This window comes from Cutibacterium modestum, from assembly GCF_008326345.1.
Taxonomy (GTDB): Bacteria; Actinomycetota; Actinomycetes; order Propionibacteriales; family Propionibacteriaceae; genus Cutibacterium; species Cutibacterium modestum.
On the sequence record NZ_BJEN01000001.1, the window covers coordinates 287,531 to 518,216 of the forward strand.

A 230,686-nucleotide genomic window follows, 5' to 3' on the forward strand; every position below is an offset into this window, starting at 1 on the left:
GTCAGTTCCCATCGCACCAGTGGCCTCGGCCCCCTGGTTCGCCATGGGGGCGACAAGCACCTTAAGTTCCTCGGAGGTATACCCGAAAAGTTGCTGACGCCGGGTCACCGATGCGTGAGAGTGAACGATGTGAGTCCGCTCTGGCAGGTCGTCAAGGTCGATGCGTCCCTGGTCGAGCCACTCCCCATAAGGCTTGACAGAAGCCAGACCAGTCTTAATCTCAGAGTCATCAACAACGCGGTGCTCTGTCAGGTCAACCAGGAACATTCGGCCAGGCTTGAGGCGTCCCTTCTCGACAACGTGGGCGTCCGGCAAGTCGAGCACTCCCGATTCTGAAGCAAAGATGACAAGACCGTCGTCGGTCAACCAGTAACGCGCCGGACGCAAACCGTTACGGTCCAGCACCGCACCAATCTGGTTACCGTCAGTGAAGGTGACACAAGCCGGACCATCCCATGGCTCCATAAGGAAAGAGTGGAACTCGTAAAAGTCGCGCAGCTCTTGGGACATCTCGGTGTTCTTCTGCCACGCCTCCGGGATCATCATGAGGACGGCATGGGGTAGGGAGCGTCCACCTAGGTGGAGCAGCTCCAGAACCTCATCGAAGGACGCGGAGTCCGAGCCAGACGGGGTACAGATCGGGTAGAGCCGGGTCAGATCGCCGGGAATGAGGTCGGAATGGAGAAGCGCTTCGCGCGCTTGCATCCAGTTGCGGTTTCCGCGCACCGTGTTGATCTCGCCATTATGGGCGATAAGGCGGTAAGGATGGGCCAGTTCCCACGCAGGAAAGGTATTCGTCGAGAACCGCGAGTGGACTAGTGCTAAGGCGCTAGACAAATCCGTGTCATGAAGTTCCGGGAAGACCTCCTCAAGCTGATTAGTTGTCAGCATACCCTTGTAAACGAGAGTGCGCGAGGACAGCGAGGCAAAGTACACCCCGGCCTCATGCTGGGCACGCCGCCGCAATACGAACGCCAAACGTTCCAGGTCCATGCCTACACGACCATCGCGAGCGCGGATCAGGAGGTGCTCAAAATGGGGCATAGTGCCCAGAGAAACCTTGGAAAGGGTATGGGTATGTATAGGAACTTCACGCCAACCCAACGCCTCGATGCCCTCATCAGCGGCGATGAGTTCAATGGCGGCCCGGGCGCGAGCACGCTTAGCTTCGTCGACTGGCATGAAAGCTAAACCAACGGCATACGCACCGGGCTCTGGCAGCCGGATTCCGGTAGTCCTCCGCAAGAAAGCATCAGGGACCTGAATGAGGATGCCGGCACCATCTCCCGCGGCCGGATCAGCGCCGGTGGCACCACGGTGATCTAGGTTACGCAGCGCTTCGAGTCCCTGCTCAATGATCTTATGGCTAGCCACACCCGTCATGGTGGCCACGAAGGCCACTCCACAAGCATCGTGCTCGAATTGGGGGTCGTAGAGCCCCTGTCGGGGGTGATGGCCGAAGATCATTGGTACTCCTTTCGACGGAGGCAGGTGCGTCGCGATACCCAGACGCGCCGGGAAAATATTGTCACACAGTGATCACGCCTTGACACATATGTCCGAGTTGTGGACTCATCGCGATAAGATCACTCAGCGTTATGAGCTGTCATGCTGTGCTCATTGTCCTTGCCGTGGCGGCCTTGCAGGACGATCAGTATGACGACCGCACCAGTAAAGACAACCAGAGCAGTAATGTCATTGAGCCGCCATTGTCCCACGTGATGAGCCGGATCGATGCGTAGCCGCTCAATCCAAAAACGCCCAAAGGTGTAGATCGCCACGTACAATGTGAACAGACGACCGTGGTCGAGCGTCCAACGTCGATCGGCCCACACCAGGAACGCGGCACCAGCCAAGTTCCACAACAGTTCATAGAGGAAAGTGGGGTGGAAGGTCGCGTACTGCAGATATCCCGCAGGGCGATGGGCTAGGTCGATCTCGAGACCCCATGGGAGGCTCGTTGGGCGGCCAAAAAGCTCCTGGTTAAACCAGTTCCCTAACCGTCCGATCGCCTGGGCAGCCAGAATTCCAGGGGCGAGAGAGTCCGCCACAGGGGCGAAGCGAATGTCCTTGTGCCGGCAATAAAGCAAGATTGCCAGACCGCCCAGCGTAATGGCTCCCCAGATGCCTAGACCGCCCTGCCAGATAAACAATGAGTGATACCACGTCCGACCTGGGCCGAAGTACAGCTGATGATCGGTGATGACGTGGTAGAGCCGTCCACCAATAATTCCGGCAATGACGCCGAGGGTACACAATTCCTCAAAATGTTCCTGCTTACCGTCACAAGCCTGATAGCGACGCTCACCACCGATGTAGGCAATGACGATGCCTGCGAGGATACACAGGGCGTAGATGTGGATAGTCAGCGGTCCAAGATGAAAAGCCCCGACTGATGGGCTGGGGATCGATAACTGGCTCACCGGCGTTCTGCCCGTCGCGCTCCGGCCACCAGGTCATCGACGATGATACGCATCCGGTCAATTCCTGTCGCCACCAGGTCCCCCTGCTCTTCAGCTTCGACGAGAGCATGTACCAGGGCCGACCCGACGATGACGCCATCGGCAAAGGAACCAACCTCGGCGGCCTGGTCGCCTGTGGACACTCCCAATCCGACGCCTACGGGGATATCGGGGTTAACGTCCCTCACTCTGGCCACCAACTCGGGTGCTGCCGACGATATCTGGGGTCGAGTTCCCGTCACTCCCATCACTGAAGTGGCGTAAACCCAGCCGCGGCACGCCATGATCGTTGACGTTAGTCTTTCACCGGTGGACGAAGGCGCGACCAGGAAGACACGGTCTAGGCCGTGCGCATCGGAAGCTGCTATCCACTCCTCAGCCTCATCGGGGGTGAGGTCCGGGGTGATGAGTCCTGAGCCACCCGCGGATGCCAGATCGCGAGCGTAAGCGTCGACACCGTAGTGCTCGACAAGATTCCAATAGGTCATGACGACGCATGGAGTTCCGGTTTCAGCCACGGCTTCGGCGGTCAATAGGGTGTCGCGGGTGTGTACCCCGCGCTCCAAAGCTCGGGTGGTGGCGTGCTGAATGACGGTGCCGTCCATCATTGGGTCGGAATAGGGCATTCCGATCTCGACGAGGTCGACGCCGATCCCGGTAGTCCCGGTCGTCAGGGCCTTCATGGCATCGATGGAGTCAGGAACCGACGGGTATCCTACCGGAAGGTAACCCACGAGGGCCGGACGGTTCTCCTGGCGGGCTTTCAGGTAGGCGTCGGCACTGCTGGTCATTCCATACCTCCTGTCGTAGCGTCAACGTTGCCGTCAATGTCGAACCACTTCAGGGCGGTGTCGACGTCCTTGTCCCCGCGACCCGATACCGTGATGATGATCACTGGTGGCTCGCCGTCGTGATCCGGTAGATCCTTCGCAATCTGTAGAACGCCAGCGACAGCATGCGCCGACTCAATAGCCGGCAGGATACCCTCGGTGCGGGTGAGAGTTCGCAGAGCCTCCATGGCCTCACGGTCGTTTACCGGCAGGTATGTGGCACGCTGCTGGGCCGCTAGCCAGGAGTGTTCAGGACCGACTCCCGGGTAGTCCAAGCCAGTCGAAATGGAGTGAGATTCCATCGTCTGACCGTCTGGATCCTGCAGAATATAGGTTCGGGTACCGTGCAGCACACCGACGGAACCTCCCGTGATCGACGCTGCATGGCGTCCGGTCTCGACGCCGTCACCACCTGCTTCAAAACCGTAAAGACGAACCTCAGGGTCGTCAATGAACTCGGCGAACGATCCGATGGCGTTCGACCCGCCACCGACGCAAGCACAGACAGCGTCAGGAAGTCGTCCAACCCGATCAAGGCACTGCTGACAGGCCTCCGCAGAGATGACCCGCTGGAACTCTCGCACTATCTTGGGGAACGGGTGAGGCCCGGAAGCAGTACCGATGAGGTAGTGCGTGCCCTCAATGTGGGTCACCCAATCTCGCATGGCCTCGTTCATGGCATCCTTCAGCGTACGCGAGCCGGCTTCCACTGCAATGACCTCGGCGCCCAGCAGCTGCATGCGAGCCACATTGAGGGCCTGACGCTCGGTGTCGACCTGGCCCATATAGATCCGGCATTCCATGCCCATCATCGCAGCCACGGTCGCCGTCGCCACTCCATGCTGCCCGGCTCCCGTCTCGGCAATAAGGCGGTGTTTGCCCATTTTTCGGGCCAGCAGGGCTTGGCCCAACACATTGTTGATCTTGTGAGAGCCGGTGTGGTTGAGGTCTTCACGCTTCAGCAGGACCCGCACCGTACGGCTGGTCTGCTGGGCGACGTACTCAGAAAACCGCGGTGCCTCCGTGAGCAGGGAAGGGCGCCCGGCGTAATTCCGGCGCAGATCCTCCAGCTGAGCGATGAAGTCAGGATCGGCCATCGCGGCCTCAAAGGTCTCCGCGAGCTGGTTAAGAGCAGCCTGGAGAGCTTCTACCGCCGAAACGGTCGAAGTGGCCCTGAACGTCGGGCAGGTCTCGTGCAGACATGGTCGTCCTTTCCGTTAGATGTTAGGGTTAGACGGTGGCATGGTGGATCTTGCGCAGCACCTGTGCTGGTTCAGCATGACGGACGAGCATCTCCCCCACTAACACAGCGTCAGCACCAAGGTCATGAGCTTCGACGGCCTCGTCTACACACCGAATTCCGGACTCGGCCACCTTGACGACGCTTTCAGGCAGCTCGTCGAGGAGCTCACCGAAGATAGTCTTATCGACGTCAAGGGTCTTGAGGTTGCGCGCATTTACATCCACCACGCGGGCGTCAAGAGCTGCGGCTCGACTCGCCTCTTCAGGAGTATGAACCTCGACTAGTGGGGTCATACCCAGCTCGATCGCGAGGTCATATAGGCGCCGCAAGTCGTCGTCAGACAACGCGGCAACAATGAGGAGGATGAGGTCAGCCCCGTGTGCGCGGGCTTCGAGCACCTGATATTCCGTGACTACGAAATCCTTGCGGAGCACTGGAATCTCAACTTTTGAACGCACCGCGTCAAGGTCGGCCAGGGATCCCTGAAATCGGCGTTCCTCGGTGATAACACTGATAGCAGCGGCTCCCCCGGAACGGTACCGATCGGCCAGTACGGCGGGATCATTAATGGCAGCCAGCTGGCCTTTTGACGGGCTTGACCGCTTGACTTCTGAGATAACCGACAGGCCAGGAGCCGTTAGCCTCGGGACTGGATCGATAGCGGGGGCTACGAGCTCAATGGCCTCACGAAGATTATCCGAGGTGACCATGAGCTGACGCTCGTGAAGGTCTTCGAGAACACCGGCGATGATCTCGTCAAGGACCGTTCCGGTAACAGTGGGCACCATTCAGCTCGCCCCACCATAACCCATAGCACGCATCACCAGGGTGACAACGCCACCTAGCATGACTAAGGCTGCGCCGATGATGCAGGTGGTCCAACTCGGCCCGGCCATGGCACCAACGGTGGCTACGATGAAGCCAATGAGGGCGACGATCGAGCCTGCCCAGTTTGCGGGACTCCCGCCGTGCTGATAGTGACGAGTAGCGCGATCAGCGCTCATGGTGTTCCCTCCGGTGGTCAGGCGCGGATTGTCCACGCAGCTGGTCAAAATGCGGGCTGCACCCGCGAGTTGGTCGAGGGTAGACGTCCGCAACACGGTGAATCCAGTGCTAATGCTACCCTGGTGCGCCGTCGATACGGGTTTGCTGACCCCTGTTCAGTTACTGCTGCTGTTAAAGGCTGACTCGTCAACAGGCAATTTTGGCGATCCTGTTCGCGACACTTCACTGTGAGATGGTGAGAATCCCGACTCGGCTTTGCCGGCTGGTGCCTCCGCTGCATCACCGACCGTTGGGTCTTCTCCCCTATCCAAAGCGTCCCAGGCTAAACGCGAGTCGCCGATGAATTCGCCCTTACGTCGAGCGGACCGACGGGGCAAACGGTCTGCCAGCGCTGCCAGCCCGATACCGCTGAGGCTCGTCAACACCCCCGCTACGAGGCATACCCAAGGCCAGGCGCTGATATGTACCTGGGGAGCTCCGGCACTGGTGCCTTTAGCGGCCCACTGATGCGCAGTGGCACTGCGATGGGTCACCACGATAGTCACGATCCCTACCCCTACAAGGGCCTGCAGGATCCCGGTGACCCGACGACCAGTCGTTCTAACCACAAACAGGAAAGCCACCGTGATGACAAGCATCAAGGCAGCAGTCGTCATTAGGCCACCTGTGATCTCGGCCCCCGTCAAGCCAATGCCGGCCCGTTCCAGCCAGGTGCAACGTGAGGAAAGGCTGATAAGGGTAGCCGCCGCAATGGGGACGGCACCGAGCACGACTCGCCAGCCAGTTCGGATCGGAGATTTCACTGCTCATCCTCTCGCAGAGCCGAGAGCGATCCCGCGTCCTGAACCGCCTGGATGACCGCGGCAGCTTTGTCCTCGCATTCGGCGTTCTTGCGGGATCCGACTGATTCCAGCACGATTCCGGTACCCGCCTGAACATGGGCCTCCTTGATTCTTGAGTACCGCAGTGCGGATCGCGATAGCGCAATCGGGGTTGCCCCGCAGATCGAAATACCCGACGACTCCGCCGTAGACACCACGCCGAGTCGTCTCAAGCTCCTCAATGATCTGCATAGCAGAAATTTTCGGCGCCCCCGACAATGTGCCTGCTGGGAAACAGGACATCGTGACGTCGACGGCGTCCATTCCCTCAGCGATCTGACCGGTGACGGCAGCTTCGAGGTGCATTACGTGGGAATACCGCCCGACGTGCATGAACTCCGTGACATTGACTGTCCCGGGAACGCAGACCCGGCCCAAGTCATTGCGGCCAAGGTCGACAAGCATGGTGTGCTCGGAACGTTCCTTTGGGTCGGACAGCAACTCGTCCTCCATGGCCCGATCCTCAACTGCGGTACGACCCCGAGGGCGGGTGCCGGCGATGGGGTGGGTCGTCGCCGCACCGTCAGCTACCGTTACTAGGGCTTCTGGGGAAGAACCAATCACGTCAAAACCAGGCAACCGGAGTAGATAGAGGTACGGGCTGGGATTAGCGCGACGCAGTTGCCGGTAAATATCGAGGGCATCAGCACGGGTTTCGATGTCGAATCGCTGGCTTGGCACCACCTGAAATATGTCACCATTGCGAATCCGACCAACGGCTGTGTCAACCATCTTGTTGTATTCCTCCGGGGCTCGCTAGCGCTGCACCGGCACTGCGGGATGTTCGACAACACGGGCCGTCAAGGCCTCGCGCGACTCAGCCAGCCTCGCCACCATCGTGGCGAGAGCGGAAACCGCGGTGTCATAGGCCTGGCCGGGATCGATCCCATTGACCACCTGGTTTGAGATGAGCCACAGTTCACCACGCTGGTGATCAAGTACTGCAATTTCCCCGACTAACATGAGACATGCTGCTGGAAGACCAAGATCGTCGACGACGTCGTCACCGATGTCTTCAAGACGACGGACCGTGTCGTAACCGATATACCCCACGAATCCGCTCGTCAGAGGGGGAAGGTCAGGCTCTGCGGGGGTACTGAGGCCGGCCAGAGCCTCTTTGAGGGCACCCAAAGGATCATTGCTCACCGCCAAGCCAGCAGGCCTTTCGGCAACCCATTCCACCGAGTTTCCGTCGGTAATCAGAGCGCAGCGGGCGTTGACTCCAATGAAGGACCACCTCGACCAGACGCCAGACTCGGCTGACTCCAGCAGGAAAGTCAGTCCGCGATCACCACACAAATGCTGGTACAGGCCAACTGGGGTGTCACCATCACACACCAGTTTGGTTCGCGCCGAAACGACTGTGTGATTGACAGCAAGAGCAGCAAACTCCTCGCATGAGGGGGTGACGTCGATCATGACTCGGCTTCTTCGGCTAGCACAACATCTGCATCGAAACAGGTGTGATCGCCGGTATGGCAAGCTCCACCGATCTGGTCGACGCGTAGCAGGAGCGTATCCCCGTCGCAGTCGAGGTTCACCGAACGCACATGCTGAGTGTGACCGGAGGTTTCCCCCTTGCCCCAGTACTTCTGACGAGATCGGGACCAATACGTGGCCCGTCGAGTTGCTAAGGTGCGGGCCAAAGCAACGTCATCCATCCATGCCATCATGAGGACATCCCCGGTCGTAGCGTCTTGCACCACGGCGGCCACTAGCCCAGCGTCATTACGGCGTAATCTCGCCGCGATCGCCGGGCTAAGAGTTGGTTTTCCGGTCTGCACGCGCCTCATTGAACACCGGACGACCGACATCTTGAGACGGAACCGCGTTTCGGGCTGGTATTGGCAAGATGGACCCATAGCTTGAAGGAGGACCTGGATGTCCATTGCACGAGACGAACGAGCCGGCCTGGCCGCGGACCTATCACGACTCGGCCCCGAAGCCCCAACGTTGTGCAAGGGATGGATGGCTCGAGATCTGCTAACCCACCTCCTGCTGCGGGAGAATGACCCGCTAGCCATCCCTGGGATGGCCGTCAGCGTCTTTGACGCCGTCGCTCGGGCGCGCGCCGACAAATTAGAAGCCTCAGGATCTTTTGAGGACCTCGTGGCCCGGTTCGCCCATGGTCCAGGTCGGTTCTCGGTCTTCCGTATCCCCGGTCTCGACTCGGCTGCCAACTCCATGGAATACTTCATCCACCACGAGGATTTGCTGCGAGCCCAGCCTGACTGGCATCCGCGAGAACTCGGTCAGCGAGTCGAATTACGGTTGGCTGGCATCATTCGCAAATATGGACGGGCTCTCACCCGCCGCTCCCCCGTCGGCGTGCGTGTCGAGATGGCTGGACACACGGATCCCGTCACACTCCACCCTGGAGATCGCATCGTTACCTTGGTCGGGAAACCCTCGGAAATCATCCTGCTTCTTACCGGACGCACATCAGTGGCCCAGGTGGATGTGCTTGGCGAGTCCGCAACCATTGCGGCGTTTATGCGCTCCGACCACTCGCTGTGAAGTAGCCGGAGCACACCGCCGATTGGGTCAGGAGAGCTTTTCCAGGATGAGCTCCCTGACCCGCTTGGCATCAGCCTGACCCTTCATAGCCTTCATGACCTGACCGATGAGGGCACCAGCGGCCTGCACCTTTCCGCCGCGGATCCTCTCCGCGATTTGCGGGTTCGCGGCGATGGCATCGTCAACAGCGGAACCCAAGGCCGCGTCGTCGGAGACCACAGCCAGACCACGACCGTCGACAACTTGCTGGGGGTCCCCCTCACCAGCAATCACTCCATCAATCACCTGACGAGCGAGTTTGTCGGTCAATGTGCCGTCATCGACGAGCTTCTGCAGCTGAGCGACCTGAGAAGGCGTCATGCCGACTTCGGCCAAATCCACGCCAGCCTCATTAGCACGACGCGACAGCTCAGTCAGCCACCACTTGCGGGCCGCGGTGGGCTGGCAGCCGGCATCGACCGTCGCTTCGAGGAGGTCAAGGGCACCAGCGTTGATAACTGAAGCCATATCTACGTCGGAGAACTGCCATTGGGAGGAAAGACGGCCCTTCTTGGCTGCTGGAAGCTCCGGAAGCTCGGCACGCAACTGTTCAACCCACTCCCGCGACGGCGCAATTGGCACTAGATCGGGCTCAGGGAAATAGCGGTAATCTTCGGCGTCGGACTTGTCACGTCCAGCAATGGTGTATTCGCTGGCCTCTTGCCACATCCGGGTCTGTTGACGGACACTGTGGCCCTCGGACAGCACGAATCCCTGACGCTGGATTTCGTACCTCAGCGCTCGTTCCACAGAGCGCAACGAGTTGACATTCTTGGTCTCGGTTCGAGTGCCTAGGGTCTCGCTACCCCGCGGCATGAGGGAGACGTTGGCGTCACAACGTAGATTGCCCCGTTCCATTCTGGCCTCGGAGACCCCGAGGGCGATCATAATGTCCCGTAGCTGGGCCATATAGGCACGCGCTACCTGAGGGGCTTTGGCCCCCAGTCCACGGATCGGCTTAGTGACGATCTCGATGAGGGGAACACCGGCCCGATTGTAGTCCAGGAGGGAGTGACTGGCACCGGAAATACGTCCGTCAGAACCTCCGACGTGGAGGGATTTTCCAGCGTCTTCCTCCATGTGGGCACGCTCGATCTCGACGCGGTAGGTTTCGCCATCTACTTCGACGTCAAGCCAGCCGTCATAGCAAATCGGCTCGTCATACTGGGAGGTCTGGTAGTTCTTCGTCATGTCCGGATAGAAATAGTTCTTCCGAGCCATGCGGCACCACTCAGCGATGTGACAGTTGAGAGCCAAACCGATCCGAATAGCCGACTCGACGGCATGACCGTTGATGGCCGGCATGGATCCGGGCAGCCCCAAACAAACTGGGCAGACGTTGGTATTGGGATCCTTCTCCGTGTCAGTTGAGCATCCGCAGAACATCTTGGTCGCGGTAGACAACTCGACATGTACCTCTAGCCCAATGACCGGCTCGTATTCGGCCATGACGTCGTCATAGGGCAACAGCTCGTCGGTCATCGCTCTCCCCTCAGCTCGGGGACCTTCGCCAGCAGCGGGGCGCCCCACTTTTCATTTAGCAGTCGTTCCAAGGCTGCACCGACTCGGTAGACCCGATCGTCCGCCATGACCGGCGCCATCACCTGCATACCGACGGGCATGCCATCGGCCCCTGATAGACCGATCGGGAAGGAGCCTGCGGGTCCCCCGGCCATATTGGCTGGGATGGTGCATAGATCGGAGCGGTACATCGCCATCGGGTCAGCGGTGCGCTCACCCAACCGGAAAGCGGTCGTTGGTGTGGCTGGCGACACGAGCACATCGCAGGTCTGCCAGGCCTTCTCAAAGTCGCGTTGAATGAGGGTACGGACTTTCTGAGCCGAGCCGTAGTAGGCGTCATAGTAGCCAGCCGACAGGGCGTAGGTGCCCAACATGATGCGGCGTTTGGCCTCAGCTCCAAATCCAGCACCGCGGGTGGCGCGCATCACCTGCTCGGCAGAATGCTCACCGTCGTCATTGATGCGCAAGCCGTAACGCATGGCGTCATAACGGGCCAGGTTGCTGGACACCTCGGCGGGCTGAATAAGGTAGTAGGCCGGTAGGGCGAGGTCAAAGTTCGGGCAAGAGACCTCGACGACCTCAGCTCCCGCATCGGTCAACATCTCAACAGCCTCATGGAACCGTGCCTCAACCTGCGGGTCGTACCCGTCCCCGGCTAACTCTGTAACGACGCCAACGCGCATCCCGGTCACGTCCGCCTGCCGAGCCGCCTCGACGACCGTCGGGGTGGGCTGATCGATCGTGGTTTGGTCCATTGCGTCGTGTCCAGCAATCGCCTCGTGCAACAGGGCTGCGTCAAGGACGGTCCGAGCGCAGGGTCCAGGAGTATCCAAGGAGGAAGCCATAGCGATGACGCCGTATCGGGACGTCGAACCGTAGGTCGGTTTGATGCCGACGGTGCCGGTGACTGCTCCAGGCTGGCGGATCGAACCCCCGGTATCAGTACCCAGAGCCAACGGGGCCTGGAAGGAGGCCAAGCTAGCTGCCGAACCGCCACCGGAACCACCGGGCACCCGCTCAAGATCCCAAGGGTTATGGGTAGGACCGAAGGCCGACGTTTCCGTCGATGACCCCATGGCGAACTCGTCAAGGTTCGTCTTGCCAAGGATCACCATTCCAGCATCCTTGCAGCGGGTCACAATGGTGGAGTCGTACGGCGGGACCCACCCTTCAAGCATCCGGGAAGATGCTGTAGTAGCGAGCCCCTTGGCGCAGAAAAGATCCTTGACAGCCAATGGAACCCCGGCCAGTGGACCAAGGTACTCACCATCTGCAATGCGAGCATCAATGCGCCGAGCAGTGTCGAGAGCCCCATCGTGGTTCACGAGTAGGAAGGCACGGATGTCGCCGTCGACGTCGTCAATGCGATCCAAATGGGCCCGGGTGACCTCTTCGCTAGAGATCTGTCGCGCCGCAATCCGCTTGCCTAGCTCGGCAGCGGTCAACGTCAGAAGCTCGTTCACTGTGCCTCCTCATCCAGGATGCGGGGCACGCGGAAACGCTGGTCCTCACTGCGAGGGGCCATGGCCAGGGCGTCATCGGAGGACATTGACTCCTTAATGGCGTCCTCGCGGAAGACGTTAGACAGCGGCAGAGCGTGCGAAGTAGGTGGCACGTCGTCGGTGGCAACGGCTGACACTGCGGCCACTGCGTCGAGGATCGCGTCCAGCTGCGGAGCAAGATACGCGGTCTCGTCGTCAGTGAGATCGATGCGTGCCAGGCCGGCCAAACGGACGACGTCATCCGGCGTAAGGGCCACGATGAATCTCCTGGTTGACGGCATGGGGCGGGGATGCCCTCCATCCATCCTAGAGCCATGAGCTGACGTGACCGCGAAAACGACTCCAATGCAGACTGTGACCCACCCCTATGACCCGCCCAAGCATTGCCACGGTTTGGGATCGTCGGGCCAACCCGCAACAATAAGAGCGTGCTCATGATTCGTATTCAGTTGCCAGACGCGCCAGGCTCCCTGGGATCGGTAGCTACCGCTATGGGCACTGCCAATGCTGACATCTCCGCTATCGAAATCGTTGAAAAAGGCGCTGACTACGTCGTAGATGACTTCATCTTGACTTTGCCACCCACCACGATGCCCGACACCCTGGTGTCGGCCTGCGGCATGCTCGACGGAGTGCACGTCCTATGGCTCAGCCGGTATCCGGAGAATTGGAGCATCGAGTCCGACATTGCTACCTTGAATAGGATGTCTGAGGACCCCGAACATTCCGCTGAGATCTTGTGCGGAGCGGTTCCGGTCGTCTTCCACACCCAATGGGCGGCCCTTTTTGATGTTGACAAGCAGGTCATTATTTCGACCGCTCTCGCCCCTGAGTTCACTGCCGAGGGAATCACGCGATTGACCCCCATGGATTGCTCCCACACTGCGGAGTTGGAGGCCGGCTGGATGCCCGGGTGGGGAGATACGGTCATCGCTGTTGTTCCGCTGTCACAAGGGCGCTGCTTAGTTGCCGGCCGTCAGGGTGGGCCAGGGTTCCTCGCTTCCGAGCTCAACCGACTCCAACACATGGCCGCATTGGCCAACTGAGGACGTATGGAGGCTTATCTCACCTGGCAGTTCTGGTACCAGGTCCTCTCGGCCTTCGCCTTCGGCGTCGCGTCAAGTCTCGTTCCAGTCCTCAATTCCGAGTTGTTTATCGTCGGAGCCCTGGGATCACGATTATTAGGCCCCCTCGAGGTTGCATTAGGCCTAGCTCTTGGTCACGGGATTGGCAAGCAGGTCATGTTCGTCGGCATCCGCAAGGGGGCAAACTCAAGATGGGTCAAGCACAAAGAGCCCAAGCCGGTCCCGGAAGGATCTTGGAGATGGCGGATGCGTCGATGGAATGATAGGGCCGCACACATCGTCGAGACCCCACGATGGGGAATGCCGCTGCTGTTCTTTTCTGCTACCACCGGAATCCCTCCGGTATACCTCGTCGTTATTTACGCCGCGACAACCAAAATGAATTTTTGGAGGTTCTCTCTATGGGTAACACTCGGTTTTTTTATACGGTGTTATGTGCTAGCACTAGCCACCCAGTATGGTTTTCATCTTGTCATCTGATGATTAAAGGCTGACAGGGTAGGTCAGCCACCGACGACGAGGATTCGGAAAAAGTAATACCCCACTCCCACTAACACAGCAAGAGCAACACCAAAGGCAATAGGCGCGATAACCCGTTGAATTTTTTTGTGCTTCGTCGTAGGCACTGCCGCCGGGGCCCACTGATTATCACCGACGCGCGGCCGGGTGCGTACCGGAGTCTGGCCGTCAAGATTGAGATTGGTGAAGAAGCCCACGACCGACACCCTACCCGCTCGCCCGGTCGAGCTGTTCGTCGACGAGGTCGCCGGCACGCCTAACAGTACGGCACACATCGGCAGCGTTGTGACGCGACCACCCTGCCAGCCCGCAGGATGGGGTCAGGAAACCGGACTTCAGCAGAGCCGGGGCGATCTCAAGCCGCCGTGCCAACCACAGCACCCGGTCAATAAGGTGATCAACGGGGGGAACCTCGTCCACCTTCATGGTGTCGACAATCCCCATTCCGAGGCGTGCACCAGATTCCACCCACTCAGCAACCCGGTCCAGGTTGAGCGAGGAGGTGACCTCACACCACACCGTGGAGAATCCGGCTTTGTGGGCCAACTCCCACGGTACAGGCGTCCCGCAGCAGTGCATGCTTACCTCGGCCTCTCCGCAACCTGACACAACGGTCTGCCACAGCTCCACCGCTGTCGAACCTGCCATAGCTGGATGGCGATATAAGCCAGACTGGGTGGGGATTGCGCCGGAAAGGACTGCGGGGGCCGAAGGCTCGTCGACCTGCAGTGTCCAGGTAATTTTCGGCATCCGCCGTCGCAGTTCGGCTACGAGCTGGCTGATCCCTTCAGCCAGACTGGCAGTGACGTCGGCTAGTGCTGATGTGTCGGCCAGAACCGACTCCCCTGCTCTCAGGTGCAGGCCGGTCGCCAGGGTGAGGGGCCCAGCGAGCGAGATTTTGACACGCGCCTCTTCGTCAGCCAGAACCTCCTCGAGATCGTCGAGGTCGCTACGCAACAAGGAGCGCGCCGACCGAGCGGCATGGTCGGTAGAATCAGCCAACCGCCATCCCCCTGGCCCGTGGTCGACTGGAAGGTCCACCAGCACAGCTGTTGCCCGCCCAATAATCTGGCCACCTACCCCACGCCCAGGTAGCTCTGGCAGAGGTATGAGCTGGTCAAATGTTTCCGCCATCGCAGCCAGACTTCCGCGCATGTCAGCGCCCGGTAAGGAGCCGATTCCGGTCGCAATCATGCTGCCTGCTCCGCCGTCGTGCCGGCGCGGTCAGTACCGCAGATGGTGGCCGATCCGACGACGAGGTCACCGTCGTAGAAGACGGCTGCCTGGCCGGGGGCGACTCCACGCAAGGGATCTTCCAACTCGACGGATACCCCGCTAGGAACCGTGGAAATTGTGGCCGGTACCGGGTCTCCATGGGCTCGAACCTGGACCTGACCGTGCCAGGTGTCGGCAGGCTCACCAGAGCACCACACTGGTCGAATAGCCTCAATGTGATACACGGTCAGCCCCTCGGCGCCTCCAACGACCACGGTATTGTTGACCGGCTCAATGTCCAAGACGTAGCGTGGCTTGCCGTCGGGAGCTGGGACTCCCAATCGCAAACCACGCCGCTGGCCGATGGTGAAGCGGTGATAGCCGTTGTGGCGGCCCACGAGAGCACCGGATTCGTCGCGGATCTCACCGTCGGCCGAGCCGATTTTTTCTGACAGCCAACCGGGGGTATCCCCGTCGGGGATGAAGCAAATATCGTTGGAGTCGGGCTTATCAGCCACCGACAATCCCAGCGCCGCTGCCTCCTGACGCACATCCGTCTTGAGGGAATTCCCGAGGGGAAATAGCGAGTGAGCGAGCTGGTCTTGGTCGAGGACCGCCAGCACATAGGACTGGTCCTTACCGGGATCAACTGATCGATATAGCTTCGTTACGCCGTCAATGACCTTTGCCTGGGCATAGTGGCCAGTCGCGACAGCGTCGTATCCGAGGTCCAGTCCACGCTCAAGCAGGGCCGCGAACTTGATCCTCTCGTTGCAGCGCAGACAGGGGTTTGGAGTGCGACCAGCCTGGTATTCGGCAATAAAGGGGTCAATAACCTCCGCAGCAAAACGGTCCGAAAAATCCCATACATAAAAGGGGATTCCTAGCCGATCGGCAGCTCGCCGAGCGTCGAAGGAATCTTCCAGCGAGCAACACCCTCGCGACCCCTCTCGATGAGAGCGCGGGTTGCGTGACAAGGCCAGGTGGACCCCAGTAACGTCGTGCCCAGCCTCGACGAGGCGGGCTGCTGCGACAGCGGAGTCAATTCCTCCCGACATTGCGGCGAGAACCTTCACTGTGTTGTCCTCTCACGGTGTTGTAGCGGATTGATCTGATGCCCGGCGAGCTTCGATGATAAGGCTTGACGCCGACTCACCGAGCCCCGCTTGCCTTGAGTATTGCCGCGGGTAAGACGGCGAGCAAACGATCGATATCGGCATCGGTGGTGGTGTACCCGATCGAAATCCTCAGTCCCGAGGAGGCAGCATCTTCGTCTCTGCCCATGGCAAGCATTGTAGGGGAAGGGCGCGATACCCCGGCATGGCAGGCCGAACCGGCAGAAAGGTCAACGCCATCCCGGTCAGCAAGCATGACAACGTCAGTCCCGCGGGTTCCGGCAATACTGATATGGATGATCGATGGGCTGGTCAAGGGTGCATCGTCAATAGCTACCTCGGGCTGTTGACGACACCACGCAATAATGCGTTCCCGCCAGGATTGGTATCGGGCCGTCATGGCGTCGAATTCATCGAGACAGGCACGTAGGGCGGCGGCGAAACCGCACGCCAGCGCCACCGGCTGTGTCCCCGATCGAATGCCGTATTGCTGGCCTCCCCCTGGAGAAACCGGATGCAGTTCCACCCCCCGTCTTACCCAGAGTGCTCCAATCCCGACCGGGCCACCGATCTTGTGAGCGGAGAAAGATGCGAGATCTACCCCCCATTCGTCGAGATCGACAGGGATGTGGCCAAGGGCCTGGACGGCGTCGGTATGCATAAGAGCGCCTGTCTGGTGAGCTGCCTCAGCGACCCGCGAGATGGGCTGGCAAACTCCGGTTTCGTTGTTGACAGCCATGACGGATACGACGTCAAGATTACCGGAGTGTTCGACCAACTCGTCCGGGTCGACAAGCCCAGCGTGGTCCACCGGCAGCAACTCGCATCGCGGACCAAGAAGCCATGGGGAGGACAGCCCGCCGACGGCAGGATGCTCGACCGCAGATACCAGCGCGCGGCCGTCGCGAACAGCTCCCATCACCGCAAGCATGTCCGACTCAGTTCCTCCGCTGGTGAACACGATCTCGAGCGGACCGACCCCGAGCAAGCTGGCGATTTCCTCGCGTGCATCCTCCAGAAGTGCTCGCGCTGCGCGGCCTGAACTGTGAATGGCGCCGGGGTTACCGGACGCCGCACACGTCATTGCCTCCAGCGCCTCGCGGCGTAGTGGAGAGGTTGCTGCATGGTCGAAATAGGCACGATCGGGATGTACTGATTCGGGCTTCAGTAGCGACATACCTGTCCTTCCTGACGACTCTTCGACGCTACTGCCCGACAGCAAAGCATGGAAAGCGCGCATCATCGCCCTTGCGAACGTAACAGCCACCTCAGACTAAACTGTTTCGTCGGCCCGCTGACGTTCCGGCTAGTATCCCCGACGAAAGGCCCCTACTGTGACCGACACCAACACGGCGTCATTCGACACCAGCGCCTTGGGCTCAACCCTCGTAGACGGCGGCTGCCGCTTCAGACTGTGGGCACCTCGCGCAGAGCGTGTCGAGTTGGCACTTGTGGCAGATAACGGGTCACAGGTCAACCACGACATGACCAAGGACGAGCACAGTGTCTGGACCATCGAGGTCCCCGACGTCCAGGCCGGTCAGCGCTATGGATATCGAGTCCACGGCCCGTGGGATCCCGACTGTGGCATGAGGTTCAACCCTGCAAAACTACTGCTCGACCCTTATGCGAGGGCCATCACGGCTGGTGTCGACTACCACGGCCCGGTCATGGACCATAGTCCGGAATCCAACTACGAGCCTGACCCGACCGATGATGCGACATCGGTCCCGCTCGCCGTTGTCGTTGAGGATTCCGAGCCGCCTATGCCGATTGCGTACCGCCACGACATCAGTGAGTCGGTCATTTATGAGACCCATGTCAAGGGCTACACCCGCCTGCATCCCCTCGTTCCCGAGCATCTGCGCGGGACTTATGCCGGGCTTGCCTATCCGGCTGTGATCGAACACCTCAAGTCAATCGGGGTCACAGCCATCGAGCTACTACCCATCCAGCAGTTCGTCTCCGAGCCATTCATCGTTGGACGTGGCCTGTCCAATTACTGGGGTTACAACACCTTAGGGTTCTTTGCTCCTCATGCTGCCTACTGCTCCGTTGGCTCGATGGGGGCCCAGGTGCGCGAGTTCAAGGATATGGTCACCTCTTTCCACAAAGCCGGTATCGAGGTCTTCCTAGACGTCGTCTACAACCACACAGGTGAGGGCGGCCACGAAGGACCGACTCTGTCCTTCCGCGGCATCGATCACGAATCCTACTATCGCCTCACCAATGATCACCGCAATGATTACGATGTCACTGGCTGTGGCAATTCCGTGGACACGTCTCATCCGGAGGTCCTTGCCATGGTCCTCGACTCCTTGCGTTACTGGGTCACCGAGATGGGCGTCGACGGGTTCCGTTACGACCTTGCCACCACCCTCATCCGTGACAAGTCTCATGGGGTCGATCAGAACCACCCGTTTAAGCAGGCTTTGGTCAAAGATCCGGTTCTCAACAAGGTTAAGCACATTGCTGAGCCCTGGGACCTCGGCCCATATGGCTACCAAATGGGTGCCTGGGGCCCGAACTGGAGCGAGTGGAACGACCGTTTCCGCAACTATGTCCGCGACTTCTGGCGTGGTGCTGTCTACGGAGTTGAGGAGTTGGCAACCAGGCTTAGCGGGTCGCCGGACCTTTATGGTCAGCCGACATCCAGCGTCAACTTCATAACCGCTCACGACGGCTTCACGATGCGTGATCTGGTCACCTACGACATGAAGCACAACCAGGACAATGGTGAGGATAACCACGATGGGTCCGATGACAACCGGTCCTGGAACTGTGGTTGGGAGGGCGAAACTACCGACCAGTCCATCGTGACGTTACGGCATCGGCAGGTGCGCAACCTGGCGGCGACCTTACTACTAGCTACCGGCGTGCCGATGATCACCGCGGGTGACGAAATGGGACGTACCCAGCAGGGCAATAACAATGCCTATTGCCAGGACTCCCCCATCTCATGGATGGACTGGGACGATGCCGAAGCGTGGTCCGACGTGACTGACCTCGTCAAGACGATCACGGCGTTGCGCCGCGAGCACCCTGCTCTTCGTCCATCGATGTACCGCCATCATGATCCGATCGGTGAGGCGAGCGATTCGCGCCCGCGGCGTGCTGATCTAGCGTGGTTCTCCGGCTGTGGCGGGGAAATGGTAAACAACGACTGGCATGATGAAGGTCGCCGCACCCTCGGCATGTATACCAGTGACGACGATGAGGCCTTCCTCATCTGGTTCCATGCCGGTAATCACCCGACCGAGATCATCTTGCCGAGCGCCCCGTGGGGCGAGTCGTGGCAGGTGGTGGCTTCAACAGCCCTACCTGGGGAGATTCCCGACGAGGCGGTGCCGGCCGGGCTATCGGTCACTCTGCCGAGCAGGTGTGTCGTTGTCATGCAAACCTCCCATTCCGTCTGACCGCATCATGACGCGCCAAGCGCCCAATAGACGGGGAAACGTTCACCTGCCGATCTCGTCGTGTTGGGCCCCTCAGTTAGTGGTCAGTGAGCACTTCGCCCCCTGCAAAAAGGCGGCTCGAACCGGCACCGGCTGCTAGTCCGAATCATGACGTGTCGGAACGGGCCACGGTAGCCTGTGCCGTGTGTGGAGGATCAACAGGCAAGACCGCCGTCACGACGAGAACGGTTCCGACGACAAAGAAGTGCCGGTAACTCCCCCTGCCTTAAAACTATCTGCTGCGGAACCATCGCCTGAACCGGTGTCTCCCGCTGCCCCCGACAACTCCTCTGAGTCAGCTCCTACTCCCCAACCATCACTGTCGCCAGAACCACCGGAGTCTCAGGCGCCGCGTCACGCTGCCGGGCATGCCTCTGGCGGCGAGGGTCTCACCGAAGTTATGAGCGCTATCGATTCTCCCGGACGCCCACCACTGCGCGGATTTGGGCGCATTCCTGTCCACAACGTCCATCCTGAGGTCGAAGGTGGCCACCTGCCGATCTACTCTGTCGTCGACGAAGAGTTCGAGGTCACCGCGAATGTTTTCCGCGAAGGCCACGATGCCGTCGGAGCCAGCGTCGTCCTCACCGATCCCGAGGGCAACCGTCACGTCACTGATATGCATCAGGTCGAGCCCTGGGGATTAGATATTTGGAAGGCCCAAGTCTGCGCTGACATCGAAGGTGACTGGACCATGCACGTCGAAGGCTGGTCAGACACCTGGGGCACGTGGCATCACAATGCCGACGCCAAGCTCGCCGCTGCCATCGACGTCGAACTGGTATGTGCCGAAGGCCATGCCCTCATGAGCAAAGCGGTCAAGCACGCCGAGCAAACTGGTGACATCGACGCCCTCACGGCCCTGCGCGAGGCCGACGCCAATCTCACTCCTGACCGTGCCCCCGACTCACTGCGCCAGGTCATCAACGCCTACGCGTTCTGCGAAGCGATGCGGGCCTATGCCCCCCGGACGCTCACCTCGCCCACTGCCCCGACCCCATTGCGAGTGGAACGACGTCGGGCCCTCTACGGTTCCTGGTATGAATTCTTCCCACGCTCCCAGGGCGCTCACATAGATGCCGACGGGCGCTGGGTTTCGGGCACTTTCGACTCCTCCTGGGAGCGCCTGAACGCTGCCGCCACGATGGGATTCGACGTCGTCTATCTGCCGCCGATCCACCCTATTGGCACAGCCTTCCGCAAGGGCAAGGACAATACCCTGGCCCCCGCCTCGGACGATCCGGGATCGCCGTGGGCTATCGGTTCGCCCGATGGCGGCCATGACGCTATTCACCCTGACCTTGGCACCTTCGACGACTTTGACCGTTTCGTCGCCCACGCCCATGACCTGGGCTTGGAGGTCGCCTTAGACTTTGCCCTGCAGGCCTCCCCGGACCACCCGTGGGTGCTCCAGCACCCGGAGTGGTTCACGACTCGCGTTGACGGCACGATTGCCTATGCGGAGAATCCACCTAAGAAGTATCAGGACATTTACCCGATCAACTTCGATAACGACCCAGACGGTATCTATCAGGAATGCTTGCGGCTACTGGAATTGTGGATCTCTCACGGCGTAACGATCTTCCGGGTCGATAACCCGCATACTAAGCCCGTGAATTTCTGGGCCTGGTTAATGGAGCAGGTTCACCGTCGTCACCCCGAAGTCATCTTCCTGGCGGAGGCCTTCACCCGCCCCGAGATGATGGCTGCGCTGGCCAAGGTGGGCTTCCAGCAGGGCTACTCCTACTTCACCTGGCGCACCGCCAAGTGGGAGCTTGAGGCGTACCTCGATGAGATCTCTCACCAGACCTCGCACTTCTACCGTCCAAACTTTTTCGTCAATACCCCCGACATCAACCCGATCTATCTCAACAACGGCAACCCTGCCGGCTTCGCTATCCGAGCGATCCTGGCTGCGACGATGAGCCCGTCGTGGGGCATGTACTCCGGGTTTGAGATTTGCGAACACGAGCCGCTGCCCGGACGAGAGGAGTACGCCCACTCGGAGAAGTACGAATACCGGCCCCGCGACTACGATTCCGATCCGAACATCACGCTGCTCGTCACTCGCCTCAACGAGATCCGTCGGGCTCACCCGGCGCTGCAACAACTGCGCGACACCACCATCCATCACGCTCCACACGACGACGTCTTCGTGTTCTCCAAGAAGGCAGGAGACGACGTCGTGATCGTCGTCATCTCCCTGGATCCGGTATGGGGTGTTGAATCTCAGATCATGCTCGATATGGCTGCCCTTGGCCTCGACCATGACGACATTTTCGCCGTCCACGATGAACTCACTGGAGCCGACTTCACGTGGGGTCAGCAGGCCTTCGTCAGGCTCTACCCCGCTCAGCCCGCCCACATCCTGCACGTGCGAAAAACCACTCCATGACCCGTTCCCCCTACACTCCGGCCGAGGAGATCCCTAAGGCCCTGGCTCCCACCGGGGTTCTTGGACTGACCTCGGCCCAGTTGCAGGCCAAACTCGACGAGATCCACCCGATCGGTTCCATCGACCGCACCGAGACGGAATGGTTTCGCACCGCTGTCTTCTATGAGGTTCTGGTGCGATCTTTTAAGGACTCCAATGGTGACGGGATTGACGACTTCAAGGGGTTGACGGAAAAGCTCGACTATCTGCAGTGGCTCGGGGTGGATTGCCTGTGGTTACCACCCTTCTACGACTCTCCTCTGCATGACGGTGGTTATGACATCCGTGACTACCGCTGGATCCGTGAGGAGTTGGGCACCATTGAGGACTTTAAGGTTTTCCTCGACGCTGCCCACGACCGTGGCCTTCGCGTCATCATCGACTTCGTTATGAACCACACCTCGGGTTCCCATCCGTGGTTTCAGTCTTCACGCGCCGATCCTGACGACCCCTACAGTAACTACTACGTATGGTCGGACACTGACGATGCCTACTCTGACGCTCGTATTATCTTCTGCGATACCGAGGACTCGAACTGGTCCTGGGATTCCGAACGTAAGCAGTTTTACTGGCACCGGTTCTTTCATCACCAACCCGACCTCAACTTTGAAGAGCCTCGGGTTATGGAGGAAATGCTCGGGGCCGTCCGCTTCTGGATGAACTTAGGTATTGACGGGTTCCGGCTCGACGCTGTCCCGTACCTTATCGAAGCTGAGGGCACGAACTGCGAGAATTTGCCAAAGACCCATCAGATTCTCAAGCAGTTGCGCGCCATGGTCGACGAGGAGTATCCGGGCCGCATTCTGCTGTGTGAGGCCAATCAGTGGCCTGACGGCGTCGTCGAGTACTTTGGTGACGGCGACGAATGCCAGATGGCGTTCCATTTCCCCGTCATGCCACGCCTGTACATGGGACTGCGTCGCGGCTCACGAGAGTGCATTAGCAAGATTCTAGCCGACACCCCACAGATTCCAGAGGGATGCCAGTGGGCAACCTTCCTGCGCAACCACGACGAACTCGCCCTCGAAATGGTGTTCAAAGAGGATCGTCAGTACATGTGGGAGGGGTATGCTCCCGAACCCCGGTGGCGGTGCAACTTGGGTATTCGTCGTCGCTTAAGCCCCCTCGTCGATAACGACGACGCGAAAGCCCGGTTGCTTAACGCCATGTTGCTATCTTTACCCGGCTCTCCGGTGCTGTATTACGGCGACGAGATTGGCATGGGTGACGATCTCTGGCTGTCTGACCGTGACGGTGTGCGCACCCCAATGCAGTGGGATGATTCGGAGACGGCCGGTTTTTCCACCGCCCTTCCCGAGGACTTCCATCTACCTCTCATCCACACTTTTGGTCACGATCCCGAGCACGTCAACGTCGCCCGCCAGATGGACGATCCGTCCTCTTTACTGGTCTGGACACGTGCCATGCTCGGTATCCGTCGCCGTCACCCTGTCTTTGGGACTAGCGAGTTCATCGATCTCGACGGGGCAGACACAGCTGTGATGTCCTTCCTGCGTCACAACGAGCACGAAACGATCCTGTGCCTGGCTAATCTCTCCGATACCGAGCGGACGGTTGTCCTTCACCTTCCGCAGTTCGCGGGCGCGACGGGCTCTTCCCTCATCCATGGCCAGGACGTGCAACCGGTGGAGGCTGATGGAACGTTGATCGTGCCGTTATGGCCGTATGGCTATCGATGGCTGCAGATGTCTGTTGAGGAGAAGTCATGACCAGTTGGGACAGCTCCACCGTGAGGGAACGCATCTGGGACCATATCCGTGGCGCCCGATGGTTCTCGGGGAAGGGCCGATCGGGTGCCCTTGCCGGGCTGCTGCCGTTGGCTCCCGTCGTCAACGAGCAGGAGCTGCGGGTGCTCCCTGTCATCGCGCAGGTTAGTTATCCGCAAGCCCCCGACGAGTATTACCAGTTACTGTTAGCGCTGCGTCCGGGACGCGTTGCTGGTCTGGCCGAGGTAGTCGTCGACGGACAACCTTTTACCGCCACTGACGCCACTGAGGATCAACCAGCTCTTACCGCGTGGGCTCGCACCATCCTCGAAGGCACCCCGATCGCCACGGACGGATCCTGGCAGCTACATCGCCGTCTAACGGCCGCCAAGCCGGTGTGGTCTGCTGAGCGATTCGGGGGTGAGCAGTCGAACACCTCGATCATGGTGGGCGATACCATCATCAAAATGTTCCGTCGTCTGGAGCCCGGCGACAACCTTGACATTACTGCGCATGGTGCCCTCAACGACGCCGGGGTTTCATTGGTGGCCAAATTGTATGGCTTTATCTCCGGGAAGATCCCCGCTGAAGAAGACATTCCGACCGATCTGGCCATGATCGTCGAAAGGTTACCGCAGCCCCAAAACGGCTGGGAACTTATCACCGCTAAAGCAGCCGATCTCGTCGACGTCACCGACCTTGTTGCCGACTTGGGACGCTGTCTACGCACCATTCACGAAACGCTAGGGCAGACCTTTGGTACCGCCAACATCGACGGGGCGCGCATCGCTGACGATATGATGCGTCGCCTCGACGCTGCCGTTGCCACTGTGCCGATGCTGGCTTCCTATCAAGACACGTTAGCCTCCCGGTTCGAGAAACTGCGCGGACGCCAACTCGCTGCCCAACGAGTCCATGGAGACTTTCATCTCGGCCAAACCCTGCTGACACCCGACGGCTGGCGGATCATCGACTTCGAGGGGGAACCCCTCAAGCCTCTCGCTGAGCGACGGCTGCCGGATTCTCGCTGGCGTGATGTCGCGGGGATAACGAGGTCGTTGTCCTACGCCACCTCGGCTCATGCCAGGCCGACAGCCCCAGAGACTCTCGCTTGGACGAACCGTGCCAGCGAGGCGTTCCTGACCGGCTATGGTCGACCAAATACCACTGAACAAGACGTATTGGCCACCTATGAAGCCGACAAGGCTAGTTACGAAGCCGTTTACGAAACCCTCAACCGACCGACATGGGTAGACATTCCACTGTCGGCTATTCGGGCAATGCGGCAGGAGTAACGGTGCTCAAACCCATCCGCAGATTTCCGTCGGATCATCGAACCGACGATTACGCCCACACCAATGACACGCCAGGAGGATGCCATGGCTCACGATGAGTTTGGAGGGCTCACCGGTTGGGATCTCGAGGGGTTCCACTCTGGTGGGGACACGGAGGTGTGGAAGAGGCTTGGTTCCCACGTCGTCACTATCGACGACGATGAGCGCGGCCCTATCACCGGCACTCGCTTCGCAGTTTGGGCCCCAAATGCCCAGGCCGTTGAGGTCATCTCCGACTTTAACTGGTGGACTGGTGACCGAATGCGCCTCATCCCCGGCTCCGGGGTCTGGGGCACCTTTATCGAAGACGTCAGGGAAGGAACCCTCTATAAGTTCCGCATTCAGGACCAGTGGGGCAACTGGCACGAGAAGGTTGACCCGATGTCCCGCTATTCAGAGCAGGCTCCTCAGAATGCATCTATCGTCACTGAATCCCACTACGAATGGGATGACGACGAGTGGATTGCCTGCCGTAAGGTCTCCCGCGCTCACGCTGAACCGATGAGCATCTACGAGGTGCACCTGGGCGGGTGGCGTCACGGGTTGAGCTACCGTGAACTGGCTGACGAGCTGGTGAGCTATGTCGCTTGGCAGGGCTATACCCATGTGGAGTTCATGCCATTGGCCGAGCACCCGTTCGCTCCCTCCTGGGGATACCAAGTCACCGGGTATTTCTCTCCCACTAGCCGTTACGGATCTCCCGACGACCTGCGCTACCTTATCGACAAGCTGCACCAGGCCGGCATCGGAGTCATCATGGACTGGGTTCCCGGCCACTTCCCGAAGGACGACTGGGCCTTGGGACGCTTCGACGGCACCGCCCTCTATGAGCACGCCGATCCACGCCAAGGCGAGCACATGGACTGGGGCACCTACATCTTCAACTACGGCCGAAACGAGGTGAAATCCTTCCTTGTCTCGAACGCGCTGTACTGGGTCAGCGAATTCCACGTCGATGGTCTGCGCGTTGACGCCGTCGCTTCGATGCTTTACTTGGACTACTCCCGTGGGGAGGGACAGTGGTTGCCCAACAAGTATGGCGGCAAGGAGAACCTGGAGGCCATTGACTTCCTGCGCTACGTCAACTTTCACCTATACTCACGCCACCCTGGCATCCTCATGATTGCTGAGGAATCCACCAGTTTCCCCGGCGTCACTAAGCCCGCCAATGACGGAGGACTGGGATTCGGGTTCAAGTGGAATATGGGCTGGATGAACGACTCGCTGCGATACATGGAGCTCAACCCGTTCCATCGCCAGTACCACCATGGTGAGATGACCTTCGCGATGGTCTACCAGTATTCAGAAAACTTTATCTTGCCGATTAGCCACGACGAGGTCGTGCATGGCAAGGGATCCATAATCAACAAGATTTCTGGTGACGACTGGCAACAATTCGCGTCCCTGCGAGCCTTCTATTCTTATATGTGGTCCTTCCCCGGCAAACAGCTGGTGTTCATGGGTCAGGAATTTGGTCAGCGCCACGAGTTCAACGAGTCGATGAGCCTCGAGTGGTTCGTCGCCGACCTGTGGGGGCACGGCGGTCTCAAACGCCTCTTCCGCGACCTTAACAAGATCTACAAAGAAAACCCGGCGCTGTGGCAGCTCGACAACGATCCGCGCGGATTCGAGTGGATCAATGCCGACGATGCCGGCAATAACTTGTTTTCCTGGTTGCGCCGTTCCGATGACGGATCGACGATTGCCTGCTTCACGAATTTCTCTCCCAATCCGCAGACCGACTATCGTGTTGGTCTGCCAATGGAGGGTGTCTGGACGGAGATCCTCAACACTGATTGCCTGGAGTACGACGGTACCGGCAAGTTCGGCAATCTCGGCCAAATCGTGGCTACCCCACTGCCAGTTCCCAATCATTTCCCTGCGGTTGCCACAGTGTGCGTTCCGCCGATGGGATCGGTGTGGCTGCGTCACGATCCCTCGGCAACCGCTGCCCTGCCCGGCGATCCGGGCATGCAATGACCGTGCCATAGGAGGAATTTCGTGGTCGATGACGAGTCCGGTTTTGAGGATTTTAGGATCCAGGTGGAGGTGGTGGATGACTACGGTCGGTTACTCCTTGATGATCCGCCGTATCCGGAGGGTCTGACGCGTGCCATCTCACTGGCTTCCGACGACGCCATTATTGGCCACGACGTGCGTCGCCTCGAGGCACGGGTGGCCGTCGATGATGGTGAAGTCGTCCACGCCTTGCACCGCGCTGGGTACCGTCGCGAGGGTCGGCTGCGCCAAGTGCGCGTGCGTGGAAACGGATGGGTGGACGAGTACGTCTACTCCCGGCTGGCAACCGACGAGGTTTATACCCGTACCGGCCACACCGGAATGCTCGATTCCGTCCTACCCACCAAACGGGTGATTTCCCATGTCCTCCTCCGCGATGATGCCGGACGAGTGCTGATGTGCGAGACGACATATAAGCCGGATTGGGAACTGCCCGGGGGCGTCGTCGAACCCGGGGAATCTCCGCATGCCGGAGCGGTTCGGGAATGTCTTGAGGAATTAGAGGTCGCGCTGGACGTTCCGGGCACGCCGACTCTCATTGACTGGATGCCTCCGGTGCTGGGATGGTCCGATGCCATCGAGTTCATTTATGACGCTGGTGTGGTCGACCCAAGCCTCTCCAAGGTCATGCAGCCGGCCGATACGGAAATTGGCCGGCTGCACTGGGTCGGGCCGGAACAGCTGGCCGATCACGTCACCGCGCTGTCAGCCAGACGCATCGCGGCCATTTTGTCCGATCGCACTCCTTGGGCTACCGAGAATGGATTCCCTGTGTGAGGTCGACGTCTGGGGGTTCGGCTGTCTCGGTCCTGACTCGGATCACCGTGGCCTCTTGATTCCTCAGAGTTCCTAGACGACTCACGGCCGCCGCACAGTTGGATCGAGCAGGTGACTAACTATGATTCGCCCCGGCGTGCTAGCAGCATCCTGAGATGATTACACTTCTACTTCGCTGTCCCTGGACAGCGGTATCACAGGAGGACCACATACATGTCATCACCCGCGTCTCAGATCGTGGATGCGGTGGGCGGATCCGGCAACATCGTCAGTCTCACCCACTGCGCCACTCGTCTGAGGTTCCAACTTCGCGATTCTTCACCTATCGACAAGGCTGCGGTCGAGTCGATCCCCGGCGTCATGGGAGCCGTTCCTCAGTCGGGCAATCGTTACCAGATCGTCATCGGAGGCGCCGTCGCCGGCGTCTACAACGACATTATGGATCTGCCCGTCATGAAGGAGCTGTCGCTCGGCAGCGGCAATCAGTCCGACGCGGACGTTAAAGCCGAGCACCGCTCCAAGGGTCCCCGAGGCAAATTCTCATGGCTCGACAACCTTTTCGAGTACCTTTCAGATTCCTTCCGGCCCATCATGGGTGCCTTGCTCGGCGCGTCCCTGTTTATCACCTTCATGGCCCTCATGGGGTCCATGGGCATCATCGGTAACTGGGCCGACTCGCGCATCATCCTGCCCCCGAGCTGGCAGTTCGTGAACCTGGCCTGGCAGTGTGTCTTCTACTTCCTGCCGCTGCTGGTCGCCTACAACGCCACCAAACGTCTCAACGCTGACCCGTGGGTCGGTTTCTCCGTCATGGCTGTCGTCATGCTGCCTGCGTTCACCGAGCTCGGCAAGGCTGCCCATCCGCTGGCCCTCGGCGGATTCAAGGTCAACGTCGTCGACGTCTTCGGTCTGCCGCTGACGATATTCAACTACGGCTCTCAGGTGTTCCCGCCCCTCATCATGGCGGCCATCCTGGCCCCGCTATACAAATGGCTAAAAAAGATCATCTCCCCCAACGTTCAGATGATCTTCGTGCCCTTCCTAACGATGCTCATCATGATCCCGTTGACGGCTTTCCTGATCGGTCCCATCGGCGTCTACGCCGGTGCTGGACTAGCTAACGGCCTTAAAGCGGTCAATGACGTCAGCCCCTTCATCTTCGCGGTCCTTATCCCGCTGCTCTACCCCTTTATGGTGCCGCTGGGTCTGCATTGGCCGCTCAATGCTGTCATGCTGCTCAACATCCAGACTCTCGGTTACGACTACATCCAAGGCCCGATGGGCGCATGGAACTTCGCCTGTTTCGGCGCCACTTCCGGTGTCCTCTTTCTGTCCGTCCGCGACAAAGACGTGACAATGCGCCAAACCGCCACCGGTGCGCTAGCTGCTGGTCTGCTGGGTGGTATCTCCGAGCCCAGCCTCTACGGCATTCACTTGCGCTACAAGAAGATCTATCCCTCTATGTTGGTCGGCTGTCTCGTCGGCGGTGTCATCATCGGTGCCGGCGGGGGTCTGCATACCCCGGCCTTCATCTTCACCTCATTGCTGACGGTCCCGGCCTTCGACAAGATCGGCCTGTATGCGGTGGCCATCGCTGCCTCGTTCTTCACCGCGATGGCTCTAGTCATCGTGCGCGACTATCGTGACGACGACGAAAAGGCTGCTGCCAGGGCCCGTCGCCGTCAGGCTAGCGCTCACGCGGCAGAGTCGACCGCCGTTGCCCCAGCTGCTACCACCGAACCGACAACCGAGTCTGCCACAGTTGAAGGAGTCGAGACCCCAACCGCGGACGAGGTCGCATCCGAGGCCGTCACCATCACCTCTCCGCTCGTGGGACGTGCCGTGCCGATCTCTCAGATCCCCGATCCGGTCTTCTCCACCGGTGTCGTCGGTGACGGCATCGCCGTCGAGCCCGCCAACAACACTGTTGTCTGCCCGGCCGATGCCACCATCGTCACCGCTCCTGATTCTGGCCATGCTTTCGGGCTCAAGCTGGATTCGGGTGTCGAGCTGCTCATCCACGTCGGCATCGATACCGTCGAGCTCGGTGGCAAGGGATTTGACGTCAAGGTTAAGGCCGGCGATCACGTCAGCGCTGGTCAGCCCCTGGTTGTTTTTGACCCAACCGTCATCGATGAAGCTGGATACTCCAAGATCACCCCGGTACTAGTGACTAACGGGTTCGACTACTCCAACGTTACCGGTATTCCTGCCGACGACGTCACAACGAACACCGCCGTGATCACTGTCGTGAAGTGAGTCCGTGGTGGCCCGGGTGACCGGGCCACCCTCGCACCCCCACGACATGGCGGAGGCCGGCACCATAAGTGGTGCCGGCCTCCGCCATGGTTACCAGTCTCGCGACGTCGGGATTGGAGAAGAAACAATCGTCTCAGCAATACTGCCCGGAACCTCAGCGGTAATGAGAGAACCATCAGCCCGACGCAGGCCCGAGATCGGATGGGTAACCCGCAAGCTAGGACGCAACGGGCCCTGATCTAATAGCGGTACCCTGACCGGCTCAACCCCAATGTGGTAAAGCTCACCGCGCACTGTCACGTCGCGATCATGGCCCGAAAGTATTTGAAACGTAATGGCGTCACGTTCCAGGTATACAAGCATGTGAGAATCACCAATGAGCATGTGATGCTTGATCGACGTCCACTGGGCCGGAAGTCTCGGATCGAAACGCAGATTCTCCCGATCATTGCGCATGCCGACGAAACCGTGCACAAGACATCCCCACACTCCACCTGCCGAGGCAACGTGAACCCCGTCCGAAGCGTTGTGATGGGTATCAGCCAGGTCACAGAAAAGAGCGTCAAGGAAGTAGTCCATCGCCATCTCCTGGTGGCCGACTTCTGCCGCCATCACCGACTGGCCCACCGCCGACAGACTCGAATCGCCCGTGGTGATGGGATCGTAGTATTCAAAGTCTGCAAGCTTGACGGCCTGAGTGAATTGATCCCCCTGCAAGAACAAAGCCAGCACAACGTCTGCCTGCTTGAGCACCTGGAATCGGTAGATCACCAGCGGGTGGTAGTGCAGCAGTAGCGGCCGCTTGTTATCAGGGGTGTTCTTGAGGTCCCAGAGCTCACGTGAGAGGAATTGGTCATCCTGAGGATGGATGCCGAACGTGTCGTCGAAGGGGATCACCATCCCCGCCGCACACTCCTCCCAACCACCAACCTCATCTTCGGTGAGGTCTAGCTCTAAACACAGGTGCTCGTACCACAGCGGGTCCTCATCACGCATTCGCCTGATGACACCAGCAGCATCAATGAGGTTAGCCCTCGCCATGACATTGGTGTAAAGGTTGTTGTTAACGACAGTGGTGTACTCGTCGGGCCCGGTAACCCCGTGGATGTGGAATTCTCGACCACCGTTAATGCGCCAAAAGCCTAGATCAGCCCACATTCGGGCGGTCTCGACGAGAACTGGTGCCGCGTCCCGGAAGAGGAAGGTCTTATCCCCCGTCGCTCGGGCATGGTTCATAATCGCATGGACGATATCGGCATTGATGTGATACTGAGCCGTACCAGCCGCGTAATAAGCGGATGCCTCCTCACCGGTGATTGTTCGCCACGGGAAGAGAGCTCCCCGTTCAGACAATTCCCTAGCCCGGTGCCGGGCTTGCGGGAGGGTATTAACTCGGAACCGCAGCGCATTCTCAGCGATTCGTGGATGGGTGTAGGTCAACATTGGGATGACGTACACCTCGGTATCCCAAAAGTAGTGACCTTCATATCCTGACCCCGTCACACCCTTTGCCGGAATGCCAAGTTGGTCTGCGCGGGCCGATGCCTGAGCGATCTGGAAGAGGTTCCACCTTACAGCTTGCTGAATACCGGTTGGGGCGCCCCTAACCTCAACGTCAGCCGTCATCCAGTAATCGTCAAGCCACGCACGCTGCTCGTCGTAATAGACGTTGTGTCCCTGTTCGCGCACTCGATCCAGGCTGCGACGCACTCGGTCGAACAGTTCATGTACCGGCACACCGCGAGATGTGTGATAAGCCACGGCCTTATCGATGCGAATTGGTCGGCCTTGGGTAGCCTCAATGCGATATACCCGTTTCCCGATCCCAGGCTCAGTATCGATAAGGGACTCATACTCGTTCTCCGTGATGATCTCGTGATCGGCACCTACGGCTAGGGTCATCCCCGATCGTGCGGTGCAGAATCCCAAAATCATGCGCTTATGAGAATGCCAATCCTTTTGCGGAATCAGCACCTTGTCGGCAAATTTACGAGTTTGGCGAGGGTCGGCAGCCTTCTCAGCGTCATCAGGTCGAGCGTGGTATTCGTCCATACCGTCCTGACGATTAAGGATCTGCGAGCTAATGACGATCGGGGCGTCGCCCTCGAGCATCGTCACTTCGATACTTATCAGAGCCATATGCCGGTGAGTAAAAGAGACCATCCGCGAGGTTGCCACTCGCAGCAGCTTGCCAGCCGGGGTGCGCCATACCAGTTCACGGTGCAGGACACCCTCACGGAAGTCGATCCACCGTTTATATGACTGGATCTCGTTGACGCTGAGCAAGAGCGGCTCGTCGTCGACGTAGAGCTTCATAAGTTTGGCATCGGGGACGTTAACAATCGTCTGACCGGTACGTGCGAAGCCGTAGGCATTCTCGGCGTGATGGATGTCCCAGATTTCATGGAATCCATTAATGTAGGTGCCGTGGCTGAAAGAGTCACGGCCTTCAGATGGATTACCGCGCATACCGAGATAGCCATTACCGATCGAAAACAGCGTCTCTGTCGTACCTAGATCATCTGTACTGGGAACGGTCTCAACAATCGCCCACGGATCGTCGGGAAAGCGCCACCGATCCATCGGGTCGGTGCCCGTCCGCGTCATGCCATCTCCTCAGCCATCTCGTCCAAGTCATCCACTACTCGGTCGGCACCGGCTTCGCGCAGCCGGTCAGCGCCTATGCCACGATTAACGCCAAGCACCATTCCAAAGCCTCCAACAACTCCCGCGCGGACTCCCGACACCGCATCCTCGACGACGACGCACTGCCCAGCAGGCACGCCGAGAAGCTCTGCCCCTCTCAGGTACGTATCGGGGGCAGGCTTGCCGGGCAATCCTTCTACCTTGGAGAGATTACCGTCCACCAGCACCGTGAAATCCTCGGCCATCCCAGCAGCTTCAAGTACTGCTGCGGCATTGCGTGACGACGAGACCACCGCCATCGCGACACCATGCTTGTGAAGCATATCCACCCAACGTCGGGAACCCGGGTAGGGCTGGATACCATCGCGGACCAGCATCGTATTGAACAGGTCATTCTTACGGTTGCCTAGCCCACAGATCGTCTGGGCGCCGGGGCCGTCAGAAGGGTCACCTTCCGGAAGGGTGATGCCGCGGCTGGCAAGGAAATCGCGTACTCCGTCATATCGGGGCTTGCCATCGATGTAGGCGAAGTAGTCCTCGTCGGTGTAAGGGCTCTGACCTTGGTGTCGCGACAAGCCCTCGTTGAACATCTCCTGCCAAGCACGCATATGAATGAGCGCGGTAGGGGTCAAGACACCATCGAGGTCGAACAATACGGCATGGAACTTCTCATCGAAGGGGGTTGGGTCCATAGTCTCCATGCTATTCGTCATGTCGGGGAAGGGTCATCTCGGTTCGACGTCCAGGAAGAGTGTTTGCGCCCGTGCCTACCTCAAACGACGCGGTGCATCTGACCTCGTTGGCTGAGGCCGGTGGGCTCATGGCGGGAATCGTAATGATGCGGGATTCTGTGCCCCGAGCCCACGCGGATACTCAGCTAAACGAGCCTTAGAACAATGCGGCCGCCAACGAACGGCGAGCTGCGGCAACCTCAGGGGTGGATTGCCCGACCATCGCAAAAAGGTCAAGCAGTCGGGAACGAGCAGTCTCACGCTCCTCGTCACGGGTGGTGCGCACCACCTGGATGATCCGGTTAAAAGCATCAGTGGACCGTCCCCCCATCAACTCCACATCAGCGGCCGCCAACTGGGCGTCAACGTCATCGGGATGTTGTTGAGCGGCGGTCAACAGGGCGGCGGAGTCTTTACCATCCAACCGTCCAAGCAGTGCCGCCCCGTTCCGGCCAGCGATAAGGACGGGATCATTCGGCTCCGAAGCTAGCAATGCGTCATAAGCCGCGACAGCCTCGTCGAACTTCCCGGCCTCCATGAGCTTCTCAGCCTCAACGGTACGAGGATCCGGGCCGACCGATTCCTCGCTGCTCACCTCAACCCTCACCGGTTCTGCGCGTCCCACCATTCCTGCTGAGATCGCTGCCTGGATAACCTGCTCGGTGATCTGGCGGAACTGCTGCTCATCGATGGTGCCCTGAGCCAGCGGGGCAAGCTGACCACCAATGACGGCGACGAGCATGGGGACGGCCTGAACCTTCAAGCTCTGGGCCAGCCGGGGCTGGGCATCAATATCGACGTGCACCAAAAGCCACTTGCCAGCGGCTTCGTCAGTAACCCGGCGCAGGACCGATTCCATCTGCTCGGCACCATGGGCCTTTGGCGTTGTGAATTCCACCAACACCGGATGCTGCACCGATTTTTGGAGTAGCGAGTTGAAGTTTTCTTCGGTGCCTTCGATCACCCAGGTCCTGGCAGTTGCCGAGCCATTAGGGGTAACCGGTCCAGCAGAAGAATCGGCGGACCCGGCTGCGGCTGCCAGCGCCGACAGATCGACGGCATCGTGACGATGAATCGAGTCAGAAGACATGTCGTCCATTCAACCAGATGCATCGAACGAGCCTCGCCGGGATAGCTAACGGTCATGGCCGAAAACGACGATAAGAGGCTGTTTCCAGCAGCAGCCTGTTGTGGCACACCACTCGGTGAGAGAATGAGCTCATGGCTCATGAACGTGCTGGGAAACCTGCCCAGGAATCCGATCTCATTGACGTCGATGCCGTGCTGTCGGCCTACCACGACATCTCCCCGGACCCTTCGGACCCCGACCACATGGTCGTCTTCGGCACCTCGGGTCACCGCGGATCCTCTCTCGACGGTGCCTTCAATGACGCTCACATCGCCGCCACGACTCAGGCGATCGTGGAGTACCGCGCCTCTCAGGGGATCGACGGCCCGTTGTTCATTGGCAAGGACACCCATGCTCTATCTACGCCGGCCTGGACGACCGCTATTGAGGTGCTGTGTGCCAATGACGTCGAGGTCGTCGCCGAGCATGACGATGAGTGGACCCCGACCCCAGCGATCTCGCGAGCCATCATTGTTCACAACCGCTTGAGCGAGGGACGCCAGGCTGACGGAATCGTCGTCACCCCCTCACACAACCCGCCGCGCGACGGCGGATTCAAGTACAACCCGCCGCACGGTGGCCCGGCCGACACAGACGCCACCGGCTGGATTGCTGAACGTGCCAACGAGTTGCTCGCCGATCCGTCAAGTATACGCCGCAAGCCTTACGAACAGGTGCGCGACGAGGTCTCACGTTACGATTACCGCAGCGCATATTGCGACGATCTGCGCAACGTTATCAACCTCGACGCTATTGACAAGGCCGGCGTCCACATTGGCGCTGATCCGCTCGGCGGAGCCTCGGTTCAGTACTGGGAGTACATCGCAGACCACCTCGGTATTGATCTGACGGTCGTCAATCCCAAAGTGGATCCGACCTGGCGTTTCATGACTCTTGATTCTGACGGCAAGATCCGGATGGACTGTTCCTCCCCTTCAGCAATGGCCTCACTCATCGCGAACAAGAACGCTTACGACATCGCGACTGGCAACGACGCCGACTCTGACCGTCACGGCATCGTCACGCCAGACGCCGGTCTCATGAACCCGAACGCCTACCTGGCTGTGGCGATTGGTTACCTCTTTGCTCATCGTCCGGGGTGGGGCCCTGACGCCGGCATCGGCAAGACTCTGGTGAGCTCTTTCCTCATCGATAAGGTGGCGGCCGACCTGGGGCGTCGCCTTATCGAGGTGCCAGTGGGCTTCAAGTGGTTCGTGCCTGGCCTGATGCGCGGGGACATCGGGTTCGGTGGCGAGGAATCGGCCGGAGCATCTTTCCTCGATCTCGACGGCCAGACCTGGACCACGGACAAGGATGGCATCCTGCTCGCCCTACTTGCTAGTGAGGTCAAGGCCGTCACTGGTCGCTCCCCGTCTGAGCATTACACTGACTTGGAGAACCGTTTCGGTAAGTCCTACTACGCCCGCATTGACGCCGACGCCAAGCGCGAGCAGAAAGCCCGCCTCAAGGCCCTCTCCCCTGACGACGTCTCGGCTGACACCATCGCTGGCGAGAAGATCGAGATGATCCTCACAAAGGCCCCAGGCAATGGCGCAACGATTGGCGGTATCAAGGTCATCACTGAGAATGCCTGGTTCGCAGCCCGTCCCTCGGGCACAGAAGATAAGTACAAGATTTACGCCGAGTCCTTGCGCGACGCCGCCCACCTGGCCGCTGTGCAGGACGAGGCCCGCCACATCGTCGATCAAGCTCTCAACGACTGACGGCCTAGCACGACATCGTCTCGAGCGGTCGGGACGATGTCACATCTCATGGACATTTCTTGGGTTTGGCTAGATTGGGTCCGGTAACCGGCCATCTGAATCACTCGCTGGATCGTCAATCCGCGCTCTTCTGGGTTGTCGACATAGTCGATCTCCTGTAAGCCTTGGTCCTGCGCTGTTGGCTCAAAGACGAAGTGGCCATAGCCGAGCAGCCGCCCCGGGAAAAGCTGGTGGACAGAAACATCGAGATTGCGCGTTATGGGCATTGTCGTCAGGTGCTGATCGAAAACCCGTGCACTCGGAACACTCGCATACCGGCAACGACGAAACGGTCCATGTGATCGAGATGAAAGCAAAGCGCTCCCCACGTCGCTACGACGACTCCCATGAGGAAGACGATCTCCCACCGCCTCTGCGCGAAAATCATGGAGACGAACAGCAGCACCGCAACAGCCATAGCGAGAACCGGTAGCACACGCACGACTCCAGTGCTTGGGAACTTCGTCGATAACGTACTCCCCTTTGCTCACTCACAGGTTTGCTCACTAGCAGGAGACGGTCGACATCGAGATCAAAGAATCGGCGGATAACGTCAGGCAAGGAGAGCTACCCTCCCAACTCAAAACCCACTGAAAACCATGGGTAACCCGAACTGTGCCGTTCGGATCCGTGAGGTGTAGTACAAGCAAAACACCGCGGGAAACACGACGATAATCGTGTAAATTGTCTTCCTCACGTTCACTACGGCTCCTGGCTCGGCACGCGGTTTCAAGGATGGGCATAGGGGGCGCTTCACAGTCATTCTTGACCCAAGAACGGTTTGTTGACTACGCACAACGCTGAGGAGAACAGACGCCATTACCATGAAGCCACTTTTCCAGCTGATGAGTTGTTTGACCTCATGAGCTATTCGAGTCACCGAGCGGGCACGACGCAGCGCAACATGGGTTTCGCTACCCCGTATCGCGAGGCTCCTGGAATACCTACCCCGCCAGGCTGGTCCTTGCCGGACAGTGCAAGGATTGAACCATGGAGAACTTCAACAACGATCCCTTTGCGTGCATTGATCACGTCGGTTTCGCCGTCAAGGACATGGACGAGGCCATCAAGTACCACTGCGACGTCTTGGGCTTCCGGGTGCTCTTCCGTGAGAAGAACGAGGGGCATGGCGTCGAAGAGGCCATGCTCGGCACAGGAAAGCGCGGCGCGGAATCGACGGTCGTTCAGCTGCTCGCTCCGCTCGGCGAAGACAGCACCATTGGAAAGTACATTTCCAAGAACAAGAACATGATCCAGCAGGTGTGCTACCGCACCTACAACCTGGACAAGACGATCGCCACCCTCAAGGAGCGCGGTGCCGTCTTCACGGGCGAACCCTCCATCGGAACGGCTGGTTCTCGCGTCATCTTCCTTCATCCCAAGTACACCGGCGGTATCCTCATCGAGATCACCGAGCCCCCGGCCGGCGGCATGCCCTACAAGGACTGACACGCCACTGAGATAAGAGGCCCTAGAGACCAACGTGATTTGGTCCCTAGGGCCTGTCTCGTCTCGGTGAGTTGCATGGTTGTCATTCGGTTTCGATTGGTACCGTTGAAGTCACCTACTGAAAGGGGACCATCGGTGAGCATAAAAGACGTTTCTGACGGCCAATTCGACGAAGAGACCGGACTTAACCTCTTCGACGACACCGCCAGCGCTGCCGGTAGTTTCACCCATTCGATGTGGGGTTACGACCGCACGAGCGTCGATAACTATGTCCGGGAAATCGAGCAGCAGGTGTCGACCCTGAAACAGCTCACCCGGCACCTGCGCGGGCAGGTGTCTCAGGCCCAAGCCGAGGCGACCCAGACTGATTTCAAACGTCTGGGGGTACACGCCACTGAGATCCTCACAGCCGCTGAAGCCCAGGCTAAGGACATCGTCGCTATGGCCGGAAGCGAAGCTGAGCGCATCAAGGAGGAAGGACGACGGGTTGCTGCCGATATGCGAGCTGCAGCCCAGACCGAGTCCGACGACATTCGCGTCGCAGGGCTAGCCAATCAGCGCGAGTTGCGTGATGAGGCGGCCAAGGACTCGCGGGCCGCAATCGAGCAGGCCCGCCATCAGGCCCGCACCATCGTCGAGCAGGCTGGCACTCATGCCGAAGCAATTGTTGCCGAAGCTCGCACCAAAGCCGGCACTATCGATCAGAATGCTCGTGCCCAGGCCGCCCAGATCCTTGATAAGGCTCGTTCGGAGGCCGCAACGATCACGACCACGGCGCGGAAAGACGCCGAGAGTATTACTAACGAGGCCCGTGCGAGCCACGATAAGGCAGCAGCCGAGATTAAGCAATTGCTCGAACAGGCAAGCGCCCATCAGCAGGCTAGTAGCGACAACGTCGCCAAGCGTACCCAGGAGGCCGACGCCATTCGTCAGAGCGCTCTAAAAGAGGCTGAGATTACACGCAACCAGGCTGCCCGTGACGCTGAGAACCGCATCGCAACCGCCCACCGTCAGGCTGCCATGATGAAGGAACGCATCGAGGAACAGTACGCCTGGCGTAAAGAGCAGCTTGAACGCGAAACTGCCGCTCTGTTGCAGCGCAAGAAGGCTGTCATCGCGCAGCTCAATAATCTCAAGGCCTTGGCCGGAGAAGCCGAAAGCAATTACCCGGACGCTGATCCCTTCGCTGAACAAGTGGAAGAGGAGACTACCGAGGACACCACTATCGTCATCGATCCGAAGGCTCCTCAGGCTGGGCAGAAACCAGCCCCCAGCGGGACAGGCCAGTCAGATCAGTCGATTGCCGACGGTAAGGAGGCTGCTCCTCAAGACAATCGGGCCAACCAGCGCACCCAAGTTATTCCAGCAGTGAGGGATAACAAGTCCGCCCAACCCAGTGGTGCAACTGCTGCCGACGAGTCTGACAACGAGAAAACCCAAGTCCTCCCCCAAGGCACTGAGCCTGGGAAGTGAGCTGAGGACAAGACTGTGGGGCCCTGGCCAGGAGGACAAGGCCCCACAGTTGTGCACACGTCAAAAAAGGCGATCCTCCGGGTGGTCCATGCCACGGAGGGCGTCGTAATCGACAGTGACGCACTCAATACCACGGTCAGCGGCTAAGGTGCGTGCTTGCGGCTTGATCTTTTGGGCGGCAAAAACCCCGCGCACCCGATCACCCAACAGGTGATCTCGATTGAGCAGGTCGAGATACCGGGTGAGTTGCTCGACTCCGTCAAGCTCACCGCGCCTCTTGACTTCGACGGCGACATAAACCCCATCAGCATCGCGGCACAGCAGATCAACGGGACCGATAGGCGTCATGTACTCACGACGGACCAGCGACCAGCCATCACCGAAAGTGTCAGGATTCTCGGCCAGCAGTTCTTGGAGATGAGCCTCTACGCCGTCCTTCTGTAAGCCCGGATCAATGCCCAATTCCTCGGTAACATCGAGGGTCTTCGGGCCGACCAGGATTTGGAGATGGTCGCCGGTCGGGGCGTCAACTTCCCAAATCTCTTCAGCGTTCACAGCAGCAGCGGCCGCTGGCTCATCCGGCAGGCAGGGGCGCGTCGTCAATGTGCACGGGGAACTCATCCAGTTCAAAGGCTTATATGCCCGGTCGTCAGCGTGGACGCTTACCGAATTATCTGATTTGACGACGATAAGCCGCTTGGCCCACGGCAAATGGGCCGTGAGACGGCCGGTGTAGTCGACTTGGCACGGGGCAATGACGAGACGCACGGTGTGGAACTCTACCCGTCCTTGAACATGTTGTGACGAGGTTGCCCTTTCGGCGTTGTCGTCTCCGACACGAATTAGGGCACAATGGGACCTATGGGTCGTCATCATGGTTCACGCAAGTGGCAACGCCCGCCCCGACCCCTCAATGCGGCTAGTCACCCACACTCCGAGCATAAGAGAGATGGTCTGCACGCCGTACGCATGGTGCCTGCAGGCCGAGCGTTGAAGGCCTATACCTGTCCAGGGTGTCTGCATCCAATTCAGCCAGGAACCCCACATATCGTCGCCTGGCCGCATGAACCATTGATGTTTTCCAGGTCCCCGGTCGAGGAACGCCGTCACTGGCACACCGGGTGTTGGAGGTCGCACCCATGAATGAACTCCATCTGTCCACCTTCGGGGATGGTCGCCAGGACGTGTACTGGTGCCACGGGGTGTTTGGACAGGGAAAAAACTTCACTCGGGTGGCGAAGGACCTCCTTGCTACCGACCCTGACGCCTACCGCTGCATCCTTGTTGACTTGCCGAACCATGGTCGATCTCCCTGGACCGAGACCTTTTCGTATCGAGACATGGCCGACATCCTGGCACGGACCGTAAGAGCCACCAGTGGGAACCGTCCAACCCATCTGCTGGGCCATTCGATGGGTGGCAAGGTTGTCATGCGGACGGTCCTCGACAACCCTGACCTAGCCCGTAGTCTTACCGTCGTCGACATGGCCCCAGTGGATTCGCGCCTCATAGGACTGGCACCCCTCGTTGACGCGATGAAATCGGTGAATCTGACAGCGTTAACCACCCGTCGGCAAGCTGAGAAACAAATGTCCGACAGGGTGCCCGACCCGAACATCCGCCAGTTCCTCTTGCAAAATTTACGCCATGAAACCGGCGAGAATGAACACTGGTACTGGCAAATGAATCTCGATCTGTTGGGCAATGGGCTGTCCGATATCGGCTCCTGGCCCTCGGTCACGTCAACCTGGAATGGACCAGCGCTCTGGATCACTGCTGAACAGTCGAATTACGTCGGACCCGACCATTCCCAGGCCATGCACGAGCTCTTCCCCCAGGTACGTCGAATTCGAGTTAAGAATTCCGGCCATTGGGTGCATTCAGACCAGCCAGGAATCTTCGTGCAAGTGCTAGCAGCCTTCCTATCGCGGTGCCAGGAACCTCTAGGCCCTCGCTGAAGCTCAGCCCATCACAACCGAGCCAATCTTGGTGTCAACCTTTGGGGAAAGGCCGTCGTCCGCAATCCCCTTATGAGCGATTTCGGCGATACTCTCGACACCGTCCTTATCGATACTTCCAATAATGGGGAAGGAATCGGGTAGTTTGGAATCGCCATAAACTAGAGCAAATTGCGAACCCAATCGATGCTGAGAGTCGGCGACCAGCGCAAGAGTTCCGGAGCCAACTGATCCTCCGGTCTTGGCCCCCTTCTCAACCGGATACGAGTACCCTGAACCGCCATTCCCAGTTCCGGAAGGATCACCGCACTGGAGATACTTGGTATCTCCTGTCGTCAGTTTGTGACACGAGGTGTTATTGTAATATCCCTGCTCGGCCAACGAAATGAACGCATTCGCGGCGCAGGGGGCCGCCGCCCGATCAACAGTGAGCACCACCGGAGCGTCATTGATCGTGAGAGTCACGGTGGTGGAACCAGACTTTTCGATATTGTCAGACGGCGGCATATCAACTGGGCGAGCAGCCTTGCCTGCCACAGCGTACCCACACGGACCGCTGGCCGCTGCAGGCGCGGGAGTGACCGTCGCCGGTGCCAATCCGGCGGTCTGTGGAGCAGACTTGGAATTAGAAGACTCACTCTTCACAGACGGTGAAGCCTTCCACCAGGCATCAGGAGAGTCGCTGACCCCAGGCACTGCTCCGCTAGTTTGTGAGCACCCGGCAAGCAAGGACATCCCTGCCACGGCGACCGTAGTTGCTGCTCGGCACGTCATCCTCATGTAATCCGTCCTTCGGTCGATTAGCGACGCGGTAAGACTACCTACCAGCACAACGGAATAGAGTGAGGACTCACGGGGTTACACCAACCTGCCCCTGATGGAAAGGAGGGCGCCCATGGATCGGCAGAGCGATCGCTTCAGCTGGCATCCCGGAATTGTGGGTCCGGATCAGGAGGTGTCCACCCTCATCACTCTGGTGCAGTCTTTTAGTGACACCGGTCTGGTGCAGGCACGGGTGCGCGACGCCATCTTCTCCCAGCTTCCCCACCACGAGCTCGGAGAATTCGACATTGATCTGTTGCTGGACCATCGCGATTCCCGTCAGCCCATCATCTTCGATACCGACCACTTTGAGGGGTACGAGCGTCCCCGCCTCGTGTTGCATGAAGTCACCGATCAACTTGGCCAAGGGTTCCTCGTATTGGATGGCCCAGAACCGGCTCTCGGCTGGGAATCGTTGGTGTCGTCCCTGACCGGTCTTGTCGACTCGATGGCGATCCGATTGACCGTCATTACGGATTCGATTCCGATACTGACGCCTCACACCCGTCCCGCTATGGTTACCCGCTGGGCATCGCGACCTGAACTCATTTTGGGGTCGACGTCTCCTTTCGGCCGCCTTCAGGTACCGGCCTCTTTCCCCGTCGTACTCGGTCAGCGATTAGGGGAAACGAATCACGCTGTCATCGGACTTGCCTCCCATGTACCCCACTATTTGGCTGATCTGGATTATCCAGAATCGGCTCGTGCCCTCGTGGAGGCATTGCGAGGAGCGACCGGTCTGGCATTGCCTATCAACTCCTTGGCGGTGGCTGCCAACACAGTTCGCGCTGAGATCGACACCCAGGTCAACAATTCTGAAGAACTCAAAGCCATGCTCCATGCTCTCGAGGAGCAGTACGACTCCCGAGTTACCCAGCGCGAACTCGGCACGACGCAGGTTACCGTCCCCAACGCCGAGGACATCGGTGCTGAAGTCGAGGACTTTCTGCGCTCGATCGACGGCAACGATAGCCCAGGCAACGACGCCGATTCAGGCGGACAAGACTCGGGTCCCCGGCGCAGCAGCGATGACAATTCCGACGATGGCAAGCCGGATTATCACCCCCGCCGTGGGGGCGACACCGACGACTGATGGCGGCGTCGGTGCCCAGGCTTAAGCTGCCCACCATGGATCTGGGAATCGACGGAGGAACCACCTATACGGTGGCTGCTGTTGACGACAGAAATCACCTTCTATTGCCCTTCTTTAGCACCGAAGATGGCTCTCACGACCAGCTACCCGGCGTTCCCGCCCACGTCCGTCTCGGGCAACGTCTCGTGGCGATGGACGCAGCTCGGCAGGCCAAAATTGAGGTCCTTGGTCTTGTCAATGAACCTTCGGCCGCTGGGCTGGAGTTCGCCCTACGTCAACCCCGCAAACTCAATTCGAAGCGTACCAGGAGCAGTATTTACGGCTTCAGTGGTGACACCTTCGACACATCCCTGGTCTATATGGCTGGTCAAAGCCCGGAAGTGCTCGACTCCGTCGACCTCAATGACCTCGGTAGTAATGGCTTCGACGTGGTTCTCGCCAATCTCGCCGCTTGTTACCTAGATGAGACGTTCGCTGCTCGCGCTGACCTCATGGAAACATGCCGCCTCACTAAGGAGGCTTTGCGTCCCCAGTCCCGCAGCCTCCTCGTCGATCTGGATTCAACGACCCTGCGTATTCCGGTGGCCCAAGCGTGCCAGTCCCTCATAGACCGCACTATTGAGACGATGGAGCCACTGTCTTCCCTGCTCAACAATGCCAATTTTGACGTAGCCGGCATCCACCTTGTGGGTGGGGCAATATCGTTGTCCATTATCCCGCGTCTGCTGCGTAAGCCGTTTGGCTGTCAGGTGCACCGCTCGCCTAATCCAACGTCTGCAACCGCTATTGCTCTGGCTGTCGTCGCCGATGTCAACACCCTCGGTATTCGTTTTCGTCTGTCCCGTGGTTTCGGTCTCTTCCGTGAAACCGAGTCCGGACGAAGCATCGGCTTCGACGTTCTTACCGACCAAACCATTCGGCTATCGAGGACGACAGCCGTCACAAGGACGCACCGCTGCCGCCACAAGATCGGCGTCTTCCACTTTGTGAATTTCTCGCGCACTGACGCCAGCGGCGAGCCTGCAGGCGACTTCATCCCCTTCGCTATCATCGTCTCCCCCTTTGACGAAGTCCTGCAAAACTCCAGCACTGACCTCGATACTGACCAGGTTGAGGTGCAAGGGGTCGATAGTGGACACACGATTAAGGAGACGTACATCATTCTCGAAACTGGCATGATCACCGCAACGAGTACGGACGTTGGCACTGGCTGGTCCACCACTGCCATTGTGGGACGACTGACGACGACCACCGGTATGGGCCGCGGCGCATGAGCAAGGCCACTCAGCCGTCAAAACCTCGGCAGCTGCTGCGCAAACTCATCACGATTCGCCCCGCCCCTGGGCGCAGTCGTCAGGCGGTCATTTTCGTCATCCCAATGGCCGTGTCTCTCGTGACCATGGGTCTTATCGTCAGCCCGGCCCACGCGGCTATGGGCATGATGGGAGCAATGGGCGCCTTAGCCGGCATCAGCAACGCTCCCATGTCACGGGCCCGGATCCTTCTTGGAGTTGGGCTCGCAACGGTCTTTTCACAATGCCTGGGTCTGGTATCGGTACGTATCGAGTGGCTTCTGCCGGTTATCCTTGCTAGCTGGACTCTCATCGTCATCTGGGTTTGGCATGCCCTGCAGCTGGGTCCGCCTGGCCCACTCAATATTCTCTTCGCAGCCGCTTTCGGTGCTTATATGGCCAGTCATGGCTGGACGGTCAGCACAGTATTTATTTTCACTGTGCCGTCGTTTCTGATTGCCGCTGCCGTGTCAATGATCATCATCCTCATCTCGCCGCACCGCCCAGTCCGTGCCGCAGTTGAAAAGGCTGAAAGCGCGGTCAACGCCTATTGCGAGCCTGATGACGATGCCGACAGTCACGAAGTTGCCCGGTTACGTTCAGCTGCTCATGCGGCCATTCACCGGGCGTGGTGGACCTACAATGACGGTCACTCCTCCGGCACGGATAACCCGTCCGAGATGTCCGAACTGTCGGATTTACGGGCCCGTCTTATCACTGTCCATATGCGACTAGAGCACGAGTTGCGGCTGGAGGCCTTCCCTTCGGCCGATGTCTCTCTGCCCGACCATGTGGACTGGACTCCCCTTGGTCGTCCCAAAGCTAGCTATCTGCTGCGAACCGCGCTGGAACGAGGGGCGCGACCGACGATGGTGGCCCTGCGCGCTGCGACCGGTGTCTTCTTCGCCTCGCTACTGATGATCCTACTGCCATTCGGTCACCCATACTGGGCAGTATTGAGCGTCCTTATTATGATGCATATGGACGCGACTCGCTCAGATATGACGATCCGCGCCATCCACCGAGTGCTCGGTACCGTCGTCGGACTTGGCCTGTACTTGGCAATCGCCGCATTCGGCCCGTCAGGCTGGGTTCAGATTGGTCTCATCATCATATTCCTGTGGATCATGCAGGCCTTAGTGACGCGCAATTACGGCCTCGCCTGCATCTCCATCACCTGCTTTGCACTCTTTATGACGCCGCTAACGAGACCCGGCGAGATGTACCAGCTAGCTCAAGACCGCATCATCGAGACAATTGTAGGTTTGACGGTCGGCATCGTTACCATCCATATCGTCGGTCGACGCGCCCCGGTGCTGCTGGTACGAAGTCAATATCGCCGAACCCTCCGTTCTATGATGCCGGTGCTGAGATCCCTGTCTCAGGGACGCAACAAAACCCCACAGGCCCAGATTGAGCGCAACCAGATGGTCCACGAACTCATCCAAGGTTCGGCCCTACTGTCGGCGACCCGTCCTGATGCTCCCCAAGCTTTACAAGACTGGTCCAAGGTAGACCGCACTGTCACCGAAACCGGCTACGATCTGCTCTCAGTCTGTTGGCACACCGGTGACGAGCCAGTGCCATGGGCTCGGCGGCTGCTAGCCGATATCGCGATATTCATTACCGGTCTGCCGCCGATTTCGAGCCAGAACCTTGACGCCCACAGTGTCGCCGACGAGATGGAGAAGATCCGGATGGATATGGTGACCTCTCTTCCGGGGGTCGAGTGATCGAGTACAGCGTTTTAGCAAGCCCTGTTGTGGCTGAATTCGAGGTCAAGCGATCGGTCTTCCTCACCCGGTTGGTGCGCGTGTCCAGTGAGGACGAGGCTCGAGAGATTATCGCCAAAGCCCGGCAAGACGGCCACGATGCCCGCCACCATGTTTCCGCCTTCGTACTGGGACCGGATCGTCGGCTCCAACGGTGCAGTGACGATGGTGAGCCCGCTGGCACAGCGGGAATGCCGACCTTGACGGCCCTCATAACGGCGAACCCGACAGGAAAAGCAGATCTGTCTGACGTTGTCGCCGTCACCAGCCGGTGGTTCGGTGGCATCAAGTTGGGAACCGGAGGTCTCACCAAAGCCTATGGTAACGCCGTCGGCAACGCGCTAGCAGCAGCCATTTTTCACCGACGGGTGTTGATGGATACTTTTACGACCACCATCGGCCTATGTCGAGCCGGCCGCGAGGAAGGCATCATCCGTGCCGCCGGACACGATGTCACCAACGTGGAGTACACCGCTGAAGGGTCCGTGCTGACATTGGCATGCCGCGCCGGTGGTGGGGATCAGATGGCCATCGACCTGGCCGAGCTGCTGGGCCGCGGTGTCAGCATCACGCCGACGGGCCAGCGTTGGGTCGACATCGAAACGTAAAGACAGATACGGATGGCTGCGGCAGGATGACCTAGGCTAGCTGCGTGCAGACATCTCAGCCGCGTAAGGTGGCAGTCGTCCACAACTCCATCAAGACACAAAACAACCCCGACTGGCGCGTCCTTGTCGTAAAGAAGTGCCGCGAGCACTGCGGCGTCGCCCCTGTTTTCCTCCCCACGACAGCCGATGACCACGGCCACGGCCTGGCCCGCAAGGCTGTCGATGAGGGGGCCGACCTCGTCCTGGCTCTTGGGGGTGACGGCACCATTCGTCAGGTCAGCACAGGTCTAGCCAACACGAGGGTCCCGTTGGGGATACTTGGGATGGGTACTGGGAACCTTTTGGCCCGTAATCTCAAGTTACCGCATACTGATCTGGCCGCATCCCTTGATGCCGCGCTAACGCGCCCGGTCAGAGCCATCGATCTCGGCTATGTCCGCTTCGATGAATCCGAGGAAATCTGCTTCACCGTCATGATTGGCATGGGAATGGATGCCCAGACGATGGCCGGTACCCGGGACCACCTTAAGGACAAGATTGGTTGGCTAGCCTATATCGTCTCGGGTGCCCTGGCCCTGGTGCAGCCTGGATTCCAGGCCCGGGCGAGCGTTGACGGACGCCGCCCCGTCGCCACTCGGGCGCGAACGGTGTTGGTCTGCAATTGCTCAGTACTTCCCGGTGGCGTCGATCTCGTACCCGACGGTCGCATTGATGACGGTACTCTTGACGTCCTCACGCTGTCTCCTGACGGCATTGTCGGCTGGGTTGCCGTCATCAATCACTTTGTGACCCGGCATCGGCACGGCCACCGCCTGGTGCGCCACGCGACGTCGCGGACCGCCCTGATCACGTCTGGCTCCGGCCCGATCTTGGCGGAAGTTGATGGAGACCCCATAGGCACAGTGACGACAATGAGAACCCACGTGGCCCCAGGCGCCCTCCTCGTCAGAGCCTGACAGCGTCGGTCAAGTCCTCGGTGCTTGCTTAGCTAGAGCGTGAGCGAGGTCGCGGCCGCGATGGGCAGCATCGTTGAGGAATGCAGGGAAGTCCGCTACCGCATCGCCGTCGGCAGAGTCCGACAGAATCCGCACCACAGCGAAGGGCACACCGAGATGACTGGCCGCTTGTGCCAGAGCAGCACCTTCCATTTCAACGGCGCTAGCCCCAAATGTCGCGCGTAGCCAGGCGACTTTTTCGGCCTGAGCGATGAACTGGTCCCCACTGACGATCGGCCCCGCTACTACTTGATGGCCACGAGGCTCCTCTAATTCGCGCAACGCATCTAGCACCGCGGCGGAAAGATCAGGATTCGGTTCCCAGAATGGCGGCTCTCCCGGAATAATCCCAATAGGATTACCAAATGCAGTATCGTCGGCATCGTGTTGACTAAACTTATTGCCGACGACGACGTCGCCGATTCCTAATTCGGAAGCGACGGCACCAGCGACTCCGGTAAAGACGATACTCGTTGCGCCAGCTTGAACCATTGCCGAGGCAGCCAAGGCGGCATTCACCTTGCCGATACCGCATTTAGCCAGCACTACAGGGGTGCCTTCCAACCGTCCGCGCAGCAATTCGCACGGACCATCCAGCTCTTCGATCTCTTCAAGGTCAGCTCGGATGAGGCGCACCTCATCCTCCATCGCCCCCATTAAACCAAGCACTCTCTTACAACCCTTCTTCAGTCGGCCATGGCCATAGCGCTATGGCCTCACTCGAAAAGAGAGGAATCTCCCGCACCGCGGCGGGTGATGACCGGCTTCCCAGAGGTGAAGTCAACTACTGTGGTCGGTTCAACGCCACAGTCCCCGGAGTCGAGGACGGCATCGAGTTGGTCACCTATCTCGTCTTGCACCTGCCATCCGTCGACCATAGGTGTGTCCTGACCGGGCAGGATCAGGGTAGAGGAGACAATGGGCTCATTCAGAGCCTCAAGCAGGGCCAGGGCCGTCACATGCTCGGGGACGCGTATCCCAACGGTTTTCTTGCGCGGGTGCAGCATAACCTTCGGAACATCGCGAGTGGCCTTAAGAATGAAAGTGTATCGCCCCGGCACAGCGGCTCTGACGGCGCGAAACACCCAGTTATCCATCTGGACATACTGGCCAACCTGCGCAAACCTACTCATGACTAGTGTGAAGTGATGTTTGTCAGATAGCTGACGAAGTTTGCGAATCCGGTCCAGAGCATCCTTATTTCCAAGCCGGGCTCCGAAGGCATAACCTGTGTCCGTCGGGTAGGCGATGAGACCGCCACCGTGCAGGATGTCGACGACCTGGTTGAGGGAACGCCGCTGTGGATTCTCCGGGTGGACCGGGAAATACTTAGGCACCTTGCAATTGTATCGCTGCAACCGCGCTGCAGTAGCCTCAGCGGGCCAGCAGGGTACACATTTGGCTCGCTCGACCGTGCACTTCGGTTAGACCGATAAGGGCGAGTAGACGAGTAGGCCGGGTGACCTCGGTCGCAACGCTGACGGCGTCTCCATTGGCGGTGATGACAAGTCGGCTCAGTCTGTCTGCTTTGGCCCCTCGCGCGGACGTCTCCGCAGCCACACGAGCAGCCCCGGTCCCATCTTGGCCGACGAGCTGTGCTGCGGAGCCTTCCTCACACCCGGCTCGAGCTGCCTCGGCGGCAACGGTGTGGGCGATGCGTACTGCCCGCGCCCGCTCAGCACCATCGACCGCGATTCCCGCAGATACCAAGAGGACAGGCAGCAACATAGTGATGAGAACCGACATGCTCATGCCGCGAACGTCGCGACGTCGCGGTGGGGAGAGGGGGAAATGGCTTCGCGTGGGCGGCGGGGTCGAATGTTGATCGCACGAGGGATAAAGCGTCATGCCAGCAGACCACCACGAGAACCACTCATCCGACAAGGGTTGACTTCTACTCCTCCGGTGTGCCATTTCGGCTCGTATCATAAGCTTGCTAACGTCACCTCACACAACGAACGAAAGGTTTCCCATGGCCGTCAAAAAGGTCGCGCTCCTCACCGCGGGTGGATTTGCGCCTTGTCTGTCCACCGCGATTAGCGGATTGATCCAGCGCTACGCCGAGGTGGCACCCGAGGTCGAGATCATCGCCTACAAGCACGGCTACGAGGGCCTGCTCAAGGGAGACTTCCTCAAAGTCACCGATACTGTTCGCAAGAACGTCGGGATTCTCAAGTGCTTTGGTGGTTCTCCGATTGGCAACTCCCGCGTCAAGCTGACCAACGCCGCCGATCTCATTAAACGCGGTCTGGTCGCCGAAGGCGACGACCCACTCAAGGTTGCCGCCGATCGTCTCGTTGCCGATGGGGTTGATGTTTTGCACACCATCGGTGGCGACGACACCAATACCACCGCCGCCGATCTAGCCGCTTACCTGGCTGAGAATAATTACGGCCTCACCGTCGTTGGTCTGCCGAAGACTATTGATAACGACGTCGTGCCGATTCGTCAGTCGCTAGGTGCATGGACCGCTGCGGAGCAGGGGTCCCGCTTCGCCCAGAACATCGTTGGTGAGCACAACTCCGGATCGCGCATGCTCATCGTTCACGAGGTCATGGGCCGTAACTGTGGTTGGCTGACCGCCGCCACCGCCGCCAAGTACCGCGAATGGCTCGATACTCAACAGTGGGTACCTGAGATTGGCTTGTCCAAGAAGGCCTGGGACGTCCACGCCGTGTATGTTCCCGAGGCCCATATCGACCTCGAAGCCGAGGCTGCACGCCTTAACAAGGTCATGGACGAGGTTGGCAATGTCACCATCTTCCTGTCCGAGGGAGCCGGCCTGGACGCCATCATTGGAGAGATGGAAAAGGATGGCCAAGAGGTCCCGCGCGATCCCTTTGGCCACGTCAAGCTCGACAAGGTGAACCCAGGTGCTTGGTTCGGCAAACAGTTCGCCGAGAAGCTCGGTGCCGAAAAGGTTATGGTTCAGAAGTCCGGCTACTTCTCCCGTTCGGCCGCCTCGAATGAGGCTGACCTGGAGCTTATCGGTCGCTGCACCGACTTTGCGGTCGATTGTGCTCTGGCCGGTAAAGCTGGCGTCATTGGCCAGGATGAGGAGAACGACGACGAGTTGACCAATATCGCCTTCGATCGCATCAAGGGCGGCAAGCCCTTCGATGTCACCCAGCCGTGGTTTACTGCCATGCTCAGCGAGATTGGGCAGGCCTGACAGCCCCGGCTCACCATGGGCCCTTCCGAGTGAACTGGTCCCGTTAGATGGGCTGGCTTAAACCGGAAGGGCCATTTTGCACTCGACTCCAGGCTGCCTTCGCCGCTGGGAGCGACCAACCGCGAATACGGAAAGAAAGGTCCAGAACGGCAGCAGCGCGAGGTAGATGAACACCAGGCCATATCCCAGCCCTTGAGCGAGATAGGAGCTGCGCACCGGTCCGGCGAAGGCCAAGGATGCCCCAGGGAGCAGGGCCCAAACATACGCAATGGGTAGCACTACAGGTTAACCGACACGACTGCTAGTGACGAGCATGAGGACCGTCACCACGATATACACCCAGCGGGTACCCAAAACTGCTGACGGACGATCCCGGCGACATATGTCGGTAGCCCCGACGCTAGAACCACGCGCGCTGCACCTAGCCCAATGATGTCTCTGTGACGGTCCCCTACCATGCGGTGAACAAGGTAGGCAATGTGAACATCACGGCTCCATCGCGCAAGCAGTGGTTCATCATTCTTCGCGGCGTCGACTGAGTATCGCGCCAACCGCCATGCCCCCGATAACGCCAACAATACTCGCGCCAATGACCGGCCAACGGCGGGGCTCAGCGCGCGACGGGGGCACCGCGTCTGAAACTGCGGGTGCATCGGCGCGGGTTGCCGCGTTGTTCGTCACTTGAAGCCGCTGGGTCACGCCCCTTTCTCCCCCACCACTGTTCTCTGGGGCAACGCCCTCAACCGGGGGGCTGGCCGCCCTGCCGTCCTTGTTGTTTTTCTTTGCGTACTTACGGGCGCGGTCGGTTAAAGCTGCATCCCAGTGTCCATCAGCGGTAATGCAATTATCGCGTCCAAGTAGCGGCGCGTCGCAATCGTTCCACTCATTATCGATAGCCGGCTGGTTCGCAGTGGCAATCCACGACGCAATAAAGAGGATCAACCGAGCGACAAGATCGAAGACCAGCATGACGATGATGATCGATCCAAAAGCTTGAACGGCCTTGTTGGAGTTGAAGGCCTGCACAAGGTATCCGGCGCCCACTTGCACCAGAGCGAGGGCGAATCCGGCCACCAGGGATCCTTTGAGAATAGGACGCCAACTCGTCTTGACCCGGGGCATAACCGTGTACAAGAAGATGAAGAGGAGCCAGCCCGCAATCGTCGTCGCCAATAGCCCTGCCAGCGTTAGCAGCCAGCCGTGTCCAGGAACCGAGTCAAGGCCAGTCCGCCGGGCCAGCATGCCGGCCAGAGAGGAACCAATCTGGGAAGTGATGATCGTCAATAAGGTCACTAGTAACAAACCGAGGAATGCGAGCATGTCGGAAACTTTGGCCCGCACGAAACCACGATCGTCAGCGACCATATCAAAATCGGGGGCCCACTCCGCCTGAATGCCCTTGCGGATGTTTCCGACCCATCCGATTCCGGCCCACAACGCGGTGAGGATGGAGACTACGAACGCCCAGACCGATCCGCCAACCTTCATGGCGTTCTCGATGATGGCGCGGATCTGTTGCTTATCGCTGGGCTCGGTGGCCAGACTTACGACTGAGTCGACGACTTGGTTAAGCAAGTAGGGGCTCAAACGGCTCAAGACCAATCCCAGCAGCGCAAAGGCAAATGCAATGACTGGAATGATCGCCAGCACCGTGAAATAGGTAATGGACGCGGCGAAATGATTGCCGAGACGTCGATTAAACCGGGTGTGGGCTCGCAGCAGATGGGCAATGCCGGGCCGCTTCATGATGGCGGCAATGGTGTCCTTCACAGAGGCCTCCTCGTTGAAATCATTGCATGGAGAACGCCTATGGCGCACGCTCACCGGCTGTAAGAATCAAGGCCGAGGGGATCATTTTCCCCCTGACGCACTTCATAGTCAGGAGGCGTGCTTCGCAATTCTGCGCGCAGTGAACTCATCGAGCTCGGTGTCCGCTACCGGATTGAGATGCTCACTAGGCAGCTCAGCAAGGCTTCCCTGAACGTCGCGCCACACCCCTCCCAGTGCAATAGCGAACATCCCCTGCCCACCGCGCAGCAGATCAATGACCTCGTTGTCGTTGGTACATTCGTATACTGAAACCCCGTCGCTCATAAGGGTGACGCGGGAGAGGTCCTCAACCCCGTTGCTGCGCAGGTGTTCGATGGCCACTCGGATCTGCTGCAAGGACACCCCGGCGTCAAGGAGGCGCTTGACAACCTTGAGCATAAGGATGTCGCGGAAGGAGTACAAGCGCTGACTCCCCGAACCACGAGCTGCCCGGATCTCTGGACGAACCAGGCCAGTTCGCGCCCAATAGTCAAGCTGACGATACGTAATGCCGGCAGCACCGGATGCAACCGGGCCTCGGAATCCGATGTCCTCAGGCAGCGGGGCAAAGTCGCCTTCGAAAAGGGCGTCCTGACCGCGACGCGCGTGGCCGTCGAGAGGAGTCTCAACACTCGGCTGTTCACCGGTCGTTGCCATGTCGTCACCCTTCACCAGTTCTACTTATGGTCCCATTGACGAAGCATGGCGCCCCGCCGAACGTCCTTGACGCTACGGCGCGATCCTCCACCATCGTCGAAGCCACGCCGTCTGCTTCACATCGTCTGCGCTCTTCTACCTTGAACATGCATTTCACTAGGGGATTTACTGTGACCTCAAGGTCAACCAGAGATCGAGGGTCCAGGCCCAAAGTCATCGGGGCTGACGTTATCAAGGAAGTGCCGGAACTCTTCGACAGCATCTTCTGGGCCGGCATCTAGAAGAATACCGGCCGTGGAGATAACCTCCTCGCTGCACCAGATCGGTACTGGCAGACGGAGAGCAAGGGCAACCAAATCAGAGGGTCGAGCGTCGATACGCATATCACCTAGCACCAGTTCACCGAACCAAATGCCGTCCTCAACTTTGGTAATGACGCACTGCGGCTCTTCCTCGCACAGGACTGCGATGACACGCGCAAGCAGGTCGTGGGTGAGGGGGCGGACAGGCTCCTCTTCGTTGATGGCGTCCGTGATGGCAGTTTTTTCAGGATCTGCAATCCACAAGGCAAGATGGCGTCGGCCATCAACCTCGCGAAGCAGCAGCACTGCCGCCCCGGAAACAGGCTCGGTCCGAATCTCGGCAACCTCGAGCAAGACCATAGGATCAGCCTAGCGCGCACCCTATGTCGATCAGTTACCTGACCAATGCTCTAACATGTCGTAGACCATAGCGGTATGGGCGTGCATCATCACCTTGGTCGTCTCAGCAGCAATTTTTGAAGCCTGTTCGGGATGCCGCGCGTACGGAATGAGGGCCTGCTCTATGAGCCCAGCTTCATGCTCCGCGGCCTGCCTGATGGCACGCATGTGACGAGTATCCATGCTGTACGCTGCCAGTCGACGTGCTGCGACACAGATAACAAGGGCTTCTTGACCGAAGTACGAGGCTCCTCGTTTTGGACGCACTAGCTGGTGACGCTCAAGTTCCATGAGCATGGCCTCGGTAATGCCAGAAGCACGGATAAGTTCGCGTCGGTTCATCCTAATAGGGCCGCGGGTCCGAACAATTCCTTGACCTGTCGGCTGAGGCTGCGGATCAGGAGCACCCTCGTTTTCAGTCGGCAGGGGGGGTACCTCGGAGGCTGGAGGTTCCTCGCCCCGGTCCATCATTTCCAAGTGGTCCCTGATGACCCGCAACGGCTGAAAGTGGTCGCGCTGGCAGGTCAAGATATACCGCAATCTCTCGACGTCAGAATCGGTATACTTGCGGTATCCCGATGGTGCCCTCTCGGGGGACAGCAGGCCCTCGGACTCTAGAAATCGGATCTTGGAAATGCTCAGATCGGGAAACTCCGGTTTGAGAGTCTTCATAACCTGCCCGATAGTGCGGACAGACCTTGGCATCAGACGCGACCGGCCCCACTCGTCCCCGATGCCGTGCCACCTATGTGGTAGGTCATCCGAAACTTCCCGATCTGCACCTCGTCGCCGTCGCGCAATACCGCCGAACCGTCGACAAGAGTGCGATTGACGTACGTGCCATTGAGGCTGCCCTGGTCCTCAATGATCATTCGGCCGTCTTGACGAATGAACTTCACATGGTGGCGAGACACCGTGATGTCGTCAAGGAAGATATCGGAATGCGTAGAACGCCCGGCCGTCGTCTCGTCCTGGTCCAGCAGGAACTGGGCACCGAGATTCGGACCGCGTCGCACGATCAGCATGGCATTCTCGGCAGGAAGATCAGCGATGTCTTGCAAGACGCCGGCTGGAAGATCCACATTCGGCGAGGTCTCTTCGGACACCGTTGATTCGGTGATGGGCGGGATCACGCCAGTGTTGTCCCCCGGTGTGTCGATGGGCACCCCGAGACGGGTCCCGCATCGGGAGCAAAAGTTTGCGCCATCCTCGTTGACGTGGCCGCACACGGGGCACTTGTTCATGTTCGCGTCCTCGCTCTCGGGGGTCTCCGAAATAGTCATTTTAGGGGTACCTCCCCCACGCTCGCGAGGTATTCGTCGGGGTCGAGCAACTCGTCGAGCTCCTCGGGGCCTGACAATCTCACGTCGAAGAGCCATCCGTCGCCCCAAGGGTCCGCCTCAACCTGGTCAGCGTCGGCTGCTGGATTCACCGCAACAACCTCACCGGCTACGGGTGAAATGATCTCCCAGGTGCGCGCCGAAAACTCCACGTCTCCACAGCAATCACCGGAGACGACATCCTCACCGTCGTCAGGAAGAGACAACGATTCCACTGGCCCGAACTGGTCTAGGAGGGCCGACGTGACTCCGAGCCGCACCCGATCACCGTTGCCATGCCTAATCCATAGGTGATCCGAGGTGCACAACACATCATCGGGAATCTCGGTCATCACCACCTCCATGACACGGTCGATGTAAAAATCTTCGTACCCGCAGGGTACCGCGCCGAGCGCCTCGATGCCTGCCTCATCTCACCGGTGTGGCGTGGGTCATCGGCTGTGGATGGGCCACCGCTGTAATGGTGAGATCCTGCGAGGTCGTCACCTCGACGCTGGCACCTACTTTGTCCGATTCCATTTGAGAGACCAACCCACCACGGAATTTCGCTCCCTCCTTGAGATCGTGAGGCTCGCCAATAATCGTCAGGGTGTACGGGCGGGTGACGGTGGTACCGCTGACTTGCAGACCGTCTGGACTCGCCGCAAACCACGTGTTAGCAACGATGCGCACTTTGTTGTTGAGGACCATGGCTTCAGCCCCAGCATCACGCATTTCTTCAACGGCATCGAGCACCATGTCCGAGGTGACTTTGTCTTCGGGATCATCAATGGTGATCTTAATACCGGGTCCATGGACGGGGATCGTGCCAGCCAAGATCTTCATCTGCGTGAGCCGTTCCTCAGCTTCTCGCTGAGCCACCTTGCGCGAATCGGCACCCGACTGGAGTTCCCTCGTTGTAGCGCGTAGATCAGCGATCTGCGAATCAAGCTGGCGTGACGAGTCTGATAACGAATCCAACATCGTCACCAGGTCAGCCCGGCTCATCGTCGAGTAAGCATCCTGATCGTGTCGGGATCGCACTTGAGTGACGACCATGAATGAGCACAGGCACAAGATGATGGCGACGAGGATCTGGCCAGTAGACACCGAGGCCAGGTCCTTGCCGATCTTGCGCCAGTGATTCTCGGCCCATTCCCGTCGATCATGGTGTTCAGGCATGAAGTACCTCACGCCGGATGGCGGCAGCATTAGTAAAAATGCGGATGCCTAAGACGACGACGACAGCAGTCGACAGTTGTGACCCCACGCCAATCTGGTCTCCCACCCAGACGATGAGAGCAGCAATGGCGACATTGGACAGGAAGGAGACGACAAAGACACGGTCCGAGAAAGTATGGGCCAAATAGGCACGCACCGCACCGAAGATCGCATCTAGAGCAGCAACGATCATAATCGGCAAATACGGTTGCAAACCGGGAGGCAGAGTCGGGTTGACCACGATGCCGATAATGATCCCGACCACCAAGCCGATGAGCGCAATCATAGGTGTCCTTCCTGTGTGCCAGTGCCGTTCATCGTCTCATTGTCAACGATGAGGGCTCGCGTGACTCACCGATACCTTCGATCCCGGCACGGAGACTCGGTCCTTTGTCGCCACTTGGTATGTGATTGACGAATTGTCCCTGAGGTAGGTCATCCAGCGTCCGCCAGGTGTATCTGCTAACTCAGCCGGAAGCTTCTGCGGTGAGCCAATAGCTCCGACGATGTACGGGTGAGACAGCGACACATAGTCCACCGTGATCGCCGACCCAGCAGAGCGAATCGCAGTGCGAGGCCCAATGCGGTGTCCGTTGATGGCTACCGCTTCCGCCCCGGCCTGCCACAGCGCATTTACCAGCTTCCGTAAATCCTTATCGCCAAGTTCGTCGGCGGGAGCAGCATTCGCGTCGTCAAGAACGATGCGCACCCCTGGGCCCTCCATCGGGGTCATCGTGGAGTCTTGGCCGGCCTTATCATCGACTGAGGATCTCTCCGCGGCCTTCATGGCGCTGACAGATGCACGCAGCTTGGCTAAATCGGCGTGCTGGGCCGATTCGTGGGCCTGAGCTGATTGCACATGGGCGACAAGATTCTTACGTTCCTGCGCGTCCAACGGCGCCCGGGCAGCAGTCGACCGCCATGCAACACCGATGAGCACGCCTGTCACCAGGAGCAACACCACCGCTGACACCCCGATAGGGCGACGCGAGGGGGCGTCGGGATTACGATCGTGGCGTTCCTGGTAGCCCTGATCTATGGCTTGCCCACGGACCTCCCGCAATAAGTCCATTGACGCATCTGGACGCTGCCTCACGAATGTTCACCTCGGGAGTCGATGGGCGGCATCGTCCGGACGATGCGGATGGTTTGAACCAGGTAGAGGAAAAAGGCCCACCAGTAGAGAGCCGTCCCCCACACCGCGAAGGCCCATCCGAGCACCCGACACGTCGTCCATCCACCGGTACCGAGGTGCCCAAGTAGCACCAGCGGGAAGGAGTACAGCAGGCAGAAGGTTGCTGCTTTTCCGACGAAATGCACCGGCAGTGATGTGAATCCACGTGTACGCAGAGCCGGCACGAGACAGGCCATGCAAACATCACGGGCAATAAGAAGAACCACTAGCCACAACGGAATGACGTCGCGCAGCGTCAGGGCAATGACGGTCGTGAAAATATAGAGACGGTCGGCAACCGGATCGAGCATCTGCCCAATGCGGGACACTTGGTGCCACCGGCGAGCAACCCGGCCGTCAAGCCAATCCGTCAGACCTGCCACGGCAAGCACTGCGACTGCCCAACCGTCTGCGCGCGGCCCTAAAGCCAGCCACAGAAAGACGGGCACACCGATAAGTCGGATGACCGACAGGACATTAGGGACCGTCCAGAACCGATCGGTATCCCACGGGTTGACCTCGGGAGCGTCGTCAGGCGGCAGGGTGCGCGTCACAACATCCACCCTAGCCATCTGCATCCCTCGGCGGGGAGCCCGACCATCCTGTGACGACCCTTCTCACGACTCGCACGCCCGACGCACCGCTACCATCCGTTGGACGACGGTGACTGCTCCTGCCAGCGTCAGATAGCACAACGCAATGGGTAACGCGGCCAAGCACCAGTGTGGGAAAGCTCCTCCTCTGGCAAGCCCGGTGATCTCGATGGCCACCAGGCTCACCAGCAGACGGTCCGCACGAGTCGCGATGCCCATCTTGGCCTCCAAGCCGAGAGATTCTGCCTTGGCACGTACATAAGAGGTCGCCATACCGAAGACCAGGGCCGCGCAAGCCATTGCCGTCCAGAGCATGCTGTGACCCGGCCCTGCGAAGTACAAGGCTACTCCAACAAAGATCGCCGCGTCACCAAAGCGGTCCAATGTGGAATCCAGGAAGGATCCCCACTGAGAGTGACGACCCAGCTTGCGAGCCATGTTGCCGTCAAGTGAATCGGAGAAAATGAACAGGGTAACCAACCAAGGGCCCTGCCACAGCCAGCCCTGCGGGAAGCAGATGAGGGCCATAAGCACGGCGCCAATAGTCCCGATCCAAGTGACCACATCGGGGGTGACGTGGGCCCTCAGCAAGGCATTAGCAATGGGATTCATTACCTTGGCCCAGCCAGCCCGGAAGTGCTCAAGCATGACTCACCCACGCATCGGCCAGCATCTGTCGGCCATCACCGAGCAGCTGTGGTACAGCACGGACCCCGGCGACAATCGGCAAGAAGTTCGTGTCCCCCGTCCAACGCGGGATGACGTGTTGGTGCAGGTGCGCAGCAACCCCAGCGCCACCGGATGCACCCTGGTTAATGCCCACGTTAAACCCTTGTGGACGGGATACCTCCTGAAGCGTGCAGATGGCATCCTGGGTGAGCCGGGCCATCTCGACAACTTCCTCTTGAGTCGCGTCGACATATCCAGCGACGTGGCGGTAAGGGCACACCAGCATATGTCCAGGCCCGTACGGGTAGAGATTCATGATGACGTAGCAGTGCTCACCACGGTGGACGATGAGGGAATCCTCGTCGCTACGCTGCGGGGCTTTACAGAAGGGGCAGCCATCTTCCGGTCGATCGCCTTGAGGCTTATTCTCACCAGAAATATACGCCATCCGATACGGGGTCCAGAACCTCCTGAAGGGGTCCGGGACCCCGACCATATCCTCGGCAAACTCGAGGCGGTAATCCTCAGTCATCAATGACTCCGCGCAGCGTCTCGGCGGTTGGATCGTCGTTGCGGTGTTCATCGTTCCAGGCTGCAATGATCCGCACAGTCTCGTCCCGGGCCACGCCATTGACCTGAGAGCCGTCGCGCAGCCGGAAAGATACAGCACCAGCCTCGGCGTCTTCACCGCCTGCGATGAGGACAAAGGGCACCTTCTCCTTCGAAGCATTGCGGATCTTCTTGCCAAACCGGTCCGAGGACAGGTCCGTCTCGACCCGAATGCCGCGAGATTCCAACACCTCGGCGAACTTGGTGACGTAGTCGTTAAAGGCCTCGGCTACCGGTACCAAACGCACCTGAACCGGGGAGAGCCATACCGGGAAGGCGCCGGCATAGTGCTCTGTGAGCACACCAATGAACCTCTCAACGCTACCCAACTTGGCCGAGTGCAGCATGATCGGACGCTGATGGGTGCCGTCGGCGGCCGCGTATTCTAGGTCGAACCTCTCGGGCTGGTTAAAGTCGTATTGAATCGTCGACATCTGCCAGGTACGCCCGATGGCATCCTTGACCTGCACCGAGACCTTCGGGCCATAAAAAGCTGCGCCACCCGGATCAGAGACCAACTGCAGACCGGTGTTGCGGCACACCTGGTCGAGAGTGTCAGTAGCCGCCTGCCAGTCCTCGTCGGAACCGATGAACTTCTCCTCCTTCGCGCTACCGCCCTCACGGGTGGACAGCTCGAGGTAAAAGTCGTTCAGACCAAAATCGGCCAGGATCGACAGGAAGAACTCGATCTGCTTCTTGATCTCGCCAGGGGCCTGCTCACGGGTGCAGTAGGTGTGGGAGTCGTCCTGAGCAAAGCCCCGCATACGGGTCAGCCCATGCACGACACCCGATTTCTCATAGCGGTAGTCATGTCCCATCTCGAAGAACCGCAACGGCAACTCACGGTAGGACCGACCCCGTGACCGGAATATGAGGTTGTGCATCGGGCAGTTCATGGCCTTGAGGTAATACTCCTGACCGGTCCGGGTGACGTTACCCTGTTCATCTCGTTCCTCGTCGACAAGCATCGGAGGGAACATGGTGTCGGCGTAGTAGGGCAGGTGACCCGAGGTATGGAATAACCCTCCCTTGGTGATCTCCGGAGTGTGGACGAATACGAACCCAGCCTCCATGTGACGAGCGACGACATGCTCCTCGATGAGATGACGCAGCATCGCCCCCTTGGGATGGAAGACAACCAGGCCAGGGCCGATTTCCTCAGGGAAGGAAAACAGATCGAGCTCGGCTCCCAGCTTACGGTGATCGCGACGCTCGGCCTCCTTGATCCGCTGCTGGTATGCCACCAAGTCCTCACGGCTGGCCCACGCGGTTCCGTAGATCCGCTGCAATTGGTCGTTGGCCTGGTCGCCCTTCCAGTACGCGGCCGAGAACTTCGTTAAGGCAAAGGCATTGGCCAGGTACTTCGTCGAGGGCACATGGGGGCCACGGCAAAGATCTTTCCATGCCACCTCGCCGTTGCGATGCACGTTGTCGTAGATCGTCAGCTCTCCACCGCCGACCTCGACCGAGGCGCCCTCAGCACCCTTACCCTTGGTGCCAATGAGTTCCAACTTGTAAGGCTGGTCAGCCAACTCCTCGCGGGCGGACTCCTCAGTGGTAACCCGACGCACGAAGCGTTGGTTCTCTTTGACGATTCGCTTCATCCGCTTCTCAAGCTCAGAAAGGACTTCGGGGGTGACGGGCTCAATATTGCCGAAGTCATAATAAAAACCGTCGGTGATGAACGGACCGATACCCAAGTTCACCTCGGGGTACAACTGCTGGACAGCCTGAGCCATAACATGGGTCGCCGAATGTCGAATGATGTTGAGTCCGTCCTCGCTGGTGGCCTCAACCGGCTCCACTTCGGCGCCGTCGTGGAGTTCACGCTGGAGGTCGACGAGATTGCCATCCACCCGCATAGCGACGACGGCACGGTCGGAGCCGAAAAGATCCAGTCCGGTGGTCGTGGTGTCCACCTGCTGGGTCCTGGAGGTACCGGAACGGTGCAGGGTGATGCTGATGGACACGATTGACTTCCTCACTCGATTGCGGCCCGGCTAGTGCCGGACTCTGTCTAATCATGCCGTACCGAGTCAGGTTGATTCGACCTCCGGATCAACGAATGAGACCAATATCTCGAGCTTTGGCTACGGCTGCGCTCCGAGAGGTCACTCCAAGCTTGGTGTAAATGTGTGACAGGTGCGTTTTGACGGTAGCTTCTGACACCACCAGAGATTGCGCAATCTGTGCATTCGACAGTCCCCCAGCAGAAGCTTCCAAAACGTCGAGCTCACGGGCTGTTAGTGAGGTCTGTGGAGAGCGCATACGAGCCATGAGACGAGTGGCGACGGCTGGAGCCAAGGCTCCTTCGCCTCGCGCGGACCGGTGGATAGCCGATAGCAGTTCTTCAGCGGGGGCGTCCTTGAGGAGATACCCCGTAGCACCGGCCTCCACAGCGGCCAAAATGTCAGCATCCGTGTCGTAATTGGTGAGGATGAGAACTTCGGGCGGATTGGGCTGGGACCGAATTTTTCGCGTCACATCGACCCCAGAAGGCGCGTCGGTGTCGCTACTGAATTGCAAGTCCAGTAAGACAAGATCAAGATCAGCGGTAGCTGCCGCAGCAAGGGCTTGGGCTGGGGTGGCGGCGGTCGCGACAATCTCAATGTTGGGGTCGGTGCCTAGCAATGCTGTAACCCCGGCTCGGACCACCGGATGGTCATCTGCAATGAGGACGCGGACAGTCATGACGGCTCTCCTTGCCTGCAGTAGACAGTATGCGGTGACACTGCTGAGGAGGGCACGGGAAGACCGACATCGACGATGGTGCCCTCCCCTGGCCTGGAAGTTAAGGAAACCTCGCCAGACAGGTCCTCAACCCGCTGCCGAATAGCTTGCAACCCGAATGATCCATCACTGACGGGCGCCTCCAAAACCATACCGCCCCCATCGTCACTCACTCTTAAGAGCACACGCTCAGGGCTGGGACGCACAATTCGGATCGACGCATGGCTGGCGTCGGCGTGACGCACCACATTCGACATCGCCCCCTGGCACAGCCTCAGCAATGCCGTCTGGATCTCCATGGGTAGATCGGACGTATCGGGGCAATCGACGTCGACGTGCAACCCCCCGATTGACCAAGTAGTGGCCCCAAGCCGCTCGAGCACCGCAGGCAATCCCTGGTGGGTGATAGTGGGTGGAGCCAACTCGGCAATGAGACCTCGGGTCTCTGAAAGGGCCTCCAAGGAGGTTCGATGGGCAAGTTGAATCTGCTCGACGGCGGGGTGCTCAGGATCGGTGCGCTCCACCGCAGATAACAACAGCCCGATACTCGACAGAGATTGAGCAACAGTGTCATGGATCTCGCGGGCCAACCTGGCCCTCTCCTCCAGCACGCCAGCCTGATGTTGGGAGGCAGCCAACCTCTTCTGTACCGCCAGCAAGTCCACGTTGAGACGTTCCAACTCGGACGCCTGAGCCTGCATGGCCTTAAGAGACAGACCGACGAAAACTGCCACTGCGGCGCCCGCGACTGGGCCGACGATTCCGCCTACACTCCAGCCACTCGTCAACCCGACGCCGACCACAACGGCCACTGCTCCGACAACGACCCCAACGCATGCCTGCAATGGCACCAGATGATCCAAATACACGAAGGACAGCGGGATCGTCAGATAAGCGGCATAGGGGAAATCAATAGCCAGCAGAATCGACACAACGATCATGGCTGCCACCAAGAAGGGACGCGACTTCTCGCGGCGGGAACGATCCATCACGTGGGTCCCTATAAGGGCGGTGTACACAACGATGAGCAAGACCGCCCACACAAGGACTCGCCCCAGATGTGGCGGAGACAACACCAGGGCCATGGCGATGGTGAAGATGGCAAGGCTAGCGAAAAGCACGTGGATACCGATCTGCATCCCCATCTTAATAGCTACCGCACGTCCGCGGTGACCGGCATCTATATCGCGCCAACGGTACAATCCATCACGGGCGAATGTGGTCGTTTTCATCGGCCCCAAGTGTAGGTCGGTGTAGGTGTAACGCCGAGGCCGCTGTGACGCGAATCCGCACTCCGCATTATCCAAAAGGTTGTGATGCGCCTCTAACCAATCTCGACGCATGTGACAACTCGTTATGGTGAGTGAGCTGGACGATGCCCATCGCTCCACACGCTCGACGTCACACGCAGGCGGCAGAACTCCTTGACGCCGTCGGTTTGACTGACCATATGCACAAGCGGCCGGCACGGAGGCCCGGCGGGACAACGTCAGCGAGTCAGCATCGCCCGCGCGCTCAAGAATGACCTGATCGCGTTGATCGTGGACGAACCGATCAGTGCTCAAGAGTCCCAATCGGGCTCCCTCATCATTGATCTGGTCGTCAGGTTGGCCCGTAAGCACAGCACCACCGCCCTGCTCGTAATCCACGACGAAAACCTCATCACCCATGGGACACAGCATTTACACATGCTAGACGAGCGTCTCACTGTGGCTCGTGGCGCCAATGACGACCAAACCCGTCAGCACCAGTTCCGCACTGACTCGCGGTGGTATCGGCTTATAGCTCAGTCAGCTTGGGCTAGTTCCTCGAATGTCGCGGTGTCGATGACGAAGCGGAACCTCACATCACCTGCGACGACCCGGTCATACGCCGCGTCAACCTCGTCAACTCCGATCTTTTCCACCCAGGCACCAAGGTGATGCTCAGCACAGAAGTCGAGCATCTCCTGGGTCTGGGGGATGCCACCGATATTTGAGCCGGCAAGCACCTTGGAGCCGTTGATGAGACCACCAATCGGCAGCCCAAGTTCCTCAGGTGGCAGACCGACGCAGGCCATGACGCCACGCGGCTTGAGTAGCTTAAGGTAAGCCGGCAAGCGGATCGGAGCGCTAATGGTGTTGAGGATGAAATCGAACTCTCCGCGGTGATCACGAAAAAAGTTGTTGTCGCTGGTGGCAAGGGTCTGCGAGGCCCCTAGCTTTTCGGCGAGTTCCGCTTTCCGTAGGCTACGTGAGAGCACCGTGACGTCCGCTCCCTTAGCGGCAGCAATCTGGACGCCCATATGGCCTAGTCCGCCGAGCCCTAGCACGGCTACCTTCTGCCCAGGCCCAACGTTCCACTGAGCAATAGGCGAGTAGGTGGTAATGCCGGCGCACAGCAGCGGGGCTGCCACCACAAAGTCTAGAGAATCGGGGATGCGGCAAACGAACCTCTCGTTGACAACGATTTTCTGGGAATAGCCACCCTGAGTGATGGTTTTGTCGACATCGCGGGAGTTGTAGGTACCAACCGGGCCGTTGAGGCACGCTTGCTCCTCACCCGCCTCGCACTGCTCACAGTGCCCACACGAGTTGACCAAACATCCGACACCTACCCGGTCTCCGGGTTTGTACTTCGTGACCTCGGAACCAACGGCCTCAACGACTCCGGCAATCTCATGACCGACGGTCAGTGGGAAGTGCGCCTGGCCCCACTCGTTGCGAATGGTATGGATGTCAGAGTGGCAGATTCCGGCAGCCTTAATGTCAATGACGACGTCATCGGGACGCGGGTCTCGTCGCTCAATCTCGACGACCTTAAAGGGCTGGTCCGGTCCATCTTTTCGAAGAGCCTTGACGGTGATAGGCAAGAGTACGCCTCCTGGTTGATCCCCAGTGCCGACCCTCGGCACTGATGTGGCCACAATATTGCGAATTTCCTTGTAACGCAGGCCAGTTATGGAATCACCTTTCCGAGCCATTCTCTACAGAAGCGATTACCTAAGACACCACAATGGCTCCACGCTCTCTTGAGTAACCGAGAGTGCTGGTGGGCGATGCGGGGTTCGAACCCGCGACCCCTTCGGTGTGAACGAAGTGCGCTACCACTGCGCCAACCGCCCGTGCTGGAAGGATTATGCCAGATCTGAAACGTGGGGCCAAATGTGGGTACGCCATGTCCCATTTGGCCCCACAAGCGATACTTTGCGCGCATCGCGCATCCCGGAGTGCGCCGAAGTGCGTCGAGTCGAGAAGGATCGCCAACCAGTGAACGTTCAGGAGACGACTGGCTCATCTCGCCTACGGTCACGCAGCAGACGACACACGTCATAGCTAAACACGGGATCGCCAGCCAGATAGATCCGGCGATTAGCACCCTTCGGAAGTCTGGAATCATAGTCATGAGCGCAACCAGCAAGACCACGAAGGTGATCACTGCATAGTTAGTTACAGGGACCTGGCATTCTAAACTTAAGCAATAACACTCCGTTCAACCCAATTCGTTGTCGGAATTTGGGATTAGCTACAATAATTATTGTCCAATTAGTAACCCCGGAAACCAATGCTACCGAAATGATATAGAGAAAACACTTTTTCCGAAGTAAAATAAGTGAGCACAGCCGCTATATCAGCCACTACCAAAGACGCAAGAATACCCACCCACAGTGCCCCATACTTATTCGTCTTTAAAAATATCACAGGCGCGTTGTGATGGGGTGAAAGTCCATAGAACATGCGACCATTAGAATAAAAGCCAGAATTATAAGCAGACGTCGCAGCAGTAAGTACAACAGCATTCAGTATACTAGCCGCTCCAACAATGCCGATCTTGTCAAAATTGTCACAAATGGGCTACTTTATTTGCCAGCCCATTCGATTCGGCAGAGCCGTAAAATAAGCCAGCGCCAATCGCTCCGCCGAGTGCGATAAGTTGAATATGTCGATTTTCAGCCCCAGCTGTAAGCCTTGGCACGTCTACGTATCCAAAGATAACTCAGCGTTCGCTGCACTGGAATGGGATGATCCACCGCAGTATTTATTGGTGGAGGCGCGGGTCCCCGACCGAACGAGCATCTCATCATCCGATCGGTTCAAGGCGGCTCGTGAAGTGGCGTAGAACCGGCGGCTCCCACGTGATGCGGAATCCAGGTACCTTCTCTGGTGCGTGTGCAATATCGGCCAGAGCCTCTGCGATCAGATCCATGTGCGACTGGGTATAAACCCGCCTCGGCACCGCGAGTCTGGTGAACTCGAATGGCGCCTGCTGTTCCTCATGAGTCACCGAATCACGATCCATCAAGTAGGAACCGATGTCACAGGAACGGATCCCCGCCTCTAAGTAAAGTTGTGTGGCAAGAGCATGTCCTGGGTACTGATTCCACTTCAGGTGTGGCAACAAGCGACCAGCATCGATGAACACTGCGTGACCCCCTACCGGGTTCTGGAACGGTACCCCTGCCTGCTGAAGTTTGTCTCCCAGATATTGGATTTGCCCGACACGATACCGCTGCCAGTCAGGGTCAAGACCTTCCTCGAGGCCAACGGCTAATGCTTCCAGGTCGCGACCGGATAAGCCACCGTAGGTCAGATATCCCTCGAACGAAATTACGTTGCTCTTAACCTTCGCGATCAGCTCGCCATCATCACGAACTCCCACCATTCCGCCCATATTGACGATGCCATCCTTCTTGGCACTCATCACGAACATGTCACCGTAACTGAACATCTCGCGGGCGATGTCTCGTAACGATCGTTCCTGGCAGCCATCTTCCCTTTCATGGATAAACCAGGCATTCTCGGCATAACGTGCTGCATCCAGACAGACTGGGATTCCGTTCTCATGGGCCAACTCATAAGTCTCTCGCATATTCTTCAAGGATACTGGTTGCCCACCGACCGAATTGTTCGTCACGGTCATGAAAATCGCGGCGACGTTGTCACCATGCTTCGAAATGAGTTTTTCCAAACCCGGGATGTCCATGTTTCCCTTGAACGGAGCCGCCTTCGCTGAATCCAGCCCTTCCTGGCACACATTGTCCACCGGTCGAGCGCCCGCCAGACCAACATGGGCACGAGTCGTGTCGAAGAACGTGTTGGCTACCACGATCTGGCCACGTCGTGACACCAGCAACGGAATAAGCACTTTCTCGGCCGCGCGACCTTGATGCACCGGCTGAAGGTAGTCATACCCAATGATTTCGCCTGCAACATCCATGAGATGCACGTAGCTTCGCCCACCCGAGTAGGCCTCATCGCCTCGCATCATGGCAGCCCATTGGGCATCACTCATCGCTCCGGTGCCTGAGTCGGTGAGCAGATCGATGTAGACTGACTCGGCGGGGAGCCCGAACATGTTGTAGTGGGCCCTTGCCAAGATCTCGGCCCGTTCCTCGCGAGAGGTTACCTTGATAGGCTCGACCATTTTGATCTTGAACGGTTCCGGAATGTACTTCATCTCGTATTCCTCCCCTAGGCCGGCGATGCCGGTCGGACGACGCTGTACGACTCGATATCAAGTCACTCCCCATGCAAAATGCTTCAACATCATGTCATATGATTCCACTCCACGATAGGCATGTCAATGAATTAGAAGATTGATCAACACATAGTTAAATGCCTTGATGTGGTCCAGGAGACTTAACTAGGTGAACATGCTTGTCAACGAGTTATGGTTGCCTCGGGCGGGTCGCAAAAGGACGGCAGATGCCGGGCTCTGACGTGATTGATAACGAGACGTTCGTTCGTGCCGGTTTGCATCGTTGGACTGATCTCAATGCTCGACACTGCCCGTGTCCTGACTGCGACCGTACCAATTACCTGATCCACGATGAAACCTTCCTGCACAGCGCGGTTACCGTGACACGAATAGAGTCGACTTGAACCGTCCCGGGTTCTGTTCCGACAGCGTTTTTCAAGGCAAACGTAGATCAAGCCCCAGAAGTACAGCCCCGAGTGCCAGGCCCGTGCTGTGCTTTGGCTAGGCGGAACTCGACTGCTCTGTAACCAGATGATCCAATTCATTAACCGAGTGAAGCCCCCGGCTACACCACTCCCGCCAAGATCCACCACCGCGCAGACTGACCCACCACGCGAGGAAAACGATGCGGACATAGACCCCAGCCATGCCGGGAATTGACAGTGAGGCGCCTCGGATCAAATTCACGTTTGATGAGCAAGGGTGTTGTGCAAGACGTCGGGTAGCCTCACAACGTCACCCAAACCACGCTAGAGTTACAGTAGAGGCCATGTGATGTACAACATCAGGCACCCCTCGAGAGATGACAATCGCAGCACTCATCGGGATAGTTGATCCGCTCAAACACTCCCTCATCGGCAGAAGTGAGGTAGTACTGCATGACCTCTCCAAACTCCCCAACAGCATTGTGGCCATCGCTGGCCGTCTCACTAGTCGACAGGTCGGTGATCCTGCCACCGATGAGTTAGTCCATGCGTGGCAAACGGGTAACATGCGCACTCAGATCGGATACGAGAAGAATACCCCAGAAGGCCGGGCCCTTCGGTGCTCTACCATTCTTGTTGAAGATACAGATGGACCCCTCGCCGCATTATGTATGAACACTGATGTCTCAGTGTGGCAAGGAGTACATGACATGACCGCTGCAATTCTTCACGGCGCACCTTGGCCCGGAGAGGGTCCAGCACCTGAGATTCCACGACACGTCGAACCTGCGCCTGACATCAAGGAAGTAGCGAATTCGCTTATGCAAGATGCTGTTGATCGAGTCGGCATACCGATCGATCTCATGCGTAAAGACCATAAGCTATTGGTCGTAGAGCTGTTGCGTAGCCATGGCTTTTTTCTGCTCAAGGACAGCGTCGAGGCTACGGCGAACCTTCTCAAGGTATCCCGGTTCACCGTGTATAACTACCTCAACGAGCTTGACGATGGCTCAAGAACCGATAACCCCAGTCTTAACTACTGACGAAGCGTTCGAGAGTTCCTTGTGAATCGAATCGGGACTCTCCAAACTGGGGCTGTCCGCGAGAGCTGGGGTTAGCTGAGCTGACGGACCTTGATATCCGGGCTGATCTGGATATCGTGAATGCGGCGATTACCAGTGGCGCCGATGAACTTGGCCTGAGCGAAGAGACTTCGCGAATATGGGCGCGCTAGCACAAACATTCGGGCAACGTCACACCGGCGAAATCAGTTGAACTTTGGGGTCCTCATAATTCGTGGGCGCAGCCTACTTACACGACTGGCTTCAGATCGTTTGGTGGGCATGGAGCCTGCCCTGTCTATACACACGAATTCACTACGGCCAGTTGAGGGACGTCTCGGCCTGGTTCAGCGTCAAGACTGTTCGACCGCTCACGTCACCAAAAATAGGTATGAGCCACGCGAACACGTCGAAATGGGTTGACCCGTACCAACGCTACGGCGAGTCTAGTCTGCAAAATTGCGTTGGCTGCCCAAAACCCAAAACACTGCCTGACGCGGATTCCCGATGAGGTCGTCGCCCAGATCTAGCGGCTGCGCCGGCAGCGTATGTGGTCAGCCCGATTGATCTAGATCGAGCTGTTCGAGAAGGGACCTCTAGATGAGTCAAACAACGGTTAGGCGAGCTGGCTCAGCGAGGGCTGAATAGGTGGTAACTCGACGGCCGATTCCCTCAGAAGGCCATTACAGTTACCATCATTTGACTGTTAACGGGCTCTCCCGCCTGGTTCGCACCTAGCCCTTGCCAGACGAGAAAGCTGAGACGTTGGTGGCGTTTTAAGCTGACGGTTGAACTCATCGATCGGGAACCCCGACACGCCGGTAGGCCACACCGATGGAATCTTTCTTGACTAGGAGAAACGCTAGGTTTCACGGCGAGACGCCCGCCTCGACTTGCATTGCTTCCAGGGCATCCTCTAGAGTTCTTTCTCGTCGCCCGGCAGGAACGACAAGGCGCGAAAGCCCCTCAGAGATCCGCTGGACAGTACGCGGACGTGGCTCAGTTGGTAGAGCATCACCTTGCCAAGGTGAGGGTCGCGGGTTCGAGTCCCGTCGTCCGCTCGGAGGGGTCTTTCGGACCTATCCACGTGGTGGAGTGGCCGAGAGGCGAGGCAACGGACTGCAAATCCGTGTACACGGGTTCAAATCCCGTCTCCACCTCGGGCGGTTGGCGCAGTGGTAGCGCGCTTCCCTGACACGGAAGAGGTCGCCAGTTCAAACCTGGCATCGCCCACGGAAAGGGCCGGTCGACGAAAGTCGGTCGGCCCTTTTGGGCACCTATCCCAGTCGTGTTGCCTCGGTCAGACGTCCATCTGTCCTATGGCGTCGTGTCTGGAATGCACGCTGGTTCACAGGCACATTTTCGCCATTTCTGATGACCTACTTCGATAGGGTGAACACAACGTATAGGACTTATTGTCCTCAAAGATGGGGAAGGAAGTGGTCCCATGGCTGCGCCGGTACTCGACCTCGTCCTCCCCGCGATGTCCGAAGCTTCTGCAACTCTCATAGGTCAACGGTTACGTCAACGAATGTCTCACCTGCATCCGCACATCGAGTCGGCAGTGAGCTTCGTTCCGGAAACGGGCCGGTGCAAGGCACCTCGCATCAAGCCTTCATGGCGTGAGCTAGTGCTGGTCCCCATTAATACCACCCATCTACATTACAGCCCGTCGCAGTTGGCCCGGCACGCCAAGGACATTCACCGCAACCACCGCGATCTTGCTATCCGTATTGCACGTCCCACGGGTCCTGCGCCAGCCCTTCTCAATCTCGTCGATGCCCGTCTTCGCCTGGCAGCACACCGGGTCCATGCCCAAGAACTGGACTCCCTCGTTCTTTCAACTCCTGATAGTGGAGATCCTCGGGGAGCCGCCATGCTCTCCAAGTTGACCCGACTATGGTCTCAGCACCACCATCTTCCGGTCCATATCGCCACCAATAGTGGCGGTGCCGCTGCCGTGGAAGAGGTCGTCGCCCATTTACGTCGGGAGGGACGTCGTCATATTGCCGTGGGGAGCCTGTGGATCTGTGACGACGAGACTTTCCGCGCCCATACCCATCGCGCCCTTCACGCCGGAGCTGAGGTCGTTTCCGCGCCTCTGGGCGACGATCCCATACTCGCAGCCCTCGCCTTTGAGCGCTACTGCTCAGCAGCAATGGGGTTGGTATCGGGACCAGCTGGCGACGACGTCCTCCCAACTGAATCGCACTGATGGACAGCCAACGCCTGCTGGCGCGGTGCCACGTCGATCCGTATCACGCCTGGCTAAGGCGCTGTTTCTCCTCCTCAACGTCAAAAACAGCAGGAGGCCAGGCGAGCTTCATCGAACGCATAGTCTCGAGCAGAATACGACCGACTGCCCAGTTGCGATACCACTTGTGATCCGCCGGGATGATGTACCACGGTGCAACGTCAGGATTGCACTTGCTCAGCAGATCGTTGTAGGCGTCCATGTAATCGGACCATTTGGAGCGGGCATCAAGGTCTGATGGGTTGTGCCGGGTTATCCAGACGGGCCTCGAGCCTCTCCTTCTGGGTCTGCGGGGAAATATGCAAGAAACACTTGAGGATGTTGTAACCGCTAGCAACGAGTTCCATCTCGAACTCATTAATGAGATCGTAGCGTTCCTTCCAGACCTCCTCTTTGACGAGCTTGTCCACTCTGGCTACCAAGACATCCTCGTAATGGGACCGGTCGAAGACGCCGAGCATTCCCGGCTCAGGCAAAGCTTTGCGGATCCGCCACAGAAAATCATGGTTGAGCTCCTCATCGGTAGGAGCCTTGAAGCCGTGGTGGTGGACTCCCTGCGGATCAACCAGACCGAACACATGACGGACGACTCCACCCTTACCGGCGGTATCGAAGCCTTGAAGGACGACCAGCAGCCGACGGGCATTAGGGTTGCTGCGACCACGAGCAAAGAGCATCTCCTGTAATTCAGACAGCTCATCGGCCATCGGCTCGAACTGCTTCAAAGTCTTGCCTTTGTCTCCCGGAGCCTCCGAAGTAGCACCAGTGTCGATCTCATTAATGTCGACAGGTGCCTGCGGACAACGCAGTACATCAGACAGCCGAAGGGAATCTTTGGCCATAGATGTTCGTCCCTTCTCGTTATGCCGCCTTCATCCTGTCGCATCCGAAAGGAGTCGGCGAGGGAATGACGGCACCCATCTTATCGTTTCACTACACGTGGAGCCGGCGAAATGCGCCGGGCTGGAGGAGATTATGAACGACGAGCACACCACCTCACCAGAATTGCAACCTCGCCTTGTGCTAGCCCCTGATCAGTGGCGCAAACGCCTAAGCGACGAGGAGTACCACGTCTTGCGCGAAGCGGGAACCGAGGCTCCCTTTGTTGGCGAGTACACCAATACCACCACCAAGGGTGTGTATCGCTGCCGCGCATGCGGAGCCGAGTTGTTCCGTTCTACCCAAAAGTTCCATTCCGGCTGTGGTTGGCCGTCCTTCTTTGCGCCGCTAGCCGAAGACCGTGTGCGGTACCTCAACGATGAATCCCTTCCTAACCGCCCACGAACAGAAGTGAGGTGTGCCCGGTGTGATTCCCACCTCGGCCACGTGTTTGCAGGCGAAGGTTTCGACACCCCCACTGATCTGAGGTATTGCATTAACTCCATCTGTTTGAACCTGGAACCGGTCGACGTGAATAAGTGAGCGAGCTACGGTCAGCGCCAACCGAAACCCTCAACCACAACCGCATAGATCCGCGGTACGCGGCGCGTCGAGGGAGCGCCACAGTTGCCAGCACCCATAGCCTGAAAGGGTGATTCGGCAGATGTATCCCGTGGTTTTCGACGAGTTGCGTTCCCGGATGCTCGATTTTTCGTGGTCTGACAAACTCGAGGTCCGTGAGACCCCCGCTCCTACCCGCATTTCGCCGTTCTCAGTTGCAATTGAAGGAACGGTCGCGATCAGGGGAGACGAATTGGGTAGCGGGCGTCTCATCCTGTTACATAATCCTTCCGGCGCTGAGGCCTGGCAAGGCACTAGCCGTTTCGTCGCCATGATCCGAGCTGACGTCGATCCGTCAATGGCTTCTGACCCACTCGTGGGCCGCGTGGCGTGGTCTTGGCTCACGGATTCTTTGGAATCCCACCACGCCGTCCACCATGCCGACGCCGGCACCGTCACCTCAGTTGTGAGCAGGCCTTTCGGACAACTCGCAGTAGACCCCGAATCTAACCACATCGAGTTGCGTGCCTCGTGGACGCCGACCTTCTCAACTTCCGACGACGTCGATTCCCACTTGGAATCGTGGAGTGACCTGTGCTTGCTGTCTTGCGGTGTCTCTCCCACTCCTGACGACATTGCCGCTATCTCTCCCCGACGGGCCAAACTCGCGTGAGCGGCCTCCCTATCCTCACCGAACCTCGCGAGGGAGTGCCGCCAGTCGTCAACTCTCCCGAGGGTCTCAGCCGCACCTGCCAGGCCCTCAGTAACGGCCACGGCCCGGTCGCGATCGACACTGAACGCGCCCACGGGTTTCGCTATAGTCCCCGTGCCTGCCTTATCCAATTGCGCCGAGAAGGGTCGGGCACCCACCTCGTCGATCCCCTTGCTTTCAGCGGAAACACCGACCTCAAGCCTCTCGCCGAGGCGTTAGCTGGAACCCAGTGGATTCTCCACGCCGCCATTCAAGACATGCCCTGTCTTGCCATGAGCGATCTACGCCCTGATGACCTTTTCGATACTGAACTGGCAGGCCGTCTTCTCAACCTGCCGAGGGTCGGTCTGGGCCCGATGATCGAGCATTACTGCGGTGTGACTCTGCTGAAGGAGCACTCTGCCTCTGATTGGTCGCGTCGACCACTCCCCCAGGATTGCCTAGTATACGCCGCTCTTGACGTCGAACTCCTCACAGATCTCAGAGACAAGACCCTCAACGATCTTTGCGCAGCTAGAAAAGAACAGTGGGCTCGTCAAGAATTCGCCCATCTTGTCGAGGTAGCCGCGAACTTACCCAGCAAGGAACCAGGAGTCGATCCGAAGCGCTGGCGCAAGATTAGCCATATGGGTGATATTCGCAGCCGGGCTGGACTGCAATTAGCGCACGATCTGTGGCTGGCGCGAGAAAACCTCGCCCATGACCTCGATATTGCACCCGGGCGTCTGCTCCGTGATGAGGCCTTGGTCACTGCCGCTCGCCATTGCGACCGCACCGTCAACGTTGACGTCGAGGCAGTTCTTGCCATCAAGGGATTCCACCGAGGGCAGGCGAAAAAGTACCGCCCAATATGGGTCGAGGCCATCAACCATGCACGGGGCGTGCCACCAAAAAAGTACCCGCCATTTCGGGAGCTATTCTCAACCATCCCCAGCCCCCGGTCGTGGGAGCGCCATCATCCGGAGGAAGCTACACGGTGGGCAGCCGTAAAACCAGCCGTCAACAACGTGGCTGCCGACCGTGACGTTCCACCCGAAAACCTCTGCGCCCCAGCGTGGCTGAAGCAGTTCGCCTGGCAGCCGCCCGAGGACTACTCAGTCGAGGGGATTGACGCTTTCCTGGCTGATCTCGGCGCACGGCCATGGCAACGCGAAATTCTCGCGGGTCCGCTAAGCAAGGTTATGGCCACACTGTAAATGCCGACATCTCCTGGAGTCAGTCACTCACCGCCGAGTTGGGAAACCAGCTGGCTGACAGCATCAGCAATACCCGGAGCGTCTAGACCAAGCTCAGCCATGATCGCTGAACGCGAGTCGTGGCCGAGGTATCGCTGCGGAATACCGAGGTTACGTATCGGTCGCCACAGACCTCGTCGGGACAAGGCATCAGCCAGATGAGATCCAAGCCCAGAAACGACTAGCCCATCCTCAACGCTGACGACTGCGCGAGCCTCAGCAGCCTCCTCAATAAGCCCCCGGCATACGGGAAGGGACCACCGGGGACTGACGACGCGAACTGGGAAGTCAAGTTGATCTACCGCAGCGAGAGCCGGTGCACACAATTGGCCGTGTGCAACAAGAAGAATCCCATCCCCAGGACCATCACGCAACACGTCGAGACCGTCATGGGACGCGACGACTCGGATGTCGTCAGGCATAGGATCCTTGGAGTACCGAATGACTGTGGGACGATCGTTAATGTCAACGGCCTCATTGAGCACGGACACGAGGTGCTGACAGTCACGCGGGGCCGACAGCATAAGACCAGGAACAATGCCGCACATCGCCATGTCCCACATGCCGTTGTGAGATGCACCGTCGGTACCGGTGATACCGGCGCGATCTAGCACGATCGTGACGCCTTCATGGTGCAAACCGGCGTCCATGAGGAGCTGGTCAAAAGCGCGATTAAGGAAGGTGGAATAGAGGGCCACAACAGGGTGTAGCCCTGCGACGGCCATACCAGCAGCAGATGTGACGGCGTGCTGCTCCGCGATACCAACATCGAAGACGCGGTCCGGATGACGAGCTGCGAACGGTGCAAGGCCGACGGGGTGAAGCATGGCCGCGGTCACCCCGACAACGTCGGGACGCTTCTCCCCCAACTCAACCATGGCGCCAGCAAACGCCTGGGTCCACGAAGCACCACCGGCAGCCTTGAGAGATGCACCAGTGACTGGGTCGATCTTCCCGACCGCGTGAAAATGATCCTCCTCATTGGCCTCGGCAGCAGCAAATCCCTTGCCCTTAGTCGTCATAACGTGGACGATGACGGGATGCCCGTAGCGCTTCGCAAGTTCGAGGGCCCGTTCAACGGAGGAGATATCGTGACCGTCGACCGGTCCGAGGTACTTAATACCCAGATCAGAAAAAATCCCATTGCCGATAAGGGCGTCTTTAACACCGACCTTAGCAGCGTGCATGAGACCGAAGACCTGCTTGCCGAGCGGTTTGTCGGCGACATGGCGCTTCATGCGGTCGAGAGCTTCCTCGTAGTGAGGATCAGTGCGGATGATGGCAAGTTGGTTCGCTAGGCCGCCCACCGTCGGGGTGTAGGAACGGCCGTTGTCATTGACGACGATAACCAGACGAAGGTCCTGCTGGTCTGCGATGGAATCCAGCGCTTCCCATGCCATTCCGCCCGTCAATGCCCCGTCTCCGATAACGGCAACAACGGTGCGGTCCTCGCCCTGGGATAGAAATCCCGTGGCCATGCCCTCGGCCCACGACAACGAGGTGGAAGCGTGGGAGTTTTCCACCCAATCGTGAACAGATTCCGCGCGACTGGGATATCCGGACAACCCCCCGCGCTGGCGCAGCTTCTCAAAACCGTTTGCACGCCCGGTAAGGATCTTATGGACGTAGCTCTGGTGCCCAGTGTCAAAGATGATGGGATCGTGGGGGGAATCAAACACCCGGTGCAGGGCGATCGTCAACTCGACGATGCCGAGATTCGGCCCGAGGTGCCCACCTGTGCGCGACACCTTGTCAATAAGGAAGGTACGGATTTCCTCGGCGAGGTCCTCGGCCTGCTCAGTGGTGATTTTCCTCACATCGTCGGGACAACCGATGTCGTCGAGAAGAGCCATACAGGCCATCTTAGGGCCTACCCCCGCGACACGGTGCCTGCTTAGTGCCTCGTTTCGCCCCACGCTCACTATCTCGTCTCCTTCTCAAGAGACGGGCCCGAGCGTAACGGTACTAAAGGTAGCAGCTATACGTTCGGTGGTATAGCGAATATATGTGCGAGGAGTATGGCGAGCTGCGAAATGCAGATTCAAGGCCGTCGTGTTAGCCCCCACAGCAGCCTCAAACGCCATAGAACCAGCTCCGGTACCCGTATATAAGAGGTGCCGCCACGCTAGATAGCAAGACGATCGTTCTTAACCTACTTGACGGGTTCGACTCGACGAAGGTCTTGTTGGTCCTGGCTACGGTGCCCCTACCGAATTCGGATGGTACTCATTCACCGTCAACTATTGGGCCACGTTAGCCCGCACCGAGGCGCTGCGGAAAAAGTGACCTGAATCCCCACCTGTCCGTGAAGTAATTAATCTGCCAGGTTCGCCGCAAACCGGAAACCTTCGTCACGGAAGTGACCGTGATGCCATATCGTCATGAATCTGCCCCAAGGCCTTCGGAAGAGCTGGTGGCACGGGGCGAACGGCACAGCGTGGGCACTATCGGTGTCAGAGCTAGAGCTTCAGATGCTGCAGCGGCGACCACCGCCTGGGATAAGTCGTCCCATGGGGCGTTCCTCTCGTCATCGAGATGCGCGGTGGTGTTTGTCGCCGCTGTAGTCACCAGGGGTCGCCACTTGTGAGGCTTGCCACATATCACTTTGTTCGCTCAGGGACAGGTGAAGCTTGAATATACATACAGAGTGGGGTGGGAACCATGTGGTCCCCACCCCTGCAGCGCATATGTCAGTTACGTGCCATATTCCTCAATACATACTGCAAGATACCCCCATTGAGGTAGTACAACCGTTCCCCAGGGGTGTCGATGCGCACGATCGCGTCGAACTCGACGGCCTTACCGTTGACGGCCTTGACGTGGACCGTCTCCGGTATCATCTCGTTGATCTTATCGACACCGATAATCTCAAACGTTTCCTCGCCGGTCAGACCGAGGGAAGCAGCTGACTGGCCCACTGGGAACTGCAGCGGCAGGACGCCCATACCGATGAGGTTAGAGCGATGAATACGCTCGTAACTCTCGGCGATGACCGCCTTAACGCCGAGAAGCTGGGTGCCCTTGGCAGCCCAGTCACGCGAGGACCCAGAGCCGTACTCCTTACCGCCCAAGACGACTAGCGGGATGCCCTGCTCGCGGTAATTCACCGAGGCGTCGTAGACTGTGGTGACGGGCCCATCAGCCTTAGTGAAATCACGGGTGAAGCCACCCTCCGTGCCCGGGGCAAGTTGATTGCGCAGCCGGATGTTGGCGAAGGTGCCACGCATCATGACCTCGTGGTTACCACGGCGGGAGCCATAGGAATTGAAGTCGCGACGCTCGACACCGTTGCCAGCCAACCACTGGCCCGCCGGAGAGTCAGACTTGATGTTACCAGCCGGGGAAATGTGGTCGGTGGTGACCGAGTCGCCCAACTTGAGCAGGACGCGAGCACCGGCGATGTCACCGATCGGCTCCGGCTCAGCCGTCATACCGTCAAAGATCGGCAGCTTGCGCACGTAGGTCGAATCCGGGTGCCAAGCGAAGGTCTCGCCCTCGGGGGTATCAAGCTCTTTCCAGCGCGGACCGCCATTGAAGACGTCAGCGTAACGCTCAGAATACATCTCAGCGGAGATCGACGACCCGACGATCTCCTCAATCTCCTCGGTGGAGGGCCACAAATCAGCCAGGCGAACCTCATGGCCGTCCGGGGTGGTGGCAAGGACGTCGTTGTTAAGGTCGATGTCCATAGTGCCGGCAATCGAGTAGACGACGACCAGCGGCGGGCTGGCTAGGTAGTTCATCTTGACGTCGGGACTGATGCGACCCTCGAAATTGCGGTTTCCAGACAGTACTGTCGTGACAGCCAGGTCGTTCTCGTTGATGGCAGCTGAGACTTCAGGGATGAGCGGGCCAGTGTTGCCGATACAGGTAGTACAGCCATAACCGACGAGGTCAAATCCCATCGCAGCAAGGTGCCTGGAAAGCCCAGCGCGCTCATAGTAGTCGGTGACAACCTGGGAGCCCGGAGCCAGCGAGGTCTTGACCCACGGTTTCGGAGCCAAGCCGAGCTCGTGAGCCTTCTTAGCAACGAGACCGGCCGCGATCATGACGCTCGGGTTCGAGGTGTTGGTGCATGAGGTGATCGCGGTGACCGTCACGGCGCCATTGCGTAACTCGAAGGAACGACCGTCAGCGAGGGTAACGGGAACGGTCGCACCCGGATTGGTGGTGTAATCGCCGGCAGTCTCCTCAAAAGACTCCTTGGCCTCGGAGATGAGGATGCGGTCCTGCGGGCGCTTCGGGCCGGCAATAGAGGGACTGACCGTCGAAAGGTCGAGCTCCAAGTATTCAGAGTAGCGAGGCTCGAGCTGTGGGTCGTGCCACATGCCCTGAGCTTTGGCATAGGCCTCGACGAGCTTGACTTGGGACTCGTCGCGACCAGTAAGGCGCAGGTAGTCCAAAGTGACATCGTCGATCGGGAAGACAGCGATAGTCGAGCCGTACTCGGGGCTCATGTTGCCCAATGTGGCGCGGTTGGCTAGTGGCACGGCGGTGACGCCGGGACCGTAAAACTCGACGAATTTGCCAACGACCTTATGCTCGCGCAGCATCTGGGTAATCGTCAGGACGAGGTCGGTGGCGGTGACACCATCGGGTAGTTCACCGGAAAGCTTGAAGCCGACGACGCGCGGAACCAACATGGAAACCGGCTGACCAAGCATGGCGGCCTCTGCTTCGATGCCGCCAACGCCCCAGCCGACAACGCCCAGGCCGTTGACCATGGTGGTGTGAGAATCAGTGCCTACACAGGTATCAGGGTAGGCGATCTTAGTGCCGTCCTCGTCACGGACGAAGGTCACCCGGGCGAGGTGCTCGATGTTGACCTGGTGAACGATGCCGGTGCCCGGCGGGACGACGCGGAAATTCTCAAACGCGCTCTGACCCCAACGCAGGAATTGGTAGCGCTCACGGTTGCGCTGGTACTCGATGTCCTTATTCTGCTCGAAAGCCTCCGGGGTGCCGAAATGCTCAACGATGACGGAGTGGTCGATGACCATCTCGGCCGGGGATAGCGGGTTGACCTTACGGGGATCACCACCGAGATCGGCGACAGCCTCGCGCATAGTGGCCAAGTCAACGATACAGGGCACACCGGTGAAGTCCTGCATGATGACGCGGGCTGGAGTGAACTGGATCTCTTTGGACGGCTGAGCGTCGGCGTCCCAATGCCCCAACTCAGTGATCTGCTCGGCTGTGATGTTGGCACCGTCCTCGGTACGCAACAGGTTCTCGAGCAGAACCTTGAGGCTGTACGGAAGGTTGTCGGAACCGTCAACTTTGGTGATGTCGTAGATCTCGTAGGACTGGCTGTCGACGTCGAGGGTTCGCCTTGCGTCGAAGCTGTTGACACTCATGTGGACTCCTGACTGGTCGATGCAGTTCTCATCATCTCGCGTCGAGTCCCGCCCGCGTGGCGGAACAAGGTATCTTGACGTCAAGCTACCTTGTTGGAAAGCGGGCTTCCAACCAAGGGAAGGCTTAACTAAGGTTGTATATTCAGTCGAGCCCTTCGAGTCGGGGATCCGTACCTAATTCATCTTCATCAGGTGCATTAAGGGGACTCATCTCAGACGGGGCGCTTGCTTTTTTCTGCGCGGCTTTCTTCGACTTCGCGAGCTCATCTCGCAGGGCATCGTCACCCATGACGAGGTACACTAACCCGCAGTCTTGGGGGCCCGTCACGTACAGTTGGCACAGACTGCACGGATCCCCGGGACGTAGAGGACACTTCGGAACTGGACCTGCCATCTCAAACCTTCGGCTCCAGAATCGCCACGGCCTCGACGTGATGAGTCATCGGGAAGACGTCAAATGCGCGGATTGATCGAGGCGCGTATCCGTTGACGTCGAACAAGTGTAGGTCGCGAGCCAAGGCGGCCGGGTCGCAGGCAACATGAGCGATCGCTCGAGGCGACGTCCGCGCCACAGCCTGCACGACCGCTTTCCCAGCACCCTTGCGAGGCGGGTCCAGCACCACGATGTTGGCCTTAGCCGACATCCGGGGCAGCGCTCGCTCCACGCGTCCAGCGGTGAAATGGCCGCCAGGCACATTGCGTCGCGCCAATGCCACCGCCTGACGCGACACTTCAATACCACGGACTCGAACTCCGCGATCTGCCAAGAGCCCCGCAAAGAGTCCCACACCGCAATACAGATCGAGAGCTTCGTCACCTTGGTGGGGCTTTAAGCCACCGACAACCGCATCCGCCAGCGCCTCGGCAGCCCCCGGATGCACCTGCCAAAACCCACCGGCACCGACCTTCCACCGGCGCTGGCCAACATGAGCCGTCATTGTCTCGTCGCCAGCAACGAGCTGCCCGTCAGCAATGACACTCACCTCCGGGTCCTGCGTAAGACAACTGGTCACCATGACGATCGCGTGCTCAGCCGTCCGGCAGGCAGCGTCAGCGGCAGGGCGGCCCGCCGGGTGCGCGATCGGGCAACCACCCAAGGGAACTTGCACTAAATCATGACTGCGATGACGGCGCAGCGCTGGATGCCGATTGAGGCTGCGGTATTGCATCCGCGTACGCCAGCCCAGACCATCAGAGGAGCCGTCGACAGCCTCGACTTTTCCCGCCCACTCAATGCCTGAAAGGCGACTGAGTTGCTCAGCGACAACACGCCGCTTGAGCTCGCGCTGAAACCCGACGTCGACGTGCTGGAAGTCGCAACCACCACACTCCCCAGCCACCGGGCATGGCGGAACGACGCGATGCGAATCGGCTGAGATGACGTCGACAGTCTGTCCAAACCAGTGCGACGCCTTTGACGTGTCGGTCAATCGAACCCGGACCTTCTCCCCCGGCAACGCACCGCGGACGAAGACGACCCTGCCGTCGAGACGCGCCATGCAGTAACCGCCGTGGGCGACATTACCCATGACGAGGTCGACCTCATCAGCCTGGGACGCATCAACAGACTCCTGCATTTGCCCAAGTCTAAGACCTTTGGTGGCATCTCAGTGCCGCGCAGCAATAGTGGCACCGGGATCTCGCCAAGACCGGGGATCGTTACGCTTCCAACGCTTTTCAAGAACCGCCGAGCTACGCAACTGGTAGGGAACTGAGGAGATCAGCACACCCGGCATAAAGTGCAGCCGGGCACGCACGACAAGCGCCGTCTGGTTGTGCAGGAGGTGCTCCCACCAGTGGCCAACGACGTACTCGGGAATAAATACCTCGACCATGTCTCGCGGATTTTCGCTGCGAATACGGCGGATATGGTCGATTAACGGGTTCGTGATCTCACGATATGGGGAAGCAATGATTTTGAGGGGAATATCGATGTCCTCCTCGTCCCAGCGTTCCAGCACGCGCTCCGTAGCGTCGGGATCGACATCGACAATGACAGCCTCCAGGAAGGTTGGGACGGTGGCTTTCGCAAACTGGATAGCCCTCATCGTCGGCTTGTTGAGGTCAGCAATCATGATCACCGCATGCACGCGCGAGGGCAAGACGCGGTCAGACGGGCTGTTGAGCTCCAATTCCTGGGCCACCGAGTCGTAATGCCTCTTGATCGACGTCATGAGCACGTACACCACGGCCATCGCAATAAGCGCAAGGTAAGCGCCATGGATGAACTTCGACGCCAAGATGACAAGCAGCACGACGCCGGTACCCACCAGTCCGATGCCGTTAATGATCCTCGAGTGCTTCCAGCGGCGACGTTCCTTATCCCCGGCCGAAGCATCAGTACGCAGCAAGCGCGTCCAATGGCGCATCATTCCGGTCTGGCTCACCGTAAAGGAGATGAAGACACCAACAACGTAAAGCTGGATAAGTGCCGTCACCGAGGCATTAAAGACTAGCACCAAGATGATGGCGCCGGTGGCAAGTGTCAAGATGCCGTTTGAATAAGCCAAACGGTCACCGCGGGCATGGAGACGACGCGGCAAGAACCCATCACGGGCGAGAATCGAGCCCAACACTGGGAAACCGTTGAAGGCGGTGTTGGCGGCCAGGAACAAGATGATCATTGTGCAGACGATCGTGATGTAGAAGCCTGGCTTAAAGGAGTCATAGAAGACAGCGCGTGCCATCTGGCCCACAACCGTCACCTGGTCTTTAACGACATGTCCATGAGTATCAACGAGGTGGGACTCCCCCGTCGTATCGAACATCTTGACGCCGGTGACATTGGCCAAGACCAGAATGCCCATAAGCATTGAGACGGCTATCCCACCAAGCATCGCCAACGTCGTTGCGGCATTCCTCGACTTCGGTTGACGGAAAGACGGCACGCCATTGGAGATCGCCTCGACCCCTGTCAGTGCGGCACAGCCGGATGAGAACGTACGCGCCATTAAGACGACGCAGGCAAGGCCGACCAAACCGGTGTATTTCGGTGCCCCGACGACCGTGAAGTCTGCGGTCGGAGCGCGAAGGTTGTCACCCAAGACGAAAATCCTCGTGAGTCCCCACACCACCATGCAAATCACCGAGACCATAAAGGCATAAGTGGGGATAGCAAAGAACGTTCCGGATTCTCTCACACCTCGCAAATTCATGGCAGTGAGAATGGCGATAACGACAGCCGCTGTAATCCCTTCATGCCCAGCAAGCCCAGGGATCATCGCTTCAGCGTTTTGAACACCTGACGACACCGAAACGGCCACCGTCAGCACATAGTCAACGAGGAGCGCGCTGGCCACTACGAGCCCAAATCGTGGGCTCAGGTTCGCTGTCGCAACCTCATAATCACCACCACCGGAAGGGTACGCACGCACCGTTTGGCGGTAGCTCATGACTACGATGAGCATGACTAAGGCGACGGCAATACCAATCTTCCACGAGAACGCGAGCCCGGCGGTACCCGCCAGCGACAAGGTAATAAGGATCTCGTCAGGGGCGTATGCCACGCTCGAGAGCGCGTCGGAGGCGAACACCGGCAGCGCGATCCGCTTCGGCAGGAGGGTCTCACTTAGCGCGCTGCTCTCGAGTTTGCGCCCGACGAGCACCCTTTTGACGGCTTGGAAAACCTTCACGGCGGGCCACTCTACTTGCGCGAAGCATCATCGGCACGTTGTCAGCATCGTCCCGTCCGGTAACCTCATAACCGTCAGACTGGAAAACGCGCCTCGAATGAGACAGGCAGACCAGAACGCGGCACAATAGCACCGACAACTACGACACGGATGGGTGCCACCGCCACCCAAGGGAGGGGTCACATGCATATCGTCATTATGGGATGTGGCCGAGTTGGATCAAGCTTGGCCATACTATTGGAGAAGCGCGGGCACGACGTGTCAGTCATCGACATTGACGACAACTCGTTTCGCCGCTTGGGGCCTGACTTTAAAGGACGGACGGTCAAGGGCGTCGGATTCGATCGTTCTGTGCTCGAAAAAGCGGGTATTCGAGAAGCTGATGGATTCGCCGCTGTTTCCAGCGGCGACAATTCCAACGTCCTTTCTGCCAGGGTGGTCAGCGAAGAATTCGGCATCGACAACGTCGTCGCCCGTATTTACGACCAGGGCCGTGCTGAAGTCTATGAGCGATTAGGGATCCCAACGGTAGCTACTGTGCGGTGGGCTGCCGATCAAGTGCTGCGCAGCCTCATGCCGGAGGGATCTGAGCCGGCGTGGCGCGACCCATCCGGCCAGGTCCGTTTGATCCGCGTCAACACCCATACTGACTGGGTCGGGATGAAGATCTCCACAATTGAGGATCGCATCCACACCCCGCTGCCATTTCTACTGAGGTTCGGTCAAGGCATGGTGCCCGACAGAACCACCTTGCTGCAGGATGGCGACGTCGTCTATGCAGCGGTCGAGGTGGAGCGTATCACTGAAATCGAGAGCCTACTGGCCACGCCGCCGGTCAAGCGTTGATCGTCACGGACAACGCCGTTCACCTGAGGCAAGGAGAATCGTGAGAATCGTCATCGTTGGGGCTGGCAACGTCGGCCGATCCATTGCCCGCGAGCTCACCGCTCATGGACACCAGATCCTGCTCATCGACAAGAACCCTAGAGCCATGAAGCCGGACACCGCCCCAGAGGCTGAATGGCTGTGCGCGGATGCTTGTGAACTGGCTACTTTGGAAGAGGCCCGCCTCGACAACTGTGACATCTCCATTTCAGCCACCGGCGATGACAAGGTCAACTTAGTGCACTCCCTGCTCGCAAAGACTGAGTTTGGGGTGTCAAGGACGGTTGCCCGTGTTAATCACCCCGGTAATGAGTGGATGTTCGATCAGGTATGGGGCGTCGACGTTGCCGTCTCCACCCCACGGCTGATGGCTGCCCTGGTCGAGGAGGCCGTCACCGTCGGTGAATTAGTGCGCCTATTTACCTTCCAGAAGGGGCGCGCAAACCTCGTCGAGCTCACCTTGCCCGATAATTCACCACGGGTTGGTGATCGTATTCGAGACGTCTCGATGCCGGGCGACGCCGTTTTGGTCGCCATCATCCGTGATGGGCAGGGCCGGGCACCCGAGCGCGAAGCTGCTTTGGAAGCTGGTGACGAACTGCTCTTCATGGTCTCGCCCAATTACGAGCCCGATCTGGTCGACCTGTTAGCACCGCACTAACTGAGCGTCACACGTTTCGCACGGGGCCTTAGCGGTAGCTCGGAGATTGAACGGGCGACCTAGCGAACAAGAGGGACAGCAACAGGTGAGCGGACAGCGAAGCCTGCGAGGCTACCTCTCAGTCGAGAAGAACGGTATACCTGGGGTTGTAGATAACCCGTCGTCCTTCGGCCTCGGTAATCATCCCCTCAACTCTCAAGCGTCGACCGGCCCGCAGACCGGGAATGCGCCTGCGACCCATCCAAATGAGAGTCACCGCACCAGTGCCATCCCTGAGCTCCGCTTCCAGCCAGCGATTAGTCCCCCGCGGGTTCAGGGTCAGCACCTCGATGCGCCCTTGGAGGGACGCGCGAGTACGCAACTTAGCGTCCGCAATGGTCGAGGCTCCCGCATCAAGGCTGGAACGCTGCAAATCGTCGTCAGCTAGATCCTCGTTGGACGCCGTCACCCGGCGTAGCACCCGACGAAGAGTCGACTCGCGGTGGGCACGGGCATCGGTGCCTCGACCCATAATTCAGGACTCCTCTGGACGCAAACCCTCAGGTACTCTCAGCGAGATGACATCGCCGGGAACACGTGGGCTGTCGTCACGGTGCACCACAAGGTTGCAGAAAAACTCGAACAGCAACTGTCCGGTGGCATCGAGCTTCTCCCCCAGTGCTGACTCGCCCATGAGGACACCGCGCAGCAACCAGCGTGGCCCCTGGGCCAACCAGGTGCGGGAGACGTGGTAACCGTCCTCACCGTCAGGGCCCTTCATCGGAACGATACGACGTAGCTCGGCACCCATCGGGCCAGGCCCGACATTAGCCTCGCCACCCTGGGCTGCGGTGTCACGCATCATCTCGTCGTGGACCTCGTCGATCATGAGGGTCGAAGCAGGAGCGGCAAAGAGAGCGACCTCGATGGCGGAATTGCCTTGGACGACGAGCAGACTCTGGACGGCACCTGCGGTCTGATCCAGCTGGATCTGCATCTGCATGTTCTCGAATGGGGTGACGATGAGGGAACCGAAGTCGATGCGCTCAACGTCGTCAGCATCGAGATCAACCTCATCAATATCGAAAGGCCCATCTTCGCGGTCGAGGTTGATCCGGTAGACGGAAGTGTCCTTCTCCTCGTCGGACTCGTCCTCTTGGGGGGCCTCCTTGACGTCGAGGTCGTCAGGAGCCTCCTCAGTGGTCTCGAGCTCCTCGTCGATAACCTCGCCTGTCTCGACGTCGTCGTTGCGCTTCTTGCGACCGAACATTGCGTCCTTCCTCGACCGACACTGTGGTGTCATGCAGTCTATCCGTCAATCGGAGGCATACTAGAAACACCGGTTGAACCGTAGCCTCCTTGTCCGCGCTCTGTCTCATCGAGGTCCTTCACCGGCTCGAACACAGCCTGCACCACCGGGACGACGACAAGTTGGGCGATCCTGGAACCAGCATCGAGATGCACCGGCTCCCTCGGATCAGTATTGACGAGCAGCACAGTGATCTGCCCGCGGTACCCGGAATCGATTGTTCCGGGCGAATTAACAATCGACAGTCCATGACGTGCGGCTAACCCTGACCGCGGGTTAACGAACCCGACATAGCCGTCAGGTAGAGCGACACGCACCCCCGTTTCAACCATCGTCCGTTCCCCGGGGGCCAAATCGACATCGTGGCGGCAGGTGAGGTCGGCACCGGCATCGCCGGGCATGGCGTATCGGGGCATCGCCTCGGGGTCTGCCACAGTGGGCACAATGACATCAGCCATGATTATCCTCCAGAAAGTTCTTAGAAGAAGCCTCGGACCTGGACGGGGACCCCATGACGTACTCGGAGACGATGGCGGCGAGTTTCTTAGGGTGACGTGTACTCACGATCCACGCCTGGTGAGGATCAGCAGGGTCAGCAAGCCTCAAAACCAGCCCAGACCGAATCCACGGTCGTGTTACCAAAAACGACCCCACCTGATGGCTTGACCGCATCACCAAGTCCATCGTCTTGGGTTCCATTCCCCGCACCCGGTCGACCCAACGCCACTCGATCCAGGACCGCCCAACGCCAAATCCATCCTCAGTGACCATAATCCGCACGCTGCCAGCCTTGGTAAAAGCCGCAACGATCACCACGACGACCAAAACGGCCACGATGATCCCGGTGACCAAGCTCGTCCACGCTCCAACCGCCACGATAAGTGAGATCGCCACCGCAGCCCCTATGAGCCACCACGACAACGGCGCCCAGAGCCTCTCAGAGTAGACCATTGATCCTGAAGTGAAATTCACCATCACAGCCTAGTCGACGGGCCACCACGCCATATTATGACAGCATGATCCCAGAAAAGATCCTGTGGAAGATTTACGCCGGCGCCCTCGGCGCGGTCACTACCATCATTAGCCAGAAAGTCGTCGAAGGCGTGTGGAAGTACGTCACTGGCGACGAGGAAACCCCTCAGCCTGACGACCCAGAGGTTTCGACGACGAAGGCTCTTACGTGGGCGCTCGCTAGCGGCGTCGGCATTGCCGGATCTCAGTTACTCATGCACCGCTTTGTTAACAAACGGTGGATGAATTTCAGCGCGGTTAACCCCGCCACAGGAAAGAACCTCAATGACGAGGACGACGACTGATCTTCTTCCATGACAACAGCAACGGATCCCGCCCAGTGTGGCGGGATCCGTTGCGCAAGAGATCACACGCAGTCGACGCAGTAGAACTGGCCGTTGCGCTCCTCGGCTAGCTGGGAACGTCCCTTAACGAGGAAGCATGAGGCGCAGGTAAACTCGCCGGACTGACGAGGAAGAACGCGAACGGTCAGTTCCTCGTGAGAAAGATCAGCACCGGGCAACTCGAAAGACTCAGCGGCCTCGACCTCGTCCTCGTCAACCTTTCCAGAGTTCTTATCGTTGCGCTGGTTCTTGAGCTCCTCGATGGAGTCCTCACTGACCTCCTCATCAGTCTTACGTGGAGCGTCATAATCGGTAGCCATGGTCACCTTCCATAAGGACTCGAGATGTCGTCAACCCGCCGGCTGCGAGCTGCGACCGCACAACGTTCGCACCCTTGTGTATCACACCTGTCAAGTCGACAGACAGCGCGCAATAGCATCTGAGCGGTAGCATCACGCAGAAGGCAGTAAGTTGGTGACTCACACAGCCAAACCCCGGCCATGCAGGTCGGGAGGGAAGGTGGACGATGGACAGCGCTCTGAGCCCCCGCGAGATTCAATCGCGGATCCGTTCCGGGGCCACTGTCGAAGAAGTGGCCGCTGAGGCGGGCGTCGACGTCGATCAGGTGGAACCATTCGCGGTGCCGGTCCTTGCCGAGTTGGACCACATCATCGAGGTTGCTATGACGTGCCCGGTGCGCCGCGCGGGCGCGCCCGGATCTCACCGCACACTGGGTACCGTGATCTCCCGAGTCGCCAAAGCCAACTCGATCCCTGACGAGAACATCTCCTGGCGATCCTGGCGCCATGAAGACCGTACCTGGGCACTCGAGGCGCACTGGCCGGCTTCAGACGAAGGCACTCCCCGCTCTGCGACTTTCCGATTTGATCTCAAGGGACGCCACACCTCTCCAGAAGACGCCGGTGCACGCTGGCTCGTCAATGATCGCTCCCCGGCCCCTGCTGAGCCCTTACCTGAGGGAGCTTCAGATCCTGACCAGGAGCCAACCCTCGATCTCAACGACGAGTTGGCTATCGTGCGGGCTGTCAGCAACCGTCAGCGTCAGACTCCTGATCCGGACGTTGTCGCCGGGATGACGAAGCATGACGGGGTCTACGACTTCGACACTTCATCCCCAGCCGACATGGACATGCTCTACGAGATGCTGGCCGGGTTCCAGGAAGACTCGGTCAACATTTACGAAGGTCTCGACACCCCAGTCCTTGACACCGCATCTCATCCTGAGACGAGTCAGGATCCTGAGTCAGCCAAGACCCAGCCAGCCCAGGTGTCGCATGAGGTCAAGACGCCAGATCAGGCCGGTGAGGAGACGAAGGCCCAGCCGCCTCGAGATGACGCATCCGCACACCAGGCAACTGAATCGCGGACTCCCGCGCAGGACACCACGACATCGAAGTTACATAAGAAGGCCTCGACTTCGACCCCTCGTTCCCGAGCGTCAGCTCAAGCTGCCGATGACACTCCCCAGCAGGACGCCCTCGTCGAGGAAGGTGACCGCCCCCGTAAGAAGCGCAAGCCGCGTAAGTCGAAGCGGGCGACGATCCCTTCCTGGGATGAGATCATGTTTGGCGGCCCCACCCCACACGCCTGAAACCCTGCAAATCTCAACTCTGCAACCCCAGAGACCACACTCGTCAGGACTTTGTGCCGTCGAAGGGTAGAGTCTGCTCGGACAAGGTCGCCCTGGAAATCTCCCCAGTGATCCCTTGACGGTGATGACGTCGGCACAACACCTCGTAATGAATTTCCGATCCGCCACCGATATCTCCAACGCCGACCTGGTCGCCCTCACGCACCATCTGCCCATCCACGATGCGGGCGTTATGAGTGGCAGGACGCCCGCACCAGCACAACGGTGAGACCGGAGGTTCAACGACTCTGTCAGCTAACTCAACGAGGCGCTTCGATCCGGGAAAAAGCTCCGTCCGAAAATCGGCGAGAATCCCGAAGCAGTAGACATCGATTCCAAGGTCATCGACAACCCGTGCCAGTTGGTCGATCTGCTCGGGTCGGTAGAACTGGGCCTCGTCACAGATGAGGTAGTCAATTCGTCCTCCACGACTAAGTTGCGAGACGACATCTTGGTAGAGGTCCAGGGATCCAGCGACCTCGACTGCCTCGACGCTCAAACCAATCCGCGAGGTAATCCGAGCGCCACCAGAGCGGTCGTGTATTGCGTATCGCACCCCTTGGCGATCGTGAGCTGACTGCGCATGATCCATCTGCAATGCGAGGGTAGACTTACCAGAGTCCATCGGACCGGTATGGAAAACAAGCTCAGCCATCCTCATCCCTCACAGATTTGGGCCAGCAGCGGGACCCGCATTTCACGCGGAGTGAGCGATCCGTGCATACCCACCAGGGTGAGTTCCTTCGGGGTAGCGCGACTCATGATGGCCCAATCGCCACGAGTGATCGCTAGTACATCGCCGAACCGGGAGCGGGTGGAGGCGTCAACGGGCCCGAATAGACCAGCTGTAATAGCATCCTCACCGATGACGACCTGGGCGCGATCCCCGAGTTCCCGTCGCCATCGCCGTGCGACTTCACCGGGGCGACGGGTGTAGATGTGGCGGAACCGAGGCTCCCCAGCCAGCAGGTCGACGTCGGCGAGCAATCCTCCCTCATCCTCCACCATGATGCGGTGGTCACCGGGGACGTCAATCATGCCGTGGTCAGCTGTGACGACCAGCGCAGTTCCTGAGTCGAGCTCGTCAAGGAGGGCACCAACGAGTTCGTCAACCCACATGAGGCGTGATCTCCATGCTGACGACTGCCATCCCTCGCCATGCCCAACGTGATCAAGTGAGCGCTCGTACACATACGTCAATGAGACATCACCTGAGCGTACGGCTTCAAGGGTTTTATGAACTCGCTCATCGGCATCGTCCTCGTCGTGAATGGGAATGAATCGCGGCCCACGTAGACTCGCGCGCGTCAACCCTGATCGTTGGAAGCGTGCCGGGCCGACGCTGCTCACCGTCACCCCCGCAGCGATAAGCGACTCAAATGCTGTGGGATGAGGTTGGATAGCCTCGGGATTAACCCCATTAGCCCAGCTCAAAGCATTTATGGCCTGACCAGAGGGCGCACGGAAGGTATAGCCAGCGACGCCATGGTGTCCGGGGGCCGCACCGGTGCCGATACAGCTCAACGACGTGGCCGTCGTCGAGGGTACCTGGCAGGTCAGGTCGTGGCAGTTCTCCATGTCCGACAGAGCTGGGGTGAGATGACGAGACTGCTCGAGGTTCTCCCGGCCCATCCCATCAACCAGCAGGAGTACGTACCGCGTCGCGTAAGGCAGCCCCAGACCAGTCAGCGCTCCGCCTGTTAGCGCCTTACCCATCGCGGGCACAAGATCAGAAAGGGTCTCAGGGCCTGGCGGCATGAGGTCGGCAGCGAGAAAGGGACTCATCGGGCTGCCCCGGTGACGGCCTGCATCCGCGTCGCGAAAGCCATCAGGCGTTCAACCTGGTCGGGGCCGTCGGCCGCTGGGCTCATCCTGATGACAATGTCATCTCCGCTGAAAGTCCCGGTGTAGCCATGGTCCCCGGTGCACATGGGGTCCCTGCACGTGGCCGGCTCAAGTTCAAATCGCGAGACAGCCCCCCACGTCATTTGGAGCCAGGTTTCAACTGTAGTCGACGAAGGATCTGTGCCGAATCGGTCAGGGTGCTGCACGACCCGGGTCAGCACTACCGAGCTCACTTGAGATAGCGGGATGGACTCGCTCGAAGTGACGGCTTGCAGCTGGCCTCCCTCGGCACGCTCGTCAGTGTGGCCAATCAGCATACGAGTAGCAGTGCGCAGGACGAGGGTGAGGTGACGATGAACCTCGTCGCTGTCGAAGGTCGCTTCTAAATGCAGTAAATGATCGAGAGCTTCCTCCCCCGCCAAGGAGGTCTCAGCAGCATCAATGACCAGCTCCGGGAAGAATCCGCAGGACTGGATCTCGGCTGCTAATGCGGCAGGCAGAGGGGCTCGGGCTTGATCGACAGACTGACTCACCAGGCCATCGTCCCACGACGAAGCCTGATCCAGTAATCTCCAAGACATGTCGAACCGGCCGTTCATCGGAGCCCGAGTCGAGGATGCCGTCCATAGGCGCCTAAACGCGACACTGCGCAAACGGGGCTGGGTGCCTCGCGTCATCGGTTATCGCAGTTATGGATCGGATACCCATGTGCGTGTTCTCGGACGAGTCGTTCTGACCAGTCCGCCTGGGCGCAATCCGAAAGAGGAGCGCCAACAAGACCGGTCTCCACTAACTCGACGGAATCTGTTGTCCATCGAATTACTGTCCCAGCGCGGTTGGCGCAATTTCCTCGGCCTGCCAGCCCCGGGCACGGAGGTCGTCGTCGACGTCAACGGCGAAAAGATCACAGTGCGGGCAGACCGCGCTGGATACGTTGACGTGCGCGTCAAAAATCACGGTTTGCAACCAGGCTGGCATGAAGTTACCTTGTCAACCAGCGGAGACACCACTACGGCAAAGGTGATCGTGGTGTCACGAAATACTCGATTCGGCATTATCTCTGACATTGATGACACCGTCATCTCTACTTCACTGCCCCGGTCACTCATCGCGGCGTGGAACTCCTTCGTGCTCACCGAGCAGGCCCGTAAATCCATTCCCGGCATGGCTCGGATGTACCAGAAGCTTCTGAAACGCCACCCTGACGCTCCGGTGGTTTACGTGTCGACTGGAGCATGGAATACCTACCCATTCTTGGTACGGTTCCTCGCTCGCCACGGATATCCGCAAGGGCCTTTACTACTGACCGACTGGGGGCCGACGAACACTGGATGGTTCCGTTCTGGGGTGGACCACAAACGCACAGCCCTGCGCGAGTTGGCCCGCGACTTCCCTAACATCGAATGGGTCCTCGTCGGTGATGACGGCCAGCACGACATCCGGATTTACTCCGAATTTAACGAGCTTCAGCCAGGTCATACCCGGGCCATTGCCATCCGTGAGCTCTCGACAACTCAGCGGATGCTTGCCCACGGCACGACGACAGTACTGGAGGACCGTCATCGAGTGCAGTGGACCCCCGAATCTGCGCCACTCGTACATGCTCCCGACGGTGATCAGCTCACTCCACTCCTTGACAAGGTGCTCGACCATGAGGATCCATCCGAACCCTGATATGCAGATTTCGCGCCAATCGACCAAAATAGGTCGTTAGCGCGTGCTGCTACGGAGGTAACGATGGTTAAAAAGACGGTGGACGACGACTTCACCGAGAACATTATCGACGTCGACGTCTCCCGCGAGATGGAGAACAGCTTCCTGGAGTACGCCTATTCCGTCATCTACTCTCGCGCTCTGCCTGACGCCCGTGACGGCCTCAAGCCCGTCCAGCGCCGCATCCTGTACACCATGGGAGACATGGGTGTGCGTCCGGATCGTCCCCACGTGAAATCAGCTCGCGTTGTCGGCCAGGTCATGGGCCAGTTGCATCCTCACAGTGACGCAGCCATCTATGACGCCCTCGTCCGCACTGCCCAACCGTGGGCTATGCGTCTGCCCTTGGTCGACGGGCATGGCAATTTTGGATCCCTCGACGCCGGTCCGGCGGCTATGCGCTACACCGAGTGCCGAATGGCACCTCCGACTCTTGCCATGATCGACGGACTTGACGAAGACACTGTCGACTTCACGCCCAACTACGACGGTAAAGAGACCGAGCCCTCGGTTCTTCCCGCAGCCTTCCCGAATCTGCTCGTTAACGGGGCTTCGGGCATCGCGGTCGGCATGGCAACCAATATTCCTCCCCACAATCTCGTCGAGATCGTGGCGGCTCTGCGGCACATGTTAGACCACCCGGACGCTGTGCTCGATGAGATCATGAGGTTTGTACCTGGGCCAGATCTGCCTACGGGTGGAAGGATTATTGGCCTCGACGGCGTCGCTGACGCTTACCGAACAGGCCGCGGCTCCTTTAAGATTCGCGCTACGGCGCGTATCGAGAAGGTTTCGCCACGACGTCGCGGCATCGTCGTCACCGAGTTGCCGTATATGGTCGGCCCTGAGCGGATTATCGACCAGATCAAAACTCTCGTGCAGTCCAAGAAGATCACCGGAATTGCCGACGTCAAGGACCTCACCGACTTGGCCAACGGCACCCGGTTGGTGATCGAGGTCAAGAATGGCATCAACCCTGAGGCTCTGCTAGAGCGCCTCTACAAGCTCACCAAGCTTGAGGATTCCTTCGCTACCAATGCCGTGTGCCTGGTGGAAGGACAACCCCGCACCTTGGGTCTGATCGACATGTTGCAGGTCTATCTGGACCACCGTCTCGAGGTCACTTTGAGACGCACAAAGTTCCAGCTCAGCAAGGCTAAGGATCGATTGCACCTGGTCGAGGGACTGCTTATGGCCATCGTCGATATCGACGATGTTATCGCGATCATTCGCTCCTCTGAGGACGCTACGACCGCTCGTACGCGCGTCATGGAAGCCTTCGACCTTGACGAGGTCCAGGCTAACTACATCCTCGATATGCAGCTTCGGCGCCTGACTAAATTTTCCACCATCGAGTTGGAATCTGAGCGTGATGAACTGCGCGAACGTATCGAAGGGCTAACGCTCATCGCCAATGACAAGACTGAGTTGCGTCGAGTGGTGTCCGGGGAGTTGGCCGAGGTGTCGGCCAAATACGGCACTCCCCGTCGCACTGTGCTGCTGGGGGCGGCACCGTCGGTTGCAGCAGCGTCCGTCCCACTCGAAGTGCCTGACGACCCGTGCTGGGTCTTGCTCTCGGCGACCGGCCTACTGGCCCGTATTGATAGCGCCGACAATCTGCCTGCCACTGGAGATCGCGCCAGCCACGACGTCATCATCTCCAGCACCCGCACCACCGCCCGTGGTGATTTCGGCATCATCACTAGTGCCGGTCGCTTGGTGCGTGCCCATGTTGTCGACCTCGCTAGCCTGCCGATGACCGCGACTGCACCGTCAGTAGCCGGCGGCACCCCGCTGGCCGACCTCGTCGGTTTGGAGAAAGACGAACGAGCCCTGGCCGTAACGAGCTTGTCGGGGAAAGGCCCTTCCCTAGCCCTCGGCACCCGAAACGGCATAGTCAAAAGGGTCAACCCTGAGTTGCTCGGCAAGGATTCTTGGGAAATCATCGGCCTCAAGGATGGTGACGAGGTCGTCGGTGCCCTTGAGCTGGATGACGATGACCTCGAGTTGTGCTTCGTCACCCAAGGCGCCGCCCTGCTTCATTTCCCAGCTTCCGCCGTGCGTCCACAGGGACGTTCGGGCGGCGGTGTGGCCGGTATCAAGGCCAAGGATCCAGCAATTTTCTTTGGCGCAGCCCCCCGCCACGGATCCTCAGTGGTGACGGTGGCCGCGTCCTCTCCCGCTGTCGCTGGCAAGGAACCCGGCTCGGTCAAAGTCACTCCCTTCAACCAGTACCCGCCCAAGGGACGGGCCACCGGTGGCATGAGGTGCCAGCGGTTCCTCAAGGGAGAGACGGCCCTCGTGCTTGCCTGGGTGGGACCTGATCCAGCCGTGGCCTGTGCCGCGTCCGGGGTGCCTACCGAACTGCCAGCACCGAATATGCGACGAGACGGTTCGGGGGATCTGGGACATCAGCCAATTCTGGCTGTTGGGAGTCGTCGTCATGGATCTGACAAGGATGATTCGGTATCCGGTGAGTCGGATAATGTCGTAGATAGTGCGTTTTTTAGTGATGGGGAGATCGACGCTCAACCCGACCTGTTCAGTTGACCGACGTCGGGATCACATGTCGCCGGCGTAGATACCCTCGACACAAGGACCTGAGCGCACGGGGCGTTATGCATACCCCACGCTGTATGAGAAAGCTGCAGCCTTATTGGAATCGTTGGTACGCACGCACTGGAGGATGGGAACAAGCGACTCGCCTGGTTGGTGACGGTAGTATTCCTTGACATCAATGGATGCTGCATTGAGGCCCGGGACAACGACGCCTACGACCTGGTGATCGATGTGGCCGATGGTAGGAGAAGCCTGGGCAAGATTGTGGGATCCCTGCCCACGTGGTATTGATGGCTAAGGTCCTGCGCACTCCTTGGTGGACGTCTGACCCCCGATACTCGGATCGGGCTGATCGTCAGGGCCCACGTGCTCGTCATCGATCGGGTCGTCTTGCTAGTCCATACCAAGTGTGCGGTGACTAGCAGTGATGACATGATTCAGTGATCGAGAAAGTGCGTCACACCGATGGCACTGATCTCTCTGGCATATGAATCGGCTCGGCCCTGGTCCAGATGGCCGTATTGCGCTACGACGTCGAGAATCTGCGCACCGATCGGGTCTGCCGAGAGTTACTTCGTGTGAGCCACGCCGCGGATCTCGGAAGTGCTGATTGGAATCATGGCTGCCAAGCCCACCAAGAGCACAAGGACGATGCCTATGATTCCCCAATACTGATTGTTATCACCGCTGGTGATGCTATGGCCCGCCGTGACGAACAGACCAAATAGTGCCGGTGCCAGAAACGAGACGGCTTTACCAGTGGTCGCGTAGAGGCCGAAGACCTCTCCCTGGTATCCGGCCGGGCAGATCTGGGTAAGGAGGCTCCGTGACGCTGACTGGGCTGGCCCAACGAAGCCACACATGACGAGGCCGAGCACCCAGAACACGATGGCCGAACCATTGTGGCCGATGAAAACGCCCATACCGCACGCTGACAACACGATCAGCGAAACGATGATGAGTCGTTTCGGGCCAATGCGGTCGTCAAGGCGTCCCAGCAACATTGTAGAAATGCCAGCGACAAGGTTGGCGACAATACCGAAGACAAGCACATCTGACGCACTGAATCCAAAGGTCTGCCGAGCGAGTGGCCCACCGAATTGGAAGACGCCGTTGAGCCCGTCGCGAAAGAATGCAGAAGCGATGAGGAAAATAAAAGTGTTACGGTTGACATGCCAGATCCGCACCACACTGCGCCACAATTCGGCGTAGGCATGTCCCAATGCTCGGAACCCTCGGAACTTAGACTCTGACTGGTCGACTGGCCGTGGGTTATCGCGCAAAATGAGGAAGGTGGGCAGGGTCAACACCAGGATCCATGCCGCGCAAAATAGCATGGCCACGCGGATGTTCATGCTTTCGTGGCTTGTTGCACCAAACCATCCCGCTTGTGGTTTGATCCAGGCGATGTAGATGACGAGCAAAGCAATGATCCCGCCCAGATAGCCCATACCCCACCCGAGGCCGGAAATGCGTCCGACTCTGTCGGGCTCTGCAACATCATCAAGCATGCCGTTGTAAAGGGAGCTCCCGACGTCCGAAATGACCGTCCCGATGCCCAACAGCACTAGTCCGAGCACGAGATAGGACGGGTGAGGCTTGACGAAAAAGAGCAGTCCCGACATCACTGCCAGAACCCAGGTGAGCCATTTCAGAGCCGTTACCTTCCGTTCTCGCCGACCTGCCCACTGCCCCATGACAGGTGCCAGTAAAGCAATGGCCAGACCCGCCAAACTCATAGCCCATGACAGTGCAGTGACAGTGCGGTCCTTAGGCCCGAAGGAATCGCCGACGAGGTAGACGGCAAAGACGAAGGTGGTAATGACCGAAGCGAAGGGCTGCGTACCCGGATCCCACATGACCCAGGCGAAGACGCGTTTACGTTGATCGACTGGCACGTCGGCGTGACTCATGGCTGCTGAGTCTAGCGGCGCCTCGCGAACGCGCGATCGCGCCTCAACCTAGCACGATGGGGGCCCAGAAAGCTCCCAACAGGATCGTCACTGCAATCGAGACGGTACCGGGAAGGACGAAGGGGTGGTTGAGGACGATACGTCCAACTCGCGTTGATCCGGTATCGTCCATCTCCATCGCCGCTACCGTCGTGGGATAGTTCGGCAGCAAGTAGTAATTAGCCACAGCTGGGTAGCAGGCCAGCATCACCACTGGAGACAGGCCGATCTTGGCCACTACTGGCATGAATGCGACGGTCGTTGCAGCGTGGGAGAACATCAATGGCGCAGCCAAGTACAGGATCACGGAAAGGAACCACGGGGCCGAATGCAGGATTGAAGACCCAGCGTGGGTAAGGACGTCCATGTAGTTATTGACAAACATATTGCCAAGCCATGCCAGTCCCAGAATGCAGATCGCTGCCGACATCCCGGCCCGAAAAGTCGCCTGGGTGGTGAGCTGCTTGACGTCTTCACGTGAAATCACGCAGATGATCATCGCCGTCGTCAGCATGATGAGCATGATCGCCGCCGAGGACGTCATAGGCGGCTTGGTGAGCATACCAACCTCCTCTGATGAGACGGTGGCGTAACCGACCACCACGATAAGGGCGACAAGGAAAGCGACGAGGCTAGGGATGGCCGACTGTTTCGGTTTCCAGCCGGTATCGCCGACGGCAGCGTTGTGACTTACCAGCCCCTTAGCCTCGCGTTCTAGGTATATCGGATCATCGACGAGATCCTTACCCTGATGCGATGCCACGACGGCTCCGACAACACACCCGATGAAGGTCGTAGGGATCGTCACCGCGAGAATCTTGAGATAGCCCACTCCTAACGGTTCTAGAACTCCAACCAAAGCCAGGGTTGCCGCCGAGATCGGCGAGGATGCGACCGCGACCTGGGACGCCACAACAGCTATGGAAAGCGGTCTCGACGGTCGGATCTTATGCTCTTTGGCCACCTCCACGATGACGGGCAGCACTGAATAGGCGGTATGCCCGGTACCGCACAGCAGGGAAAGCAGGAAGGTCGCCAACGGCGCGAGGTAGTTGATTTGGCTGGGATGCTTACGCAGCATGACCTCAGTCAGATGCACCAGATAGTCCATGCCGCCCGCGAGCTGGAGAGCAGCGATGGCACAGATGACGGCCATGATGATGCCAATGACCGTCCAGGGAATATCCTCTGCCATCTTCGTGTGCAGGCCGGTGGCCGCGAGAACGATACATCCCGCCCCTCCCGCGAGTCCGACGCCGACCCCACCGAGATGCGAGCCGATGATGATGAAGATGATGGCCACGGCCAGGTGAAACCAGATCATCGCCGCATCCTCCTCACTGAGGATCCCCCGTCAACGTTGGACGTGCCGTCGCGTCTGCCACCCGATTGTCGTATTCGATCCACCATTCACCTGTTCCTATCCGCTCAGGGCCATAACATCCTTGCCGCGGCGCCTCAAAAAAAGCCCCGGGAGAATACATTGTGTCACCGAGACAGTCCACTGTAACTTCTCATACACATCTTGTGGTGGGGACGATTGTGCATATGACGAACCAGTTAAGGTCAGCACCTAGACAACTAGTGAGGTCAAAGTGCATCTCACACATCATTAGTGCTCGCATCGTACGAGTCCCCAGAATGTCAAGTCGCGAAGGAGTCCTCTCAGGCGTCGATCTGTTCGGCGTCGAGACGGTATGCCCCCTCGACAATGAACTGCTTACGCGGTGCGACCTCATTGCCCATGAGGACTTCAAAGGTGCCTTCGGCCTCCGCGGCATCGTCGACGGTTATGCGGCGTAGAGTGCGATGGCGCGGGTCCATCGTCGTCTCCTTGAGCTGGGAAGCATCCATCTCACCGAGGCCCTTGTACCGCTGCGGCTCTTTAAACCGCACCCCCTTCTTTGTTAGCTGGGCGGCAGTGCGCTGGTACTCGGCATCGGTGTAGGTGTACAGGTACTTGTCCATCCCTCGTTTGGGGTTGATAAGCTCGAATCGGTGCAACGGCGGGACGGCTGAGAACACCCGTCCAGCTTCCACCATCGGGCGCATATACCGAAAGAAAAGGGTGGCCAACAGGCATCGAATATGGGCCCCGTCGGAGTCGGCGTCGGCCATGAAGATGACTCTACCGTAACGAGCCTGGTCGAGGCCGAAGGTCTTGCCCGATCCGGCTCCCACGACCTGGATAATCGACGCACACTCAACATTTTTAAGCATGGCGCCGAGGTCGGCCTTCTGCACGTTAAGAATTTTACCGCGGATCGGAAGCAAAGCCTGGTGCTCGGAGTTACGGGCCACATTGGCCGTTCCGAGGGCGGAATCACCCTCAACGATGAACAGCTCGGTAACGTCCGGATCGGAGGATCGGCAATCCTTGAGCTTGGGCGGCAGGTGAGAGGACTCCAGTGCGTTCTTTCTACGCTGGTTTTCCTTATGTGCTCGAGCAGCCACGCGGGTCCGCGAAGCACTAACGACCTTCTCCATGAGGGTGCGTGCCACTGGCTTGTCAGCCGCCTTGGCCGAGGTGAGGAAAGCAGTCATCTTCTCTTCAACGATGCGCGCCACGAGGCGTCGAACCGGTGGGGTGCCCAATACCTCCTTGGTCTGACCCTCAAATTGGGGCTCTGCTAGGCTCACCGTCACCACAGCTGTCAGCCCTTCAAGGACGTCGTCCTTGACGATCTCCTCAGAGGACTTGAGGATGCGTGTCCCCTCCAGGCCAGCGTTGAAAGCCCGCAAGAGACCCTGCTCAAATCCTTGAACGTGGGTGCCGCCTTTGGGAGTAGCGATGATGTTGACGAAGGAGCGCACCGTCGTGTCGTAACCGCTTCCCCAGCGTAGGGCGATGTCGACCCCGAGGTCCCGGTCGACGTCGGTTGGCGTCATGCCGCCGTTCTCGTCAAGCATCGGGACAGTCTCGGTGAAAGAGGCCTCCCCCTGTAACCTCATGACGTCGTTGACAGGTTCGTCAGTGGCGAGGTACTCGGCGAACTCGGAGATACCGCCGTCGAAACGCATCGTCTCTGAGACTGTCCCCAGCACATCCCCGGTCTCAGGATCAGTCTGGATGCCCCTGTCATCAGTAATAACGATCTCCAGGCCGGGAACCAGGAAGGCAGTCTGACGGGCACGGTCGGCAAGTTTGGTCCATGACAATTTGGCGTCCGGAAGGAAGATTTGGCGATCGGGCCAGTACCGAACGCGAGTACCGGTAGCGCCGCGCTTGGCCTTGCCTACTTTGCGTACCCCCGATTCGGGAGTGAAGGGGGCATCGGGGCCCCCACCATCAAAGATCCCAGGAACGCCACGGCGAAAACTCATTCCCCACACCGTGGACTTGCGATCCACCTCAACATCCAGGCGCGCTGAAACGGCGTTGACAACCGAAGCACCGACGCCATGTAGACCACCCGAGACGTTATAAGCGCCGCCGCCAAATTTCCCGCCGGCGTGCAGTTTAGTGTACACCACCTCGACGCCGCTGAGCCCGGTGCGCGGCTCGACGTCAACGGGAATGCCACGGCCCTCGTCAGTCACGAGGATTGACCCGGCCTTCTCCAAGGTGACGGTGATGCGGCGTCCATACCCAGCGAGCGCTTCATCGACGCCATTGTCGAAGATCTCCCAGAGACAGTGCATGAGACCACGGGTATCCGTCGACCCGATGTACATGGCAGGGCGTTTGCGTACCGCCTCGAGCCCCTCCAGCACCAGCAAGTTCTTGGCGCCGTACTCCCGGCTTGTCGACGCCGTACGCACGGTAGCGCGCTCGCCACTCGGCGTTTCCGAGCTACCGGTTGATGAGGTCGAGGTGTTGTCCATGGTCACAGCGACAGCCTATCGACAACCGACGACAAGTAATCCTGGCACCGTGTTCGCCCTCCAACCATCCCTTTATCGATACTGGTGGGAACATTCCGACGATGACGTAGGTTGTCTTATACGGTGACCCGATGATTCATATGGAGGAGGTTGTCATGAACACCACGACGATTGAGCACCATGTCCTCACACCTGCGGACCGTTGTGATCGTTGTGGCGCACAGGCCTATGTGCGCATCACGCTGCGTAACGGTAGCGAGCTCCTCTTTTGTGCACATCATGCTCGGGCCCATAAGGATAAGCTCAAGCAGGTTGCCTTGCATATTCAGGATGACACCCCAAGGCTTTCACCACGCGCTTGACGACGGTCGTCGGTTGGGCCAGCGCTAGACCTCTGTGCTGGCACGCCAACGAACTACAGGGGCTACCGCATCCCTCGTCACTGCGACTCAATCGTGTCCCCGCGGATCAAGCGCTGCAGTTCCACCCCGCCGAGGGAATCGTCAATGGCACCGTCAGTGTCGTCAACGCGGAACCCGTGGCGCCGATAGAACGAGATGGCACGAGCGTTATCAGCAAAGACCCACACATAGGCTGACCGGTGCCCGATGCAAGCATCAAGGAGGTCGTCGGACGCTCCACAGTTACGCGCCTCGGGCAGCACATGGAGAGTCGCGATCTCCCATGGCGTAGGGGCATCAGGACTTGCGGAGACTCGGGCCATGCCGACCCCAACAGTCCTCATATCGAGGCGATCAACAAGAATCTTGAAGATCGCACCATCATCCATAAAGTTGTTCCACTGCTCGATAGTGGTATGGACAATACCGGGGCCAGTGACCTCAGTAAGTATGTCGTTGGGGATCACCCCCTGGCCAATCTCTCGAAAGCACACTGCCTGAACGGCCGCGGCTTCAGGCAGATCTTCGTGACGGGCATCTCTAACGACGAAACGACCGGGAGCGGTGGCCGGATCGTGCGTCGGTCTAGACGACGTGTCGACGCTGGCTGACGTATCCATGATCCGATCCTACCGGTCCGCAGTCCGTAATAGGTTCGCGTGGATCCAGTCTGACGAGGGAATTATTACCGAGTCCTTGAGGATTCGTGAGTACCGTAGGCGCGTGGCAGGCACGAAGTCTTCTCGTCATCCTTGGCTGCATACCGTTGTCGGCATCGTCGGCCTGGGGCTCGCTCTACCTGTGCTGATGTGGTCAGTCGCCGCCATTCTACCCTCGCACAACGCATTCACGTTCATTTCCTCCGTGCTTGTGGGCTTGCTCGCCGTACCGGCCCTGATCATTACCACCGTCGCCCTCATCCTTGGCCTTCTCGGTCGGGGCGCTCTCCGAATGGTAACCGTCGTCACTTCCGTGATGGCCCTCATCGTTCCGATCACTACCACTGCCACAACGACGTGGATCACTGATCGAGCCGGTGGAAGCATCAATGTGCTTTCGGCCACCGCCGTGTCATCGATGTCAGACCACCCTGACAAGACGGTCCGATACGGATCAGATGCCGACGAAACCGCGCAAATCTATCGTCCCACGAGCCGCCACGCGCGAGTTCTTGTGGACATCCACGGCGGAGGATGGAACACCGACGCCAGCATGCCGGCCACTTTGAGGTGGTTTGCCAACCGTGGCTGGTTAGTCATTCGCCCCTCGTACACCTTAACTATCCAAGGCCACCCCACCTGGAATATCGCCCCAAAACAGGTGCGCGCGCCTGGGCATGGAGCTTGTCGCACGTGAAGGAACTCGGCGGTGACCCGTCCCAGGTATCGATCATGGGAGATTCCGCCGGTGGCGGGATGGCCATCAACCTCGCCTACGGTGCCGCCAGCGGGAAGCTGACGAGTTCCTGCGGCCCAATGCGAGCCCCGAAGTCGGTTTTGGCCCTCTATCCGACGGTGGACGTCGGTGCTGTCGAGTCCGTCACCACGCTGGGCGCGGGTAATGCCGCCAAGATGTATCTCGGTGGCACACCTAAGCAATTCCCCGACCGTTATCGCACCGTCAACAGTTCCACGTGGATCACTCCTCAGGCTCCACCGACAATGGTGATTCAAGGAAAACACGACACCTTCGTCCCACCATCAAGCGTACGGCAATTCGTCGACCACGCCCGTCAGGCTGAAGTCGAGGTCGATCACGTGCAGTTACCGATGCTCAATCACGCCTTCGGCTCTCAGGCACGAAACTCACTGGGATTTCAGGTCATCACCAGCCTGGGGCAACGCTTTCTTACTGACCATTGAGCGGGAGGTAGCATCATAGTTCCACAGTCAATGCTGAGGGATCAGTAGACCCCAGCAGGATCGCGACCTTCTCCGATCCTGCCACGAAGCCAACATGACGATAGTGCGCTCTGGGGCGCTCCGACGCCTTTCTGGCCCCCTGTGACGAAAACGGCATCCTCGTGTGGCACGACTTCATGTTCGCCTGCATTGACTACCCCGGCGACGATGAAGAGCTCATGTCTGAGGTCCGTACTGAGACTGGCTAACAAACTCGCCGCCTCGCCAATCATCCCAGCCTTGCGCTGTGGGCTGGAGGCAAGGAGGTACAGGCGATGCACCAGGCGGTCTGGAATAACACCGCCACGACACGGGACGGTTCATCAGTGAATCAGCATCCAGGCCAGCACCGACCTACCCACCCTGTAGCGATAGCTAGGAAACGACCACCTCAGCCTCAACGATCCCGTTTTTATCGCCCGCAATGAGGACGCTCTGAAGACCAAGTGATCCTCATTGATTACGAGGTAGAAAAGCCGACGTTGGTTCAGCCCTGCATCACCTACAGCTAGGTGATGCAGGCGGAGGGACGAAAATTCAGTATCGAGCATTACCGGCGCTGGTGGCCCCACTGGGCTGACGCCCTGGTGTGGCAACTCAATGAACCGTGGCCTGGGATGACGTGGACCCTGCTCGACCGCGTCCCTGGAGCAAAACCCGGTTACGCGCCTTCGCCCCAGCGCTGTCTATCCTGCGTCTGACTGACGATTCGCTGGAGTTGTGGATCAGCGATGCGTGGCCCACCAACGTCACCGATACCGTGGCAGACACGGTCGAAGGATTTGACGGAAGCATCGACCAGACGCACCGATCAAAATCTCCGTGTCTGGGTCCACGTCTCACATGGTGTGGTCAGTACCGCGCGACCAGACATCTCGGCCTTCGATCTACGCCCAGGGGTGAAGGCCATCGTCACTGTGGCTGGCCCTCCCGAAGGGTTCGACCCTGCTGAGATCACGGTTCGCCATTTCCTCGATGGCGTTTGTCAGTGATATCTCCGGAATGACCTGCTGAATGTGACGAGGGGCGCCTGAGTGGGCACCCCTCGTTCGGCTGTCGGATCCTCAGTCGAGGTAATCGCGCAGTACCTGAGAGCGGCTCGGGTGACGCAACTTCGACATGGTCTTGGATTCAATCTGGCGAATGCGCTCCCGCGTGACGCCATAAACCTTACCGATCTCATCCAGGGTCTTCGGTTGTCCGTCAGTCAAGCCGAATCGCATCGATACGACACCGGCCTCACGCTCGGACAAAGTGTCGAGGACATCATGTAATTGTTCCTGCAACAGGGTGAAGTTCACGGCGTCGGCTGGCACGATAGCTTCGGAATCCTCGATAAGGTCACCGAACTCAGAGTCGCCATCCTCACCCAGCGGGGTGTGCAGGGAGATCGGCTCGCGGCCGTACTTCTGCACCTCAATGACTTTCTCGGCCGTCATGTCGAGTTCGTTGGCCAGCTCCTCCGGAGTAGGTTCGCGACCCAGATCCTGAAGCATCTGACGCTGGACGCGGGCCAGCTTGTTTATGACCTCGACCATATGCACGGGAATACGAATGGTACGGGCCTGGTCAGCCATAGCGCGGGTAATGGCCTGCTTGATCCACCACGTCGCATACGTGGAGAATTTGTAGCCCTTGGTGTAGTCGAACTTCTCGACAGCACGGATGAGGCCGAGGTTCCCCTCCTGAATGAGGTCAAGGAAGAGCATGCCGCGACCGGTGTAACGCTTAGCTAAGGAGACGACCAGACGAAGGTTGGCTTCTAGTAGGTGATTCTTCGCCACCTTGCCGTCCTCGGCGATCCACTCGTAATCCTCGCGGTCTTTCTCCGGAATCTTGGCGTCTGGGTCAGCCAGTTGCTCACCGGCGAACAGACCGGCCTCAATGCGTTTGGCGAGGTCAACCTCCTCGACGGCATTTAGCAGAGCCACTTTGCCGATCTGCTTGAGGTAATCCTTGACGGGATCGGCGGTAGCGCCGGCGACCATAACAGTCTGCTCAGGCTCGTCAGCGTCGTCGTTATCAGACAGGGAGAACGCCTCGGCCTCCTTGTTGATCTGCTGCTCATCCTTGGCGGCCTCGTCCGGGTCGTAGTCACGCTCGTCAATGTCGTCAAGGGAGCGCTTCTTGCCACCGATGGTCAACACAACGTCATCGCCGTCGCGCTCCACCGTCACATCGACCTCACCGGACGCTGCTTCGGCGATGGTCGTTTCCTTCTTCGCCTTGGTGCCCCGCTTTCTCGTCGTCGACTTTTTGGTGCCATCGGACGACGTAGTCCCGCCCGCCTTCGTACCCGAAGACTTCGCCGCTGTCTTGGTGGGCTTGGCGGCCGCCTTCGTGCCGGTGGACTTGGCCCTAGAAGACCTACCCGTGGGTGCCTTAGCCTCGCCAGCGGACTTTTTGGCCGACGATTTCGCCGTCGACTGACTCGCTTTCGTGGTGGCCCTCTTCGCGGTGGTCTTTTTGGCCCGACCGGTCGTACCGGTCTTGGCAGAGGTGGAACGTGTGCTCTTCCTTGTGGTGGCTGTCTTCGCCTCCTCGTCGGCAGCGGTGTTTGCAGTGCTGGACGTGGTGGTCGACACGGGTATCCTCTCCAAGGACTGACCAGTCCTTCAGTGCTGTCCCCTCCAAATGGGCCCGGCTGGGTAGACGAATCACCGCCCACAGAGCCCAAGGGCATACAACGCCCGGGAGGCGTCAAAACCCTTCGTATATTCTTGCACCATCCGCGTGCTAACACAAACTTGCCCGCTCCAATTCCCCTCTCCTGCCACGGAACGGCTGCGTCGAGCACGCAGGTACGACCATAGTCTGAACCTCTGATGTCACCCACGACCGCAGACACTCATCAGTCACTTAGGGATGACATTCGACCCTCCGTGACGTTGATATAGGTGTCAGCCAGTCCGACGGAGAAAGGCGAAACATATGGACACCAAGTCCCGGGTTCGTACCACCGATGGCATTGATGGAAAGGACGCAGTCGGCCTCTACCTAGACGGAATTGCCCGCACTTCCCTGCTCAATGCCGCGGAGGAGGTTGCGTTGGCCCGCCGGATCGAAGCGGGTGTGTTTGCACGCGCCGTTCTCGAGGGTCAGGCGGAGACCACATCTGATGCCACCACTGAGGAACTGCACCAGATCGCGGCCGACGGAGATGAGGCCATGGCCCACTTCGTGCGCGCCAACTTGCGTTTGGTCGTGTCGGTGGCCCGCAAGTACGGCCGTTCTCAGATGCCGCTACTCGACCTCGTACAGGAGGGCAATACCGGCCTCATCCGCGCCGTCGAGAAGTTCGACTATGCCAAGGGATTCAAGTTCTCAACCTACGCCACCTGGTGGGTCCGTCAGGCCATCAGCCGAGGCATCGCTCAGCAGGGGCGCATCGTCCGCCTCCCGGTGCACGTTGCCGAGCAGGTGAATCAGGTCTCGGCTGCTCGCCGCAACCTTGAGCGCCAATTGGGCCGCGAGCCTGAGACCTCCGAGATTGCCGACGAGTTGGAGATTACCGAGGAACGTGTCATCGAACTCATCCGCTTCGGACGTGACCACGTCTCTCTCGACGCCCCAGTTGAGGACGACGGCGACACTAGCTTGGGCGACCTCATCGCCCGCGAGACTTCTCCTGGCCCTGACGACATCGTGCTCGACGCCGAGGACCGCGGTCGACTTGAAGGACTTCTTGACAACCTCGACGAGCGCTCCGCCGACGTAGTGCGTCGCCGCTACGGACTCGTCGATGGACGCCAGGCCAAGCTTGCCGATATCGGCAAAGTGTGGGGAATCACCGCCGAGCGCGTGCGTCAAATCGAGCGTGCCGCCCTGGACAGCATGCGTCAGCGCAACCTCGCCACGATGGCGGCCTGATCCTCTCACGATGGCTCCGGATCTATCCGGGGCCATCGTTGCGTTCAGAGGGAAATCACTCGCTGCGGCCAAACGGAAACGTCACCAAAGCGTCGAGATCATTCGCGTCCATGAGCCTCATGACCCCCTCCTGGCAGCAAGACGCGATGAGCTTGCCATCTTGCATCGGTCGTCCCATGGAAAAGCCGAGCAAACCCGACGCATTCGGAGACACCTGGTCGTAGAGCATCCAGCGATCAGCCTCGGCAGTACGGTGGAACCACATGGCGTGATCTAACGATGCCGGGTTGACGACCATCCCCGGCGGCACCGATCCCAAATGGGGCATGACGGCACCGGCCATGAGACTGATATCAGAAATGTATGCGAGGATAGCGCGCTGCACGACGCGGTCGTCAGGAAGGCTCGCGGTGGTGCGTACCCACAGGCTTAGGTGGGTGACGTGGTTAGGGTCGACGAGTTGCGAACCGTCACTAGCCAACCGCACATCGAGCGCATCCCACTCCTTGACGGTGGGCATTGGTCGCCCGAACATCTGTTCGAGGGCTTGGGTTAAGGTCGGACAGTGATCCGGGCCGTCCTCGCGGTTCTTGAAGGACAGTTCTGCGGTGAAGATCATTCGGCCGTGTTGGCGAGCGTTAACACGGCGAGTGCTGAAGGTCCGACCGTCGCGAATTCGCTCAACATCGAAAATCATCGGCAGGTCGGTGCGTCCAGCATGGAGGAACAGCGCGTGCATGGAATGGGCCGTGCGCTCAGGAGTGGTGCGAACACCAGCAACTAGAGCCTGAGCCAGTACTTGGCCCCCGAAGGTCCGCTGCCACGTCGTATGCGGTTGTCGACCTCGGAACAGGTCGAGATCGAGGTCCTCAAGATCAAGCAGGTCAAGCAGCTCAGCAGTCGTCGATGGCACCTAAACCACTGTGCCAGATCAGGCGGATTCAGCACAGGGACTCGGGGGCTCACCGTCAGATCTTAATCCATGCAGACCCGCCCGGAGCGAGAGTCACTTCATCGGTCAAACCAGCGATGGTCGTCGTGACCTCACCAAAGCTGACATTGGTCGCCAGAAGCAGTCCAGCCTCGTCGTACCAAGCCGTCTCGACACGAGGATCGGCTGCAACGTACTCAGCTGCGAATTCCTTGTCGCGACCAGCCGCCCACCAGATTGCTCGGTGCAGCAGCCGAGAGTTCTCCACGGTGTATGGCAGACCAGCGAGGTAGACTGCCCTGCCCTCCCCGAGAGTGTGGACGGCCGCACGAATCGAGCCGTCCTCCAGCTCCAGCACCTCGGTGTCCTCACACACCGGGACAATTTCGGGAGCAAGTGGGCCGACATCGAGGGATAAACCCTCGGTAATGAAATGGGAGTCGACGACGTTCGGGTAACGATCTGTTGACAAGCTCCACCCGATCTCCCGGTCAACGCCGAGAACATCGGACAACCGAAAGCATGCGCCATCGCCCGGCCAGTAACTGGGCTCGCCGACACCGATGAACCCGCCACCGCGAGCCACGAACGTACGTACCGTGGCCTGCACGGCGACATCAGCCCATTCCTGGGCTCCGGAGAAGGCGGTTCCTGCCGCGCCGGTGTTGATGAGCACGCCGATGGCCTCGGGGACACCGTCACGGATGTCGTCAAAGTCGAGCCAATCGATGTCAAAGGGAAGTCCGGCCAGGGCCTCCACAACTCCCAGGCAAGGCGCGGCCTGCTTGTAGTACAGGGCGTGGGCGACCATATGGGTCATCCAGGTGCGACGGGCTCCCCAACAGTTGAGGATGCCCACTCGAAACGGCGCAGTACGCGGAGTCTTCCCACCGCTGCGTTCCCAGATGTCGCGGGACTCCTGGCAAATCTGCGCAATCCGATCCATGAAATCCGGGTTCTGGTTGGCCAGGGAAAGGTACCCACCGTAGCCAATGCGGTCCAGTGGCTTGCGAACGATGGCTCGCCGAGCCTGCACCCATGAGGTGTTAGCCTCCCCCACCGGATCCCCTTTATCGTTGAAGACGTCGGGGAAAAAGTAGGGCAGAAACCGTCCCTCGGTGTAGCGCACGCCGGGGATATCGGAGATCATCCGACATGTGGCTGCCGATCCCACTGAGCCGACCACGGCATCAATCCCAGTGGTTGCGAACAGCTCGCCATAGGGCTCGGTACCGATCCAGTTGTCACCGAGGAACATCATCGCCTCGCGGCCCTTATCATGGCAGATCTCGACGAGGCGACGCACCCGATTAGTAACGAAACGACTGACGAAATCGATCCATGCGAGGAGGAACCGAGAAGGCGGACGGAACGAGGAGTTGTGGTAACCAGCGTCGACGAAGTCCTCCGGGTCGACCCGCCAACCAGTCTCGGCCTCAAAAGCCTCCATGAGGGGCACCGAGACGCTCGCTGAGTAACCAAACCAGTCAACGAACTTCTCCTTGGCCTGCTGATTGAAATACAGAGTGAAGTGGTAGAAGAAAGTCGTGAACCGGACGACGTCGACCTCAGGATGGGCGTCAAGCCAGTCCGAAAGAGATTCCTGGACGTGGTTCCAGGTAGCGGGGTAGACGACGTCGAAGGGGTGTTCCTTGCGACGGGTGGGGTCATTCTCCCAGTGATTCGTCGTGTAGTTGTACATCTGGGTGGTGTCCCACAGCTGGGCAGCCAGGAATGTCACGGTGTAAACGTGGCCAGCCGTCGCTGGCGCCGTCACCACACAGTCGACACCTTCACCACTGACCGTCCAGCTTTCAACAACCCCACCGGTAGTGCGGTCGCGTACCTGCCACCAGCGCTTGATGTCGACGTCGGTATCCGGGCGAACCTGTTCGGCAAAGAAACCGCGCATGATGTGAATCTTCAACGGTCCGTCCTCAAAGGCCGGAACCCGGTCGGAGCACAAATAAAGGCTGACGTGCTCGTCAAGGTGGTCCAAAGCCCACACCTCGTCACCGCGGGCACAGAACCAAGTCGAATACACCTTCGTCCCCAACTCGGAGACGATCTTGGGCAGCGACGTACCGTCGCTATTGCGTACTGCATCGGCACCGAGGCACTCGATGATGGTTGTGAGTTCTTCGTCCATCCCCTCCTCGACCGGTAGGGTGACACGTCCTTGGGTCGTCATTGAAGGAGCTCCTTCGGTTCAGGTGGACTTGGTTTTCCAGTGATGGATCAGGACGCCATGGGCTCGGCGTCGGTGGATTCTCTGGAGCGGTGCAGGCGGAAAAGAACGTAACTGGAAAGGCCTTGGAGACGCCACTCTCCGCCCCATGACCAAAAGCATGGCTCGCAAGTTGACCGGAACGTTGGCCCGAGTGAACCTCATCATCCTTCTGTCCATGCGGAAACGTCACCACCATCATTTCCTCTCCCCAGAACATCGGATGCCATCCCTCGCCATGCTGCCCCACCAGCGCGCCCCAGGTATCAAGCGCAACGTCATCGAATCCCCGTACGGCCAAAATCATTAATTCCATCCCACGGCGACGTCTGACGGCGTGCACCAACCAACGTAACCCTATCCCGTCCCATGCCACGTAGGTGTTCGGCCACCGCATGATCGAGTCGGTGCCGGCGTTCCAACCAGGTGTGACTATCCACCCACCCTGAGTCGTATCCCAGGGTGGAGTCCGGATCGATGATCGAAAGTACTTGGGAGCGCCCCAGCAGAGACTCAGCAGTTCGGGCTGCGCAAGATCGACGAAGGCGTCGCGAACCAGGCGGTGACGCAAGGAGGGCCACACCACTCCATCAGGCCCAGGATAGACGATGAACGCGTCTCCGCTGATGAACCCGCCGCCCGCACTGGTGTCGGCGAAGGGATCAATTGGACAGACCGACAGTTGGCCGTAATAGAAGTTGAATCCCCAGTGCAGGAAGCCCTTAACACCAAACTTCCAGAGTTGCCAACCCAAGGCTCGGGTGCGCACCGATTCCTGGGCTATGAACCTGTTCGAGACGCCCACATCCTGGGCGACGCAGTGGTACACCCAGGCCGGTTCGATGCCATCGCGGCGAAAGTCCAGAACGGCGTCCGTAGCCACCACTGGTTCGTCCACCAGCTCGATGTACTCAGGATGAGAAAGAGCTTCCAAGGTGCGGGCGCCCTCCAATAATGGCCGAGCAATGTCACTGGCCGCCCGATAGCTCTCCAGATGATGCTCATTCGGCTCATCTGAAACGTGGAAGACGACATGGTCGAGCCCGATACGGGACTCGAACCACTGCTTGAGAAAGGGCACCAGAGACGACAAGAAATACGCATACTCCGGGTCGGTAGCAGGAGTGTCCCAACCAAACCGGTCGACCACCTCGCCGTCAACGCTCATGCGGAACCGTGGGGTGAGCCGCGCCCCCCACTGGGTAAACAGATGGGGCACCTCGACACCGGCAATGCCGACCTGCTCTAACAACCGGATCCACCTCTCGAGTCTGTCAGTCCCGAAGTGGTATACCCCATCGTCACATGAGATATCGAGCAGCTGCACCGTCGGACGGTACGAGCCCGGTGCAGTGTCCAGGGGTGGGGTCCATAACGGGGTGAGTACCATGGTGACCCCCATCTGGGCAGCGGCACGCAACTGTTCGGCCACCACCCGCCAATGGGCCTCGCTCCACGGCTCCACGCCGTAATAGGTAGCAAGGCAGTCGGCGTGGAACCACTGAGTGAACTCCACCCCGTGGTCAGGCAGCGCGGTGGGAACAACCTCCACGTCGATAGTGCGGTGGGCCACCTGCACGTCGGCCTCGAAGACTCGCACCTCGACGGGGGGCAGATCTCTTCCCGCCGACGGTAATTCGAGATCCACCCACACACCATGCCATCCCACATGAGTGAGGCGAGGCCGGCATGAGTACACGGTGGCATCGTCACCCCTCTCCTCATCGGCGCAGAGCGGTCTCAGCAGGTCAGGCATCATGCTGGGCTTACCTGTGAGATAGCCATCACAGCGGCCATCCCAGCAGGGCACTCGCACAGGCACCAGCCCAATAGCCCAGAACCGTACCCCGGCATTGGTAACAACCTCGACGCGTAACGAGCCCGAGCCATTGTCATGGGGACGACGTCGGGTGCGCCAAGCGATCTGAAAGCTGACCGTCTGACCCGCAAACCCACTAAGCCGTGGGGATTCGGCAGAGTCGGGACAACGATCGGGCAGGATCTTGGTGAGGCCGTCGACGACAGCAACCTCAATGGAGGGGGAAACCACGGTCACCCTTTCACTCCCGAAGCGGTCACACCCTGGACAAATTGACGTTGCAGGACCACATAAACCACCAGGGGGACCAGGAACGCCACGGTCGTACCAGCCATGACCATTCCGTACTGAGACGTGAACGCACCCTGCAACTGCGAGATGGCCAGGGTCACGGTGGTGCGTTCGTTGGTTTGCAGGCTGATGAGCGGCCACATGAAGTCGTTCCAGGTGGTCAAGAAGGTGAACACCGTCAACGAAACGATCACCGGACGGATGATGGGCAGGATTACCGACCAGAAGACCCGCAGGTCGCTGGCCCCGTCGATACGCGCAGCCTCGAGCAGGCTCAGCGGGATCGTCGTCATGAACTGACGGATGAGGAATACCCCGAAGGCGTTAACCACCGGCAGTGCCAATGACAGTGGACTACCCAACATATCAAGTTCCCTGAAAATCAGGAACATCGGGATCATAGTCACCTGTACCGGCACCATCATTGTCGCCAGATAGACCCAGAACAGGATCTTCGAACCGGGGAATGGTTTGAACGTGAATGCGAAGGCGGCCAGGCAACACACCACGTTATTGAGCACCACCGCGATAACCACGACGACGGTTGAAGTCAACAGGGCAGCGCCAAAGTGGTGCACGGTGAACAGTCGTACAAAATTCTCGCTAGTGAAACTGTCGGGATCGAAGTCAAAATTCAGAGTAACGGTGTTCTGGAAGGCATTGACGACCATCAAGACGAACGGCAACATCGCCATGATGAGTAGTAGGGCCACGACGATCAAGACGACGGCCTTTCCAGTGCGGGCCAACATCTCAATCCTCCCTGAAGCATGCGCGCTGGACGATGGCAACGACGAGCACGACCACCAGCAGCGCCATGGCGATCGCCGACGAGTACCCTAAATCGAAACTGCGGATGCCCTGGAAGACGCTCATCACGATGGTCGTAGTGGCACCGCCGGGCCCGCCACCGGTCATCGAGTAGACGATGTCAAACACCTGGAAGCTCCAGATCGTCGACAGGACAACCACGGGTTTAAGGCCAGGTACGGTCACATGCCAGAACCGCTTTACCCCACCGGCACCATCAACCTTGGCGGCTTCGTACTGCTCGGTCGGGATGTCCATCACCCCGGCATAAAACAGCACCAGGAAGTAGCCGATATTCTTCCACACGGTCACCAGGGAGACCGCTACCAAGGCACTGACAGGCTTTCCTAGGAAGTTCTGTGGCTCCATCCCCACCTTGGCTATCACCCAATTGAAGAATCCCCCGTCCGGGGAGAGCATGTACTGCCAGACCGTGCCGACCAGCACCATCGACGCCACCACCGGTATGAAAAGAACCGACCGGGCAATCTGGGAGAACTTGCGTCCGGTGTGGTTGGCCAAGAAGTCGGCGAGCAGCATCGGAATCATTACCTGCAGGGGCACAGCGATAACAGTGAAGATTGCGGTGTTCCGCAACGCCGACCAGAAGTTCTCGTCGCGCAGCATCACAACGTAGTTATCCAGACCGATCCATTTCGGGGAGGTAAAGACGTCGTAGCTGGTGAATGACAAATAGGCTGACATCACGATAGGTGTGAAGGCGATGAGCATCATGATCACCAGGGATGGGACTACATACAGCCATCCCGACCAGTTGCGCCGATGAAAGCCACGATGCCCATCAGCATTGGGGCGGGCAGTCTGGGCCCGCCTCAACGTCAGAGTGGCGGAACTCACTTGCCCTCTCCCAGCTGTTTGTTGCCCTCGGCAGCAGCGTCCTTCATCGCTTGTTCGGGCATCTTCTGCTCATTGAGCATCTGCTGCAGGTTCTTGTAGAGGGCGTCATAGGCCGGAGTGCTGTTACTGACCACCGGCAACGGCTTGAGGATGTCACGCTGGGTAGCGTAGATGGGCCGGAAAGCTGCAGCGTAGGTGTTCTTTTCGTCCTTGCCAATGGGCGGAAAGTTGGCCTGCTTGTGGCAGCTTAGTCATCTGCTTACCCGACTCGACGAAGGTCATCAGGTCGTAGCAGGTCTTTTGCACCTTGCACCGTTTAGTCATGACCAAGGCGTCAGCAGCGATCATGGTTCCCTGCTGCCTCTTTTTCAGCGAGGTGACGTAGCCCCACTTCACACCGGCCTTGTCGATCCTCGGAGCGTCTTGCTCGGTATCGATCATCATCGCGGCCTTGCCGTCGGTAAACTGCTTGAAGCTTTGATCCATGACCAAACCAGTGGTGTCCTTGGGCAGGATCTCCTCGTCGTGGAGTTGCTTGATGAAAGTTGCGGTCTCGATGGCCTCGGGAGTGTCGAAGGCGGTTTTGGAGCCATCCTCGGCGAACAGCGAACCCCCGGACTGGAGCAACCACGGGATGAACGAGGCGTTCATGGCACCGCGGGCAGGGTCGCCCCATGAGGCAGTGAAAGGCTGAATCCCCTTGGCCTTGAGGATCTTGGATATAGCGAGAAAGTCATCCCAAGTTTTGGGTGGCTCGACATGAGCCTTGGCGAAGAGACCCTTGTTGTAAAACAGAACGCGTGCTCCACCAACGACGAGGGGAAGACTGTACTGCTTGCCGTTGACTTTGCCTTTGTCGAGGAAGAGCAGGTTGTCCTTCTGCTCCTGGGTGACCATTCCGGAGAGGTCGACCAACTGGTTTTTGGCGATGTAATCGCCCATCATCTCACCGTACATGTAGCCCACATCGGGGCCGTCCTTGCTGGCCATGCCGGTGAGGTATTTCGATTCGTAGGTGTCCCAGCTGATGACGGTGACCTTGACGTCAACCTTGTTCTTTTTCTCGAAGGGTTTGACAATGTCGGCCCAAAGTTCAGCGTCCTTAGTGTTTGCGGCCAACGGTGGGACCCACAGGTTGATGCTGTCGATCCTGCCGGACGACGAACCGCCCGGACCCCCGCCACAGGAGGCAAGCAGGGCGGTCGCAACAGCTGCGACTGCGATCGTCTTCAAGGCTTTCACGGGTGTACTCCTTCGTCTGTGACCTTGATAGGTATGCTCTTGAATTTCCCCGGTTGCGGATTTCATCTCCGATGATGTGACCAAGAAACCCGGCGGTTGTAAAAGAGTACTTTACTACTGGTGGAGAATCAAGTAGATTAGGGAAATCGGTCGACAAGACGTAGCCGACGGTTGACGCAAGGAGGTTGGGCGGTGTTCGATGGCAGTGGTTCTGAGGGCGTAGTGAGTGGCCGCAACCTCGCCGACTTGCGCGAGCACAACCGCCAAACCGTGCTGCGATGCCTCATCGAGTCCACAGCCCCACTTACCATCAGGGAGCTCGCGCGCCTAACCGGTATCACCCGACCCACTGTGGCTTCAGCACTATCCGATCTAGTTGAGACTGGTGACGCTCTGGAGGGGCAGGCCGATCACGCTTCGGGACGTGGGGGACGTCGACCTCACGTCTTCACCCTCAACGCCACCAAGCGGATGCAGGCCGGGGTGGCGGTCCGGCTGCAGGGGGTTGAGTTAGCCATCGCGGACTGGCAGGGGACCATCCTGGCCAGTGATTCCAGACCCCTGAGGGGACGCCCCCCAGCCGAGATCCTCGACAACCTCCTCGACGATCTATTGGTCGCCACAGGCATCACATCGGTTGACACCATGGTCATCGGGGCCATTGGCAGTGTTGGGCGCGACGGCGTGCTGCGACGCAACGAGACTTTGCCCGATATCTCCGCCCCTGGCTACTTCGAACGCCTGCACGACGCACGAGTCGGGCGAATCGTCATCGAGAACGACGCCGTGCTGGCGGCCGTTGCCGAGCAGCGAGTCCGGAACCTGCCCACAGACCGGTCCATGGTCTGTCTGCTCATCGATGCCTCCGTCGGAGTTGGGATCGTCCTCGACGGGCACCCGGTTCGAGGCGCAGCCGGATACGCCGGGGAGATGAGCTACCTGCCCGGTTCGGGATGGAACGATGCCCACGTAGCCCTCATGGAACAGGCCCAGGCTCACGGTTGCACGGCGCAACGACTGTTTAAACTCGCCGGGGAATCCGACCCTCCCGCTTGGAGCCGGCTGGTGCTACGCAACTTCATTGACGACGTCACCTTCGGTCTGACAGCCCTGATGGCCGCTCTGAACCCCGACCTGTTGGTCATCGGAGGTTACGCCTGCGCAGCCCATGAACCAATCCGACAACGGCTGACCGACAACTTTACCGGGGTGCTACCTCACCTTCCCGTCATTGAGCCGGCGTCGGCGGGCACCTCTGCCGTGGTGCATGGTGCCATCAGCCTGGCTCTCTCGTCATCGACGGAGCCGTCGTTGGCGACAAGCAACCACTCGGCATGAGCATTTCAGCGGGAAAATCTCAAAGATTGTGAAGGACTCTTACCGTACTTGTTACTATTTATCCGCCCATGATGTCGCCGCACCCGACACAGCACTGGCGCACATCCTGGCGAATAAGTGGAAAGACAGTGATGTCTCAACGAGGTCTAAGGGGGCTCCTTGACCCATCAGTGGGCGGACCTCGGAGAGGCCTACGGAACAATTCCAACCTCTGAACGAAGGAGTTCATCCCACATGAGGTATCAACGAACAACGGGATTCTGGCTTACCGGAGTCATCGCCGCCGTAAGCCTGGGCCTCGTCGCCCTGCCATCCCCGAACACGGCGATGGCCGATCCCAGCACCACCCAGACAACTCACGTCGATTGCTCGTCCTCCGCCTCGGGGGATGGATCAATCGACCATCCTGTCAATGGCGTTGACAAACTAGACAAGGCATTCGGCCCCGGAAAGCGAGTCCTGTTCAAACGAGGCACTACCTGCCGGGGGACGGTAGTCGTCAATGCCTCGGGCACCAACCACGCCCGTACGCTCATCGGTGCCTACGGCCAGGGGAAGGCCCCCATCCTCGACGCACAGGGATCGGCCACGAACCAGCGTTCGGTGATCGAGGTCGACGATCGGTCGCACATCACCATCCAGGATCTCACGGTGCGCAACGGGTGGTTCAGCAATATCTCAGTCGAGGCCCATAACGGACATGTTATGGAGGGCATCACCGTCCAACGGCGTCGCGGTCGAGGAAAACGCCTGGAAGGGTGGCCCCAACAAGGTCACCGACAACTTCTGGGTCATGGGAGTCGGCGGTGTTATCGTCATGCCCTGCTCGGCCAGATCGGCCATCAAGGATGTCGTCATTGACCAGGTTGAGGCCTCGCGCCAGCACTATGCAGGCGTCCAGGTGGGGTACCATCAGCTCCACCCGTGGAGTGACTATGAAAAAGGCATCAAACGCGACGGCTACATGGTGCCAACGTGTTTTGATCAGGAGAGCAAACCCTATCCACACGTCTCTCCCGTCACCGGGATCCAGAACGCCGTGATCTCCAATTCCTCATTACACGACAACGACGCCATGGGGGCAGGAATCTTCGGGGCCACTGACGTACTGCTGCGCAACAATGATCTCTACCGCAACGGTTCGGGAATCGGAAACCCGGGAAACACCATGAACGGAACAGGCGCCTGGTGGGACACCACCAGGCACGTAACCGCTGAATGGAACAACGCCTGGGGAAACCGAGTCGGGTACAGAGGTCAGGACGGCACTGGGCTCGACGCCGACCGCAACACCAAGAACTCGATCATCCAGAACAACTATCTGCACGACAACGGCGGCTATGGCGCCTCGGTGATCGCTGCGTACGGTGACGCAAGTGCGACGATCCGGCATAACCTCATGGTCGACAATGGCACCCACGATCCAGACAGGTCCTCAGACATCATGATCTCGTCCTATTCCTCGCCTACCGAGGACGGCCGATCGGTAACCGGACAGGTCAGCGGCTTGTGGATTTACGGCAACACCATCCACCGCGACCAGGGCAAGGGCAATGCCCCCGGTATCCGGCTGCAAAGCCGATACCGTCCGAACACCGCAATCTCGATCGTCAATAACATCGTCAATCGCCCCGGTCGTGGCGGTATCTACTCCTTCCAACCTACAGATGCAGCCGAGGTCGACATGGTGCGCGGAAACCTCGTCAGTACCGACGGAACCTTTGCACGCACCCAAGACGTTGAGGGACGTCCCACCTTCCTATCCACCGCACGCGATAACATGAACTGGCCTAAGGGCGACTCGTTCCGGCTGGCTGCCACTTCGCTAGGAGCCAGGAACGCCGTCGGCTACGACAACGCGACCCTCCCGGGCAAGGCTCCGACAGCCCGGGGCGCGACAGATTTATGGGGCACGACCATTCCCGAAAAGTCCGGATTCGCCATCGGTGCCGACGTTGCGCCAGGGAAGGCCGCATCCGCAACCCCGAGATCTACACCGTTGGCACCTAGGCCAGTCTCGCCCGAACCGACGGTACAAGCTCCCCAGCTACCATGGCGGAACACCATCCCGGAGTACGAGCTCCCGTCACAATATGTGTCAACCATCATGCGGGCTCCGAAAACCGACCGGCAATACCTCGCCCATCCCGATACCATCAAGACCCGCAGCGGACGTCTCGTCACCACCTTCGCGAAGGGCCACGGCAAGGGCCCCATCATCATGATGATTTCGCAGGATCGGGGTCGGACGTGGGTCGAGAAAAAGAACACCCCGGCATCATGGGCAGGCTCGCAGGAAACCCCGACCCTATTCACCCTCGACATGCCAGATGGACGTGAACGACTGCTACTGGTCTCGGCCAATCCCGGCTGGGGAACCGATCTGGCCGGACATCGGCATGGTTTCAACACCTCGTACTCCGACGACGATGGAGACACTTGGAGCGAGTACAAGCACTTCCTGACCAAACGTGACCACGGAAACGTTGACAACGACGCCATCGTTGCGATGGCCTCACTGGTCCAGCTCCGGGACTCCCAAGGCAAGCCTCTCCCGAGATGGATGGGCATCTACCACGACCACGAATACGTCAACTACAAAACCATCCTGAGTTTCGACGGCGGCGTCGAAACGTGGTCCGATCCGGTACCCCTGCTCGCTCAGCACCGTGAGATCGAGAGGGAGTACCAGATGTGCGAGATTGGCATGTTCCGCTCCCCTGACGGCAAGCACATCGTCGGCTTAGCCCGCAGTCAGTCCCACCGGCACCGTGCCACCCTCATCCAGTCCGGTGATGAAGGCCAGACGTGGTCCAAACCGAAGGAGCTGCCGGGTTCCCTGGCAGGAGAGCGCCACAAGCCGGTCTACGACCCAATCACTGGTCGCGTCGTGGTGTCGATGCGGGAGATCCGCTACGACCTCAACGGCAACGGCACTCATGACGGCGCCAAAGACTGGCGCGCCGGAAATTGGGTCGCATGGGTGGGCAGCTACGACGAGCTAATAAACCAGAAGGAGGGTCAGTACCGCATTCTGTTGTCGCATGACTGGTCGCAAAGTATCTACGGCGGCGACACCGGCTACAGCGGGGTCGTCACCTTCCCCGACGGCACCTTCCTCATGACCTCCTACGGGCACTGGGACGAGGCCTTTTCACGGTCATGGGTCGATCCGGCCACGCACCACTACAAGGTGACGACGGACCTCTCCTACATCCGTCAGGCGAAGTTCACCCTGCGTGACTTCGAACGAGCCAACGGCATCGCGCCACAGCCCAAGCCGAGCGTCAAGCCAACGGTGGCTCCCACCGCAGCCGTAACACCAACACATCCGGTGACGGCTGCGCCCTTTGCGAACGAATCGCGCCTCGTATCCGAATCAGATGCGCCGGTCACGGGGCCCGCACCGAAGGTTGGGGTACCTCGCCCGGGGCTACCCGTTGCGGCGTATGAAGTAGTTGCCCCATGACCACACGGCTATCCGCGGTGCCTACTACGGCGACAGGACGATGGGCTACAGCCTAGGGGTCTCCGTCCGCTCAGGGTAGAGTTGAAGTAGTGGGTCTGGCCACTAACAACGAACGGATGACAACACACAAAGCACCACCACCCTCCGCAATGATGCACGGGAGAAAAGGTATGACAATGCGTTCCGATACTGCCGCACGCCACCGATGGGTGCGCGCATCATGCTCTCCCCGTTTCGCCCACGGACGGGATGGGAAAGCCGGGTACGGTGCGATAGTGGCCATCGGCATGTTGACTACCATCGCCCTGACGACCCCACCAGTCAACGCCAACCCCACCGAGGGGGAGCCCACTCCGATCCATCCGTGACGGCTGCGTCGGGATCGATCTCCTTGACCCCCCAGGTTCCCTCAGGAGTCATGACGATCATTGACGGCGCTTTGTCGGTGCGTGTGCGTCCTGACTTTTCCCAGGTGATCAACTACACATTGGGGGTAAGTCTCTTGTTGGTCAGTATGGTGGAGCCTTGACGTCCATTAACATCGATGGTAAGGATCACAGGGTCAGTGTCGGCAAACCGATCGCAGGCAAGAACAACGTGAGTTACCGGTTGGCTTTCGCTGATTTGCCAGATGTGTCCATGACCGCACAGATCAGCGGCACGCTTACTTACAAGCTCACCGACATCAAGGATCCGGACAAGCAGGTACATCGCATCCTTGTCCCCAACCTTGACCTGGTCAGCGTCACCGGCACCCACTCCCAGATGATGGCCGCCGATATCTCGGTCGATCGTGGCAAGGCTCATTGACGTGCCCAAGGCAGACCTCGGTTCCGGTACTGTTTGGATGATTACTGCCAACACGTCGACTCTGGCAGCCGGATTCGAGACGAACGCTATCGGCGACAACACCATCGACAACGGTGGCAAGGCCACGGCTCGTTTCATCCACACGACCAAGAAGATCGTCGAATTTGATGAGCCTGCAACCGGTCCGTTCGTCAAACTTGTGGAGACCTCCTCCCAGAGTGGTCAACCATTCGGCGGTGCCGGTGAGATTCGTCTCTCCGCCACCTGCTCGAGCGGATCAACGCCGGCAGTGCCCAGTGCCTCGGAAACGCCGCGCACCCCAACCGACCCCGACGGTCACGCCCAGTTTGCACCAGCCAAACAACCCGAAATCCTCGAAAACCCTGACCCACCTCGGCCAACACAGCCGCCCCACCCAGATGCCCAGCACCGGGGTCCAGGGAAACGGGAAGGTTTGGCCCTTGTCGGGGACTCGCAATACTGCGTGCCGAGTGAATGGCACACCTGCGTCGCTGGCGGTGATCCCAAGGCGCTAAGACGATCGACGGTGGGCGCGGTCATATGGTCTCGCCCACCGTTGGACCATCATGAACGGGGTACCACGTCATTACCCCCCCCTGACCCGTACTCAACCAACGCGCGCCATCACGGCGCGAATCCGCTTCGGTGACACGCTGACACGGGTACCGAGTTTCTGGGCGAAGTACTGAATGCGCAATTCCTCCAGCATGAACCCGATTTCCTCGACCTCGGCGGGTAGTTTTCCGGCCGGTTGTTTCTCGCATAAGGCGTCATAGTCGGCCAAGAGAGGCTCGAGTTCTGCCATTTGACGCGGATCGCGCGAGAGGTTGGTCATCAGGGATTCGATACGCACGCTCACCCCCTGAATCCAGCGCGGCATGTCGTCATACCAAGGGTCCGGGGTAGCCGAGATGAAATTCTCGAAAACGAGGTCGTCAATCTGGGCGGTGATGTCGTCTCGGATCGTCGGATCCGAGACGGTTGTCAGAGCCTGACGAGCCTCAACAAGACGGCTGAGGACCCTGCCAGCGGTACGCACCACTCGAGCCATCCGGTCGGCCTGGTCCTGCCGAACGGCCATGACAAGGTCATCGAAGGACTGTTTATTGCGAATCCCTGATAGATCGCCGGCTTTCTCGTGGGCTACCGAAGCGACCGCCTTGTGACGGGCATCGGCCAAGAGGGCCGAGACGCTAGGGTACGGAGAGGTTGCCACGGCTAGCTTGGTGGCGTTGTCCATGTGCGTGACGACCCACTTCGTCGGATCGGGAAGGTTGAGGACGAGCAACCTCACAACGCCAGCAGCATGGCTGGTGCGCTGAGCGCGGGGATTGTCCAGGACGGTGGTGCCAACGGAAACTCCCTCATCGACCAAACATGGGTAACCGACGGCGTCAGCGCCTTCGCGCGACAGACCGATCCGTTCCGGAATCGGATCGAAGGTCCACTCCCTCGCGCCGTGGATCTGGGATCGTCCTGCGGCCTTGGTTAATGATTGGGAGACCTTGGAAGCCAGATCGGTCTGCAGCGCCTCGAGATCCTCGGAGCGGGCAATGGGGGCGGACTGGAATCCCTTGGGCTTGTTCTTGGCATTCTTTCTGGACTTTTTACCGACGGGTTTTCCCTCGGCGTCAACAATGTCGAAACCTACCCGCAGATGGGCCGGGAGGGCCACAATGTTCCAGTCATCAGGATTGACGATGACGCCAGTGAGAACTTTGAGTGCTCGTCCGAGTTCTTCGGTGAAAGGGGCCTGACAATTAGCATCGTGGTCTTCCAACCAAGTCAGTGCCGCTCGGGCATGGTCGGGAGCGGGAACCAACTGGGTGCGAATGCGCTTAGGAAGAGTGCGAATGAGCTCCGTCGCTAACTCGGTACGCAGACCTGGAACCTGCCAGCTGAACGGCGCGGTGGGCACCTGGTTGAGCAGTGCCAATGGGATAGTGACGGTAACGCCGTCGTGCCCGGATCCCGGCTCAAAGACGTAGTGCACCGGCAGGTCAAGGTTTCCGACCTTCCAGTGGTCCGGGAAAGCATCAGCGTCCACGGAGTCGGAGTCGACGAGATCGTCGATCGACAGGTCAAGCTGGTGATGATCCTGCACCCGGCGCCACCAAGCGTCGAAGTGTGAGCCAGAGACGATCTCGTCAGGAATCCGGCGGTCGTAAAAAGTGAAGATGGCGTCGTCGTCGGCCACCAAGCCGCGCTGGCGGCTGCGCTCTTCAAGATCCGCTGCCTCGTCACGGACCCAATCGTTATGCCTGAGGAATTCGTGAGGAGATCGCCAGTCCCGCTCTACCAGGGCCGACCGGATGAAGATCTGTCGAGACCCCACCGGATCGATCTGGCCGTAGTTGACGCGACGATCAGCCCACAATGGCACCCCGAAAAGGGTGCCACGCTCGGTTGCGACTACCGATGCTGTTGAGGCTGCCCAATGCGGCGCCGTCCAGGAGCGCTTGATGAGAGGGCCCGCAATCTCCTCCACCCACTCGGGTTGGACAGCCGCGACTGTTCTGGCCCACAGCCGAGAAGTCTGCACCAACTCAACAGCTACAACGAGTTCGGGTGACTTGCGCGCCAGCAGTGATCCGGGGTTGATGGCGAACTTCGTGCCGCGCGCGCCGAGGTATTCCTGCGGCCTAGAATGCTGGCCGCGCCGCTTAGACGACTCCCGGACCTGAGCCAGACCGATGTGAGACAACAGTCCCGAGAGTAGGGCGACGAGAACCCGATCGGTCGGAGCAGGAGTGCGGTTGACCTCCAAGTGCAGTTCCTTGGCGATCTGGCGGAGTTGGCCGTGCAGGTCGTCCCACTCACGCACTCGCAAATAGTTGATGTACTCAGCCCGACACATGCGGCGAAAGGCCGAAGACCCCATCTGACGGCGCTGGTGACGCAAATAACGCCATAGCCGATGGATGGCCATGATGTCACCACCCTCGTCAATCCCAGCTGCCTGGGTACGCGGGGAGGTCTTGCCGAGACGGGAATTGGTGTGCGGGGTGTGACGTGTCAGACTTCCGGATTTAGGAGTATTGACGGTTTTCTGGCGGATATGTTGTTGACGGACTTGCGACCAGTTCCCCACCCGATTGTTATCGGTGCTGTCAGCTGCCTGGAGGGTCTGCAGCAAGCTGACCTCGGTGGCAAAACGGCGATGGAAACCGTCAGCCTCCTCACGTTTGTCTGCGGGACGCTCCCGGACGTCACGGATCGATAGGGCCGCGACGATGACGAGGACCTCAGCCAGGCTGCCTTGCTTCGCTCCTTCAAGGAGCATGCGGCCCAGCCGCGGGTCCAGGGGCACCCGGGCCAGCTGGTGGCCAATCTTTGTCAGGCGCGGAGAGTCACAGTGTCCCGGTTTGAGGGCTCCCAGCTCGTCGAGGAGTCGGATTCCGTCATTGATCTGGGAGCGATCCGGAGCCTCGACGAAGGGGAAATCGGTGATGGCGCCGAGCCTGGCCTGGGCCATCTGAAGGATGACCGCGGCCAAGTTGGTCCGCAGAATCTCTGGCTCGGTGAATTCGGGACGGGACTTAAAACTGGCCTGGGAGTACAGCCGGATGCAGATACCCGGTGCCACTCGGCCACATCGTCCGGCCCGCTGGTTGGCGCTGGCCTGGGAGACCGGCTCAATAGGCAGACGCTGGACCTTGGTGCGCACCGAGTACCGCGAGATACGGGCAGTTCCCGGATCGATGACGTAGCGGATCCCCGGCACGGTCAGGGAGGTCTCAGCGACGTTGGTGGCCAGCACGATTCGTCGTCCGGTGTGTGGGGTGAAAACCCGATGCTGCTCGGTGGCCGACAGGCGCGCGAAGAGCGGCAGGACTTCGGTATTTAACAGGTTGAGGTCGGCTAGCGACTCGGCGGTCTCACGGATCTCCTGTTCACCGGCTAGAAACACGAGGATGTCACCGCTCCCCTCGCAGCAGAGCTCCTGGACCGCCCGGCATATACCGGTGACTTGGTCGACCACCTCGTCATCCGGGCTCGTCGAAGTGGGGATCGATGGGCGATCGGGGAATTCATCCTCGTCGTCAACGCCGTCCTCGTCATCGGGACGGACCTGCTCGGAAGGATCTAGCGGGCGATAACGCACCTCAACGGGATATGTGCGCCCCGAGACCTCGATAACTGGGGCGTCGTCGAAGTGAGTGGAAAACCTGGCGGTGTCAATAGTGGCCGAAGTGATGATGACTTTAAGGTCGGGACGTCGTGGCAGCAACTGCTTGAGATAACCCAGCAGGAAGTCGATGTTGAGACTGCGCTCGTGAGCCTCGTCAATGATGATGGTGTCATAGGCGCGCAAGTCGCGATCATGAGAGATCCCAGCGAGAAGCACGCCGTCTGTCATGACGGTCAGAGCGGTGTTAGAGGTAGCGCGGCGGGTAAAGCGGACCTGATAGCCGACCTGCTCCCCCAGCTCAACCCCCATTTCCTCGGCAACTCGTTCTGCGACACTGCGCGCAGCGATCCGTCGGGGCTGGGTATGGGCAATGTGACGGCGCCCCAGAGCCAGGCAGATCTTAGGGAGCTGGGTCGTCTTTCCCGAACCGGTCTCGCCTGCCACCACCACGACCTGGTGACCCTTGACGAGGTCAGCAATTTCGTCGGCGTGTGCCGCTATCGGGAGCTCAGTGTCGAAGGTGACGGCTCCCCCACCGGGCAGTTCACCTTCCAGTCGTGAATCAGGCATGGCCGAATCAGTTTATGCGACGCCTCCAACACCCAGCGACCGAATAATGCTCACGTGTGTTGGTTTTCACAACCGACCCCACGCGACACCAATCATCGCGATGACGCCCATGGCCACTTGGCCTTCGTAACCCCGCTGCAGTACTACGATCTGTTTTCAGACAGCAGTTTAGTCAGTGGCAGATAGCCAGCGGCGATTGAGCGTGCGCCATAATGCCGCGACTCACACCACCTGCGGTCCAGCCCAAGATCGGGTGCTTCTTCATGCCAATAACAAGGAGGTCAACGTCGTCTGAGAGATCGACCAAAGCGTCGACGGGTTCTCCGGAAAGCACGCGGGTCTCGATCGCGACATTGGGATGCTCATCGGCGAGCGGCTTGACGATTTCGTTGAGTCGTTTGAGAGCCTCGTCATGAACCTTCTCGGAGTCGTCACCAGGGACCGTCACCGCGAGCAGCTTGCAGTCACGGTGATGTGCTTCGGCGAATCCGAAACCGACAGCTGCAGTTCCCTCGCTCTGGGGGCCAACTGCGACCGCGACACGCTTCTTGCCGCCGGTCGGCTCCGGGGTCGAGGCACGGGAGATGACAACGACGGGTGCTGCCGACATGCCGGCCACAGCCACTGAGGTCGACCCAACGAACATCCGCTCCAGGCCTGAGGTAGCGCGACGGCCGACGACAACGAGCTGGGCATCGACGCTGCGATCGGCCAGAATAGCCGCGGGGTTACCCAGGACGACCTCTCCAGAGATCCGATCGGGATCCATTCCCTGCTCAGTCGCAACATGGATAGCGTCGTCAACAACGACCTGGCCGGCATCCTGCAGAGCGGTCGGGTCGTAGACGACTCCCCAAGCGCCCGCAACAGCGGCGTCATCAACGGCGTGAAGGACGATGAGATCAGCGTCTCTTCTGATCGCCGATCCTGCGGCGTAGCGGGCAGCGCGTAGACCGTCCTCGGAGCCATCGACTCCGACAATGACGGTCGTGCGGCGAGCCTTCGATGAGGTTCGGTCGTCAGTCATGGTGGTCCTCCTCAATGAGACATCAAAGGCATTTGCCCTTGTCATATTGTCCCATCATTTGGATCATTTGGCTTGAAGCAAAGCATGTCAGGTCAGGAACCTTCTTCAAAAGTAGTTCTCCCCCGCAGTTTACGGGCCAATTCATTGTCCAACCCATCGGCCAATCGGGACATGATGGAGACGGCCTGGTGAAGATGTGCGGCGACAAAGGGGCGGGCCATCACCGACATCGTCACGAACACTCGATCTTGGTGAAGGGCAAAACGCCCGTAACGGGACTGAACGTTAAGGTCGTTGAGAACCTCGACGGCGCGGGAACGTCCCTCGACGTCATGGACGAGAGCAGCAAAAAGCAACAATTCGGAGGCATCAGGAGTGGTGCGCACGAAGACCATGCACGTCCCCACTCGGATAGCAAAGTCACCCTCACTATCCCGGATGGCCGGGTGGCCGAACATTTGGGACAATTCATCAGCCACGAGACGGTCGAGGTGATCTTTGTCTACCGGCATGATGGCGGGCACACTAACCGCCTCCGTGGGAGACAACGGGGGCTCAGGCTGCAAAATTTCCGCAAGCTGGTCAGGGGCCAGGAACACCGGATGCGGAACACCGAAGATGTCGCGCAGGGTCGTTACTGCCAATTCAGCGAGCTGTTCGGAATCGTCCTGACTTTGATACACCCAGTAGTTGTCAGTGCGGTGGACTTTGCAGGTTCCAGGATCCTGCCATCCTAGGGAGCTCAGGCCTTCTAGCTGGCCCGACGTAAGGTGTGCGCTCTCCGGTAAGCAGCTATTGCTGGACGCTTCTGCAAGAATCATCGCGGTTTCATCGCTACAACCAGGATCGTCTTGCACGAAGCGGATGAAAGGAGCCGTGTCGGTGCGCGCCGACAAGGTTGAGATCGTGAGCTCGCCGTCGTCATCAATGACAGAGACGACTTCCGTCAGACGCTCGGCGAACTGGTCCCACGCCTGCGCGGTGCTGCGATCCAGGTCGAACGCGAAGTCTGGTGGCTCGTCCATAACTCCAACCTAGTAGGTCGAGCCATTATCTGCAGCCGCCTCCCGCGATCCCGCTATGCAATGCATAGGCCGGAGCACAGCCAGCCTCTGAATGCCGGTGCGGGCCACACATGGAACAGACGGCGGGGGCGCAGTTTCTGCTGCGTCCCCGCTCCGGTCACAGCGTCATCAGCTGCAACCGCTGGTTGAACCGCACCCCTCGCAGACGTAGCACGATCCCGAGGGACGCATCTTCGTTCCGCAGGTCAGGCATAGCGGGGCATCAACCTCACGGCCCATCTGCTCCTCGAGGAGCTCGGCGCTGGTGTGTGCCCCACCAACCCGTTCGACCGTCTCCTGGGTTGCGAAGAGACCGGGCTGGTTAGCCCCATCCTCGTGCACTCGGACGCGGTCGGCCGGCGTGTCCTTGAGGGTCTCAGAGTCGATGAGCTCATCTTCCTCAGACAGGTACGAACCCGTCTCGACGTAGCGAGCACGCTCGGCAGCCGTGTAGATACCCAGCTCAGCGCGCTCATCAAAGTCAAGGTAGTCGAGAGCCAGACGACGGAAGACATAGTCGATGATCGACGAGGCGATCCGAATGTCAGGATCGTCGGTCATGCCGGCTGGTTCGAACTTGAGATTGGAGAACTTCTGGACGAAGGATTCCAGCGGAACGCCATACTGCAAGCCGATGGACACCGCAATAGAGAATGCGTCCATAACACCGGCAAGGGTAGATCCCTGCTTACCAAGTTTGAGAAAGATCTCGCCTAAGCGTCCGGAATCGTAAGCGCCGGTGGTGAGGTAACCACCGGCTCCCGCGACCTGGAAGCTGGTGGTACGGCCCATGCGTGACTTCGGCAGACGCTGACGACGAGGGCGGTACTCGATACGGACTTCCGGCTCAGCCTTCTCGTCCTCTTCTGTCTTCTTAACCTCGGAGAGAGGCTGACCGACCTTGCAGTTGTCGCGGTAGACGGCAAGAGCCTTGAGGCCAAGCTTCCAGCCCTCCATATAGACCCCGGCGATGTCCTCCACGGTAGAGGACTCCGGTAGGTTGACGGTCTTGGAGATGGCACCAGACAGGAAGGGCTGGACGGCAGCCATCATCCGTACGTGCCCCATCGGGGCGATGAACCGGGTGCCCATGGCGCAGTCGAAGACCTCGTAATGAGCCTCATCGAGGACAGGAGCACCAACAACCGAACCGTTGTCAGAGATGTAGGCGATGATCTTCTCGGCCTGCTCAGGAGTGTAGCCGAGATTCTTCAGAGCACGCGGCACCGTCTGGTTGACGATCTGCATTGAGCCGCCGCCGACCATCTTTTTGAATTTGACCAGAGAGAAGTCTGGTTCGATACCGGTGGTGTCGCAATCCATCATGAAACCGATGGTGCCGGTCGGGGCAAGCACAGAGGCTTGGGCATTGCGGAAACCATTGGTACGACCAAGCTTGACAACTTTATCCCACTCCGCCTTGGCAGCGGTCAAAACGGTGGTGTCGTTGTCGTGTAACGGGTGAACCTGACGGTTGGCGTCACGATGCTTAATCATAACGGCCTGGTGCGGCTCAGTGTTCTCGGCGTATCCGGCATAGGGGCCGACGATGGCAGCCAGTTCGGCGGAACGTCGGTAGGAGACGCCAGTCATGAGGGATGTGATGGCAGCTGCGAGAGCACGTCCGCCGTCGGAGTCATAACCCAGGCCTAGTGCCATGAGGAGGGCGCCCAGGTTGGCGTAGCCGATACCGAGCTGACGGAAGTTACGGGTCGTCTCGCAGATAGCCTCTGTTGGGAAGTCGGCAAAGCAGATGGAGATGTCCATCGCGGTGATAACAAGCTCAACAGCTTTAGTGAACCTCCCGACGTCAAAGTGGTCGTCCTCATCGAGGAACTTGAGCAGGTTGAGGCTAGCCAAGTTACACGAGGAGTTGTCCAGACTCATGTACTCCGAGCACGGGTTGGAGGCATTGATTCGGCCACTGTTTGGGGTGGTGTGCCAAGCGTTGATGGTGTCGTCGTACTGCAGACCCGGGTCAGCGCACTCCCAAGCAGCTTGGGCGATCTTGCCGAAAAGCTCTTTGGCATCAACGGTATCAAGCACCTTTCCAGGCTCAGTGCGGGAAGTCAGACCGAAGGGCTGGCCCTGCTCAACAGCCGTCATGAAGGCGTCGGAGACACGCACCGAATTGTTGGCGTTCTGATACTGGACACTGACGATGTCACGACCGCCCAGGTCCATGTCAAACCCGGCATCACGCAAAGCACGGATTTTGTCCTCCTCGCGCGCTTTAGTCTCGATGAACTCCTCGATATCGGGGTGGTCGATGTCGAGGACGACCATCTTGGCGGCACGACGAGTCGCACCACCTGACTTGATGGTTCCCGCCGAGGCATCAGCACCGCGCATGAAGGAAACCGGACCAGAAGCCGTGCCGCCAGAGCTCAGTAGTTCCTTCGAGGAACGGATGCGGGAAATATTAAGACCAGCACCAGAACCACCTTTAAAGATGAACCCCTCTTCCCGGTACCAGTTGAGAATCGACTCCATCGAGTCATCCACCGAAAGAATAAAGCAGGCGCTGACTTGCTGAGGGCTCGTCGTACCCACGTTGAACCACACCGGGGAATTGAAGCTGAAGAATTGGTGCACCAACAGCCAGGTCAACTCCTCACCAAAGATCTTGACGTCGTCGTCAGACGCGAAATAACCGTTTTCGCGTCCAGTGGTCACGTAGGTATTGACGACTCGATCAATGAGGGTCTTGAGACTATCTTCGCGAGCCGGCGTGCCCAGGGCACCACGGAAGTACTTATTAGTAACGATCGTCGAGGCGTTAACGCTCCAGAAGTCGGGGAACTCGACTCCGCGCTGCTCAAAGACCACATCGCCGGTACGCCAGTTCGTCTGCACGACGTCACGGCGTTCCCAGATCACCTCGTCATAAGGATGAACACCCTCAGTGCTGAAGGTGCGCTCGACGTGCAGCCCCTTAGAGCGGCTCGTCCTGCGTGGTGCGGACTTGGTCTCGGTCATGGCTCCCTCTGTATTTTCAGTGATACGGGTGGTTTGTCGGTACTCGGTGTGAGCTGTGCAACATGCTCGACGCACAGCTCGTCAGAACAGCGGCTCGTCCTGCTTTGAGGACCGTTTACGGCCCGAGGACTTCGCTTTGTCCGGGGACTCATCTCGCAGCCGATCAATCTCAGTGGCGAAGTCCTCAATGGTGTCGTAGTTCAGATAGACGCTGGCAAACCTCAGGTAAGCGATGGGATCAAGCTCACGCAGTGGTCCTAGGATCGCCAATCCGATTTCCTCGCTGGGTATCTCCGCGGCTCCTCGGGCCCGCAGACCGTCCTCGACGCGTTGTCCCAGCAAAGCCAGATCAGCGTCTGTGACCGGACGCCCCTTGCATGCGTTACGCACACCACGGATCACCTTGTCACGGGAGAAAGGTTCCTCGATGCCATTGCGCTTATGAACCGTCATCTGCATGCGTTCGATGGTCGTAAACCGCCGCTCACACATCGGGCACTGCCGCCTCCGACGGATCGCAGTACCGTCTTCGCATACCCGCGAATCCAAGACTCGTGAGTCATCATGCTGGCAGAATGGACAGCGCATCATCACCTCCTTCCCCAACCTCACTAGGCTCCGAACATGTGGTTTGCCGTTGTCCTAGAAGACTACCCCCAACCGGGAGCAAAAACACAACTTGTAGGGATTACAAAGTTAACTACCACAACATCTGGTGCCTACAGGTGGTTTTCGAGGACGGCGATGAGCCGTACGTCAAGCCGGCACGCGCGACACGCCGAAAACGAGTACCTCCTGTAACCGGCTCCGCATGCCAGGAACTGACATCGGACAGCACCGCAGGCTGTTGCCCGTTGACCTGAACAACGCCCATATGGCCCTCATGGCCACTGGATGGGATCCCCTTGCCAGACCTGGCTAAGACGTCCTAGGGCGAGAATCACCCCGACGATCATTACAGCGATGGTTGCCAGCACAGCAGCATCCCAGAACCGGTCATGACGGGACCGATGACGCGCAATCGCGCCGGGGCGTCCCGCCATCAATTCCTGTCGGTCAATAACGACCACTGATTCAGCCAACTCATCCTGCCACGGTCCGACGACCAGATCACCTCGACGACCGAGCGTCGTCTCGATATCCCACTCGTACGTCTGAGCACTCATCGGATCACCTCTCTGTTAACGAGAGCCATCCGCTCCCGTCAGCGGCCCCGGGAGATGCCCCGGGAAGGGGCCGGAGACCAGAGGTCTTCCGGTGCCATCAATGACATCCCCCTAAGCAGACAAGTTCGCCGCCATCAATGTAGAACACAAGGAGAACAGCCTAGTCAGAAGGGATTAGGTAGCGTCGCGGCGACGTCCAACTCGTGCCTCCACGCTCCCTACACGGCACCAGAACGCTGCCGATGGAGAACTGTCGTAGCCGCCCTATACCGTGACTGCCATGACCACCGATACGCCCGGAACCGACACCTCGGACCCGGCCGCCGTCTCGTCGGCTGTTCCAGTCACGAATACCCGTGAGCCCTCCGCCAAGGAACGTAAAGTCTTGGCAGCCGTCAAGGAGGGGCTGCGTCGCGACGGCAAAGCCCCAACAGTCCGCGCCCTTGCCGAAATGACGGGAGCGGCGAGCACATCGACGATCCAGCGGCGTATTTCTTCTCTTATCGATCTGGGGCTGCTACGTCGAACTAAAGGCACTCTCGAGGTAATCGAAGACACCATCGGGGCCACCGATCCACATGGCCCGCAAGCCTTCCAAGTCGAACTCCTCAATTCGAGCAACGACGTCCACGAAGAACACGACGAAACCGTCATCGCAGTGCCGTCCCAGCTTCTGCGCCACGGCGAGCACACCGTGGTCATCGCCCGCGACGACGGAATGTCCCCCGACATCCACTCCGGAGATCTCGTAGTGGTGCGGCGTATATCGGCGAGCGAACTGCCCGACGATCCATCTGAGGCATACCTCGTGGCAGCCACCGTAGGCGGGGTGACAGTCGTTCGCACCCTGTCCAAAATTTCGGGCCGGCCATGGCTGTTGGCCTCTAACCCTGCTCACTCACCGATCAATCTCGACGATGCTTCCCTGCTGGGTCAGGCTGTGTCGCTAATGAGACGACTCTGATGAGGCTCAATTGAACGCCTAGAGGCAAGACGTACACCCAACCGGCGCTACCAAAAAACACGCTACAAGCTCATACGGAACTGGCTGATCAATCCTTTTCTGGCCTCTCAAAGCTGCAGTAGTGATCGATAGTATCACCAGCATTGACGCCATACAGGAAGAGAATTGTGAAGCGGCTTGGTTTTTGTTCTGTTCGAGGTTTTCTTCCTTATTCTAGGTACGCCTTAGCCGGAACAAGCCGCGGAAAACGTATCACGCGCCGGAGCACACGTGCATTCATGAATCACAAGGCTCGACCAAACTGGCACCTGGAATCATGCGAGTACAGAACGTGGCTTGCTAGTCTGGCGAGATTTTTCGAGGTCTTCCTATGACTCCGGACGAGCAGCGTCTCGCTCATAGCGATCAGGTAACCCCGCCCGTATAGGCATCGTTGCGAGCACCTGATCGTGTCGATGTACGCGGCGTTTCTTAAAGCTGCTGGGCCATACGAGTAATCCGCATAGCGAAACGCAGCACGCTGACCGGCTCAAAAACGTCATCATTCCCCCAGCCTTCGCAACGCCCCAACGGCCATCTCTCGATCAGTCGTCGTCCAGAAAGACGGCATCGACGCCCTCAGAAATCCACCGTATCTAGCAGTCACCAGCCGCGGATCGAGGACAGCGACCACACCGCGATCGTCGGCACGCCGAATGAGACGACCAGCCCCTTGGGCCAGCAGGAGCGCGGCGTGGCCAGCCGACACCGTCATAAATCCGTTGCCGCCAGCTTCTTCAACAGCCATACTCCGGGCTGCCATGAGCGGGTCATCGGGTCTCGGAAACGGGATTCGATCAATAACAACCAGACGGCAAGTGTCCCCAGGAATGTCGACCCCCTGCCACAGCGACACGGTCCCAAAGAGACAAGTACGCGGGTCAGCCGTAAACCGTCGAGTGAGATCGGCCAGATGCCCCTCCCCTTGGCACAACACCCGAATATCAGGCATCGCGCTACGCATGTGTGCAGCGGCCGCTACAGCACTGCGTTGAGAGGAAAATAATCCCAGGGTTCTCCCACCGGCCGCCCACACAAGCTCCGCAAGATCATCGAGAGCCTCAGGTGCAATACCGTCGCGCCCCGGGCGAGGCAACGACCTACCGACGTAAAGAATCCCCTGCTTCGAGTAGTCGAAGGGCGAGCCAACATCAACTCCCCGCCACCCCATCTGGGTCTCAAGGATCTCGGGAGCATCTCCCTCAACCTGCTCGCGCGGGGATAGCCCAACGCCGCGCGCTGTCGTGAGGAAACTACCACCAATGCATAAGGTCGCCGAGGTTAATATCGTGGTGGACTGAGCAAAGACGTTCTCCCGCAACAGGCCACCAACGCTCAGCGGAGCGACGTGAATACTGCGGTATCCCTTCTCAGATTCAGAGACCCACACCACGTCGGCGGCAGCCAGCCCCACCGTGCGATCGGCGGTTTCAAAAACCTCCCGCATCGCAGCTTGAGCCTGCATCCTCTCCGCATCGACGGACTCCTTAGAGTCCTCATCGTTTCGGCCCAACTGACTGACAGCATCGCGAGCGAGATCACGCAATACTGTGCAGGCCTGGATGACCTGAGCGTCCGGCCTGGTGACCCGACCTGGAGCGGTCGCGTTCATGGCCCGGGCAAGGACGTCAGCCTGATTGAGCAGATCAGCACCAACGACGTCGTCAAGCCATGTCAAGGCACGCTTCACGGTCGTCGTCACGATAGCTGAAGAGAGATCCTTCGAAGCAGCCCTAGTAAACTGGTTTACTAGCTCATGGGCCTCGTCGATAATGACCGTGTCATGCTCCGGAAGAACGTGTCCACCATTGAGGGCATCGATCGCGAGCATCGCGTGATTGGTGACCACCAAGTCAGCATTTCGAGCCTGTTCCCGCGCAGCTTCCGATAGGCACTCACTGCCAAACGGACACCGCTGAGCCCCAAGACACTCATTGGCTGGCACACTCACCTGAGCCCATGCGAGCGGAGTGTGGGGAGGAGCATCGTCGCGATCACCCAGCCCAGATTCCTCGGCTTGCTCCTCGGCCCATTCCCGCAACATGACGACCTCAGCGCCCAGCGCAGACTCCGGGACCGCTTCCACCTCTCGCTCATGGGCGTCGGCAGCAAGATTCGCCCCCGGCACGAGGGCATCCTGTCCCTTAGCGCGGGTTGAACCACCCCGCACTTTATGCAGGCAGATGTGGTTGTTCCGTCCTTTGAGAACGGCCACCTTTGGCCTACGGGGCAAAATCTTCTCAGATGCGTCGAGAATGGCCGGAATATCCTTGTGAGCAAGCTGAGCCTGCAACGCCAACGTTGCAGTGGCGACGATGACTTGTGCCTCTTTCTCGACGCAATAGACCAGGGCCGGAGCCAAGTAGCCAAGGGATTTTCCCGTTCCCGTACCGGCCTGAACCAACAAGTGCAGCTCGTCGCGCATAGCTTGGTCGACAGCCTCAGCCATCGCGACCTGGCCAGGTCTCTCCTGGCCACCCATTTCAGAGACGGCAGTGCTGAGGAGGTTACGACACATCTGGCTGACTTCTGCTGGCTCAGTCGCCATTACAAGCCTCCCCTACCTCAGCCGCTAGAGCAGGGTGAAGGTGAGCGATGACATGGGTGCCATCAGCGGTGTGATCGATGAGTTCGATGGCTCCGTTGCGATGAATCTTGTCCACGAGGTCCCCGCGCGCATAGGGAATGACGGCGTCGACGCACTGGGAAGGTACTGGAAGATCAGCCTCGACGGCTTCGATAAGCTCATCGGTTCCTTCACCTGTGTGGGCAGAGACCAGGTACGCCTCTGGGAAGGTAGAGCGCAAGGCCACGATGGCATCATCGCTAAGACGATCAATCTTGTTAAGAACGAGGACCTCAGGAATGGCACTGGCTCCAATCCCCGACAGCACCGCGCGCACTGCGTCGACCTGGCCGACCGGATCTGGATCAGCTGCATCCACAACGTGGAGGAGCACATCGGCCATCGCTGTCTCCTCCAGAGTAGATGCAAAGGCTTCGACGAGATCGTGCGGCAAGTGCCGAACAAATCCCACCGTGTCAGTGAGGGTATAGACTCGACCGTCGGAGGTGGTAGTTCGTCGAGTCGTGGGGTCAAGGGTTGCGAAAAGAGCATTCTCGACAAGTACCCCGGCACGAGTGAGCCGGTTGAGCAAGGAGGACTTCCCGGCGTTTGTGTACCCGACGATGGCTACTGACGGCACCTTGCTTCGGACGCGATCGGCTCGTTTGGAGGCACGGGTGGATTCGATGTGCTTAAGACGCCGGCGCAACACCGCAATCCGATGGCCGATACGTCGACGGTCGGTCTCGATACGAGTTTCACCGGGGCCACGGCCGCCGATACCGGCACCTCCGGCGGCTCGCCCACCGGTCTGACGCGAAAGATTGCCACCCCAACCGCGCAGTCTCTGCTTGAGGTAGTTGAGCTGGGCCAATTCCACCTGAGTACGGCCTTCAACGCTGCGCGCGTGCTGAGCGAATATGTCGAGAATCAGGGCCGTCCGATCCACAACCTTGACCTTGACCCGGTCCTCGAGGTTGCGCAACTGAGCGGCGTCAAGCTCACCGTCGCAAATGACGGTATCAGCACCAGTCGCCCGCACAACCTCGGCGAGCTCTGCCACCTTGCCCGAACCAATGTAGGTCGCCGGATCCGGGGTAGTTCGACGCTGCATGACAGCCTCAAGTACCTGTGACCCAGCCGTCTCGGCAAGGGCCTTCAACTCCGCCATAGCGTTTTCGGCGTCCTTAGCGGTTCCGTGAGTCCACACCGAGCACAGCACGACCCGTTCCAGCCTCAATTGACGGTATTCAACCTCGGAAATATCCGACAGGTCAGTTGACATGCCCGGAACGCGAGTCAGCGAAAGACGTGCGTCCAGATCAAATTGGTCACCATCGTAGTTGTTCTGGTCACCGCTGAAATCGCCGATGCCCTCCAGCACATCCTCGCGCTCGTCGTCGATGTGTTCGGTCTCGCTCACCCGGTATCCATCCTCCCCGATGCCGTCGCGCTAAGTGTAGGAGGACGCTCTGACAGGTTCACGAACGCGTGTTCGCCCCCTCATCCATTCGGCAGATCCACCTGGCCGGCGGCCAAAATCACGGCAGGACCGGTCAGGACGGCCTGATAGCCGTCGTCGGAAGGGCTCAGCGTGACGACAACTTGCCCACCCGGAACGTAGACGGTCCATGGCCCTCGATGTCGGGTGCGGGCGGCCATGGTGGCGGCAACCGCCACCGTCCCCGTACCGCAAGACATCGTTTCGCCCGAGCCCCTCTCATGGACCCGCATCGCGACAGTGTGCTGGTCTATCTGCTCCACAAACTCGACGTTGACGCCGTCCGGGAAAGCGGATCGTGGCTGCCAAGTCGGCGAGTCATCAAGGTTAATTCCTGAGACTGTGGTGTGGTCGGTTACAACGACAGCATGCGGGTTTCCCACGTCAACCTTGCACGCTGACCACCAGGTGTCTTGGTGCTCGATGGTCACGTCGTCGGGTTCAATCCGGACCGTCCCCATGGTCACGGAAATATCCCCGTCGTCATGCAGCCTGACGTGGCGCACTCCAGCGCGTGTCGCGATATCAGCTTCGGCGGTCATCATGTGCCCGGCTTGAACGAGGTAGCGGGCGAACACCCGCAAACCGTTGCCACACATCTCAGCGATCGTGCCGTCAGCGTTGCGATAATCCATAAACCACAGGTCTGGATCGCCATTCCAGTCCTCGACGTCACGGGCCCGCAAGGCCTGTAGGGTGCCATCAGCCCCGATCCCGAATCGGCGATGGCACAGCCAACGCACCTGCTCGGGGGTGAGCGGGTCATGTCGGTCGACGATGACGAAGTCATTGCCGGTGCCGTGCCCCTTCCAGAACTTCGTCGTCATAGCATTAATCCTCCTCGTCGAGGGATAGGCTGGTCAACACTCGTGTCACAACCTGGTCATCAAGGTTCGGGGCGAGCGCATTAAACCATTCGATGCGGTCGTCACGGCGGTACCACATGAGTTGTTTGCGGGCAAAGCGACGAGTGCCAATGACGGTCCTGCGGCGCGCCTCATCCTCGTCGTAGTCACCGTCCAGATATTCCAGCACCTGGCGGTACCCCAATGCTCGGCTCGCTGTAAGCCCTTCGCGCAGCCCGACGTCAACAAGGGAACGCACCTCGTCGACAAAGCCGTCTGCCCACATCTGATCGACCCGATCAGCAATACGCCGATCTATGTCTTCGCGAGGCAACTTCAGACCAATTTGCACCGTGTGAGGCCAATGGAAGGTCCCGTCAGGAATCGTGGCAGTAAAGGACCCGGTCAGGTCGATAACCTCGAGGGCACGGACGATCCGCCTGCCATTGCCGGGCAAGATTAACTTGGCCGCCTTGGGATCACGACGGGCAAGCTCGTCATGGAGAGCCTGTGACCCTTCAGCATCTAGCCTCTCCTGCCACCGAGCCCTCACTTCCGAATCCGTCGGTGGGATGGACATTTCCTCAATGATGGCCTTGGTGTACAGCGCAGACCCTCCAACCAGGATGGGAATGGCGCCACGAGACAGGCAATCCTCAACGGCATCACGGGCCAGCGTCTGCATCAGAACTACTGAAGAGGGTTCGGTCACGTCAAGGATCGAGACCAGGTGATGCACCACCGTCCGCTGCTCGCACAGCGTAGGGGTAGCAGTGCCAATATCCATCCCGCGATACACCACCATCGAGTCGGTATTTATGATCTCGGCAGGGTGCTCGTCAGCATTCAAGCGACGGCACACCCGCACCGCCAGCCTTGACTTTCCGCTAGCAGTAGGCCCGATGAAACAGATGACCGGCAGACTCACATAGTTATCTTTGCGCACCGTCACGACATCCTCACAACAACGCGTAAAGCGAAAAAACTCACAAAAGTGAACCAGCCCCTGTGTAGCCTTTACAGAGTCATCCCCGAGAGGGGGAAACTCCCGAAAGGAGATCACATGGGACTCTTCGATAAGGCCAAGGACGCCGTCAGCGACCACCAGGACGACATCAAGAATCAGGCCAGCCAGCACAGCGATCAGGTCGAGCAGGGCATCGACAAGGTTGGCGACGCTGTCGATGACAAGACCGGCGGCAAGTTCTCCAGTCAGGTCGACAAGGGCCGAGATGCCCTCAAAGACAAGCTTGGCGACCTCTGAGTCGTCCACAACATAACGCAGTCTGTCCCCGCTGGGGACCCACTCCGGATGGGAGCGGTCGTGCTGTGAGACGAGGGGTGATGCTCCGCTGAGCACCACCCCTCGCGCGTCTCCACACTTGTAGGACTCACCGTCGCCGCACCCTAGGAAGGCCAAGCATCGTTGGGGTATTGCAGGACTCCTGACGTACCTGCCACGCATCTCCCCCGCGCGTGCGACGCAGTTTCACCAATCCGCCATCAGCTACCAAGTGATGCGGGTGGCCAGACGTAATAACAACCTCACCAATATCACCTGGTCGCGGCACGTCATCGCCAGGGTTCAGACTGACGTGAACCAAACGATTGTCGCAGGCGCGGCCTGTGACGCGGTGGGTAGCTTCGTCCTTGCGGCCCTCTCCCTCCGCAAACATGACCTCGACGGTCCGCCCAACCTGAGCCTCGTTCTCTTGCCAGGCAATATCGTCGACGAGCTCAACGAGTCGCTCGTAACGCTCCTGGACGATCGGCTTGGGAACCTGATCTGCCATGACACCAGCCGGGGTGTGAGGACGGATGGAGTATTGGAATGTGAATGCTGCAGAGAATTTCGACTCTGCAACAACTCGCATCGTCTCGGCGAAATCCTTATCGGTCTCACCAGGAAACCCGACGATAATGTCGGTGGTGATAGCAGCGTCAGGGATAGCCTCGCGCACCCGATCAAGGATGCCCAGGAACTTTGTGGACCGATACGAGCGGCGCATCCGACGCAACACCTCATCGGAACCAGACTGCAGCGGCATATGCAGGCTTGGCATGACGTTAGGAGTCTCAGCCATGGCCTCGATGACGTCGTCAGTAAAAGCCGCCGGATGCGGGGAGGTGAACCTCACCCTCTCTAGGCCATCGATGTTTCCACAGGCGCGAAGCAGCTTAGCAAAAGCGCCACGATCACCGAACTGAACCCCATAGGAGTTGACGTTTTGACCCAGCAGCGTGACTTCCTGGACTCCCTCGTCGACAAGGGCACGGATCTCGGAAAGGATCTCACCCGGGCGGCGGTCAGTTTCCCTACCACGCAGCTGCGGGACGATGCAGAAGGTACACGTATTGTTGCACCCCACCGAGATCGACACCCACGCCGAGTAGGCGGAGTCGCGTCTGGTCGGCAGATTTGACGGAAAGGTGATCAGAGACTCCTCGATCTCCACCTGGGCTGTCGCATTATGACGAGCTCTCTTAAGTAGCGCCGGCAGCGAACCGACGTTGTGGGTACCAAAAACAACGTCAACCCATGGCGCCCGCGCAACAACAGCGTCCTTGTCTTTCTGGGCCATGCAGCCGCCGACAGCAAGCTGCATCCCAGGATTGGCCGACTTCACCGAAGCCATATGGCCGAGGGTTCCGTAAAGACGGTTATCCGCATTTTCTCGCACCGCGCATGTGTTGAAGACGACGACATCCGCTGGTGCCAAAGTGTCAGTTCTTGGGTCGGGGACGTAACCGGCCTCTTCGAGAAGGCCAGCTATGCGCTCGGAGTCATGGACATTCATCTGACACCCATAGGTCACAACCCGGTAGGTCGGGGCCTCGGCGTGCTGCAAGGTGTTATTAGGCATAGCGCACACACTCTACGTCATGTACTCATTGCGACGTGACTCGATGACTGCCTATCAAACTACCGTCTGAAGCACGAGCAGAATGCCGCCATAGACGAGGACAAACACCACCAGCGGCCACACGAACTTCAACCAGTGTGAGTACTTGAGGTCCAGCATCTGCAAGGTTGCCATCACCAGGCCGGTAGGAGCCAAGAAAAGCATCGCATACTGACCCCACTGGTACGCGCACAGCACGGTAGCTCGCGATACCCCTGCGGTGTCTCCTAGCGGCGCCATAATTGGCAGCGCCAAGACCGCCAACCCTGACGATGACGGCACGATAAAGCCGAGTAAGAAGAATACGATCAGCAAGGACAGTACAAAGACCGGACCGCTGACATGGGAGACAACTTTTGCCGACTCATACAACAAGGTGTCAGAAATTAATCCTTCACTGAGAATGTGGTTAATTCCACGCGCTAAACCGATAATAAGAGAAACCGAAACAAGACTCGATGAACCTGCACTAAAGGCACCGACCAGTTCTTTCTCACTGAGCTTGTTTGGCCCTGTGGCAGCAATAAACATGATGATGACGGTAATAGCAAGGAAAGAGGAAGCCATAGCTGGGAACCACCAGCCTCGTGCCATGACTCCCCAGACCATAATCGGGAACGCTGCGACAAAGAGAAACAGGATGATCTTGCGACGCCAATCAAATCTGATCTCAGCACCGTCATTACCCAGCGACCACTGAGTTGCGAAGGCTTCTCGATCTTCCCACGCATAGGAGAATTCCGGATTAGCCTTGACCTTCTTCGAATACCACGCCAAATAGATCACCACGGCGATAGCGCCTCCAACAAGTCCGACGACGCGCCACGTCATCCCTTCAGTAAGCCGGATACCAGCGGCGTTGGCACCAATGGCTGAGGAGAATGGATTGATCGTCGAGAAGCAGGTACCAATCGATCCGGCAAGAAAAATTGAGCCCACAACAACGAGAGCGTCATATCCTATCGCTATAAATACCGGCGCTAAGATCGGATAGAACGCAACGGCCTCTTCTTCGAGTCCACAGGTCGTACCTCCTACGACCATGAATAGAGATACGAAGAAAACAAGCAAAAATTCCTTGCCCTTCGATCTCGCAGTGAGACGGCCAAGGCCAGCCTCGAATGCACCACTCGCTTTCACCACCCCGATGAGTCCGCCCAACACGAGGATGAAGACGATAATGTCAACGGCTTCAATGGTACCGGCCACCATCCCGTTAGTGATCTCTCCGATGCCCGCGGGGTGAGACGCAACCCGCTCATAGGTACCTGGCACCGACACTGATCCCGTTATTGATCCCGATGTAAATTCCGAGATCTTCATTGTCACACCGTACTTGTCGAGAGTCGCCTGGGTTGCGACATGTTTCGTCGTGGCCCCATTGGGATCCACAATGACCAACTGGTTAGATCCAGCGGCGTAACTCATCTTTGAGTAACTCCCCGCCGGAACGAACCACGTACACACGACTGCAAGCACCGTCAGCACGAAGAGGATCGTAAAAGCTGAGGGAACTCGCAGGCGATGGCGATCCTTGACAGCATTGTTACTAGACAAGGCACACCTACTTTCTCTTCGTTGCGACGAAGAAACCGACGGTGCTGTCGGGCCCCTGTGGGCACCGTTACATCATAAATTATAGCGTCACTACCGGGAATGCGTAGGTATCGAGGCTTCAAAAAACTCGCCCCACAAAAGTGCATGGCGCTAGTCTTTCGCCATGGTCAAGGACATCGCTATCCCCACCGGCACCCAGTATCAGATCTCCCATGACTCTTGGCAGGCCATCGTCACAGAGCAAGGTGCCACCCTTCGCAGCCTTCAATATGAGGGAGCAGACGTCGTCAAATCCTTCGATGCTGATCAGTTGCCGGCCTCGTCCCAAGGTCAGCAGCTTCTCCCCTGGCCCAACCGTATCCGTGATGGTCACTATACCTTCGAGGGAGACGAGCAGCAGCTTGCCGTGAGCGAGGTTGATCGCCATAACGCCATCCACGGTCTAGTGGCATGGTCTCGCTGGTCTTTGGTGGAGCACACCGACACGTCGGTAACTCAAACAATCCGAGTCATGGCTCGTCCTGGTTGGCCTGGAACCATCGACGTAGACCTCACTCACCGCCTGAGCGACACCGGCTTAACTGTCGAGGTCATTGTGCGCAATGTTGGAGCGACGGCAGTGCCTTTTGGATATGCAGCCCACCCCTACTTCTCCCTGGGGGGCACCATCGACGACTGGACAGTCGACGCCCCGTTTACCTCGTGGCTGCAAGTCGATGATCGACTGCTCCCAGTGCAGATGCGCAAGATGGACAGCGCCCACATTCTGAACGGCCTCACGGTTGGACAGCGCACCTTCGATACCGCTTACACCGTGCAAGGGGATGGAACCGTCGGATCGGCCGCATGGCGCATCAAGGTCACCAACGGTGAGACGAGCCACGAGTTGTGGGGCGATGCCGCAATGGGCTGGACACAAATTTATACCCCAGACGACCGTCGTAGTCTGGCCGTCGAGCCGATGACCTGTGGCCCGGACGCATTTAATGAGGGCCCGACCCACGGCGACGTCATTCGGCTGGGGCCTGGTGACGACGTCACACTGCGCTGGGGCATTGCCTGACTCACACTCGAACGGACGAGGACGGGAGGCTCACGCCTCCCCGACAGTCTCTACTGCCTGGAACGACCGGATCACAGTAACCCGGGTCCTTCCGGGAACAGTGACTTGCTCCCCTATAGCAAGGGCGATCTGACGGGCAAGGCGGGAGGCATGGACATCGTCGACGGCACCCGGATCGACAAGAATCTGCACCTCGCGCCCTGCTTGCAGCGCGAAGGCGCGTTCGACTCCGGGGAAGCTGGTGGCTATCCCTTCGATGGTGTCCATCCGCTGAACATGGGCTTCGAGGGAGTCACGACGAGCCCCAGGGCGCGCAGCAGAGATAGCGTCGGCAGCCCTGACGATCAGATCGGTGACACTCACCGGATCAATCTCGTCGTGGTGGGCAGCGATGGCGTGAATGACCTCCTCCGATTCGCCATAGCGACGCGCTAGCTCGGCGCCAATAGCGGCATGACTGCTTTCCTCAATACCTGGAGTGAGGGACTTGCCCAGGTCATGCAAAAACGCTGCTCGACGACACACCTCGACTTCAGCCCCAATCTCGGCAGCCAGATTGGCTGCCAGACGAGCACACTCGACGCAGTGATCTAGCACTTGTTGACCATAGGAGGTCCGGAATCTCAATGAGCCAAGGATCGGCAGCAGGCGGTCATCAATGTCATCAATTCCTGCCTTCGATAAGGCGTCAGCAGCAGCATCAAGGCACATGTCTTCGATGTGGTTGACCGCCCGTTGATAGGCCTTCTCAATACGGATGGGGTGAATTCGCCCATCCTCGACCAAATCGGTAAGAGCCTGACGAGCCACCTCTCGTCGCATCGGGTCGAAACAACTCAATAGCACGATCCCCGGGGTGTCATCAATGATAACGGTCACCCCAGTGACTTGCTCAAAGGTGCGGATATTGCGCCCCTCTCGACCAATGACTCGGCCCTTCATCTCGTCGCTGGGCAGCGGCACGACGCTGACGACCGTGTCAGCAACCATCTCAGAGGAACAACGCTGGATAACGTCTGCGACAATGTGACGAGCTTTGGTCTCCGCCGACACTGTCGCCTCAGAGACAATGGCACGAGCACTGTTTTCGGCGAAAACGCGAGCCTCCTTACCCAGATGCTCAGCGAGCTCATCGCGGGCCTCATCGAGGGACATGCCGGCGACCCGCTCCAAATCGGTAACGATCTGATCATGCCGTCGATCAAGCTCGGCATCACGCTCGTCAAGTTGTGAACTGCGTTCGGCTAGCTCCAACCGGTCCTGCTCGATTTTGTCGAGCCCCTCTTCGAGATGGCGGCGAGCTTCTCGCAGCTGGTGTTCGCGTGCAGTCAGTTCCTCGACGGACCGACGATTAATCTCTAATAGGGCCTCGGTACTACGCCGGGCCTGATCGGCATGGTCAGCGCGGCGAGCTTCATCAGAAACCCGGGCGAGGCTCGACTCAAGCTCTGCTCGAACCGTAGCGACATCCTTGCGACTATCTGCGAGATCCTGGCTCGCCTGGGACAACCGCTCTTCACTTCGGGAGAGCTCCGAGGTCTTGACATCGCGTTCTGACTCCGCTCGTTCCGCCCTCCTGCCAATGGCTCGACGGTCTACTAACCAGCCGATAATGACAACCACGGCGAGCGCCGACACTGCAACGAGCGCGATGAGCATGACCCCTGTCCCCTTCTCACGTCCTGACCTGAATCTGCATCGTCGCCCTTACCGTGTCGGGTACAAGGACCATCAAGCATGAGCTAAAAAGGAAACGGTATCACCCTAGTCGAACAGGCCAGTCGTCGGGGCTTCGGGGGGCTCCTCACCGAGCTTGTCACGTGCCGCGCGAACGGCAGTCCATGCGATCTGAGGGTCGTATCCCTTACGGGCCAATGCCCCAAGGACTCGTCGAGTCAGCCGGGCTTGGTCAACTCCGCGACCTGCACGCAGCTTGGTTATCGCCAGCTCCGTGGCGGCATCGAGTTCGTCAGCGTCGGTGATCTGAGACGTCGCATCCTCGATGAGGTGAGAGTCGACCCCCTTACGAGACAGATCGGCTGCCACAGCTTTGCGAGATAGCCCCTTCATCCCATGTCGGGATGCAGTCCAGCGCTTCGCAAAGTCGGCGTCGTCAATAAGCCCCACCTCGGTGAGGCGATCGAGGACCGCCTCACGCACGGATTCGGGCACTCCCTTAGAGTCGAGGACTTCCGCAAGTTCGCTACGGGTGTTGGCCCGCCGATCCAGTCGCTTGAGGCAGATCTCTCGAGCCTCCTCATACCATTGGTCGTCAGTCAGTTCTGGGAGTGGACCCCGACGTCGGCGACTCAGAATTCCACCTCACCAGTCTGAGGATCGACACCCTCAGGAACCTCGGCCTCCCGCAGGCCGAGATGGGTCAGGATCTTATCCTCAATCTCGTTAGCGATGTCCGGGTTGCCCTTGAGGAAGTTTCGGACGTTCTCCTTACCTTGCCCCAACTGCTCATTGTTGTAGCTGAACCACGAACCGGACTTGGTGATGAGGCCGCAGTCAACGCCCATGTCGATAAGGCTGCCCTCGCGAGAAATGCCTTGTCCGTAGAGGATGTCAAACTCTGCCTGCTTAAAGGGTGGGGCGACCTTGTTCTTGACGACCTTAACACGAGTGCGATTACCAACCATCTCGGACCCGTCCTTGAGGGTCTCGATACGACGAACATCTAGACGCACTGAAGAGTAGAACTTGAGGGCGCGCCCACCTGTCGTCGTCTCCGGGGAGCCAAACATGACGCCGATCTTCTCACGCAGCTGGTTAATAAATATGGCTGTGGTGCCGGCAGCGTTCAACGCACCGGTCATCTTGCGCAGAGCCTGGCTCATGAGGCGGGCCTGCAAACCGACATGGGAGTCACCCATTTCTCCCTCGATCTCGGCCTTCGGTGTAAGGGCTGCCACAGAGTCGACAACAATCAGTTCTAGGGCACCCGAACGAACGAGGGTGTCGGCAATCTCCAGAGCCTGTTCACCATTATCGGGCTGACTCACCAGCAGGGAATCTGTATCGACCCCTAGCTTTCGTGCGTATTCCGGGTCAAGAGCGTGCTCAGCGTCGATAAAGGCACAGATGCCGCCTTCGGCTTGAGCATTAGCGATAGCGTGCAATGCCACCGTCGTCTTACCAGAGGACTCAGGGCCATAGATCTCAACGATCCTGCCACGAGGAAGGCCTCCCACCCCCAAAGCCACATCAAGGGCTACCGAACCCGTAGGGATGGCGGCGATCTTAACGGTCTCTTGCTCTCCAAGGCGCATAATAGAGCCCTTACCATGCTGCTTCTCAATCTGCTGCAAGGCCGTAGCGAGAGCCTTCTCGCGGTCAGCGGTCACTGCCATGTCGTTCCTTCCTTGAAGGCGGTTTCCCGCCCCATTTAACACGCGGCACCACCGCGGCGTTCGTCATAAGTAGAGATGAGGGAACCGGTGCTCCCCTCTCCACTCAAACTGTAGGAGCGGAGTCGGACAATTCGTCAGGCAATTTTGTATCTGTGGATAACCTGCCAACATGCCCGTCCGCTCAGCTGTGGACAACTCTCCCAAATGCCACCGACACCTACCGAACACATCGTGTTCCGGTCTTGTTTTGCAGCTGTTCGGCTTCCCATGTCGCCATCGTTGCCCGCGTCACATCCAGATCACCGCAAGGACTCGGACAGCTCTAAAGCTTTCCAACACGCTCGCCAGATCGTCTTAGCATCGACCCTATCAGCCAACGCTTCCTGCACGGTCCGGGAGTCGAGACCTGGAACCGCCTGCTGCGCAGCCCAGACGCGGCAGTAGTCGTCGCCAAGGACCTCGGCGAGCCGCGTCCACAATTGGGTCTCTGTCATATCTCAAGCCTATGCGCTTCCACACGATCAAGCCCGCTCGGGAACCGAACAAGCCCCACGGCGAGAAAGCCAGCCAAACCAATGAGCACCGCACAACTCGCTGTGTCCATCTATAGTGCCAGCGCATGATGTCGTACCCTGGCCCCATCACTGCTAACAACACGGTAGCATCAGCACAGATACAGGGGCGTCCACGACGTCACACGAAATCCGCCAAGCGAACAGGGAGGGGACAATGCCATCGGATACCCATTCGACGTCTTCCCGCCGCAACGATCGCATGGTGGCTATTCTCGCCATGTTGCGCGACCGCGACGAGGTCCTCCTCCGCGATATGGCATCAACATTGGGGGCCAGCGCGGCCACAATCCGGCGCGATGTCACCTCTTTGGCGGAGCAGGGTTTGCTCATTCGCTCACACGGAACTGCGCGCCGCGCCGGAACTGGCGCTGAGTTACCCGTCAATCTTCGGGATGGGCGCCGTCGCCGCGCCAAGGAGGCTATCGCCCACGCCGTAGTTTCCGAGCTGCCGATCGGGCGTCACGCCATTGGTCTGACTGGCGGAACCACGACAACCGAGATCATCCGGGCCCTGCATCATCGCCACGACCTAACTCTCATTACGAACTCTGTGAGCATTGCTCTTGAGGCTGCTAGTCAGGGTCAGCAAAGGGTCCTGATTACTGGTGGGGTTCTGCGCCCATCCTCCCTCGAGCTCGTCGGTTCTTTGGCCGAATCCACCTTCAAACAGGTCAATGTCGGAACAGCCATCGTCGGCTGCGACGGTATGAGCGCCGAGGGTGGTCTAACGACCCACGATGGCATCGAGGCAGCCACTAACCACACTATGATCAAACGGGCAGCGCGAATTATTGCGACTGTTGACGGGTCGAAGATCGGTCGAGTAACCCTCGCCAAGTTGGCTGAAGCCAAGGATGTCGACCTCCTCATCACCGACGACTCTGCCGACCCCGAAGAACTAGCCCGGCTACGCACACTCGGTATCGCAATTCGAATTGTCCACGCGCCCATCGACTGACTACCTCTGGGCCATCCAGCGCGCATTAACTATGCGCCGTAAACGTCGCCGGCCTCAACGAGGCCGACAGCCTCACAAGTCCCGTATGTTCAGGCTGCAACGGTAATGCGGTGCTCAGTCGTGCCCTCGTTCTTGAACATCTTGTCGCTGACAATGCGCATAAGCTCGGACTGGGGAAGATCCAGAGCTGTGCAGATGGCTAAAATAAGCTCGCTAGAAGCCTCTTTTTGGCCCCGCTCCACCTCTGACAGGTAGCCAAGGGACACGCGTGCGGCAGAAGACACTTCACGCAGGGTACGACCCTGTCCGAACCTCTGCTCCCGCAGAGACTCGCCGAGCACTTCACGCAACAGAGCTGATTTCATGGGCGTCTCCTCCTAAGTGATTCATCCATAACAACGTACTGCCCCGATGAAACATTCCCCACACGGCGAAATTTTTCACTTCCTCTTGAGCACCGCGTTCTCAGTCTCCCGAGCCGAGAACAGCCTCACATCCCAGATCAAGGAGACGCTCCACTGTGCCGCGACGAATCTCCTCGCGCGAGCCTTCAAGTTGGAGATGTCTAACGACCGGGGCCCCGCGATAGACCACCGCGATAAACACAGTCCCAGCCTGTTCGCCGTCCTGGGGATCAGGCCCAGCAACTCCGGTACATGCCATCCCGACATCTGCGCCGCAAACCTTGCGGCATCCCAAAGTCATCTGGGCGGCTGTGATGGAGTTGATCACGCCGTCCTGTGCTATCCACCGAGCGTCAACCCCTGCCAGCGTGTTCTTGAGGTCACTGGCGTAGGTCACAAGCCCGCCTCGAAAAACCGCTGATGCCCCCGGAACGGTGGTGATCGTCGCAGCGACGAGACCGGCCGTCAGGGATTCGCAGGTAGCGGCAGTCAATCCATGCTCTGACAGCAGCGTTACAAGACGATGGGCTTTTTCATCCGCAGTCATTTCAGCGTGCGCTTCCGGAACTTGGCTGCAGTGGCCCCAGCAGTTGTTGCGCGGTTTCGAATCTGGATGGCGTCACGAATGTAGACCAAACCGGTCACCACCGTGAGGGTGAAAGCAATGATCATCACCGCCCAGGCTATGGCGACAACAAAGGTCGGAGTACGCCATAGGCCAAGGCAGAACAGCGTGATCGCTAACGACTGCGTGGCCGTCTTGAGTTTGCCACCCCTATTAGCCGCCATCACCTCATATTTGAGCATCTTCATTCGCATGACGGTGATGCCCCATTCGCGCAACAAGATGATGATCGTTATCCACCACGGAAGCTCACTAATGATCGATAAGCCGATGAAGGCCATACCGGTCAGTGCCTTGTCAGCAATCGAGTCACCGATCTTACCGAAGTCGGTGACGAGGTTGTACTTGCGCGCGATCTTGCCATCGACGAAGTCCGTAAGGATCGCCACCATGAAGACGATCGTCGTCGCCGTTCGCCAGCCGCCTTCACGGGCATGAGCTAACAACATCCATCCGAAGACGGGGACCGCAATGACTCTCAGCAGGGTCAGCGCATTGGGAACGTTGATGTTGCTGGGGCGGTCCTTCTTCGTGGCCATAGGCTCAGTATCTCGCGTAACGACTCCTCATGCGACTCACCGCTTTGAAATGGAGGTGGATTAATCATCCTGTGTCACCGCTGAGGCCAACGGTTAGTCGCGAGGCTTAGACATTCGCAGGTCGCGCGACGAGATCAACACCGTCAGATCCGACGAACTCGACGTCGACGATGTCCCCCACTCCAACCGCGGGTGCGTCAACTAGAGTGACGACGCCATCGACCTCCGGTCCTTGATGCTCGGCTCTACCGACGACACCCTCGTCGATCTCCTCGACCATCACCCGCCCCCGGGTGCCAATGCGGTCCTCAGCACGCTGGGAAACGAGTTCGTCGGTGAGATCAGCGAGGACTTCGCGGCGAGCGCCGATGAGGTCTTCATCTACGTGCCTGTCGAGTTTAGCCCCCTCCGTACCCTCCTCGTCGGAGTAGGCGAAGATGCCAGCAGCATCGAGGCGGGCTCGCTGTAAGAAATCGGTTAGAACCGCGATGTCCGCATCGGTCTCACCTGGGAAACCGATAATGAAGTTCGACCTAAACCCGGCATCCGGACAGCGAGAGCGGATGGAATCTATGATGTTGAGGAATGACTCGGCGTCACCGAATCGACGCATCCGACGCAATAACGGTCCTGATGCGTGCTGGAAGGACAGATCGAAGTAGGGCACAACCTTGTTTGTTGCCAACATCGTATCGATCAGACCGGGGCGCAGCTCGGCTGGCTGCAAATACGACACACGGATCCACTCCAGACCGTCAACTTGATCAAGGTTGACAAGCAACTTCTCCAGCAGCCTGAGATCCCCCAGATCCTTACCGTAGGAGCTGGAGTTTTCACTGACGAGGAAAACCTCCTTGACGCCATGATCAACGAGCCAGCGAGCTTCCTCGACGATCTCTGTGGTCGGGCGAGAAAGGTAGGAGCCGCGAAAACGTGGGATAGCGCAGAACGCACAACGACGGTCACAACCCGAGGCCATCTTGAGCGGTGCACTAGGCCCTGTCTCGAGACGTCGCCGGGTGGCTCGAGGACCAGCCGCCGGAGCCACGGAGGCCTGAAGGTCCGGAGCCGTGCCGTGGCCGGGAACGGAAACCCCGGCGCGTACAGTCGGTCGATCGACTGGGCTGATTGGCAACAGGGCACGTCGATCACGGGGCACGCGAGCCTCAATCGATCCACCGTCCAAGATGGTTCGCAACCGGCCTGCGATGTCGTCGTAATCGTCGAACCCCAGCACTGCATTGGCCTCAGGCAGAGACTCGGCCAGCTCGCGTCCGTAACGCTCGGCCATGCACCCGACCGCAACGACTGAGGTCGTGGTGCCATTCCCTTTGAGATCAGCGGCAGCCAGCAATGTATCGACAGAGTCCTTCTTGGCTTGCTCAATAAATCCACAGGTGTTGACGACTATGGTCTCAGCTTCGGCGGGGTCGTCGACGAGCTGAAATCCCCCTGCCTCCATTCGGGCAGCAAGTTCCTCAGAATCGACGTCGTTGCGGGCACAGCCCATCGATACCAAGTGGACTGTCATGAGGTGATCACCGATGGACACAGGGCTCCATTCTGATGGACGATGTGGATTCTCGTGAATTCTACGCGTCTAGCGTGGGACCCATGACCTTTCGCAAGACCGACCACCACAGCAACGCGATCGATTACGAGGTCGCCGGGCTAACATGGCTCAGAGCCGCCCAACCCAAGGGAGCTCAGATCGTTGAGGTCCTCGACCACGGTCAGGGATGGCTCACCGAGCCAGATCTAGCCTCGGTGAGACCGACCCCTCAGGCTGCCGAAGAATTCGGACGCCGACTAGCCCACACCCATGCCGCCGGAGCCTCGCATTTGGGAGCCGCACCTGACGGGTTTGCCCCGGACGGTGGCTATATCGGCCGCGCTCCCCTGCCGCTACCGTCAGAGCCCTCCTCGTCCTGGGGAGAATTTTACGGTCGATACCGCATTGAGCCCTACATGGACAGCCTCGACGCCAACGCCCGAGCAATCACATCAAGGCTAGTCGACCGATTGGCCAGCGGGGATCTCGACCATGACCAACCAGCCTTGGTGACCGATGCTGCGGCCAGAACCCACGGGGACATGTGGACTGGCAACCTCATGTGGACCGCCGACGGTGTCGTCCTCATCGACCCTGCCGCTCAAGGAGGCCACGCCGAAGAGGACCTCGCAGCCCTATCAGTATTCGGCGCTCCCTTTACCGAGCGGATCCGGGAAGCCTACAACGAAGAATCTCCACTGGCCGACGGCTGGCGCGACAGAATTGGGTTGCACCAGTTGCACATGCTCATGGTTCACTGCTGGCTCTTCGGCAGCGGATACGTCGATCGAACTCTCACGATCGCTCGGCGGTGGGTTTGATCCAGTACTGCCGCCACTCAGCGCTCCCCGTGGTCCCACAACGAGCGAACCGGAGCAACCACCAAGGTTCCATGTGGTCGGCACATGACCTGGTGGTCGTCACCCAGATACAGCACCACAGACGCGATTACTCGATCACCCAATTTCGCCATCAGGGAGTCAAGCGACCGCCACGCGCTGCTAGCAAGGCTCAGGGCATCCTTGACCTCAACAAGGATGACCCGACCATCGTTGAGTTCGACCACGAGGTCGACCTCCTCCTCACGCCGTCGATAATGGAACAGCCGGAAGGATGCCTGAGACCACGTCTGCTGCTTAGCCAGTTCGGCCGCTACGAAACCTCCCAAAATAGCACCGAAGAGTTCCCGCCCACCTACCTTCATTGCCTTGTCAGCATTCAAACCGGTGAAATGACACGCCAACCCAGGGTCACCCACAGCAATGGGAGGCAAGGAGCCTCAACAACTGCTCGACGTGCAGGGCGAAATCGCCACTACCACCCAACTGCCGGGCATCGTGTTGGACCAAGCTGGCGACATAACTGCGAAACCAGACGTCGGACGCCCGACGGCTCGGTCTTTTTAGAGGTTCAGGGTATCCGCCTGCGATCACAACGTCCACCGCTGAATCGGTGCTTGCGGGCTCGATTCCCCCAGCACATTCCTGCAGAATCCAGGTGACCCAATCCTCCGGGATACTTCGGCCACGGATCTCACCTTGGCTCAACGGATGGACGGTTACGATGTCCACTCGGCCAGCCAGCGAGTCCGACACCCCCGGCACCCGGAGTAGATCAGCCGAACCAGTGACCGCGAACCGTCCGGGTCTGCGATCAGCGTCAATGGCAGCCTTCAAAGCCAGAGCCAGCGCCGGGACATGCTGCACCTCATCGATTGCAAGGGTTCTGCCTGGCGCCTGCTCCAGGAATCCACGCGGATCGGACTCGGAAAACTCTCTGGCAAGAGGGTCATCGAGGGTGATAAAAGTGGTGGGCTCCCGACGCAACGCCTGTCGCAACAAGGTCGATTTCCCCACCTGCCTGGCTCCTTACAGGAGCACCATCGGGGCATACCTCAAGATGTCGCACACCAAAGCAGTTGCGTGCCGAGGTAGCTCGCCAGCGACTATCGCCATGACAACCAGCTTACGAGTTCACCACCCCTCCATGCACAGATTTACCAGACGATACGCGAGGATTTGCCGCCCGAAGACGAGATTCCGTCAGCGGGTCAAGAACGCCAGCGCGCTCATTAGTGTGCGTCCGACCAGGCCTGCGGATCCGACGACCACGTTGCCAGAGTGGCCTGCTGCTCGGGTGTGATCCGCCCGGACTCAGCTGCCACATCAATCAGGGTCGGATAGCTTGACAGGGTGTACAGGGGCAGACCGGCCTTCGCGAAGGCGCGATGTCCTTTCTCTAGTTCGTAGGAGAACAGAGCGAGAACACCGACCACCGTCGACCCCTCGCCCTCTACCGCCTCGGCAGCCTTGAGCACCGAGCCACCTGTGGAGATAAGGTCCTCAACCATGACGACCTTGGACCGAGCTGGAATCCGCCCCTCAATCTGGTTGCCTCGCCCATGATCCTTTGGAGCAGAGCGGACGTAGGCCATGGGTGCGCCAAGTCGATCGGCCGCAAGAGCAGCATGAGCAATCCCGGCAGTAGCGGTACCGGCCACGACGTTGACCTGAGCAAAGTTCGTGCGAACAAGTGAGGCCAATCCCTCCGCAATGAAATCGCGGGTCTGCGGATCCGAGAGGGTCACCCGGTTATCGCAGTAGATCGGCGAGCGCAACCCAGATGCCCAAGTGAACGGTGTATTCGGGGACAACGAGACGGCCTTGATAGCGAGCAGACGCTCAGCGAATTCGCGGGCAATTTCATTATTGGTCATGGTCACAGCAGTCGTCCTCTGAATCGTATCGTCGTCAGGCTTTGCGTCCGGCATTCCAGTCGTCGCGAACGGCGTGATATGCAGCAACTGGGTCGTCAGCCTTGGTAATGGGACGCCCCACCACGATCGCCGAGGAGCCCATCACGGCGGCGTTGCCTGGAGTGGCGACCCTGAACTGGTCTCCTCCCGCGGACCCTGCTGGGCGAATCCCCGGGGTGACGCGCAGGAAATCTGGACCGGTCACCGATGCGATATCAGCGGCCTCGTGAGCCGAACAGACGACTCCGGTCAGTCCGGCGGCCTGGGCTAGCTTGGCGTAATTGCGCACCGACTCAACAAGTGGAACCTCCACTAGCTGCTCGGTTTTCAACGTCTCTGGGGAGGTGGAGGTGAGTTGGGTGATAGCTATAACACGGGTCGTCTCAGCGGCGTCTCCCAAGCCTTCAAGCGCAGCCTCCATCATGGCCTTTCCACCGGCTGCGTGGACAGTGAGCAGATCCGCCCCCAGTTTAGACAGGCTCGAAGCTGCGCCCTTGACGGTATTGGGGATGTCGTGAAGTTTGAGGTCGCAAAAGACGTCGTGGCCGGTCTCTTTGAGGCTGGTAACAATGCTCGGCCCGGCCGCATAGAACAACTCCATGCCGACTTTGACGAAGAGACTCTCCCCGTCGAATCGACCGACGAAGTCGAGTGCTGCCTCGGCACAGGGAAGGTCGAGGGCGATAATCGGGCGAGTGGTGTCCATATAAACTCCTTAAAAAAGTGGTGGTCGGATCAGCGAGACTGCTTGACCTGGGTACGTAGGTCCTCCAGGCTGTCAATGCCTAAATCGTCCATGAGCAGCTCAAGGCCATCAATGATCTTGGGGCAGGCCAGTGGGTCAGTGAAGTTCGCGGTCCCGACGCCGACCGCCGAAGCCCCAGCCATCATGAGTTCGAGAGCGTCGGCGCTTGTCGTCACGCCTCCCATACCGATGACGGGGATGTCGACGGCTCGGGTAACGGCATCAATCATCCGCACTGCGATGGGAAGCACGGCCGGCCCAGAAAGACCACCGGTGGCGTTGGCAAGGACAGGGGCACGTCGTGCCACGTTGATCCTCATCCCGGTGAGAGTGTTGATGAGGGTGAGACCGTCGGCACCGGCATCGGTGACCGCACGCGCGATCTCAGTGATGTCGGTAACATTGGGCGACAACTTGACGTAGACGGGCACACTTGCGGCTGAGACGACAGCCTGTGTCAGATCATGGGCTACGGTCGCATTGGTGCCGAAGGTCATTCCGCCACGCTTGACATTGGGACAGGAGATGTTAATTTCCAGAGCGGCAACATTGGGAGCCGTCGAAATGACCTCGCAAACCCTGACGTAGTCCCCGGTGGTGTAGCCAGCGACGTTGGCGATAATGGGCAGGTCCGGGAAGTGCTCGGCTAACCAGGGCAGCTTCTCGGCCATAACGGCGTCGAGACCAGGATTTTGCAGGCCAATGGCGTTGAGCATGCCACCTGGGGTCTCGGCCACCCTGACAACTGGATTGCCACGGCGGGACTCGAGGGTGGTTGCCTTCACCATGATCGACCCAAGCACCGACAGGTCGTAGTACTCCGCGTACTCGGCACCGAACCCAAAACACCCGCTGGCGGGCATGATCGGGTTCTTGAGGTCCAGCCCCGGAAGAGAAACAGCCAACCTAGTCACAGGAGAACCTCCTCGGCCGCGAACACAGGACCGTCGAAGCACACCCGGAACTGGTGGTCGGGGTCCGTGGCATTACCGGCAACGCAGGCGTAGCACGCGCCGACACCGCAAGCCATTCTCTCCTCTAGCGATAGCTGGGTACGCACCGTCGGAGCCAGTGCGGACTTCACCCATCTCAGCATCGGGAGTGGCCCGCAGGCTTGCACGAGGTCGGGGACAAAGCAACGAGCCTCGTTAGTCTCGGCGATCTGAGCGACGGTCCCCCTCGTCCCGATCGAACCGTCGTCAGTGGAGATGAGAACTTCACCGAGCTGGTCGAAGCGATCAGTCCAAAAGATGTCATTTCGATCATGGAATCCCAGCCGGAACTGCACCTGGACGCCACGCTCAACGAGTCGTCGTCCCAACAAGTACAGCGGCGGGATTCCGACTCCCCCACCAATAAGCAGCGCTCGTCCACCGGGCTGCACTGCATCAAGGTCAAACCCGCGACCGAGTGGACCTAAGACGTTAATCTCGGCCCCGATCAGCTCCACTGAGAGCCTGTCGGTTCCTTTCCCTACTACCCGAAAAATGACGGTGTATCCCTCGTCATCGGCGTCGGCGACAGACAATGGTCGGCGCAGCACGTGCAAACCACCGGGCAGGAGATCAAGAAAAGTCCCTGGCACAACATCCGGCATAGGCTCATCGGGAATGAGTCGCACCGAATACACTCCGACGGCAACCTCATGACGGTCGGCAAGCCGCATCATCTGGGGGCCACGACGAAGCCCTGTTGCCTCAGCCATCAGATCGACTCTGTCGAGAAGACCCGCGACTCCATGACCCGGCAAATCGCCGCAGCAGTGTCCAAGGAGGTGAACAGCGGGATGCCACGTGCGATGGCTTCGCGGCGAATCTGTTTGCCATCAATGATGGTGTCCTGGCCATTGCCCATGACATTGATGACGGCGTCGCAACCGTTGCGGCTAATGAGGTCGAGGATAGATTCCGTCGATCCAGCTTCTCCCGACCCAATCTTCTCAGCAACATCGATACGCAACCCGCCCTCGTCAAAGAAGCGAGCGGTGCCCATAGTCCCCACGAGTTGGAACCCAATTCGATCAAAGCGACGGCCCAGTTGAAGTGCCTCCGGTTTGGCGTCGTCGGCCACCGTGATGAGGATTTTGCCGTATTCGGGAACGTGCAGGCTCGCTGCCTCGAACGCCTTGTACAGAGCTTTTTCGACGGTGTCGTCGGACCCCATGACCTCACCGGTCGACTTCATCTCCGGGCCAAGGTGGGAGTCGACGAGATCGAGCTTGGAGAAGCTGAATACCGGGGACTTGACGTGGATGCGTTTCGAGACCGACCACAGGCCAGGCTGTAATCCCAGGTCAGCGAGAGTCTCGCCGAGAATGATCTGGGTGGCCACCTCAGCCATCGACACCCCGGTCACCTTCGACAGGAAGGGCACAGTACGCGAGGCTCTCGGATTGGCTTCAATGACGTAAACCGTCTCCTCCCCGCTCGTCGGATCATTAGCGATGACGAACTGAATGTTGAGGATGCCCTTAGTGTTCAGCCCTCGGGCTAGCTTTGTCGTCACCTCAACGATTCGATCGGTAACCTGCTGGCTCATCCGCTGCGGTGGGTAGACGGCCATCGAGTCTCCGGAGTGGACACCGGCACGCTCGATGTGCTCCATGATGCCGGGGATGAGGACGTCAGTACCGTCACATATCGCGTCGACTTCGCATTCCAGGCCATTGAGGTAGCGATCCACCAGCACCGGCTTATCCGGACTGGTATGCACGGCATCACGCATATACCGCTTGAGTTCCTTGGTACTCGTAACGATGGCCATAGCGCGACCACCAATGACGTAAGAGGGGCGCACTAACACCGGGTAACCGAGTTCCTCGGCGACCGCCAGTGCTTCCTCGGAGGATCGTGCCGTACCACCTGGAGCTTGCGGAATACCCAATTCGGCCAGCAGAGACTCGAATCCTTCCCGGTCCTCGGCACGGTCAAGATCGGCCAACTGGGTTCCCAGGATCGGTACCCCGGCCGCCGAGAGCGGCCCAGCCAGGTTAATCGCTGTCTGGCCGCCGAACTGGACGATGACACCGTCGGGCTGCTCGAGGTCGATGACGTTCATGACGTCTTCAAAGGTCAACGGCTCGAAGTACAGTTTGTCAGAGATGGAGAAGTCGGTAGACACCGTCTCCGGATTCGAGTTCATGATGATGGCCTCGTATCCGGCAGCCTGAATGGCCTTGACGGAGTGGACGGTGGCGTAGTCGAACTCGATTCCCTGGCCAATGCGGATTGGTCCCGAGCCCAATACGAGAACACTGGGACGCTGCGACTTATTGGACTCGTTCTCCATCTCGTAGGTCGAGTAGAAATACGGGGTTGAGGACTCAAACTCACCGGCACAGGTGTCAACCATCTTGTACACCGGTACAATCCCGTTCTCGACGCGACGAGACCGCACCTCATCAGAGGACTTACCCCAGATCCGCGCGATAGCTGGGTCGGAGAAACCATTGCGCTTCGCGATCCATAGCGCCTCAGGGTCGTCAGGACAGGCTCGCAGCCGCTCCTCGATCTCGAGGATGTGGGCTATCTTGTCAAGGAAGAACACGTCGATACTGGTCTGTTCGTGCAGCTCGTGCACAGTGCGTCCGCGTCGGATCGCCTCAGTCAGGCAGAACAGACGGTCATCGCGAGCATGCAGTAACCGTTCCTCAAGGATGTCGTCAGGAAGATCGGCAACATCACGCAGAGCCAGGTGGTCGACGCCAATCTCTAGGGAGCGGACCGCCTTGAGCAGGGACTCCTCGATGGTGCGTCCGAGGGCCATAACCTCACCGGTCGCCTTCATCTGAGTTCCTAGGCGACGATCAGCCCGAGCGAACTTATCGAAAGGCCAGCGCGGGATCTTGGCGACAACGTAGTCGAGCATCGGCTCAAACATCGACCACGTTGTCCCGGTGACGGGGTTGCGGATCTCGTCAAGGGTTAAACCGACGGCAATCTTGGCGGCGATTTTGGCGATCGGGTAGCCAGTCGCCTTCGAGGCTAGGGCCGAGGAGCGCGAGACTCGCGGGTTGACCTCGATGACGTAGTACTGGAAGGAATTCGGGTCAAGAGCGAGCTGGACGTTGCAGCCACCCTCAATCCCGAGTGCCCGGACGATCTCAATCGACGCATCGCGCAGCATCTCGTGCTCGACGTCGGTGAGGGTCTGGGTAGGAGCAAAAACGATGGAGTCACCGGTGTGAACCCCGACCGGGTCGAAGTTCTCCATGGTGCAGACCACCATGGTGTTGTCGGCGCCGTCGCGCATCATTTCATACTCGATTTCCTTGTACCCAGCGATCGACTGTTCTACCAGGCACTCAGTGACCGGGGACAGCTCTAGTCCCTTCCCTACGATGCGTTCGAGTTCGGCCTCATCGTGGCACAGACCGCCGCCAGTGCCACCAAGGGTGTATGCAGGACGGACGATAAGCGGGTATCCGATGGTGTTCCCGACTTTGACCGCCTCGTCAATGGTGTGAACAATTTCGGAGGCCGGAACCGGCTGACCCAGCTCATCCATGAGCTGCTTGAACAGATCACGGTCTTCGGCCTTCTCGATGGCCGAAAGCTTAGTGCCGAGCAATTCGATGCCGAGTTCGTCGAGAATCCCAGATTTGGCTAGCTCAGTGGCCATATTGAGACCAGTCTGGCCGCCCAGAGTGGGAACGATGGCGTCAGGCCGCTCCCGGCGCAAAATTGAAGAGACGAACTCGAAGGTGATCGGCTCAATGTAGACCTTGTCGGCAATGTCACGGTCGGTCATGATCGTCGCTGGATTGGAGTTGACGAGGATGACCTCGTACCCCTCCTCTTTGAGTGCCAGGCAGGCCTGGGTACCGGCGTAGTCGAACTCGGCGGCCTGCCCGATGATGATTGGCCCAGATCCGATGACGAGGATGCGGTGCAGGTCGGTACGGTGGGGCATCAGTTCTGACCTCCAATATGATCGGCGTCCATGAGAGCGACGAAGTCGTCGAAGACGTGAGCGGCGTCGTGAGGTCCGGCAGCAGCATCGGGGTGGTATTGCACCGAGAAGGATCCAAGCCGAGTGTGACGCACACCCATCACGGTCTCGTCATTGATCTCAATGTGGGTGATCTCCAACTCGGTGCCAGCCACCGATTCGGGATCAACGGCGTAGCCGTGGTTCTGGCTGGTGAAATCGATCCGGCCAGTCGACAATTCGCGGACTGGGTGGTTGAAACCGCGGTGACCGAAAGGGAGCTTATAGGTGTCGGCACCGTTAGCTAGAGCGAAGATCTGGTGGCCCATACAGATACCGAAAATCGGGTACTCCTCCTGCAGCTCTCTCACCACATCCTGTACCCCCGGGATGGACTTCGGATCCCCGGGACCGTTCGAAAGCATGATGCCATCGGGCCCCAGGGCCCGCACCCGATCAGCCGAGATGTTCCACGGCACAACGGTCACGGCACAACCTCGTTTGCTCAGTTCTCGCAAGATGGAATGCTTAAGACCGAAGTCGAAGAGCACCACGCTGCGCCCGCCTAAGGGCGACGGGTAGGCGGTGCGAGTCGACACCTGGGCTATCTGGTCGGTAGGCAGCTGGGCGTCGCGCAACTTCTCCAACTCGACGTCGAGGTCAGCGTCAGGATCCAGCAGCACTCCCTTCATGACTCCCTCAGCGCGCAACCGGCGCACCAAGGCGCGAGTATCGATCCCAGCCAGACCCGGGATACCGTGAGTAATAAGAAACTCGTCAAAGCTACTCCGGTTGCGCCAGTTGCTGGCCAGTCGCGGCACCTCGCGACAGATGACTCCGGCGGTCGTCGGGAACAGCGACTCCATGTCGTCGCGGTTGATTCCGCAGTTGCCAATGAGGGGGTAGGTGAAAGTGACGATCTGTCCGTTGTAGGACTGGTCGGTCAAAGTTTCCTGGTAACCGGTCATACCAGTGGTGAAGACGACTTCGGCACTCACCTGACGGTCGGCTCCAAACGCCTCCCCCCGGTAACTCGTCCCATCGGCCAGCAACAGGGTGCGTCTGCTCATTGCGGGTCTCCCATCTCGTGGTCGTCAGTCTTACCTATCAGCTGGCCGCGCCAGTGGACCGTCCGGCCACCGACAATCGTCAGCACGCACTCACCGAGGACGGAACGACCAGCGAAGGGGGTGTTACGCCCCATCCCGGCCCCTTCTTCGGGGATAATCGTCGACTCGGTGCGCAAGTCGAAGGCGGCCAAGTCGGCCGGCCCTCCCACACGCAGTCGACCGGCCTCCGGCAACCCAAAGGTCTCGACAGGTCCGACGGTGAGCCAGTCAACAAGTTGGTCGAGTCGGAACCGCCGGTTAAGTACAAAGTTGGTATACAGCAGAGCGAAGGTGTGCTCGTTAGTGATGACCCCAAAAGCGGCATTACGGAATGAACATGCCTTTTCCTCAGCTGCATGTGGAGCGTTATCGGTGGCGATACAGGTCAACGTTCCATCACACAGGCCCTCGACCATGGCGTCGACGTCGTCGCGGGTGCGCAGCGGCGGGTTCATCTTGTAGAACCCGTCGTCATCGGGGATGTCGTCATCGGCCAACAGCAGGTGGTGCGGAGCAACCTCACCGGTGACGTTTGCACCGTCCTCACGGCCCCGGCGCAAGGTTCGGATCGACTGTCGGGTCGAGGCGTGGCACAGGTGGTAGTGGGCGCCAGTCGCCTCGGCGATCATGACGTCGCGGGCCACCTGCACAGTCTCGGCGAGACGGGTCATGGGGGGTAAGTCGAGTTCCCTAGCCCGGCGCCCGTCGTTGATAACCCCGCCCCGCACCAGCGACTCGTCCTCGGCGTGAGCAGCGATCGGACGGTCGACAACAGCAGCGGACCGCATCGCATCGTACATGACTCCGGCCGGCTGCACTCCCTTGCCGTCATTGGAGAAAGCCACAGCCCCAGCCCGCGTCAAGGCCTCAACGTCGACGAGATCGTCGCTCGTCAGCCCAACAGTGATGGGAGCAATGGGCAGCACCCGCACTAGCGCCGACTCCTCAATCCTCCTGTTGAGGTCAGCCATGAGCTCCGGAGTATGGGGGTCAGGAGCAGTATTGGGCATCGCACAAATCGTCGTCCAGCCTCCCCGGGCAGCCGCAGCAGTGCCCGATGCGATGGTCTCCTTATGCTCCTGACCCGGTTCACGCAGATGGACGTGAAGGTCCACCATCCCGGGCGTCACCAGAGCCCCGCCGAGATCGATGACCTCGGCATCGGCCCCATCGAGGGCATTGGATCGCCCTCGCGAAATAGCCTCAATCCGCTCATCGCGAATGAGGAGCTGGGAGGGAACCGGCGTGGCTCCCACCAGCATGGTCAACCCGGTGAGGAGGACCCGTCGGCTCACTTTGTCTCCCTGCCTTGCAGCACCTGTTCCAGAATGGCCATCCGTACCATGACTCCGTTCCCCATCTGCTCAAAGATACGAGATGAGGGGGCCTCTACGAGGTGACCGGATATTTCACATCCACGGTTCACTGGCGCCGGATGCATGATGATCGCCTGAGGCTTCATTCGCTCTGCACGCTCACTAGTGAGCCCAAATGCCTGCAGGTAGTCAGTTACGGAGAAGTCCGGCCCAGCATCGAATCTCTCGTGCTGAACACGCAACATCATGGCGACGTCGACATCAGCGATGACCTCGTCAAGGGTCGCCATCGAGCCGAGCCGGGTGACGTTGCGGTCCATCCACTCGCGCGGTCCGGTAAAGATGACGTTGGCCCCAAGCCGGGAAAGGATCTGAGCATCAGAACGGGCTACTCGTGAGTGCGCGATATCACCGCTGATCGCAACCGTCAGACCGTCGACATGGCCAAATTCCTCAGCAATAGTCATGAGGTCGAGCATGCACTGGCTAGGGTGTTGACCGGATCCGTCACCACCGTTGACGACTGACAAACCAAGCATTCCGGTCGACAGCAGGTAGTCGTAGTAGTGGTTGGTGGAGTGACGGATGACGGCAACCTCAGCACCAATGGCGTCGACGGTGCGCACCGAGTCGTAGAGGCTCTCCCCCTTGGTGACACTGGAGTGGCCCGGATCAAAGTCGAGGATCTTCATACCTAAGCGGTGCTCAGCCATCTGGAAGCTGGTCATCGTTCGAGTGGAGTTCTCGAAGAACATGTTGATGGCGACATGGCCTGGCTCCACACGCGGGGCGTCACCGGCCTTGAATTGCCGACCACGATCGATGATCCGCATGACGTCGTCATTGGACATGTCCTCGACCGACAGAAAGTGACGCCCGGTGTAGTCGGCGCTAGGCTCTTCGACAACTTCGGTGCTCATCGGGAAGCCACCTTTCGGATGGTGACAGCATCCTCGCCATCGACTTCGATGACGTGAACGTCCACGGCCTCGTTCAACGAGGTGGGGATGTTTTTACCGACGAAATCAGCGCGAATTGGAAGCTCTCGGTGGCCACGATCAACCATAACCGCTAGCAGGATACAGTCGGGGCGCCCAGTATCGACGACGGCATCGAGAGCCGCCCGGACGGTGCGACCAGTGAACAGCACGTCGTCAACAAGTACGACGGTTTTACCAGCCAAGTTTGTGGGAACGTTATTGTCCGAAAGCACTGGGTTTTGCGGGCGCTCCCGGTGCTCATTGGGATCGAGGTCGTCTCGATACAAGGTGATATCGAGCTCGCTGACAGGAACGTCGACGTCGCTGAGTGACGACAGCTTAGTCGCCATGCGCCGTGCAAGATATGCACCACGAGTGCGAATTCCGACGATAACCAACTGGTCGAGCCCCTCGTTACGCTCGACGATTTCGTAACAAATCCTTGTCAGTGCCCGCTCCAAAGCCTTGGAATCGAGGACGGTCACTGGACCGGATGACTGAGTAAGTTGCATAGCAGGCTCCTACCGCTAGACACCGTAGGTGCGGGGTGGAGCCCATCGGACGACGCGCATACGCGCAGTCGCCTGCTGGCACGACCTTCGCGACCTCACGGGATCGCCATTAAAGGGCGTCGCTAGAAGCGTAGCACAGCTCGGGACAGGTTAGAAGATATGGTCGGCCAGCACCGACTCGATACGCACCCTTTCGTCGTCAGTAAAGGGGGTTGCTCCAAGCGCGTCGATGTCTGAATCCAGCTGAGGTACCGAGGAGGCCCCGACGAGCACGCTGGTAATGCGGGACTCACGCAGAATCCAGGAGAGGGCCATCTGAGCCAGAGTCTGGTCGCGGTCCTTGGCAACCTCGTTGAGAGCAGCGACAGCGGCGCGGGTGGCGTCGTTGATCTGTTCGGGTCGCAACGAAACCGCCCCCATGCCAGCACGGGACTGGGCAGGGACGCCCCGCAGGTACTTATCGGTGAGAATTCCTTGAGCCAATGGGGAGAAGCAAATGATGCCCATCCCCTCTTGTTCGCAGGTGTCGATCAGACCGTCCTCAATCCATCGATCGAGCATGTTGTAACGCGGCTGGTGAATAAGTAATGGGGTGCCAAGGTCACGGGCGATGGCAGCAGCACGCTCAGTCTGCTTGAGATCATATGAGGAAATACCTGCATACAGGGCACGACCCGATCGCACGATCCGGTCAAGGGCTCCGATCGTCTCCTCGAGCGGGGTGTCCGGGTCGTACCGGTGGAAATAGAAGATGTCGACGTAGTCCAGACCCATCCGCTTGAGGGACTGGTCGCAGGAGGCGACGAGGTACTTACGGGACCCGCCCTGTCCATAGGGGCCGGGCCACATATCGTAGCCAGCCTTGGAGCTAATAATAAGTTCGTCCCGGTAGGGCTTGAAATCAGTCGCCATGATACGACCGAAATTGATCTCGGCCTGTCCATAGGGGGGACCGTAATTATTAGCGAGGTCGAAGTGGGTAATACCGCGGTCGAAAGCGCGACGCAACACGGCACGCTGCGTGGATCCAGGGTGAAGGTCTCCGAAGTTGTGCCACAATCCCAAAGAGACGGCAGGGAGCAACAAGCCACTCGTTCCGCAACGCCGATATTCCATGGTCTCGTAACGATCCTGGGCTGCCACATATGTGCTCACTGCCATGGCGTCAGCGTATCTAGAACTGAGGGCAGTGGAAGGATGTGTCCATGACTTCGTCACACCGTGCCCTTGTCGTTGTCGATGTCCAGCCGACCTTCTGTGAGGGAGATGCTTTGGCTGTCGCCGGCGGCAATGCCTGCGCCGAGCGCATCGCGAAGTACGTCCCAACTCACCGTGCTCGTTACGACATGGTGGTCACTACTCAGGATTGGCATATTGATCCAGGTGACCACCTCTCCGACAACCCGGACTTTGTGGATTCCTGGCCGCCACACGGGATTGCTGGCACCGCCGAGGCTGAGATTCATCCGGCGATCGCCAAGATTCCTGTCGACGCGCGGGTCAAGAAAGGACAATACGCTGCGGCCTACTCCGGCTTCGAGGGGACTACCGAGGAGGGGTCAACTCTCGAAACGATATTACGCGATCGCGGGATCGAGGCTGTCGACGTCGTTGGTTTGGCCCTATCCCACTGTGTCAAAGCCACGGCTCTGGACGCCCAGCGTCTCGGGTTCGCCACAACGTGCCTGACCGATCTCAGCGAGCCGGTCAGCCCAGAATTGGGCGACGCGGCCGTGGCGGCTATGAAGGATGCCGGGGTGAGGCTCACCACCGGTTCGCAGCTCTGAGCGTCACTGACGAGTCTTCGTCATCCGTCTGGTAACTAGCTGAAACATCTCTGTCGCAAATCTGTCCCAGGTCCCGACGATAATCGGTGTCGACGTTGACGAAAGAGCTAACTATGACCGCATTTCAGATCGCCGACACCATTGGTCAGCTTGCCCTTGAGGAGAAAGCGTCCCTGTGCTCAGGCAGTGACGCCTGACATCTTCAAACTATCGAACGCCTCAGTATTCCCGGGCCGATGATCACTGACGGCTCCACGGTCTGCGCAAGGTGTCTGACGGGTCGCCAGCTGGCCTCTACGATTCTGTGCCCGCCACCTGCTTCCCCGCCCGGACTGGTATCGACGCGGGACCCCGCCCTCATCAGGGAGGTTGGCGTCGCGTTGGGCCAGGAGACGCGGGCGGAGTCCGTGGCTGTGCTACTCAGCCCGGGCATCAACATGAAACGTTTCCCATTGTGCGGTCATAACTTCGAGTAGTTTTCCGAGGACCCTGTATTGATGAGTTTGCCCGTACCCTGCGCTACCAAGGAGCCGGGTCGTCGAAGGTTAATCCGACCCGCCTGGATACTGCCCAACGCACTACAGAAAGTCTGGGTCAACGTGCACTCCTCTCTCTCCCGGATTCTCCCTCGCCGATCAGCCAGCCCCAGCCCGCCGACGAGGCAGTCTCGATAGCGAAGAGACACATAGCCGTCCTGTTCTTGGGCTTACCAGACATCATTGAATCGGAAGGATACGACCGCACTTCAACTGTCTTGCCAGCGGATCAAGTTGACCTCCTGCGCCAAGTAAGGGAAGTGACCATCCACTGCTGGTTGGGTGGACAGGCAAGCGGAAACGGGGCTGTCGACGTCCTCACGGGGCAAGGTCAACCCTTCCGGACATCTCGCTGAACCATCGCCAAGAAACTGTCCGACATTCCCGCTCAACCCAATTTCCCAGGGGAACTCCAGCACATGCACTACGGAGAAGGTAGATACATCGGTTATCGGGGCCTTGACGCCACTGACCGGCCGGTTGCCTATCCCCTCGGCCACGGCCTGAGCTACACCACCTTCGTCTACTCCGACCTCGACCTAGCCATCAGCCGCATTACCGAGTTCACTGGGCCAGACGATCCAGTACTGACCGTCAGCTTCACCGTCTCCAATACCGGAGACCAGGCCGGCGCTGCTGTACCTTAGGTCTTGGAGTTCCCCGACGCCACTGTCGACCGCTGCGTGCGCGAGCTCAAAGCTTTCCGTCGTGTGGAATTAGAGCCGGACCAGAGGTAGACGGTCACCGTCACGCTAACCCATCGCAACCTGTCCTACTGGGACATCCCTCCACTCCTGGGCAGTTGAGTCGGGGACTGTACGCGTCAAGGCGAGCGCCTCCAGCCGTGATCTTCTACTCGTAGCTGACATCGCCCTCGATGCCCCGCAGGTGCGTCAGCCTCTGCGCCGCGACTCCACCGTCGCGGAGTGGATGGCGAACGACGAAATCTTCGCAGCGAAGGTCCACCACGCGACACAGAAGGTGGGCATCGACCTTGACAACGATCCGACGCTGGCGGCCTCCGTGCTCAACATGCCGGCTTACAAGATGCCATAAACAGCTCCGATTATGCCCCGGAACAATTGGACGAGATGCTCAGTAAATAACGTTAAGCCCGATGTACCGGCGGACCTAGGCGAGACCGCCGATACATCGGGTATACCGCAGACCCTACAGAACTATCCCGCAGGGGGCGAATGAAAGAAGAAGGGTCAGCGCCGCCCGCCGCGCGGACGCACAATCTTGTGGGCCTGCCAATCCTTGCTGACGTCGTAACTGGTGGTCAACACCATTCCAGCGGTGTCTGCACCGTCAGACAGGTCAGCCGGATCGATGGTGCCCGGGCGTCCCACCTTCGGGGTGACGAGAACGATAAACCCATCGTCAGACAGATCACGCATAGCGTCAACCAAACCGTCGGCTACATCGCCGTCGTCGGCGCGCAACCACAACCAGACGATGTCAACGGCGTCGATCGAATCTTCAATCATGTCGCCGTCGATGAGGTCCATAACCTCCTGGCGGAGGTCCTCGTCAACGTCATCGTCCCAACCGAGCTCCTGGACGACCTGCCCAGGCTCGAAACCGAGCTTGTCCAAATCGCTGCCGCTTCCCACGAAATCCTTCGCTTTCCCTTGCTCTGTGTGACAGGAAGTTCCCACCTTCATCAGTGTGCCAGAACATCCCGCCGACGACCACCGTGGGGCCTTTTCTGCGACGGTCACCGTCGAAGTCACTACCTTTTCTCCAAGGCCGTTGTCATGGCCTGCACAAGAGACGGGTTCGTCGACATCCGCAAGTCGTACGTCATGAAGACGCCATAACCGTCACGGATCGTCCGAGAAGCCATCGTCTGGACCATTTCAGTCGACGTATGTCCCCAGTCAACTGCTGCCGCTCCTAAACGACTTCGGGGCATACCCGGCACTGATGGTTCCTGATAGGTGCCGTACCACGGGTTCCATGCATAGTCGAGGTCATCTGATGCATTGCCCACCGCTGAAACAGTTCGATCAACCGATGGCCCAATCGAGTACAGGGTGAGAAGTTTGTGAGGCCCCAGGTGGCGTCGCAGCGCACGAACAAACCAAACGAAAGAGTCTTCATTGGGCTGACCGGTACCATTTTTACCATACTCGGAATATTCGTCATCTAGGTCGACGCCATCCAGGTGACACCTATGAACAACCCTTGCTACCTGAGCCGCAAACCGGTCAGCGTCATGCCGAATTGGAAAGTTGGCGAATCCGGCACCCTCATGGTTACCAAGGAGCGACAAGAGTACCTTCGTCCCACGACGCTGTAACGGACGAATCTGGGTTTCGGTAGCTCTCAGCGTTTCCAGGACTCGCTCGTTCAGGTGCAGGTAAGCCGTGCACCCGTCATAATTGATATTGGCCGCAAAAATCATCGCCAGATCGAAGACCGGTCGGTGAGCCCCTTCTCGGACGAAGGCCCCGACAGTCGCGAAATCCTCATGATTGACCTCGATGTAGACCGCGGTGGTCACTGCCTTAGAAGCCCCGCAAGGCCTTGCAAACGCGATATCTGCGGACGTCTGTTCCGTGATCAACGCTGTCGAGACTACCCCGACGGTGCCAGCGAGCACCTGACGACGGCTCAACCCCATGTGTCCCACTCCTTCGATCTCCACCCCTCGCAGCGCCGTTACCACGAGAACTAATTCGGTTTAGCCTAGGCGCTAAAAAGGCTAGCAGGAGAATGGTGGAGGCAACGGATTTCAACGAAAACCGGGGCAGCCCACATCATGGAATGCCCCGGCTTTTCGACGATCTATCGATCAGGCGTCACCACCAGCGTTACCGGACGCCCCCGCGTTGACGTTGAGCAGGTCGTACTTCTCGGCAGCCTTAGTAGGCCAGTCCTGCGGAACCTCTCCACGCTCGACGAGCATCTGGAGGGCACGCACGGCCATGGACGGTCCATCGATATGGAAGAACCGTCGGGCTGCGGCACGCGTATCAGAGAAGCCGAACCCGTCGGCTCCCAGGGAGGCATAATCCCCCGGTACCCACTGAGCGATCTGGTCCGAAACCTGACGCATATAGTCGGTAGCCGCAACAACCGGGCCAGAAGTTTCAGCAAGACGCTCCACGATGTATGGCGTGCGCTTGCCCTGTTCGGGGTGTAAGAAGGCCTGCTCCTCGGCCTCCATAGCGTCACGACGCAGGTTGTTCCACGACGTCACCGACCACACGTCAGCAACGACGCCAAAGTCATCTTTGAGGAGCTGCTGAGCCTCGAGGGCCCATGGCACAGCGACGCCGGAAGCCATCAGCTGAACGCAGCGAGCATCCTCACCGACTCCTTCAAAGGAGCCCTTCGACAACAGGTACATGCCCTTGACAATGCCCTCAACGTCAACGCCCTCTGGCTCGGCCGGCTGGATGATCGGCTCGTTATACACCGTCAAGTAGTACATGACGTCTTCGGCATTCTCGCCGTACATGTGCTCCAGACCCGCCTGAACGATGTGGGAGATTTCGTAAGAATAAGCCGGATCATAGGAGATGACGGCCGGGTTACTAGCAGCCAAGACCGGTGAATGTCCGTCCATATGCTGAGTGCCCTCACCGGTCAGTGTGGTGCGTCCGGCAGTGGCGCCAATAATGAATCCCCTAGTCATCTGGTCACCAGCCGCCCAAAAGGAGTCACCGGTGCGCTGGAATCCAAACATGGAGTAGAACAGATATATTGGCACCATCGGCACACCCTGAGTGGAGTATGCCGAGCCTGCGGCGATGAAGGTAGCCGCTGAGCCAGCCTCATTGATGCCGGTGTGGATGATCTGCCCGTTCTTAGCCTCGCGATAACTGAGCATGAGCTCGTGGTCGACCGGGGTGTAGTTCTGGCCGTGCGGGTTGTAGATCTTGATCGTCGGGAAGAACGAGTCCATACCGAAGGTGCGGGCCTCGTCAGGAATGATCGGGACGACGTGCGGAGCAAAATTCTTGTCGCGCATGAGGTCCTTGAGCAGACGCACGAAGGCCATCGTGGTCGCGACTTCCTGCTTACCCGAACCACGTTTAACACCATCGAAGGCCTTTTGCCCAGGAATCGGCAGCGGTGTGTACTTCGTGCGCCGCTCCGGCACAAAGCCGCCGAGTGCGTGGCGACGCTCCACGAGATACTGGACACGCTCGTCGTCAGCTCCGGGATGGAAGTACGGGGCGCGGTAAGGATCGGCCTCCAGCACTTTGTCCGAAATCGGAATTTCGAGACGATCGCGGAACTGCTTGAGGTCATCGAGGGCCAGCTTCTTCATCTGGTGGGTCGCGTTGCGGCCTGCGAAGTGAGTACCGAGATCGTAACCTTTAATAGTGCAGGCAAGCACCACGGTCGGGGCTCCCTTGAACTCCATAGCCGCTTTGTAGGCGTTGTAGATCTTGCGGTAGTCGTGGCCACCACGCCGCAGTGCCCAGATCTGCTCGTCAGTCCAGTTCTCGACCATCTTGGCCGTGCGCGGGTCGCGACCGAAGAAGTACTCGCGGACGTAGGCGCCATCGTTAGCCTTGAAGGTTTGGTAGTCACCATCACGGGTGCTGTTCATGATGTCGACGAGGGCACCGTCGCGGTCGGCCTGCAGCAGTGGGTCCCAACCGGATCCCCAAATGACCTTGATGACGTTCCAGCCGGCACCACGGAAGACAGCCTCAAGTTCTTGGACAATCTTGCCGTTGCCGCGCACCGGCCCGTCCAGACGCTGCAGGTTACAGTTGATGACGAAGGTGAGGTTATCGAGCTCCTCGTTGGCAGCGACCTGCAGGAAGCCACGCGACTCTGGCTCGTCCATCTCGCCGTCACCGAGGAAGGCCCAAACGTGCTGATCCGAGCAGTCCTTGATGCCACGGTTGGTGAGGTACTTATTCATGGACGCCTGGTAGATGGCATCCATCGGTCCCAGACCCATCGACACCGTCGGGAACTGCCAAAAGTGAGGCAGCATACGAGGGTGCGGGTAGGAGGGTAAGCCGTGCCCGGCCTTCGACTTCTCCTGACGGAACCCGTCGAGGTCGTCTTCACTAAGACGCCCCTCGAGAAAAGCTCGAGCGTACATACCGGGTGCAGCGTGCCCCTGGAAGAAGACCTGGTCACCACCGCCGGGAGCGTCCTGTCCGCGCCAGAAGTGGTTCTGACCGACTTCATAAAGGGTCACTGCAGAGGCATAAGTAGAGATATGACCACCGACGCCAATACCGGGGCGCTGTGCACGATGCACGGTGACAGCGGAGTTCCAACGCAGCAGACGACGGATGTTCCGCTCGATCTCGGCGTCACCAGGGTACTCTTCCTCATCCTCGGCCGCGATGGTGTTGATGTAGTCAGTCGAGGTGAGTGCCGATAGCCCGAGACGACCGTGGCTACGCGCCCGCTCCAACATCTTGAGCAGCACGGTTCGGACCGTCAATCTCGACCATCTTATCGAGGGACTCGATCCACTCCTGGGTCTCCTCGGGATCAACGTCAGGCAGGGTTGTCGGAAGTCCGTTGAGGACTGGTCCGCGTTCTTCGCGTGGGATCACGCCGGGTCCTTTCTCATCGACATCGACGCACAACCGGCGACATCACCGGTGACGGTTCGAGGTGGCGGCCCGAGGGCCCACCGCCCACCTATTGTGTCGTCTTATAGAAGAAAAGTCACTCGGAGATATCGTAAATCGACTCAGCGCGTAATTCCCCCGGGTCTATTCGCCGTCTGCCGTCGCTGCCCTGCCTAAGGCATCGCCCCACTAGACTGACCGAAGTCTCGCCGAGGGGGGCTTAGGTGGCCAAGAACAACATCGCGACGACGCCCACGCGCCAAACGAGTAGTGGACGGACGTCGAGCACCGGCCGCACGGTGGTGTCTTCTGACCGCGCACGCAGAGCCATCGCCAAGAGGTTGATGGCCCGTACCTCAGCTATGACGACGGCCACGCTGGAGGAAATGGGGCGTCGACATTCCTGGTTCCGTGACTTATCGGTCGAGGAGAGATCGTGGATCTCGATCGTGGCTCGCTCAGGTATTGACGGCTTCGTCCAGTGGTTTGCTGACGACGATGCCGAGCCTTATTCCCCCACTGACGTCTTCGACGTAGCTCCCCGATCGATGACTCGCAAGATCTCCTTGCACCATACAGTCGAGCTCGTTCACACCACGATTGACGTCGTCGAGGCTCAAATTGAAACCGAGATGCCACGCGGCGATCGCCAAGTACTGCGCACTGCCATCGTCCACTATTCCCGCGAGGTGGCCTTCGCCGCCGCCGAGGTGTACGCGCGAGCCGCCGAGCGCCGCGGTACCTGGGATGAGCGTCTGGAATCCCTCGTCGTTGATGCGGTCGTGCGAGCCGATGCCGATGAACAACTTATCTCGCGAGCCTCCACTCTCGGCTGGCGCCCGGGCATCAACCTATGCGTCGTCGTCGGACGGGCACCAACGACCGAACATGAACTCCATGTGCTGCGACGCGACGGGGAGCACATGCAGATGACCGTGCTGGCCGCCGTGCAATCCGACCGGTTAGTCGTCATCTTAGCCAGTGAAAAACTCGTCGACGATACGGCAGCCGTAGCCGCGAGTGAAGCCCTCGCAGACCACTTCGCAGCGGGACCAATTGTCGTTGGGCCCGTCGTCGCCGATCTCACGTTAGCCCCGGTGTCCGCCCGCGCCGCCCTCTCCGGAGCACGTGCGGCACGAGCCTGGCCAGAAGGTCCGCGGGTAATGGCAGCCGTCGACTTACTTCCCGAACAGGTCCTCTCTGGCGATGCCGATGCCACGGCATGGCTCGTTAACGAGGTTTATAGCCCCCTCGCCGCAGCCAGCGGAGACCTCATGGACACCACTGTCTCCTTTCTGGATCACGGCTGCTCTGTGGAGGGCACCGGTCGGGCGATGTTCATTCACCCCAATACCGTGCGCTACCGCCTCAAGAGAATCCAAGACGTCACTGGCTACTCCCCGTCGGATCCTCGAGAAGCCTATGTGCTGCGCCTAGCAATCACCTTGGGGCGGCTGAGGAGCTGAAGCCGTGAACCCATCTCGCACTCACCCCATCGAAGGCGAGTCAGCCTTGGGCCACCGAGCACCGTTGTTCCAGTAGTCCTGGATCTCCTCAAGCGAGCGACCGGACGTTTCCGGGGCGTACCGCAGCAGAAATAGCAGCGCAACGACGAGGAGCCCACCGTAGACCCCGAATGTTCCTGCCAGCCCGATACCGTCGAGCATCGCAGCTCCCAATTGGGCAGTGATCGCATTCGCGATCAAGTCTGCCGTAAGCACCAGGGATGCACCGAGTGAGCGGTAGCGAGCCGGGAAAATCTCACCCGCGTAAACCCATACGATGGAACCGAAACCGAAGGTAAACCCCATAGTAAAAAGGGACATCCCAACGAGGCCAATAACACCGGTAACAGCACCTTCGAAACCACTCGCCAAATATGTCACGATGAGCACGATAGTCGCTACGATCATCGTAGATATTCCCGTGATAAGAACAAATCGACGCCCTACCTTATCAATAACGAACATCGAGATGACAACACTTATCAATGATAGGAACTGCACCAAGGATGGCACCAGATAGGTTGTCGCAGTGTCAGTAAATCCCATTCGCGAATAGATTCCAGGCGCATAGTAGATTGTTGCATTAATTCCAGTGATCTGGATTGAAAATCCCAGAACGATAGCAAAGATCGTGGCACGAGCCATACCCCCATGGAACATCTCACGCAACCGCCCCCACACAGATCCAGAGGGTCGAGAAGACAAGGAGTTGCGGATCTCATCGAGGCTCGGCTCAACCAATTCAGCAACCTCGATGCGCTCCATGGCGCGACGAGCCTCATCTTCACGCCCCTTGAGCATGTACCAGGAGGGAGTTTCCTGGGTGCGAACAAGCATCAGGAGCACAATAAATGCTGGGACGGCTGCGACACCGAGAATCCAACGCCACGTGTCCGTAGGTAGCAGGGAATACCCGACGAGGTACCCCAAGATGATTCCGACGACGCACGTCACTTGATACGCGGTTGCCAGCCCACCCCGCCGCGACGCCGGAGCGGATTCGGCGATAAACACCGGCACGACGGTGATGGAAAGCCCGATGGTGATACCCAACAGAACCCGCATAGCAAGGAACAGTCCAGCGGACGGAGAGATTGCTGTCAGGATAGCGAAAATAGTATATCCAGCCGCGATAACCAGCATTGACTTCTTACGTCCGATAGCATTAGCCATAGGGCCGCCAAGAATGGCACCTGCTATTTGACCTACCACGGAGGCCGTGTTAATGGCACTATAGATACCAAAGTCTCGCTGCACAAATTGCAAAGCGGCCGCGGTATTAGAAATATCATAACCATAAGTGATTCCCAGGGCTGCTGCCGTCACCGCAATGAAGACGGCCCGGCTCGTCTGACTATTTCCCGTCGCACCAGCTGACCCGGAATCACCAGGCTTCATCTCTACGCGCGCATGACCATTCGACGCCATAAAACCGCTTTCTCTAAAACTGAATTGCAAACTTCAACCGAGCGCCTATTGCCCGGTCAAGACCCTAACGCTACAGCTCACGGCCGCCACTGCGCCTCTCAGCACACCGCATCGGGTCGCTTCCGCCACCGAACTCGCCATCGTGGGAGCTAGGCTCTCATTATGAACGTCATGATCCCCGTTCGTCCGGACGGCTCAGCGGAGCCACGATTCGGTAAGGCACCTATGGTAGCCGTCGCACAGGTTGACAACGACGGTCACGTCACCGACTGGCACACCTTTAAGGTTGAGTGGGACCGCCTCCATGATGAGGGCACTGAAGGTAGCCACCACGCCCGCATCGTTCGCTTCCTGCGTGAGCACAACATCGGAGCGTGCGTCGCCACCCACGCCGGAATGGGAATGCAACGCACCCTAGCAGCCATGAAGATTCCGCTGCTACCAGCGACACTGCCCCATGCTAAAGAATCGGTGGAACAAGCCATTGTCTCGACATACGTAACCGCCAAGGATACGGAGGAGTCATGAAAACCGCAGTCATCGGAGCCGGAGCCATCGGCGGTTTCTACGGGGCCGCTCTGGCAAATGCTGGGATGGACGTCTCTTTCATCGCACGCGGCAAGACTCTCAACGCCATCCGCAAGCATGGCCTGCGCCTGGTCGGCAATACGGAGTTGACTCTTAACGTGCCCGTCACTGACGACCCCACCAAGATTGGCCAGGTTGACGTCGTCTTACTGTGCACCAAGACCTTCCAAGTTGCAGAGGCTGCGCGCACCTACCTACCAGCACTTATGGGCCCCCACACCCTCGTCGTGACTACCCAAAATGGCGTCAGCTTTCGGCGATTATTGGCCCCGAGCACGTGGCACCAGGGGTATGCCGCCAATGGGTCAAGATCATAGAACCAGGTCTCATCATGGACTTGGGAGGCCCTCGAATGTTCGAGATCTCGACCGTTGACGATTCCCCCAACAAGATCATCAATGAGTTGCGTGAGGCCTGCTGTAGGGGTGGACTCGTCTCTCCCGACGTGGCGGATATCACCACCACTCTGTGGATGAAGATGTGTTCCGTCGTTCCTCAAGGCGCCTGTGGTGCAGTACTCGACGTCTCCTTGGGAGACCTCCTTAGCACCTACCGCGACGTCTTCGCCCGGTGTATCGACGAGACGGCTCAAGTGGCCCGCGCTCACAGCGCCCGGCTCACCGACGACTTCGTCGAAAAGAACCTCACGCCCTTGCCGGGCAGGATCCCGCGTCGACAACCTCCTTCCAGCGCGACATCCTTGCTGGACGCCCCAGCGAATACGCCGCCCAGGTGGGAGCCGTCCCTGGGCTGGGTGACGAGGTCGGCGTCGATACCCCGGTCAATGACGTCATTGCTGCTGTTCTGGGACGACGAGAAGCTGAGAATCGCACCTAAGACGGCCCACAAAGCCCGTTTTTGGAGGATCCCCCCTGTCAATTTGTGGGGATCCCACAATGACCACCGTGGGTACTTCGTCGGTTCCCTGTCTCGCGTCCGGCCCTTCAAGGGGGCACAGTGGGGATGTGCTTGCAATTGTTGCTCCGGGCCAAGGGGCCCAGAAACCAGGATTCCTGTCGGATTGGATGTCAGACGCCACCTTCTCTGACCACCTTGCGTGGCTCTCAGCGGTGGCAGATATCGATCTGGTGACCCATGGCACGACTTCCGACGAGGCAACCATCAAGGACACTGCGGTTGCCCAGCCACTGCTGGTCGCCGCCGCGCTGGCCACAGCCTGGTCAGTTGATCCCGAGATTTTCTCTCAGGCCGACCTGCTCGCCGGCCACTCTGTCGGGGAAATTGCCGCTGGCGCTGCTGCTGGGGCTTTCTCTGCCGAAGCCGCCATGGTTCTTGTGCGCGAGCGCGGTCGGGCCATGGCCGAGGCCGCGTCACGCACTGCCACCTCCATGACTGCTGTCATCGGGGGCGATACCGACGAGGTGCTGGCCGCCATTAAGGCCGCTGGGCTCACTCCAGCCAACCACAATGGCAAAGGCCAGATCGTAGCCGCAGGCACCGTCGAACAGCTTGAAGCTTTCGCAGCCGAGCCGCCGTCTCGTACCCGACTCTTCCCGTTGTCGGTCGCGGGGGCCTTCCACACGGTTCATATGGAGCCGGCGGTCGATCACCTGCGCGAGGTGGCCGCTGCCATGCCGACCACGATTCCGACGGTGGCCCTGCTGTCCAACCTTGACGGAGCCGTCGTCGCAGATGGTCGCGAGTTCGCCGATCGCCTCGTCAATCAGGTTGCCCATCCAGTCCGTTGGGACCGTTGCATGGACACTATGGTTGAGCGCGGTGTTACTGGCCTCCTCGAACTCACCCCGGCCGGTACTCTGACTGGTATCGCCAAACGCAATCTCAAGGGGGTTGAGCTGTTCAACCTCAATACCCCCGATCAGATCCCGGCTGCCCGCGAGTTCATCACGACTCACTTCAGCAAGGAGAATGCATGACGGCCATCAAGACCCGTCCCGTCCACGGCTACTCGAAGTTCCTGTCCACCGGATCAGCTCGCGGATCGCGAGTGGTCACCAACGAGGAGATGTGCACACTCATCGACTCCACCCCGGAGTGGATCGAACAGCGTACCGGCATTACCGAGCGGCGCTGGGCCACCAACTCTGAGACTGTGGCGTCCATGGGCACCACGGCCGCCCGTACCGCCCTAGAGCGATCCGGACTGGAGGCATCCCAGATCGATGCCATCATCGTGGCGACCGTGTCACATCACCGTCCTTCCCCCAGCTTGGCGGCTTACATCGCCCGGGAGCTCGGCTTGGGTGACGCTGCTGCGTTTGACCTCAACGGCGCATGTGCTGGGTTTTGCTACTCAACCGCTCTGGCTGATTCGATGATCCGCACCGGATCGGCGAATTACGTCCTCGTTATCGGTGTCGAGAAGCTCTCGGAAATGACGAATCTTGACGACCGCTCCACCGCCTTCCTCTTTTCTGATGGGGCTGGTGCCGCAATCATCGGTGCCAGCGATGAGCCGGGGATCGGCCCGGTGGTGTGGGGATCTCGCTCTGATCAGCTCAAAACTATCGAGCTCGAGGATTGGCCGACGGCTAGCGCTGATCCCAACAAGATCCACCCCCTCATTCGCATGGAAGGTCGCGCGGTCTTCAGGTGGGCTATGACTGACGTCGCCAAGCGCGCCGCCGAGGCCGTCGCCGAGGCCAGAATCACCCCCGCCGACCTCGATGTCTTCATCCCCCATCAGGCTAACGACCGGATTACCGACGTCGTGTCCCGCCACCTCAAGCTGCCTGAGTCAGTGACGGTATGTCACGACATCGCGGATATGGGAAACACCTCCGCCGCATCCGTGCCGATCGCCATTGACCGTATGCTTCAGCGTGGAGAGGCCCGCAGCGGGGACCTCGCCCTCATCATCGGATTCGGAGCCGGGCTGGTCTACGCCGGCCAAGTCATCCGCCTCCCCTGAACCCCACCTTCATCACGAGAAAACACCCACAGACTTCGGGTGCACAGCCCGAGGATAACGACAAGAAGAGGAACAATCATCATGGCTGACAAAGACCAGATCCTTGCCGACATGGCTGACATCGTCAATGACATCACTGGTGTCGACCAGTCCGAGGTCACCCTTGAGAAGTCCTTCGTTGACGACCTCGACGTCGACTCGCTGTCCATGGTCGAGATCATCTACGCCTGCGACGAGAAGTTCGGCGTTGAGATCCCTGACGAAGAGTCCAAGAACATCAAGACCGTTGGCGACGCCGTCAACTACATCATCGAGCACCAGGGCTGACTTCCACGGCGTCCGGGGCTCGCCGGCCCCGGACTGCGGCCCACATAACCCATCCACCGATACTGGAGAATTCATGAGCGACGTCGTCATCACTGGTTTCGGGGCCACCACACCGTTGGGACCCGACGCCCCCACCACCTGGCAGGGGCTGCTGGAAGGTCGAAACGGGGTGCACAACCTCGACTTTGACTGGATTGACGACGTTCCCGTCAAATTCGCCGCCCCGGCGATCGATGAGCCGGCCAACCACCTGTCTCGCCCACAGGCCCGCCGTCTAGACCGTTCGAGCCAGCTGGCCCTTGTCGCTGCTAAAGAAGCCTGGTCCGATGCGGGCTTGGAGCTTCCCGAACCCGACGATTCCGGCTCCAACGGGATCGATCCAGAGCGCCTGGCGGTGTGCTGTGCTACCGGTATTGGTGGCCTGCACTCTTTGCTCGGCCAGTGGGATATTCAGAAGGATAAAGGTTTCAAGCGAGTTAGCCCCTTTACCGTGCCGATGTTGATGGCCAACGCCCCGGCAGCCAATATTGGTCTGATGGTGCACGCCAAAGCCGGTGTCCACACCCCCGTTTCAGCTTGTGCATCCTCATCTGAGGCGATTTCGCTGGGCTTGGATCAGATCCGTCTGGGACGAGCCGATATTGTTGTCGTCGGCGGCGCCGAGGCCATCATCCATCCATTGCCGGTGGCTGCCTTCGCCCAGATGAAAGCCTTATCAACTCGCAACGACGATCCTAAGCACGCTTCGCGCCCGTGGGACGTTGACCGTGACGGCTTTGTCATTGGTGAGGGAGCGACGATCATGGTTGTCGAGACACTTGAACATGCTCAGGCCCGCGGTGCGAGGATCTACGGCACTCTTGCTGGATCCGGTATCTCGGCCGATTCGCACGACATCGTCCAGCCCGATCCCACAGGTTCTGGCCAGACATCGTCAATGCGCAAGGCCTTGGCCTCAGCCGATCTGTCACCCACCGACATCAATCACGTCAACGCCCACGCGACCTCGACCCCACTAGGCGATATTGCGGAAGCTCACTCGATCGCCGGCGTCCTTGGTACGGCCACTGATCAGGTACTCGTCAACGGCACCAAGTCAATGACCGGTCATCTCTTGGGTGGCGCTGGGGCTCTGGAGTCCTTTGCAGCGGTGATGGCTCTGCTGAAACGCCGGGTGCCCGGCACCATCAACATCGACCACCTCGAGCCAGACTTAGGGATCAACGTCGTCACCGAAACGACCGACCTACCTGACGGCGATCTGGCTGCCCTTAACAATTCCTTCGGGTTCGGAGGGCATAACGTCACCTTGGCGTTCACCAATGCCAACGCCACCCGCTGAGTCTTGGTGACGGCCCCGTCACCAGATGGGATTGCCCTGCGGGCCGGGAACCGCATAAATGGCCTTCGGTGGCTCGCCGTGAGAGAGGTCACCAAGCCAAACAACCACCGCAGGGCGTCAGGTATCCGCCACGTCACGACCTCATATCCAAATCGAGAGGCATCGCTGAACGAGAGGCATCGCTGAAAGCGAAAGGTCAGGCATCCCGGGGAAAGCCAGTAAGTATTGGTGACTCCCATCGCAACATCATCGACCAATTCCCCTTCTGTACGTCGGGCCCGTGATAGCCGTAGTAGGGCGTGCCCCCTCAACGATGCCATGATCATCGATATCCTCGAAACCGCCCGCGTCATCATCTGACAGCTCGATTCCCCAAAGAATGGCAACGTTGCCCTGAATCGCCCGTCTGCTCATCGAACCACCATCACCGTAGTCGAAAAGGCAGCTCAACATCCTTGGAATTAGGTCTTTCGGCGTAATCAACTACCCCGATGAACATCAACCTGAGTGTGGAACCTTATTGTTTGATTCCCTTTGCGTGCTATCACGGCAACAGCCTGGTTCCCGTCACCAGTACCCGGCGCAAAAACCCTCGAATTCTTGTCTCCATCAGAGATCTTGTTCGCGAGAATCCAGTCGGACCTTCGTTGTGCCCACAGGTACACGGTAATTTGGGCAGTTCTTTTTCAGTCCATCATCCTTTCAGTTCATCATCGTTAGTTGTCCAAGACCCATGTGCGCTCACCGCTGCCGGATAGCTTGTCAACATGTGCGGATTCTCGGCAACTGACTCGAAGAGCTCGACTGCCAGCCTCTCGACGGGACGATTCCCGTCGAGACGCCCGACATTCGCATAGGGTGCCGAACTCACGCTCTGGGAAATGGGAGAGGCCACTACCGCGATTACAGTGATCTGGGGGTTACCACAACGGAAACCAGTACCATCACAATGGCCTGTGTCCTGTCCATGGGCAGAGTATTCGGTAAGAGCACACGCAACTCACTCAACCCATGCTCACCCGACGGACAGCCACGGAACTTGCAGCGATGGGTCACAGGCTCGATACGGTTCAAGCTCAACGTCCCACGGTTCGCCCAGCAGGTCGCAAATCTCATCGTCGAGACGAAGCCCTGTGCGACGCGAAGCAGTGATCGCTGAACGCAACCTCATCTCATCAACAAGGACGGAACCGGCTTCGTCGGTGGGCGCGGAAAAAATACCCAGATCGGGGGTGACGCTCCAGCGATGCAGCACGGCTCCGGCTTCGACAGTCAGCTCGACACGCACCCGCTGCCAAGCGGCGAGCGTGGAAATGAACTTGCGAGCATCGGCGACGTCACCACGCCACGCCGATTCTGCTCTCCACGTGCCCGGCTCAACTGGTTGGTTAGTCCATCGCAGCGGTGCAGGCATAGCGAATGCGGCATCGGCGGCCCATTCAATATGGCTGCGCAATGCCGTCGGAGCCGAGTGAATGAAGAGAGTTCCACTGGCCAGCTGTGTCGTTTCCACGGTCGTCCTCCCGGTACCACGTGCCTTCCCCTGCCGTGGTGCGGTACGGACCCAGCAGCAACGATAGACGACCCGACTCACGGACGCCATATCTGCGCCGGATCGCGAGCCCCGAAAATGTCAGTGCCGATACGCACTTGGGTGGAACCATGAGCAATGGCGATCTCTAGATCCCCTGACATTCCCATGGACAACTCGGACCAGCTGCTAATATCACCAGCTTCCTGACGCAGCTTCTCTTGAGTGGCAGCGACGAGGTCGAAGCAGTCTGCTACGGCCTGTTGATCAGGACTATTGAGAGCCACGGTCATAAGGCCGCGCACATCGAGAGAATCGAAGGCGGCCAGTTCTCGAGCGAATTCGACAGCTTCATCGGGAGCGATCCCAGATTTTTGAGGTTCAGCCGAGGAATTCACCTGGACTAATACTCGTAGCTGATGCCCCTCCTGCTGTAACCTCTTGTCGAGTTCATGGGCAACCTTGAGCGAGTCGAGGGCCTGGAATTCGGCGGCGAAGCGGGCCACGTATTTGGCTTTGTTGGTCTGCAAACCACCGATGATGGCCCATTCCAATCCGGGGTGATCAGCGTCCATGAGCTCAGACTTCGCGAGCGCGTCTTGCACCTTATTCTCACCGAAAAGCCGATAGCCAGCCTGATACGCCTCATCGACCATGCTGGGAGGCTTGGTTTTGGAGACTGGTAGCAACGACACCTCACCGGGATCTCGGTCACAAGCTTGGCAAGCATCATCGATGCGGGTACGCACAGCCGCTACGTTGTTAGCCACACTCATGGGAAACTCCTTATTGCCGCAACGTCGACGAATCTACTCTCGAGGAGACGGATTAGGGCCAACGGGCACACAAACTGACGACCGAGGCCGCCGTCAGCACCATGAGAGCTAAAGCAACACCGACGTACTTATCAGTCACTTCCCCGAAAACCTTCTCGTACCCTACCGATTGAGCAATTGACTTATAGACGTCTGACAGCTGCCCCAAGGACTCTGCGGAGAACTTTTCGCCTCCAGACGCTTTCGCGACTGCCGCCAATTCATAGTGGTTAACGGGAACAGGTTGACGCTGACCCCCCTCGACGACATATCCGCCCGCGGTGCCGTAAGCGATGGTGTACACCGGGACATGCTGGCGTCCGGCTTCCTTGGCTGCTTCGAGAGAAGGACGCCCAACATTGGTTGCACCGTCGGAAAGGAGCACGATCGCCGCTGGCGGCTTCTGTCCAGGGTGCTTCGGATCGTCCGGAACCAGCTTGAGGGCGTTGAGAGAGGAATAAATCCCTTCGCCAATCGCGGTAGATGGCAGCACTTGGAGATTCGCGATCGCGGTCGATACCACAGCACGGTCGGTCGTTGGGGGTACCACGACCTGAGAGGATGCCGCGAACTTCACCAAGGAGACATTGAACCGTGGCGGCAAATCCCCCAGAAAGTCTTTGGCAGCCGTCTTCGCAGCGGAAAGTCGGGAGGGATCAACGTCGGTCGCCACCATTGAGCGCGACACGTCGATGGCGACAACGACGGTCGCTCGGTCTCTTGGCACGTTGTGGTAGGCCTTTGGTTGGGCAAATGCCAGCACCATGGTAGCCATCGAGAGTACTGATAGTCCCATCGTCACATGCTGCCTCCACGGCCGCGAGTTAGGCAGCAATCGCTTTAACTCGTTACCGCCATGGTGTGGCTGGCGACGCCACAGCACTACTATCAAGTAGACGGCGAGGAAGATCACCGGCACCAGGAACCACCACAGTCGCCCGGGGCGCCCGAAAGCAATCAGGGTCATCATGGCCATCTCACCACCACTGACAACGTGACCAACCCAGAGACGACGGCGAAGCAGAAGGCATAGAAAGCCCACGTCGCCGTCACCTCTTTTCTGACCGGTTCGTAACCCACCGAGGAGTGCACCTGCTTATAAACCTCCTGGAGCTTGTCCGCCGAGTCAGCGGTCCACGACTTGGCGTCAGTACGGTCGGCGACATCAGACAAGAGCTTGGTATCGGGTGCGACCCTCTCTCGCTGCCCGTCAAGATCGACATACCCGGTTTCGGTACCAAAGGCGATGGTGTACACCGGAACCTTGGCAGCAGCAGCGTGGGTGGCAGCCACTAGCGGGGAACCCCCTTGGGTATTACCCCCGTCACTGAGCATGACGATGGCGGCTGGAACCCGATCCTTAGACCCGCCGGGTGCCATCTTGACGGCCTGAAGGGATTTGTCAATGGCCTCGCCCAGCGCAGTGCCATCTTGCAACTCGATGCCGTCAAGAGCGCGCAGCACGGTGGGTCGGTCGGTCGACGGTGGCATCCGAATCTCCGGATGCGCGGAAATGCTCACCACTGCGACATTGAAGCCGGTTGGAAGACTATTGACGAAGTCTTTGGCCTTAGCCTTAGCCGCAGCGAGACGATTGGGTGAAGCGTCGTCAGCTTTCATCGACAAGGATGAGTCGAGGGCAACAACGATGGTGGCGCGATCGCGCGGCACCTGCTCGATGCCCATCGGCCGAGCCCATGCAACAGTGGTGGTTGCCAGGCACAGCAGAGCGGCGGCGACCGCGATATGCCTCTTCCACTGCGGCTGCTTGCTCATGACCGCGCCCAGGATGGCGGTATTGGTAAACCTCATCGCCGTGGAACGGCTGCGATGCAGGGCCCAGATGTAGAAGACCAGCAGCACCGGGACGAGCAGCAGGAGCCACAGCACCCACGGTGATTTGACCTCGGGTAGGCCGAGGAAGAGCGGCGTCACTTCGTCACCCCCTGAGGCGGCTGATGCAAGATTGCAGCAGTACGCCGGTATCCGAGGACAAATCGCGCAATATCGGTAACCCAGTCGGAGTCAGTACGCAGCTGAATGTGTCCGGCCCCCGCACGCCGGATGGCCGCAGAGATGCGCTCACGCTGAGCCCGGGAAGCAGCGTTCATCCGCTCTCGAGTGGCCTTGTCGGCGGTGTTGACGTAATGGGCGAAGGACGTTTCTGGGTCTCGGACCATGACGTCACCCACGTCGGGAAAGTCCAGCTCAGCAGCGTCAACGACTTCGATGCACAGCACCTGGTTTCGCACCGACAGCCGGCGCAAGGACCGTTCCCACTCTGGGCGATCGTTGGGATCCAGAGCGTCGTCACCGGGAGACAGGAAGTCAGAAACAACGACTTTCATACCGCGACGCCTCGCCGAAGCAGCGAGATTTTCGATGCCTTTGGCCAGAGTCATCTGTCCAGGAGCGTTGTCGGCGACAATTGGCTCAGTGAGCATTGAACGCAGCAATCCATAGAGAGCTGTTCGCCCGGAACGGGCAGGCAGGCGGCGCACTGAGTCAGGGCGCATAATGAGCCCGCCAAAGCGGTCCCCCATGCGCTGGGAGAGGAAACCGATGGTCGCAATAGCAGCAATACCCAAATCACGTTTCGTCATGGACACCGTGCCCCAGTTCATGGAACCGGTGACATCGAGAAGTGCCCACACCTCGAGCTCACGGTCAGCAATGGTCTCGCGCACATGTGGAACGGTAGTGCGGGCTGTGACCGCCCAATCCATCATGCGCACATCGTCTTGACCGGGTTCGTAAGGTCGGGCGTCGTTGACGTCGGCCCCAGCCCCAGGCAACAGACCCAGGTGGTCACCATGGAGGAATCCCTCCAATCGACGCACAATCGTGAGTTCCAGGCGCCGCAGTGCTGCCTCCGGCGCAAGCTGATTGAGCGGCAGAGTCGCCCCAGTGGGTGAGCTCACCAGCGTCTGCGCCACTGATGGTGGCTGCGGATCGCGGAAGATCGGTCGCGTCATAGCGGACGCCTCAGGACCGGGAAGGCGGGGCCGTCGGAGCAGGGTACTGGCCTAGATTGTCGCAGCCGTTGTGTTGAGCGGTCTGGTGCTGCTCCTCGTTCCACACCGGGGTGGGCGGTGGAACCATGGCGACAACCCTCTCAATGACGTCGGAAGCGAACACATTGTCAGCGATAGCGTCAAAGCTGAGCACTAGGCGGTGAGCCATGACATCGACGGCAACGGCCTGAACGTCGGTCGGAAGGACGTAGTCGCGACCATGGACCAGAGCCAAGGCTCGAGCCGCAGCAATCAGGCCAAGGGTGGCTCGAGGAGAGCAACCAATCTGGATGACGTTGGCGAGGTCAGGCATTCCAAAGTCGCCAGGATTACGGGTGGCCAGCACCAAGCGTACGACATATTCAGCGACGAGGTTGTGTACGAAAACGTCGGAGGCCATATTTTGCAGGGCCACAACAGCCTCAGGCGTCAATACTTGTTGAGGCTGGGGAGCCTTGACGCTCATCCGGCGCAGGATCTCGAACTCCTCGTTTCCACGCGGGTACGGAACGTCTATCTTGAGCAAAAAGCGGTCGCGCTGAGCTTCGGGGAGCGGGTAGACACCCTCGGATTCCACCGGATTCTGGGTAGCGATGACACTGAACGGGTGAGGTGCGGGGAAGGTCTGCCCGGCAATCGACACCTGTTTTTCAGCCATGAGCTCAAGCATCGCCGACTGCACCTTTGCGGGAGCTCGGTTGATCTCGTCAGCGAGCACGAAGTTCACGAAGACTGGCCCGAGCTCAATGTCGAAGGTTTCCTTTGATGCCGAGTAGATGCGGGTACCGACAATGTCAGAAGGCACGAGGTCAGGAGTGAACTGGACTCGTGCAAAACCGCCGCCCAAAACGGTCGCAAAGGAGCGTACGGCAAGGGTCTTAGCGACACCTGGAACACCTTCAAGGAGGATGTGGCCCTTGGCAAGCACCCCAACCATGAGCTGCTCGACCATGCGCTCCTGGCCAACGATAACCCGCTGTACTTGCCCAATGGCCTGACCAATGAGACGAGCTGCCTCGTCGTTCGACATCGGGGCGTCCTGGTTACCCTTGCCGATGTCCTGACCATCCGAGTAGTGCTGGGTGCTCACTAACGTCTCCTGCCTGGCTTGCGCACGACCCGCGACGGGCCCGCTCTCACGATACCGTGACAGTGCCACAGCCCAAGAACAGCGCGAACCAACCCAGGCGAACACCTGCCGTTCGGAGGTCGTGGTCCAAATGTGGTGAGATGGTATACGATGTTGAGTAATCCGTGGCCTCCTGAGGCACTACCCCTGCAACCGTCTGACCCACCGCGGGTTGACGAATTCTGGCTCGACGCCCGCCTCTTAACGATGCCGTCAGGCACGGTATTTGCTGCCCACGACGACGAGGGCCAAGCCCTCCTGGTCATTGTGTTGTCTCACGGCGCAGCCAGTGATCCCGCATCGTGGGACCGGCTTGCAGGAGAGGTTAACCATCTCCATTCTGAGACTGTCATTGCCCGCAGTGGCGCCGGACAGAACACAGGCCGGCTCGGCGGGTTGTACCGCCCGGTCACTGGCCCCGAAGATAGTGGCCCGTCTTTAACCCCCTGGGTCGCCCTGATCAACGATGGCTCACGTGCTGCCCTGGCAGAGGCGCGACGAATCCTCAGCGCCGTCGACATGTCGACTCTGTTGGGCCCCCCGGTAAGTGGTCCGAGTTACCGTTTGCACTGGATTGACAACACTGCCGCTGGCCGGGTCCGTACCTGGCCCTTACCATGGCCAGGTCGGCGCGACAAAGCTGGTTGGTCGACCACCGTGGTTGCATGGTTACTCACCCTTTTCATCGCCTTGACGGGTCTGCTCATCGCGGTATTGCTATTCCAAAATGTGCCCCCCTCTCCCCCACCTCCCCCGGTTCCGACGTCTGGATCGTCAAGTAGCTCGTCAAGTCCCACACCTGGTCAGAGTTCGGGGCAAAGTACGTCGCCGTCTAGTGGCAGCCAGTCGCCGAGTCCCTCGAGGGGTAAGTCCCCCTCATCGGCTAGTAAATCCCCCTCAACAGGGCGTAGCGAGTCTCCCACACCGTCGAATAATCCGTCGATGTTGCCGTCGCGCACTCCGTCAATGCAGTCGCCGGGCGTAGGCTCCGGCACCTCGTCGGCATCTCCGACTGGACGAGGAAGACTGTGATGATTGCACTCATGCCACTGATTTGGACGGCACTTTTCTGGGAGCCGACAAGATGCCCAGTGCCGAAAACACCGAGGCCATACTTGCTGCTGCAGATGCCGGCGTACACGTCGTCTTCGCTACCGGACGTCCTTACCGCTGGCTGACGGTTCTCGACCCATTCCGACCACCGATCCACCCAACACTGTTAGCTTCCAACGGAGCGGTGAGCGTCGAGCCGCTACCGGAAAGGTTCTGCACGACGTATACATGGCCCCGCAGAAGGTCGCCGGCATCGTCTCTGACATCCGCCAAGCACTCCTGCACACACTGTTCTGTACCGAGGAGGCCACCCAATAGTTCTCCGAAGAAGGGTTCGACACTGGCAGATCGGCGGCCCGCCGGACGGTGAGGGCCAAATCTAGAGTTTCCTGGGAGAGGATCACCGCATCGTCAAGCTACTAGTGCGAACCTTTGGCTTTCCCAGCGACGAGTTGTTCCAGGTCGTCAAACCCATCGTCGGAGACCGTGGCACAGTAACTCTTTCCGCAACGAAAACGGATGGTCTGATAGAGGTCGCCGGACGGGGATCTCCAACGGTTCAGCGTTGAGGCAGGTCTGCGACGATCTGGGCATCGATCCGGCCGACGCGGCTGCCTTCGGCGACATGCCAAATGACCCCACAATGCTGGAAACAGTCGGACACCCCTACATTGTGTCAAGGGCTCACCCGGTACTGCGCGACCGTGGATTCGCCATAATCGGCAACCACGACGAGTCGGCGGTGGGACGGAAAGTACGGGCTTTACTGAGTTGAGTCGCGTCACGTGTCAACTCCAGACCTGCCCCCGCAGTCTTCCCTGGTCGTCACTGTCCACACCGACGAGGCTAGCGGTCGCCCGAAACATCGGATTAGCGCTGACTGCCACGTCGGCAACCAGCGCTAACACACGGGAATCATCGCATCGATCAAGCAATAACAAAGATCACTGGATGTACCCCGGCACGTAGACGCAGCGGATCTTCTTAGCTTTGTTTGGAAGCAGTGTGTTGAATACGACCTGGAAGGCAACCGGATCGTAGGTGAACCCGAAGTGGTCCGTATGGTCTTTGGCACACACAGACTGCATGGTGATGTTCGTTACCCCAGGCTGACGGATGAATGCGTTGGTGTATGGCGTCACGACATCGTCATACTTGGTACTGATGACCGTGTAACGCACGCCTGGTGCAGTCATCCCGCCATCATTGAGCTCACCGAGGAAGGTAGATCCTGCGAGCTGTTGTGGCAACGACTCGAAATTGTGCCTATCTGCGTAGCTCTGTAGGGCTCGCGCGCTCAAACTGCCGGGTCGGTCGAAGCCAGCCAACGTGACTAGACCGTAGACACTTGTGCCCTTGTTCGACGGGACGAGGCCAATGAGGTGGTTGACGACCCGGTTTCCTCCAAACCACTTGATATAAGCACGAGGAAGAGGACCTCCACCCTGGGAATGACCAACGAGGTCAACCTTCTCAGCACCTGTCGCTGCTCGCACTTTATCGACATAATGAGCCAGAAATGCAGCACTAGAACGAATATCACCGACGGTAGCTGCCCATTCTCGGTCAGGGTTGGTTTGAATGTTGTAATTGAAAGTAAATACACACAGACCAGCCGATTTAAGCTCAGGTGCGTAATACGACCATGTTGCGAATGCATCCTCGCGGGTGCCAGGGATGAGAACAACGGGGCGAGTACCCGGGGCAGGCTTACACGTAAAGTCGTTAGCACCCTTGGGATTTGCACCCGCATGCCAACGCGAGTACTGCGAGGCCACGGGCCAGGTGCGGAACTGTGGTCCTGTGCCATTCGACGGTACGCCATCTGGACTATGCGGAGCGGCAACGCCGCCGGGGTGATCAGGAGTGATTCCCGAGTCCGTAGCCCACGAAGTACCGACCGCCATGGTCATCGATAGCACAATCGCGGCGGCGGTGAAGACAGCGAGGACTGTTCTGCGTAGCTCGATAGATCTCATAAATCGCATTCCTTAGTCGATCAATTGCCTGGCTCCTATGCCAGGACGGTGATCACACTACCCGGGGCAGGGTGTGCCTTAGCCCACCATCCCCACAAAGAACAACCGTGCACAGTTGCCGATATCCCGATGCACATATCGTCACCGATTAGCCCAGCCAAGACGCCTCAATCAGTTGCCGATTGACACCGGGGTAATCACCTTCGTCCATTAAAAAGCTACGCAGTCCCTTACGGCGTATTCGCCTGGGCCTAGACGGGCGACTTCATGCCTCGAAGTGAAGTTACAGATCCCATAACGGGGATGGCGAACGTTAACATCGTTACGTCCGCAAAGACCTCAAACCGTACAAGGTAGGGCGTGCGGGGCTCGAACCCGCGACCCAGGGATTATGAGTCCCCTGCTCTGACCGGCTGAGCTAACGCCCCGAGACGAGTAGCTACCTTACCGGGTAAAATGTCCGCGAGCACCTTGCGTTGCTGACCCTGGCGTCTGATCACCGAACAGCCCCGTTGATTGACAACTCCGCGGTAGCATTTTGGGTGATGTCGTGGTGGCTGGAAGCTTTGAGCATGGCCATCCTCGTCATCGTGATGATCTTTCCTTGAAGATGCACTGGACGATGACGTCAGCATGCAGCAAGACATAACTGGAGAGGGCCCCGAACGTCACCAGAGTCGGCATAGTCTCAACGTGGGAATCAAAGTCGCGGTGACGGACGCTACGACGACGATGGCCACTCACGGGACGCCTTTGGAGTTGGTATGCGAAAGCACGGGAGACATGACCTTGTCACGAGCCATTACGAAGATCAACCGGACCGTTGAGGAATGGGCGACCACAAGGCAGGCAAAGATAGCAACAAAGGCGCTGACGACGGTGAACACCGGAATAAACCATGCCGGGCAGACCACGTCGACGGCGTGATAAAAAGCCCGATTAGTCGCCCCACCGGGCGCGAAAGGAGTGGCATCGGAAACCAATCCAGCAGCCATCACCTGAACCCCAAACAAGGCAGCGAGCAGGCCCACAGGGTGAGGGTGGCTATGCCGACGGCGCGACCTCCACCACGGGCTTCCTCATTGAGGGTAGCGACGGCGTCGAACCCAAGTAGCTCAGCGCCGCAACGGAGACGGCGGAGGCCACCGAGGTCCACGACGTTCCCGGCTGTCACAGCGCGTGCCAACTCCAGACAACGTCTCCGCTAGCCAACCCCCGACAGACGCACACCAAAAAGAAGGCGATTGTCGCGAGTTGGATGGCCAACAACACAATGCCCACCCGCGTTGTGACAGTTACACCCTGCAGGTTGAGGGCCATGGAGGCCAGCACAAAGACGAGGGCAAAAATCTTGATGGGAACATTGGGCCAGATATGGGCCAGGGCGACCGCCGATAGCACCGTGAGCAAGGCGGGCATGAGGATGTAGTCGAGCAAGATGAGCCATCCCGCGATGAACCCTGGAGTGCACCCCAGGAAGAAACGGGTATACCCATACACCGATCCTGCTACCGGGAACCGCAAGGCCATCTCCCGGTAGCTGATGGCCGATAGCCCCATCACAACTGCCGCTACGAGGTATACCAGTACTGGCACGCCTCCGGAACGGTTAACCACCGGTCCAAAGACAGCCACCGGAGCCATCGAGACGAAGAAGAGCAAGCCGTAGACCAATAACGAACCAAAGGGCAATTGACGGTTGAGACTGGGCTGGTAACCCAAGTCCTCCAATTCAGCGTCAGGAGCGAAAGTTGCGTTCACTAAATCCCTCCAAGATTCCGAGCCGTCTGTTGGACGGCTTCGGGGTCCTTACCAATGCCAGCGGGAATGACACCGGCCAATGGGGCTGTGGCGGCATCCTCAATCTCTTCGAGGTTGCACCTCTCAGCGAGGTCGGGCTCGGCCGGCCACGAGCCAATGACTATGGCGTCAACCAGATGCCCACGATCGCGGATGGCATTACAAGTCAAACCAGTGTGGTTAAGGGTGCCAAGCACCGAGCGTGTGGCAACGATGATGTGGGGCTCGTGCCCGCGTCGGGCAAGGGCATCCATGAGGTCAAGGACTCCGGCCCCATCGTTGTCCAAGCCGACGAGGACACCGCCTGCTCCCTCGACCAAGGTAACGTCATGGCCGTCGGAATCGATGATGATGCAAGTTGCGACCTCTTCGATGGAGGGAATGGTCATGCCGGCGCGGGCGGCCGAGGTGGTCGGCGCTAGCGGCTCGGGGCAACGCACGTACTCCAGCAGGTTGTCGGCGTCGACACCGGAGAGTCGACCAGCTTCATGGACGTCGCCAGGCTCCTCAGGAGCCAGACCGGTCTGGTATGGCTTGATGATGAGGACGTCTTTGCCAGCTTGCTTCAGCGCTGCGGCAATGACCGCGGTAGTGACGGTTTTGCCGGCATCGGTGTCAGTTCCGGTAACGATGACGATTCCGTCGAGATCGATAATGTTCATGATTCCTTCCGGTGACCGGCATCGGCTAGAGCAGCACCACGTTGATCTGCGACAACGGCACGCATCCCGGCAGCTATGGCCCTCAGATCATCGTCAGTGCAGATATAGGGCGGCATAGCGTAGACGAGATTGCGGAAGGGTCGAAGCCACACCCCGTTCTCGACGGCGGTGCGAGTAGCCCTTCTCATGACAATCGGGGTGTCGATCTGGACTACCGCGATAGCCCCGAAGACGCGGACGTCGGTGACTCCGGGCTCATCGCCCAGCGGCGCCAGCTCCCTAGACATCACGTCAGCGATGCGGGTGACGTCGTCGCGCCATTGCCCCTGGGAGATGATGGCCAGACTCGCCGCAGTGACGGCACTAGCCAAGGGGTTTCCCATGAAGGTGGGGCCATGCATAAGGGATCTGCCCGGACCGCGACTGACCTCGTTGGCAAACTCATCGGAACAAAGAACCGCCGATTGCGTCATGTACCCGCCGGTCATGGATTTTCCGACCACTATGATATCGGGAACGACGCCGGCCCATTCGCAGGCGAAGAGTTTGCCGGTTCGCCCAAACCCGGTAGCGACCTCGTCAGCGATAAAAACCAGGTCGAGCTCGTTGGCGCGACAGCACAAGTGCCTCAGACAGGCCGGAGACCACGGCCACATGCCCCCGGCCCCCTGCAAGATAGGCTCGACGATAATCCCAGCCAGGTCATCGCGGTGGAAGTTCAGGATCTCGTCGGCCTCGCTGCACCACGTCTCGACTTCAGCCTCGTCGGCGGCGAAGGCAGGAGGGCGCGGCAGGAAGATCTGCTGGGGAATAGAGTCGCTGAACATGGCATGCATGCCACCGATAGGGTCGCACACGCTCATGGCACCGAGAGTATCGCCGTGATAGGCCCCTCGGAGGGCGGCAATGCGTGTCCTCGTCAAGGTGCCGCCGCGTGCTGCGGAGCGGGCAATCTGCACCTGCCGAGCCAATTTGAGGCTCACTTCCACGCCGACCGACCCCGAATCGGCGAGGAAGACGCGATCCAGCGGTGGCGGGGCAAGGTCCACCAGTGCCGTGACGGCGTCAACTGCGGTCTTGTGGGTGAGTCCCCCAAACATGACGTGGCTGAACTGAGAACTCTGACGGTTGAGGGCCTCGTCAAGGACTGGATTGCGGTAGCCGTGAATCTGGCACCACCACGAGGCCATCGCGTCGATGACCTCATAGCGGTGTTCTCCATCATGCAACCGCAACCGGACTCCGTTAGCGGCCATCACTGCGAGCACCGGGTCCGCCCCGACGGTCGGGGCGTAGGGGTGCCAAGCGTGGCGTCGATCATATTCGAGAAGCTGCTGTTCAAGACTCACAGCGAGGAATGCTAGCTGCCGTTATTGAACGGTGTTCAGGAGGGGTCGTTATGAGCTACCCCGGTGGCCTTCAGACCCTCGTACACACGTCTTGCAACCACCTGCGGTGCACCCGGTCATCGTCAGTCTCTTCAGGATGGAATGACAGGGCGAGAATGTTCCTTTGCCTCACCCCGACGATGGCTCCGCTTGTGTGGCCCGCCTCATCGGGCAGTCGGGAGATGACCTCGACATCGGGGCCCACCCGGGTGACGACGGGAGCCCGGATGAAGGTAGCCGGGATACCCTCCCCGACCCCGTCGACGTCGAGGGTCCCCTCAAAAGAGTCCAGCTGGGACCCGAAAGCATTGCGACGCACAGTGACGTCGAGTAAGCCAAGGGTCTGCTGGCCCTTGGCCGCGTCCTCCAGATCGGTAGCCAGCACGACGAGACCGGCACAGGTGGCCAGCACCGGCAGCCCGCCGCTTACGGCATCCCGCAGCGGCTCAGCGAGACCGAAAGACCTCATAAGTTTGTCGATCACGGTCGACTCTCCGCCGGGTAAAACGATCCCATCGAGACCGTCGAGATCAGCGCCTCGACGGACCCGACGGGGACTGGCCCCAAGCGACTCGAGAAGCCCGATGTGCTCGGCGAACCCGCCTTGTATAGCCACCACCCCAATGAGCGGGGTCATGTCACCAACCTCGCTCAGCCAGACGGTGTGGGGCTGGCACGTCAGCAACATTGATGCCGACCATGGCCTCGCCCAGACCGCGGGAAACCTCGGCAATCGTGTCGGGGTCGTCGTAGGCGGTCGTTGCCTTGACGATGGCTGCGGCACGGGCGGCCGGGTTGCCGGACTTGAAGATTCCCGAGCCCACGAAGACACCCTGGGCACCCATCTGCATGACGAGGGCGGCATCGGCAGGGGTTGCCACTCCTCCGGCAACGAAGAGCACCACCGGAAGCCCGCCGGTCCGTGCCACCTCGGCGACGAGGTTGTAAGGAGCCTGCAGTTCTTTGGCTGCCACGTAGAGCTCGTCAGGAGACATGCTGCTCAGCCGCGCCATCTCGGCCCGGACGGCGCGAAGATGGCGGACGGCCTCCGAGACGTCACCGGTACCCGCTTCTCCCTTTGAACGAATCATCGCGGCACCCTCAGTGATGCGGCGCAGGGCTTCGCCCAGATTCGTTGCCCCACACACAAAGGGAACGTCAAAGGCCCACTTATCGATGTGATTGGCGTAGTCAGCCGGGCTGAGCACTTCCGATTCGTCAATGAAGTCCACTTTGAGGGATTCGAGCACCTGAGCCTCGACGAAGTGGCCGATCCGGGCCTTGGCCATAACAGGGATGGAGACGGCGTCAATGATTCCCTCGATGAGGTCGGGGTCGCTCATCCTCGCCACACCACCCTGGGCCCGGATGTCGGCGGGGACTCGCTCCAGCGCCATGACGGCGCTTGCCCCGGCATCCTCGGCGATCCTTGCCTGCTCTGGCGTAACGACGTCCATGATGACGCCACCCTTGAGCATGTCGGCTAATCCGCGCTTGACCCGTGTCGTTCCAGTGCTATTCGTTTCAGAGCTGTGTTCACTCATGGACCCCATCGAATCCGCAATTGTGGTTCATGGCAAGATCCATATATGACCACTTTCGTTGGACCACTTTTCGGTTCGCGGTCATGAGACCGGACCTCGTCGTCGACCTGCCGTTACGTCTGCCCAACGATCCGCGTCCGTTACCGGTCCGGATCTGCGAAGGGATACGCGGACTTGTCATGGACGGCGTACTCGCTCCCGGGGACCACCTACCAAGCACCCGCGTCCTGTCGACTCAACTCAGGGTGTCACGGGGAAGCGTCGTCGCCTCCTACGAACAACTTGAAGCAGAGGGATATCTCGTGGCCGCCGCCGGCTCTGGAACCCAGGTCAATCCCGACCTGCGGGGCCTTCATCGTCGCTCAACCACTACGGCAGCGGCTCCTCGGGCTCAACATTATCAGGGAATCGACCTCACCCCTGGAGCACCCGACACCGCTGGGTTGGCGAACTCAGCATGGCGCTCGGCATGGCATCGCGCCTGCGTCAACCCACCCCGCATCACCGACCCGCTAGGGTCACCGGGCCTGCGCGAGGAGATTGCCGAGCATTTGCGTCAAATGCGCAGCTTGCTGGCCGATCCGCGTCAGGTCGTCGTCACCGGAGGCGCGCGAGCGGGGCTGGCTGAGCTCATCCAGGTGCTGTGCAATGGATCCCATCGCCTCACAATCGGCGTGGAGAGCCCCGGATACCCCAGCTTGAGGAGGGTTCCGACAGCTCTCGGGCATCGGATAGCCGGCCTGCCGACCGACAACCAAGGCCTAGACCCTGCCAGCCTCCCCACCGGTCATGGCGGGAAACGTCTAGACGCCGTGCTGGTTACCCCCAGCCACCAGTATCCGTGGGGCGGGTCACTATCAGCGAGCCGCCGGGCAGCCGTCATCGAATGGGCGGAAAAGGTCTCGTGCTGGATCGTCGAGGACGACTTCGACTCTGAGCTGCGTCACGTGGGTGCACCACTACCTGCCCTGGCTTCCCTAGACGAAAAGCACACCATCTTGCTGGGAACCTTCTCGTCACTACTCACCCCAGCGCTGGGATGTGGTTATCTCGTCGTACCTCCCGCTCTCGTTCACTCCTTCGCCCAGCAGCGTCGAGCCACCGGCCAACCCGTTCCGGCCATCGTCCAAGAGGCTGTGGCCGGCTACCTCTCCACCGGCGCCCTACGTCGACGTACCCAACGAATGCGTCAGGTCTACCGACGTCGACGCCGCACCGTTATCGACGTCCTGGGATCGTTACCAGGGACAACTCTGCAACCGATCGACGGCGGCCTGCACGCTGTCCTGGTATTCAATGGGTCCGAGGAGGACGTCGTCCAGCGGTGCCGACAAGAGGGAGTTGGCGTCACACCATTGTCGACTTATTGGGGATCCAACGACGCCGAAGCGGCAGGGATTGTCCTCGGTTTCGGCAGCCACAACGACTCGACCCTTGTCTGCGCGCTGAAGATCATCGCCAGTGCCGTAACCGAGCATAGCCGCACACCGCCGAGGTAATGCGCAGTGGCCGGCACCCCGAAAGGTGTCGGCCACATAGTCCGCAAATCTACCCTCAGTCGACGAGGCCCTTGAACAGAGCAGTCGACAGGTAGCGCTCACCGGTGTCGGCGATGACGACGACAATCGTCTTGCCGGCAGACTCCGGGCGAGCAGCTACCTGGCCGGCAGCCTGCAGGGCGCCACCACCAGAGATACCCGTGATGATCCCTTCCTCGGCGGCCGCGCGACGGGCAAAATCAATAGCTTCATCGCCGGGAACCAGCAGGATCTCGTCGACGATGGACTTGTCGAGGTTGTCCGGAACGAACCCCGGGCCCCAGCCCTGGATCTTGTGCGGGGCCTTCTCGTCTTTCGTGATGACGGGGGACTCGGCGGGCTCTGCACCGAAGGTCTTGACCTCGGGGTTCTTCTCCTTGAGGTACTTGCCAACGCCAGAGATGGTGCCGCCGGTGCCGATGCCAGCAACGATGGCGTCGACCTTGCCGTCAGTGTCGTCCCAGATTTCTTCACCGGTGCGATCATGATGGATCGCCGGGTTAGCAGGGTTGTCGAACTGGCTAGCCAGGATGGCGCCAGGGGTGTTCTCGACAATCTCGGCAGCCTTGGCGCTGGCCCCCGGCACGCCGTCAGCACCGGGGGTGAGCACCAACTCGGCACCCAGAAGACGAATGATGGCGCGACGCTCCTTGGACATCGTCTCAGGCATGGTGATGACGACCTTATAGCCGCGCGCCGCGCCAACTAGAGCCAGGCCGACACCCGTATTGCCGGACGTGGCCTCCACGATAGTGCCTCCCGGCTTGAGCTGACCGGAAGCCTCGGCTGCGTCAACGATGGACTTAGCAATACGGTCCTTGAGGCTAGAGGCCGGATTGTAAAACTCGAGCTTAGCTAGCACGGTGGCCTGGGAACCCGGGAACATCTTGTTAATCTTGACCAGCGGAGTGTCACCGATAAGCGCAGTGACGTCGTTAGCGATCTTCGCCATGGTAATAAATCCTTTCGATTGACTATCTGGTGAGTGCAATTGATGGTGAGCGTAGATGTGGGTTATACCTTTTCGACGGTAATCGTCTGGTCGGCACCACCCACCTTTCGAAAATCGATAACCGCGTAGCCAGCCACGGCTGCCAACTCGGAAATGGAGCCGGTGACCTGAGTGCAGTCGAAATTAATCGTCGATCCCCGCCCGGAAGTCCGGAGATGACCTTCTGAATCTCGATCAGGGGAAACGGCCATACATGCCCGCCGGCTTCTAGAACATGGGTAGCCATGACGCTCCTTCAGCGACGGTGATGGATGACAGCGTCCCAAGGACTTGAAGCGGCGAGTGAAGCCAACCACAAAGACTTCCGTGACGAGGCTCGCCCCAGGAACATAGAAAAGAAAGCGGTCCCGCTCTGGAAGCTGAACTGGGCGGTACCATGGCACTGCTGGTAATGCGCCACCAGCCCAGCTGACACCGATGTCCATGCAAAGGCCACCAGCGATCGACTTAACGACCTGGGTGGCGCCAGAAATACGAACCCGGAATTCACCGGATGCTTTGGCGGCAATAGCGGATCCGACGAGGACCCCAATGACGACGACACCCAGCATCACGGTGGGAATCCACGCGGAAACCCGGGGGCTAGAATAGTTGTTAACGGCGCTTTGAGGGGCCTTATCGTGAAATTGACGCCTGCCAAGGCACCGTACTTCATGGCGGCAGTACCGACGGCGTAGAACATCAACGCAATCCATGATCCAACTAGCCTCTTACCACTACGGGACCATGCTTCGGCAGTGCACCCGTCAGCCAGCACAATCGAGACGCCGAAGAGTACTCCACCGACGATGACACCAAACCACAGCAACAGCTTCCACAACAAATGGATGACACCGAGTTGAGTCGGCGTCGTGACGGCAATGGCCTGAATCGCAATGACAAGCATAAAGGCCGCCATACAGGTCATGTTTTTGGCTACCCATACCTGACGAAAGGCTTTGGTGGCACAGAGGTGACCACGCTGGAGAACAAATCCAAAGAAAATTCCAACAAGAAGGCCGGTCAGAATCATGGTGACTTCCACTCAGGACGTCTCGCCGACTCAATTCGTCGAGACGACGAACAATAGTACGCACCTCTCAGGCGCGAAAGCGGCATACGACCATGGGTCGCTCATGCTCAACATGCTGGTTAGATCAGCAACAGCACCGACACATGGAACACATCATCATGGCGAAGGTCATGACCGGTTGATCGCCACGAGTGCTCCAAACACCGTGTGTATCCACCATTCCACCTTTCCACTCGCTAACCGTAACCAATGATCACGCCGCAACGTTTATCAACTTTTTGACGTGCTCCGTGTGACGTTAACCACCAGTGACGTCAAAAAATATGCAAGCACAGCCGCCTTGACTGTTCAAGAAAACAGCAATTTTGTCTTATATTTCGATATTGTGTATCACATTTCAGTACAGACGCGATCTGCGAGGGCTTCCAGAAAGGCCGAGATCCCCTCCGTCTGGTCACAGATGATGTCAGCATGGTCAGCCATTGACGGCTGTTCCCCAGAGAAACTGACCACGCGGGCACCAGGGTGACCGGCATTGATCCACCCGGCCACGACGTCGAGAGCCGGAACATCACCCAAATCGTCACCGCACATGATGAGAATTTGCGGCTCAACCTCGTCAATCAGTTCGCGCAAGGCCTGAGCCTTCGTCGTGACAGCAGATTTCAACTCGATGATGTTGCGGCCGTCCTCACAATGCAGTTGCAGATCGGTCGCGATCATGCGCGCCCTCGGCGCAGCGGTAGCGAGGGCGTGGGCCGGGTCGACGGCTCGGCGGGTGTGCAAAGCGATGGCGCGCCCCTTGTCCTCGATCCAGCAGCCTCTATCCCGCGGATCCTCCCGCCCGAGCTCCTCGGCAAGGTCTTCCAGCTGCCCTTTAGCGATGCGCACCGCTTCGGGAACCTCCGGATCTCGGAGTGCACCAGAGACAGCGTCGTACCGTTCTACTCCGTATTGTCCGAGCACAACTAAGTGTTCCAGACCTGGCAGCTTGTCAACGGCCGTCATGCGTCGTACTGCCGCAACTTCTCGTCCGGTGACGATGGCCATCGTGGCTAACTTGCCGTCCATACGAGACATCGCTTCCCGAGACTCTTGCGCCATCGTCGAGGCAGCCGGATCATCGACGATTGGGGCCAAGGTGCCGTCGAAGTCCAGTGCGAGCAGCACGGTCGCTGGATCGGCTGCTGCGGCGTCCAAGATCCCCCTTCCAGCATCAGTCAGAGCGATCCAGGACTTATCGGCTGGTTCAGGACGGACAGTCATGAGCCAATCGTCACATACACCAGACTCACGATGGGTTCCAGCCGCCAAATAGCGAAGAACACCCTCGAGTGGTGTCAACGGTTGGTAGCGTGAAAGTGGCCTTGCTGCACAGCATGACCACCACGAGAGGTGTGATCGAAGATGTCGGAGACCGTCCAGGACAAGGTCGACTTCCTTGTCATTGCAAACCGTTTGCCCGTGGACCGCAAGGCCGACGACGACGGCAACGTTAGTTGGAAGTCCTCCCCCGGTGGCCTCGTCACCGCTCTGGAACCTGTCATGCAGCGCAAGGGCGGTGCATGGATCGGATGGCACGGCGCGCCGGATGAAGTCGTCAAACCCTTCCACCATGACGGTTATGACATCCATCCGGTACCACTAAGCGCTCGAGAGGTCGAGGAGTACTACGAGGGATTCTCTAACGCGACTCTGTGGCCACTGTACCACGACTGCATAGTCGAGCCCATCTTCCACCGCGAGTGGTGGGACGCCTTCCAGAAAGTCAACAAGAGGTTTGCTGGACAAGCCGCTGAGCAGGCCGCAGAGGGCGCCACCGTGTGGGTGCAGGATTACCAGCTCAACCTTGTACCGAAGTACCTGCGTGAGATGCGGCCAGACCTGCGCATTGGATTCTTCCTTCACATTCCGTTCCCGCCGATTGAGCTCTACAGCCGCCTGCCGTGGCGCGAGGAGCTCGTCGAGGGGTTGTTGGGAGCTGACCTCGTCGGGTTCCAGACCCCGGGAGCCGCCGCCAATTTTCAGCGATTGGCGAAGCACCGCCCGGGGGTTACTGCCGCTCGTGGTCGCGCCCACACCCCGGACGGCCGCACCGTCGTCATTCGTGACTTCCCGATTTCGATCGACTCGCGTGGATTCCACGAACTGGCCACCTCGGAGAAGGTCAAAGCTGAGGCTGCCAAGCTTCGTGAAGACCTTGGTAACCCGGGGACGATCATCTTCGGAGTCGACCGTCTCGATTACACCAAGGGTCTTCGCCAGCGCATCCGTGCAGTCGGAGAGCTGTTCAAGGAGGGCAAGCTCGATCCCCACGAGGTCGTCTTCCTGCAGCTAGCCACCCCATCGCGGGAACGCGTCGACGAATACAAGATCTTGCGTGACGATATCAACCTGCTCGTCGGCCAAATCAACTCGAAGGCCGGGACAATCGCCAACCGTGCGCTGGTCTACCGCAACGAGTCGGTGCCGCGTGAGGTGCTGGTAGCGATGTACCAGGTGGCTGACCTCATGCTCGTGACCCCAGTGCGTGATGGCATGAATCTGGTCGCCAAGGAGTACATTGCTTGCCGCTCGAATGACGACTCTGCGCTAGTGCTTTCCGAGTTCGCTGGTGCAGCCCGTGAGCTCAAGCAGGCCTACATGGTGAATCCGTATGACATTGACGGCATGAAAGCCACCATCATGAGGGCACTCACGGACTCCCCCAAGGTCAAGGCCCGCAAAATGCGGTCCATGCGTCGGCAGGTCTTCGACAAAACGATCGACGTCTGGGCAGACGACTTTCTCACCGAGCTGGAAGACCGTTGAGGGCTGGGTAACCGGACTAATAGAAAGGATGAAGACCATTGAGACTAAGTGCCTTAGAGCAGATTCCGCTATTTGTCGGGCATCCCGTCACCCAAACCCTCGACGAAACCGTCACCCTGGCACAAGGACTTGAGGAGATCGGTTTCCATCGGTTCTGGTTGGCCGAGCACCACAATACCGACCACTTTTTGTCGAGTGCACCAGATTTGCTCACGGCGCGCATCGCAACGGCGACGCAGTCGATTCGTCTTGGCTCGGGCGGAGTGATGGCCATGCACTACGGCTCCCTGCAAATGGCGGAACGGTTCTCGACCCTCACGGCACTCTTCGGCAATCGTATCGACATGGGCCTGGGCCGAGCGCCCGGCGGTGACATGCTCTCCGCCCATGCCCTCAACCAGGGGCAGGTCATCCGTCCCGAAGCCATCGACTCCCTTATTGCCGAGACGGTGGAGTTCGTGCGCGGGACGCTACCACCAACACATCCCTACGCGAAGGTCGTCGTGACCCCGACAGGCCAGATCCAGCCACAGACCTGGCTACTGGGATCGTCGGGTCAGTCGGCGGTATGGGCCGCCGAGCATGGCATGGACTACGCCTACGCCCAGTTCTTCACTGGGCACCAGAGCACCGGGATCATGGACCACTACCGCGCTCACCTGGCCGACGGTTTTCCCGGAAGGACCCTGTCGGCAGTGTGCGTGTCGGCTGCCCCAACGCGTCAGGAAGCCCTGGACCAGTCGCTCATGGCGGCGAACTTCCGGGTAAGCCTGGGGACGGGCCGACCGGTGGCCTTCGTCACGGCCTCTCAGATGGACGCCGATACCCGATCTCTGCTGACGAACTATGTCCTGTCGAATGAGGACACGATTTTCGTCGGAGATTACGATGAGGTGGCCGACAAACTCACCGCCTTCCAAGATGCTCACCACGTCGACGAGTTGATGCTCATCAGCTACATCGATGACGTGCAGGTCAAGGTGGAGCAGTACCGTCAGCTCGCGAAACGACTGATCTGATCACGGGAGCGCCACAGGTGGAGTCCATCAATCATGGCTCTACTGGGGTTGAGTAACCCCATATGGCCGGCACGCGATATAGAGCTCTCAACCTATTGAACTTTCGGACCGCAGGAGGTAGCCACGATCACAGTCGTCATCGGCAGTAGCCGTAGCATGTGAACTGTCGTGCTCATATCCGTGTTGGTTACGGAACCGTCGGATCTGAGCGGCGTTACAAGACCTTCGTCCTAACCTACATCCGTGCTGCTGCGATGCGTTCTTGGCGACGGCGGCGCATATGGACTGCGTGCGTGGCTGGCATGTCGCAGTTTCGGTGCCTTCGACTGCGCCTCGGGTGGTTCGGCATAGTTCGACAATCTCGTCGGTGAGTCCTCCGACGTCAAAAATAATGGTGACTTTTCAGTCAACACGATCAACGTCCTGGTCCGGAGTGACGAGCTAATCGACAACCTCGTCAGCACAGATAACCCCGGGGCACCACCGTGGGGACTGAGAGGCAGCAGACACCGACGGGCCACGCTCCAAAACGTGGTCCTCAGACCTTGCCCGCTGACAGGACAAGCCACACCTATCGGAGCCCCAGATCAGTCTCGCCACCATTCTCTATGGGAAGTACCCATGACTAACGCTAGAACGTAAAGCAGCTGCCGTAACGTAGTTCCTCTCAAAACAAAACCGCTACGCCGCAACCGAGGAACCTTCAGGGGCTGGAAGTCCCCCTTATCAAATTTATTTCGGGGAACGTTCTCCCTTCTCAAATGGGGCATTCCTTTGCTCCCCCGACTGGACTCGAACCAGTAACCCTCTGATTAACAGTCAGATGCTCTGCCAATTGAGCTACAGGGGATCAGCGCCCTAGCGCGAAATGAAACACTAGCAGTATCGCTCACGCGAAGACAAATCACGCCACGTACACAGCCCGGCCCCCAACGTCATCGCCTGACGTCATCCCCACTCCTTCTTGAGGGAATCAGTCGCCTCTACAACCGCCTGACGGGTATCAGGATCATTGAGATCAGCCGACTCTCTTGCCACCACCGTCCAGGTGATGGCTCCATCAGCCTTGGCCAGGTGCCCAGCTGGAATGCGGCCTGCGATGAGGACATTTCCCCCGCACACCGGCACCGTTTTCGTCGCTGCGATGGACTCGGTGATCCTGGCTCGAAACACATCAGGGATCTTCCCCGGTTTGCTCAGCACCGCTGAAGCGCCAGACCCGTCCAGGAACTCCCACCTAAGCGTCGAGGTTTCACCATCCCATCTGCCGAGGACGATCTCGTGCCACGCCACCGCCGAGTCGGTTTGGTCGGTCAGCACGACCAATCCCTCGGTCACGGCTATGGCGATGACCCCGTCACCCCGCCCATAAGCGAGCACCTTGGCGTCATTGAACCCGAGAACCGCTCGCAGACGGGCCATCTCGTCAGCACTCGGCCCTTTCGTCCACCACATGTCTCCATCCTGTCACGCAGCCACGACCTCTTGCAGATAGCGCCTCAGCCGTGCAAGGGCCCGATGCTCGATGCGTCTGGCGTTCGACGCCGACAGTCCTAGCTCGTCGGCAACCGCAGTGATCGTCATAGGCTCACCTTCAAAGCCGTGCCTCAGCTCCACAATGCGTCTCTCCTGGCCCATCAGCAAACTAATGAGCCCAGACTCGGGATCGTCGCAACATTTCTGAACAACAGCCACCTGCTCGAAAAAACTGGTTTCTATCTCCCAACATTCGACTCTCCTCTTCTCCACCCACATGACGTCCTTGCCCATCTGCGCGGCGATCGCATCACTACTAGGCACCCGTTGCCATCGTGCCGTCAGCTCCTCTTCGATCCGAGCCACCTCTGCCGCCTCTCGCATCACTGACCGCGATCTGGCCCCGCTTAATCTGACGACCTCTTCACCGATGCGACGACGAATCCACGTCCAGGCGACGGTAGAAAACCGTGCTCCGCGGCGTTCGTCGTACCTCTCGATGGCTTCCCCCAATCCGACGCATCCGGATTGAATGAGGTCCTCGACACTGCACCGGTAGGTCACAGCCGCCTGACGAGCCTGGGTCAAGACGATCGCCAACATTTGACGCCACAGAGCTTGCCTGGCAGCCACTCCATCATCTGAGATCTTGCGCAACTCTGCCTCACTGACCGGAACTGCTGCCAAGAAGCGCCCTGCGAGAATGGCATCGGCGATAGCACCGGCATCGAGTCTATGAAACAGATCGCGCTCCTCCGCAGGGTCCAGAGCGACGACGCCGTCAACGAAATCCGTGTATCTCATGGTCCGACGATGACGCGCATTGGACCATGGCCAAACCCCTCATAGACAATCTGTGGACACAGAAAAAGTTGTCCACAGATGTCGCATCAGGCTGAGATAGTTCCGCCCGCCACAATAAGACTCTTGCGCAGCGCCTCGAGAGTCATCAGATCAGAGAACATAGCGTTGTAAAGTTTGCGGTCTTGGTTCGGGTTCGTGCGCTGCAGACGCGATTTGAGGTTGGCGATGTCATCGGTAATTGACAACAGCCGCACCCTCGCCGCGTACGCCTCTGCGTAGTCTCGATCAGGCTCCTCACGCAGCACCGGCTCCACCAGCAAGGCCACCTCAAGTTGCTTTACCTGCGGATCTGGCGTCGCCTCACCAACTTTCTCTGCCCATCTGTCCTGCCCCCGCGGCACAGCCAAGACAGCCTCGAACACCGCCTGGTAGGCCGGGTGGCGCAAATCCTCGACTTCGACCTGGTCCCATTTCTCATCAAAGAGACCGGGATGTTGCAAGGCAAGCTTAAGAAATCCTCGTTCCACAGACAAAGAAACGTCAGCCGGATCCGGCCACGGAATCCCTGGACTTTGCTGAGGCTCAGGCGGAGGAACAACGGTCAACTGCGGCTCAGAGCGATGCTGCCTTCGGGCACGCGAAACCTCTCGACGCACCAGGTCAATGTCAGTACCTACCACCTGGGAGAGCTCACGCACATAGCCATCCACCAAGGATTGATCGCGAATACTCGTGACCAGAGGGGCCGCTGCCCTAATGGCGGCGACGCGACCGTCCGCACGGTCAAGGTCGAATTGATTGACCGTGTTCTCCATGACATAGCGGTATAGCGGAACCCGACGCGCAACGAGCTCCCGAACGGCTTCTGGACCGCGCTGCATGAGTAGGTCGCACGGATCTAACCCGGTGGGCTCGACGGCGACGTAGGTCTGGGAGGAGAACTGGTTGTCGCCACGGAACACCTTGAGGGCCGCCTTTTGGCCGGCAGCGTCACCGTCAAAAGTGAAGATGACCTCTCCGTTGAGGGATCCGCTGTTGCCCATGAGGCGCTGAATGAGCCGAGCATGGTCATCGCCAAAGGCAGTGCCACAGGCTGCGACAGCGGTATCGACGCCGGACAGGTGCGCCGCCATGACGTCGGTGTACCCCTCGACGATGACGGCCTGGCTCTTCTTACCGATGTTGGCCCGAGCCATATCCAAACCGTACAGGACATGCGACTTCTTATAGACCGGAGTTTCGGGGGTATTGACGTATTTGGCAGGTAGGCGGTCGTCGTCATAGACCCGTCTGGCGCCGAAGCCGAGCACGGACTTACTAGAGTCTTTAATCGGCCACAGCACTCTCCCTTGGAAAAAATCCCATCCTTGGGAGCGAACCAGACCTGACTCGATAAGGACTTTGGGGGTAAAGCCCTTGGCGACCAGGTGGTCGCGCAGCACGTGGCCACCGCGCGGTGCATAGCCCATCCCGAATTGCACGGCAGCATCTGGGGAGAAACCTCGTCCAGCGACGAATTCCCGAGCGATGCGACCCTCATCGGTCGACATCTGGGATTGGAAGAATTTTGCTGCGGCCTCATTGGCGGCGAGGATCTGCATCCGCAGGCCTGGCTCAAGGCCAGGACGGCCGTCGTCGATGATGCGCAGCTGGACACCAGTTTTATCAGCAAGACGCTGAACAGCCTCAACGAAGGTGAGATTGTCGATCTTCTGAACGAAGGAGATAGTGTCCCCACCCTCGCCGCAGCCGAAACAGTAGAACAGGCCGCGCGACGGCGTCACCTGGAAGCTGGGGGTCTTTTCGTCGTGAAAGGGACATAGGCCTTTCAGCGAGCCTCCGCCAGCATTACGCAAGGTGACGTACTCACCGACGACCTCGTCGATCCGGGCCCGTTCCCGAACCAGTGCGATGTCCTCCTCGTTAATCCGGCCAGCCATGCTTATGATCCTACCCAAGTGTGGCTGGAGCGCCCGAATGGTGCAAAACTGTCCGCCGTGACCGTAAACCCTACGTGGCAACTTGCGTTGGCGATGATCCTGCTCATCGTGCTGGCCGTCATCGCATCTCTTTTCGGACGTCTGGGTATTGCTAAGGCTTCCGTCATCGCTTCTGTGCGCGCGGTGGCGCAGCTTGGAATCGTCTCCGTCATCCTTGTCTATGCCCTAGCTCACATGTGGGCAGCATGCCTATTCACCGTATTCATGTTCGCCATCGCCGTACGTACGACCGCGAATCGTTCCGGGATCTCCGCAGCGTGGATGTGGGCGGCAGTAGCCATGATTGCCGGTGTCCTTCCGGTAATTTTCGTCATCTTTGCGACTGGCTGTGCCCCGTTAAGTCCAGCGTCCCTGATCCCGGTGGCTGGCATCATCATCGGCAACATCATGAGCGGTCACACCTTGGCATGCCGTCGGTTTTTCGCTGATCTACGCGAGGGAATCGGCGTCTTCGAGGCGGGTCTAGCCGTCGGTTTTCCACGTCGTGACGCCATTGCGCTAGTCACCGAACCTAGCGTCACTGAATCGGTGCTGCCGACTGTCGACCGCACCGCGACTGTCGGCCTAGTGACTCTGCCAGGAGCTTTCGTTGGTGTGCTTCTGGGTGGTGGCTCAGCCCTGCAGGCAGGTGCTGCACAGGCACTCGTCCTCATCGGCATTCTGGGTGGTCAAGCGGTGACCGTCGTAGTCGCCCACAAACTTGTTAAAAGGGCAAAGCTGTTGCCCAGGGATCTAGGAGGCAAGCTTCACCCGTAAGACTGATAACCCTCAGATAATCCGCATCAAATTGTTAAAAGCCCCTACCCATACCCCGGGGCAGACGGCGTCGATCCCACCCCAAGAGCTCGGTAGCTTGAGAGAAAGCGAACTGATCGGTCATTCCTCCCACATATGCAACTACCTGGTGGACCCGGTCAGCGTCAGTCTCCAGAAACTCAGTAGGCACCTGGTCGATATGGCTTTGGTAATAGGTCACCAATCCATGCAAGACCTCAACGACGGCCTCTGCCTGCCCCAGGGACTCAGGACGGGTATAAATCCGCTCATAATTAAAAGCTCGCAATGCCGCCAGAGCCTCAGCAACATCTGTGGCCATCCCAACTCGGCCAGTAGCACAGGTGGTGTCAACGACACAGCGGATGAAAACCGATAGCTGGGTACGTCGATCTGTTCCCGCTACCTCCGCAACAACTGGTGGCAATTCTTCGACGGTGACGATCCCCGCTTTAACGGCATCCTCAAGATCATGGGCGCAGTAAGCGATCCGGTCAGCGAAGGAGACCACCTCCCCCTCAACTGTGCCTGGCGCTGGACGTGACCACGAATGGTTACGAATGCCATCAAGGGTTTCGGCGCATAGGTTTAGGCTGGCCAAACTGACGTCAGCTCCCCACGGCCCGTGGTCGAATCCTTCCGGGATGAAGGCGTCAAAGGCCTGCTCGGAGGCGTGCCCCCCTGGCCCGTGACCGCAATCGTGGCCCAGAGCTATAGCGTCAGCCAAGGTGACATTCGCGCCGATTCCGGCCGCAATCGATCGTGCGACCTGAGCCACTTCGAGAGCATGAGTGAGGCGAGTGCGCTGATGATCGGTGGGATGGACGACAACCTGAGTTTTGCCAGCCAGCCGTCGGAACGACGTGGAATGGACGATGCGATCCCGGTCGCGCTCAAAACAGGTACGTTCCGGATCGGGTTCCTCGGCAAGGCCACGGTTGCCGGCACCCATAGCGCGGGTGGCTCCTGGGCGCAACAGTAGATTCTCGCGCTCCTCGCGGGCTTGACGCCCAACGACCTCGCCGGTGTCGACCCGGGCGATACCCGACGGATGGGCGTGGACAACGTCGTCAAGGTCACGGTGACCGGCCATCGTCAGGGCCCAGGCTCGGGCCCGCTCCCCTACTTCGGACATGTTCCCATCCTGTCTTAACCAGGGGCGTAGGGCCAGCCCCAGATGGAATCAGCCCCCGGAAGCGTCGATTTCGGCAGCGGACAGATCATCATCGTCAAGGGTGCGGGAATCCAGCCATCCGTGCGGCATGACGACTTTTCGCCGGGGGGTGCCCTGACGGCCCCTGGCCTTACCAAGTTCCTTAACTGGGAAGGGGGCATCGTGGTCAAGGGTGGCCAGCAGGGCGTCAAGTTCCTCGAAACTGGAAATCTGGCCGAGGGCATGACGGATTTCCCCACCTACCGGGAACCCCTTAAGGTACCAGGCCATATGCTTGCGCATGTCTACCAGACCATGCATTCCCTGATACTTCACCAGAAGCTCGGTATGACGGCGAATCATGGCGCACACCTCACCCAAGCTCGGTAGCGTAGTGGTGCCACGGCCGGCGAAAGCATCGGCGAGGTCACGGAAGAGCCACGGACGACCCAGGCAACCCCGGCCAACCTCGACGCCGGCACAACCCGTTCTCTCGACCATGGCCATCGCGTCACTGGCCTCCCAGATGTCACCATTTCCGATGACAGGAACATCTACGGCTTTGACGAGGTCACCGATGGCATCCCAGTGGGAGTGCCCGGCGTAAGCCTCAGCGACAGTGCGGGCGTGCAGGCATACCGCGGCGGCACCGGAGTCGACGGCGGCCCGGGTCGAGTCCATGTAGGTGATGTGGTCGGGGTCGATGCCGATCCGAATCTTGACGGTGACGGGGACCCCATGGGCGTCACCGGCCTGGACAGCAGCGGAAATAACGGCCGTGAAACGGTCAAGCTTCCATGGCAGGACTCCCCCACCTCCCTTGCGGGTAACCTTCGGAACGGGGCACCCGAAGTTAAGGTCGACGTGATTAACCCCATACTTCTCGCACAGGATCGACGTCGCCTCACCCACCATTCCCGGGTCAACCCCGTAGAGCTGGACCGACCGCACATCCTCACCTTCGGCGAAGGCAAGCATGTCGTGGGTCTTGTGGTCCCCGTACACCAGGCCGCGCGAAGTGATCATCTCGCAGACATAGAGGCCCGCACCCTGTTCGGCACAGAGCTGGCGAAACGCCGCATTAGTAACGCCGGCCATAGGTGCCAGCACCACCGGGGTATCCACCGAAACGGTGCCGCCGGAGGGTGCGGTCAGGGTAAGGGGACTGGAAAGCACCAGCCCATGGTAAACGTGGTAATCCGGTTCAGCAGAAACCGTCGTGCCAACGCCAGTGGCACAACGAGATACCACAACCCACCACACCACACCACACCATCCCAGCGACATGCCGCCGCGAACCGAGCACTACCCTCATGCTGTGACCATCCCTGACGAGAACCCATCCACCAGCCAGCGCTGGGACCGTCCAATTCCCCGAATAGGAGACACCACCTCTTCCGCCACCCGAGCAGCCGACCCCACCGGATGGTCTTTGGGTAACCAGGTGCAGCAGGGGCTGGACGCCGCCATCGATTCTCGGCGTGACATCCGCCGTTACCGCCACGACGACATCCCCGAAGAACTCGTCAATACCGTGCTGTGGGCCGGTCACCGCGCTCCGAGCGTTGGTCATAGCCAACCGTGGCGGTTTATCGTGGTGCGCGACGCCGACATCCGTGATCGCGCCGCCGTGATGGCTGACCGAGAGCGACTGCGTCAAGCCGACCTCCTCACCGCGGACCGCAAGGCCCGCCTCCTCGACCTCCAACTTGAGGGGATCCGCGAAGCTCCGGTCGGCGTTGTCGTCGCCTGTGACCGCCGAGCGCCGGCGTCGGGGGTATTGGGACGTAACACGTTCACCGACGCCGACATGTGGAGTTGCGCCTGCGCCGTCGAAAATATGTGGCTGACCGCTCGCGTCTACGGTCTAGGGATGGGGTGGGTGACCCTCTTCCAGCCCGAGGAACTGGCAGAGCTCCTTTACCTTCCGGACGGCGTTGAGACCCTCGGTTGGCTGTGCCTGGGATGGCCCGATGAGCGTCCACCGGCTCCTGGGCTCGAGAGGCGCGGCTGGTCACGTCGTTTGCCGCTTGACAACGTCACCTTAGCGGACCGCTGGCCCGATACCGCCCAACCTGAAGCGCCCGTTTCGGCCCTGCGCTCCCCTGACCGTCAACAGGTAGTGGCCGCTCACGACGACGCCGATCAGCTCCTCACCCCGCCCGGATCTCTCGGCTTGCTCGACCAGACCCTCGACCGGGTCGAGGCCGCGGGCGGAATCGAGATCACCGGTGGCACCCTCGCCCTCATCGGAGCTGACCACCCCGTCGCTAACCTCGGCGTCACAGCTTTCGACGCCTCGGTGACTCACGACGTCATGGCAGCCTCCGTCACCGGGACTGGGCTGGGCGTCTCCACCGCAACCGCCGCCGGGCTGTCCCACCTCGTTGTCGACGCCGGGGTTGCTCAGCCGGTAAAAGGGGCCAGGTCCGTGCGCGTCCCCGGGAAGCGCGGCGACCTTCGCCACACTGACGCCATGACCCCGTCCCAGGTAGACGCTCTGCTGCGCGATGGGCGGACCCTGGGTGCAGAAGCATCCGATGGGGGACTGGTGTGTCTCGGCGAAGTTGGGGTTGGGAACACCACCGTCGCCACAGCCCTGGTCTGCGCTTTGACCGGATTAGACCCCGAAGAGGCCGTTGGTTTGGGAGCCGGAAGCGACACCGCCATGGTGGAACTCAAGGCGGAGGTCATTAGGGCTGCCCTCACCCGAACCCACGCCAACAACGACCCCGAGCATCTTCTCGCCGCCCTGGGAGGCCCCGAGTTTGCTGTCCTGGCAGGGGTGTGCCAGGGTGCAGCAGAGGCCGGCTCCCCCGTTATCCTCGACGGTCTGGCTACCAGCGTCGCAGCCCTTATCGCGACCAAACTCTCGCCGGGCCTCCCCGGCTGGCTCGTCGCTTCGCACGCATCACGAGAACACGCCCATCAAATTGTGCTCGCTGAATTGGGGTTGGAAGCCCTCATGGAGTTGCGGATGCGCGCTGGCGAAGGCATCGGAGCATGCCTTGGGGCTCAGATGATCCTCACCGGTTTGCAGGTTCGCCGTACCGCCGCGCGAACCCGCTAAACCTCAAGACGCCCTACCGCGCGTCCCCGGCTTCAGCACCGCAAAGGGGTCAGTGACCTCGTAGTCGCTTCGGGTAAAAGTCCAGGTGGCTGGGGGGCGGCCACCCCTCTCTCCTGACTCCTCTCGATGTCCAGTTTTGACGATCTGGCCACGGCGTCGTAGCACCCGCGAGAGATTCGTGACATCTACCTCGTGTCCCAAGCAGGCCCGGTAGATGTCACGCAGCTGCGCCAGAGTAAACTCCGCCGGGGCCAGGGAATACGCGATATTGGTGTAGGAAATTTTGCCACGCAGCCTGACGACGGCCTCCGCAACGGCCTGGGCATGGTCAAAGGCCATCGGCATGGACTCGCGCACAGGCAACCATCGTGCGTCCCCGTGCGCCTCGGTGTCCGGGACAACCAAACTGAGATATGTCGTCGCGATGGTCCTCTCAAAGGGATCACGCCCCAGTTCTGAGCGCGTCGATAATTGCTCCTGATGGCCTAGCAGGGAAACGTCCAGCAGGCCACCCAGATACCGCTTCACCGCCTGCTCCATAGTCTCGTCAACTTCCAGGGGCCCGCCGGGCAGGGCCGGCATTCCCGTGAATGGTTCGCGGGATCGATCTTTGACGAGCACCTCAAGATCTTCCTGAGACACTTTCATGACAACAGCGAGCACCTCGTGACGAAACTTGGCCACCCCGCGTTGATCGCGGTAGATCGTGCGCGGCATCCCGCGCCTTGAGTCATCGTGATCCGCCGTCACCACAGCATCAGCTTATCGGCAGGCATCACACAACTGGCCTACGGTTCTCATTCGCGTCAGCTCATTCAGTTTTCGTCTATAAGACGATTAGTTCTAGACTACAAGTCGATTATCTGAAAGGAGTCGTTCCTGTGACCACCACCCTCCCGCCCCGCAGCGTTTTGACCCCCTGGGCCAGCGGCATCCGCCGCCTCGCGAAAGAGAGAGATACGATCATCCTCGCCCACAACTACCAAGCCCCCGAGATTCAGGACGTAGCCGACCACGTCGGCGACTCCTTAGCCCTCGCTCGGCTAGCCGCAAAAAGTTCTGCCAGCACCATCGTGCTGGCTGGGGTTCACTTCATGGCCGAGACCGCCGCCCTGCTGTGCCCCGACAAGACCATTCTCATCCCCGACGCCCAAGCCGGATGCTCTTTAGCAAACTCCCTGACCGTCGAGCAATTGCGGGCCTGGAAGACTGAGTATCCCGACGCCGCCGTCGTCACCTACGTCAACACCACCGCTGAGGTGAAAGCGGAGTCTGACATTTGCTGCACCAGTTCCAATGCCGTCGACGTCGTCAACTCCCTGCCCGCTAACCAGGAGATACTCTTCGGGCCCGACCAGTTCCTCGGTGCCCACGTACGCCGTATGACCGGACGCCACAACATCCACGTTTGGATGGGCGAGTGCCACGTCCACGCCGACATTTCCCCCACCGAACTATGCAATCAAGTGAAGACCAACCCCGATGCCGACCTCTACATCCATCCGGAGTGCGGCTGCACCACCAGCGCCCTGTGGCTCACCAGCAATGGAGACCTCCCCAGCGAGCGCACCCATGTGTTGTCCACCGGCGGGATGCTCAATGCCGCCCGGATGACGCGCAACCGCCATGTGCTTGTCGCCACCGAAACAGGAATGCTGCATCAGCTTCGCCAGGCCAACCCCGGCACCACGTTCACCGCAGTTAACCCGCACGCCGTCTGTCCCTTCATGAAGATGATCACCCCCGAGAAGTTGCTGCGGTGTCTGGAGGCCGGACGCGAGGTCGTCACTGTCGATCCAACCCTCGCCAACAAGGCCCGCACAGCCGTAGAACGCATGATCGCCATCGGCGGATCGGCCGCCCCCGTCAAGGAGCCGGCCCGTGCCTGAGCACCAGTGTGACGTCCTCGTCGTCGGCAGTGGTGCTGCCGGCCTATCCAGTGCCCTCGCAGCTGCCAAAGCGGGACGCGCCGTAACGATCATGACCCGGGAGGGTATCGACGACTCCTCCACCGACTTGGCCCAAGGTGGCCTGGCAGCAGTTTGGGGGTCAAACGATTCCTTCTCCCTCCACCTCGAAGACACCCTTACCGCGGGAGCCGGTCTCTGCCACCGCGATAATGTCGATGATCTGGTGCGCCACGCGCCGCAAACCCTGCGCCACCTCATGGACCTCGGCGCCCACTTTGACACCAACGCCGACGGCGAACCCGATCTCCACCTTGAGGGTGGCCACCACGCCCGACGGGTCCTCCACGCCGCGTGTGACCGGTCCGGCCACGAAGTCCACCAATGCCTCAGCTCGCGCCTACAGGCGGCCGGAATAACCGTGCTTACCAATACCCGGCTCATCGAGCTCATCATCGACTCAAGCGGCACGGTGCGCGGGGTCACCGCCCTGTCCGAAGGCCACACCGTCACCATTCCGGCACGGTGTGTCATCTTGGCCACCGGGGGCATCGGCGCGCTGTGGTCAGCGACCTCCAATCCGCCGGTCTGCACCGGAGATGGCATGGCCGCGGCACTTCGAGCCGGGCTGACGATTCGGGATCCCGAATTAATGCAGTTCCACCCAACCGTGCTCTTCGTCCCTGGTCAACGGGGACGCTCTCCTCTCATCTCGGAGGCCGTGCGCGGCGAGGGAGCGGTCCTGCTTGACGTCAACGGTCGTCGCATCATGACCGGCATCCATCCGCTCGAGGACCTTGCTCCCCGCGACGTGGTCTCCGCCGCCGAGCACGAGGCGATGCTCGCGACGGGATCCGACCACGTCCTGCTTGACGCTACCCGGTTCGGCAAGGTGACGTGGCAGAGCCGATTCCCCACAATATTGGCCAGTTGCCGCAAGCACGGAATCGACCCGTGCACCGAGCCCATCCCCGTCTCTCCCGGTGCGCATTACCACTGCGGAGGCATCGCTGCCGATATGGACGGGTGCACCGAAGTTCCCGGTCTGCTGGCCGTCGGCGAAACTGCGTGCACCGGAGTCCACGGTGCGAACCGGTTGGCGTCGAACTCGTTGACCGAAGCCCTTATCACCGGGGAGCGCAGCGGACGCTGCTCGACCACCCCAACCCACCCTGTAGCCTCACCTAACCACATCCGCACCGTTTACCATCAACGCTGGGTTCCCGGTGAGGCGCTGGGGACCATTCGCACCATCATGGACCGTGATCTCTTCATCAGCCGCAATGCTGACGGTTTACAGCAGGCTCTTCGTAAGCTGTGTCGGATCCGGGCTACGGCCGATCTCGACGATGCTGCCCTCACCGCAACCAATGCCGCGACAGTAGCTGCTGCCATCGCTACGGCAGCGTTGTGGCGCGCCGAGTCGCGTGGGGCGCATCGTCGCACTGACTACCCGCACCAAAACCCACTTTTCCAGGTCCACACTGACCTGCGCCTCGTTGCGGGTCGACCGACGGTGCTCTCTCAGACGTTGGAACAGAGAATCGCATGACCCATCTTCCTGAGTCACTAATCCGCACTCTCTCAGACCGTGGTCTAGATCCCGACCTCGTCGTCAGAATCGTCAACGCCTGCCTTGACGAGGACTTGCGCGGCGGAACCGACGTCACCACAGAGTCCATCTTCGGAGACACCGCTGGCCGAGCCGACATCCGTGCTCGTCAGCCGGGGTGTTTGGCGGGCGTCCCCGTGTCTGCAGCCGTGCTGCACGTGCTGGCTTACCGCACTGGAGCTGAGGTCAAGTTCACTACCCACCTTGACGACGCCACGCGTATCGCCCCCGACGACATCGTCGCCACCGTCTCAGGCCCGCTGCGCACCTTGCTAATCGCAGAACGCACCATGCTCAACCTCGTCAGCCACCTGTCCGGGATAGCGACAGCCACCTCGCAGTGGGCCGACGCCCTGGCCGGCACAAAGACGAAGATCCGTGACACCCGCAAGACGATCCCCGGTTTGCGTGACCTCGATAAATACGCGGTGCGCTGCGGGGGCGGCATCAATCACCGTATGGGGTTATCCGACGCCGCTCTCATCAAAGACAACCACATTGCCGCGGCCGGGTCTCTGATAGCTGCCGTCAACGCGGTTCGATCCCATCAGCCCGACGTGGTCTGCGAAGTTGAATGCGACACCGTCAACCAAGTACGCGAAGCTGTCGATGCCGGGATCCAGACCATTCTGCTCGACAATATGGACGATACCCAGATGACTGAAGCGGTCGGCCTATGTCGGCCGCACGGTGTCATTACCGAAGCATCCGGTGGGTTGACCCTCAACCGAGCCACAGAGATCGCTGCAACCGGAGTCGACTACGTCGCGGTCGGCGCCATCACCCACTCCGCCCCGATTCTCGACCTGGGCCTGGACTTCGACTGAGCGCGTAACTGCATGCCAAGGACTATGTGCTGAGGATGGGTTTTCGGGGCGTCCCGAAACCCAAACCCACCCGTAGCACTGCGCGACTAAACGCTCAGTTGTCTTTGCTGCGCGCTCCCCGGAATCCGGCACGCCAGCGCTCGCGGTTGACCCGGGCGACAGCCATCAGCGGAATGTTCACTGGGCAGGCCTCAACGCATTCACCGTACAGGGAGCACGGGCCGAACTCCTCGTCAAGGGCGTTGATCATGCGTCGCGCTCGCTTCGAACGCTCCTGACGCCCCTGCGGCATCATAGCCAGATGCGAAAGCTTCGCACCAGCGAAAAGCATCGCAGCGCCGTTCGGGCACGCCGCCACGCACGCTCCACACCCAATACATGATGCAAAGTCGAGAGCTTGCTCGGCCTCGGCATGCGGCTGCGGCACCGAGTCAGCATCGGGGGCCGTACCCGTCATGACGTCAACCGTTCCGCCGGCCTGTACCAGGTGGTCCATGCTCGTGCGGTCGATGGCCAAGTCACGGATGACCGGGAAGGCTGCCGAGCGGAATGGCTCGATCTTGAAGTGGGTAATGTTGGGGAACGCCCTCAGATGCTGACGGCACGCCGGGGTGTTCGGAAGCGGGCCATGAGGCTTGCCATTGACGACAAACCCACAACACCCGCATACCCCCTCACGACAGTCAGACTCGAAAACGATCGGATCACCGTTATTCTCGACAATCTGATCGTTGAGCCGGTCAAGCAACTCCAGCAAGCTCCACTCCGGCTCGGCGTCCTCGACAACGTGGTGCTCAAAATGTCCTTTGGCATCGGGGCCGTCCTGACGCCAGATGTCCAGTTCCACCCTCATCGGTAATCCCTCACCTGCAGATCGATCAACGAGAACGACAACGGTTCGCTATGGCGCACCTTGGTGCCATCAGGCCGCGTCTCCCACGCCGAAACCGCACACCAATCATCGTCATTGCGTTTAGCCTCACCGGCCTCGGTGGCGTACTCGGTACGGAAGTGCGCACCGGCCGATTCCCGGCGATCCAGGGCGTCAAGAATCATGACCTCGCCGAGCTCGATGAAATCGGCGACTCGACCGGCCTTCTCAAGTTCCTGATTGAGCCGGTTCCCCGTTCCGACCACCTTGACATCATGCCAGAATTCCTCCCGCAATTCGCGCACCTTCGTCAGGGCATCAAGCAGCCCAGCCTCATCGCGGGAGACCCCACACCCCTCGTAGAGGATGTCGCCGAGCTTGCGGTGAAACCACTCCGGTCGATGTGTTCCGCTGCAGTTGAGCAAGGCGTCAGTGCGCTTCTGTACCCTTTCGATGGCTGCACTGACCTCGGGGGCGTCCAAGGACAGCACGGGCTTTCCGACGAAACCTGCCAGGTAGTTCGGTACCGTCAGAGGCAGAGTGAACCACCCGTCGACACTGGCTGACAGCAATGAGTTGGCCCCCAAGCGGTTCGCGCCGTGGTAGTTATTCGACGCCTCGCCACCGACGAACAGACCCGGGATTGTACTCATCTGGTCGTAGTCGACCCACAGACCACCCATCGTGAAGTGCGCTCCCGGGGCAATACGCATCGGCACTTCGTAGGGATTTTCCCCCGTGGCGTCGAGGTACATATCAAACAGGTTGCCGTAGCGCTCCGCAATGGTCTTCTTTCCTAGACGCTGAATGGCGTCACGGAAGTCGAGGTAGACCGAATTCTTGAGCGGACCGACTCCGTGGCCGCTCTCGATCTGGGTCCTGGCGTTGCGGGAGGCAACGTCGCGTGGCGTCAGGTTTCCGAAAGCCGGGTACTTGCGCTCCAGGTAGTAGTCGCGCTCCTCCTCCGGGATGTCATTAGCTGGACGATCATCACCGGCTTTCTTCGGTACCCAGATCCGGCCGTCGTTGCGCAACGACTCACTCATAAGGGTCGTCTTGGACTGCCAGTGCGAGCTGACTGGCAGGGCGGTCGGGTGAAACTGCACGAAGCAGGGGCTGGCAAAGTATGCACCTTGACGGTGGGCACGCCACGTCGCGGTGGCGTTGGACCCCTTAGCCAAGGTGGACCAGTGATACACCGATCCATATCCACCGGTGCACAAGATGACGACGTGGGCCGTCCATGCCTTAATCTCACCGGTGAGAAGGTCGCGAGTGACAATGCCCTGAGCCTTGCCGTCAGCGACAATAAGGTCGAGCATCTCGGTGCGGTTATGCATCGTCACCGAACCAGCGTCGATCTGTGCCTGTAGGGCCTGGGAGCACACTACTTCGAGCTGCTGGCCAGTCTCGCCACGGGTGTAATAGGTACGCGATACCTGCACACCTCCGAAGGATCGAGTAGCCAACTGACCGCCATACTCTCGGGCGAACGGAGCCCCAATGGCGTACATGTGGTCAATAACCCGCACCGACTCAGTACCAAGCCGGACGACGTCAGCCTCCCGGCCCCGGTAGTCACCACCCTTGACAGTGTCCTTGACGAAACGCTTGAGCGAATCACCGTCAACCTTTCGGGCACGGGCTGCGTTGATACCTCCTTGTGCGGCCACCGAGTGGGCCCGACGCGGGGAATCGTGGAAGCAGAAAGCGTCGACGTGGTAACCGAGTTGGCCGAGAGTCGCGGCAACTCCGGAACCAGACAGCCCGGTCCCCACCACGATGACGTTCATCTTGCGACGGTTTGCAGGGTTAACGAGCTTGTACTCGCTTTGACGACGGGTCCACGCGGTGAGTGGGTCTCCTTCGGGAGCCTTGCCATCCAGTTCGTCACCGACGCGGTAGCCGGCCTTCTTCTGCGCCGGCCCGAGCGTGTCACGGGCCTTCGAACCGTTGCTCGCCCTTCTCGCCGATGACTCGGCCCGTCGGGGCTGGCTCTGCTCAGGTTTCGTCAGCTCAGCACCTTTTACCTCGGGCCCATCATCCGTGTGACGCCCTGTAATCATCTCGAGAGGCTTCTTGACGGCCTCGATCCAGTTATTCATGAGATCACCCCAGCAAGAATGAGCATGGGAAGTGCGCCGTTGCACACCACGACGGCTAGTGCGACGAGGAGGCCAATCACCATCCAAATGGCGCGCAGTCGGCGCCCGGTACCGCCGAAGTCATTGATGGTGTTGCGTACGCCCTGGGCGATGTGCAACCCAATGATGATCATGACGACGGTGTAGAAGATCGCCATCCACGGGCGTGACAAGCTCGCGATGAGGTTCTGGTATGCAGTGATGTGGATCTCGGGCGTTCCCTTATTCACTGGCCCTCGGAAGGACGACGACTGCACCCCCATGCCTAACGTCAGGTCGAGGATGTGTACCACGACGAAGACCAGGATGACGATTCCTGACAGCACCATTGTGCGGGCCCCCCAGCCCAAAACCTTCATGCTGTGCCGGGAGAACTTGCCGCGTGCTCGTCGCCCCCTCACCCAAATCGTCAGGCCGGCCCACACATGCAACACTAAGCACACGAGCAAAACGATCCGGAAGCACCACAAAACCCCACCGACGGGAAATAGCGGGTACAATACGGTGCGGAGGAACTCGGCGTAGGCGTTGTAATCCTCTGGGCCCATAAAAGCTTTCAAGTTTCCGACCATATGGACGAAGACGAATAACGCGAAAATCGTCCCCGTAACGGCCATGATCAACTTCAATGTGACATTGGAAGGACGTACCGCGCGACGCGCACGAACCGCTACGGCGTCCCCCCTGCGTTCAAGATCACGGCGGTCTCGAAGGTCAGGCACGCTCATGGAGTCATCACCCTTTCGCTGCTACATGAACAGCTTAAAGGATGACGTTTTGCACACTGACGCCGGGGGCAGGGCGCCGGTCGCGAGCGCTCTGACCCCGGTGTGGATAGATGTCTTTGTGCACAGTCGTCTTATGCGCAAAGACGGCTTAGTAAATCAGCAGCCGAGCAGTTTGCCGCCGAGGTATTCCTTGACCTTGTCGATGCTGACGCGTTCCTGAGCCATAGTGTCGCGCTCACGAACCGTCACGGCATTGTCGTCAGGGGAGTCGAAGTCCACAGTGACGCAGAACGGGGTGCCGATCTCGTCCTGACGACGATAACGCTTACCAATAGCCTGAGCATCATCGAAGTCGACGTTCCACCACTGACGCAGCTGCGCGGCAAGGTCCCGAGCCTTGGGTGAAAGATCAGAGTTGCGACTCAGCGGCAGCCCCGCAACCTTAACCGGGGAAAGGCGCGGATCCAGTTTGAGCACAGTACGCTTGTCAACTCCGGCCTTAGCATTGGGGGCCTCATCCTCGGTGTAAGCATCGACCATGAAAGCCATGAGGGAACGAGTGAGACCGGCTGCCGGCTCAATGACGTAAGGCAGCAAATTATGGCAAAAAAGGTATACCATGCTACACAGTATGGTTTGTTAAGAACAACCAATTATCAGTTTTGAATCGACAGGAGGCCCCTGCATTCCCATGAGAGAACAATTCACAGCTTCCGTTACGTCGACATCCCAAGTTCTCAACCTCGTCGGGCTGCATCACCGGTTCAGGTCAGGAGCCGAGGTCCTCAAAGGTATCGATCTCGATTTCACACCGGCCACGACGACTGCGATCATGGGACCGTCGGGCTCTGGTAAGACGACGTTGTTGAACTGCCTGTCCGGCATGATTCGACCGAGCTCGGGGCAGGTTCTATACCGTGGCAAGGACTTGGCTCAGATGAGCTCGTCCAAGCTTGACTCACTACGCCGCAGGGCATGGGGGTTCATCTTTCAGCAGTACAACCTCATTGACGCCTTGGACGCCATCGAGAATGTGAAACTCCCGGCCCTTTTCGATGGCACCCGAATGGATGACGCGACGGCCACCGAGTCGTTGACACGGGTTGGGTTGGCCGAGCTCGCTCACCGCTATCCTGACAAGATGTCAGGGGGTCAGCAACAGCGCGTCGCTATAGTCCGAGCCATCGCGACCCACCGAGACATCCTCTTTGCCGACGAACCGACTGGTGCGCTGGACTCGGAGTCGCGCCGCGAAGTCATGGACAATCTCGTCACACTGCCCGAGGTGGGAACCACCCTTGTCATGGTGACTCACGACCCAGTCGTAGCTTCACAAACCCAGCGAGTCATCTTCCTATACGACGGCCACATCGTCGACGACACGACGGGGTTGAGTTCCCGAGAGATCTCGGACCGCCTAGTGCAGATGGAGGTGCACGCATGATCGCCACGACGCAGCTGGCTGCTCGTCTCGTGCGGCGTCACCGGGATCTGTATGTAGGCGTCATGGTGATGATCGCGCTCACCATGATCATTGGCGGGGCTGAGGTGTCATTGGCGTCTGCCTTCTCCCACCCCCAGCAAGTCCACATGCCAGAGGTGAGCGCCGATAAGGCACCCACAATCATGGTGCAGGCACGATCTGTCTTATGGCTCATGGCGTTCCTTGCAGTGGGGATCTGCGGATTCATCTTGGTGTCCACAATCACCCAAGTTGTGTCCTACCGTCAGCGTGAGTTCGCAATGATGCGGCTGGCAGGTGCGAGTCGTCGACATCTGGGCTGGCTCGTGTTCTTGGAATGTCTCATCGTCTCATTCGTCACCGGGATACCAGCGATCCTACTCGGAGCTGCGTTGGCTCCCGTGTTCTTGCGCGGGTTGCAGGCAATCGACTTCTTCGGCCCCAATCTGTCGGTGGATGTGGGCATCAGCGCCGGACCGCTGTTCACGCTGCTTGTGACGATGACCCTGTTGGCAGGATTCGCCGGACGATCCGCACTGCGTCGTATCCCTGATCGTGAACTTGCCGGTGCTCATGACAACACCGTTTCGACGATGTCATGGTGGTCGATGACGCTACGTCTCATCATGGGGGTGGGCGGGATCGTGGCAATCGCGCTGCTGAATCCACAGGCCTTGGGCTCCTACGGGATGTTGGCTCTGCCGTTCCTCGCAATGATACCGGCAGTCGCGCTGGCGCCTCTGCTCGTCCCAGCCGGGGCATGGCTGGTGGGTCATCTCGTAGGACTCGTGGCACCGGGATCCGGGCTCCTCGCGGCGAAGCGGTCCTCAAAGGATCGTCTGCGTTACGCCCGCCTGGCAACGCCGGCCATCGTGGCGGTAGGCATGGTTGGTGGCTTCATGGTGGCCAATGTGCCCGATGAGCAGCTCCAGGCTGCCAATTTCCGCGCAGCCGTCCAGTCGCAAACCGTGGCACAGGTCACTGGTATCTCCCAGACTGATCGTGCCGCTCAGGCATGGACTGAGCACCATGGCAAGGTAGCGCGCATGGGCATCGTCAATCGTTCGAAGGGGACGGGAGAGTTTGAAAGCTTCATGTTCGCCGATCTGCCGCGCCTTGATGCATTGACGTCATTGCATGTCGTCTCAGGTGATGCAACCGCGGTGCATGGCTCCGACGTGGCTGCCGACGCTGCAAGCCACAGGGTTGGCGACACCATTCCCATGACCGATACACGAGGACACCGATTCAGTGCACACGTCGTGGCAACCTACACCGATCCGCTTTACCAGGCTCCAATACTCGATTGGAGACAGACAGGTAAGTTCGTCAGGGAACCCGGCAAAATGCAGACGACGATGTACCTCGATGGTCTGGACGCCTCCACAGCGCAGCGCATTGCAGCATCAACAGGTACACATGTCACGACATACTCCAAAGCCCAGTGGATCGACCAGGCCATTGCCACCCGCAAAGCTAACTCCTATCGCAGCAACGTGGGAATTTTCGGCACGGTCTACCTCATGTGCCTCATCTCGGTCGTGCAGATGGCCGTCAGTGGATCGATGGCGCGCCATCGCGAGTTCCACGTGCTCCGCTCTTTGGGTGTTGGCCTGCAACGACTGCTCAACGTCGTGGGTACGGAGACCATCATCGTCCAACTAGCCGCCGGTGTACTCATCGGCTTGAGTATCACGGCGCTCGGAACCGAGTTCGCCACGACCAACGGCACGTCTGCTGGCTCAGCAGTGGCCGAAGTTGTTCCGCTCAGTCTCACTGCATTCATGGTGATCGCCATGCTGGCACTCATTGCTCAACTCACCAGCGTCTGGGCCATCAGCCATCGTAGTGAAAATCGCCAGTAACACCGGCGCTGACAGCGGATCACATCTCCGGCAACCATAACCTCTATCTCCCCGACAGGAATGCAGCTCGCTTCAGGAGAAGATGAGTAGAGGACGCAGACCGCGATCGGCAAGATGTTTAGCTTGACGAGTCTGCCGCTTACCATCATGGTCCTTATATTAATCGCACACCGACTTCATAGCACTGTCACCGGACGGAACGATAGGTCTGATACACCCACAAAGCCATTCATGCATCACAGGAAAACTTCATCTGTACACGGATCAACCCTATAACGCCAGCGAAGAACGCCGAGATCTTTTCTGATCGAGATCCAAAACCGTCATCAGACATCCACTTCATGCTGTGTTACAGCCCTAGAATAAAATCCCTAAGCATCGTTCAGAGAATATATAGATACGTGTAAAACATCGCAACCCAAAATTTACAGGTCTAGCAGCAATATAAAATTCATATTTGGAAAATATACTAGCACCAAATTATTCTCCAGTATATCCAATATACAGCCATAGAAATACAGCGCAAGTAAAAATAAGTCGCTAGGGTCGAACAAGTAGTTTTAAGAACGTGCAGATGAAAAGCAGTATTTCCAAAAGGAGATCGCGGATGCAAAGTCACGGGTTCCATGCCCGCCATTTGAGAGATGCGGGAGCCAGACGTGTCTGTGGGAAAATATTGTCATTTTAAAAATCCAGAAAGCAACGTCAATATTTGATATCCTCGAGTCACACCCGCCAGTAGTAACGAGAATATCAGGATAATCGATAGAGTGCGCCCCAGAGGTCGGCAGAATTGCACGAATTTTGCGGCGTGAGTATAAGCCATCTTCAGGATTACCGAACTCAATAAAGTCAGAGCGAGAAACGGGATCATAATCTCTCCGGAGAGATTGCGCAATATTAACAAACGGAGAGCAACATACGCAACCGCAGGGTCGCCAAATTCCGCGATTAACAGCACTAAGAGCGACAGCCGAGCCAGCCGAACCAGAAGATGAACCGAGCATACGAGAATCTATCCATCCAGAATCAACAAGGATTTGAGCGCATTCCTCAAGATCAGTGACAGCATTAAACTTCAAAGGAAACTGTCCACTCCTATGCCAAGCTGAGCCAAGTTCGCCTCCGCCACGTACATGAGCAAGTGCAACTACAACTCCAGCATCAATCAGAGGGGAGAACTCGAAAGCTTCATCTGCGTCTTGCGACACGCCATAGCATCCATACACATGTAAAATACCTGAGTTTTTCCTATTCTTGGGGAGATCTTTCCGGCGTAAGATTGTGATAGAGAGCAAAGGAACACGAGAAGAATATATTTCCTCAAAAACCACAGGATTTTTAGTTACAAATGGCGACCAAAAATCAATAGGCACTTTAAGCAAGGAATCGACATTAACCTCAAAAATACAACCCTGTGCATCCATATTAACAACAGATATATATGCACAGCGTCGTTCAGGAACAACATCAAGAATCCGGACATAATGCCGCCCTGTCTGACCCCAGCAGTGTGAGACCAGACAGGGCGGGCATGTCTGAAAGGCGTTGCCTCAGAAGCGCGGAAGCCGCTCGGCGAGGTAGTCCTCCACCTTGTCCAGTGCGATGCGCTCCTGGCTCATGGTGTCGCGGTCGCGCACCGTCACGGCATTGTCGTCAAGGGTGTCGAAGTCCACAGTGACGCAGAACGGGGTGCCGATCTCGTCCTGACGACGATAACGCTTACCAATAGCCTGAGCATCATCGAAGTCGACGTTCCACCACTGACGCAGCTGCGCGGCAAGGTCCCGAGCCTTGGGCGAGAGGTCGGAGTTGCGGCTCAACGGCAGGACGGCAGCCTTCACCGGGGCAAGACGCGGATCCAGCTTGAGGACGGTGCGCTTGTCAACACCACCCTTGGCGTTGGGAGCCTCGTCCTCGGTGTAAGCATCGACCATGAAAGCCATGAGGGAACGAGTGAGACCGGCTGCCGGCTCAATGACGTAAGGCAGATAGCGCTTGTTCTGCGCCTGGTCGAAGTACGACAGGTCCTTGCCGGAGTGCTTGGTGTGGGTGCCCAGATCGAAATCGGTGCGGTTGGCGATACCCTCCAGCTCGCCCCAGTCCGAACCGGCGAAACCGAATTTGTACTCGATGTCGACGGTGCGCTTGGAATAGTGGGAGAGCTTTTCCTTAGGATGTTCGTAGTGGCGAAGGTTGTCGGCATTGATTCCCAGGTCGGTGTACCAGTTGGTGCGCTCGTCAATCCAGTACTGGTGCCACTCCTCGTCGGTGCCGGGTTCGACGAAGAACTCCATCTCCATCTGCTCGAACTCACGGGTACGGAAGATGAAGTTCCCGGGCGTGATCTCGTTGCGGAACGACTTACCTGTCTGCGCGATGCCGAACGGCGGCTTCTTCCGCGCGCTGGTGAGTACATTTTGGAAATTGACGAAAATACCCTGGGCAGTCTCAGGCCGTAAGTAATGCAGACCTGCCTCGTCCTCAACCGGACCGAGATAGGTCTTCAGCATCATGTTGAAGTCACGCGGCTCAGTCCACTGCCCTTTGTTGCCGCAGTTAGGGCAGTTGATCTCCTCTAGCGGGACGGAGTCCGGATCGTCCATCCCATGCTTGGCTGCATACCCTTCCTGCAAATGGTCAGCACGCATGCGCTTGTGACACGACAGGCACTCGGTCAAAGGATCGTTGAACACACCGACGTGGCCAGACGCCACCCATACCTCACGGGGCAAGATGACCGAGGAATCCAAACCAACGACGTCATCACGGTAGGTCACCATGCAACGCCACCACTGCCTTTTAATATTCTCCTTCAGCTCGACACCGAATGGACCGTAATCCCACGCAGCGCGAGTACCGCCGTAGATTTCCCCGCATGGGAAAACGAATCCGCGCCGTTTACAGAGATTGATGACATTGTCGAGTGTGCTAGTGGAGGCCACAACCGTCCCTTTCTTCCAAGTCCTCATTGGAGTGGACACCCGGATGGCGCCCACGTGGGCAGCGCCGCCTTCGGGCTGGGCGGCGAGGCCGTTCACTAGCCTATCGGTAACCACACCGCACATGACCGCGACGACAGCCGACAGACAACAACTGGGATATCCGCCGGTTACTGGGGTACATTTGGCCTAGCTCGACCCCGACAGTGAGGTGATCATGGTGGAGAACCGTCGGCGTACGACCAAACAGCGCCTTGCCATTCGTGCTTTGTTTGACGACGAGTCGTTCTTCCTCACTGCCCAGCAAGTCCATGACCAGTTGCGCGAGCGCGGAGACCAGGTTGGTCTAGCAACCGTTTATCGGAACTTGCAGACAATGACTGAGGACGGCGAACTTGATGCCATCCGCGCTGAAGACGGCGAAATGACCTATCGACGCTGTTCTTCAGCGCACCACCATCATCTTGTGTGCCGCAAGTGCGGCAAGGCTGTCGAAATTGGGCCGGAGAAGATCCTGGAAGATTGGGCTCGCGATATCGCCGCAGAGTATGGGTTCAGCGAGACCGGTCACGAATTGGAGTTGTTCGGGATCTGCTCGAAGTGCTCCATAGCGCGCACGGAACCAGTGTCGTAATCAGCGGCGGAGCCGAGGGGTAACTAAGCCCAGCTCGCACGCTCTCACCAGCACCTCAAGACGACTGCGCACTCCCAGTTTCTTTGCTAGATGGCCAAGACGCTGCTTGACTGCGGACTCACTGAGACATAGTTCATCTGCAATGGCAGCGTTCGGTAACCCTTCGGCGAGAAGTTTCAGAACGTCGTCGTCAGCATCGGACAATTCCACCCGGGTCATATCAACCTGATGGGTCCCCCCGCCAGAGCGCCGAGCTGAAAACGCAGCAACCACACCACGGGCGATCTCAGGAGACACTGTCACCTGACCTGCCATGACGGCGCGGACTCCAGCGATGACGGCCTCCGGCTCAGATTCTTTAAGAAGGTATCCGGAAGCACCAGCAAGAATGGCCTCAACGACGATATCCCGACGAGCAAAGGTCGTCAGGGCAACAACAAGGATCGATGGATGACGCGAGACGATCATTCGGGTAGCTGTGAGACCATTCATCTCAGGCATCTTGAGGTCCATAAGGACAACGTCGGGCAGTAGCTGATCAACAAGCTCGACTGCTTCGCGACCATTAGTGGCTTGTCCGACGACCTCCATCTCTTCGACATGAGAGAAATAGCCAGCAAGGGCCTGCCTCATGATCGGATGATCGTCAGCAACCACGAGTCGAACTGACATCACATCTCCTTATACTCACGCTGAACGCTATCGGGCCTAGGTGAGACCTCCTCACCTAGGTAGTCGCACGGCGCCAACAACCAGTCATACAACGCCTTCGAGGCAAGGTATACGGTCAAGCCCACACTGCCTCGCATTCTCGCATGTCCGAGCAGTTCATATGACGACAGGTTAGGCACATGGCCGCAGACGACCAATCGTTTATGGCCTAGCCGGTCGGCCGGCCAGATGAGCAGTCAGACGGTCATCACACAGTTCCTCTCAGCACGTGTCGGCCACATCCACTCATTTTTTGCTTACCCGTTGTAGATAGCCCTTCCAAGGGGATACATTGTGTCCATGAAGAAAATTATCACCGGCATCGTGACTGCCTTGGCGGTCAGCTCCTTCTCGATCGCTATCCCAGCCCACGCGACCACTAGCTCTAGCCCTGTTCAGAACTCCGTCAAGACACAGCCCAAGGCCCAGGTTAAGGGGATCATTGACGGATTGTGTGCCGCTTACCCTAGATGGTGCGACTGATCGTTCTTTTCCTCCCGGCGGAGGAGTTTTGCGTAGATGAGTGGAGGTTCTGCAACGCACGCCTTCACCGAGAGGAAGCTCCCCGCTCGCACCGTCGGTGCGACCGCTGTGGCGATCATTGTTCTCGTGTTATCCGAGATTGATGACCTGCGTATTGCGATTCAATCAGATAACCATCCAAGAACTGTCGTCTGGCTTGTGGTGATTTATGTTTTGGGCATCGCCGCTATAGTTTGCTCAAAGTGGCCACAGGTTCAGGAGTTTTTGCTCCTTGTTTCCCTCATCGGCAGCGCCATTATCGGTAAGTTTGCGCTGGCTATTCCTCTGCTTGCCATCCTGGCCTTTTTAGGAAGTCATCGCAGTCTCAAACGCCATAGCCCCTTGGTCATCGTTGGTACCATCGTCCTCGCGTTGGAGTGGGCATTTCACCCGAAAGGCCCAGCGTGGAGTTCAGCACTCGCGGTGGCGTTAACTGCATCGGTAGTAGGCATTGCCTTCGGTTCTGCCTTCCGTTGGCTCGACAGGCGTCGTAAACAGGCCGAGGAGCAGGTTGCTGATGCCTTGAAACAGGCGGCTTATGCCCGTGAGGAGGAGCGTCAACAGCTGGCCGCTGAGCTCCACGACGTCGTAGCCAAAGACCTCACTGTTATCACCATGTTGGCTGGCTCCATGCGCCTCAACACCGCTGATGAGGACGTGGTCACGACCTCCAAATCAATCGAAACCACCTCGAGAACTGCCTTGGACGATCTCCAGCGTCTGCTTCTCGTGCTGCGTAACCGTGACCTCCCGCTCATCTCCTCTCCCACGCACGAGGACTCTGTCGAGGCTACGGTAGCCGTTATGGCCGCGCGACTGGAGACGCTCGGCTGGCATGTCGAATCGTCGGTCACATGCGCTCCGATGCCGGTAAGTGTCTCCGATGCCGTCAATCGAATCCTTGACGAGTCCACTGCCAATGCCATTAAGCACAACGGGCCCGCCACAGTCAAGATCACCGTCATGGATGATGGCGATGACGTCGTAGTAGCCGTCTCCAATCCCGTCACCGATTCGGACATAGAACCTGTTCGATCAACAGGAATGGGTATTGCTCGGCTCAAGGAACGCGTCTCCCTGCTTCGTGGCGAGATCTCTATCGGTCTGCGCAACGGTTGGTGGGTGGTTAGTGCCCGTATTCCACGCGCAAAACCAGTTCGCGAAACCTGATAATTCCCAAGAACAGCCCCTGCCAATTCCCGCGAACGACAATCAGCACCACGCCTACCGAAAAGTCGAATCGGGACTTGCCCCATCTACCGCGGGTAAGGGCGACTGATCTCCAATCAACGCTCCAGATAAGGCATTGATCGCAAACCACGATCCATATGCCACGACACAAATACTGCTACCAACCCGGAGCCCTCACGAACCCTCGGCCACGCAACGTCGCGGGTCGCAGTCCAGTCTCCCACCAGCAAGGCCCGTAGGTACGAAATCGTCTCCTGATGGGGATGAGGAGTCCCAGGTGGCTGACAATTGATGCACACCACACCCCCCAGGCTGGGCGAAAAACCCGGGTGTGGCCCAGGCGTCCTACACTGAACACAGTCGACCAGATCCGGGGCATACCCCGCCGCTGAGAGAGAGCGCAGCAGGTAAGAGTCCAGTACCATCTCGGGTGGCCGTGGACCATCCGTCGTCCCTTGACCAAGGACCCGTAACGCCCCCGCAAGCAGTCTGTACTGAGCCGGAGCTGGTTCACGGTCTACTGGCACCAGGTGATCGGCAGCTTCAACCATAACCTCAGCTGCCGTGAACAGGGCGTAGTCCTGCCGTAGCGGCGCTGAGTACGGATGCAGACATTCGACCTGGCTGATGACGTCGAGGTTGCGTCCCTGCACAAGCTGCAGGTCAACCAGATTGAACGGATCCAAACGAGCACCGAATTTGCTGGAGGTGCGTCGAACCCCTCGTGCCACCGCCCGGATTTTGCCGTGCTCGCGCGACAGCATCGAGACAATCCGGTCGGCCTCACCTAGTTTGTGCGTGCGCAAAACGACGGCTTGGTCACGGTAGGTGGGCATGACACCTATTGTCTCCCCACAATGGCGTATAGCCGAAACATGCAGGATCGCCGTGAGAGGGTAGGAGGTGTTCGTCGCAGGTCGACGTATCTCACCCAGTACCGCCAGTGCCCCCGTACCAGGAGATGCCCATGGATTCCTTTATCGCGCTGTTCGACAGCGTCTGGTACCTGGTGCTCGTTGCTGCTGTCAGCCCCGTCATGATCCTCAACGCGAACGCAGCAGTACACGGCCAGAAGCAGAATCACGGCTGGGCTTTCGTCTCTGGTGCCGGTTTGGTACTCGGGGCGGTCGGCGTCACGAGCTTTGGTTTGTTGGGAAACGCTGCGACCGGCTTCGCCTCGCGTCAGCTGGCGTCGCACGCCGTCGACCGTGTGCTGGGCGTCTTACTCTTCTTATTCGGGTGTTATCTGGGATGGAAGAAATGGGGATCCCACCGCGTCCAGAAATTTCGAGGTAAGAAAATCTCAGGCCCACGGTCCGCTGGAGCTCACGGCATGTTCACCTGGGGAGCTCTTGGGATGGCTACGAAC

201 protein-coding genes, 6 tRNA genes and 13 pseudogenes (2 of these 220 cut by a window edge) are annotated in these 230,686 nt (G+C 59.2%); 79 read left to right on the forward strand and 141 right to left on the reverse strand.

Annotation, left to right across the window (positions count from 1 at the left end; all coding sequences use genetic code 11):
• The 10 genes and pseudogenes from gltB to hisI form a co-directional block, all read right to left on the reverse strand.
• Window positions 1-1,467 carry the 5' end (the start) of a glutamate synthase large subunit gene (gltB, locus tag F1563_RS01440; RefSeq protein ID WP_002546863.1) on the reverse strand. Its footprint begins 3,057 nt before the window's first position, so only the first 1,467 of its 4,524 coding nucleotides appear in the window; its start codon is at window positions 1,465-1,467; its stop codon lies off the left edge, out of view.
• A 119-nt stretch (window positions 1,468-1,586) separates the two neighbouring features.
• A complete protein-coding gene (gene lgt, locus F1563_RS01445; protein WP_002526863.1) occupies window positions 1,587-2,423 on the reverse strand; it encodes a prolipoprotein diacylglyceryl transferase in 837 nt (278 codons plus the stop codon).
• Entirely contained in the window at window positions 2,420-3,253 is an 834-nt protein-coding gene (gene trpA / locus F1563_RS01450) for a tryptophan synthase subunit alpha (protein WP_002546862.1), read from the reverse strand. The genes lgt and trpA overlap by 4 nt, the downstream gene beginning before the upstream one ends.
• Window positions 3,250-4,495, reverse strand: a pseudogene (trpB, locus tag F1563_RS01455) (tryptophan synthase subunit beta). Before trpB ends, trpA begins: the two are co-directional and overlap by 4 nt.
• Before the next feature lie 27 nt (window positions 4,496-4,522).
• Entirely contained in the window at window positions 4,523-5,323 is an 801-nt protein-coding gene (gene trpC / locus F1563_RS01460) for an indole-3-glycerol phosphate synthase TrpC (RefSeq protein ID WP_002526866.1), read from the reverse strand.
• The gene (locus F1563_RS01465; protein ID WP_007433844.1) at window positions 5,324-5,539 is read right to left on the reverse strand and encodes an HGxxPAAW family protein; all 216 of its coding nucleotides are present in this window, start codon (window positions 5,537-5,539) and stop codon (window positions 5,324-5,326) included.
• Between the two features lie 115 nt (window positions 5,540-5,654).
• Window positions 5,655-6,292: pseudogene (locus F1563_RS01470) on the reverse strand (Trp biosynthesis-associated membrane protein).
• 255 nt (window positions 6,293-6,547) lie between these two features.
• Window positions 6,548-7,153 (reverse strand): annotated as a pseudogene (locus F1563_RS13940) (anthranilate synthase component I family protein); the annotation flags it as partial.
• Between the two features lie 24 nt (window positions 7,154-7,177).
• Entirely contained in the window at window positions 7,178-7,840 is a 663-nt protein-coding gene (locus tag F1563_RS13945) for a chorismate-binding protein (protein ID WP_002526870.1), read from the reverse strand.
• A complete protein-coding gene (gene hisI, locus F1563_RS01485) occupies window positions 7,837-8,214 on the reverse strand; it encodes a phosphoribosyl-AMP cyclohydrolase (RefSeq protein ID WP_036958225.1) in 378 nt (125 codons plus the stop codon). The genes F1563_RS13945 and hisI overlap by 4 nt, the downstream gene beginning before the upstream one ends.
• Before the next feature lie 88 nt (window positions 8,215-8,302).
• Between hisI and F1563_RS01490 the strand changes: the two genes are divergently transcribed.
• Window positions 8,303-8,938, forward strand: coding sequence for a TIGR03085 family metal-binding protein (locus tag F1563_RS01490; protein ID WP_002526872.1), 636 nt, complete (start codon window positions 8,303-8,305; stop codon window positions 8,936-8,938).
• Between the two features lie 27 nt (window positions 8,939-8,965).
• On the opposite strand, the gene gatB is transcribed toward F1563_RS01490, so the two are convergent.
• From gatB to gatC, 3 genes are read right to left on the reverse strand one after another with little or no spacing between them, the layout of a single operon-like run.
• Window positions 8,966-10,459, reverse strand: coding sequence for an Asp-tRNA(Asn)/Glu-tRNA(Gln) amidotransferase subunit GatB (gene gatB / locus F1563_RS01495; protein ID WP_002526873.1), 1,494 nt, complete (start codon window positions 10,457-10,459; stop codon window positions 8,966-8,968).
• Window positions 10,456-11,961, reverse strand: coding sequence for an Asp-tRNA(Asn)/Glu-tRNA(Gln) amidotransferase subunit GatA (gene gatA, locus F1563_RS01500; RefSeq protein WP_002526874.1), 1,506 nt, complete (start codon window positions 11,959-11,961; stop codon window positions 10,456-10,458). Before gatA ends, gatB begins: the two co-directional genes overlap by 4 nt.
• Entirely contained in the window at window positions 11,958-12,281 is a 324-nt protein-coding gene (gene gatC, locus F1563_RS01505) for an Asp-tRNA(Asn)/Glu-tRNA(Gln) amidotransferase subunit GatC (RefSeq protein ID WP_002526875.1), read from the reverse strand. The genes gatA and gatC overlap by 4 nt, the downstream gene beginning before the upstream one ends.
• A 153-nt stretch (window positions 12,282-12,434) precedes the next feature.
• On the opposite strand from gatC, the gene F1563_RS01510 reads away from it, so the two are divergent.
• Window positions 12,435-13,046: an ACT domain-containing protein gene (locus tag F1563_RS01510; protein ID WP_002526876.1), complete on the forward strand. Its 612-nt coding sequence runs from the start codon at window positions 12,435-12,437 to the stop codon at window positions 13,044-13,046.
• 6 nt (window positions 13,047-13,052) lie between these two features.
• On the forward strand, window positions 13,053-13,565 hold the full coding sequence (locus F1563_RS01515) for a VTT domain-containing protein (RefSeq protein WP_002526877.1): 513 nt from the start codon (window positions 13,053-13,055) through the stop codon (window positions 13,563-13,565).
• A gap of 23 nt (window positions 13,566-13,588) precedes the next feature.
• Here the strand turns inward: F1563_RS01515 and F1563_RS01520 are convergent, their stop codons facing one another.
• The 4 genes from F1563_RS01520 to F1563_RS01535 form a co-directional block, all read right to left on the reverse strand.
• Window positions 13,589-13,801: a hypothetical protein gene (locus tag F1563_RS01520; RefSeq protein WP_002526878.1), complete on the reverse strand. Its 213-nt coding sequence runs from the start codon at window positions 13,799-13,801 to the stop codon at window positions 13,589-13,591.
• A 10-nt stretch (window positions 13,802-13,811) separates the two neighbouring features.
• A complete protein-coding gene (locus tag F1563_RS01525) occupies window positions 13,812-14,759 on the reverse strand; it encodes a methionine synthase (RefSeq protein WP_230845046.1) in 948 nt (315 codons plus the stop codon).
• Between the two features lie 35 nt (window positions 14,760-14,794).
• Window positions 14,795-15,877, reverse strand: a complete 1,083-nt coding sequence (gene mnmA, locus F1563_RS01530) for a tRNA 2-thiouridine(34) synthase MnmA (protein WP_002533743.1) — start codon at window positions 15,875-15,877, stop codon at window positions 14,795-14,797.
• 94 nt (window positions 15,878-15,971) lie between these two features.
• Entirely contained in the window at window positions 15,972-17,177 is a 1,206-nt protein-coding gene (locus F1563_RS01535) for a cysteine desulfurase family protein (RefSeq protein ID WP_081414828.1), read from the reverse strand.
• 91 nt (window positions 17,178-17,268) lie between these two features.
• On the opposite strand from F1563_RS01535, the gene glgX reads away from it, so the two are divergent.
• The 7 genes from glgX to F1563_RS01575 all read left to right on the forward strand — a co-directional run bounded on the left by glgX (window position 17,269) and on the right by F1563_RS01575 (window position 29,939).
• The gene (gene glgX, locus F1563_RS01540; protein WP_002526882.1) at window positions 17,269-19,350 is read left to right on the forward strand and encodes a glycogen debranching protein GlgX; all 2,082 of its coding nucleotides are present in this window, start codon (window positions 17,269-17,271) and stop codon (window positions 19,348-19,350) included.
• Window positions 19,351-19,534: 184 nt separating this feature from the next.
• Window positions 19,535-21,784, forward strand: a complete 2,250-nt coding sequence (locus F1563_RS01550) for an alpha-1,4-glucan--maltose-1-phosphate maltosyltransferase (protein WP_007433836.1) — start codon at window positions 19,535-19,537, stop codon at window positions 21,782-21,784.
• Entirely contained in the window at window positions 21,781-23,553 is a 1,773-nt protein-coding gene (gene treS, locus F1563_RS01555; protein WP_002526885.1) for a maltose alpha-D-glucosyltransferase, read from the forward strand. Before F1563_RS01550 ends, treS begins: the two co-directional genes overlap by 4 nt.
• On the forward strand, window positions 23,550-24,845 hold the full coding sequence (locus tag F1563_RS01560; RefSeq protein ID WP_002526886.1) for a phosphotransferase: 1,296 nt from the start codon (window positions 23,550-23,552) through the stop codon (window positions 24,843-24,845). Before treS ends, F1563_RS01560 begins: the two co-directional genes overlap by 4 nt.
• 84 nt (window positions 24,846-24,929) lie before the next feature.
• Window positions 24,930-26,864: a 1,4-alpha-glucan branching protein GlgB gene (gene glgB / locus F1563_RS01565; RefSeq protein WP_007433835.1), complete on the forward strand. Its 1,935-nt coding sequence runs from the start codon at window positions 24,930-24,932 to the stop codon at window positions 26,862-26,864.
• A 21-nt stretch (window positions 26,865-26,885) separates the two neighbouring features.
• Window positions 26,886-27,680, forward strand: coding sequence for an NUDIX hydrolase (locus tag F1563_RS01570; RefSeq protein WP_002526888.1), 795 nt, complete (start codon window positions 26,886-26,888; stop codon window positions 27,678-27,680).
• Window positions 27,681-27,893: 213 nt separating this feature from the next.
• A complete protein-coding gene (locus F1563_RS01575; RefSeq protein ID WP_002526889.1) occupies window positions 27,894-29,939 on the forward strand; it encodes a glucose PTS transporter subunit IIA in 2,046 nt (681 codons plus the stop codon).
• 90 nt (window positions 29,940-30,029) lie between these two features.
• Here F1563_RS01575 and F1563_RS01580 read toward each other — a convergent pair whose 3' ends face one another.
• The 3 genes from F1563_RS01580 to F1563_RS01590 form a co-directional block, all read right to left on the reverse strand.
• The gene (locus F1563_RS01580) at window positions 30,030-32,546 is read right to left on the reverse strand and encodes a glycoside hydrolase family 65 protein (protein WP_002527246.1); all 2,517 of its coding nucleotides are present in this window, start codon (window positions 32,544-32,546) and stop codon (window positions 30,030-30,032) included.
• Window positions 32,543-33,298 carry an HAD family hydrolase gene (locus F1563_RS01585; RefSeq protein ID WP_002527247.1) on the reverse strand — a complete coding sequence of 252 codons (756 nt, stop codon included), beginning with the start codon at window positions 33,296-33,298 and terminating at the stop codon, window positions 32,543-32,545. Before F1563_RS01585 ends, F1563_RS01580 begins: the two co-directional genes overlap by 4 nt.
• A gap of 175 nt (window positions 33,299-33,473) precedes the next feature.
• On the reverse strand, window positions 33,474-34,415 hold the full coding sequence (locus tag F1563_RS01590) for a tetratricopeptide repeat protein (protein WP_002527248.1): 942 nt from the start codon (window positions 34,413-34,415) through the stop codon (window positions 33,474-33,476).
• 122 nt (window positions 34,416-34,537) lie between these two features.
• Here F1563_RS01590 and pgm point away from each other — a divergent pair, with 122 nt between their 5' ends.
• Window positions 34,538-36,169 (forward strand): phosphoglucomutase (alpha-D-glucose-1,6-bisphosphate-dependent), encoded by a 1,632-nt coding sequence (gene pgm / locus F1563_RS01595; protein WP_002527249.1) that lies wholly within the window; start codon window positions 34,538-34,540, stop codon window positions 36,167-36,169.
• Here the strand turns inward: pgm and F1563_RS01600 are convergent.
• The gene (locus tag F1563_RS01600) at window positions 36,151-36,435 is read right to left on the reverse strand and encodes a hypothetical protein (protein WP_002527250.1); all 285 of its coding nucleotides are present in this window, start codon (window positions 36,433-36,435) and stop codon (window positions 36,151-36,153) included. The genes pgm and F1563_RS01600 overlap by 19 nt on opposite strands.
• 5 nt (window positions 36,436-36,440) lie before the next feature.
• A complete protein-coding gene (locus tag F1563_RS01605; protein WP_007433832.1) occupies window positions 36,441-36,644 on the reverse strand; it encodes a hypothetical protein in 204 nt (67 codons plus the stop codon).
• Window positions 36,645-37,198: 554 nt separating this feature from the next.
• On the opposite strand from F1563_RS01605, the gene F1563_RS01610 reads away from it, so the two are divergent.
• Both F1563_RS01610 and F1563_RS01615 read left to right on the forward strand, forming a co-directional pair.
• Window positions 37,199-37,657, forward strand: coding sequence for a VOC family protein (locus F1563_RS01610; RefSeq protein ID WP_002527253.1), 459 nt, complete (start codon window positions 37,199-37,201; stop codon window positions 37,655-37,657).
• Window positions 37,658-37,792: 135 nt separating this feature from the next.
• On the forward strand, window positions 37,793-39,130 hold the full coding sequence (locus F1563_RS01615) for a DivIVA domain-containing protein (RefSeq protein ID WP_002527254.1): 1,338 nt from the start codon (window positions 37,793-37,795) through the stop codon (window positions 39,128-39,130).
• 60 nt (window positions 39,131-39,190) lie between these two features.
• Here F1563_RS01615 and nucS read toward each other — a convergent pair whose 3' ends face one another.
• A complete protein-coding gene (nucS, locus tag F1563_RS01620; protein WP_172623547.1) occupies window positions 39,191-39,898 on the reverse strand; it encodes an endonuclease NucS in 708 nt (235 codons plus the stop codon).
• A gap of 201 nt (window positions 39,899-40,099) precedes the next feature.
• On the opposite strand from nucS, the gene F1563_RS15010 reads away from it, so the two are divergent.
• The gene (locus F1563_RS15010; RefSeq protein ID WP_503826437.1) at window positions 40,100-40,273 is read left to right on the forward strand and encodes an Rv1322 family protein; all 174 of its coding nucleotides are present in this window, start codon (window positions 40,100-40,102) and stop codon (window positions 40,271-40,273) included.
• Window positions 40,270-41,088: an alpha/beta fold hydrolase gene (locus tag F1563_RS01630; protein ID WP_002527257.1), complete on the forward strand. Its 819-nt coding sequence runs from the start codon at window positions 40,270-40,272 to the stop codon at window positions 41,086-41,088. The genes F1563_RS15010 and F1563_RS01630 overlap by 4 nt, the downstream gene beginning before the upstream one ends.
• Before the next feature lie 3 nt (window positions 41,089-41,091).
• Here F1563_RS01630 and F1563_RS01635 read toward each other — a convergent pair whose 3' ends face one another.
• Entirely contained in the window at window positions 41,092-41,595 is a 504-nt protein-coding gene (locus tag F1563_RS01635) for a peptidylprolyl isomerase (protein ID WP_002527258.1), read from the reverse strand.
• Window positions 41,596-41,665: 70 nt separating this feature from the next.
• Between F1563_RS01635 and F1563_RS01640 the strand changes: the two genes are divergently transcribed.
• The 6 genes from F1563_RS01640 (at window position 41,666) to F1563_RS01665 (ending at window position 47,631) form a co-directional block, all read left to right on the forward strand.
• Complete coding sequence (locus F1563_RS01640; protein WP_002546809.1) at window positions 41,666-41,872, forward strand: hypothetical protein; 207 nt, start codon at window positions 41,666-41,668, stop codon at window positions 41,870-41,872.
• Between the two features lie 111 nt (window positions 41,873-41,983).
• Window positions 41,984-43,003: a PAC2 family protein gene (locus F1563_RS01645; RefSeq protein WP_007433829.1), complete on the forward strand. Its 1,020-nt coding sequence runs from the start codon at window positions 41,984-41,986 to the stop codon at window positions 43,001-43,003.
• Entirely contained in the window at window positions 43,003-44,277 is a 1,275-nt protein-coding gene (locus F1563_RS01650) for an Hsp70 family protein (RefSeq protein WP_002546807.1), read from the forward strand. Before F1563_RS01645 ends, F1563_RS01650 begins: the two co-directional genes overlap by 1 nt.
• Window positions 44,274-46,028: an FUSC family protein gene (locus tag F1563_RS01655; protein ID WP_002527261.1), complete on the forward strand. Its 1,755-nt coding sequence runs from the start codon at window positions 44,274-44,276 to the stop codon at window positions 46,026-46,028. Before F1563_RS01650 ends, F1563_RS01655 begins: the two co-directional genes overlap by 4 nt.
• Window positions 46,025-46,675: an IMPACT family protein gene (locus F1563_RS01660; RefSeq protein ID WP_002527262.1), complete on the forward strand. Its 651-nt coding sequence runs from the start codon at window positions 46,025-46,027 to the stop codon at window positions 46,673-46,675. Before F1563_RS01655 ends, F1563_RS01660 begins: the two co-directional genes overlap by 4 nt.
• Window positions 46,676-46,719: 44 nt before the next feature.
• Window positions 46,720-47,631: a diacylglycerol/lipid kinase family protein gene (locus tag F1563_RS01665; protein ID WP_007433826.1), complete on the forward strand. Its 912-nt coding sequence runs from the start codon at window positions 46,720-46,722 to the stop codon at window positions 47,629-47,631.
• A 9-nt stretch (window positions 47,632-47,640) separates the two neighbouring features.
• Here F1563_RS01665 and F1563_RS01670 read toward each other — a convergent pair whose 3' ends face one another.
• Genes F1563_RS01670 through F1563_RS01680 form a run of 3 tightly spaced genes read right to left on the reverse strand, consistent with a single transcriptional unit; the run spans window position 47,641 to window position 49,365 of the window.
• The gene (locus F1563_RS01670) at window positions 47,641-48,339 is read right to left on the reverse strand and encodes a 5'-methylthioadenosine/adenosylhomocysteine nucleosidase (RefSeq protein WP_443090026.1); all 699 of its coding nucleotides are present in this window, start codon (window positions 48,337-48,339) and stop codon (window positions 47,641-47,643) included.
• Between the two features lie 47 nt (window positions 48,340-48,386).
• Window positions 48,387-49,007, reverse strand: coding sequence for an L-threonylcarbamoyladenylate synthase (locus tag F1563_RS01675; protein WP_002527265.1), 621 nt, complete (start codon window positions 49,005-49,007; stop codon window positions 48,387-48,389).
• Window positions 49,008-49,044: 37 nt separating this feature from the next.
• Window positions 49,045-49,365 (reverse strand): hypothetical protein, encoded by a 321-nt coding sequence (locus F1563_RS01680; protein ID WP_172623584.1) that lies wholly within the window; start codon window positions 49,363-49,365, stop codon window positions 49,045-49,047.
• Between the two features lie 277 nt (window positions 49,366-49,642).
• On the opposite strand from F1563_RS01680, the gene F1563_RS01685 reads away from it, so the two are divergent.
• The gene (locus tag F1563_RS01685) at window positions 49,643-50,842 is read left to right on the forward strand and encodes a pyrophosphate--fructose-6-phosphate 1-phosphotransferase (RefSeq protein WP_002527267.1); all 1,200 of its coding nucleotides are present in this window, start codon (window positions 49,643-49,645) and stop codon (window positions 50,840-50,842) included.
• 225 nt (window positions 50,843-51,067) lie between these two features.
• On the opposite strand, the pseudogene F1563_RS13950 reads toward F1563_RS01685, so the two are convergent.
• The 20 genes and pseudogenes from F1563_RS13950 to F1563_RS01785 all read right to left on the reverse strand — a co-directional run.
• Window positions 51,068-51,272 (reverse strand): annotated as a pseudogene (locus F1563_RS13950) (MFS transporter); the annotation flags it as partial.
• A gap of 86 nt (window positions 51,273-51,358) precedes the next feature.
• The gene (locus F1563_RS01695; protein WP_227431983.1) at window positions 51,359-52,588 is read right to left on the reverse strand and encodes a YhjD/YihY/BrkB family envelope integrity protein; all 1,230 of its coding nucleotides are present in this window, start codon (window positions 52,586-52,588) and stop codon (window positions 51,359-51,361) included.
• A 132-nt stretch (window positions 52,589-52,720) separates the two neighbouring features.
• Window positions 52,721-53,308, reverse strand: coding sequence for a MerR family transcriptional regulator (locus F1563_RS01700; RefSeq protein ID WP_172623548.1), 588 nt, complete (start codon window positions 53,306-53,308; stop codon window positions 52,721-52,723).
• A gap of 182 nt (window positions 53,309-53,490) precedes the next feature.
• Window positions 53,491-53,970, reverse strand: a complete 480-nt coding sequence (locus F1563_RS01705) for a bifunctional nuclease family protein (RefSeq protein WP_002527271.1) — start codon at window positions 53,968-53,970, stop codon at window positions 53,491-53,493.
• Between the two features lie 30 nt (window positions 53,971-54,000).
• Window positions 54,001-54,714: a transcriptional regulator FtsR gene (gene ftsR, locus F1563_RS01710; protein ID WP_002527272.1), complete on the reverse strand. Its 714-nt coding sequence runs from the start codon at window positions 54,712-54,714 to the stop codon at window positions 54,001-54,003.
• Window positions 54,714-55,292 carry a double zinc ribbon and FHA domain-containing protein gene (locus F1563_RS01715; RefSeq protein ID WP_002527273.1) on the reverse strand — a complete coding sequence of 193 codons (579 nt, stop codon included), beginning with the start codon at window positions 55,290-55,292 and terminating at the stop codon, window positions 54,714-54,716. The genes ftsR and F1563_RS01715 overlap by 1 nt, the downstream gene beginning before the upstream one ends.
• Window positions 55,289-55,693 carry a glycine cleavage system protein H gene (locus tag F1563_RS01720; RefSeq protein WP_002527274.1) on the reverse strand — a complete coding sequence of 135 codons (405 nt, stop codon included), beginning with the start codon at window positions 55,691-55,693 and terminating at the stop codon, window positions 55,289-55,291. Before F1563_RS01720 ends, F1563_RS01715 begins: the two co-directional genes overlap by 4 nt.
• A 64-nt stretch (window positions 55,694-55,757) precedes the next feature.
• A complete protein-coding gene (locus F1563_RS01725; RefSeq protein ID WP_002527275.1) occupies window positions 55,758-56,510 on the reverse strand; it encodes a DUF881 domain-containing protein in 753 nt (250 codons plus the stop codon).
• The gene (locus F1563_RS01730; RefSeq protein ID WP_002513635.1) at window positions 56,503-56,835 is read right to left on the reverse strand and encodes a small basic family protein; all 333 of its coding nucleotides are present in this window, start codon (window positions 56,833-56,835) and stop codon (window positions 56,503-56,505) included. Before F1563_RS01730 ends, F1563_RS01725 begins: the two co-directional genes overlap by 8 nt.
• Before the next feature lie 42 nt (window positions 56,836-56,877).
• Window positions 56,878-57,621 (reverse strand): DUF881 domain-containing protein, encoded by a 744-nt coding sequence (locus tag F1563_RS01735; protein ID WP_002527276.1) that lies wholly within the window; start codon window positions 57,619-57,621, stop codon window positions 56,878-56,880.
• A 20-nt stretch (window positions 57,622-57,641) separates the two neighbouring features.
• A complete protein-coding gene (clsA, locus tag F1563_RS01740) occupies window positions 57,642-58,301 on the reverse strand; it encodes a cardiolipin synthase ClsA (protein WP_002527277.1) in 660 nt (219 codons plus the stop codon).
• Window positions 58,302-58,340: 39 nt separating this feature from the next.
• Complete coding sequence (pgsA, locus tag F1563_RS01745; protein WP_002527278.1) at window positions 58,341-58,964, reverse strand: phosphatidylinositol phosphate synthase; 624 nt, start codon at window positions 58,962-58,964, stop codon at window positions 58,341-58,343.
• Window positions 58,957-59,517 (reverse strand): HIT family protein, encoded by a 561-nt coding sequence (locus F1563_RS01750; protein WP_002527279.1) that lies wholly within the window; start codon window positions 59,515-59,517, stop codon window positions 58,957-58,959. Before F1563_RS01750 ends, pgsA (F1563_RS01745) begins: the two co-directional genes overlap by 8 nt.
• Window positions 59,510-61,579 (reverse strand): threonine--tRNA ligase, encoded by a 2,070-nt coding sequence (gene thrS, locus F1563_RS01755; protein WP_002527280.1) that lies wholly within the window; start codon window positions 61,577-61,579, stop codon window positions 59,510-59,512. Before thrS ends, F1563_RS01750 begins: the two co-directional genes overlap by 8 nt.
• 73 nt (window positions 61,580-61,652) lie before the next feature.
• Entirely contained in the window at window positions 61,653-62,285 is a 633-nt protein-coding gene (locus F1563_RS01760) for a response regulator (protein ID WP_002527281.1), read from the reverse strand.
• Complete coding sequence (locus tag F1563_RS01765) at window positions 62,282-63,508, reverse strand: sensor histidine kinase (RefSeq protein WP_036958322.1); 1,227 nt, start codon at window positions 63,506-63,508, stop codon at window positions 62,282-62,284. The genes F1563_RS01760 and F1563_RS01765 overlap by 4 nt, the downstream gene beginning before the upstream one ends.
• A 602-nt stretch (window positions 63,509-64,110) precedes the next feature.
• Window positions 64,111-65,175 carry an NAD(P)-dependent alcohol dehydrogenase gene (locus F1563_RS01770; protein WP_036958324.1) on the reverse strand — a complete coding sequence of 355 codons (1,065 nt, stop codon included), beginning with the start codon at window positions 65,173-65,175 and terminating at the stop codon, window positions 64,111-64,113.
• Between the two features lie 177 nt (window positions 65,176-65,352).
• Window positions 65,353-65,427, reverse strand: a tRNA-Val gene (locus F1563_RS01775).
• Between the two features lie 421 nt (window positions 65,428-65,848).
• On the reverse strand, window positions 65,849-66,154 hold the full coding sequence (locus F1563_RS13955; protein ID WP_227431984.1) for an amino acid permease: 306 nt from the start codon (window positions 66,152-66,154) through the stop codon (window positions 65,849-65,851).
• Between the two features lie 229 nt (window positions 66,155-66,383).
• Window positions 66,384-67,760, reverse strand: a complete 1,377-nt coding sequence (locus tag F1563_RS01785) for a tryptophanase (RefSeq protein ID WP_002527285.1) — start codon at window positions 67,758-67,760, stop codon at window positions 66,384-66,386.
• A gap of 823 nt (window positions 67,761-68,583) precedes the next feature.
• Here F1563_RS01785 and F1563_RS01795 point away from each other — a divergent pair.
• The 5 genes from F1563_RS01795 (at window position 68,584) to F1563_RS01815 (ending at window position 71,482) form a co-directional block, all read left to right on the forward strand.
• Window positions 68,584-69,249 carry a helix-turn-helix transcriptional regulator gene (locus F1563_RS01795; protein ID WP_002527288.1) on the forward strand — a complete coding sequence of 222 codons (666 nt, stop codon included), beginning with the start codon at window positions 68,584-68,586 and terminating at the stop codon, window positions 69,247-69,249.
• Between the two features lie 1,006 nt (window positions 69,250-70,255).
• Window positions 70,256-70,328: transfer RNA gene (locus F1563_RS01800), tRNA-Gly, on the forward strand.
• A gap of 28 nt (window positions 70,329-70,356) precedes the next feature.
• Window positions 70,357-70,427: transfer RNA gene (locus tag F1563_RS01805), tRNA-Cys, on the forward strand.
• 1 nt (window position 70,428) lies between these two features.
• Window positions 70,429-70,500: transfer RNA gene (locus F1563_RS01810), tRNA-Val, on the forward strand.
• Between the two features lie 214 nt (window positions 70,501-70,714).
• Window positions 70,715-71,482, forward strand: a complete 768-nt coding sequence (locus tag F1563_RS01815) for a sirohydrochlorin chelatase (protein WP_007433815.1) — start codon at window positions 70,715-70,717, stop codon at window positions 71,480-71,482.
• A 43-nt stretch (window positions 71,483-71,525) separates the two neighbouring features.
• Here the strand turns inward: F1563_RS01815 and F1563_RS01820 are convergent.
• Window positions 71,526-72,363: pseudogene (locus tag F1563_RS01820) on the reverse strand (PPK2 family polyphosphate kinase).
• Window positions 72,364-72,496: 133 nt separating this feature from the next.
• On the opposite strand from F1563_RS01820, the gene msrB reads away from it, so the two are divergent.
• From msrB to F1563_RS01835, 3 genes are all read left to right on the forward strand, one after another.
• Window positions 72,497-72,943 carry a peptide-methionine (R)-S-oxide reductase MsrB gene (gene msrB, locus F1563_RS01825; RefSeq protein WP_007433814.1) on the forward strand — a complete coding sequence of 149 codons (447 nt, stop codon included), beginning with the start codon at window positions 72,497-72,499 and terminating at the stop codon, window positions 72,941-72,943.
• Between the two features lie 121 nt (window positions 72,944-73,064).
• Complete coding sequence (locus F1563_RS01830; protein WP_002527296.1) at window positions 73,065-73,634, forward strand: DUF3000 domain-containing protein; 570 nt, start codon at window positions 73,065-73,067, stop codon at window positions 73,632-73,634.
• Window positions 73,631-74,869 (forward strand): HRDC domain-containing protein, encoded by a 1,239-nt coding sequence (locus F1563_RS01835; RefSeq protein ID WP_002527297.1) that lies wholly within the window; start codon window positions 73,631-73,633, stop codon window positions 74,867-74,869. Before F1563_RS01830 ends, F1563_RS01835 begins: the two co-directional genes overlap by 4 nt.
• Window positions 74,870-74,892: 23 nt before the next feature.
• Here the strand turns inward: F1563_RS01835 and dxs are convergent, their stop codons facing one another.
• From dxs to F1563_RS01865, 5 genes are all read right to left on the reverse strand, one after another.
• The gene (dxs, locus tag F1563_RS01840) at window positions 74,893-76,761 is read right to left on the reverse strand and encodes a 1-deoxy-D-xylulose-5-phosphate synthase (RefSeq protein ID WP_007433813.1); all 1,869 of its coding nucleotides are present in this window, start codon (window positions 76,759-76,761) and stop codon (window positions 74,893-74,895) included.
• An 837-nt stretch (window positions 76,762-77,598) separates the two neighbouring features.
• Window positions 77,599-80,265, reverse strand: a complete 2,667-nt coding sequence (gene acnA, locus F1563_RS01845) for an aconitate hydratase AcnA (RefSeq protein ID WP_002527301.1) — start codon at window positions 80,263-80,265, stop codon at window positions 77,599-77,601.
• 142 nt (window positions 80,266-80,407) lie between these two features.
• Window positions 80,408-80,659, reverse strand: coding sequence for a DUF6767 domain-containing protein (locus tag F1563_RS01855; RefSeq protein ID WP_036958278.1), 252 nt, complete (start codon window positions 80,657-80,659; stop codon window positions 80,408-80,410).
• A gap of 1 nt (window position 80,660) precedes the next feature.
• Entirely contained in the window at window positions 80,661-81,842 is a 1,182-nt protein-coding gene (locus tag F1563_RS01860) for a class I SAM-dependent RNA methyltransferase (protein ID WP_002533749.1), read from the reverse strand.
• Window positions 81,843-81,872: 30 nt separating this feature from the next.
• Complete coding sequence (locus F1563_RS01865) at window positions 81,873-83,897, reverse strand: APC family permease (RefSeq protein WP_002527304.1); 2,025 nt, start codon at window positions 83,895-83,897, stop codon at window positions 81,873-81,875.
• Window positions 83,898-84,080: 183 nt separating this feature from the next.
• Here F1563_RS01865 and F1563_RS01870 point away from each other — a divergent pair, with 183 nt between their 5' ends.
• Together F1563_RS01870 and F1563_RS01875 are read left to right on the forward strand one after the other, a co-directional pair.
• Window positions 84,081-84,743, forward strand: coding sequence for a potassium channel family protein (locus tag F1563_RS01870; RefSeq protein ID WP_007433810.1), 663 nt, complete (start codon window positions 84,081-84,083; stop codon window positions 84,741-84,743).
• Window positions 84,744-84,783: 40 nt separating this feature from the next.
• Window positions 84,784-85,443: a potassium channel family protein gene (locus tag F1563_RS01875; protein WP_002527306.1), complete on the forward strand. Its 660-nt coding sequence runs from the start codon at window positions 84,784-84,786 to the stop codon at window positions 85,441-85,443.
• A 118-nt stretch (window positions 85,444-85,561) separates the two neighbouring features.
• Here the strand turns inward: F1563_RS01875 and F1563_RS01880 are convergent, their stop codons facing one another.
• Genes F1563_RS01880 through F1563_RS01895 form a run of 4 tightly spaced genes read right to left on the reverse strand, consistent with a single transcriptional unit; the run spans window position 85,562 to window position 87,706 of the window.
• Window positions 85,562-85,954: an OB-fold nucleic acid binding domain-containing protein gene (locus F1563_RS01880; protein WP_002527307.1), complete on the reverse strand. Its 393-nt coding sequence runs from the start codon at window positions 85,952-85,954 to the stop codon at window positions 85,562-85,564.
• A gap of 3 nt (window positions 85,955-85,957) precedes the next feature.
• Window positions 85,958-86,692: a DUF3710 domain-containing protein gene (locus F1563_RS01885; protein WP_002527308.1), complete on the reverse strand. Its 735-nt coding sequence runs from the start codon at window positions 86,690-86,692 to the stop codon at window positions 85,958-85,960.
• A 38-nt stretch (window positions 86,693-86,730) separates the two neighbouring features.
• Window positions 86,731-87,189 carry a dUTP diphosphatase gene (gene dut, locus F1563_RS01890; protein ID WP_002527309.1) on the reverse strand — a complete coding sequence of 153 codons (459 nt, stop codon included), beginning with the start codon at window positions 87,187-87,189 and terminating at the stop codon, window positions 86,731-86,733.
• Window positions 87,182-87,706 carry a DUF3093 domain-containing protein gene (locus F1563_RS01895; RefSeq protein ID WP_172623549.1) on the reverse strand — a complete coding sequence of 175 codons (525 nt, stop codon included), beginning with the start codon at window positions 87,704-87,706 and terminating at the stop codon, window positions 87,182-87,184. The genes dut and F1563_RS01895 overlap by 8 nt, the downstream gene beginning before the upstream one ends.
• A gap of 41 nt (window positions 87,707-87,747) precedes the next feature.
• Between F1563_RS01895 and F1563_RS01900 the strand changes: the two genes are divergently transcribed.
• Complete coding sequence (locus F1563_RS01900) at window positions 87,748-88,047, forward strand: DUF4235 domain-containing protein (protein ID WP_002527311.1); 300 nt, start codon at window positions 87,748-87,750, stop codon at window positions 88,045-88,047.
• Between the two features lie 62 nt (window positions 88,048-88,109).
• Here the strand turns inward: F1563_RS01900 and F1563_RS01905 are convergent, their stop codons facing one another.
• A complete protein-coding gene (locus tag F1563_RS01905; protein ID WP_002527312.1) occupies window positions 88,110-88,406 on the reverse strand; it encodes a DUF4193 domain-containing protein in 297 nt (98 codons plus the stop codon).
• A 206-nt stretch (window positions 88,407-88,612) separates the two neighbouring features.
• On the opposite strand from F1563_RS01905, the gene sepH reads away from it, so the two are divergent.
• The gene (sepH, locus tag F1563_RS01910; protein ID WP_002527313.1) at window positions 88,613-89,698 is read left to right on the forward strand and encodes a septation protein SepH; all 1,086 of its coding nucleotides are present in this window, start codon (window positions 88,613-88,615) and stop codon (window positions 89,696-89,698) included.
• 43 nt (window positions 89,699-89,741) lie between these two features.
• Here sepH and F1563_RS01915 read toward each other — a convergent pair whose 3' ends face one another.
• Genes F1563_RS01915 through F1563_RS01925 form a run of 3 tightly spaced genes read right to left on the reverse strand, consistent with a single transcriptional unit; the run spans window position 89,742 to window position 92,181 of the window.
• On the reverse strand, window positions 89,742-90,398 hold the full coding sequence (locus F1563_RS01915) for a thymidine kinase (RefSeq protein WP_002527314.1): 657 nt from the start codon (window positions 90,396-90,398) through the stop codon (window positions 89,742-89,744).
• Window positions 90,395-91,522, reverse strand: coding sequence for an alkaline phosphatase family protein (locus F1563_RS01920; protein ID WP_002527315.1), 1,128 nt, complete (start codon window positions 91,520-91,522; stop codon window positions 90,395-90,397). Before F1563_RS01920 ends, F1563_RS01915 begins: the two co-directional genes overlap by 4 nt.
• The gene (locus tag F1563_RS01925) at window positions 91,519-92,181 is read right to left on the reverse strand and encodes a DUF5998 family protein (protein ID WP_002527316.1); all 663 of its coding nucleotides are present in this window, start codon (window positions 92,179-92,181) and stop codon (window positions 91,519-91,521) included. Before F1563_RS01925 ends, F1563_RS01920 begins: the two co-directional genes overlap by 4 nt.
• Between F1563_RS01925 and F1563_RS01930 the strand changes: the two genes are divergently transcribed.
• From F1563_RS01930 to F1563_RS01940, 3 genes are all read left to right on the forward strand, one after another.
• Complete coding sequence (locus F1563_RS01930; RefSeq protein WP_308478815.1) at window positions 92,162-93,256, forward strand: App1 family protein phosphatidate phosphatase; 1,095 nt, start codon at window positions 92,162-92,164, stop codon at window positions 93,254-93,256. The genes F1563_RS01925 and F1563_RS01930 overlap by 20 nt on opposite strands.
• 63 nt (window positions 93,257-93,319) lie before the next feature.
• Window positions 93,320-95,845 (forward strand): DNA gyrase/topoisomerase IV subunit A, encoded by a 2,526-nt coding sequence (locus F1563_RS01935; protein WP_002527318.1) that lies wholly within the window; start codon window positions 93,320-93,322, stop codon window positions 95,843-95,845.
• 162 nt (window positions 95,846-96,007) lie between these two features.
• Entirely contained in the window at window positions 96,008-96,145 is a 138-nt protein-coding gene (locus F1563_RS01940) for a cell filamentation protein Fic (RefSeq protein WP_227431985.1), read from the forward strand.
• A gap of 278 nt (window positions 96,146-96,423) precedes the next feature.
• Here F1563_RS01940 and F1563_RS01945 read toward each other — a convergent pair whose 3' ends face one another.
• From F1563_RS01945 to F1563_RS01955, 3 genes are all read right to left on the reverse strand, one after another.
• Complete coding sequence (locus F1563_RS01945) at window positions 96,424-97,767, reverse strand: MFS transporter (RefSeq protein WP_002527321.1); 1,344 nt, start codon at window positions 97,765-97,767, stop codon at window positions 96,424-96,426.
• A gap of 43 nt (window positions 97,768-97,810) precedes the next feature.
• Window positions 97,811-99,130, reverse strand: a complete 1,320-nt coding sequence (locus F1563_RS01950; RefSeq protein ID WP_002527322.1) for an anaerobic C4-dicarboxylate transporter family protein — start codon at window positions 99,128-99,130, stop codon at window positions 97,811-97,813.
• A 341-nt stretch (window positions 99,131-99,471) separates the two neighbouring features.
• Window positions 99,472-101,631, reverse strand: coding sequence for a DNA gyrase/topoisomerase IV subunit B (locus F1563_RS01955; RefSeq protein WP_002527324.1), 2,160 nt, complete (start codon window positions 101,629-101,631; stop codon window positions 99,472-99,474).
• Window positions 101,632-101,762: 131 nt separating this feature from the next.
• Here F1563_RS01955 and F1563_RS01960 point away from each other — a divergent pair, with 131 nt between their 5' ends.
• Window positions 101,763-101,993: a DUF7455 domain-containing protein gene (locus F1563_RS01960; RefSeq protein ID WP_002527325.1), complete on the forward strand. Its 231-nt coding sequence runs from the start codon at window positions 101,763-101,765 to the stop codon at window positions 101,991-101,993.
• Between the two features lie 77 nt (window positions 101,994-102,070).
• Here the strand turns inward: F1563_RS01960 and F1563_RS01965 are convergent, their stop codons facing one another.
• Window positions 102,071-102,652 (reverse strand): GNAT family N-acetyltransferase, encoded by a 582-nt coding sequence (locus F1563_RS01965; RefSeq protein ID WP_002527326.1) that lies wholly within the window; start codon window positions 102,650-102,652, stop codon window positions 102,071-102,073.
• An 82-nt stretch (window positions 102,653-102,734) separates the two neighbouring features.
• Here F1563_RS01965 and F1563_RS01970 point away from each other — a divergent pair.
• Window positions 102,735-103,894, forward strand: a pseudogene (locus F1563_RS01970) (alpha/beta hydrolase).
• A pseudogene (locus tag F1563_RS13405) lies at window positions 103,895-104,925 on the forward strand (beta-mannosidase); the annotation flags it as partial. It lies immediately after the preceding pseudogene.
• 72 nt (window positions 104,926-104,997) lie between these two features.
• Here F1563_RS13405 and F1563_RS01985 read toward each other — a convergent pair.
• Entirely contained in the window at window positions 104,998-106,533 is a 1,536-nt protein-coding gene (locus tag F1563_RS01985) for an RNA polymerase sigma factor (protein ID WP_036958283.1), read from the reverse strand.
• 331 nt (window positions 106,534-106,864) lie between these two features.
• On the opposite strand from F1563_RS01985, the gene F1563_RS01990 reads away from it, so the two are divergent.
• Window positions 106,865-107,803, forward strand: coding sequence for a sigma-70 family RNA polymerase sigma factor (locus F1563_RS01990; protein ID WP_002527334.1), 939 nt, complete (start codon window positions 106,865-106,867; stop codon window positions 107,801-107,803).
• Window positions 107,804-107,858: 55 nt separating this feature from the next.
• On the opposite strand, the gene F1563_RS01995 is transcribed toward F1563_RS01990, so the two are convergent.
• The 7 genes from F1563_RS01995 to F1563_RS02025 are packed head-to-tail and all read right to left on the reverse strand — an operon-like array spanning window position 107,859 to window position 115,981.
• Complete coding sequence (locus F1563_RS01995; RefSeq protein WP_002527335.1) at window positions 107,859-108,716, reverse strand: acyl-CoA thioesterase; 858 nt, start codon at window positions 108,714-108,716, stop codon at window positions 107,859-107,861.
• A 55-nt stretch (window positions 108,717-108,771) separates the two neighbouring features.
• A complete protein-coding gene (gnpA, locus tag F1563_RS02000) occupies window positions 108,772-110,925 on the reverse strand; it encodes a 1,3-beta-galactosyl-N-acetylhexosamine phosphorylase (protein WP_007433801.1) in 2,154 nt (717 codons plus the stop codon).
• A complete protein-coding gene (locus F1563_RS02010; RefSeq protein ID WP_238330713.1) occupies window positions 110,825-113,017 on the reverse strand; it encodes a glycoside hydrolase domain-containing protein in 2,193 nt (730 codons plus the stop codon). The genes gnpA and F1563_RS02010 overlap by 101 nt, the downstream gene beginning before the upstream one ends.
• Complete coding sequence (locus F1563_RS02015) at window positions 113,014-113,823, reverse strand: carbohydrate ABC transporter permease (protein ID WP_002527339.1); 810 nt, start codon at window positions 113,821-113,823, stop codon at window positions 113,014-113,016. The genes F1563_RS02010 and F1563_RS02015 overlap by 4 nt, the downstream gene beginning before the upstream one ends.
• Window position 113,824: 1 nt before the next feature.
• A complete protein-coding gene (locus F1563_RS02020; protein WP_227431974.1) occupies window positions 113,825-114,739 on the reverse strand; it encodes a carbohydrate ABC transporter permease in 915 nt (304 codons plus the stop codon).
• Window positions 114,736-114,873, reverse strand: a complete 138-nt coding sequence (locus tag F1563_RS13410; protein WP_002527341.1) for a hypothetical protein — start codon at window positions 114,871-114,873, stop codon at window positions 114,736-114,738. Before F1563_RS13410 ends, F1563_RS02020 begins: the two co-directional genes overlap by 4 nt.
• A gap of 19 nt (window positions 114,874-114,892) precedes the next feature.
• On the reverse strand, window positions 114,893-115,981 hold the full coding sequence (locus tag F1563_RS02025) for an ABC transporter substrate-binding protein (RefSeq protein WP_007433796.1): 1,089 nt from the start codon (window positions 115,979-115,981) through the stop codon (window positions 114,893-114,895).
• A 192-nt stretch (window positions 115,982-116,173) separates the two neighbouring features.
• On the opposite strand from F1563_RS02025, the gene F1563_RS02030 reads away from it, so the two are divergent.
• The 6 genes from F1563_RS02030 (at window position 116,174) to F1563_RS13415 (ending at window position 122,268) form a co-directional block, all read left to right on the forward strand.
• Window positions 116,174-117,319 carry an ROK family transcriptional regulator gene (locus tag F1563_RS02030; RefSeq protein ID WP_002527343.1) on the forward strand — a complete coding sequence of 382 codons (1,146 nt, stop codon included), beginning with the start codon at window positions 116,174-116,176 and terminating at the stop codon, window positions 117,317-117,319.
• Between the two features lie 234 nt (window positions 117,320-117,553).
• Window positions 117,554-118,180, forward strand: coding sequence for a hypothetical protein (locus F1563_RS13960; RefSeq protein ID WP_238330714.1), 627 nt, complete (start codon window positions 117,554-117,556; stop codon window positions 118,178-118,180).
• A complete protein-coding gene (locus tag F1563_RS02035; protein WP_238330715.1) occupies window positions 118,113-120,788 on the forward strand; it encodes a right-handed parallel beta-helix repeat-containing protein in 2,676 nt (891 codons plus the stop codon). The genes F1563_RS13960 and F1563_RS02035 overlap by 68 nt, the downstream gene beginning before the upstream one ends.
• A 176-nt stretch (window positions 120,789-120,964) precedes the next feature.
• Window positions 120,965-121,156 (forward strand): hypothetical protein, encoded by a 192-nt coding sequence (locus F1563_RS02040; RefSeq protein WP_002527345.1) that lies wholly within the window; start codon window positions 120,965-120,967, stop codon window positions 121,154-121,156.
• A gap of 157 nt (window positions 121,157-121,313) precedes the next feature.
• Window positions 121,314-121,598: a hypothetical protein gene (locus F1563_RS02045; RefSeq protein WP_002527346.1), complete on the forward strand. Its 285-nt coding sequence runs from the start codon at window positions 121,314-121,316 to the stop codon at window positions 121,596-121,598.
• Window position 121,599: 1 nt separating this feature from the next.
• The gene (locus tag F1563_RS13415; RefSeq protein ID WP_172623550.1) at window positions 121,600-122,268 is read left to right on the forward strand and encodes a hypothetical protein; all 669 of its coding nucleotides are present in this window, start codon (window positions 121,600-121,602) and stop codon (window positions 122,266-122,268) included.
• On the opposite strand, the gene hrpA is transcribed toward F1563_RS13415, so the two are convergent.
• The 6 genes and pseudogenes from hrpA to F1563_RS02080 all read right to left on the reverse strand — a co-directional run.
• Window positions 122,227-126,321, reverse strand: a complete 4,095-nt coding sequence (gene hrpA / locus F1563_RS02055) for an ATP-dependent RNA helicase HrpA (RefSeq protein ID WP_149302530.1) — start codon at window positions 126,319-126,321, stop codon at window positions 122,227-122,229. The genes F1563_RS13415 and hrpA overlap by 42 nt on opposite strands.
• Before the next feature lie 172 nt (window positions 126,322-126,493).
• Window positions 126,494-127,348 (reverse strand): universal stress protein, encoded by an 855-nt coding sequence (locus F1563_RS02060; RefSeq protein WP_007433794.1) that lies wholly within the window; start codon window positions 127,346-127,348, stop codon window positions 126,494-126,496.
• A gap of 92 nt (window positions 127,349-127,440) precedes the next feature.
• On the reverse strand, window positions 127,441-128,373 hold the full coding sequence (locus tag F1563_RS02065; RefSeq protein WP_002527351.1) for a T3SS (YopN, CesT) and YbjN peptide-binding chaperone 1: 933 nt from the start codon (window positions 128,371-128,373) through the stop codon (window positions 127,441-127,443).
• Window positions 128,374-128,541: 168 nt separating this feature from the next.
• The gene (locus tag F1563_RS02070; protein ID WP_002527352.1) at window positions 128,542-131,391 is read right to left on the reverse strand and encodes a vitamin B12-dependent ribonucleotide reductase; all 2,850 of its coding nucleotides are present in this window, start codon (window positions 131,389-131,391) and stop codon (window positions 128,542-128,544) included.
• A gap of 81 nt (window positions 131,392-131,472) precedes the next feature.
• Window positions 131,473-131,979 carry a transcriptional regulator NrdR gene (gene nrdR, locus F1563_RS02075; protein WP_081414882.1) on the reverse strand — a complete coding sequence of 169 codons (507 nt, stop codon included), beginning with the start codon at window positions 131,977-131,979 and terminating at the stop codon, window positions 131,473-131,475.
• Window positions 131,980-132,208: 229 nt separating this feature from the next.
• Window positions 132,209-132,557: pseudogene (locus tag F1563_RS02080) on the reverse strand (hypothetical protein); the annotation flags it as partial.
• 280 nt (window positions 132,558-132,837) lie between these two features.
• Here F1563_RS02080 and F1563_RS02085 point away from each other — a divergent pair.
• Window positions 132,838-133,521: a LexA family protein gene (locus tag F1563_RS02085; protein WP_002527356.1), complete on the forward strand. Its 684-nt coding sequence runs from the start codon at window positions 132,838-132,840 to the stop codon at window positions 133,519-133,521.
• Between the two features lie 541 nt (window positions 133,522-134,062).
• Here the strand turns inward: F1563_RS02085 and F1563_RS02090 are convergent.
• The 4 genes from F1563_RS02090 to miaA all read right to left on the reverse strand — a co-directional run bounded on the left by F1563_RS02090 (window position 134,063) and on the right by miaA (window position 139,376).
• Entirely contained in the window at window positions 134,063-136,108 is a 2,046-nt protein-coding gene (locus F1563_RS02090) for an ATP-dependent DNA helicase (RefSeq protein ID WP_002527357.1), read from the reverse strand.
• Window positions 136,098-137,549, reverse strand: coding sequence for a GTPase HflX (hflX, locus tag F1563_RS02095; RefSeq protein WP_002527358.1), 1,452 nt, complete (start codon window positions 137,547-137,549; stop codon window positions 136,098-136,100). Before hflX ends, F1563_RS02090 begins: the two co-directional genes overlap by 11 nt.
• 80 nt (window positions 137,550-137,629) lie before the next feature.
• Window positions 137,630-138,454, reverse strand: coding sequence for a diaminopimelate epimerase (gene dapF / locus F1563_RS02100; RefSeq protein WP_002527359.1), 825 nt, complete (start codon window positions 138,452-138,454; stop codon window positions 137,630-137,632).
• Window positions 138,455-138,458: 4 nt separating this feature from the next.
• Window positions 138,459-139,376 carry a tRNA (adenosine(37)-N6)-dimethylallyltransferase MiaA gene (miaA, locus tag F1563_RS02105; RefSeq protein ID WP_227431986.1) on the reverse strand — a complete coding sequence of 306 codons (918 nt, stop codon included), beginning with the start codon at window positions 139,374-139,376 and terminating at the stop codon, window positions 138,459-138,461.
• A gap of 159 nt (window positions 139,377-139,535) precedes the next feature.
• Here miaA and F1563_RS13420 point away from each other — a divergent pair, with 159 nt between their 5' ends.
• Complete coding sequence (locus F1563_RS13420) at window positions 139,536-139,736, forward strand: antitoxin (RefSeq protein WP_172623551.1); 201 nt, start codon at window positions 139,536-139,538, stop codon at window positions 139,734-139,736.
• Between the two features lie 127 nt (window positions 139,737-139,863).
• Here the strand turns inward: F1563_RS13420 and miaB are convergent, their stop codons facing one another.
• The gene (gene miaB, locus F1563_RS02110; protein ID WP_002527361.1) at window positions 139,864-141,336 is read right to left on the reverse strand and encodes a tRNA (N6-isopentenyl adenosine(37)-C2)-methylthiotransferase MiaB; all 1,473 of its coding nucleotides are present in this window, start codon (window positions 141,334-141,336) and stop codon (window positions 139,864-139,866) included.
• Window positions 141,337-141,390: 54 nt separating this feature from the next.
• A complete protein-coding gene (locus F1563_RS02115) occupies window positions 141,391-142,932 on the reverse strand; it encodes a YfcC family protein (protein ID WP_007433790.1) in 1,542 nt (513 codons plus the stop codon).
• 163 nt (window positions 142,933-143,095) lie between these two features.
• Here F1563_RS02115 and F1563_RS02120 point away from each other — a divergent pair, with 163 nt between their 5' ends.
• Window positions 143,096-143,995: an aldose 1-epimerase family protein gene (locus tag F1563_RS02120; protein WP_002527363.1), complete on the forward strand. Its 900-nt coding sequence runs from the start codon at window positions 143,096-143,098 to the stop codon at window positions 143,993-143,995.
• Between the two features lie 30 nt (window positions 143,996-144,025).
• Here the strand turns inward: F1563_RS02120 and rny are convergent, their stop codons facing one another.
• From rny to F1563_RS02145, 4 genes are all read right to left on the reverse strand, one after another.
• Window positions 144,026-145,654 (reverse strand): ribonuclease Y, encoded by a 1,629-nt coding sequence (gene rny, locus F1563_RS02125; RefSeq protein WP_002527364.1) that lies wholly within the window; start codon window positions 145,652-145,654, stop codon window positions 144,026-144,028.
• 105 nt (window positions 145,655-145,759) lie between these two features.
• The gene (gene recX, locus F1563_RS02130; protein WP_036958287.1) at window positions 145,760-146,275 is read right to left on the reverse strand and encodes a recombination regulator RecX; all 516 of its coding nucleotides are present in this window, start codon (window positions 146,273-146,275) and stop codon (window positions 145,760-145,762) included.
• Window positions 146,276-146,304: 29 nt separating this feature from the next.
• Window positions 146,305-147,351, reverse strand: coding sequence for a recombinase RecA (recA, locus tag F1563_RS02135; protein WP_002527366.1), 1,047 nt, complete (start codon window positions 147,349-147,351; stop codon window positions 146,305-146,307).
• 299 nt (window positions 147,352-147,650) lie between these two features.
• Window positions 147,651-147,845: a DUF3046 domain-containing protein gene (locus F1563_RS02145; protein ID WP_002533758.1), complete on the reverse strand. Its 195-nt coding sequence runs from the start codon at window positions 147,843-147,845 to the stop codon at window positions 147,651-147,653.
• Between the two features lie 280 nt (window positions 147,846-148,125).
• On the opposite strand from F1563_RS02145, the gene F1563_RS02150 reads away from it, so the two are divergent.
• Window positions 148,126-148,884 (forward strand): DeoR/GlpR family DNA-binding transcription regulator, encoded by a 759-nt coding sequence (locus tag F1563_RS02150; RefSeq protein ID WP_002527368.1) that lies wholly within the window; start codon window positions 148,126-148,128, stop codon window positions 148,882-148,884.
• Between the two features lie 89 nt (window positions 148,885-148,973).
• Here the strand turns inward: F1563_RS02150 and F1563_RS02155 are convergent, their stop codons facing one another.
• From F1563_RS02155 to rimO, 4 genes are all read right to left on the reverse strand, one after another.
• Window positions 148,974-149,249, reverse strand: a complete 276-nt coding sequence (locus F1563_RS02155) for a helix-turn-helix domain-containing protein (RefSeq protein ID WP_002527369.1) — start codon at window positions 149,247-149,249, stop codon at window positions 148,974-148,976.
• Window positions 149,250-149,349: 100 nt separating this feature from the next.
• The gene (locus F1563_RS02160) at window positions 149,350-149,835 is read right to left on the reverse strand and encodes a CinA family protein (protein ID WP_002527370.1); all 486 of its coding nucleotides are present in this window, start codon (window positions 149,833-149,835) and stop codon (window positions 149,350-149,352) included.
• Complete coding sequence (gene pgsA, locus F1563_RS02165) at window positions 149,832-150,452, reverse strand: CDP-diacylglycerol--glycerol-3-phosphate 3-phosphatidyltransferase (protein WP_002527371.1); 621 nt, start codon at window positions 150,450-150,452, stop codon at window positions 149,832-149,834. The genes F1563_RS02160 and pgsA (F1563_RS02165) overlap by 4 nt, the downstream gene beginning before the upstream one ends.
• A 106-nt stretch (window positions 150,453-150,558) precedes the next feature.
• Entirely contained in the window at window positions 150,559-151,983 is a 1,425-nt protein-coding gene (rimO, locus tag F1563_RS02170) for a 30S ribosomal protein S12 methylthiotransferase RimO (protein WP_002527372.1), read from the reverse strand.
• A gap of 35 nt (window positions 151,984-152,018) precedes the next feature.
• Here rimO and F1563_RS02175 point away from each other — a divergent pair, with 35 nt between their 5' ends.
• Window positions 152,019-152,825, forward strand: a complete 807-nt coding sequence (locus F1563_RS02175) for a fructosamine kinase family protein (RefSeq protein ID WP_002527373.1) — start codon at window positions 152,019-152,021, stop codon at window positions 152,823-152,825.
• Window positions 152,826-152,842: 17 nt separating this feature from the next.
• Here the strand turns inward: F1563_RS02175 and F1563_RS02180 are convergent, their stop codons facing one another.
• The 12 genes from F1563_RS02180 to mgrA all read right to left on the reverse strand — a co-directional run bounded on the left by F1563_RS02180 (window position 152,843) and on the right by mgrA (window position 165,511).
• Entirely contained in the window at window positions 152,843-153,277 is a 435-nt protein-coding gene (locus F1563_RS02180; RefSeq protein WP_230845038.1) for a DUF4143 domain-containing protein, read from the reverse strand.
• Window positions 153,255-153,860, reverse strand: coding sequence for an ATP-binding protein (locus F1563_RS02185; protein WP_002546796.1), 606 nt, complete (start codon window positions 153,858-153,860; stop codon window positions 153,255-153,257). Before F1563_RS02185 ends, F1563_RS02180 begins: the two co-directional genes overlap by 23 nt.
• A 215-nt stretch (window positions 153,861-154,075) precedes the next feature.
• Window positions 154,076-154,726, reverse strand: coding sequence for an orotate phosphoribosyltransferase (gene pyrE, locus F1563_RS02190; protein ID WP_172623552.1), 651 nt, complete (start codon window positions 154,724-154,726; stop codon window positions 154,076-154,078).
• Window positions 154,727-154,754: 28 nt separating this feature from the next.
• A complete protein-coding gene (gene pyrF, locus F1563_RS02195) occupies window positions 154,755-155,465 on the reverse strand; it encodes an orotidine-5'-phosphate decarboxylase (protein ID WP_002527378.1) in 711 nt (236 codons plus the stop codon).
• A gap of 29 nt (window positions 155,466-155,494) precedes the next feature.
• The gene (locus tag F1563_RS02200; RefSeq protein WP_002527379.1) at window positions 155,495-156,418 is read right to left on the reverse strand and encodes a dihydroorotate dehydrogenase; all 924 of its coding nucleotides are present in this window, start codon (window positions 156,416-156,418) and stop codon (window positions 155,495-155,497) included.
• Window positions 156,415-157,209 (reverse strand): dihydroorotate dehydrogenase electron transfer subunit, encoded by a 795-nt coding sequence (locus tag F1563_RS02205; protein ID WP_002527380.1) that lies wholly within the window; start codon window positions 157,207-157,209, stop codon window positions 156,415-156,417. Before F1563_RS02205 ends, F1563_RS02200 begins: the two co-directional genes overlap by 4 nt.
• Window positions 157,209-160,415 carry a carbamoyl-phosphate synthase large subunit gene (carB, locus tag F1563_RS02210; RefSeq protein ID WP_002546795.1) on the reverse strand — a complete coding sequence of 1,069 codons (3,207 nt, stop codon included), beginning with the start codon at window positions 160,413-160,415 and terminating at the stop codon, window positions 157,209-157,211. The genes F1563_RS02205 and carB overlap by 1 nt, the downstream gene beginning before the upstream one ends.
• Window positions 160,415-161,503: a carbamoyl phosphate synthase small subunit gene (locus F1563_RS02215; RefSeq protein WP_002527382.1), complete on the reverse strand. Its 1,089-nt coding sequence runs from the start codon at window positions 161,501-161,503 to the stop codon at window positions 160,415-160,417. The genes carB and F1563_RS02215 overlap by 1 nt, the downstream gene beginning before the upstream one ends.
• The gene (locus F1563_RS02220) at window positions 161,500-162,837 is read right to left on the reverse strand and encodes a dihydroorotase (RefSeq protein WP_002527383.1); all 1,338 of its coding nucleotides are present in this window, start codon (window positions 162,835-162,837) and stop codon (window positions 161,500-161,502) included. Before F1563_RS02220 ends, F1563_RS02215 begins: the two co-directional genes overlap by 4 nt.
• Window positions 162,834-163,778, reverse strand: a complete 945-nt coding sequence (locus F1563_RS02225; protein WP_149302532.1) for an aspartate carbamoyltransferase catalytic subunit — start codon at window positions 163,776-163,778, stop codon at window positions 162,834-162,836. Before F1563_RS02225 ends, F1563_RS02220 begins: the two co-directional genes overlap by 4 nt.
• Window positions 163,775-164,350 carry a bifunctional pyr operon transcriptional regulator/uracil phosphoribosyltransferase PyrR gene (gene pyrR / locus F1563_RS02230; RefSeq protein ID WP_002527385.1) on the reverse strand — a complete coding sequence of 192 codons (576 nt, stop codon included), beginning with the start codon at window positions 164,348-164,350 and terminating at the stop codon, window positions 163,775-163,777. Before pyrR ends, F1563_RS02225 begins: the two co-directional genes overlap by 4 nt.
• A 150-nt stretch (window positions 164,351-164,500) precedes the next feature.
• The gene (gene mgrA / locus F1563_RS02235) at window positions 164,501-165,511 is read right to left on the reverse strand and encodes an L-glyceraldehyde 3-phosphate reductase (RefSeq protein ID WP_002527386.1); all 1,011 of its coding nucleotides are present in this window, start codon (window positions 165,509-165,511) and stop codon (window positions 164,501-164,503) included.
• Window positions 165,512-165,555: 44 nt separating this feature from the next.
• On the opposite strand from mgrA, the gene F1563_RS02240 reads away from it, so the two are divergent.
• The 4 genes from F1563_RS02240 to F1563_RS13425 all read left to right on the forward strand — a co-directional run bounded on the left by F1563_RS02240 (window position 165,556) and on the right by F1563_RS13425 (window position 167,729).
• The gene (locus tag F1563_RS02240; protein WP_002527387.1) at window positions 165,556-166,137 is read left to right on the forward strand and encodes an isochorismatase family protein; all 582 of its coding nucleotides are present in this window, start codon (window positions 165,556-165,558) and stop codon (window positions 166,135-166,137) included.
• Between the two features lie 955 nt (window positions 166,138-167,092).
• Window positions 167,093-167,320 carry a hypothetical protein gene (locus tag F1563_RS02255; RefSeq protein WP_002527391.1) on the forward strand — a complete coding sequence of 76 codons (228 nt, stop codon included), beginning with the start codon at window positions 167,093-167,095 and terminating at the stop codon, window positions 167,318-167,320.
• A 36-nt stretch (window positions 167,321-167,356) separates the two neighbouring features.
• Window positions 167,357-167,410 (forward strand): hypothetical protein, encoded by a 54-nt coding sequence (locus F1563_RS14850; RefSeq protein ID WP_330130523.1) that lies wholly within the window; start codon window positions 167,357-167,359, stop codon window positions 167,408-167,410.
• A gap of 151 nt (window positions 167,411-167,561) precedes the next feature.
• The gene (locus F1563_RS13425) at window positions 167,562-167,729 is read left to right on the forward strand and encodes a hypothetical protein (protein WP_002527392.1); all 168 of its coding nucleotides are present in this window, start codon (window positions 167,562-167,564) and stop codon (window positions 167,727-167,729) included.
• A gap of 155 nt (window positions 167,730-167,884) precedes the next feature.
• On the opposite strand, the gene F1563_RS02260 is transcribed toward F1563_RS13425, so the two are convergent.
• The 3 genes and pseudogenes from F1563_RS02260 to aceE form a co-directional block, all read right to left on the reverse strand.
• Complete coding sequence (locus F1563_RS02260) at window positions 167,885-168,340, reverse strand: DUF3052 domain-containing protein (RefSeq protein ID WP_002527393.1); 456 nt, start codon at window positions 168,338-168,340, stop codon at window positions 167,885-167,887.
• Between the two features lie 68 nt (window positions 168,341-168,408).
• On the reverse strand, window positions 168,409-169,182 hold the full coding sequence (locus F1563_RS02265; RefSeq protein WP_172623586.1) for an endo-beta-N-acetylglucosaminidase H: 774 nt from the start codon (window positions 169,180-169,182) through the stop codon (window positions 168,409-168,411).
• A 291-nt stretch (window positions 169,183-169,473) separates the two neighbouring features.
• Window positions 169,474-172,216 (reverse strand): annotated as a pseudogene (gene aceE / locus F1563_RS02270) (pyruvate dehydrogenase (acetyl-transferring), homodimeric type).
• A 362-nt stretch (window positions 172,217-172,578) separates the two neighbouring features.
• On the opposite strand from aceE, the gene F1563_RS02275 reads away from it, so the two are divergent.
• Window positions 172,579-173,700 carry a PucR family transcriptional regulator gene (locus tag F1563_RS02275; protein ID WP_107528665.1) on the forward strand — a complete coding sequence of 374 codons (1,122 nt, stop codon included), beginning with the start codon at window positions 172,579-172,581 and terminating at the stop codon, window positions 173,698-173,700.
• A 21-nt stretch (window positions 173,701-173,721) separates the two neighbouring features.
• On the opposite strand, the gene F1563_RS02280 is transcribed toward F1563_RS02275, so the two are convergent.
• Window positions 173,722-175,167 carry a sugar porter family MFS transporter gene (locus F1563_RS02280; protein WP_002527398.1) on the reverse strand — a complete coding sequence of 482 codons (1,446 nt, stop codon included), beginning with the start codon at window positions 175,165-175,167 and terminating at the stop codon, window positions 173,722-173,724.
• Window positions 175,168-175,329: 162 nt separating this feature from the next.
• On the opposite strand from F1563_RS02280, the gene F1563_RS02285 reads away from it, so the two are divergent.
• The 6 genes and pseudogenes from F1563_RS02285 to F1563_RS02310 all read left to right on the forward strand — a co-directional run bounded on the left by F1563_RS02285 (window position 175,330) and on the right by F1563_RS02310 (window position 180,317).
• Window positions 175,330-175,695 carry a NifB/NifX family molybdenum-iron cluster-binding protein gene (locus F1563_RS02285; RefSeq protein WP_002527399.1) on the forward strand — a complete coding sequence of 122 codons (366 nt, stop codon included), beginning with the start codon at window positions 175,330-175,332 and terminating at the stop codon, window positions 175,693-175,695.
• Window positions 175,692-176,592 (forward strand): annotated as a pseudogene (locus tag F1563_RS13965) (2-dehydropantoate 2-reductase). Before F1563_RS02285 ends, F1563_RS13965 begins: the two are co-directional and overlap by 4 nt.
• Before the next feature lie 188 nt (window positions 176,593-176,780).
• Window positions 176,781-177,653, forward strand: coding sequence for an ACP S-malonyltransferase (locus F1563_RS02295; protein WP_002527401.1), 873 nt, complete (start codon window positions 176,781-176,783; stop codon window positions 177,651-177,653).
• Complete coding sequence (locus F1563_RS02300; protein ID WP_002527402.1) at window positions 177,650-178,648, forward strand: beta-ketoacyl-ACP synthase III; 999 nt, start codon at window positions 177,650-177,652, stop codon at window positions 178,646-178,648. Before F1563_RS02295 ends, F1563_RS02300 begins: the two co-directional genes overlap by 4 nt.
• Before the next feature lie 81 nt (window positions 178,649-178,729).
• The gene (locus F1563_RS02305) at window positions 178,730-178,975 is read left to right on the forward strand and encodes an acyl carrier protein (protein WP_002513739.1); all 246 of its coding nucleotides are present in this window, start codon (window positions 178,730-178,732) and stop codon (window positions 178,973-178,975) included.
• Between the two features lie 73 nt (window positions 178,976-179,048).
• Entirely contained in the window at window positions 179,049-180,317 is a 1,269-nt protein-coding gene (locus F1563_RS02310; protein WP_002527403.1) for a beta-ketoacyl-[acyl-carrier-protein] synthase family protein, read from the forward strand.
• A gap of 1,015 nt (window positions 180,318-181,332) precedes the next feature.
• Here F1563_RS02310 and F1563_RS02320 read toward each other — a convergent pair.
• The 6 genes from F1563_RS02320 to F1563_RS02345 form a co-directional block, all read right to left on the reverse strand.
• Window positions 181,333-181,830, reverse strand: coding sequence for a DUF3145 family protein (locus F1563_RS02320; RefSeq protein ID WP_007433776.1), 498 nt, complete (start codon window positions 181,828-181,830; stop codon window positions 181,333-181,335).
• A gap of 77 nt (window positions 181,831-181,907) precedes the next feature.
• Window positions 181,908-182,624, reverse strand: a complete 717-nt coding sequence (locus tag F1563_RS02325) for a YggS family pyridoxal phosphate-dependent enzyme (RefSeq protein ID WP_007433775.1) — start codon at window positions 182,622-182,624, stop codon at window positions 181,908-181,910.
• A 52-nt stretch (window positions 182,625-182,676) separates the two neighbouring features.
• Window positions 182,677-183,639, reverse strand: a complete 963-nt coding sequence (locus tag F1563_RS02330) for a VWA domain-containing protein (RefSeq protein ID WP_002527408.1) — start codon at window positions 183,637-183,639, stop codon at window positions 182,677-182,679.
• Entirely contained in the window at window positions 183,630-184,598 is a 969-nt protein-coding gene (locus tag F1563_RS02335; RefSeq protein ID WP_002527409.1) for a VWA domain-containing protein, read from the reverse strand. The genes F1563_RS02330 and F1563_RS02335 overlap by 10 nt, the downstream gene beginning before the upstream one ends.
• A complete protein-coding gene (locus F1563_RS02340) occupies window positions 184,595-185,599 on the reverse strand; it encodes a DUF58 domain-containing protein (RefSeq protein WP_172623587.1) in 1,005 nt (334 codons plus the stop codon). Before F1563_RS02340 ends, F1563_RS02335 begins: the two co-directional genes overlap by 4 nt.
• Window positions 185,600-185,648: 49 nt before the next feature.
• Window positions 185,649-186,836: an AAA family ATPase gene (locus F1563_RS02345; protein WP_002527411.1), complete on the reverse strand. Its 1,188-nt coding sequence runs from the start codon at window positions 186,834-186,836 to the stop codon at window positions 185,649-185,651.
• A gap of 81 nt (window positions 186,837-186,917) precedes the next feature.
• Here F1563_RS02345 and F1563_RS02355 point away from each other — a divergent pair, with 81 nt between their 5' ends.
• Window positions 186,918-187,838, forward strand: a complete 921-nt coding sequence (locus tag F1563_RS02355) for a hypothetical protein (RefSeq protein WP_002527412.1) — start codon at window positions 186,918-186,920, stop codon at window positions 187,836-187,838.
• A 52-nt stretch (window positions 187,839-187,890) separates the two neighbouring features.
• A pseudogene (locus F1563_RS13440) lies at window positions 187,891-188,634 on the forward strand (HAD hydrolase family protein).
• Window positions 188,635-188,803: 169 nt separating this feature from the next.
• On the opposite strand, the gene F1563_RS02370 reads toward F1563_RS13440, so the two are convergent.
• The 7 genes and pseudogenes from F1563_RS02370 to pdxS all read right to left on the reverse strand — a co-directional run bounded on the left by F1563_RS02370 (window position 188,804) and on the right by pdxS (window position 195,232).
• Window positions 188,804-189,838, reverse strand: coding sequence for an esterase/lipase family protein (locus F1563_RS02370; RefSeq protein WP_007433770.1), 1,035 nt, complete (start codon window positions 189,836-189,838; stop codon window positions 188,804-188,806).
• A 354-nt stretch (window positions 189,839-190,192) separates the two neighbouring features.
• Window positions 190,193-190,266: transfer RNA gene (locus F1563_RS02375), tRNA-Ile, on the reverse strand.
• A 166-nt stretch (window positions 190,267-190,432) separates the two neighbouring features.
• Window positions 190,433-191,599 (reverse strand): annotated as a pseudogene (locus F1563_RS13970) (APC family permease); the annotation flags it as partial.
• On the reverse strand, window positions 191,599-192,300 hold the full coding sequence (gene bioD, locus F1563_RS02395) for a dethiobiotin synthase (protein ID WP_002527423.1): 702 nt from the start codon (window positions 192,298-192,300) through the stop codon (window positions 191,599-191,601). The pseudogene F1563_RS13970 and the gene bioD, both read right to left, overlap by 1 nt.
• Window positions 192,297-193,649, reverse strand: coding sequence for an adenosylmethionine--8-amino-7-oxononanoate transaminase (gene bioA / locus F1563_RS02400; protein ID WP_002527424.1), 1,353 nt, complete (start codon window positions 193,647-193,649; stop codon window positions 192,297-192,299). Before bioA ends, bioD begins: the two co-directional genes overlap by 4 nt.
• 70 nt (window positions 193,650-193,719) lie before the next feature.
• Window positions 193,720-194,325, reverse strand: a complete 606-nt coding sequence (pdxT, locus tag F1563_RS02405) for a pyridoxal 5'-phosphate synthase glutaminase subunit PdxT (RefSeq protein WP_227431976.1) — start codon at window positions 194,323-194,325, stop codon at window positions 193,720-193,722.
• A gap of 1 nt (window position 194,326) precedes the next feature.
• Window positions 194,327-195,232, reverse strand: coding sequence for a pyridoxal 5'-phosphate synthase lyase subunit PdxS (gene pdxS / locus F1563_RS02410; RefSeq protein ID WP_081414883.1), 906 nt, complete (start codon window positions 195,230-195,232; stop codon window positions 194,327-194,329).
• 83 nt (window positions 195,233-195,315) lie between these two features.
• Between pdxS and pdxR the strand changes: the two genes are divergently transcribed.
• Window positions 195,316-196,731 carry a MocR-like pyridoxine biosynthesis transcription factor PdxR gene (gene pdxR, locus F1563_RS02415; protein ID WP_081414884.1) on the forward strand — a complete coding sequence of 472 codons (1,416 nt, stop codon included), beginning with the start codon at window positions 195,316-195,318 and terminating at the stop codon, window positions 196,729-196,731.
• Window positions 196,732-196,786: 55 nt separating this feature from the next.
• Here pdxR and cysK read toward each other — a convergent pair whose 3' ends face one another.
• From cysK to otsB, 4 genes are all read right to left on the reverse strand, one after another.
• Window positions 196,787-197,722, reverse strand: coding sequence for a cysteine synthase A (gene cysK, locus F1563_RS02420; protein ID WP_002527428.1), 936 nt, complete (start codon window positions 197,720-197,722; stop codon window positions 196,787-196,789).
• Window positions 197,723-197,784: 62 nt separating this feature from the next.
• Window positions 197,785-198,333, reverse strand: a complete 549-nt coding sequence (locus F1563_RS02425; protein WP_002527429.1) for a YeeE/YedE thiosulfate transporter family protein — start codon at window positions 198,331-198,333, stop codon at window positions 197,785-197,787.
• Window positions 198,333-198,794: a YeeE/YedE thiosulfate transporter family protein gene (locus F1563_RS02430; RefSeq protein ID WP_002527430.1), complete on the reverse strand. Its 462-nt coding sequence runs from the start codon at window positions 198,792-198,794 to the stop codon at window positions 198,333-198,335. The genes F1563_RS02425 and F1563_RS02430 overlap by 1 nt, the downstream gene beginning before the upstream one ends.
• A gap of 390 nt (window positions 198,795-199,184) precedes the next feature.
• The gene (gene otsB / locus F1563_RS02440; protein ID WP_002527431.1) at window positions 199,185-200,060 is read right to left on the reverse strand and encodes a trehalose-phosphatase; all 876 of its coding nucleotides are present in this window, start codon (window positions 200,058-200,060) and stop codon (window positions 199,185-199,187) included.
• A gap of 141 nt (window positions 200,061-200,201) precedes the next feature.
• Here otsB and F1563_RS02445 point away from each other — a divergent pair, with 141 nt between their 5' ends.
• Together F1563_RS02445 and F1563_RS02450 are read left to right on the forward strand one after the other, a co-directional pair.
• Entirely contained in the window at window positions 200,202-201,605 is a 1,404-nt protein-coding gene (locus tag F1563_RS02445; RefSeq protein WP_002527432.1) for an alpha,alpha-trehalose-phosphate synthase (UDP-forming), read from the forward strand.
• Between the two features lie 38 nt (window positions 201,606-201,643).
• The gene (locus tag F1563_RS02450) at window positions 201,644-202,624 is read left to right on the forward strand and encodes an MsnO8 family LLM class oxidoreductase (protein WP_002527433.1); all 981 of its coding nucleotides are present in this window, start codon (window positions 201,644-201,646) and stop codon (window positions 202,622-202,624) included.
• A gap of 777 nt (window positions 202,625-203,401) precedes the next feature.
• Here the strand turns inward: F1563_RS02450 and F1563_RS02455 are convergent.
• From F1563_RS02455 to dnaG, 4 genes are all read right to left on the reverse strand, one after another.
• A tRNA-Asn gene (locus F1563_RS02455) sits at window positions 203,402-203,474 on the reverse strand.
• A gap of 98 nt (window positions 203,475-203,572) precedes the next feature.
• Window positions 203,573-204,079 (reverse strand): hypothetical protein, encoded by a 507-nt coding sequence (locus F1563_RS02460; protein ID WP_002527436.1) that lies wholly within the window; start codon window positions 204,077-204,079, stop codon window positions 203,573-203,575.
• A gap of 12 nt (window positions 204,080-204,091) precedes the next feature.
• A complete protein-coding gene (locus F1563_RS02465) occupies window positions 204,092-204,904 on the reverse strand; it encodes a sigma-70 family RNA polymerase sigma factor (protein WP_002527437.1) in 813 nt (270 codons plus the stop codon).
• Window positions 204,905-204,990: 86 nt separating this feature from the next.
• Window positions 204,991-206,844 carry a DNA primase gene (gene dnaG, locus F1563_RS02470; RefSeq protein WP_149302534.1) on the reverse strand — a complete coding sequence of 618 codons (1,854 nt, stop codon included), beginning with the start codon at window positions 206,842-206,844 and terminating at the stop codon, window positions 204,991-204,993.
• A 93-nt stretch (window positions 206,845-206,937) separates the two neighbouring features.
• Between dnaG and F1563_RS02475 the strand changes: the two genes are divergently transcribed.
• Complete coding sequence (locus tag F1563_RS02475) at window positions 206,938-207,660, forward strand: ABC transporter permease (RefSeq protein ID WP_002527439.1); 723 nt, start codon at window positions 206,938-206,940, stop codon at window positions 207,658-207,660.
• Between the two features lie 34 nt (window positions 207,661-207,694).
• Here F1563_RS02475 and F1563_RS02480 read toward each other — a convergent pair whose 3' ends face one another.
• Entirely contained in the window at window positions 207,695-208,813 is a 1,119-nt protein-coding gene (locus F1563_RS02480; protein ID WP_002527440.1) for an HD domain-containing protein, read from the reverse strand.
• Window positions 208,814-208,861: 48 nt separating this feature from the next.
• On the reverse strand, window positions 208,862-210,118 hold the full coding sequence (gene dusB, locus F1563_RS02485; RefSeq protein ID WP_007433758.1) for a tRNA dihydrouridine synthase DusB: 1,257 nt from the start codon (window positions 210,116-210,118) through the stop codon (window positions 208,862-208,864).
• A 31-nt stretch (window positions 210,119-210,149) separates the two neighbouring features.
• On the opposite strand from dusB, the gene bluB reads away from it, so the two are divergent.
• Window positions 210,150-211,901, forward strand: coding sequence for a 5,6-dimethylbenzimidazole synthase (gene bluB, locus F1563_RS02490; protein WP_007433757.1), 1,752 nt, complete (start codon window positions 210,150-210,152; stop codon window positions 211,899-211,901).
• A gap of 3 nt (window positions 211,902-211,904) precedes the next feature.
• On the opposite strand, the gene F1563_RS02495 is transcribed toward bluB, so the two are convergent.
• Window positions 211,905-212,618, reverse strand: a complete 714-nt coding sequence (locus tag F1563_RS02495) for an NUDIX hydrolase (protein ID WP_002546784.1) — start codon at window positions 212,616-212,618, stop codon at window positions 211,905-211,907.
• 164 nt (window positions 212,619-212,782) lie between these two features.
• On the opposite strand from F1563_RS02495, the gene nadA reads away from it, so the two are divergent.
• Genes nadA through nadC form a run of 3 tightly spaced genes read left to right on the forward strand, consistent with a single transcriptional unit; the run spans window position 212,783 to window position 216,247 of the window.
• Complete coding sequence (gene nadA / locus F1563_RS02500; protein WP_149302536.1) at window positions 212,783-213,790, forward strand: quinolinate synthase NadA; 1,008 nt, start codon at window positions 212,783-212,785, stop codon at window positions 213,788-213,790.
• Window positions 213,783-215,360, forward strand: a complete 1,578-nt coding sequence (gene nadB, locus F1563_RS02505) for an L-aspartate oxidase (RefSeq protein ID WP_002527445.1) — start codon at window positions 213,783-213,785, stop codon at window positions 215,358-215,360. Before nadA ends, nadB begins: the two co-directional genes overlap by 8 nt.
• Window positions 215,357-216,247 carry a carboxylating nicotinate-nucleotide diphosphorylase gene (gene nadC, locus F1563_RS02510; RefSeq protein ID WP_002527446.1) on the forward strand — a complete coding sequence of 297 codons (891 nt, stop codon included), beginning with the start codon at window positions 215,357-215,359 and terminating at the stop codon, window positions 216,245-216,247. The genes nadB and nadC overlap by 4 nt, the downstream gene beginning before the upstream one ends.
• Window positions 216,248-216,341: 94 nt before the next feature.
• Here the strand turns inward: nadC and F1563_RS02515 are convergent, their stop codons facing one another.
• The 4 genes and pseudogenes from F1563_RS02515 to F1563_RS02530 form a co-directional block, all read right to left on the reverse strand.
• Window positions 216,342-217,100, reverse strand: coding sequence for a succinate dehydrogenase/fumarate reductase iron-sulfur subunit (locus F1563_RS02515; protein WP_002527447.1), 759 nt, complete (start codon window positions 217,098-217,100; stop codon window positions 216,342-216,344).
• A complete protein-coding gene (locus F1563_RS02520; protein ID WP_002527448.1) occupies window positions 217,097-219,223 on the reverse strand; it encodes a fumarate reductase/succinate dehydrogenase flavoprotein subunit in 2,127 nt (708 codons plus the stop codon). The genes F1563_RS02515 and F1563_RS02520 overlap by 4 nt, the downstream gene beginning before the upstream one ends.
• Complete coding sequence (locus F1563_RS02525; RefSeq protein ID WP_149302538.1) at window positions 219,220-219,990, reverse strand: succinate dehydrogenase cytochrome b subunit; 771 nt, start codon at window positions 219,988-219,990, stop codon at window positions 219,220-219,222. The genes F1563_RS02520 and F1563_RS02525 overlap by 4 nt, the downstream gene beginning before the upstream one ends.
• Before the next feature lie 156 nt (window positions 219,991-220,146).
• A pseudogene (locus F1563_RS02530) lies at window positions 220,147-220,584 on the reverse strand (His/Gly/Thr/Pro-type tRNA ligase C-terminal domain-containing protein); the annotation flags it as partial.
• 97 nt (window positions 220,585-220,681) lie between these two features.
• On the opposite strand from F1563_RS02530, the gene F1563_RS02535 reads away from it, so the two are divergent.
• Together F1563_RS02535 and F1563_RS02540 are read left to right on the forward strand one after the other, a co-directional pair.
• Window positions 220,682-221,434, forward strand: a complete 753-nt coding sequence (locus F1563_RS02535) for an ABC transporter ATP-binding protein (RefSeq protein WP_069181687.1) — start codon at window positions 220,682-220,684, stop codon at window positions 221,432-221,434.
• Window positions 221,431-223,317 carry an ABC transporter permease gene (locus F1563_RS02540; RefSeq protein WP_149302540.1) on the forward strand — a complete coding sequence of 629 codons (1,887 nt, stop codon included), beginning with the start codon at window positions 221,431-221,433 and terminating at the stop codon, window positions 223,315-223,317. The genes F1563_RS02535 and F1563_RS02540 overlap by 4 nt, the downstream gene beginning before the upstream one ends.
• A gap of 560 nt (window positions 223,318-223,877) precedes the next feature.
• Here F1563_RS02540 and F1563_RS02545 read toward each other — a convergent pair.
• Window positions 223,878-224,744, reverse strand: coding sequence for a prolyl oligopeptidase family serine peptidase (locus F1563_RS02545; protein WP_007433751.1), 867 nt, complete (start codon window positions 224,742-224,744; stop codon window positions 223,878-223,880).
• Between the two features lie 126 nt (window positions 224,745-224,870).
• A complete protein-coding gene (locus F1563_RS02550) occupies window positions 224,871-226,289 on the reverse strand; it encodes a glycine--tRNA ligase (RefSeq protein ID WP_002527454.1) in 1,419 nt (472 codons plus the stop codon).
• 187 nt (window positions 226,290-226,476) lie between these two features.
• Between F1563_RS02550 and F1563_RS02555 the strand changes: the two genes are divergently transcribed.
• Window positions 226,477-226,893, forward strand: coding sequence for a Fur family transcriptional regulator (locus F1563_RS02555; RefSeq protein WP_002546781.1), 417 nt, complete (start codon window positions 226,477-226,479; stop codon window positions 226,891-226,893).
• Here the strand turns inward: F1563_RS02555 and F1563_RS02560 are convergent, their stop codons facing one another.
• Entirely contained in the window at window positions 226,894-227,565 is a 672-nt protein-coding gene (locus F1563_RS02560; protein WP_002527456.1) for a response regulator, read from the reverse strand.
• A gap of 339 nt (window positions 227,566-227,904) precedes the next feature.
• On the opposite strand from F1563_RS02560, the gene F1563_RS02565 reads away from it, so the two are divergent.
• Both F1563_RS02565 and F1563_RS02570 read left to right on the forward strand, forming a co-directional pair.
• Complete coding sequence (locus F1563_RS02565; protein ID WP_172623555.1) at window positions 227,905-228,087, forward strand: hypothetical protein; 183 nt, start codon at window positions 227,905-227,907, stop codon at window positions 228,085-228,087.
• Window positions 228,088-228,123: 36 nt separating this feature from the next.
• Window positions 228,124-229,296 (forward strand): sensor histidine kinase, encoded by a 1,173-nt coding sequence (locus tag F1563_RS02570; protein ID WP_002527459.1) that lies wholly within the window; start codon window positions 228,124-228,126, stop codon window positions 229,294-229,296.
• A gap of 116 nt (window positions 229,297-229,412) precedes the next feature.
• Here the strand turns inward: F1563_RS02570 and recO are convergent, their stop codons facing one another.
• Window positions 229,413-230,153 (reverse strand): DNA repair protein RecO, encoded by a 741-nt coding sequence (recO, locus tag F1563_RS02575; RefSeq protein WP_002527460.1) that lies wholly within the window; start codon window positions 230,151-230,153, stop codon window positions 229,413-229,415.
• Between the two features lie 131 nt (window positions 230,154-230,284).
• Between recO and F1563_RS02580 the strand changes: the two genes are divergently transcribed.
• Window positions 230,285-230,686, forward strand: partial view of a hypothetical protein gene (locus tag F1563_RS02580; protein ID WP_007433746.1) — the 5' portion only. 264 nt of this gene lie beyond the right edge of the window; 402 of the gene's 666 nt are visible here — the first part of the coding sequence; the start codon lies at window positions 230,285-230,287; its stop codon lies beyond the right edge, outside the window.

What these genes read in the sequence shown, in the direction of transcription:
- F1563_RS01785 (WP_002527285.1), bottom strand. Translation starts at nt 67,760, where the DNA reads ATGAAGTACATTCCGGAACCGTTCAAGATCAAAATGGTCGAGCCTATC.
- F1563_RS02545 (WP_007433751.1), bottom strand. Translation starts at nt 224,744, where the DNA reads ATGGATGCACAGGGTTGTATTTTTGAGGTTAATGTCGATTCCTTGCTT.
- F1563_RS02370 (WP_007433770.1), bottom strand. Translation starts at nt 189,838, where the DNA reads ATGAGATCTATCGAGCTACGCAGAACAGTCCTCGCTGTCTTCACCGCC.
- F1563_RS01525 (WP_230845046.1), bottom strand. Translation starts at nt 14,759, where the DNA reads ATGCGCGGAAGTCTGGCTGCGATGGCGGAAACATTTGACCAGCTCATA.
- F1563_RS02355 (WP_002527412.1), top strand. Translation starts at nt 186,918, where the DNA reads ATGTTGAGTAATCCGTGGCCTCCTGAGGCACTACCCCTGCAACCGTCT.
- dnaG (WP_149302534.1), bottom strand. Translation starts at nt 206,844, where the DNA reads ATGGCTGGCCGGATTAACGAGGAGGACATCGCACTGGTTCGGGAACGG.
- hrpA (WP_149302530.1), bottom strand. Translation starts at nt 126,321, where the DNA reads ATGCCTGATTCACGACTGGAAGGTGAACTGCCCGGTGGGGGAGCCGTC.
- F1563_RS01510 (WP_002526876.1), top strand. Translation starts at nt 12,435, where the DNA reads ATGATTCGTATTCAGTTGCCAGACGCGCCAGGCTCCCTGGGATCGGTA.
- gatB (WP_002526873.1), bottom strand. Translation starts at nt 10,459, where the DNA reads ATGACCGACGAGCTGTTGCCCTATGACGACGTCATGGCCGAATACGAG.
- F1563_RS01750 (WP_002527279.1), bottom strand. Translation starts at nt 59,517, where the DNA reads ATGACTGAGGATTACCGCCTCGAGTTTGCCGAGGATATGGTCGGGGTC.
- F1563_RS01945 (WP_002527321.1), bottom strand. Translation starts at nt 97,767, where the DNA reads ATGAGTCACGCCGACGTGCCAGTCGATCAACGTAAACGCGTCTTCGCC.
- F1563_RS01815 (WP_007433815.1), top strand. Translation starts at nt 70,715, where the DNA reads ATGGCTGCGCCGGTACTCGACCTCGTCCTCCCCGCGATGTCCGAAGCT.
- F1563_RS01925 (WP_002527316.1), bottom strand. Translation starts at nt 92,181, where the DNA reads ATGAACGGCCGGTTCGACATGTCTTGGAGATTACTGGATCAGGCTTCG.
- F1563_RS01965 (WP_002527326.1), bottom strand. Translation starts at nt 102,652, where the DNA reads ATGGATACGTCAGCCAGCGTCGACACGTCGTCTAGACCGACGCACGAT.
- F1563_RS02310 (WP_002527403.1), top strand. Translation starts at nt 179,049, where the DNA reads ATGAGCGACGTCGTCATCACTGGTTTCGGGGCCACCACACCGTTGGGA.
- F1563_RS01705 (WP_002527271.1), bottom strand. Translation starts at nt 53,970, where the DNA reads ATGGTCTTGCTCGAGGTTGCCGAGATTCGGACCGAGCCTGTTTCCGGG.
- F1563_RS02305 (WP_002513739.1), top strand. Translation starts at nt 178,730, where the DNA reads ATGGCTGACAAAGACCAGATCCTTGCCGACATGGCTGACATCGTCAAT.
- F1563_RS01880 (WP_002527307.1), bottom strand. Translation starts at nt 85,954, where the DNA reads ATGGGTCGAGGCACCGATGCCCGTGCCCACCGCGAGTCGACTCTTCGT.
- F1563_RS01535 (WP_081414828.1), bottom strand. Translation starts at nt 17,177, where the DNA reads ATGATGCGCGCTTTCCATGCTTTGCTGTCGGGCAGTAGCGTCGAAGAG.
- pdxT (WP_227431976.1), bottom strand. Translation starts at nt 194,325, where the DNA reads ATGACCCCGCTCATTGGGGTGGTGGCTATACAAGGCGGGTTCGCCGAG.
- F1563_RS01490 (WP_002526872.1), top strand. Translation starts at nt 8,303, where the DNA reads ATGTCCATTGCACGAGACGAACGAGCCGGCCTGGCCGCGGACCTATCA.
- F1563_RS02525 (WP_149302538.1), bottom strand. Translation starts at nt 219,990, where the DNA reads ATGAGCGTGCCTGACCTTCGAGACCGCCGTGATCTTGAACGCAGGGGG.
- acnA (WP_002527301.1), bottom strand. Translation starts at nt 80,265, where the DNA reads ATGAGTGTCAACAGCTTCGACGCAAGGCGAACCCTCGACGTCGACAGC.
- F1563_RS02325 (WP_007433775.1), bottom strand. Translation starts at nt 182,624, where the DNA reads ATGAGTGTGGCTAACAACGTAGCGGCTGTGCGTACCCGCATCGATGAT.
- nadC (WP_002527446.1), top strand. Translation starts at nt 215,357, where the DNA reads ATGACCCATCTTCCTGAGTCACTAATCCGCACTCTCTCAGACCGTGGT.
- mgrA (WP_002527386.1), bottom strand. Translation starts at nt 165,511, where the DNA reads ATGGCAGTGAGCACATATGTGGCAGCCCAGGATCGTTACGAGACCATG.
- miaB (WP_002527361.1), bottom strand. Translation starts at nt 141,336, where the DNA reads ATGCCTAATAACACCTTGCAGCACGCCGAGGCCCCGACCTACCGGGTT.
- F1563_RS01585 (WP_002527247.1), bottom strand. Translation starts at nt 33,298, where the DNA reads ATGACGAATAGCATGGAGACTATGGACCCAACCCCCTTCGATGAGAAG.
- F1563_RS01900 (WP_002527311.1), top strand. Translation starts at nt 87,748, where the DNA reads ATGATCCCAGAAAAGATCCTGTGGAAGATTTACGCCGGCGCCCTCGGC.
- F1563_RS01590 (WP_002527248.1), bottom strand. Translation starts at nt 34,415, where the DNA reads ATGGACGACATGTCTTCTGACTCGATTCATCGTCACGATGCCGTCGAT.
- F1563_RS01515 (WP_002526877.1), top strand. Translation starts at nt 13,053, where the DNA reads ATGGAGGCTTATCTCACCTGGCAGTTCTGGTACCAGGTCCTCTCGGCC.
- F1563_RS02535 (WP_069181687.1), top strand. Translation starts at nt 220,682, where the DNA reads ATGAGAGAACAATTCACAGCTTCCGTTACGTCGACATCCCAAGTTCTC.
- F1563_RS01600 (WP_002527250.1), bottom strand. Translation starts at nt 36,435, where the DNA reads ATGCCCATAACGCGCAATCTCGATGTTTCTGTCCACCAGCTTTTCCCG.
- glgB (WP_007433835.1), top strand. Translation starts at nt 24,930, where the DNA reads ATGGCTCACGATGAGTTTGGAGGGCTCACCGGTTGGGATCTCGAGGGG.
- F1563_RS01725 (WP_002527275.1), bottom strand. Translation starts at nt 56,510, where the DNA reads ATGCCTGAACACCATGATCGACGGGAATGGGCCGAGAATCACTGGCGC.
- gatC (WP_002526875.1), bottom strand. Translation starts at nt 12,281, where the DNA reads ATGCCGTCAACCAGGAGATTCATCGTGGCCCTTACGCCGGATGACGTC.
- F1563_RS02275 (WP_107528665.1), top strand. Translation starts at nt 172,579, where the DNA reads ATGGCCCGTACCTCAGCTATGACGACGGCCACGCTGGAGGAAATGGGG.
- F1563_RS01650 (WP_002546807.1), top strand. Translation starts at nt 43,003, where the DNA reads ATGGCGGCGTCGGTGCCCAGGCTTAAGCTGCCCACCATGGATCTGGGA.
- F1563_RS02240 (WP_002527387.1), top strand. Translation starts at nt 165,556, where the DNA reads ATGACTTCGTCACACCGTGCCCTTGTCGTTGTCGATGTCCAGCCGACC.
- F1563_RS02090 (WP_002527357.1), bottom strand. Translation starts at nt 136,108, where the DNA reads ATGGCGACTGAGCCAGCAGAAGTCAGCCAGATGTGTCGTAACCTCCTC.
- trpC (WP_002526866.1), bottom strand. Translation starts at nt 5,323, where the DNA reads ATGGTGCCCACTGTTACCGGAACGGTCCTTGACGAGATCATCGCCGGT.
- F1563_RS02225 (WP_149302532.1), bottom strand. Translation starts at nt 163,778, where the DNA reads ATGAGCACCGAAGTTGTCGAAGAGCCTAGCGCCGACTACACCGGGCGT.
- F1563_RS02155 (WP_002527369.1), bottom strand. Translation starts at nt 149,249, where the DNA reads ATGAAATCAGCTCTGTTGCGTGAAGTGCTCGGCGAGTCTCTGCGGGAG.
- F1563_RS01950 (WP_002527322.1), bottom strand. Translation starts at nt 99,130, where the DNA reads ATGATCTGGTTTCACCTGGCCGTGGCCATCATCTTCATCATCATCGGC.
- recO (WP_002527460.1), bottom strand. Translation starts at nt 230,153, where the DNA reads ATGCCCACCTACCGTGACCAAGCCGTCGTTTTGCGCACGCACAAACTA.
- F1563_RS01645 (WP_007433829.1), top strand. Translation starts at nt 41,984, where the DNA reads ATGGATCGGCAGAGCGATCGCTTCAGCTGGCATCCCGGAATTGTGGGT.
- F1563_RS02425 (WP_002527429.1), bottom strand. Translation starts at nt 198,333, where the DNA reads ATGCTGGGTGTCGTCGTCATTGGGGTCCTCGTCGGATCCGCTATTGCC.
- F1563_RS02540 (WP_149302540.1), top strand. Translation starts at nt 221,431, where the DNA reads ATGATCGCCACGACGCAGCTGGCTGCTCGTCTCGTGCGGCGTCACCGG.
- F1563_RS02060 (WP_007433794.1), bottom strand. Translation starts at nt 127,348, where the DNA reads ATGACTGACGACCGAACCTCATCGAAGGCTCGCCGCACGACCGTCATT.
- F1563_RS02160 (WP_002527370.1), bottom strand. Translation starts at nt 149,835, where the DNA reads ATGACTGCGGATGAAAAAGCCCATCGTCTTGTAACGCTGCTGTCAGAG.
- F1563_RS01885 (WP_002527308.1), bottom strand. Translation starts at nt 86,692, where the DNA reads ATGTTCGGTCGCAAGAAGCGCAACGACGACGTCGAGACAGGCGAGGTT.
- F1563_RS02560 (WP_002527456.1), bottom strand. Translation starts at nt 227,565, where the DNA reads ATGTCAGTTCGACTCGTGGTTGCTGACGATCATCCGATCATGAGGCAG.
- F1563_RS15010 (WP_503826437.1), top strand. Translation starts at nt 40,100, where the DNA reads ATGGTGCCTGCAGGCCGAGCGTTGAAGGCCTATACCTGTCCAGGGTGT.
- sepH (WP_002527313.1), top strand. Translation starts at nt 88,613, where the DNA reads ATGGACAGCGCTCTGAGCCCCCGCGAGATTCAATCGCGGATCCGTTCC.
- F1563_RS01915 (WP_002527314.1), bottom strand. Translation starts at nt 90,398, where the DNA reads ATGAGGATGGCTGAGCTTGTTTTCCATACCGGTCCGATGGACTCTGGT.
- ftsR (WP_002527272.1), bottom strand. Translation starts at nt 54,714, where the DNA reads ATGCCAAGGTCTGTCCGCACTATCGGGCAGGTTATGAAGACTCTCAAA.
- F1563_RS01730 (WP_002513635.1), bottom strand. Translation starts at nt 56,835, where the DNA reads ATGATTGCGCTCATCGGCTTGGTGGTCGGGATCATTATCGGCATCGTG.
- dapF (WP_002527359.1), bottom strand. Translation starts at nt 138,454, where the DNA reads ATGACGACGAAGTTCTGGAAGGGGCACGGCACCGGCAATGACTTCGTC.
- F1563_RS01655 (WP_002527261.1), top strand. Translation starts at nt 44,274, where the DNA reads ATGAGCAAGGCCACTCAGCCGTCAAAACCTCGGCAGCTGCTGCGCAAA.
- pdxS (WP_081414883.1), bottom strand. Translation starts at nt 195,232, where the DNA reads ATGAGTGAACACAGCTCTGAAACGAATAGCACTGGAACGACACGGGTC.
- F1563_RS13960 (WP_238330714.1), top strand. Translation starts at nt 117,554, where the DNA reads ATGAGGTATCAACGAACAACGGGATTCTGGCTTACCGGAGTCATCGCC.
- F1563_RS01760 (WP_002527281.1), bottom strand. Translation starts at nt 62,285, where the DNA reads ATGACTGTCCGCGTCCTCATTGCAGATGACCATCCGGTGGTCCGAGCC.
- F1563_RS01920 (WP_002527315.1), bottom strand. Translation starts at nt 91,522, where the DNA reads ATGAGTCCCTTTCTCGCTGCCGACCTCATGCCGCCAGGCCCTGAGACC.
- pdxR (WP_081414884.1), top strand. Translation starts at nt 195,316, where the DNA reads ATGAGACCGGACCTCGTCGTCGACCTGCCGTTACGTCTGCCCAACGAT.
- F1563_RS02330 (WP_002527408.1), bottom strand. Translation starts at nt 183,639, where the DNA reads ATGGCCATGATGACCCTGATTGCTTTCGGGCGCCCCGGGCGACTGTGG.
- F1563_RS02145 (WP_002533758.1), bottom strand. Translation starts at nt 147,845, where the DNA reads ATGACAGAGACCCAATTGTGGACGCGGCTCGCCGAGGTCCTTGGCGAC.
- F1563_RS01685 (WP_002527267.1), top strand. Translation starts at nt 49,643, where the DNA reads ATGGCCGTCAAAAAGGTCGCGCTCCTCACCGCGGGTGGATTTGCGCCT.
- F1563_RS02300 (WP_002527402.1), top strand. Translation starts at nt 177,650, where the DNA reads ATGACGGCCATCAAGACCCGTCCCGTCCACGGCTACTCGAAGTTCCTG.
- F1563_RS02085 (WP_002527356.1), top strand. Translation starts at nt 132,838, where the DNA reads ATGACCACCGATACGCCCGGAACCGACACCTCGGACCCGGCCGCCGTC.
- pyrR (WP_002527385.1), bottom strand. Translation starts at nt 164,350, where the DNA reads ATGCAACTTACTCAGTCATCCGGTCCAGTGACCGTCCTCGATTCCAAG.
- hisI (WP_036958225.1), bottom strand. Translation starts at nt 8,214, where the DNA reads ATGAGGCGCGTGCAGACCGGAAAACCAACTCTTAGCCCGGCGATCGCG.
- F1563_RS02445 (WP_002527432.1), top strand. Translation starts at nt 200,202, where the DNA reads ATGTCGGAGACCGTCCAGGACAAGGTCGACTTCCTTGTCATTGCAAAC.
- F1563_RS01955 (WP_002527324.1), bottom strand. Translation starts at nt 101,631, where the DNA reads ATGGACAACACCTCGACCTCATCAACCGGTAGCTCGGAAACGCCGAGT.
- F1563_RS01695 (WP_227431983.1), bottom strand. Translation starts at nt 52,588, where the DNA reads ATGAAGCGGCCCGGCATTGCCCATCTGCTGCGAGCCCACACCCGGTTT.
- F1563_RS02150 (WP_002527368.1), top strand. Translation starts at nt 148,126, where the DNA reads ATGGTGGCTATTCTCGCCATGTTGCGCGACCGCGACGAGGTCCTCCTC.
- dut (WP_002527309.1), bottom strand. Translation starts at nt 87,189, where the DNA reads ATGGCTGATGTCATTGTGCCCACTGTGGCAGACCCCGAGGCGATGCCC.
- F1563_RS01905 (WP_002527312.1), bottom strand. Translation starts at nt 88,406, where the DNA reads ATGGCTACCGATTATGACGCTCCACGTAAGACTGATGAGGAGGTCAGT.
- F1563_RS01630 (WP_002527257.1), top strand. Translation starts at nt 40,270, where the DNA reads ATGAATGAACTCCATCTGTCCACCTTCGGGGATGGTCGCCAGGACGTG.
- pgsA (WP_002527371.1), bottom strand. Translation starts at nt 150,452, where the DNA reads ATGGCCACGAAGAAGGACCGCCCCAGCAACATCAACGTTCCCAATGCG.
- pgm (WP_002527249.1), top strand. Translation starts at nt 34,538, where the DNA reads ATGGCTCATGAACGTGCTGGGAAACCTGCCCAGGAATCCGATCTCATT.
- F1563_RS02205 (WP_002527380.1), bottom strand. Translation starts at nt 157,209, where the DNA reads ATGGCTGAGGCAACAGGGCTTCGTCGTGGCCCCCAGATGATGCGGCTT.
- F1563_RS01700 (WP_172623548.1), bottom strand. Translation starts at nt 53,308, where the DNA reads ATGGCAACGACCGGTGAACAGCCGAGTGTTGAGACTCCTCTCGACGGC.
- F1563_RS13945 (WP_002526870.1), bottom strand. Translation starts at nt 7,840, where the DNA reads ATGATCGACGTCACCCCCTCATGCGAGGAGTTTGCTGCTCTTGCTGTC.
- F1563_RS02280 (WP_002527398.1), bottom strand. Translation starts at nt 175,167, where the DNA reads ATGGCGTCGAATGGTCATGCGCGCGTAGAGATGAAGCCTGGTGATTCC.
- F1563_RS01715 (WP_002527273.1), bottom strand. Translation starts at nt 55,292, where the DNA reads ATGACTATTTCGGAGACCCCCGAGAGCGAGGACGCGAACATGAACAAG.
- msrB (WP_007433814.1), top strand. Translation starts at nt 72,497, where the DNA reads ATGAACGACGAGCACACCACCTCACCAGAATTGCAACCTCGCCTTGTG.
- F1563_RS02295 (WP_002527401.1), top strand. Translation starts at nt 176,781, where the DNA reads ATGTCAGACGCCACCTTCTCTGACCACCTTGCGTGGCTCTCAGCGGTG.
- treS (WP_002526885.1), top strand. Translation starts at nt 21,781, where the DNA reads ATGACCCGTTCCCCCTACACTCCGGCCGAGGAGATCCCTAAGGCCCTG.
- F1563_RS13420 (WP_172623551.1), top strand. Translation starts at nt 139,536, where the DNA reads ATGGGACTCTTCGATAAGGCCAAGGACGCCGTCAGCGACCACCAGGAC.
- dusB (WP_007433758.1), bottom strand. Translation starts at nt 210,118, where the DNA reads ATGTCGCTGGGATGGTGTGGTGTGGTGTGGTGGGTTGTGGTATCTCGT.
- otsB (WP_002527431.1), bottom strand. Translation starts at nt 200,060, where the DNA reads ATGACTGTCCGTCCTGAACCAGCCGATAAGTCCTGGATCGCTCTGACT.
- pyrF (WP_002527378.1), bottom strand. Translation starts at nt 155,465, where the DNA reads ATGGACACCACTCGCCCGATTATCGCCCTCGACCTTCCCTGTGCCGAG.
- nrdR (WP_081414882.1), bottom strand. Translation starts at nt 131,979, where the DNA reads ATGCGCTGTCCATTCTGCCAGCATGATGACTCACGAGTCTTGGATTCG.
- bioD (WP_002527423.1), bottom strand. Translation starts at nt 192,300, where the DNA reads ATGAACATTATCGATCTCGACGGAATCGTCATCGTTACCGGAACTGAC.
- F1563_RS01560 (WP_002526886.1), top strand. Translation starts at nt 23,550, where the DNA reads ATGACCAGTTGGGACAGCTCCACCGTGAGGGAACGCATCTGGGACCAT.
- F1563_RS02495 (WP_002546784.1), bottom strand. Translation starts at nt 212,618, where the DNA reads ATGCCGCGCACGATCTACCGCGATCAACGCGGGGTGGCCAAGTTTCGT.
- dxs (WP_007433813.1), bottom strand. Translation starts at nt 76,761, where the DNA reads ATGGCTCTTCTCGACGACATCGGTTGTCCCGACGATGTGAGGAAAATC.
- F1563_RS02475 (WP_002527439.1), top strand. Translation starts at nt 206,938, where the DNA reads ATGATCCTGCTCATCGTGCTGGCCGTCATCGCATCTCTTTTCGGACGT.
- F1563_RS02555 (WP_002546781.1), top strand. Translation starts at nt 226,477, where the DNA reads ATGGTGGAGAACCGTCGGCGTACGACCAAACAGCGCCTTGCCATTCGT.
- recA (WP_002527366.1), bottom strand. Translation starts at nt 147,351, where the DNA reads ATGGCAGTGACCGCTGACCGCGAGAAGGCTCTCGCTACGGCCTTGCAG.
- F1563_RS02520 (WP_002527448.1), bottom strand. Translation starts at nt 219,223, where the DNA reads ATGAATAACTGGATCGAGGCCGTCAAGAAGCCTCTCGAGATGATTACA.
- F1563_RS02065 (WP_002527351.1), bottom strand. Translation starts at nt 128,373, where the DNA reads ATGGACGAGCCACCAGACTTCGCGTTCGACCTGGATCGCAGCACCGCG.
- F1563_RS01855 (WP_036958278.1), bottom strand. Translation starts at nt 80,659, where the DNA reads ATGGCAGGTCCAGTTCCGAAGTGTCCTCTACGTCCCGGGGATCCGTGC.
- F1563_RS02570 (WP_002527459.1), top strand. Translation starts at nt 228,124, where the DNA reads ATGAGTGGAGGTTCTGCAACGCACGCCTTCACCGAGAGGAAGCTCCCC.
- F1563_RS01610 (WP_002527253.1), top strand. Translation starts at nt 37,199, where the DNA reads ATGGAGAACTTCAACAACGATCCCTTTGCGTGCATTGATCACGTCGGT.
- F1563_RS01930 (WP_308478815.1), top strand. Translation starts at nt 92,162, where the DNA reads ATGTCGAACCGGCCGTTCATCGGAGCCCGAGTCGAGGATGCCGTCCAT.
- mnmA (WP_002533743.1), bottom strand. Translation starts at nt 15,877, where the DNA reads ATGTCGGGAGGAATTGACTCCGCTGTCGCAGCAGCCCGCCTCGTCGAG.
- F1563_RS01465 (WP_007433844.1), bottom strand. Translation starts at nt 5,539, where the DNA reads ATGAGCGCTGATCGCGCTACTCGTCACTATCAGCACGGCGGGAGTCCC.
- F1563_RS02175 (WP_002527373.1), top strand. Translation starts at nt 152,019, where the DNA reads ATGGACGATGTGGATTCTCGTGAATTCTACGCGTCTAGCGTGGGACCC.
- clsA (WP_002527277.1), bottom strand. Translation starts at nt 58,301, where the DNA reads ATGCAGATGGCTAGGGTGGATGTTGTGACGCGCACCCTGCCGCCTGAC.
- F1563_RS01575 (WP_002526889.1), top strand. Translation starts at nt 27,894, where the DNA reads ATGTCATCACCCGCGTCTCAGATCGTGGATGCGGTGGGCGGATCCGGC.
- F1563_RS01960 (WP_002527325.1), top strand. Translation starts at nt 101,763, where the DNA reads ATGATTCATATGGAGGAGGTTGTCATGAACACCACGACGATTGAGCAC.
- gnpA (WP_007433801.1), bottom strand. Translation starts at nt 110,925, where the DNA reads ATGACGACCCAAGGACGTGTCACCCTACCGGTCGAGGAGGGGATGGAC.
- F1563_RS01830 (WP_002527296.1), top strand. Translation starts at nt 73,065, where the DNA reads ATGTATCCCGTGGTTTTCGACGAGTTGCGTTCCCGGATGCTCGATTTT.
- F1563_RS02565 (WP_172623555.1), top strand. Translation starts at nt 227,905, where the DNA reads ATGAAGAAAATTATCACCGGCATCGTGACTGCCTTGGCGGTCAGCTCC.
- F1563_RS02215 (WP_002527382.1), bottom strand. Translation starts at nt 161,503, where the DNA reads ATGAGCAGACGCACCCTGTTGCTGGCCGATGGGACGAGTTACCGGGGG.
- F1563_RS02285 (WP_002527399.1), top strand. Translation starts at nt 175,330, where the DNA reads ATGAACGTCATGATCCCCGTTCGTCCGGACGGCTCAGCGGAGCCACGA.
- F1563_RS02550 (WP_002527454.1), bottom strand. Translation starts at nt 226,289, where the DNA reads ATGAGGACTTGGAAGAAAGGGACGGTTGTGGCCTCCACTAGCACACTC.
- F1563_RS01735 (WP_002527276.1), bottom strand. Translation starts at nt 57,621, where the DNA reads ATGGACTTATTGCGGGAGGTCCGTGGGCAAGCCATAGATCAGGGCTAC.
- F1563_RS01720 (WP_002527274.1), bottom strand. Translation starts at nt 55,693, where the DNA reads ATGGAGGTGGTGATGACCGAGATTCCCGATGATGTGTTGTGCACCTCG.
- F1563_RS02120 (WP_002527363.1), top strand. Translation starts at nt 143,096, where the DNA reads ATGGTCAAGGACATCGCTATCCCCACCGGCACCCAGTATCAGATCTCC.
- F1563_RS01860 (WP_002533749.1), bottom strand. Translation starts at nt 81,842, where the DNA reads ATGCAGGAGTCTGTTGATGCGTCCCAGGCTGATGAGGTCGACCTCGTC.
- rny (WP_002527364.1), bottom strand. Translation starts at nt 145,654, where the DNA reads ATGCTCATCGCGCTCGTTGCAGTGTCGGCGCTCGCCGTGGTTGTCATT.
- cysK (WP_002527428.1), bottom strand. Translation starts at nt 197,722, where the DNA reads ATGGCGAAGATCGCTAACGACGTCACTGCGCTTATCGGTGACACTCCG.
- trpA (WP_002546862.1), bottom strand. Translation starts at nt 3,253, where the DNA reads ATGACCAGCAGTGCCGACGCCTACCTGAAAGCCCGCCAGGAGAACCGT.
- F1563_RS02035 (WP_238330715.1), top strand. Translation starts at nt 118,113, where the DNA reads ATGGGAGTCGGCGGTGTTATCGTCATGCCCTGCTCGGCCAGATCGGCC.
- F1563_RS02480 (WP_002527440.1), bottom strand. Translation starts at nt 208,813, where the DNA reads ATGTCCGAAGTAGGGGAGCGGGCCCGAGCCTGGGCCCTGACGATGGCC.
- carB (WP_002546795.1), bottom strand. Translation starts at nt 160,415, where the DNA reads ATGCCCCACCGTACCGACCTGCACCGCATCCTCGTCATCGGATCTGGG.
- F1563_RS01990 (WP_002527334.1), top strand. Translation starts at nt 106,865, where the DNA reads ATGGACACCAAGTCCCGGGTTCGTACCACCGATGGCATTGATGGAAAG.
- F1563_RS02515 (WP_002527447.1), bottom strand. Translation starts at nt 217,100, where the DNA reads ATGAGGGTGGAACTGGACATCTGGCGTCAGGACGGCCCCGATGCCAAA.
- F1563_RS02070 (WP_002527352.1), bottom strand. Translation starts at nt 131,391, where the DNA reads ATGACCGAGACCAAGTCCGCACCACGCAGGACGAGCCGCTCTAAGGGG.
- F1563_RS01635 (WP_002527258.1), bottom strand. Translation starts at nt 41,595, where the DNA reads ATGCCGCCGTCTGACAATATCGAAAAGTCTGGTTCCACCACCGTGACT.
- F1563_RS01580 (WP_002527246.1), bottom strand. Translation starts at nt 32,546, where the DNA reads ATGACGCGGACGGGCACCGACCCGATGGATCGGTGGCGCTTTCCCGAC.
- F1563_RS02255 (WP_002527391.1), top strand. Translation starts at nt 167,093, where the DNA reads ATGCACTACGGAGAAGGTAGATACATCGGTTATCGGGGCCTTGACGCC.
- F1563_RS02465 (WP_002527437.1), bottom strand. Translation starts at nt 204,904, where the DNA reads ATGAGATACACGGATTTCGTTGACGGCGTCGTCGCTCTGGACCCTGCG.
- F1563_RS02260 (WP_002527393.1), bottom strand. Translation starts at nt 168,340, where the DNA reads ATGAAGGTGGGAACTTCCTGTCACACAGAGCAAGGGAAAGCGAAGGAT.
- F1563_RS01795 (WP_002527288.1), top strand. Translation starts at nt 68,584, where the DNA reads ATGACAATCGCAGCACTCATCGGGATAGTTGATCCGCTCAAACACTCC.
- F1563_RS01895 (WP_172623549.1), bottom strand. Translation starts at nt 87,706, where the DNA reads ATGGTGAATTTCACTTCAGGATCAATGGTCTACTCTGAGAGGCTCTGG.
- rimO (WP_002527372.1), bottom strand. Translation starts at nt 151,983, where the DNA reads ATGACAGTCCACTTGGTATCGATGGGCTGTGCCCGCAACGACGTCGAT.
- F1563_RS02040 (WP_002527345.1), top strand. Translation starts at nt 120,965, where the DNA reads ATGCGTTCCGATACTGCCGCACGCCACCGATGGGTGCGCGCATCATGC.
- pgsA (WP_002527278.1), bottom strand. Translation starts at nt 58,964, where the DNA reads ATGCTTGAGCACTTCCGGGCTGGCTGGGCCAAGGTAATGAATCCCATT.
- F1563_RS02015 (WP_002527339.1), bottom strand. Translation starts at nt 113,823, where the DNA reads ATGTTGGCCCGCACTGGAAAGGCCGTCGTCTTGATCGTCGTGGCCCTA.
- F1563_RS02460 (WP_002527436.1), bottom strand. Translation starts at nt 204,079, where the DNA reads ATGTGGTGGACGAAAGGGCCGAGTGCTGACGAGATGGCCCGTCTGCGA.
- F1563_RS01870 (WP_007433810.1), top strand. Translation starts at nt 84,081, where the DNA reads ATGCATATCGTCATTATGGGATGTGGCCGAGTTGGATCAAGCTTGGCC.
- F1563_RS01935 (WP_002527318.1), top strand. Translation starts at nt 93,320, where the DNA reads ATGGTTAAAAAGACGGTGGACGACGACTTCACCGAGAACATTATCGAC.
- F1563_RS02430 (WP_002527430.1), bottom strand. Translation starts at nt 198,794, where the DNA reads ATGATTCTGACCGGCCTTCTTGTTGGAATTTTCTTTGGATTTGTTCTC.